Here is a 224,271-nt window from a genome sequence, read left to right on the forward strand (position 1 = left end):
TCAGCTGCGGCCAATGCTTCTTTTGCGAGCGGCAGCAATATAGCGCCTGCGACAACAGCAACCCGAGCGAGACGCGCGATGCGTCCGAACTGATGATGGGCCACGGAATGGGCGCCGCCTTCGGCTATGCGCATCTCACCGGCGGCTATGCCGGCGGACAGGCCGAATATGTGCGCGTGCCCTATTCGGACGTCGGTCCGGTCGTGATTCCCGACGGCCTGCCCGACGATGACGTCCTCTTCCTTTCCGACATTCTTCCCACCGGTTGGCAGGCGGCGGTCAACGCCGACATCGAGCCCGGCGATACGGTCGCGGTGTGGGGCTGCGGCCCGGTCGGGCTCTTCACCATCCAGTCGGCGCTGCTGCTCGGCGCCGGGCGCGTGATCGCGATCGATCATTACCCGACCCGCCTCGCACTCGCGCGCAAATATGGCGCCGAGGTGCTCGATTACACCGAGGTCAATGTGCGCGAGGCGCTCGACGAGATGACCGGCGGGATCGGGCCCGACGCCTGCATCGATTGCGTTGGCATGGAAAGCCATGGCTTCGCGCTCGACAATATGCTCGATCATGTGAAGGCGAAGCTATATCTCGGGACCGAGCGCCCGCACGCGCTGCGCCAGGCGATCCTCGCGTGCCGCAAGGGCGGGCGGCTTTCGATTCCCGGCGTCTATGGCGGCTTCGCCGACAAGTTTCCGCTCGGTCAGCTGATGGAGAAGGGCCTGACCGTGAAGAGCGGGCAGACGCATGTGCAGCGCTATACGGGCGAGCTTCTGGACATGATCCGCGACGGAAAGTTCGACACCGTCTCGCTGATTTCGCATCACGCCCCGCTCGAGGATGCCGCCGAAATGTACCGGCACTGGCACGACGAGCAGAACAGCTACACCAAGATCGTCCTCAAGCCCGGCCTTCAGAAGGGCACGATCGAGGCGGTGCAGGCGATGGAACATGCCTGAGCGCAAGCTGGCGATCGTCACTGGTGCATCGAGCGGCATTGGCCGCGAAATCGCAATGCTCGCGGCGACTGAGGGATATGATCTGGTCCTCGCCGCCGACGAACCGCTCGTCGATGCCGCCGCGGGCCTGCGCCGCAACGGCATCGAGGTCGAGGCGATCGAGGCCGACCTGTCGACCCCGACAGGTGTCGAGCGGCTGCTCGCGGCGGCGGACGGGCGCGACATCGATGTGCTCGTCGCCAATGCCGGGCACGGCCTCGGCCGTGCTTTTCTCGATCAGGATGTCGCCGCTTGGCGCCATGTGATCGACACCAACATCACCGGCACGCTGCTGCTGCTTCAAGCTGTTTTGAAGCGAATGGTCGCGCGCGGCGAGGGCAAGGTACTGATCACCGGCTCGATCGCGGGGCATGTCGCGGGCTCGTTTCAGGCGGTCTATAACGGCAGCAAGGCCTTCGTCGACAGCTTCGCAGCCGCCATCGGCAACGAGCTCAAGGACAGCGGAGTCACCATCACCTGCCTGAAACCCGGCCCAACCGATACGCGCTTCTTCGAACGCGCGGGCATGCTCGACACCAAGGTCGGACAGGCGCCGAAGGACGATCCCGCCGACGTCGCGGTGACGGGATGGGAGGCGATGAAGGAGGGCGAGCATTCGGTCGTCCACGGCCTCAAGAACAAGGCGCAGCTGCTCGCCTCGGCGGTGCTGAGCGAAGCGGCGACCGCGGAAATGCACCGGAAACAGGCCGAGCCGGGCTCGGGCTAGCATAGCCGCCATCCCATGCTTTCAGGCCCCCGGTTGGGTTTTGGCTTGCTTATCCGCGCGCGGCAAAACATTCTGGGCCCCCGGGGGGGGCAGATCAGGATTTCGCAGTCGCCCATGCTCAATTGCCGACCCGACCAAACACCGCTCCGAATCCTTGGCGAGAAGCTGACGGCGGACCCCTCGCGCGTCGTGCTGCGGCCGTTCCACCTCGCATGGCAGTCGAGCGTGTCGGAACCGTCGCGCTCGGCGCAACTCGTCCAGGATCTGTTGCGGCTCAACGAGGATCAGGCCGAACTCGAACTCGGCCTCGTCTGGAAGGATTTTTCGGAGCGGCACTGGCAGATCGGCCGCATTTTCGACGAACGCTTTGCCGAGATCGCCGAAGATCTGGGGTTGGACGCGGGCGCGATTTCGCCGATCAAGCGCCGGCTGATCGGCGCCTATTTCTGCCACGAATATAGCTATGCCGCCGCCGCACTGATGAATCCCAGCATCGTGCTGCACCCCGACCAGAGCGGGCTCGGGGGCGACGAGTTGCGCTTCGTCATGTCGATGCGCGCGGTGGGCGAGGGGCATATCAGCTCGATCGCATTCCGCGAGGGCATCGTCGGCCCCAACGGCGATTTCCGCCTCTGGCCGCAGTCGGGGCCCGCGATGGCCGCGGTCCCCGACGATCGCCATCATCTGGAGGCCTGGGATGCGGTGGCCGTTCACCGCCAGCCCGACAGCCCGATTTCGAACAGCGTGCTGTTTCCGGTCACCGAAGCGCAGCGCAACGGGCTCGAGGATCTGCGGCTGGTCCGCTTCGCGCACGACGACGGCAGCACCGAATATCTCGGCACCTATACCGCCTATTCGGGTCATTCGATCCGTTCAGAACTGCTGCGCACCAATGATTTCGCGAGCTTCTGCCTCGAACCGCTTTCGGGCCGCGCTGCGCGCAACAAGGGCATGGCGCTGTTTCCGCGAAAGGTCGGCGGCCGCTATCTGACGGTCGGGCGGCAGGACGGCAAGAATATCACCTTGCTCGCGTCCGACAGCCTGACCGATTGGGACGACGAGGGACAGCCGCTGCTGAGCCCCGCCTTTCCATGGGAATTCGTCCAGATGGGCAATTGCGGCAGCCCGATCGAGTGCGACGAGGGGTGGATATTGCTAACCCACGGCGTTGGCGCGATGCGCAAATACAGCCTCGGCGCGGCGCTGCTCGACAAGGATGACCCTTCGAAGATTTTGGGACGCACCGCTTGTCCGATCCTTTCGGCCGCCGAAAGCGATCGCGAGGGCTATGTCCCCAATGTCGTCTATACCTGCGGCGCGCTCGCGATCGGGAATGAGCTTTTCATTCCCTATGGCATATCGGACAGCGCGATCGGCTTCGCGACGACGACGGTGCCCGACCTGCTCCGGTTGATGGTTTAGCGGGGGCACATCGCCCCAATATTGCCGCAAGTTATAAAAGCCGATGGAAAAGCTTTACCGGGCTTCGATTTCGGCAACTTCCCGAAACGGCGGCGCGTTGAACGGCGGGGGCTGTTTCGACAGGAGACCATCATGCCGCAAGATACCGACGCCACTCATATTCTCGCCGCCGACCATCGCTCGGTCGAAGCCTTGTTCGAGGAATTCGAGAAAGCCAGCGGCGCCGATCGCAAGGCGAAGATCGCCGAGCAAATCTGCACCGAACTCAAGATCCACGCGCAGATCGAGGAAGAGGTCTTCTATCCGGCGCTGAAGGGCAAGGTCGACGACGATCTTCTGAAGGAAGCCTATGTCGAACATGACGGTGCGAAGGTGCTGATCAACGACATTCTGGCGTCGGGGCCCACTGACGAATATTTCGAAGCCAAGGTCACGGTGCTGTCCGAAGAGATCAAGCACCATGTGAAGGAAGAGGAAAAGCAGCACGACAATATGTTCCAGCAGGCGCGCGCGGCCGAGGTCGATCTCGACGCGCTCGGCGAACAATTGCTCGCGCGCAAGGAGGAACTGAAGCGCCAGGCCGAAACGGCGGGGCTGCCGCCCGCCGCGCTCGTGACGATGTAGCCATGAGTTCCGATCCCATCGGCGCGCGCGTTGCAGAACTGGCCGGGCGCGTTGCCGACGGCGATATTCGTTTCGCGACGGCGGAAAGCTGCACCGGCGGCCAGCTTGCTGCGGCGCTCGCCGGCCACAGTGCGCTCGGATCGCATCTGGAGCGCGGCTACGTCGTTTATTCGGTCGACGCCAAGTGCGAGATGCTCGGTATATCGCGCGCCTTGGCCGAACGGTCGCAGGGCGTTGGCACCAGTGTGACGGCGGCGCTGGCCGAGGCCGCGCTCGACAAGAGCCGCGCCGACGTCGCGATCGCGATCACCGGCTTTTGCGGCCCGCAGGAGGACGACGAGGAAGTCGGCCTCGTCCATCTCGCCTGCGCGGTACATGGGCGAGGGATCCTCAGCCGCACATGCCATTTCGGCGAGATCGGCCGCCGTGCCGTGCTCGACGTCGCGGTCGCCGAGGCGCTGACGATGCTGTGTGAAGCGGTGCCGAACGCGACTGTCGCCGACTGATGGATGAGTCGCCCGTCGATGCGTTGGTGATCGGCGCTGGACCTGCGGGCTTGACCGCCGCCCTGTATCTGACCCGGTTCAAGCGGCGGGTCCGCGTCGTCCATGACGGGACGGCACGCGCTTTGTGGGTGCCGCGCACGCGCAATGTCCCGGGCTTTCCCGACGGTATCGTCGGCAAGAAACTGATCGAGCGGATGACTGACCATGCGCTCCGCTATGGCGCCGAGATCGTCTTCGGCCGCGTCGCGGCGCTCGAGCGCGCGACGGGTCATTACCGCGCGACGCTTGAAGACGGCGCGGCCATCGCCGCCCGCGGCGTGATTCTGGCCACCGGCGTCGATACCAATCTCGCCCGGCTCGACGAGGGCGATCACATGACGGCGGTGCGTGATGGTGTGCTGCGCTATTGCCCGATCTGCGACGGTTTCGAGCATCGGGACGAGCGGATCGCGGTGCTCGGATCGGACCTCCACGGCGCCGCCGAAGCGATGTCCTGCGGCAATTTTCGCGGCATGTGACGCTGATCCCGAAATGGCGGGTGGCGCTCAGCGACGCGCAACGCGAGGAGCTTGCTCAAAGCGACGTGATCGTTCTGGAGAGGCACGTCGAACGGCTCGTCGCCCACAGCCGCGATATCGCCGTCCAGATGCGCGGTGAGCCGGTCGCGCGCCGCTTCGATATTCTATCCGGCCTTTGGATCGCGCCCGCGCAACGAACTGGCAGCAGCCCTCGGCCTCTTGGCGGACGACGCGGACGCCGGGTGCATGCCCTTCCATGCCTTTTCCGACGGGCTTCTTCCCGGCCTTTATGCCGCCGGCGATGTCGTCGCCGGGCTTGACCAGATCAGCGTCGCGATGGGACAGGGCGCGATGGCGGCGACGCGGCTTCACAACTGGCTGCGCGAAGCCGAAGGCCATCTGATGGCGGATCAGGACTGAAGCCGGGAACATTGCCGCGGTTCGGGGCTTGATTCCGCATCGGTCCAGCCGAGGAGAAGGTCATGGATTTCGCAGTCGACCGGCTGGTGTTCGGTCCCGACGACGTCGATCTGTCGCGGTCGCCGCTCGCCGGCCATCTCGATGCCGAAACTTTCGTCCTCGGCGCCTTCAATCCGGGATTGGCGCGCCTGCCGAGCGGCAATCTGCTGATGCTCGTGCGCGTCGCGGAAGCGCTTCGCGAGCCGGTGGCGGACGGCCATGTCCACAGCATCCGCTGGGACGAGGGACGCTATGTCCGCGATGCCTGGCCGCTCGAATTGTGCGATACCGCCGACCCCCGCAAGTTCCTCGTACACGGCGGCAGCTGGCAGGTCATGGCGCTGACCTCGCTTTCCTGGCTGCTGCCGATCGAGCTGACTCCCGACGGGCTGGAGCTGGTCGCGGTGCATTATGACCGCGCCGTCGCGCCGCACGCTTCCTTTCAATGCTATGGCGTCGAGGATGCGCGGATCAGCCGGGTCGAAGACCGCTGGCTGATGACGAGCTGCTCGGTCAGCCCCGAGCGTCATTCGACGACGCTCTACAGATCCGACGACGGCCTCCGCTGGCGCTTCGAGGACATCGTGCTCGATCATCAGAACAAGGATATGCTGATCTTCGAAGGAAAGATCGCCGGCCATTATTGGGCGCAGACGCGGCCGCTCGGCGCGCTCTATTTCACCTATCCGCCGGGGAGCCAATGGCGCGCGGGTCCGTCGATCAATCTCGCTTCCTCGCCCGACACGCTGCATTGGAAGCCGCGGCGCGAGCCGGGGCTGCGACCGCATGCCGACACCGTCGCGACCGCAAGGATGGGCGGTGGAACCCCGCCGATCCTGACCGAGCGCGGCTGGCTGACCTTATGGCACGGCGTCGAGCCGAAGGAGATCGTCGGCATCTATCGCACTTATTGGTCGCTGCTCGATCCCGACGACCCGTCGCGCTGTCTCTACAGCGAGCATCGGCCGCTGATCGAGGCAAACCCCGATCTCACGCGGTCGCTCGAAGATAAGATGTATGTGCGCGACGTCGTCTTCACGACCGGCATCGCCGACGCGGGCGACTATTTTATCGTCGCGTCGGGCGAGGCTGACCTAGCCTGCCGCATCACCCATATCCCCAAGTCGTATTTTGGTCTTTGAGACAAGAGGGCAATTGGTGGACTGAAACGTCGCCCCCTTTAATCCGTCATCCCGGCCGGAAGGTGTTCATGCACGTGACTCTGGAAGAGTATCTCGCCGCTGGGTCAGGTTGAAACGGCGAGATCCCGGCCTTCGCCGGGATGAAGATTCAGCGAGATTTGATCAGGCTTTGGGTTTCTTCCCGGCACGTCGGAGGAAGTGCAGGGGCAATCGTCCATGTCCCCCCGTTGTGCCCCACGCGGCAGACCGGTTGGCCGTCGCAAGCAAGCAGCGCCCAGCGGCCGTCGCATTCCCGCTCGGCGATTTCGAGCGCGACGCTCGCGCTCGCGGCTTCGAACTCCATCCGCTTGGCAAGGCCGACGCCGTCGTCCTCGAATTGAAGGCTGTAGCTGGTCCTCGGGGAAGCGTCCGGCATCGCCGCCGCCTCAATAGGTCGCCGGCGGGTCGCTTGCGGGAAAGGATTCATCTGACGCCTGATCGACGCTTTCCCACGGGCGCTTGACGTCGTCGCGCATGCCGTCCGGACCCGCCGAGCGCGTCTGGTCGAAATTCTCCGATTGGGTTTCGCCGTCGGCAAACGCCGCGCTATGCCGTTCTCCCTTAGCCGTCTGGGACGCGGATTTGCGGGTAAACCAGAAGAGCGCGCCGAGCGTCCCCAGCGCCAGAATCTTTCCCAATCCCGAATGTCTTTGTGCTGCGCTTGCCATGGTTTCATCCTTCGCTGTTCTTCCGGATCGACGCTTTCCGCCGCGCGGAGTTGCATGGCCGGATCGTAAACGCGCGGTTGATTTGGCAGCGCTTATCCCAGGTTAAGCGAACGGCGCCGCCTTCGCGGCGGCGCCGTCCTTCAATCCGGTTTTGGACTGACCACCCCCGATGTGTAGCGCAGATTATTCTGCACATGCTTCACGCCCGAAATCGCATCGACGCAGTCTTCGGCACGGCGCTTGGCGCGGCGGTCCTCGACGGTGCCCGACAGCGTGACCTCGCCCTGCTCGACCGCAACGTCGATTTCGGAGGCGTCGAGCCAGACGTCTTCGGTGAGGCGGTCGTTCACATCCTCGCGGATGCGCTCGTCCGACCGGGCATAATTTTTGGGGCCGCGACCACGATGATCCTGTTCGCGGCGGCGCCGCGCGTCACGGTCGCCGAACCACGACATGACTTCGTCTTCGGCGCGTTCGAAAAAGCCGCGATCGTCGTCGTCATAGTCGGCGCGGCGCGACCTTGGGCCCTCACCATAGGGCGAGTAGCCGCGGGCTGCGGGATAGCCGAACTCGCTCGGCCACAGCGAGCCGGGGCGTTCGCCGCGCCCGCCGCGCGCTTCGCCGACCGCGTCGTAATAGCGCGAGCGGCCGCCGTCGCTTTCATAGGTGGGCCGGGCGCTTTCGCGGCCACCATAGGAGGGATGCCGATCGCCCGCGTGGCGATCATCCCATTCGTCGCGTCGATAGGGTTGTTCGCGGCGGGCTTCTCGTCCGCGTCCGCCACGACGTTCCTCCTCCTCGATCGCGGTATAGCCGCGCGCAGTATCCTCGGCGCGGCCGCGGTTCCAACCCGCTGTACCGCCACCGTCGTCGGGAATGCTGTTGTCGCGATAATCCCAGAGGGGCGTTCGGTCGTCGAACCTGTCCATTTTCCATCTCCATTGTCGGTCGGGCGGTCAGGCTGCCGCAAAGGTCGACAGCCCCCCGGCACCAGAGTGACGTCCGGAAGCGGGGGAAGTTCCGGCGTGTCCACGCGCGGTCTTGACGCAGGTTAGCGTTTCGGCCCGGCACATTCGGCGCGGCTGGCGCGTCTTTTCCTCGCCCGGTTCATCGGGCGAAGAGGAAGAGGATAAAGACATGCAGAATCAGCAGGACGACGGCCAGGGCCGCGCTCCCGGGCAAGCCCAGCAGCAGGACGGAACCCAGCAAGGCGGCGGCGGTCAGCAGAACCGCCAACAGGAGCAGCAGGACCAGGAGCAGCAGGACAAGCTCGACAATAATCGCGGCGGCGCCGATCCGACCGGCGGCCAGGCGATCGATCAAGGCCGCGGCCCCGGTGAAAATATCGCGCCGCTCTCCGGCGAAGGCATGGAAGAGGATGACGAGACCGCTGCCGGCGAAAGCCAGCAGGACGCGCAGCCCGGCAGCATGGGCCAGTCCGCCGAACAGCCTGCCGAAGGATGGCAAGACGAAGAGGATCTGGCGCGCCAGAACCCGGACTGACCGGCGCCCCGATACGCCCGAGGGGGCCCGCCATTCTGGCGGACCCCTTGTTGCGAAAAGCGGTGCGGCGCTGGGCGCAACTTGCGCCCGCTCCGTTCGTTCGTCGGGCGAGGGGCCGACACTGAGGACATGTTCACCAATGGGAAGGACGATCGCCGGCTGGAAAATCGACGCCGCAGAGCGCGATCGGCTGCTTGCGCGCTTTCCGCCGAGTTATGAACGTCCTATCGCGGATCATGTCACGTTCCGCTTCGGTACCGACGCGGACACGTCGCTTCCCACCGAAACCGAGGCCTATATCGTCGGCGAAGCCGATGACGGCGCGGGCGTCCAGGCGCTCGTCGTCGAAATCGGCGGCACGACCGCGCGCGGCGACGGCAGCCATTTCCATATCACCTGGTCGCTCGGCGAAGGGCGCGCGGCGAAGGAAAGCAACGACGTGATCGCCGCGTCCGGCTGGATCGCCGTCGATCGCGTCCGGATCGCGCTCCAGCCGGCGCGCTGGAAGGGGTGACGGGTGCAACTCTATCTCGATTGCGACGGCGTATTGGCCGATTTCGACCGCGGCGCAACGAAGCTGCTCGACATGCCGCCGCGCATCTATGAAAAGCGCCACGGCATCGCGGCCTTCTGGCGCGAGATCGCGCGCCATCCCGATTTCTACGGCACGCTTCCGCTGATGCCCGACGCGAAAGAGCTGTTCGCCGCGGTGCGCCACCTCATCCCCGTGATCCTGACCGGCCTGCCGCGCGGCGCCTGGGCGGCGCCGCAGAAGATCCGCTGGGCGGCCCGGCATTTCCCCGGCACGCAGATTCTGACCGTGATGGCGGTCGACAAGCGCAACCATGCGCAGCGCGGCGATATTCTCGTCGACGATCAGATAAAGCACGCGCATCTCTGGGAAGGCGCGGGCGGCATCTTCGTCCACCACCGCGACGCGGAAAGCACCATCGCGAAGCTGCGCGAACTGATTCCGGAAGAGATGGCGGCCAAGGCGTGAGCAACCTGTAGTGGGTAGCCGTCAGGCCGGTGACCCGCCGGCATATTGGACGACCGCATCCTCGCGCTTCTCGGGCCGGATATAGATCGAGCTGATCAGCGGCGACGCTGCCTTCAACTCGCCCTCGATCACTTCGATCAGCGCCTCGGCCCGTCCCATCCGCAGTGCATCCTCGAAATCGGCGCTGACCGCGACGAAGATGGAATCGGGGGCGGTGTGGATCGTGCGGACATGGTTGATCGCGCTGATTTCGGGGTGGGCTTCGACGATGCGCCGGATCGTATCGATCAGCGCCGGATCGGCGGCCTCGCCGATCAGCAGCTCCTTCGCCTCGCGCGCGAGCAATATCGCGACGGCGGCGAGGATCAGGCCGATCGCGATCGACGCGATGCCGTCGATGCGGGCGTCGCCGGTGGCGTGGCTCAGCCAGATACCGACGGCGGCGATGATCAGCCCCGCGAGTGCCGCGCTGTCTTCGAACAGCACGATGAAGCCGGCGGGGTCCTTCGAGCGCCGGACCGCCTGCCACCAGCCAAGCTCGCCGCGCCCCGCGTCAAATTCGCGCACGGCAATCGCCCATGAGGTGCCCTCGAGCAGAAATGCGACCGCAAGCACGATATAGTTGATCGTCGGGTCGCGCAGCGGTTCGGGATCGTGGATATGAATCCACCCTTGATAGACCGAAATGCCCGCGCCGATCGCGAAGATCAGGATCGCGACGACAAAGGCCCAGAAATAAAGCTCGCGCCCGTAACCGAAGGGATGGCGGCTGTCGGGAGCGCGTTTCGCGCGCGCTTGGCCATAGAGCAGCAGCAGCTGGTTGCCGCTGTCGACGAGCGAGTGCACGCCCTCCGACAGCATCGACGACGATCCGCTGACCGCCGCGGCGATGAATTTCGCGACGGCGATGCCGAGGTTGGCGAACAGGGCGCCGTAAAGGACGATATTGCCCTTGATATGGCCGATGCGCTTGCTTGCGGCCATGTCGTTCACGGCAGCGCGTAGGCGATCACTTCGTCGCCGATCGGCGTCTCCATGAAATGATGGCCGCCGGCATAGATGACGACATATTGCTTGCCGTTCGCCTCATAGATCATCGGCGTCGCCTGTCCCCCCGCGGGCAGAACGTCGGACCAGATCGTCTTTCCCGTTCTGAGGTCGATCGCGCGGATCAGATTGTCGGTCGCCGCGGCGATGAAGATCAGCCCGCTCGCCGTCACCACCGCGCCGCCATTGTTGGGCGTGCCGATGGTGACCGGCAGCATCGAGGGGATGCCGAACGGCCCGTTGGTGCGCGCGGTACCGAACGGGCGGTCCCAGATCGTCTTGCCGGTCGCGATGTCGATCGCGCGGATTCCGCCATAGGGCGGCTGCTTGCAGAGCAGGCCGGTGAAGGGCAGGCGCCAGCCCGCGTTGACGTCGATCGCATAGGGGGTGCCGGCCTGCGGATCGCCCGCGCCCTCGGCGCCGCCGATCTCGCCGCGCGCCTGATCGCGCGGCGCCCAACCCTGCTTGTTCGCTTCGGCGCGCGGCACGAGGCGGACATAATTGGGCATGTCGTTGTAATTGGCGACGATCACGCCGCGGACCGGGTCGACCGCTATGCCGCCCCAGTCGGTCCCGCCATTATAGCCCGGATATTCGATCGAGCGGCGCTCGCTCGTCGGGGGGGTGTAGAAACCCTTGTAACTCGCCTTGCGGAACTGGATGCGGCAGATCATCTGGTCGATCGGCGACATGCCCCACATGTCGCGCTCGGTGAGGTCGGGCATGCGGAGACTATGCCACAGCGAAACGATCTGCGTCGGCGACCGCTCGGCCGGCTCGACCCCGCCGCCCGGGACCTCGATCGTGCCGACGGGGGTGAGCGGACGCCCGGTGCGGCGGTCGAGAATATAGATGTCGCCCTGTTTGCTCGGCAGCACGAGCGCGGGGATCGCGCCCTCGGGGCCCGGATAGTCGATCAGCGTTGCCTGCGCGCCGAAATCATAATCCCAGACGTCCTTCTTCACCGCCTGAAAATGCCAGCGCGGCTTGCCGGTCGTCACGTCGAGTGCGACGAGCGAGGTCGCATATTCATTCTCGGCCGGGCGGCGCAGGCTCGAATAATAGTCGGCGGCGGCGTTGCCCATCGGCAGATAGACGAGGCCCAACGCTTCATCGCCCGAGGCGATCGTCCACATGTTCGGCGTCCCGCGCGCCCATGCCTCTCCCGGCGGCGGATAGCCGCTCCAGTCGGGGTTCATCATGTCCCATGCCCAGGCGAGCTTGCCGGTGACCGCGTCATAGCCGCGGATCACCCCCGACGGCGCCCAGCGGCTCTGTCCGTCGAGCACCTGATGCCCGGTGACGACGATGCCGCGAACGATCGTCGGCGGCGAATTGATCGAGACATAGCCCGGCGAGGTCTTGCCCATGCCGATCTTGGTATCGACCTGTCCATTGGTGCCGAAATCCTGACACGGCCGTCCGGTCGCCGCATCGATCGCGAACAGCCGCGCGTCGAGCGTGCCGAAGATGATCCGCCGCGCACAGGCCTGATCCGCAGCGGCGCCGGGCAACGCATAATAGCTCACCCCGCGGCAGGCGGCGGTATAGGGGATCGCTTCGTCGGACACTTTCGGGTCGAAGCGCCAGCGTTGCCGCCCGGTCGCCGGATCGAGCGCGAGGACGATGTTCTTGGGCGTGCAGACATAGAGGCTGTCGCCGATCTTCAGCGGCGTATTTTCGGCCCCATAGGTGCCATGCGCCGCCTTCGAAGGCAGATCGCCGGTTTGGATCAGCCACGCGCGCTCCAGCTTGCCGACATTGGCCGGCGTGATCTGGGTCAGCGGCGAATAGCGGCGGGCGCTGTAGGTGCCCCCATACGCCGGCCAGTCGCTGCCCGCCCGCATCAGCGCGGGATCGGCCATCGCCCAGCGGCTCGCCGGAAGCTTGTCCAGCGGCCGGGGGCTGTTGAGCAAGCCGAGCATAGTGCCGCTCGCCACGGCGACGAGGACGACAAGGCCGCTTCCTGCGAGCGCCAGCCGCCAGCGGCGCGGCCGGGCGGAGAGCGCGGCCATCGCGAAAATCACGAGGAGGAGGAGTATGAGCGGCGCGACGACGCGCGGAACGAGCGCCCAGCCATTTCCGCCGACTTCCCACAATGCCCAAATCAGCGTGCAAAATACGACCGCGACGTAAATCCAGCCGCCCAATATCCGGCCGCGCATCAGCAGCAGGCCGGCCGCCAGCATCGCACCGCCGGCGATCAGATAATAGGCCGACCCGCCGAGCGCCGTCAGCCAGATGCCGCCGATCAGCAGGATGAGGCCGATCGCCGCCACCATCAGTCCGGTGATCAGGGGGAGGAGAGGGGCGGGGAAAATCTGGCGCAGTCGGCGCATCGGGGGCCTCCTTTTGATGCAGCGATTGTTCCTGCGAGCGCTGCCGCACCCCTGTTTCAAGGCATCGGGCGACGTCCGTCGAACGCCCTCCTTCGTATCGTTACCTGCCGGTGCGCGAAGGGGCCGGTCACTGCCTCCAACGCATAGCTCGGAAGAATGATGCGCCGGGTCCGTGTGGGCTCGGACACGGAACGGAATGGCAATGGCACGCTTGACGGCGGCCGATCAAACTGGCAATCGCCGCCGGCCTTGGCGATGCGGGTATAGCATAGTGGTAATGCTCTAGCCTTCCAAGCTAGCTAGGCGGGTTCGATTCCCGCTACCCGCTCCAGGCCTTTCCCTGAAAATCAGCCCGCGGGCTCGATGCCGAGCAGTTCGACCGAGAACAGCAGCGTCGCGCCGCCCGGAATCGGGCCCTTTCCGTCGGGGCCATAGGCGAGCTGCCAGGGGATCGCGAATTCGACCTTGTCGCCGACGCCCATAAGCTGGACGCCTTCCTGCCAGCCGTCGATCACGCGATTGAGCGGAAAGGTGGCGGGTTCGCCGCGCGCGACCGAGCTGTCGAACTCGCGGCCGTCGACGAAGGTGCCGACATAATGGACGGTGACTTCATCGGTCGGGCCGGGGTGGGCGCCGCTGCCGTCGCCTGCAACGCGCCGCCAGCGCAGCCCGCTTGGGGTCACGCGCCATCCGTCGGCGCCATGGCGTTCGGCGAGCGCTGTCATTTGCAGGTTAAGATATGCTGTGCCCTGTATCGGCGCAGCGTCGGTCGGCTGGGCGTGGGCTGCGGCGGATAGACACAAGGTGGCGGCGGCGGCGGCAAACAGCCGGTGCGGCGATGACATAGGCGTGAAACTCCCTCGAACGATGCCAGCATAAACGCATCGCGGGCTGGATAGGCAAGGGGCTATCTGCCGGATGGCAGGAACTTTCGCGCGCCGCCGTCGTTCTGCATTCGTATCGACTATCAGATATTTGAGGCGCGGCCACCGGCCGTTTCCCCCTCGAAAGCCTTGCGCTTTCGAAGCCGGTGGCGCGCGCGAATGCAAGGAGACGACAGATGTTCAAATGGGCTTTGATCTTCGCCGTGATCGCGCTGATCGCCGCGGTGCTCGGCTTTGGCGGCGTCGCGGGTGCGGCGGCGGGTGTCGCCAAGATCCTGTTCTTCGTCGGCCTCGCGCTCGTCGTGCTGTTCCTGATCCTCGGCTCGGCCGCGGCGCGCAAGATAAGTTAAAAAGATTCGGCGCGGCGGGAACCATCCGGGATCCGCCGCGTTTCACTTACCTGCTCGATCGAAAGAAAGAGTGGAATTTGACTTCTGTCTTCGGACGAAGTCTAGGGAAGCCCCGCCGCAGAAATGCGACGGGGCTTACTCTTTTCTAGGCCGGAAAGGCGGCAAGGACGCGGCGTTCGAGCACCGCGAGCGGGATACGCCCGGCGCCCAAGACCACATCGTGGAACCGCTTGATGTCATAGCCGGGGCGCTTCGACACCGCGTCGCGCGCGCGGCTGATCGCGATCTGCCCGACCTTGTACGAACAGGCTTGCCCCGGATAGACGATATAGCGGTCGATCTCGGTGCGCGACGCGCTCGGCGAGTTCGACGAATTTTCGACCATATAGTCGATCGCCTGCTCGCGGCTCCACCCCATCGAATGAAGACCGGTGTCGACGACGAGACGCGACGCACGAAAGGCATAGGAAGCGAGATAGCCGATCTTGCCGAGCGGATCGTCGTCATACATCCCAAGCTCGTCGGCGACCTGTTCGGCATAGAGACCCCAGCCTTCGCCATAGGCGGTGACCGATGCCGCTTGGCGATAGAGCGGCAACTCGCTGTCCTCGAACTTCAGCGCCCCTTCGAACAAATGCCCCGGCGCGCCTTCATGATAGGCGAGGGTGGGCAGCGTGTAGCGCGGCCATTCCGCAGTATCGCGCAAGTTGATGAAAAAGATGCCCGGGCGCGAACCGTCGGGGGTTCCCGCCTGCGCCGACCCGCCGGGCGCGCCGATCTCGATCTCGGGCGGGACGCGGCGGATTTCATAGGGCGCCTTGGGCATATGGCTGAACACCTGCGGTAGCCGCTCGCGCACCTTGACGAGCAAGCCGTTGAGATAGACGAGCATTTCGGCGCGCCCCTCGTCGCTATTGGAGAACAGCTGCCCCTCGGCTTTGGCCAGTGCGTTCAGCCGGTCGCGGATGCTGCCTTTCGTATAACCTTGCGATTTGAGCAGTTCGTTCATCCGCGAGGTCAGGTCGGCGACCTGCTCGCGGCCGATGCGGTGGATTTCGGCGGCGCCGAGGCTGGTCGTCGTATGCTGTGCGAGCGTCGCGGCATAATAGGCCTCGCCGTCGGGCAGGCGCGCGACGCCGGCGGCGGTCCCCGCGCGGGGAAGCAGCGCGGTCAGCGCGTCGATCTGGCGGGTGAGTGCGGCGCGGATCGGGCCTGCGAAGACCGCGGCGGCGCGCTCGCCATAGCCCGAAAGGCCGATTTCCGTGCTGCGCTTCGCGATCGACGCGACGAGCGTCTTTCCCGCGACGTCGCCGTCGCGCAGGCGGCCAAGCTGCTGCAGCGCCTGGTCGATGATGAAGTGCGGCGCGATGACGCCCATCGCGGCGTTCGTCTTGACGATTTCGGTGTCGGCGTCGAACAGCGCCGGGATCGCCTGCAGCCGCACCATATAGGCGTCGGCGTCGGCCTTTGTCGCGACGGGGTGCTGGCTGTCGAGGAAGGTGCTGACCCCGGTGTAGAAGCCGCCGAGCTGGGTGACGCCATAGGGGCCGGGCCGATGCCCGAAGCCGCCGGTATGATAGGTGAAGCGCGCCAGCCGCTGGCGCGCCACAAGGTCGAATTCGGCGCTCTCGTGCGCGATTCGTGCCGCGTCGCCGAGCGTGTCGGCGTTGATCGCGCGGACTGCGGCGAGGTCGCGGTCGATCTGGCGCGCCCGCGCCGCGCGGGCGGCGGACGACCAGTCGGGAAATTGGGCCCGAAGTGCGGCGCGGGTGCCGGTATCGATCCCGAGCGAAGTTGCGCGCGTCGGCTCGTCGCGCAGTCCCTGTTCGAACTGTGCTGAGAGCAGCGCATCGAGGCGCGCGTCGGCGCTCGCTTCGGCCGCCGCGGGGCGGACGATGCCGACGACGGCAAGGCCGCCCATCGCGGCAAGGATGGTCCGTCTATCGGGCGTCGTGTCGGTCATGCGAGTCTCCCTCCTGTCATGCGACGGGAGCGTAGAGATGTGAGGTTGCTGCCGCAACATGCTGACGCGATTGTGAAACTTTCCGCTGTCGCGACGCGGCCGCGGCCGGTCGACCCGTCCGACTTCCACGATGAATGGCCTCTGGACGCGGATCAATGGCGGTCGCTCGGTCGTTACTCGGGGGGTAGGGACATGTCGAGCGACGGAGAATGAGATGAATATATTCAAGAAAACGGCGATATCTTTTGCGGCCCTGTCGGTCGTGGCAGCCCCGGTCGCGGCGTCGGCCGCAGCGAGCGCCCCGCGCGCGGCTTCGGCCGTCGACGGCGCGAGCGAGCTTGAGGGCAATTCGAGCTGGATCATCGGCTTGGTCGGCCTGCTGGTCGGCGTCGGCGCGATCATCCTCGTTGCCGATAATGACGAGGATTCGCCTGTCAGTCCCTGACAAGTCGGGAATGGAGCACCAGATCGGGGCCGGTCGCGCTTGGCGCGGCCGGCCCCTTCTGCTTGCGCCCTCATGAATGGCGCGCCCGTTCTGCGACATTTTGCGACATTTTTTCGGTCATCCGGCACCGGGCTGGGACAAATCGCGCCTAAAACGCCTTCATCGGGACGCGGCTCTCCCCCGCAAGGTCCCTCGAAGGAGTTCGTTAGATGAACAGGAAAATCACGCTTTTGACGCTGGGCGCGGCTCTGATTGCCGTGCCCGTCATTGCCGCCCCCGGCGATGATCGGAACGCGACGCAGACCCGCTCCGAGGTGCAGACCAGGGCGGCGGAAATGTTCGCCAAGCTCGATGCCAACCAGGACGGCAAGCTCGACGCGACCGACCGCGCCGCCAAGCGCGCCGAGCGGCAGGCGAAGATGTTCGCCAAGCTCGACGCGGACGGCAATGGCAGCATCAGCAAGGCCGAATGGGACCAGCATGGTGCCGACCGTGCGGCCAAACGCGCCGAGCGCGGCGAAAAGCGCGCCGCGGCGGGCGAAGCCGGCGACGGCAAGCGCCACGCCATGCGCGGTCACCATGGCAAGCGCGGTGGCCATCGTAGCATGATGATGATGATGGGCAAGGTCGATACCGACGGCGACAAGGCGATCAGCCAGGCCGAATTCCAGACGGCGGCGCTCGCCCGCTTCGATGCCGCCGATGCGAACAAGGACGGTCAGGTGACGCCCGAGGAACGCAAGGCGCAGCGCGGTGCATGGCGTGCCAAGCGCGGCGCGGCGCCGGCGGCTCCCGCCGGCGAATAAGCGATTTGGCAGGGGTCTTTTTGGTAACGACAGGCCATCCCCCCTCCCGGCATTGCCTTTGCCGCCGGTCCCTGCCAGCTATCGCCCACCGGCCCCCACGGGCCGGTGGGCGAACTAGCATTTGACGGAAAAGAGATGACCGATAGCGATACGCCACGCATCCTGCTGATCGACGACGAACCGTCGATCCGCGAGCCGCTCGCCGAATATCTGACCGCGCAGGGCTTTACCGTCGTCGACGCGGCCGGCGCCGCCGAGGCGCGCTCGGTGCTGCGTGCGCTGACAGTCGATCTCGTGGTGAGCGATATCATGATGCCCGGCGAGGACGGATTATCGCTGACCCGCCATCTGCGCGAGACGAGCAGCATTCCCGTCATCCTGCTCACCGCGCGCGCCGAGGATACCGAACGCATCATCGGGCTAGAGATCGGCGCCGACGATTATGTCGTCAAACCCTTCAACCCGCGCGAACTGGTCGCGCGTATCCGCACCGTGCTGCGCCGGACGCAGGCGGGCGGGCGGGCGCTCGACAGCAACGGCACCAGCTATGCCTTTGGGCCATGGGTGCTGCGCGAGGTCGAGCGCGTGCTCGTCGACGAAGCCGGCGAGGAAGTCGCGCTGTCGTCGGGCGAATATCATTTGCTCCATGCACTGGTCCGGCATCCGCGCCAGGTGATGAGCCGCGACCGGCTGCTCGACCTCGTCCGCGGGCGCGAGGCCGACATCTTCGACCGCGCGATCGACAATCTGGTCAGCCGACTGCGCAAGAAGATCGAAATCGACGCCGCGCATCCGCAGATCGTCAAGACCGTGTGGGGCGGCGGCTATACGCTCGCCTGCGAGGTCAAGCGCATGGGTCCCGCCACATGAAATTCCGCCTGTGGCCGAGAAGTCTTGTCGGCCAGCTCGTCTTTGCCGTCGCGGTGATGCTGTTCGTCGCGCAGGCGATCAACTTTGCGCTGCTCGTGCGCGGGCAGAGGCAGCAGTTCCTTGCACATGGCGGCGGGATGGCGGTCGCACGGATCGTCGACGCCGTCGAGCGCGACCGGCGCGGCGAACTGCGGGGACGCCGCGACGACCGGGACGACGAACCGCGCGGCCGCGAGCGAAATCCCAAACAGGTGATTTCAGACATCCCGATCCCGGTTCCGGCCGGCGCGAAGCCGATTCCCGACCTTGCCGATTATGTATCGAGCCTGCTGCACGATGCCGATGTCCGGGCCGAGGCGGTCCGTGCCTGGGCCTTGCCCGCCCGGCCGCGCGTGCCCCGTGCCGGCATCCGCGGGAGATCGGGTTTCCCGGGCCGGATCGTCGTCGTCTCGGCAAAGATCGACGGCCGCTATGTCGCGGTTCGCAGCCGGATTCAGGTCGGCGGCGACCGGTTGCAGGGCTTTCTCGTCTGGCAGACGCTCTCGCTCTACCTCCTTCTTCTCGTCCCGATCCTGCTGATCGCGTGGCGCGTCGCACGGCCTTTGCGCGACCTGACGCGCGCGGCGCGCACCAACCCCGCGCTACGCGACGCCACCCCGCTCGAAGAGGAGGGGCCGTCGGACATGCGCGACCTCATCGCCGCCTTCAACGCCTATCGCGCGCGGATCGCGACGATGCTATCCGACAAGGACCGGATGCTCGGTGCCGTCGGACACGACCTGCGCACCCCGCTCGCAAGCTTGCGGGTGCGCGTCGAGCAGATCGAGGACGCGGCCTTGCGGGGCAAGATGATCGTAAGCATCGAGGAAATGACCGCGATGCTGAGCGACATTTTGGCGCTCGCGCGCTCGGGTGCGGGAACCGAAGCGCAGGAGCGCATTCCGCTTCGCGAATTGATCGGCGAACTGGCGGCGGACTATCAGGAACGCGGTCAGGACGTCGCGATCGCCGACGTTGCCGATGTCGCCGTGCTGACGCGGCCGATGCTGCTCAAGCGCGCGTTGCGCAACCTCGCCGACAATGCCGTGGCTTATGGCGGGCGGGCGCGCCTGTCGGTTCGCGTCGAAGGAGAGACCGCGCGGATCGTGGTCTCCGACGACGGCCCCGGCCTGACCGACGAACAGATCCGGACGCTGATCGAGCCCTTTGCCCGCGGTGAACAGTCGCGCAATCGCGCGACCGGCGGCGCGGGGCTGGGTCTGTCGATCGCGCGCGACATCGCGGAAGGCGAAGGCGGCTCGCTGACCTTGTCCAACCGCCCCGGTGGCGGGCTCGATGCAGTGATTGCATTGCCCGTTCAGGCGTAGATCGCGATCGCCTGGCTGCCGCTGAGGACCGGTTCGCCGGCGCGGTTCCACAACATCATGTCCTGCACCGACAGGCCGTGGCGGGCATAGCCGGTCTTTGCCGACAGCAGCCACCAACCATCGTCGGTTTTCGGCGCGCCGGTGAGCATGTTGACCGTCCAGTTCATCGAACTGATCGGTCCGAACTGGCTGAACAGCGCCATCGCGGCGGGCGGCAGCGCGTCGCCCATTGCGAGCAGCGCGACCGCGGGATGGCACGCGGGCTCCTCGACGAAGCGCACCCAGGTCAGATATTCGCCGACCTCGCTTTTCCACGCAAAGCGCGGGCCGGTCGTCGGGCGCATGTCGAAATGGCGCGTGAAGGACGGGCGCGCATGATGTTCGGGCACCGGCGCCAGCGTTGCGGGATCGGGCGCATCGGGCATCGCCAGCCGGTTATGGTCGAGATGGCTTTGGCGATCGCCTGAAAAGGCGAAGACCGCGGCGGTGCCGAAGCCCTGATCGCTTGACACCCCCGCGTCGATGAACAGCGAGGATTTCGACTGGCGCAGCACGCGCGTCTCGACGGTGCAGTCGCCGCCGACGGGACCGATGAAGCTGATCTGCGCATAGCGAAGCGGCGTCTCGGTCGGGTGGAGCGCCATCGCGCCGGCTAGCGCGACCGCCGAGCTGATCCCGCCATAGGCGGTGCGCCCCTGCATCCATCCTTCGTCGATATGCGCGGTTGCGACATCGGCATCGACGCGCAGCGTGGAGAGCAGCGCGTCGAGCGCGCTGGGAGAGCTTGTCATCTCGTCTTCAGTCCTCGATCTGGAACGTCAGGCCTGCATTCGCGGTCAGCCGCGCGATCAGCGCATCGCCAAGCAGCGCGCCCGGAGTCCACACACCGCCCGCGCCCTTGTTTTCGAGCAGCGCCATCCCCGTTTCGGCGAGCATCTTCGAGGTCGAGCCATAGCCGGGGTCGCGGTCGCCCTGAACGCTCGCGCGAACGGTGGTGCCGTCGGGATATTCGCCGATGAAGAGGATGTCGTAGAAGCCCTTCTCACGCTCTTCCTTGCTCGGGCCCTCGCCGGGCTGGAGCGTCGACTCGCCAAAAGGATTCGCCTTCGCCATCGCTTCGGCCATCGCCTTTCCAGCGTCGCCGATCGTCGTCATCACCATCTCGTCGTAGACCAGATCTTCGCCCCATTTGTGGCCGAGCAGGAAATTGGTGCGGTGGACATTCTTGGTGTTGATCGGCGCCATAACGAAGGGCGCGGTCCATGTGCCGGTCGCCGCGTCATATTCGGGGATCAGGCCGGTTGGCTGCGAGGGTCCCTCGAAGCCGGGAGTCAGCGCGAAGCTCGACTTGAGCAGCAGCGCGAGCGACGGCTTCTTGGCGATCGCCTTCAATGTTTCGGTGAGGCTCGCGATCGTGCCGCCCGAGGCGCCGCCCGCCATCTTGCGGACGCGGCCCTTGACGCGCGGTGCGGGTTTGCCGTGGCGCTTTACCGCTTCGGCCTGAAGGAAGAGGACACCGAGGTCGAAGGGGATCGAGTCGAAACCGCAACTGAAGGTGATGCGCGCGCCCGATGCCTTGGCCGCGGCTTCATGTTCGTCGATCATTTCGCGCATCCAGCCGGGTTCGCCGCAAAGATCGGCATAGGCGGTGCCCGCGCGGACGCAGGCGGCGACGAGTTCGCTGCCGTAAAGCTGGTAAGGGCCGACCGTCGTCAGCACGACTTTCGTGCTTTGCGCCATCTTGTCGAGGCTCGCGGGATCGCTCGCGTCGGCGACGATCAGGGGCGTTTCGGGGCTTGCGCCGATAAGGCCGCGAACCTCGGCCAGCTTGTCGAGGCTGCGGCCCGCCATCGCCCATTTGGGCGCGTCCTTGCGGCCCTTGTAGTGGTGCGCGAGATATTCGGCGACGAGGCGGCCGGTAAAGCCCGTCGCGCCGTAGACGACGATGTCGAAATCGCGGGACGCCATGGCAAAACCCTCCCTTTACGTAAACGTTAAGTGAAGGCTAGCGCAGACGCGCGGCGATGCCAAGCGCGAAGGTCTAGCGGCGCCAGAAGGGGCGACGCTTTTCGACGACCACCGGCGCTCCCGCTGCTTCGGCGCGACCTTCGGCGCGCGCGGCGCGCAGTTCGGCGTCGGTCGCGTGCTGCTGTGCGCGCTGCGTCGCCAGTTCGTCGCGGCGGCGCTGGCGCAGCGCATCATAGCTCCAGCGCGTGTTGCCATAGCCGAAGAGGCAGAGCAGGCCGCCCGCGATCGCGAGATTCTTCATCGCCGCCATCGCCTGCATCGGGTCGGTGAACTCGCGGTGGAAAAAGAGGATGGTCAGGAGAACGAACACCGCGAGCAGGATCGACCACAGCCGCGTCGCGATGCCGAGCGCAAGGCAGACGCCCGCGACAAGTTCGAAAAGGCCGGTCGGAATCGCGAGCCCGGCGGGCAGGCCAGCGGCGGAAATCATTGCGTCGGTATCGTTGACATGGATCAGCTTGTTGATCCCCGACACGATGAAAATCACCGCGATGAACAGGCGGCCGAAAAAGACGGCGATCATGGACATGAGACATCCTCCACTGCACGCCCCTCCGCTTGTGCAAAGAGGACGCACATGGGAGCATTGGGTTCCGGCTATCGCGGCGTGAAGACGATCTCGGCGATCTCGCAGTCGCTGCAATCGAACGCGCGCAGCGTCGCGGTGCCGGGCCCGGCGGGCAGGTCGGCATCGGCGAGCGTTATGGTCTGCCATGCCGTCCCGTGCGGGATCGCGACGCCGCGTTCGTCGATGCCGATGCGGCCGCCCTTGGCCGAGCGCGCGCGTGCGCTGACGGTCCAGCGCCCCGCGCGGGCGACGTCGGCGCTGTAGCGCATATATTCGCCGCTGACGAAATCGGTGACATAGGGTGTACCATCGGGTTCGCGCGCGATGTCGACGCCGTCGTTGCGATAGGTCGTACCGTTGTTCCACGGCGTCCGCTCGCCGCCGGTCGCGACATGATAATTTGCGTCGACACTATCGTGATAGGCGGCGCCCGGCGGGCCGAGATCATAGTCGGCGGCGGCGATGGTCAGCGGCTTTGCGCCGAGCGTGCGGGACTTGAAAGCGCGATGGGCCGGGTCGTGCGGTTGACGGAGCATCGCGTCGATGACGTCGGGCTTGGGGATGTTGTTGTCGAAGCGGGTGTTTTCGGCGAGCTGCATCATCGCGGCGAAGGCTTCATCGGCGGCCGGCTTCGAGCCCTTGGCCGTCATCCATTGGACGATCTTCATCCAGCTATCGCCGGGCGTGATCTCGAGCGGCTGGTTGAAACCGATTTTCTTGAGCGGCCAGAAATTCCAGCCAATGCCCGCGCCCTCGACGAGCGCGATCGCGCCCTGATACCAACCATTGCTGTTCTCGCCCGACTCGCCGAGCCAGATCGGGCGGTTCGTGCGGGTGCGCAGCGCCTTGATCTCGGCGATGCTCGCCGCGTCGTTGCGGTTCCAATATTTGTGGAAGCTCAGCACCATATTGGCGTCCCATGCGGGCGGCAGGCCCTTGTAATTATTGCCCCAGCAATTGCCCTCGATGATCACGATATGCTCTGGGTCGACGTCGCGGATCGCCTTGGTGATGCGCTGCTGCAGCGCCCACACCGCCTTATTCTCGGTCTCGTCGCAGCCATTGCCTTTGCCGGGGGTCGCGAAGCTCCAGTTGGGCTCGTTGATCAGGTCATAGGCGCCGATCCACGGCTCGTCCTTGTATCGGGAAGCGAGCTTACTCCACAGCGCGACGGTCTTGCGCTGATTCTCCGCGCTCTCCCACAGCGACGGCTTCGCCGGATCGCGGTCGGAAATGGCGAGATCATTGCCCTGCCCGCCGGGCGCGGCATGGAGGTCGAGGATCAGCCAGATGCGGTTCGCCTTGCTCCATTCGAGCAGGCGGTCGATGCGCTGGAAACCTTCTTCATGCCATGTATCCTCACCGGGCTTGGGTTCCTTGTCGGCGGGCAGGGTGAGCTGGTCGAAATGGATCGGCAGGCGCACCGAGTTGAAACCCCATTTCGCCATCTGGTCGATGTCGGCCTTGGTCGTGTGATTGTCGAGCCAGGCGCGATAGAAGGCCGCGGTCCGCTCCTCGCCGACCAGTTCGATGAGCTTGGCGCGGATCCTGTGCTGCTGCCCGAGCTCGCCGAGTTTCAGCATATAGCCTTCCTGCAGCATCCAGCCGCCGAGCCCCATGCCGCGCAGGATTACCGGTTTGCCCGATCCGTCGACGATCTCGGTCCCCGCGACCTTCAGAAAGCCTTCGGCATGTGCGGCAGCGGGCGAAAGCAGCGCGGCGAGAGCGAGCGTGACCGTTCGGAATTTCATGACCTCATCCCCATTTTTCATTTATGGGAACGTTATCAATTTTCGCCGCGAGGACAAGCGCGATAGTGAAGTCGCGGTATCAAAGCTTGGGAAGCGTCACACCCTTTTGCCCCATATATTTGCCCGCGCGGTCGGCGTAGCTGGTCTCGCACGGCTCGTTGCCCTGCAGGAACAGGAATTGGCATGCGCCTTCGTTCGCGTAAATCTTGGCGGGCAGGGGGGTAGTGTTCGAGAATTCGAGCGTCACATGGCCTTCCCAGCCGGGTTCGAGCGGGGTGACGTTCACGATGATGCCGCAGCGCGCATAGGTCGACTTGCCGAGGCAGATCACGAGTACGTCGCGCGGGATACGGAAATATTCGACCGTCCGGGCGAGCGCAAAACTGTTCGGCGGGATGATGCACACGTCGGTTTCGCGGTCGACGAAATTCTTGGGATCGAATTCCTTGGGATCGACCGTGGTCGAATCGATGTTGGTGAAAATCTTGAACTCGGGCGCAACGCGCGCGTCATAGCCATAGGAGGAAAGGCCGTAGCTGATGCAGCCGTCGCGGCGCTGCGCCTCGACGAACGGTTCGATCATGCCCTGCGTTCGGGCGGCTTCGCGAATCCAGCGATCGGAAAGAATGGCCATAGTGTCTCTTGTCGGGGAGCCGCGCTTCGCGCAAGTCGATGTTTGGGCCCTACCGTCGCCCCCGCGCAGGCGGGGGCCGCAGTCGGCCTTGCGCTATCCTTCCAGCGGCCCCCGCCTGCGCGGGGGCGGCGGCATGTTTCAGTCGATAAGGCCGAGGTCCTTGGGGCCGAAAGCGGCGGGAAGCAGTTCGCTGAGCCTGTAGCTCTTCACCGCCTTGCCGTCGCCCGAGGCGCAATGGACGAGAATGTCGGTCTTCGACCGTTCGGCGGCTTCGTTGAGGATCTGGCGGCAGCGGCCGCAAGGATTGACCGGGTCGCCGCCGAGTAAGGCGCCGTCGTCGGGCCGTCCGCCGACGATCGCGACCTCGGCGAGCTCGCCGATCCAGCCTTCGTTGGCGATCTTCGCGACCGCGGCGGTTTCAGCGCACAGCGTCAGGCCATAGCTCGCATTCTCGACATTGGCGCCCGTGACCACATCGCCATTCTTGAGCAGCAACGCGGCGCCGACGTGAAATCCCGAATAGGGCGCATAAGCGCGGCTTGCGGCATCGCGTGCCGCGTCGATCAAGGCGTCGCGAGTGTCGGGGCGGGTCTCGGTCATCGCATCTCTCCTTGCGGGCGCAGCACGTTCCAGCCGACGGTGCCCTTGGCGCCCGACAGGCGGACATAGTCGTTCGCCTGCCACATCGCCCAGGGATGCGCGCCATAATCGGGTTCGAAGAAATCGCGGCGCAGCCAGGTCGTGCGCGCGATCCCCTGCGTCACCTTGTAATCGCTTTCGAACGCCGGGCCGGGCGCGATCAAGCTCTGCTTGCCCATATGCGCCTCGATCTGCGCAAGGAAGGTCGCGAGTTCGGACAGCAGGAGCGCGCGCGTCGGCCGGTCGGGGCAGCGATCGTCATAATCGAGCCAGACCACCGCGGGCAGCATATCGGCGCGGCGCGGCACATGGCGGATGAAATTGGCGGCCTGATCGGTCGCGAGTTGGCAGAGGCTGTAGCGATGGATCGCGCCAGCCTGCACGCCCGCGTCGCGCGCTTCGGCCAGGTTGCGGGCGAATTTCGCGTCGACCCCGCCCGATCCGTCGGTCGCCATGATATAGGCGAACGCGGCGCCCGCGGCCTTGATCGAGCCCCAATGGACGTCGCCGTTGCCCGCGTTGATCGTTACCCCCTGCGTCGGATAGATGGCGCGGTCGGGCGTCCAGCGCGCCGCCCACCAGAGCGCGAGGCCCGCGGCGAGGAGTAGCAGCACGATGGCCGCGCCAATCCGGCGCAGCAGACGCGCGACCCTCGCGCGCCATGCCGCTGCGGCCTGTGCCGCCTTTCCGCCCCTGATTGCCCCCGCCTTCATCGTCAGCCCTTGATGTGCAACACGCAGATCAGTGTGAATAATCGCCGTGCGGTATCGAAATCGACCGCAATCTTGCCGTCGAGCCGGTCCATCAGCATCTCGGCCGCCTCATTGTGCAGCGCGCGGCGTGCCATGTCGACGGTCTCGATCTGCTGCGCCGTCGAAGTCTTGATCGCCTGATAATAGCTGTCGCAGATCGCGAAATAGTCGCGGATCGGCCGGCGGAAACGCCCGAGGCCGAGGATGATCGCTTCCAACGGCGAGCCATCTTCACGCGCGATTTCAAAGATCAACCGGCCATCCTCGACACGCAGCATCAAGCGGTAAGGGCCGGCATAGCCGTCCGGATGGCCGCGCTGCGGCACGAACTTGTTGTCCTCGATCAGGTCGAAGATCGCGACGCGGCGTTCCTGCTCGACGTCGGGATTGCGCCAGACGATCGACCCTTCGTCGAGCTCGACCGAAATGATCCGCTGTCGGGAGGGGTCTGCGTGGCTCATGCTGTCCGTGCTTCTACTTGGGCTGCGGCGAAGGGCAAGGGGGAGGACTTATTCACAGCAACCCACAGTTATGATAACCTGTGCGGTATCGCCTGTTGCGCCGTCCGAAGCGGCATCGCATGAAGGTCGCCATGCCTGAACTAGCTTTGATTCCGACCCCGGCCAACGCCGGGGATGAGCGCCAATTACCCCGCAATATCGAGGCCGAGGCCGCGTTTCTCGGCGCGATCCTGATCGACAACCGAGTCGTCGAGGATCTGCCCGTCGCGCTCAACCCCGACCATTTCTTCGAGCCACTCCACGGCCGCATCTTTCAGCAGACGATGGCGCTGATCGAACGCAACAGCATCGCGACGCCGGTGACGCTCAAGCCTTATTTCGAGGCCGACGAGGCGATGAAGGCGGTCGGCGGCGTCGGCTATCTCGCGCAATTGACCGGCAGCGGCGCGGGGCTGATCGGCGCGCGCGACTTTGCGCGGCAGATTTTCGACCTCGCGCTGCTCCGCGAACTCGCCGGCGTCGGGCGCACGCTCGTAGACAATGCGCTCGACACGAGCGAGCGCGTCGACCCGCAGGCGCAGATCGAGGAGGCCGAAACCGCGCTTTACCGTGTCGCGGGTGGCGAGGCCGAGATGGGGTCGGTCAAGAATTTCAGCCAAGCGAGCCTCACCGCGCTGCAAGCGGCCGAGCGAGCGCTCAATTCGGGCGGGCACCTCTCGGGGATCACCACCGGGATCGCGAGCATGAACGCCAAGATCGGCGGCATGCACAATTCGGACTTGATGATCCTCGCCGGCCGTCCGGGCATGGGCAAGACCTCGTTCGCGACGAACATCGCCTATAATGCCGCCGAACGCTGGCGCCGCGACGAGGAAGACGGTATTCCGCCCGAGAAGAATATGGGCGCCAAGGTCGCCTTCTTCAGCCTCGAAATGTCGGCCGACCAGCTCGCGACGCGCGTCCTCGCCGAACAATCGGGGGTGTCGGGCGAGGCGCTGCGCATGGGCAAGATCAGCAAGGAACAGTTCCAGCAATTGAGCCGCGCGGCGCAGGCGCTCCAGACGCTGCCGCTGTTCATCGACGATACGCCGGGCCTGACGATCGCGGGGCTGCGCACCCGCGCGCGTCGCCTGCAGCGGCGTCACGGCATCGGTTTCATCGTCGTCGACTATCTCCAGCTCCTCCAGGGCTCGTCGAAGAGCGGCGACAATCGCGTGCAGGAAATTTCAGAAATCTCACGCGGCTTGAAGACCTTGGCGAAGGAACTTCATGTACCGGTAATGGCGCTGTCGCAGCTCAGTCGTCAGGTCGAAAGCCGCGAGGACAAGCGCCCGCAGCTCTCGGACCTTCGCGAATCGGGCTCGATCGAACAGGACGCCGACATGGTGCTCTTCGTGTTTCGCGAGGACTATTATGTTGCCGCGCGCGAGCCCAAGCGTCCGGTCGAGGGCGACGATGTGAAAATCCACGCGCAGCATGAGGAATGGGCGGCCGAAATGGAGCGCGTCTTCGGCCTTGCCGAAGTCATCGTCGCCAAATCGCGTCACGGCTCGACCGGCAAGGTGCGCCTGCACTTCGAGGCGAAGACGACCAAGTTCAGCGATCTCGCCGACGACAGCATGGCCTATGACGATTATGAGTAGGGATTGATATCCAACACCGTTTGCCCTGAGCTTGTCGAAGGGCCGCTCTTTCTTGCTGGCGTGCACGCGGAAAAAACGGTGCTTCGACAAGCTCAGCACAAACGGATTTGGAGGTCAGCTATCAGAACGCCGGGTCGTTCGCCGGATCGTCGTCGATCGGCGTCACTTCGCTGTGGATGCCGCACTCGGTCTTGTCCCAGCCGCGCCAGCGGCCCGAGCGCGGGTCTTCGCCCGGCTTGACTTTTGACGTGCAGGGCGAGCAGCCGATCGACGGATAGCCTTCGGCTTCCAGCGGGTGGCGCGGCAGGTCGTGCGCGGCGAAATAATCGTCGAGCATCTCGCGCGTCCAGTTGGCGAGCGGGTTGAACTTGAGCCGGCCGGTCGAACCGTCGAGCTCGAAGCGCGCGAGCCCCTGCCGCGTCGATGACTGGAAACCCTTGCGCCCGGTGATCGACGTGTCGAAGTCGGTCAGCGCCTTTTCGAGCGGCTTGACCTTGCGGATTTCGCAGCAGCCGTCGGGGTCGTAGGACCAGCGCAGTTCGGTCGCGTCCTTCTTCGCCAGTTCCTCGGCGTTGGGCGTCAGGTTGACGATGTTGAGACCCAGCTTCGCCGCGAGGGTGTCGCGATAGGCGAGCGTTTCGGGGAAATGCTTGCCGGTGTCGAGGAACAGCACGGGCATGTCGGGCGCGGCGCGCGTCACGAGGTGCAGCAGCACCGCGCTTTCGGCGCCGAAGCTCGACACGATCGCGGTCTCGCCGAGCAGTCCCGCGCCGATCACGCTCGCGACGACTTCGGCGGCGTCCTGGCCGCGGAAGAGGTTGTTGAGGCGGATGACGTCGGCCTGCGTGAAGCGCGGCGCCACGTCGATCCGGTCGCGGGAGCGGGGTTCGGCCTTCACCTCAGCCATGCCTCAGCTTCCAGATCGGCACCGCTTCGTCGGTCGCATCCTGATAGACATGCGAATAGCGGTTGAGCGCCGCCTCGACGTCGGCGGGGTTGAGCGAATGCTGCGACGAGAAACTGTCGAAGCCGCAGCGCCGCATGAAGAAGAGAAGGTCGATCAGCACATCGCCCTCGGCGCGCAATTCGCCCTTGTAGCCGGACTCGCGCAGGATGCGCGCGCTCGAAAAGCCGCGCCCGTCGCGAAAGCGTGGGAAGGAGATTTCGATGAGTTGCAAACGGTCCAGAAAGGGGATCAGCCGTCGCGCATCCTCGCCCGCCTCGAGCCGCACCGCGGTCGCGTCGGTCTGTTCGAGAAAGGCGTCGAGGGTGACCGCCGGCTCTTCGTGCGGCTGGTCGTCGCGGTAACGGAAATTAGCCATAGATGGCCTCCTTGAAAGGGTCGAGGCCGACGCGGCGATAGGTGTCGAGGAAACGTTCGCCGGGCTCGCGCAGTTCGCGATAGCGTTCGACGGTGCGCTCGACCGCATCGACGATCCCGGCTTCGTCGAAGCCGGGGCCGGTGATCTTGGCCTGCGACGTGTCTTCGGCACCCGAGCCGCCGAGCAGCAGCTGGTAGTTTTCGGTGCCTTTGCGGTCGACGCCGAGGATGCCGATCTGGCCCGCATGATGGTGGCCGCAGGCGTTGATGCAACCCGAGATTTTGATCTTGAGCTCGCCGATGTCGAGCTGACGCTCCATATTGGCGAAACGCTCCGAAATCTTCTGCGCCAGCGGAATCGAGCGCGCGTTGGCGAGGGTGCAATAATCGAGCCCGGGGCAGGCGATGATGTCGGTGACGAGGTCGAGATTGACGTTCGCAAGGCCCGCGGCGTCGAGCGCCTGCCAGACGGCGTAGAGATCGGCCTTGCGGACGTGCGGCAGCACGAGATTCTGCGCGTGCGTCGCGCGGATTTCGTCGAAGCTGTAGCGTTCGGCGAGGTCGGCGACGAGGTCCATCTGCTCGGCTGAAATGTCGCCGGGGATGCCGCCGATCGGTTTCAGGCTGATGTTGGCGATCGCATAGCCGGGCGCCTTATGCGCCACGACTTGACGGTCGACCCACAAGGCGAAGTCGGGGTCGCTGCGATCGATTTCGTCCGAGAGACCGGTCTCGAACGGCGGCGGCGTGAAATATTCCGCGATGCGGTCATATTCGGCCTGCGGGAAATCGGTGCCGAGCGCGAGGAAGGTCTGAAACTCCTCCTCGACCTGGCGGCGGAATTCCTCCTCGCCGAGTTCGTGGACGAGGATCTTCATCCGTTGCTTGTGGATATTGTCGCGCCGCGCGTGGAGGTTCCACACGCGAAGGATCGCCTGCAGATAGGAGAAAATCTGCTGCGCGGGCAGGAAGTCGCGGATCTTGTAAGCGATGAAGGGGGTGCGCCCCATGCCGCCGCCGGCATAGACTTCAAAGCCTTCCTCGCCCGCCGCGTTGCGGACGATGCGCAGCGCGCAGTCGTGCCAGCGCAGCGCGGCGCGATCCTCGGCAGCCGAAATCACTGCGATCTTGAACTTGCGCGGCAAATAGCTGAATTCGGGGTGAAAGGTCGTCGCCTGCCGGATCAGCTCGGCCCAGGGGCGCGGATCGCAGATCTCGTCGGCGGCGGCGCCGGCATATTGGTCGGCCGAGATGTTGCGGATGCTTTCGCCGCTCGTCTGGATCGCGTGCATTTCGACCGTCGCCAGCTCGGCGAGGATGTCGGGCGCTTCTTCCAGCTTGATCCAGTTGTACTGGATATTCTGGCGCGTCGTGAAATGGCCATAGCCGCGGTCATATTTACGCGCGATGTCAGCGAGCTTGCGCATCTGCAGCGCGTTGAATGTGCCATAGGGGATGGCGACGCGCAGCATATAGGCGTGGAGCTGAAGATAGAGGCCGTTCTTCAGCCTGAGCGGCTTGAACTGGTCGTCGTTGATGTCGCCCGCGATGCGGCGGCGCACCTGATCGCGGAATTCCTCGACGCGCGCATCGACCATGCTCTGGTCGTACTTGTCATATTGGTACATGTCAGATCACCCAATCGCCGGCCGTGGGATCGGCGGGTTTCAATGTGAGGTCGGGGCGCACGGTGGGGCCGAGCGCGCGGATGCGGTCCTTGATATGCGCGGGGCGCGGGCCTTCGGGGGTCGCCTCGGCATCCACGATATATCCGCCGTTGACCCGCCTGGCGCCGTCCTCGGCCGCCAGCACCGCCTCGCCATGTTCGCCGACGTCGACGGCATCCTCGACGTGGAGCGACCAGTCGCGGCCGGCCCACCAGATGACAGCTCCCGATTTCAGGTCGTTGCCAGTCAAGATTCGCATGCAATATCCTTCAGATTATTGGCGACGCCGGGCGCGCCGAGGCAATCGAGCGCGTCGGCGCGCGCCGCGACCTTGCCAACGATGATTAGCGCCGGGCTAGCGACCTTCTCGCGCGCGACGAGGTCACCGAGATCGGCGAGCAAAGTGCGGAGCACGCGCGCGTTGGCAGTGGTCCCACGCTCGACGACCGCGACGGGCAGGCCCGGCGAGACACCGTCGGCGATCAGCTTGTCGGCAATCGCGTGCGCGGTCGCGAGGCCCATATAGATGACGAGCGTGCGGCCGTGGCCCGCGAGCCCCGACCAGTCCTGATCGGTCAGATCCTTGCACTGGCCGGCGACAAAGCTGACCGCGCTCGCATCTTCGCGGTGGGTGAGGGGGAGACCGGCCTGCGCGGCGCAGCCCGCGGCGGCGGTGATGCCGGGAACGACATCGCAGGCGATACCGGCTTCGCGCGCCGCGTCGAGCTCTTCGCCGCCGCGGCCGAAGATGAAGGGATCGCCGCCTTTCAACCGCACGACCTGCTTGCCGGCGAGCGTCTCGCGAACGATGAGTTCGTTGATCAGCTCCTGCTTCATCGTGTGGCGGCTGCGCTGTTTGGCGACCGAAATCCGTTCGACGTGCGACGGGATCAGCGCGAGCACGCCCTCGCCGACGAGCCCGTCATGGACGACGAGATCGGCGCTTTCGAGCAGGCGCGCGGCGCGCAGCGTCAACAGGTCGGGATCGCCGGGACCGGCGCCGACGAGCCAAAGCTTGCCCGCAGGAGAGGGAGACTTTTCCATGCTTGCGAACATGGTTTGTGCGCCCGGAAAGCGCAAAGCAGGCTTTATTGACGGTGGTGAAGGTAAAATTGCCCCAACATTTCGTCACCCGGGACTTGATGCGAGGTGACGACGGGTGTCAGAGATATTTCTTCGTCACCAGCTGCGATCCCTCGGGATCGCGCAAGCCCACGCCGATCGATGCGCGCATCGCATCGCTTTCCGAGCTTGCGACCGGATAGGCGCAATAGTCGGCGGCATAAAAGGCACTTGGCCGGTGGTTGCCCGACAGGCCGATGCCGCCGAACGGGGCAGCCGACGAAGCGCCGTTGGTCGGGCGGTTCCAGTTGATCACCCCGGCGCGCGCATTGGCCCAGAACTGGTCGTAAAGCTGCGGCGTGCCGCCGATCAGCGACGCCGACAGGCCGAAAGCGGTATTGTTCGCCTCGGCAATCGCGGCCTCGAAGGTTTCGACGCGGACGACCTGCAGCAGCGGGCCGAACAGCTCGATATCGGGGCGTTCGCGCATCGCGGTCACGTCGATGATGCCCGGGGTCAGGAAGGGGCGACCCGCGACCGGCCGCGTCATGTGGCGGATCACCTGCCCGCCGTTCGACATCAGGATCAGAAAGCTTTCGGTGAGGCCGTCCGCCGCCTCATTGTCGATTACGGGCCCCATATAGGGGGCGGGATCGGCGTGCGGGTGATCGACGATCAACCGGTTCGCGAGATTGCAAACCTCGTCGATCAGCGCGTCGGCGAGGCCGTCCTTCACGATCAGCCGCCGCGCATTGCTGCACCGCTGCCCGGCGCTCAGAAAAGCCGACTGGACGACGAGGATCGCCGCAGTGCGGATATCGGCGGTGTCCCACACGACGATCGGGTTGTTGCCGCCCATTTCGAGCGCGAGCATCTTTCCCGGCTGGCCCGCGAACTGGCGGTTGAGCGCAAGCCCGGTACGCGCCGAGCCGGTAAAGAGCAGTCCGTCGATGCCTTCGTGCCCCGCGAGCGCTTTGCCCGTGTCGGGCCCGCCGATCACTAGGCGGAGGACTTCTTGCGGCACGCCCGCGCTGTGAAACAGCTCGACGAGCTTCGCGCCGACCGCCGGGGTCTTTTCGGACGGTTTGAAGACGACCGAATTGCCCGCGATTAGCGCCGGAACGATATGGCCATTCGGCAAATGCGCCGGGAAATTATAGGGACCGAGCACCGCTACGGCGCCGTGCGGCTTGTGGCGCACCGCGTTGCGCAGCCCCATCGCGCCCTCAATGCGGCGATTGGGGGTGCGTTCGGCATAGGCCTTCACCGAAATATCAACCTTGTTCGCGACCGATTCGACTTCGGTGCGCGCTTCCCAGAGCGGTTTGCCCGTTTCGCGCGCGATCAGGTCGGCGAGCGCCTCGCCCTCGGCCTTCACCCGGTCGACGAAGCGGCGCAGCGTTTCGGTGCGGAAGGTGACGGGCTTGGACGCCCATTCGGGCCAGGCGCGACGGGCGATTTCGACTTCGGCATCGACGTCGCTGACCGGCCCGCGCCAGAGCTCTTCGCCGGTTGCGGGTTCGAAGGAAATCAAAGGCTCGCTCATGGTCGCCCGCGTCTTATCGGCGAAAGCGGGCTGCGGCAACCTGTGCGGCACCGGCACCGCGCATTGCTTGCGCCGCCCGGCGTGGTAGACGGGGCCGAGTCCCGGACACGGGATGTGCGAGGCAATAGCGAGACAAACAAGGGGACGTGGCATATTGGCCCAGCAGGAAAACCGCAGCGACTGGTCGGACCAATATTGGTGGTCGCATGATAGCGTCCGCCTGCACGCGCGCGTCTATGTCGGCCCCGAAGGCAGCGAGGTCCTGCCGCCGGTTCTGTGCATGCCCGGCCTCGCGCGCAACGCCCGCGATTTCGAGGAATTGGCGCCGCATGTGGCGCGATATCGCAAGGTGATCGTCATCGAATTCCGTGGGCGTGGGGACAGCGCTTACGCCAAGGATCCGATGACCTATGTTCCGCTGACCTATGTGCAGGATGTCGTCGCGCTCCTCGACGAATTGGGGATCGAGCGGTTCGCGGCGATCGGCACCTCGCTCGGCGGGCTCGTCGCGATGCTGATGGCGGCGACGCTGCCCGGCCGGATCGTCGGCGCGGTGCTCAACGATGTCGGCCCCGAACTCGAGACCGCGGGGATCGAGCGCATCCGCGACTATATCGGCGCGGGCGGCAGTCAGCCGACGTGGATTCATGCCGCGCGCGCCTTCGCCGAACTCAACGGCGCAGTCTATCCGGGCTATGATATCCGCGACTGGCTGCGGCTGACCAAGCGTACGCACAAGCTGACCCCCGAGGGGCGCATCGTCACCGATTATGACAAGCAGATCGCGGCGCCGCTGCGCGTTCCGAACGGCGGCGATGCGGGCGTCGACCTGTGGCCGGCCTATCGCGCGCTCGCCGGCATTCCGCTTCTGATCCTGCGCGGCGAACTGTCCGACATATTGGCGCGGCCGGCGAGCGCGAAGATGGCGGCCGAACTTCCGGGGGCGCGGCTGGTCGAGGTGCCCGGGGTCGGCCATGCGCCGACGATGGACGAGCCCGAGGCGCGTGCTGCGATCGACGCATGGGCTGCGGAGCTTCCGCAAGCGTGAGCGCCGACGAGCCCGACACGCCCTGGCCGATCCGTATCCTGCACCTTCATTCGAGCTTTTCGCTCGGCGGCAAGGAGGCGCGCGCCGTCCGGTTGATGAACCTGATGGGCGATCGGGCGCACCATACGATCCTGTCGGCGATGCCCGACGCGCTCGGCGCGCGCGACGCGATCGATCCGGCGATTGTCGTCGATTTTCCTGAGGATGCGCCGCCGCTGCACGGCAGGCCGTCGCTCGCGCGCTACCGTGAACTCGCGGATTATATGACCCGGTTCGAGCTGGTTCTGAGCTATAATTGGGGCGCGATGGACGGGGTGATGGCGCGCCGGGTCCAGGTATCGCGCCGGTGGCACAGCATGCCCGAACTGATCCATCACGAGGACGGGTTCAACGAGGACGAAAGCGTCCGGCGCAACTGGAAACGCAATCTGTTCCGCCGCGTGGCGCTGCGCACCGCACAGTCGGTCATCGTCCCGTCGACCTTGCTTCAGCGGATCGCGACCGATGAGTGGAAGGCGGGCGGCCGCATTCATCTGATCCGCAACGGCATCGACGTCGCCGCCTATGCCAAGGGGCCATCGGAGCCGATCCCGGGCTTCGAGCGGCGCGACGGCGAGGTGGTAATCGGCACCGTCGCCGGGCTGCGCAAGGTCAAGGACTTGCCGCGCCTCGTGCGCGCAGTGGCGGCGCTGCCGGCGAATGTCCGGCTCGTCATTGTGGGCGAGGGGCCCGAGCGTGCGGCGATCGTCGCCGAGGCGGCGGCGTGCGGGATGGCGGACCGCCTGATCATGCCCGGTTTCATGGCCGAACCCGCGCGCTGGATCGGCCATTTCGACCTGCTCGCGCTCTCGTCACTCAGCGAACAGGCGCCGATCGCTGTGATCGAGGCGATGGCGGCGGGGCTGCCCGTCGTCAGTCCGGCGGTCGGCGATGTCGCGGCGATGATTTCGGACGCCAACCGTTCCTATGTCGCGGCGGACGAATCCGCTTTCCGCGCGGCACTGCTGCGGATGACCAAAGATGCCGCGCTGCGCGCCCAAGTCGGCGCCGCGAACCGGCACGCCGCCGTGCAACGGTTCGACGAATCTATGATGGTCGGCGCTTATGAAAAGCTCTATGCTCGCGCGCTGGAAGGTTATGGGCCGTTCAGCGGTGGCTGGGTCGGCTTCGATTGACAACGGGGGCCAATTTCCGCTTACGCAAGCGGGATTGGGGGCCGGTTCGCAGGCGTGGATCGGCGGAGAGAGAGAAGGTTTAGAGTGTTCAAAGGTTTGAAGCCCATCCTTTATGGCGGGCGTGAAGTTTGGCCGCTGGTCGAAGGCGGCAAGGGCGTGTCGGCGACCAACCATATGTCGAGCGGCGCGTGGGCCGCGGCGGGTGGCATCGGCACCGTTTCGGCGGTCAATGCCGACAGCTATGACGCCGAGGGCAAGATCATCCCGCAAATCTACCGCGCGTTGACGCGCAGAGAACGCCACGAAGAGTTGATCCAATACGGCATCGAGGGTGCGGTCGCCCAAGTCGAGCGCGCCTATGACGTGTCGGGCGGCAAGGGTGCGATCAACATCAACGTGCTGTGGGAAATGGGCGGCGCGCAGCAGATTCTCGAAGGCGTGCTCGAGCGGACCAAGGGCCTTGTCGCCGGCGTCACCTGCGGCGCGGGCATGCCTTACAAGCTGAGCGAGATCGCTCAGCGGCACAATGTGCTCTATCTGCCGATCATCAGCTCGGCGCGTGCGTTCCGCGCGCTGTGGAAGCGCGCCTATCACAAGGTGTCGGACCTGCTCGGCGCGGTGGTCTATGAGGACCCGTGGCTCGCCGGCGGCCACAATGGCCTGTCGAACGCCGAAGATCCACTGGTGCCGCAGGATCCCTATCCGCGCGTCAAGGCGCTGCGCGACACGATGCGCGCCGAGGGGATTTCGGACGATGTGCCGATCGTGATGGCGGGCGGCGTCTGGTATCTGCGCGACTGGGAAAACTGGATCGACAATCCCGAACTCGGCCAGATCGCCTTCCAATATGGCACTCGGCCGCTGCTGACCGAGGAAAGCCCGATCCCGCAAGAATGGAAGGATCGCCTCCGCACACTCGACGACGGGGACGTGCTGCTCCATCGCTTTTCGCCGACCGGTTTCTATTCGAGCGCGGTGCGCAACCCGTTCCTGCGCGACCTCGAAGCGCGCTCGGAACGCCAAATCCCCTATTCGAAGCAGGAAGCGGGCGACCATATCGTCCAGCTCGACGTTGGTGTGAAGGGCAAGAATTTCTGGGTCACGCCGCACGATAGGGCGCGCGCGCGCGACTGGTTTGCCGAAGGCTATACCGAGGCGCTGAAGACCCCCGACAATACGGTCGTCTTCGTGACTGAGCCCGACAAGGCGATGATCCGCAAGGATCAGGCCGATTGCATGGGCTGCTTGTCGCATTGCGGCTTTTCGTCGTGGAAGGACCATGACGATTATTCGACCGGCTACCTCGCCGACCCGCGCAGCTTCTGCATCCAGAAGACGCTGCAGGACATCGCGCACGGCGGCGACGTCGAACAGAATCTGATGTTCGCCGGCCACGCCGCGTTCAACTTCAAGACCGATCCCTTTTATTCGAACAATTTCACCCCGACGGTGAAGCAGCTCGTGGATCGGATTCTGACGGGGGACTAGGACACTTCCGCCATTGCGAGCGTAGCGAAGTAATCCAGAGCGGTATAGGCAGGGACCGGCGACCCCTAGGCCCACCCTTCCAGCACCTGGTCGGGCGGGCGGTGGCCGTCGCACCAGGCACGGATATTGGCGATGACCTTCTCGCCCGAGGCTTCGCGGCCCTCGATCGTCGCCGAGCCGAGGTGCGGGAGCAGCACGACATTGTCGAGCGCGAGCAGCGCGGGGTCGACGGCGGGTTCGTGCGTATAGACGTCCAGCCCGGCGCCCGCGATGCGGCCCGTCTGCAGCGCCGCGATCAGCGCCTTTTCGTCGATGATCTCGCCGCGCGCGGTGTTGATGAGGTAGGCGGTCGGCTTCATTGCGCCGATGCGCGCCGCGCTCACCATCTCGTTCGTTTCATTGGTGTGCGGGCAGTGGATCGTGACGACGTCGCTGATGCGGAGCAGCGTGTCGACGCTCGCATGATAGCTCGCGCCGAGTTCCTCCTCGATCGCTTCGGGCAGGCGCTTTCGGTTGTGATAATGGATCGAGAGGCCGAAGGCGCGGGCGCGCCGTGCGACCGAGAGCCCGATGCGCCCCATGCCGATGATGCCGAGCAATTTGCCGCCGACCCGGTGGCCGAGCATCGTGCTTGGTGCCCAGCCTTCCCATTTACCCGATCGCATCAATTTCTCGCCCTCGGCTAGGCGGCGCGGGACGCTGAGGATCAGCGCCATCGTCATGTCGGCGGTGTCTTCGGTAAAGACGCCCGGCGTGTTCGACACCATGATGCCCTTGGCGCGCGCGGCGGCGAGGTCGATATGATCGACGCCCGCCCCGAAATTGGCGATCAGCTTCAGCCGCTCGCCCGCCGCGGCGATGACCTCGGCGTCGATCTCGTCGGTCACGGTCGGCACGAACACGTCGCAATCGGCGACCGCGGCCTTGAGTTCGCCGCGGGTAAAGGCGCGATCATGCGCCGACAATGCGACGTCGAACAATTCGGCCATGCGCGCCTCGACATGTGGCATCAACTGGCGGGTGACGATGACGCGCGGGCGCTTGGGGCGAGATGAATCAGGCATGGCGCCGATAGAGCGCGCCCGCGCACGGCGGTCAAGGGCCGCGGCGCGAAAAAAAGGCTGGGGATGAACGCAGCCTTTTGCGCGGTGAGCGGTTGAAATGCGGATATGAGTTTGACAAGGCAAAGCGATGACCAGCCGCCATATATTCGCCGCCGCCGTGCTGATGGCCAGTGTGGGACCGGCCGCCGCACAATCCCAATCCGATGTCGAAGTGCCCTATTGGGCGTCGATCAGCGTCGACCAGGCGCGGATGCGCAAGGGGCCGTCGCCTCATGTCCCCGTGATGTGGGAGTATCGGCGCAAGGATTTGCCGGTGAAGGTCGTCGCGCGCCATGAAAACTGGCGCAAGGTCGAGGATCCTGACGGGACGCAAGGCTGGATGGCGGCGCGCCTCTTGAGCCGCACCCGCACCGCGATCGTCACCGGCGAAATCCGCGCGATGCGCGAGGACGCCAGCGTGTCCGCAGCAGTCGCTTATCGCGCTCAGCCCGGCGTCGTCGGCCGGATCAGCGATTGCAAGAACGGCTGGTGCCTGTTCGACGTCCAGGGCCGCAAGGGCTGGATCCAGACCGACCATATCTGGGGCGATTGATCGGCCAATACGAAAAGGGCCGGACGATCGCTCGTCCGGCCCTTCCTGTCTTTAGCGGTTAGCGCCACCGGAAATGGTTGCGATAGACCCGCACGACCTTGCCGCTGCGCGTATTGACTAGCAGAAGGTCGTTATAGTGGCGGACATAGGTCAGGCTGCGACCCGCCCGCGGCACGCCCCAGCGGCTGTCCCAAGCCGGGCGATAGGCCGGTGCGTAATAGCTCGAACGGAGCGTCGAGCCGACGCGGAACTGCTGGTAGCGGAAGGGCGCGCGATAATTCTGGTAGCGCGTATCACGGCGCCAGTCGCGGACCTCGTCGCGATAGTCGCGCTTCGCATCGCGATATTCGCGGCGTTCTTCGCGGACGTCGCCGCGATCGCCATAACGCTGTGCGTCGCGCAGCTCGCGGCGTTCTTCGCGCACGTCGCGGCGCTCTTCGCGGATATCGCGGGTCTGTGCCTGCGCGACGGCCGGAACCATCATCGCGGCGATCAGGCCGGCGGCGAGAAATTTGGTCTTCTTCATTGTGCCATTCCTTTTTCATCCGTCAGGGGGAGGGGATCTGCCCGATGACAAGAAATGGTCTAGGCGATTCGATTTGAACCGACCCAGAATGCCGCGTTTATTTTCAGGTCATTACTGTCGCAATTTGTCGTGACCATAACGACGAAATGGCGCCCTCTCGCGACGGCGCCATGCAACTTTTCGCGGTTTCCGATTTAGAGCAGCTCGATCGCCACAGCCGTCGCTTCGCCGCCACCGATGCACAGGCTGGCGATGCCGCGCGTCTTGCCGTGACGCTGGAGCGCGGCGATCAGCGTCGTGATGATGCGCGTACCGCTGGCGCCGATCGGATGGCCCAGCGCGGTCGCGCCGCCGTGGACGTTGATCTTGTCGTGCGGAATGCCAAGGTCGTGCATCGCGAACATCGCGACGCAGGCAAAGGCCTCGTTGACTTCGAACAGGTCGACGTCGCCGATCGACCAGCCGGCTTTCGCCAGCACCTTGTTGATCGCGCCGACGGGAGCGACGGTGAAATCCTTGGGCTCCTGTGCGTGCGCGGCGTGCGCTACGAGGCGCGCGACGGGCTTCGCGCCCTTCGCCTCGGCGACCGACTGACGCGTCAGCACGACGGCAGCGGCGCCATCCGAAATCGACGAACTCGTAGCAGCCGTGATCGTGCCTTCCTTGGCAAAGGCGGGGCGCAGCGTCGGGATCTTGTCAGGCATCGCCTTGCCCGGCGCTTCGTCGGTGTCGACGACGATATCGCCCTTGCGCCCCGTGATCGTCACCGGCGCGATTTCGGCGGCAAAGGCGCCGTCCGTGATCGCGGCCTTGGCGCGGCTCAGCGAAGTCAGCGTATAGTCGTCCTGCGACTGGCGGCTCAGTTGATAGGCATCGGCGGTGTCCTGCGCGAAGGTGCCCATCGCGCGGCCCGCCTCATAGGCGTCCTCGAGCCCATCGAGGAACATATGGTCATAGGCGGTGTCGTGGCCGATGCGCGCACCCGAACGATGCTTCTTGAGCAGGTAAGGCGCGTTGGTCATCGATTCCATGCCGCCCGCGACGATCAGGTCGACGCTGCCCGCGGCAAGCGCTTCGGCGCCCATGATCACCGTCTGCATGCCCGAGCCGCAAACCTTGTTGACGGTCGTCGCCTGCACCGACTTGGGTAGACCCGCCTTGATCGCGGCCTGACGCGCCGGTGCCTGGCCGAGCCCGGCGGGCAGCACGCAGCCCATATAGATGCGCTCGATATCGTCGCCCGAAACGCCTGCGCGCTCGACCGCCGCCTTCACCGCAGTCGCGCCGAGGTCGGTCGCGCTCGCGTCCGACAGGCTGCCCTGCATGCTGCCTATCGGGGTGCGCGCATAGGAGAGGAAGACGACGGGATCGGTGGCGGTCATGGCAAAAGACTCCGTAGGGAAAACTGGTCGGCGGCCCGATTAGCGGCTTCGCTGCAATTGCGAAAGGGGTAGGGCAAAGATGGGGAGAGCGTTTCAACTTGCAACCGGCCTTGCGACATGATCAAACATCGCCGCCAAGCATAGGGGAGACGGGTCATGGCCACCGCGATCAAGCAGGATCTAGCCGGCGAAACGGCGCGCATGCACGAGGTGCTTGCTGCGCAAAGGGCGAGCTTCACCGCAGCCATGCCCGAAAGCCTCGCCGTCCGCACCGACCGTATAGACCGTGCGGTCGCGCTGCTCGTCGACCATGCCGAGGAATTCGCCAAGGCGGTGAGCGAGGATTTCGGGCATCGTAGCCGCGACCAGACGCTGATGACCGATATCATGCCGTCGGTCAGCGCGCTCAAGCATGCGAAAAAGCACATGGCGAGCTGGGCGAAGGGCGAGAAGCGCAAACCCACCTTTCCGCTCGGACTGCTCGGCGCGAAGGCCGAGGTCGTCTATCAGCCCAAGGGCGTCGTCGGGGTCGTCGCGCCGTGGAATTTTCCCGTCGGCATGGTCTTCGTCCCGATGGCGGGCATCCTCGCCGCGGGTAACCGCGCGATGATCAAGCCGAGCGAGTTTACCGAAAATGTATCGGCGCTGATGGCGCGGCTCGTTCCCGATTATTTCGACGAGAGCGAAATGGCGGTGTTCACCGGCGACGCCGAGGTCGGCATCGCTTTCTCGAAGCTCGCCTTCGACCATATGATCTTCACCGGCGCGACCAGTGTCGGGCGTCACATCATGCGCGCCGCCGCCGATAACCTCGTCCCCGTCACGCTCGAGCTTGGCGGCAAGTCGCCGACCTTCATCGGGCGCAGCGCGAACAAGGATCTCGTCGGCCAGAGGGTCGCGCTCGGCAAGATGATGAACGCGGGACAGATATGCCTCGCGCCCGACTATCTGCTCGTCGCCGAGGATCAGGAGGGCGAGGTGATCGACAGCGTGACGAAGGGCGCGGCGGCGCTCTATCCGACCCTGCTCGCGAACGACGATTATACGTCGGTCGTCAACGGCCGGAACTATGACCGGCTGCAATCCTACCTCGCCGACGCGCGCGAGAAGGGTGCCGAGGTGATCGAGGTCAATCCGGGCGGCGAGGATTTCGCGAGCGCCAACGGCCACAAGATGCCGCTCCACATCGTCCGCAATCCGACCGACGACATGAAGGTGATGCAGGAGGAAATCTTCGGACCCGTGCTGCCGGTCAAGACCTACAGGAATATCGACGAGGCGATCGATTATGTGAACGCCAACGACCGCCCGCTCGGGCTCTATTATTTCGGGCAGGACAAGAGCGAGGAGGATCGCGTGCTCACGCGCACGATCTCGGGCGGCGTGACTGTCAACGATGTGCTGTTCCACAATGCGATGGAAGACCTGCCGTTCGGCGGGGTCGGGCCGTCGGGCATGGGCAATTATCACGGAGTCGACGGCTTTCGCACCTTCAGCCACGCGCGCGCGGTCTATCGCCAGCCCAAGCTCGATGTCGCGGGGCTCGCGGGCTTCAAGCCGCCCTATGGCAAGGCGACGGCGAAGACACTGGCGAAGGAGCTGAAGAAATAGCTCAATCCTTGCCGGCGATCCTGATCGGCTTGCCGAGCAGGGTCCTCACATAGATGCGCTGGACAAGGACATAGGCGACGACGGTCAGCGGAGCTGCGAGCAGGACGCCGAGAAAGCCGAACAAGATGCCAGCGGCGACCACCGCGAACAGCAGGACCGCTGGCGGCACGTCGACCGCCTGTTTCTGGATCATCGGCTGCAGGAAATTGCCCTGCAACTGCTGGATCGCGAGGAACAGCAGGAGCGTCCACAGCGCCGTCATGGGCGACACGGTGAAGGCGAGCAGCACGGCCGGGACGCCAGCGATGATCGGCCCGATCATCGGGATGACGTCGAGCAGACCGGCGATCAGGCCGAGACCGCCCGCAGCGGGCACGCCGAGCAGCGCGAGCCCGGCCCAGGTCAGCGCCGCGACGACGAGCGACGACACCGCCTGTCCGACCATCCACCCCTTCAATCCGCGCGCCGCGTCGTCGAGCGCCAGTGCCCCCGTCTCTTCCGCGCGCGCCGGAAGCATGAGCAACAGCCCGCGCCGATAAGTCGCAGGGTCGCTGGCGAGGAAGATCGCCGCGACGAGCACGAGCACGAAATCGGCGATGCCGCTGCCCGCCGCGAGGGCATAGCCGCCCGCTTGCGATGCGAGGCGCGAGATATCGTCGCTGCCCACTTCGGCCAACTCGCGCACGCGTTGCCCCAAGCCATAGCGGTCGAGAAATGCCTCGACGCCGCGCAGGGCTTGCGGAATCTGCTCGCGAATCGTGTCGACCTCGCGCGCCAGCTGCGATCCGAACAGCATGAAGGCGCCCGCGAAGATCGCGACGATCCCGGCGACCGACAGCGCCAGCGCGACGCCGCGGCCGATCTTCATCTTGCGGCAAAGCCAGCTCGCGATGGCGTCGAAGATCGCGCCGAGCACGACCGCTGCGAAAACGAGCATGAAGAACCGCGTCAGTTCGATCACCAGGAGCGCGACGCCGACCAGCGCTAGCACGATCAGTGTCGCTCCCGCGATCCGGCCTGCGCCGAACGCGGGCGGCGGAGCGCCGACGGGCCTCGTTTTGCTCTGCGGTCGGGCGGGCGAGGCGGCGGGCGCCGGCGTCTTTTCGGTCATCGCACCACCTTATCGGCGGCGATGTTTCGCGCAACCATATGCTTCACCGTGATTCACGCTGGACGCGGACCGTGCTTTTGTGGCAACGGCTCCGCGTCCACGGGCCCCTGTGGTGAAATTGGTAGACGCGCTCGACTCAAAATCGAGTTCCGCAAGGAGTGCTGGTTCGAGTCCGGCCAGGGGCACCAAGGCAATCGATCGCGGCGAACGCCTATCGCGCGACGAAGGTCAGCGTCGAAATGTGGTACGTCTTCGCGACGTCTTTGCCGCCGAGCGGGCGAACGCCCTCGACATCGTGCGAGATCGACAGCAGGTAACGGCCGGAGCCTGTCACGGGCACGTCGATGCGGCCCTGATCGTCGGCGGCGAAGCTTTTTTGCCAGCGGTCGGCGTTGATCACCGTCACCTTCGCGCCGGGAAGCGGCTTGCCCATCCAGTGGACGACGAAGCTGTTCGCTTCGGCAGCGGTTGGAACGATTTCGAGGTCGAGCGCCGACCGCGTTTCGGTGCGTCCGGCGCGCGCATAATAGATCACGCCTTCCCATTTGCCGCCCTCGGCCTCCCATGGCGCGAACACATTGTCGTCGGTCAGGCGGACGTCGTCCGTGCCGGTCACCGGCGCTTCGATATGGTTCGCGCGACGGACCAGCGCCGCCGGCTTCGCGCCCTCGGCCGCGATCAGGCGCGGGGCGGTCAGCTTGGAAAATTCGGGGTCGCCGGCTTCGGGGACCGGATCGGCGGGCTCGCCGAGATAGATGCGTGCGGGGCCGCGCGCATCGCGTTCAATCCAGACCTCGTGAGCCGCGGCAGGTGACGCAAGGAAGCTGAAAGCCATCAGCACGGCCAAGGTCTTTTTCATCGGGCGTCCTCTTTCAAATATGCCGAAGCGGCGGTGGGGCTGCGGGGCAGCCCGTTGGAGGGTGTGTGTGACCTTGAACGCCATCTATTGCAAACGATTATTATTAGCTTGCTATTGCGACCTATTCGCTCTAGCTGCCGCCCTTAATTGAGATTGAGTCGCAAAAAGGGAAATGCCATGACCGTCCGAATGATCGCGCTCTGCGGAGCAGCCACGCTGGCTCTTGCCGCCAATCCGGCTTGGGCGGGCGAGGGGGCGGACGATGCCGCGTTCGCTGACGCAGCGGCCGAAGCCGATGCGGGCGCCGGCGAGGACGCGATCGTCGTCACCGGCTATACCGGAACCAAGACCGATACTGCGCTCACCGAACTGCCGCAGCCGATCAAGGTCATCACCGCCGAGCAATATGAAGCGCAGGGCGCGATCAGCATCAGCGACACGGTGAAATATGCCGCGGGTGTGCTCGCCAATCCTTATGGCCGCGACACCCGCGTCGACGGCTTCAACGTGCGCGGGCTCGATGCGCTGCAATTCCGCGACGGGATGCGTGACATCTTCAGCTACTATGCCTCGATCACGTCGGACCCCTATAATTTCTCGCGCGTCGAGATCGTACGTGGCCCGGCCTCGGTGCTGTTCGGGCAGGGGTCGATCGGCGGCCTCGTCAACCTCGTCAGCAAGACGCCCGATTTCGACACGCGCGGCGAAGTGAGCCTCGTCTATGGCAGCTTTGACCGCAAGGAAGTGCTGGGCGACATCAACCTCGCCGCCTCCGACACGCTTGCCGTCCGCTTCGTTGGTCGCGCGCGCGATGCCGACACCTATGTCGACCACGTCCCCGACGACCGGGTGATGTTCGCGCCCTCGATCCGCTGGCAGCCAACCCCCGACACTGACGTCGTGCTGACCGGCCTCTATCAGGAGGACGACACCGGCTCGACCTCGCAATTCCTGCCGATTGTCGGCACCTTCCGCCCCAATCCCGTCGCCGGCGAGCGGCTCGACCGCTACACCTTCGTCGGCAAGCCCGGCTGGGACCGCTATGCCGGCCGTTCGCTCCAGGGCGGCGGATCGATCACCCACCGCTTCTCGGACAATGTGCAGCTCAGCCTCAAGGCGCGCTACATCGACAGCGACCTCGAATATAAGACTCACTATGCCGACAGCTATACGAACCCGCAGGACCCCTTCTCGGTCTATGGCACCGACGGGCGGACGATCGGCCTTTATGCCGACGCCAGCGACGCGCGGATGAACGTGTTTTCGACCGACAATAATCTCCAGTTCAATTTCAATACCGGCGCCGATATCGAGCACAAGCTGCTCGTCGGTGTCGATTACAGCTGGAACAAGGTGCAAAAGCGGGGGATTTTCGGCTTCGAGATCGTCGATCTCTACGACATCGATGGCGACGCGCTACTCGCCTACGAGCCCAGCGGCGACTTCGTCGCGGAAAGCCAGAAGCAGCTCGGCGTCTATGTCCAGGACCAGATCCGCTTCTTCGACCGCGTCTCGGTTGTGCTCGGCGCCCGCCGCGACCGCGTCACAGGCTCTTCGGGGCAAAAGGACAATGCCACCACCTTCCGCGCCGGCATCATCGGCGAGATCGGCGCGGGCTTCTCGCCCTTTTTCAGCTATACCGAAAGCTTCCTGCCGGTCGCCGGCCGCATCGAAAATAGCGACGGCAGCTTTGGCGATCCCTATGTCCCGCAAACCGGCACGCAGTACGAAGCGGGCATCAAGTGGCAGCCGACGCCGAATACCCTCGTCACCGCCACCGCTTTCAAGATCAAGGAACGCAACCGCGTCCTCTATCTCGCCGCCGGCGGCACTGCCCAGTCGGGCGTGCTCGACACCAAGGGCTTCGAAATCGAGGCCAGCCACACGCTGCCGGGCAATTTCGAACTGCTCGCCAATTACGGCTATGCGAAGCTCAAGTCGGAAACCAACACCAGCCTCGACTATATGCCGCGCCACACCGCGTCGCTCTGGTCGACCAAGACCTTCGGGCTTCCGGAAGAAGCGCAGCTGCGTCTCGGCGGCGGCGTCGTCTATAGCGGCAAGAGCGTGTCGACGAGCGATGTCTGGTCGATCGTCACGCCATCGCGCACGACGGTCGACGCGCTGGCGGAAATCAACTGGAACAATTGGCGTTTCGCGGTCAACGCGACGAACCTGCTCAACAACAAATATTTCGCTTCCTGTCTCGCGCGCGGCGACTGTTTCGTCGGCGCGCCGCGCAATGTGATGGGAACGGTCGGTTATCGCTTCTGATACATATGGGATGGGCGCGAGGCTATTGCGAGTCAGTCGCAGTTTTGCGATAGGGACGCGATGAGCAGAGCGGTCCCAAAATTGCGCGGCGCGGGTGCGCGCGGCATTGCGGCGCGTGTGGTCGCCGCGGTGCCGCTCAACTATGCCGTAACGAGCGCGCTCACCATGCTCGTCGCGCGACTTCTGCCGGGCGATGCGGCACAGGCGTCGATCGGCGCGACCACGCTTTCCTTTGCGATTTTCGCAGGCCTTGCCATGACCGCCTTCGCGGTCCGCTCGGTCGCGAAGCTGTGGCTCGGCCTCGTTGCCACCGGACTCGTCGCGGGTGCCGCCGATTGGGCGCTGATCGCGGTCGGAGGCCGGCTGTGAAGAGCGGCTTCCGGCAATCGATGGCGTGGCTGCACACCTGGACCGGGCTGCTGCTCGGCTGGCTGCTGTTTGCGATCTTCGTGACGGGGACATCGGCCTATTTTCAGGAAGAAATCACGCGCTGGATGACGCCCGAAGTGCAGAGTGTCCCGGCCGACCGGGCGAGCGGCTTCGTCGCGGCGACCGAGTGGCTGAAGCGCGAGGCGCCCGGCGGCAGCGAATGGTCGATCTATTCGACGGGAAAGCGCGCCGCCGGCCTGCAGCTTTATTGGGTGAACGGCCCCGAGGCTCCCGCCGATGCGCCGACCAGCGCGCGGCTCGACGGCACAGGGACCAAGGTCTTCGCCCGCGAGACGCTGGGCGGATGGTTCCTCTACCGCTTCCACTACGATCTTCATTATCTAAACTGGTATTGGGCGCGCTGGCTGGTCGGCATCGCGGCGATGGCGATGCTGATCGCGATCCTCAGCGGTATCGTTACGCACAAGAAGATCCTGACCGATTTCTTCCTGCTACGGCTCGGGAAGGGCCAGCGGAGCTGGCTCGATGCGCATAATGCGTCGAGCGTGCTGTTCCTGCCTTTCATCCTGATGATCACCTATACCGGCCTCGTCAGCCTCGCGACACACTATATGCCGTGGGGCATTGCCGCCAATTACGCCAATCAGGACAAATATTTCGAAGCCGCTTTTCCCTGGCCCGTGCCGGCGGAAAAGACGGGGCCTGCGCCGCTTGCACCGATCGGGCCGATCGTCGAGCGCGCCGAACGAAGCTGGGGAGTCGCCGCCGGCAGCGTACGCATCCTCAACCCCGGCGATCGCTCGGCGCAGGTCATCGTGACGAGCGCGCCCGATGCGGGCATGTCGGTTCGCTTGCGCTCGCTGACCTTCGACGGGGTAACGGGCGTCCCGGTCGGTGCGTATGACCCCTCGGGCGCCGCGACCGCGACCGAGGGCACGATGATCGGGCTCCATGCCGGCCGCTTCGCCTCGCCTTGGCTGCGGGCGCTCTATTTCATGTCCGGGCTGGCGGGCTGCATCATGGTCGCGTCGGGTCTGATCCTCTGGACGGTGAAGCGCCGCGCCAAGCTTCCCGATCCCGATCGGCCGCATTTCGGCTTCCGGCTCGTCGAAAAGCTGAACATCGCGGCGATTGCGGGTCTGCCCTTCGGCATGGCCGTTTATTTCCTCGCCAACCGCCTGCTGCCGCTCGGCATCGCCGACCGCAGCGACCAAGAGATCGACACCATGTTTATCGCCTGGGGCGCGGTGGCGGTATGGGCGCTGGCGCGGCCCGCGCGGAACGCCTGGCTCGAAACATTGTCGGCAACTGCGCTTGCGTTCGCGTCGGTGCCCGTCGTCAACGCCCTGACCACGGATCGGGGCTTCTTCACCAGCCTTGCCGCGGGCGACAGCGTCTTTGCCGTGTTCGACGGCGCGATGATCCTTATTGCCGCCGGCTTTGGTTGGGTAGCGCTGAAAGCTGCGCGGAGGGGCAGGGCGCAAGGCGGCAGAGCCATGGCGCGCCGTTCGCCCACCGATGCGATACCGGGCGTGGAGGCGGCATGATCCATGCTCTGCTCTTCCTGCTCGCCTTTTCAGGTTTCGTGCTGCTTTGCGCCGCGCGCGACCGGCACCAGCGCGATCTTCTGGGCCGCAAGCTCCCCGCAGGGGCGACCGCCCGTCTGCGCCGGGGCGGCTTGTTCCTCCTGCTGTCCGCTTATCCGGTGGCGGGCCTCGCGCTCGGTTGGGGTTATGGCGCGATCGAATGGCTCGGGCAGCTTAGCGGCGGCGCACTGCTCACCGTTCTGCTTCTCAACCGCCTGTCGGCCCGCGGAACCGCCGGCCGCTGATCCTGCGAACGAAGGCGTCGTCGGCCGAACTGGACGCGTTTCTTCGCGAACTCTAAGGGATTCATGCCCTTGGCGGTTCGGGAGAGGCTGGCAGGTTCGATGACACATAAGCGCGCCATCATCATATCGGCGGAATTCGCCAGCTTCGTCGGGCGCGGGCGCGTCGATCCGGCGTGGCTGCCGCCCGAGCCGATCGTCATCGGCTTCGGCGATATGGGTGAACCCGCGGTCAGCATATTGGCGAGCGAGAATGTCGATCACGGAGCGGGCGGCCATATTCTGCTGTTCGCGATCAGCCGCGCCGCCTGCCTGCGCATGTTCGGCCTGCTGCCGAGTGTGGCGGAAAGCTGGTATCTTTCCGCCGACCTGCGCGAGCTTGGTCGCGCGCTCGTCGCGGTCGAGGGGGAGAGCGAAGTGGCGGGCATGCTCCGCATCGCGCGCAGCCTCGAACTGCTCTGCCGGCTGTTCGAGGCGCTCGAAGAGCATCGGATGGTCGAATTTCACGGCAAGACGTCACTGAGCGAGATCGATGCCAAGCGCGTCGCTGCCGCGCATCAGCTGGTGAGCGAAAGCTGGCGCGAGCCATTGACCGTGGCGGAGGTCGCGCGGCGGTCGGGGCTCGGCAAGGCGAAGCTGACGCAGGGTTTTCGCGAGATGTATAAATGCACTGTTGCAGAGGCGGTGAGCGAGCGACGGCTGTCACACGCGCGCACCTTGCTTTCGCTGAGTGACCTTCCCATTTCCAGCGTCGGCTATCGCTGCGGCTATCAAAGCAACGCCAGCTTCACGCGCGCCTTCGTGCGCCGGTTCGGCACGACGCCGACCGACTTGCGCCGACGCGAAAAGGGGCAGCATGGACCGGCTGCGCCTTTGCCGTGATGCCTGTCGTGGTTTCCGAGAAGCGCCGGTGGAAGTTTCATGATACCCGCCAGCGACGCGGCATAAAATCCCGGCTTCGCCAAGCGCGCCGGGAAGGATCGGGTTCATACCGCCAAGGGCGCGGTACTCGCCGTCGGCGAGTTGGCTTCCTCCTTTTCTGTCCGCCCATGGACGATGCGGTAGAGCGCCGGCAGGACGAGCAAGGTCAGGATCGTCGACGAAACGATCCCGCCGATCACCACCGTCGCGAGCGGGCGCTGTACCTCGGCGCCCGCGCCGACATTGAACGCCATCGGCACGAAGCCGAGGCTCGCCACGAGCGCGGTCATCAGCACCGGACGCAAACGGGTGAGCGCGCCTTCGCGGATCGCCTGTTCGAGCCCGCTTCCGCTTTCGCGGAGCTGCTTGATGAAGCTCAGCATCACCACGCCGTTGAGTACCGCAACGCCGGAGAGGGCGATGAATCCGACTCCCGCCGATATCGACAGCGGCATGCCGCGGATCAGGAGCGCGGCAACGCCTCCGGTGAGCGCCAGCGGCACCCCCGAGAAGACGATCGCGGCGTCCTTGCCCGACCGGAACAGCGCATAAAGCAGGCCGAAGATCGTCAGCAGCGCCGCGGGCACGACGAGCTGGAGTCGCTTCGCGGCCGAGATCAGCTGCTCGAAGGTGCCGCTGTAGCTGACCCAATAGCCGGACGGCACCTCAACTTCCGACCCGACCTTGGTCTGCAGCTCCCCGATGAAGGAGCCGAGGTCACGGCCGCGGACATTGGCGGTCACCACGACACGGCGTTTGCCATCCTCGCGGCTGATCTGGTTGGGGCCGATCACGACCTCGACCTTCGCGACCTCGGCGAGCGGCACGAAGCCGCGCATCCCCGCATCGGGCGCACCGCCAAACGTGACGTCGGGCGAAAAGCCGTTTGCCGGAAGCGGAATGCGCAGGCGGCCGATCTCGTTGACCTGCTCGCGGATAGTCTCGGGCAGGCGCACGATGATCGGAAAGCGCCTGTCGCCCTCGAAAATCTGTCCCGCTTCGACCCCGCCGACCGACACGGCGACAACATCCTGAATGTCGCCGACATTGAGACCGAAGCGCGCGAGCGCGGCGCGGTCAGGCGTGATCTGCAGCACCGGCAGGCCAGTGACCTGCTCGACGCCGACATCCTGCGCGCCTTCGATACCCGAGGCGACACTCTCGACCTGCTGTCCGATCTCGTGAAGCGTGTCGAGATCGTCGCCGAAGATCTTGATCGCGACGTCGGCGCGCACGCCCGAGAGGAGTTCGTTGAACCGCATCTGGATCGGCTGGGTGAACTCATAATTATTGCCCGGAATCTTTGCGACCGCCGCCTGCATCTCGCGAACGAGCTGGCCCTTGAGTTTGCGCGGATCGGGCCAATCCTTGCGGTCCTTCATGATGATGAAGGTGTCGGCAACCGAGGGCGGCATCGGGTCGGTCGCGACCTCGGCCGTCCCGATCTTCGCCACCACCCGGTCAACCTCGGGGAACTGCTTGATCCGTGCTTCGAGCGCGGTCTGCATGTCCACCGCCTGGGTGAGGCTCGTGCCCGGAATGCGCAGCGCGTGGAGCGCGATATCGCCTTCGTCGAGATTGGGTACGAACTCCGATCCCATGCGGCCGGCCGCGAACCCCGAAACGAGGACGAGGCCGACCGCAGCCGCGATGAAGGCAGTGCGCAGGCGGATCGCCTTGTCGAGCGCGGGCGCGTAGATCTTGCGCGCCCAAAGCATGAGCCGACTTTCCTTCTCCTCGACCTTGCCTGTCACGAACAGCGCGACCGCCGCCGGCACGAAGCTCAGCGACAGGATTAACGCCGCGGTCAGCGCCATCACGACGGTGATCGCCATCGGATGGAACATCTTCCCCTCGACGCCCGTGAGCGCGAAGATCGGCACATAGACGAGCGCGATGATCAGCACGCCGAACAGCGATGGCCGGATGACCTCCGAGGTTGCGGAGGCGGCGAGCCCGAAGCGTTCGTTGCGATCGAGCAGGCGACCGAGATTGTGCTGCGCTTCGCCAAAGCGCCTGAGGCAATTTTCGACGATGATAACGGCGCCATCGACGATGAGGCCGAAGTCGAGCGCGCCGAGGCTCATGAGGTTTCCCGACACGCCGCCGCGCACCATGCCGGTGATCGTCATCAACATCGTGATCGGAATGACCGCCGCCGTGATCAACGCGGCGCGGACATTGCCAAGCAACAGGAAGAGCACGACGATGACGAGCAGCGCGCCTTCGAGAAGATTTTTCTCGACGGTCCAGATCGCGCGTTCGACAAGGTTGGTGCGATCATAGATCGGCACGGCCTTGACGCCCGCAGGAAGCGCCTTTGCCGCTACTTCCAGCCGTTCTGCCGCGGCGCGCGCGACGATCCGGCTGTTCTCGCCGGCGAGCATGAAGACGGTGCCGAGCACGACCTCCTTGCCATTCTCTGTCGCGGCGCCGGTGCGCAGTTCCTCGCCCATGCTGATGTCGGCAACGTCGGCGACGCGGATCGGCACGCCGTTCCGGTTGCTGACGATGATCATCCCGAGCTCGTCGGGCCCCGCAGCCTGGCCGGGGGTGCGGACGAGATATTGCTCGCCGTAGCGCTCGACATAGCCCGCGCCGCGATTGTCGTTGTTGCGTTCCAGCGCCTGCACGACATCCGCCAGCGTCAGGCCATAGGCCGAAAGCCGCGCCGGGATCGGGGTCACATGATATTGGCGCTCGTAGCCGCCGATGCTGTTGACCTCGGTCACCCCCGGCGTGTTGCGAAGCTGAGGCCGGATCACCCAGTCTTGTAGCGTGCGCAAATCCTCGGGCGTATAAGCACTGCCGTCGGGCTTCTTCGCCCCCGGATCGGCCTCCAGCGTATACATGAAGATCTCGCCAAGGCCGGTCGCGATTGGTCCCATTTCGGGGGTTACGCCGGGCGGTAGCTATTCGCGCGCCGATTGCAGCCGTTCGTTGATGAGCTGGCGCGCGAAATAGATGCTCGTGCCATCTTCAAACACCGCAGTGACCTGGGAGAGGCCATAGCGCGAGACCGAGCGGATGTATTGGAGCCCCGGCAGGCCGGCGATCGCCCTCTCAACCGGGAATGTGACGCGCTGCTCGGCTTCGAGCGGGGAAAAGCCCGCCGCCTCGCTATTAATCTGGACCTGGACGTTGGTGATGTCGGGCGTGGCGTCGATCGGCAGGCGCTGAAAGCTCCAGACGCCGATCGCGCAGAGCAGGACAACAACTGCGATGACCGACAAGCGGAAGCGAATTGCGGCGGCGATCAGCCGTTCAAGCAGGGGAGGCCTGCCCGCCGGCGCGCTTGCGTCAATGGTCATGGCTGGCCCCCGACTTCTCGATGTCGGCGCGGATCAGGAAGGCGCCGTCGATGACATAGATTTCGCCGGGCGCGAGTCCGCCGAGGACTTCGGTCCATTCGGGGGTGCGGCGACCGATTTCCAGCATCCGCACCTCATAGGTGTTGCCGACCTTGGCGAAGACGACCTCGAAGTCTCGGAAACGCTGGATCGCCTTGGTCCGAACCGCGAGCGGGACATTCGCTTGCGACACGGCGAAGCTGCCTTCCACGCCCATCCCGGGCCTGAACTCGCGCGACGCGACCGGCGGCAGATGGACATGCGCGAGCATCGTCTGGCTCGCGACATCCGCCGTTGGCAGCACCGCCTCGACCTCGGCCTGAAAGCGCGCTTCGCCCGAAACGCTCTTGAGGCTCACCGGCTGCCCAACCCGCACCCGCTCGGCATCGCGCGGATAAACGAAGAACTCAGCGTGGAGTTTGGTCGGATCGGCAATCACAAACAGCGCGCGGTCACCGGTCGTGTCGCCCACATTGACATTCTTCTCGACGATCGTGCCGCTGATCGGGGCGGGCACCGTATAAATCTGAAGCGAATGGCTCGATTCCACCCGGGCCAGCACTTGGCCGCGGCGGACCTGCTGACCAAGCTTGCCGTTCAGCGACATGATCAGGCCCGGAAGCCGCGCGCGGACATCGGCCTTTCCTTCGGGCGTGATTTCGATCCGGCCGCCCATGTCGATGAGGTCGCTGACCGTCGCCGGTCCTGCGGCCTCGACCTTCACGCCGCCGGCCTTCGCCGCCTCGGGCGCAATGACCGTGCGGCCTTCATAGGATTGATAGGCCCATTTGTGATTGCGGCCGCCTTCGGACGCCGTCACCCGGACGTCGAAGCTATGCGGTTCGGCGACCACCCCGCTGCCGCGCAGGAAATCGTGCTGCCGGGTGAAACTGAATCGGTCGATCCTGCCGCCGAGGCGACCGAGTTCGATCGCCAAAGCCACTTCGGTCGGCTTGACCGGCTTGTCGTCGCGATAGGCGTAGACGCGGAGCTCGGGATCGACGCCATCTTCGAAGATGGTAATCTCAAGCGCGAAGGGACCGCTGCGAAGCATGCGTCCCCCGTGCGGGCCACGTTCATATTCGCTCGCAGCGGCCGCCGCGTTCCCCTTTTCAGGCGTCGCTGTTTCGCCGCATGCGGCAAGCATGGCGAGGACCACGACCGGTGCCGCCCCCAGCAGATATATTCTCATCGGATTGTCTCCATTTTGGCAAGCAGCGGCGCGTGGCGACCGAAAAGCCGGTCGAGCCGCACGCCGAGCAAATGAAAGCGCCTGAGCAGCTCGATCCGCCGCGATTGCGCTTCGTTGGTCGCCGCTTGCGCCTGCGCATATTCCAGGAAGGTGAAGGCGGTGCCGCCGCGTGCGAGACCGTCGCGAATCAGCCGGACGGCGCGGTTGGCGCTCGGGAGCGCGTCGGCGTCGATCCGCTTGATTTCGGTCGCGATCAGGCGCCGGTCGGCAACGAGTTTGTCGATCTCCCGCTCGATCTCGATCCGCGCTACCGCGATATCGGCCTCAACCGCGCGCTGATCGGCTCGAGCCCGAACGACATTGCCTCGGTTCGCGGATTTGGTGCCGAGCGGGATCGATCCGCCGACCATGATCGCAAGGTCGTTGCCGTCCCCGAAATAGCGGAGACCGACACGCCCGCTGGGATCGGCGATATTGCCGGTCTCGGCGAGCTTTGCCTTGGCCTCGGCCGCATTGAGCTCGGCAGTAAGAACAGCGATATCGACCGAGCCACTGCGGGGAGGCGCTGGGACATCGAGCACGAGCAGGGCGGCCGGATCGAGCTTGAAATCACCGCCGCCGCCCCACCATGCGGCGAGGCTGGCCCGCGCAATCCGGGCATTCTCTCGCGCCTGGTCGGCGGCGATTTCTGCTTGGGCGACATTGGTGCGGGCACGCTCGGCAGCGAACCAGGGATCGAGTGCGCCGGTGACCCGCTTTACCACCTCCAGTTCAACGCGTTTCACCTCGGCAAGACGGGACTCCGCGACAGGAACCGCCGCTTCCGCGGCAAGTGCCTCAACCCAGGCCGCCTGCACGCGAGCGAAACGGTCGAGCAGGCGAACCCGGTTCTGGGCGCCGACGACGGCCGCGTCGGCGCGCGCGGCACCGATACGCGCCTCGCGCTTGCCGCCGCGCTCCCATGTCCGCTCATACCAGCCGGTGGTCTGCGGTCGGCTCAGCGGCGAATAGGGACCGGTGCCCGCGAAATCCTCGAGATCGATCCCGACCACGTCGCGCGGCCGGACATCGGCCTGCAGGATGACGGCATCCGCGGCTTCGAGGCGCGCGATGTTGGCGGCCAGGGCGGGATCGCTTGTCGCGACCCGCGACAGCGCTTCTTCCAGACTTAAATTTTGCGCCCAAACAGGCTGCGCGGCGGCAGCCAGCAGGACGCCGCCGCAGAGCATGGCTCTGCGGATAGCGTGCGCGCCGGAGCGCGCGCGAGATCGGGAAAACATGTGATAACAGCCTCGCTGAATGGCGTGGAAAACCTCCCACGCCTACGAGGCGCAGGAACTCAAACGGTCAGCGAGTGGGGTCGGGGAGGGCGCTCGGGGCCAATGGATCTGCGACCCGCGATTTGCCTGTCGTTGCCAATCCCATGCAGACTTCCGATCGGCGCAATACCGGAGGCGGTCACGGCATTGGGGACGAGCAGGTTAGGTCCTGTGTCGCCGTGGTGGTGATGCCCGCCGGCGAGATGGTCGCCGGGCGTGCTTTCGTCATCCGCCGGCGCATTGTCGTGATGGTCCGCATGTTCGGCTGGGCTATCGTGCACCGTGTCGACCGCGAAATCGGCCAACTCACCATGCTGGTGCGAGATCATGAATACCGGGCTGTGCTGGATCTGATCGGCGGCTTTGGCGGGTGCAGTCGCCGCATAGAACAGCATCAAAGCGACACACAGCGTGCCGATCAGACGATCAAAGCGGGAGGAAACGGACGAGAGCACGAAGCTGCGTTTAATTTGCGGCATTTCGGTTGGCAAGCCGAACGGCCTCCTATTGTTCCACAAGGCCGGAAGCGGATGCCTTTTTTATAAGGAGAAATGGTGGACGCACTAGGGCTCGAACCTAGGACCCGCTGATTAAGAGAAGGGAATTTTGAAGTAAAATTCCTAATTTTTACAGGTATCTAGCTGCGTCTTTGCATTTTTTATCTTAATATGTGACAACACATAAAACCAACGATTCTCAAGTAGCGATGGCACAGTTTCACGTCCATCTGCGATCCGCTGATTTTCGCGGCACAAGTTCATACTTTGTGAAAAGCGTACTTTCTAGCACGGCTTCAACACGATCAGCCTTCTCAAATGCCGAGTTGATCAGCCCATGCCCCGATCAAGCACTGCACAAACTCGTATCCCCGCGAAAATGGCCTTATCCATGCTGACCTCCTCCACAGTGATCGGCTTGAACTTGATATCTTCTCCCCAAGTGATTCCCCCCGATTCACTAAACTGCGGAAGGACTCTAGGCAGCTTCCTTCTGTCCGCCACGAAACTCGGTCGGGCATGCACCCGTCGAGCAATCGAGATGCTCTAGGCTGACGTCCTCGGAGAAGTCTGTGCGTTGAATGGCGCGCGCGATGCGTTCGAATTCCGCTTTGGAGACGGGCTGTTCGGGAAGGTACTCGTAAGCCGAGAGGTCGTCGTCCTGTGGCATCACCGAGCAGGCGCGAACGGTCGGCTGGTGGGCGCGGATCATAGCCTCGAACGTCGCATAGTCGGTCACGTCAGAGCGGTATTTGAGCGTATAGCTGATCTGGTTGCCGTAGGCTGGAAGCGCTTTGGTGCCGGTCAGATATTCATCGACGTCGAAGCCTTCGAGCCAGAAGGCTTCGCCGAGGCGCAACCAGGCGAACTGCTGTTCCATCGTCGCCTCCCCGGCCGTTACTAGGTGCGGCTCGATTCCCTTGAGGCCGGTGATTGTGGGTGCCGTCGGAAAGCCGACGATCGTGTGCCCCCTGTAAACTTCCAGCTTGCGAACCGGATAACCGAGCGAGCGGTAGCCTTCTACAAGCGGATCGTCGTTGCGATACTGCACCCAGCGCAGGTAGCGCAGCATCGACGGCAAATGCCAGCCCTCGGTCAAGCCGAGCAGCTTGGAGACCGAGCCGGATGGCTTGATGGTCGTCACTGTATGGGGCACCGAAACGCCCAGTTCGACCGCGTAGGCCACCGCTTCTGCATAGACCGAACGCGACAGGGCGCCGAGCGCGTCCCAGAACGCTGCCGCGCGGATGCCCGGTGTGCAGTCGAAAATGGCGTTTCCCGACAGATCGCCGCGGCCAACCCCCGCCTGCTGGAATCCGACGAAATCGGGCGCAATGAGATCGCGAAAGCCGACGCGGAAGAACTTCCACGCGAATTCGTGGACGCCGGTGAGGCCCACGCCGATGCGGTTGGTGCGCTTGACTTCGGTCGAGTAGAAGCTGTCCATGAGGTTTACCCGCATCAGCGCACGTGCGGCCGCCCGCACCGCGCTATGGGCTTCCTCCAGGTTGTCGCAATGAAACGGCGCGACGTCGGCGATCACGCAGAAGGCCCCGACCACCGACAGCACGATCTCGCCGCAAGGATTGACAATGTAGCCGTTCGGTTTGGATGCGACGATACGCGCAAGGCGGGCGAGGTAGAGGCGTGTGTCGTCGCCGACTTCGTAGCGGGCCGAACCGACATAGTTTCCGCTGCGATAGGCTGGCGCGTCCATGCCGGCGTCGTTCCGGACGAGCTTGTCCGCATTGATGAAGCCGGGCTCGCCGGTACCATCACCGTACGCGCACTCCGCGCCGCGCTGGAGCACGGCGCGGGCGTGGCGGGTGAGTCGATCATTGTATTCGGAGTGCCCCTCTGGCAGCTCGACGCGGCGCCAGAATTCGGCATCGACCGTGATGCTATTGTTGCTGGACCATAGGAATGCGAGCGGCGGATTGTTGCACTCGCTGCGATAAGCGGCGACCTGCGTCATCGGCATACCGTCATATTCGATCGGGCGCTTCACCTCGATGAAATCCACGGCCTCGAAGTCGGTCCAATGCTTGGTTGACATGCGCGCCGCGCGGCGTGCTCCGCCGACCAGCACCGGCTCGGCAAGATAGTGGTCAATGTAGAGCGTCTGGCGCCAAGGAGCGAGACCGGCTCCTTTGACCTTGGCGATTTTTTCCAGGGCGTTCATCAGCGGCACCGGACCCGACGAAGGTCGGCCCTGCATGCCCATGATCGGTTCTCCGCGCCCGCGCACGCGTGAGAAGTCGAGCACGAGCAGATGATCACGATATGCCTTCTGGTAGGCCATGATCTCCAGCAGTTCGATCGCCACTGCCCACCCCTCGCGGCTGTCCGCGACCTCGTGCCAAGTGACGTTGGTGCCCTTGCCGTAGAGATGACGAGCGTCGCGAATCGAAGTGTGCTGCGAGTGGTCGAAGTCGGGATGGAGCTCGTCGAGCACGACGCGGATCGTGGGCATGTTATCCCAGTTCACCAGCATCAGGTCGTCATCGTAGCAGCGACCGACGCCCGAGCCGTTGAGCAGGAGGTAGAACAGCGCGAAACTGGTGGCGGCCGTGCTGCAGTTCGTGAAGACCTCTTGGTTGCGGATGACTTGGTGCCGGTCACCATGCTGGAGGTGTCGCCCGGACATCAGGACAGCGCCCCTGGCGATTAACTTACCGAGTTCCTCTCGCTCGCGGCTTTCGACTTCGGGAGTTCCATAGGGTGCGTCCGCCGGATTGTGCAGGCGCAAGAGACTTGCGTTTCCCAAGGAGACGCGGGCGGCGAGCTCACCCCAATTCTCCCAGCGGGTGTCCGGTCGACCGTCACGCATCGGAGCGTCGGCATCCAATGCGACCTCAAAGCCGTCGCTGTTGTGCAGCGCGACCAGCCATCCCTTGAGATGGGGATCCGCTGGATTGAGCCGAACGATCCGGTCAAGCAATGAAGTGGCCCGCGGGGTGAGGATCCGGCGAAGGTAGGTCCTCTCGGCGACTGCAACTCCCATGCCGGGGTCGAGGGGACGAAAATCCGTTTTGGCAATGGGATGCATCATGTTTCCCTCAAGATTATCAACGGCGGAGAACTTACCACAAATAGTAGCAGCTGCATTGACCCCTATCAATATGTTGTGTTTTGAGTGCCTTTCCAATCCATCGAATGACGTTTCACCTCTCCGTCGATTCGGCGTCAGAGGATCGCGGTTTCAGTGCGAGCGCTGCACAAGACCGCTCTCGAAAGCGCCAACTAGCCAGCCGGAACCGTAGTTCATGTCATCGATTCCTAGGTTTCTGGAGATGGTGCGATTCAAACGCTGCCAGAAGGCAACCAGGCGAACGAACTCCAGATTCAGGTGACTAAGACGCCACCTCGGAATGGCCGCCAAAGGCCTTGCGCATGGCTGAGAGCAGCTTCTCGCCGAATGTGTGATCGACCCTGCTGCGATAACGAGCATAGAGCGCTGCGGTGAGGACATGCGCGGGCACCGCTTCTTCCATTGCCGCCTCGATGGTCCACTGCCCCTCTCCGGAGTCCGGCACCAATCCGGAAAAACGCTCAAGGGAGCGGTCGTGGGCCAAAGCCTCGGCACACAGGTCGAGGAGCCATGATGAAACAACGCTCCCGCGGCGCCAGACCTCTGCAATGTCAGTCAGATCAAGATCGTAGCGCTCTTCAGCAGGCAGCCGCTCCGAAGATCGTGATTTCAGGATATCGAACCCTTCGGCAAAGGCTTGCATCATGCCGTACTCGATGCCGTTATGGACCATCTTTACGAAGTGGCCCGCTCCCGCCGGCCCGGCGTGCACATAGCCGAGCTCGGCCCTCGGGTCGTGACCGTCTCGGCCAGGAGTGCGTCCAACCATCCCCAGACCCGGGGCGAGCGCCCGGAAGATTGGGTCCAGGCGCTCAACTGGTTCGGTATCCCCGCCGATCATCAGGCAATAGCCGCGCTCTCTTCCGAAGATTCCGCCAGACGTGCCAACGTCGATGTAACTGATCCCACTCTTCGCCAGCAGGCGCGCCCGGCGGATGTCGTCCTTGAAGTGGCTGTTTCCGCCATCGATCAGAACATCGCCTTCCGGGCAGATCGCTGCCAGTGCAGAGATACTTTGTTCGGTTGCTTCGCCTGCGGGAAGCATCAGCCAGATCGTGGCCGGGTTTTCCAGCCTGGAGCGCAGGTCTGCCAGTGAACCAGCTCCCTCCGCCCCTTCGAAGACCAGTGCCTCAACCGCCTCCGGCTTATGGTCGTATGCGACGACGCGGTGCCCCTGCGCCATCAGCCGCCGCGCTATATTGGCGCCCATGCGGCCCAATCCGACCAGCCCAATCTCCATCGGGGGCTGTCTGCCATCTACGGAGCCGTCTTCGCTGTTCATGATCTTGCCATGTACCCTTTGTCTGCGACCCCGCTAATCACCTCAGAGAGGCGACGGTGACCACGCGAACCAGTTCCGACAACGTCTTGACCTGCATCTTCATCATCACGTTCGCACGATAGACCTCGACCGTTCGGGGACTGATCTCAAGGTCGAACGCGATGGCCTTGTTCGCGAGGCCGGCGACCAAGCCGTCCATAACCTCCCGCTCCCGCCGACTCAGGCTGGCCATTCGTTCCAACACCTCCTGCCGCGCCGCATCTGCCTGCTCCCCTTCTTCTTGTTGACTCAGCGCGCTGCGGATCGCGGCCAGCATCACCTCGTCATCGAAGGGCTTTTCAATGAAATCGGCAGCGCCCGATTTCATTGCCTGGATAGCGAGCGGCACATCGGCGTGCCCGGTAATGACGATGACCGGAATGCTGGCGCCACGGCGCTTGAGTTCCTCCACCAGTTCGATGCCGCCGGTCCCGGGCATCCGGACGTCGGTTACGACGCAAGCGTCTGAAAGAGGGGGTGAGGACTTGAGGAAAGCATCGGCCGAAGGAAACGAGCGGACCCTGATGCCAGCGCAGTCCAGCAGGAATTCGAGCGAATGCCGCGCTCCTTCGTCATCGTCGATCACATAGACGATCGAATCACTCGGCATCGTAAAGCTCCTGCTTGCCGACCTGGGGCACGGTGAAGGCGAAAACGGTACCGCCGCCCTCGCGAGGTCTGGCCCATATGCGCCCGCCATGTGCTTCAACGATCGTGCGCGAGATTGAGAGGCCCACGCCCATACCGGTGCGTTTGGTGGTGATAAAGGGCTGGAACAGCTGATCCGCGATTTCCGGATCGATTCCCGGGCCGCTGTCCGCCACCACGACGCAAGCCATATCGTTGTCGGCCGGCTCGATAATTATGACCAGCTCGCGGCGGTCAGCTCCAAAGTCGACCATGGCGTCGACCGCGTTGCGCACGAGGTTGAGCACGACCTGCTGGATTTGCACCTTGTCGGCCAGTACAAGTTCGACCTGGGGACTGAAATCGTACTGTACGCGGATGTCGTGCTGCTTGGCCCCGACCAAAGCCAGGGCGCTGGCTTCCTCCACCATCTTCGGCAGGCTTTCGACGGCACGCTCGGTTTCTCCGCGCGCCACGAAGTCCCTCAGGCGACGGATAATCTCACCAGCGCGCATCGCCTCAGCCGCTGCGCGGTCAAGCGCGTCGGAGACGCGCTCCTGCGGCACTTCGTCGCGTTGGAGGAGCATACGGCTGCCCTTCAGATAATTGGCGATCGCGGACAGCGGCTGATTCAATTCGTGCGCCAGAGCCGAAGCCATTTCGCCGAGCGCCGTCAGGCGAGACACATGGACCAGTTCGTTCTGCAATTCCTGCAGTCGCGTTTCCGTCTGCTGCCGCTCAGTCAGGTCCCGTATGAACCCGGTGAAGTATCTTTGTTCATCGGCTTGCATCTCCCCCACCGCCAGTTCGATCGGGAATGTCGAGCCATCGCTGCGCTCGCCGACGACAATTCGGCCCTTGCCGATGATCCGTTTCTCACCCGTGCGATAATATCGCTCTAGGTAATCCGGGTGCGCCGTGCGGTAAGGGTCCGGCATCAGAATGCTGACGTTGCGCCCAATGGCTTCCTCCGCACTCCAGCCGAACATCTGCTCGGCTGCGGTGCTGAAATCGCGGATCAGGCCCTCTTCATCGATCACCACCATCGCATCGGGCACCGTCTCGAGGATGGACCGCAAATGGGCCTCGCGCTGCGCGAGCTCTGCCGCAGCGGCTTCGGTGTCGACCCGCGCTCGCTGAAACCACTCGCCGCCGACAGCGATGGCGAAGCCAATCACAACGAAAGCCGCCGCGGCGATCAGGCTACCGCTGATGATGGGCCCGCTCACCCGGTCGCATAACAGCCCCGCTGCCGCTCCCGCGATCGCCACCACGGTACCGGCACGCACACCGGAGAGAGCACTGGCCACGACAACGCCGGGCACGAAGAAGATGAACGTGGCCCGTTGCCCCAGTTCTTCCGCAAACAGAAGGCGGACAGCTGCCCCGGCGCCTATCGCTAACAAGGCCAGAGCCAGCGCGGCAAGCACGGGGAGGCGAGGAAGGAAGCGGCTGGTGAAGGTCGTCCGCGGGACCTCCGGGAAAGCCCTTAGGGGATCGGCGGTAGGGACATCATCCAAATTTCATGCCTCTCTTCGGTTCCATAGATGGCTGCTGCAGCGGCATATGGATCAATCGCGCCGCCAAGTGGAGAAGTTCCAGTGACTGCACCGTTCATAGATCTTGGCGTTCACCACAAGCCGAGCGGAATCTCGGACCGGATCGCCTTCGGTTTCACGAAGGCACTGCGGTGGACCGCCGATACCTTCTTTGCGGAGCGTTACGGTCACCGCGCAGTGGTGCTGGAGACCGTGGCTGCTGTCCCCGGCATGGTCGGTGCGACGATCAATCATCTGGCCTGCCTTCGCCGCATGTGCGACGACAAGGGCTGGATCAAGACGCTCATGGACGAGGCCGAAAATGAGCGCATGCACCTCATGACGTTCATCGAGGTCTCCAAACCGACCTGGTTCGAACGGGCGGTGATCATCGGCGTTCAATGGGTGTTCTACCTGTTCTTCTTCGCGCTCTACCTGATCAGCTCGAAGACCGCACACCGCGTCGTCGGCTATTTCGAGGAAGAGGCGGTGATCAGCTACACCCATTACCTTGCCGAGATCGACAGCGGCCGCAGCGAGAACGTGCCGGCACCGGAAATCGCCCGGAGGTACTGGGACCTCCCGGACGGCGCCACGCTGCGCGACGTCGTGCTGGTCGTCAGAGCGGACGAGGCACATCACCGCGATGTGAACCACGGCTTCGCCAACGAACTCGCCGGACTCCCGGTCGGTCAGGTTGCCGAATGTCCGCCTCATCTGGTGCTCGAGCCCAACTGGAAAAAGGCCGCCTGATCGCGAAGGGGCTGGCGGCGGCAATACCGCCGGCCCGCAGCCGGGAGCATCGAGGATGTCCGGATTTCGAGTTGTGTTGTACGTGACCGATCCCGCTCTCCTGGCTTCACTGGAGTTCGCGCTGTCGCTGCAAGGGTTCGATCCGCGAGATGGCGCGGCGCAGGAAACAGGCGAAGCTGGCGCCACGTGTCTCGTGGTCGAGCAGCGCTATCGCGGCGGCGGCCTGCAATTCCTGGAGGAATTGCACCGCACAGGTTCGACAAACCCGGCCATTCTTCTCGCCACAAATCCAACGCAGCGCCTGAGGCGCGACGCCGCCAGGGCCGGCGTCATTCTGATCGAAAAGCCCTTGCTCGGCGAGGAACTGACTGACGCGCTTCATGCGCTCACCCCACCAAATGCCGGCGGTATCCGCCGGTCCCACCCAACAGGAGATTTTCGATGGCAGATGCGCTGAACGGCAGAACGATTGAACTGGTGAAGGCGACTGTGCCCGCTCTGGAAGCGCACGGACTGCAGATCCTGAAGGAAATGTATGCTCGAATGTTCCAGAACCCCGAAATTCGAGATCTGTTCAACCAGTCGCATCACGGCGGCGAGGAAGGCGCGCAGCCCCGGGCACTCACGGCTGCCATTCTCGCCTACGCGAACAATATCGACAACCTCTCGGCGCTGGCACCCGCGGTGGAGCGGATTGCCCAAAAGCATGTCGGGCTGCAGATCCTGCCTGAGCATTATCCCTATGTCGGGGAGGCTCTTCTTGGCGCGATCGGCGCCGTTCTGGGCGATGCCGCGACCGAAGAGATCCTGGAAGCCTGGGGCGAAGCCTACTGGTTCCTCGCCAACATCCTGATTGCTCGCGAGCAGCGCGTTTATGAGGAACTCAGCGAAGCCGAGGGCGGCTGGAACGGCTGGCGCGACTTCCGGGTCGAGGAAGTCGTTCCGGAAAGCAGCGTGATCTCCTCGTTTATCCTGCGCCCCTGCGATGGCGAGGCTGTGATCCGGCACAAACCGGGCCAGTACCTGACCTTCTGGCTTGATATTCCGGGACATCCGCCGGTCAAGCGCAACTATTCGATCTCGAATGCGCCGAACGGCGAGTTTTACCGGATCTCGGTGAAGCGGGAGCCTCAGGGCCTCGCCTCAGGCTGGCTGCACGAGGATGCAAAAGCGGGCACGGTCCTCAAGGTTGCGCCTCCGGCGGGAGAGTTCTTCATGGAGGGCAAGCCTGCGCGTCCGGTCGTCCTGCTTTCCGGCGGTGTCGGTCTCACGCCGCTGATCGCGATGCTGGAAACGCTGGTCGCCAACGATGCGGACGTGCCGGTGCATTATGTGCACGGCACCCACAATCGCGACACGCATGCCATGCGCAAGCATGTGCGCGATCTCGCCGCGGGGGCCGCGAACCTCAAGGTCAGTGTCTTTCATCAGACCCCGCTGGAAGATGAGGCCGCAGGAGACGATTACGATCATGCCGGCATCATCACTGACGAGTGGCTCACCGCAGAGACGCCCGTCGGACAGGCGGATTATTACATCTGCGGCCCGCGTCCCTTCCTTCGTGCGGCGGTATCGGCGCTTTCCATGAACGGCGTGCCCGCGGACAGAATTCATTACGAGTTCTTCGGACCGGCCGACGAACTGCTCGCCGCCTGACAAGGGCCCGGGGGCAACGCGGCGCACATGCAAGCGGCGCGTTCCCCCCCCCCGCCCTGGCGGAAAAGCAGTCCTGCTGGCCGGCGCAATACAGAGGCAAGCTAGTGAACCAGGATGCGATTGAATTTGAATCCACGCCGAATCCAAACGCACTCAGAATCGTGACCGGCTTCCCACTCACGCACGGAGCATCACAGCAGTTCAAGCGTGGAATACCCGCCTCCAATCCACTCGCGGCAGATCTACTGGAGATAAGCGGGCTTATCCGCGTCATGATTGCGCGGAACTTCGTCACCATAGTGCGTGAGACGGAGAGCATATCGTGGGACTCGCTTCGCCCGTCGATCAAAATCGCGCTCTCCAGGGCAGCGTCCGCGGAGGTCGAGGACCTCAGCGGTGCATCGCCCGAAATCGAAACAATCGCCACAATCGAGCGACAGATAGAAGATGTGCTGGCTCGCTACGTCAATCCGCTCCTCGCCGCCGACGGAGGAGAGGCGTTGCTGGTCAGTTTCGATCCGCAATCAGGGCTTGCTCTGGTAAAAATGGAAGGCGCCTGCGGCGGCTGCCCGTCCGGAGCGATCACGCTGAAAGGTGGGATTGAGCAGGCGATCCGCCACTGGGTCCCTGAGGTCCGAAAGGTCGAAGCGCTTAGCGACGATCGGCCGCGCGAAGATCCGAGAATACGTTTTCGCAAGTGGATCGAGGCCCGGTGGGGCAAAGTCGAATAGCTGCAACGCCCGTTCTTGGCTGCAGCCGTCGTTCGGCAATGGCCTCACGCTGTCTGCGCTGAGCTTCCCGAGGCTGGCAGCATGATCGTCAGGAGCAATGAGGAGTGTTCCAGCCCTCGAACCGAGTGCAGCACTCCTCCGTCGAAATATACCCAGCCATGAGCCGGCAGCTCGACGACCTTATCCTCCAATCCGACTTCCACGCGGCCCTCGAGGCAGTGCAGCGTAAACCTGCCCGATACCTTGTGGGGCGGCATCTCACCGCCGGCAGGAACTGCGAGATAGATTGCCTCGAAACTGTCGGTCTTCACCAAAGCTCTTGTCTGCGCGGAATTCAGCTCGGATCCCAAAGGACTCAGATCGACGACCTCGCCCGATGTCACGTGATGTAATGCCATGAATGTCCTCGTTTTGATGTCGTATCGCCTCTGCCTAGAACCGTATGCCGGTCAATTGAAGCCCTGTGGCGCAGACATCGACCGCTGAACCCGAATCCGGAGGTGGTCCCGGTCCCTTCGGAGCTCGGGGAGAGGGCGCCCGGACCGGCTTCTGCCACCCAAGCCTTTGCATGCCGTTTGTCACCTCCGGGATGGACCTTAGGCGGCTGACCGTAGGGAGATGATCGAAGTGTCCGCAGCCCTTCGTCGGGCTAGTATTTGTATCGACGAGAAGGAGCGGAACGATGACGGCGATTAACTCAGATTTTGTCGCCAATGCGCGAGTGGTGAGCGCCGGCGATCTTGCGCAGATCGTCGATGCGGCAAGCCCGGTACTGCCCGAAGATCGAACCGGTCTGAATCTCGCAGGCGTCAAGATTGGCAGGTCCGTGCTGCTTGCGCTCATGGGTGCGACGATCACCGCGATCAGTGCATCGGCCGCCTAGCTGCCGGGCTGAGGGAGTTTGAGCAATGGATATCCTCGGTGTCTTCCTTTCCGAACACGAGCATGTCAGGCTTATGCTCGGCGTTTTCGAAGAGGAACTCGCAGAGTTCGGCGATGCGCGGAATGCCGATTACGAGGTCCTCGGCGGCTGCATCGCCTATTGCCGTGACTTCCTCGATCAATGGCATCATCCCAGAGAAGATCGGCTACTCGAACTGATTTCCCGCCGCGATTATGGTGTCGGCAGCTCGTTGCAGGCGCTCTCGAACCAGCATCAAGACCTCGGCAGGCGAACCGCCGAACTCACTCACATCTTCCACGATATCTGCAATTGCGGCGGCGTGTACCTGCGCGAAGATCTGGTTGAAACCGGGCGGAGACTGAGTTCGTCATACCGGCAACATCTCGACTGGGAGGAGCGCTTTCTCTTTCCCGCTGCGACGACTGTGCTCACCGATGAGGATTGGCAGGAGCTCGCTAGCCGGACAAGCGGCGAAGCGGACCCGCTATCTGCGGAGCCGGTCGACAGACAGTACCGAATGCTGTTCGCAGCCTTGGCGGATCGGCGGCCATGAGGTCGCTTGCCCGGGCGCCAAGCGGACAGGATCGGACCGCAAAGCACCATGAACAGGAGTACAATAAAAAAAGGTGCGGCGGCGGTTGCCGGACTCATTTTGTCTCCGTAGGTTCGTGCGAATTAGGAACGAAGGAGGCTCGCCTGGTTGACATCCTCGTCTCGATCGCGCCGCCTTCCAAACTAGCGGTGCTACGCCTGTGACCGGGGCAGGCGTACCTTCCGGCGCACCGCGCGCATTGTGGACGAGCACCGCTGCGTTCACCGTCTGCTTTGCCGCCTGGACGATTTTCTCGATCGTAGGCATCGCCATCAAGGACGAGTTCGGACTTTCCGAAACTCAGTTCGGACTGCTGATCGGCACCCCCATACTTACCGGTTCACTGTCGCGACTTGTTTTCGGCATCTGGGCTGACCAATACGGCGGTCGGCGCGTGTTCGCCGGGGTGATGCTTGTCGCGGGTCTCGCCAGCTTCGCAACCTCCTATGCCGACAGCTATGTCGAACTGCTGGTCGCAGCGCTGTTCATTGGAATTGCAGGCGGCTCTTTTCCCGCAGGCGTCGCTTACGTTTCGAAATTCTATCCTCGCGAGCGGCAGGGGCTTGCCCTCGGCATCTTCGGGGCTGGGAATGTCGGATCATCGGTGACCAAACTCGCCGCGCCGGCTGTGATGCTTGCGCTCGGCTGGAGTGCAGTGGCGCAGATTTGGGGCATTGCTCTTCTGATGATGGCCGCCGGCTTCGTTCTGCTGACAAAGGAAGATCCGGAGACGCAACAGAGACGGCGGAGCGAACAGCCGGGCGTTTCAATGAGGCAGCAGCTCGCCGTTCTGAGCAATTTGCAGATCTGGCGGTTTTCGCTCTACTACTTTTTCGTCTTTGGGGCCTTCGTGGCGCTGGCTCTGTGGCTTCCGCACTACTTCATGGACGTCTACGGTCTCGATCTGGTGACTGCGGGAGTTCTTGCAGCGTGCTTTTCGGTCCCGGCCAGCCTCTTCCGCATCTACGGTGGACGGCTTTCGGACAAGTATGGAGCGCGCGCGGTGCTTTACTGGACGCTCGGTGTCTCGGTCCTGTGCACCTTCATGCTCTCCTATCCGCCCACGACCTACATCATCGACGGAGCCAGAGGGCCTATTACCTTCCGTACCGAAATGGGGCTGGTTCCTTTCGTCCTGCTGATCTGCGTGTTGGGGTTCTTCATGAGCCTCGGCAAGGCGGCCGTGTTCAAGCACATCCCCGTCTATTACCCAAACCACGTCGGCGCCGTTGGCGGTCTGGTCGGAATGATCGGCGGCCTCGGTGGTTTTGTCCTGCCGCTCGCATTCGGAGCCCTGGTCGACATTACCGGGATCTGGACCAGTGTGTTCGCGCTGCTGTTCCTTCTTGTCGGGGTCGCGCTTGCCTGGATGCACGTGGCGATCCAGTACATGGAAAGGCGCGCCGCCCGCGAGCCGGAACGGACCGCTCTGCTGCCCGAGCTTCCCGAGATGCAGGGCTTTGGCGAAAAGGATATCGAGCGTCCGGTGCGCGGCGCCGGTCCGATCGCCGATTGGAGACCGGAGGATCCGGAATTCTGGCAAACCAAAGGCCGGCCGGTTGCTCGCCGTAACCTGTGGATTTCGACGTACTGCCTGCTGCTATCTTTCGCGGTTTGGATGGTCTGGAGCGTTGTCGTTGCGCAACTGCCTTCCATCGGTTTCGCCTTCACCACCGATCAGCTCTTCTGGCTTGCGGCTGTGCCGGGCCTCTCAGGTGCGACGCTACGCATTTTCTATGCCTTTCTCGTGCCGGTGTTCGGCGGGCGCTTGTGGACCACGATCTCGACGGCGTCCCTTCTGATCCCTGCCTTTGGGATCGGCTATGCGGTGCAGAACCCCGACACCCCATATCTGATCTTTCTGGTGCTGGCGCTGCTCTGCGGCTTTGGCGGCGGAAACTTCGCGTCTTCGGTGGCGAACATCAGCTTCTTCTTTCCGAAGTCTGAAAAGGGCAACGCGCTGGCGATCAACTCCGGGCTGGGCAATGTCGGCGTCAGCCTGATGCAGTTTGTCGTGCCTTTCGTCGTGACGATGAGCCTGTTCGGAGCGCTGGGCGGATCGGCGCAGATGACCGCCGGTGGCGAAGCGGTGTGGATGCAGAATGCCGGGTTCTTCTGGGTGCCCCTAATCATTGTCGGCACACTCGCAGCATGGTTCGGAATGAATGACATCCTCAGCGCCAAGTCGTCGTTTGCAGACCAGGCGACCATCTTCAGCCGATTTCACACCTGGATCATGTGCTGGCTCTACACCGGTACATTCGGGACCTTCATCGGCATGTCTGCGGGCTTCCCGCTGCTTGCAGGGCTCGTGTTCCCCGAAGTGAACGCGCTTCGCTACGCCTTCATCGGCCCGTTGGTGGGCGCGTTGGCGCGGGCCGGCAGCGGCTGGATTGCCGACCGGGTGGGGGGCGCGCGGGTGACCTTCTGGGTCTTCGTGGCGATGATCGCCGCGTCCTTCGGGATGATCTGGTTCCTCGACATGCGCAGCTTCTGGGGCTTTTTTGCCATGGTGCTGCTGCTCTTCCTGGCAAGCGGCGTCGGCAACGCATCCACCTTCCAGATGGTGCCGGGCATCATGCGGCGGGAGATCGAACGCACCGCATCGCATCTCGATGCTCAGGAATGCCGAATCCAGGCGGACCGCGAGTCCGCGGCGATCGTCGGCTTCATCTCTGCCATCGCCGCCTACGGCGCATTCTACATCCCCAAGGCCTACGGCTCGTCGATCGAACTGACGGGCGCGCCCAACGCGGCTCTCTGGGGATTCATGATCTTCTACGTCACCTGCGCTGCCCTGACGTGGTACTTCTACGATCGCGCTCGGCAGCCTGTCTCGAGCGGGACGCAATCCCCCCGCACCGTACCTGCCCATGCCAATAAAGGGAGCTCGCAATGAGCCATTTCCTGGACCGCCTGACCTATTTCCGCCGCGCGCGGAGCGAGTTTTCGGAAGGGCATGGCATCACCACCAACGAGAGCCGCGACTGGGAAGACGCGTATCGGAAGCGCTGGGCGGCGGACAAGATCGTCCGTTCGACTCACGGCGTGAACTGCACCGGTTCATGCTCGTGGAAGATTTATGTGAAGGGCGGGATCGTCACGTGGGAGACGCAGCAGACGGACTATCCCCGGACGCGTCCCGATCTTCCCAACCACGAGCCGCGCGGCTGCCCGCGTGGAGCCAGCTACAGCTGGTATCTCTATTCCGGCACGCGCATCAAATATCCGCTCGTTCGCGCACGGCTGATCCGCCACTGGCGCGAAGCGCGCGCGACGATGCCGCCGGTCGCGGCGTGGGAATCGATCGTCAAGAATCCGGACAAGCGGCGCGACTGGGTTTCGAAGCGCGGACGGGGCGGGTTCGTCAGGGCCGGGTGGGACGAGGTGACCGAGATCATTGCGGCCGCCAATGCCTACACTATCAAGGAGTATGGCCCCGATCGCATAGCCGGCTTCTCGCCCATTCCGGCGATGTCGATGATCTCCTACGCCGCCGGCAGCCGTTACCTCTCTCTGATCGGCGGGACGCTGCTCAGCTTCTACGATTGGTACTGCGATCTGCCGCCGTCGAGCCCGCAGACCTGGGGCGAACAGACTGACGTCCCGGAAAGCGCCGACTGGTACAATGCCGGGTTCCTGCTCGTCTGGGGCTCCAACGTCCCGATGACGCGCGCGCCCGACGCGCACTTCTATTCCGAGGTTCGCTACCGCGGCGCCAAGAGCGTGGTGATTGCGCCCGATTACAACGAGGCGGCCAAGTTTTCCGACTTATGGCTGCATCCCAAGCAGGGCACGGATGCGGCGCTGGCGCTCGCCTTGGGTCATGTTGTGCTGCGGGAGTTCTATGTCGACCGCCAGGTGGAGTACTTTTCGGACTATACCCGTCGCTACTCCGACTTTCCCTTGCTGGTCCTGCTGAAGGAGCAGGACGGTCGAACCGTTCCCGACCGCCTGCTGCGCGCCTCCGACCTCGCTGGCGCACTGGGCGAGAGCAATAATCCGGACTGGAAATGCGTTGGGCTGGACGAGCTTTCCGGCGAGTTTGTCGCCCCGCTTGGCGCGGCGGGCCATCGCTGGGGCGAACAGGGCAAGTGGAACCTCGAGGAGAAGGACGGCAAGGGACGCAAGATACGCCTCCGCACCACACTGGCCGGCAGCGAGGACGAGATCGTCGCCACCGCCTTCCCCTATTTCGGTAGTACCGCGCCGCACGATTTCGTGGCCACCGACCACGAGCAGATCCTGACGCGCAACCTGCCCGCAAAGCAGGTGACGCTCGCCGACGGATCGAGCGCCAGGGTGACAACCGTGTTCGACCTGTTCTGCGCCAATTACGGGGTGGATCGCGGCTTCGGAGGCGAGAACGTCGCCTCGAGCTACAACGACGACCTTCCCTTCACGCCTGCATGGGCGGAGAAGGTCACCGGGGTCCCGCGTGAGGCGATCATCCAGGTCGCACGCGAGTTCGCGGCCAATGCCGAGGCGACGAACGGCCGGTCGATGGTCATCCTCGGGGCCGGGCTTAACCACTGGTACCACATGGATATGAGCTATCGCGGGATCATCTCGCTGCTCGTGATGTGCGGCTGCGTGGGTCAGTCGGGCGGCGGCTGGGCACATTATGTCGGCCAGGAAAAGCTGCGCCCGCAGACGGGCTGGTTACCTCTTGCCTTTGCTACCGACTGGGTGCGCCCTCCGCGGCAGATGAACGGAACCAGCTTCTTCTACGCACATACCGACCAATGGCGCTACGAGTCTCTCAAGATGTCCGAGATCCTCTCGCCGCTCGCGCCGGCGGGGGACTGGTCGGGCACGATGATCGATTACAACGTGCGGGCGGAACGAATGGGTTGGCTGCCGTCCGCGCCGCAGTTGGAAACCAATCCCATCGAGCTTGGCCGGCGAATTCACGAAGCCGGGTCAGATCCCGTCACAGAAGTGGTCGATGGCCTCAAGTCGGGCGAGCTGAAGCTCTCGGCGCATGACCCCGACAATCCGCGCAACTGGCCGCGAAACATGTTCTTCTGGCGATCGAACGTGCTGGGCGCGAGCGGCAAGGGCCACGAATATTTCCTCAAGCACTTCGTCGGTTCGCTTCACGGCGTGATCGGGACCGACGAGGAGGTGCCTGAGGAGGAGCGGCCGCAGGAAGTCGCATGGCACGACGAGGCCCCCACGGGAAAGCTCGACCTGCTGGTCAACATCGACTTCCGCATGTCGACCACCAGCGTCTATTCCGACATCGTGCTGCCGACCGCGACCTGGTATGAGAAGCACGACCTCAACACGACGGACATGCACCCCTTCATCCACCCGCTCACCGCGGCGGTGGACCCTGCCTGGGAGGCCAAGAGCGACTGGGCCATCTTCCGCGCTATCGCGAAGAAGTTCTCGGCCGTGGCTCCCGAAGTGCTCGGCGTGGAGCACGACGTCGTTCTCTCGCCTATTCAGCACGACACTCCAGGCGAACTGGCGCAGCCCTACGAGCCGAAGGACTGGGGAAGGGGCGAATGCGAGCCGATCCCCGGCAAGACCATGCCTGCTATCAGCCTGGTCGAACGCAACTACCCCGATGTGTTCGCGCGGTTCACCTCCTTCGGGCCGGAGGTCGAAGCGCTCGGCAACGGCTCCAAGGGCCTCAACTGGGATGCCAAGGACGAGGTCGAACTGCTCGGCAGGCTCAACGGGATCGTGCCCGAAGGCCCCACCGCCGGCCGCCCCAAGGTTGATAGCGATATTGAGGCCTGCGAAACCATCCTGATGATGGCCCCGGAAACCAATGGCGAGGTCGCAGTCAAGGCATGGCATGCGCTGGAGAAGGCCACCGGGCGCAGCCATGTCCATCTTGCGGAAGGACGTGAGGAAGAGAAGATCCGGTTCCGTGACGTCGTCGCGCAGCCGAGGAAGATCATCTCCTCACCCACCTGGTCCGGGATCGAGAGCGAGAAGGTCTGTTACAACGCCGGCTACACCAACGTGCACGAACTGGTCCCCTGGCGGACGATTTCCGGCCGCCAGCAGCTTTACCAGGACCACCACTGGATGCGTGCTTTCGGAGAAGGGCTCGTCACCTGGCGGCCGCCAATAGACACCAAGACTGTGATGCAGGTGCTCGGCAAACTGCCCAACGGCAACGCCGAGATCATGCTCAACTTCCTCACTCCGCACCAGAAGTGGGGCATCCATTCGACTTATACCGAGAACCTGATCATGCTCAGCCTCAACCGGGGCGGACCGATGTTCTGGATCAGCGAGGACGATGCGAAGCTTGCGGGCATCGAGGACAATGACTGGATCGAGGCGTTCAACGTCAATGGTGCGCTGACCGCGCGCGCGATCGTCTCGCAGCGTATCCGGCCGGGTTCGGCGCTCATGTACCACGCGCAGGAAAAGCTGGTGAACACAGTCGGCTCTGAGATCACCGGTCAACGCGGCGGCATCCATAACTCGGTGACCCGCATCAACATGAAGCCGACCCACATGATCGGCGGCTATGCGCAGCTCGCCTACGGGTTCAATTACTACGGCACCGTTGGCGCCAACCGCGACGAGTGGGTGATCGTGCGCAAGATGAGCGAAGTGAACTGGTTCGACAAGGCAGCCGACGACAGCAAGAACGTCGAGGGTGGCACCGCCGATTGGGGGACCGGAACTTCGCCGCGGCAAGAAGCAAATCGGGAGCCGACAGAATGAAAGTACGCGCACAGATCGCGATGGTCCTGAACCTCGACAAGTGCATCGGCTGTCACACCTGCTCGATCACCTGCAAGAACGTGTGGACTAACCGCGAAGGCATGGAATACGTCTGGTTCAACAATGTCGAGACAAAGCCCGGCATCGGTTATCCCAAGGACTGGGAGAACCAGGCCCGCTGGAAGGGCGGCTGGATCCGCAAGAAGAACGGCAAGATCATCCCCCGCCAGGGCTCTAAGTGGCGTATTCTGTCGAAGATCTTCGCCAATCCGCATCTTCCCGAGATCGACGACTTCTACGAGCCATACACGTTCGAATATGAGTGGCTCCAGGCGGCGCCGGAACTGCAGGCACAACCCTCGGCGAAGCCCCGCTCGCTGCTGACTGGCGAGGTCATCAACAAGATCGAGTGGAGCGGTAACTGGGAGGACATGCTCGGCGGCGAGTTCTCCAAGCGTTCTGCAGATCACAACTTCGAAGGGGTCGAAAAAGAGATCTACGGCGAGTTCGAGAAGACCTTCATGATGTATCTGCCGAGGCTGTGCGAGCACTGCCTCAATCCGTCCTGCCTCGCCTCGTGTCCTTCGGGCGCGATCTACAAGCGGGCGGAGGACGGGATCGTCCTGATCGACCAGGAGAAGTGCCGCGGCTGGCGCATGTGCGTCTCGGGCTGTCCATACAAGAAGATCTACTACAACTGGTCGAGCGGAAAGTCGGAGAAGTGCATCTTCTGCTTCCCGCGGATCGAATCCGGGCAGCCGACCGTCTGCTCCGAAACCTGCGTCGGGCGCATCCGCTATCTCGGCGTGTTCCTCTACGATGCCGACAAGATCGAGGCGGCAGCATCGGTCGAGAACCCGCAGGATCTCTATCCCGCGCAGCTTGGGGTGTTCCTCGACCCCAACGATCCCGAGGTGCAGGAACAGGCGCGGCTGGAGGGCATACCCGAGCAGTGGCTCGAGGCGGCTATCCGTTCGCCGGTGTACAAGATGGCGGTCGAGTGGAAGGTCGCCTTCCCGCTGCACCCCGAATACCGCACGTTACCGATGGTGTGGTACGTGCCGCCGCTCTCGCCTATCCAATCGGCGCATGAAGCCGGCAAGATGTCGGCGAAAGACGGCATGCCCGACGTCCGCTCGCTGCGCATTCCGCTGCGTTACCTCGCAAACCTGCTGACCGCCGGCGATGAGGAGCCGATTGCCACCGGATTGGAGCGCATGCTCGCCATGCGCGCCTATATGCGCGCGAAATCGGTCGAAGGCAGGATTGACGAGAGTATCGCCGAACGCGTCGGTCTCACCGGCGCCACGATCGAGGAGATGTACCGGATCATGGCGCTCGCCGCCTATGAAGACCGCTACGTCATTCCCACGACCCACCGCGAGCTGGAGGAGGACGCCTACGTGCTTCGCGGCTCATCCGGCTTCGGTTTCCGCGAACGCACTGGAGGCTCGACCAAGACGAACCTGTTCGGCGGAACCAAGCGCACGCCACGCAAGCCCTACATGGATGTTCCGACATGAGAATGACCCTCCGCGCCCTGGCCGCCTTGCTCGGCTACCCGTCCGAAGAGCTGAAGGACAATATCGGCGAAGTCAGGAGCGCCATGGCCGCCGAGAGTGCGCTCGGTCCTGCCATGATCCAGCGCCTCGAGCCCCTGCTGCAGAGCTACGAAACGGACGATTTGCTCGATCTGCAGGCGGATTACAGTGAGCTGTTCGACCGATCGCGCAAGCTATCGCTTCATTTGTTCGAGCACGTCCACGGCGATAACCGCGAACGCGGCCAGGCGATGATCGATCTGGGCGGGCAATATGCCAGCGCGGGTTTCTTTCTGGAAACCACGGAGTTGCCGGACTTCATTCCGGTGTTCCTCGAGTTCTGTTCGGGCCTTCCAGTGGAGGAGGCGCGGGAGATGCTCGACCAGCCGGCGCATGTCTTCGCCGCGCTGGCGGAACGGCTCGACGAGCGGGATAAGCGTTTCGGCGCGATCTTCCACGCCATACTGGCCGCCGCTGATGTCCGTCCCGGGGCAGAGGCGCTCGCCGAACTGCAGGAAAATACGCCTGAAGACGATCCCGCCAAGATCGACGAGGAATGGGAGGAAGCCCCCGTCACCTTCACGTCGGGCGGAGCCCACGAGATGGGCGGCCCCACCGGCGTGGTGGCCAAGATACGCGCAGCCAACCGGGCGGTGAAGACCGCGATCAAGGGATAAGGAGAGTTCGGATGTCCGACTTCATCAACCAACTGGCCTTCGGCTGGTATCCCTATCTTGCGATCACCGTGCTGGTGGTCGGGAGCATTTTCCGCTTCGACGCCGACCAGTACAGTTGGCGCGCGCAATCGAGCCAGTTCCTGCGGCGCAAACAGATGATGATCGGCTCGAACCTGTTCCACATGGGGGTGATCGTGCTGTTCTTCGGTCACCTTGTCGGACTGATGACGCCTATCAATGTGTTCGACACCCTGGGAATCGGACATGACGTGAAGCAGTTGATGGCGCTAGTGGTCGGCGGGATCGCCGGAATAGGCGCGCTCGTGGGCTGCTCGCTGCTGCTTCACCGCCGTCTGTTCGACTCACGAATCCGGCGCAGCTCCTCTATCGGCGACATCCTCGTCCTCTTGCTGATCTGGCTTCAACTCGTGCTCGGTGTGGCGACGACGTACTGGACCATTCAGCACCTCGACGGCAGCGAGATGGTGCGCTTCATGGGTTGGGCCCAAGGTATCCTGCGGGTCGATCCGGCGGCACCGCAGCAGATCCAAGACGTCGCGCTGGTCTACAAGCTGCATATCATCCTGGGGTTGACGCTGTTCCTCATCACGCCCTTCACGCGGCTGGTCCATATCTGGAGCGCGCCCGTGTGGTTCCTGCTGCGGCCAGGCTATCAAATCGTCCGCTCGCGCGCCTCGGTTCGGCAGCCCGCCTACAGCCCCACCCGCGGGCCAGTAGCCGACCTCGCTCCGACCTACGGCGGGGACGCGCCGATGCGCCAGAAAGCAGAAAGCGGAGAAGCGACATGAGGCGGCTCGACGTTATCAATATAGAGGCCGATGAGAACCGGCCTGCGCCGGCGATGCCGAGCGCCTGTGAAACGGGGGGCTGCGGCGGGCCGGCCGAGCTTGCGCCGACGCCCGAACTTCCCAGCTTCGGCGAAGTGTCGGTCAACGGGGTCGAAATCTCACCTGAGGCCATTGCACAGGAAATCCAGCATCATCCGGCGGCGAGCCCCAAGGAGGCCTGGCGCGAAGCGGCCCGGGCCTTGGCGGTGCGTGAGCTTCTCCTGCAGGAAGCTCGCCGCCTTGAGCTCGAGGCCGAGCCGGAAGAGGACGAAGCCGGAGCGCGCGAGACGGAGGAGGATGCGGTTGTGCGTGCCTTGCTCGAAGAGGCAGTGATACCGGAAACTCCCGGCGAAGCCGAAGCGCGCCGCTATTACGAGGCGAACGCCGATCGCTTCCGCACCGCCACGATCTACGAAGCGAGCCACATCCTCATCGAGCCCGAGGGTGACAGCGACAAGGCGTGGGAAGAGGCGCTCGATCAAGCGCGGGTGATCCTGCAGGAGGTCGGTAACGACGCGGCCTCCTTCGCCGCAGCTGCGCGCGCCTACTCGAAATGCCCTTCGGCGCAGCAGGACGGTTCTCTCGGGCAGGTGCGGCGCGGCGAGTTGGTTGACGAGGTCCAGACAGTTATCGAACGCCTTGCGGACGGGGCCACTGCCGAACAGCCCATCCGTTCCAGGTTCGGCTGGCACATCATCCGTCTGCAGCGGAGCATCAAGGGCCGAGAGCTTCCGTTCGAGGTCGTCAAGGATCGCATCGCCGACATGCTCGAGGCCCGAAGCTGGTCGATGGGCGCGGTGCGCTACGTCGCTTCGCTCGCAGAGCGCGGCAAAGTCGAAGGCGTGGTCATCGGGGAGACCGCCTGATGCCGATGCTCGGCGATCTACTCGCCGCCGCTCGCGATGGGGCAGGGCGCTTCGATGGCTGGCTGCAAGCGGCCGATCCCGAGCGAGCTGAGGGAGTCCACCGTGCAGCTCTGGCTGAGGGGATGAGCCCGACCGCCTTCATTCGCATGGCAGTCGCCGATTTCTCGCGCTTGGCGGAGGAAGAGGATTGGGCCACGCTCACGTCCGCCATGAGGGACAGCGAGGATCCCGGCACGATGTGCCTTCTTGCGATGGTCGATTGGCGTCTCTCCGCACCGACCTGTTCAGACCATCGGGTAAGCGCCAGAGAAAGGACGAGCCATGAACCAGCCGCCGAACGAACCGCCTCGTGAACGGCCCCTCAACCGGGGACTGAAGAGCGAGACGGACGCCAGTCACGATCTCGAGCGCAGCCCGGCGCCGATCGACACCACGGAGGCCAGGGAAGGGCAGGGGGAGGGCTGGCCGATCGTCTGGGTGGTGGTGACGGTGGTCTGCGTGGTTTTGGCCATCTGGTTTTTGATTTAGCTCTCGAATCCCTCAGCAATATTAGTGATTGCGGAGAGATCGTGGAGTACGAGTCGATGATCGTGGCTCGTGAGAAGGCCGGCCTTCGCCCATGCCGACAAAGTGCGACTGGCGGTGTGGAGGGTGGTGCCTGATATCTCCGCCACATCCTTGCGGCGTAGGGGCAGATCGATTGCAATATCGCCTCGGTTCTCCTGCCCGGCTTGCGTGACGAGTCGCAGGAGGGTGTGAGCAATCCGCTGTTCTGCCCGCTGGGTTGAAAGCTCGCGTACACGGTCCTGCGCATCGGCAAGTCGCGCGCCGACGATCCGGATGATGTTGATGGCAATGGGCGGGTGGGCGTCGATCAACAAGGCGAGATCTGCCTCACTCCAGCTGAGCACGAGCGCTGTTTCGGCGACGACGGCATCAGCCGGTAGCGGGCGCTTGGTGAAAAGAGGTACCGAACCAAACATCTCGCCCGGCGCAATGAACCGGACGATCGCCTGACCGCCATCGCTGCCGGTCTGCACTATGCGTACACTCCCCACGCTTAGAGCATAGGCCCGTCGCGCCTCGTCTCCCTGGCGGAACACCGTTGCCCCCTTGCCAAAGCTCTCCGCGCGAGCTGCCTCGCTAGCCGCACTCAGGCCGGGCGCCGAGACGCCGGTGAAGATATCGAGCCGCGAAAGGGAGGACAGTTCCGGCTTCAACGTTGGTCCGCCCATCTCGTCTCCCTTCTGCCATCGCTCTTAATCATCAGCATCAGCGCCCCAACTCCGCAGGTCAAAAAAGTCTCGATGTTGCGCTAGCACAACATCGCGGATGACGAGGCCTGCTAAATGCGAACGTGTCGCAACAGAAGTTTGGTCCTCAAGGTCTTTCCAGCGATGCGACCGAAGTCTCAAGCGAAAACCGAATGGTTTAAAGGAGCCCGACATGAACATGCAAAGAGCGCTTCACTTCGACCTGCCCGGGAGCGACCTTAGCACGGCGAAGATGCCGGGACACTGGCTACTGGCCCGCCTCGGCAAACGGGTCCTTCGACCGGGCGGGTTAGCCATGACCAGGGCGATGCTCCAGGATATCCAGATCACGCGGCAAGATGATGTTGTCGAACTGGCCCCCGGCCTCGGCTCTACGGCGCGGCACATCCTTGCCGCCAAGCCACGGAGCTATGTCGGCGTCGAGCGGGATGTGGAGGCCAGTTCATGGAGCCGACGCCAACTCCCTCGCGCACACAACATCTCCGTCCTGACGGGATCTGCTGATGATACAGGCTTGCTTGATGGCTGCGCCTCAGTAGTTGTCGGGGAGGCGATGCTGACCATGAACACGGCCGAGCACAAACGGCGCATCGTCGAGGAGGCACATCGCCTTCTCAAGCCCGGTGGTCGCTACGCGATCCATGAGCTCTGCGTCTCGCCCGATACGATCACGGCAGCTGAGCACGACAGGATATCGCAAGGGTTGTCCTCAGCCATCCACGTGGGCGCACGTCCGTTGCGCGCTCAAGGATGGATGGCATTGCTGGAGCAGGCCGGCTTTCAGGTGGTTGCGATGGACGAGGCGCCGATGGATCTGCTTCGACCGAAGCGTCTCGTTCAGGATGAGGGCGTGATGGGAGCTCTACGAATAGCCGGAAACATCCTGCTAGATCCGCCAGCTAGAAAGCGCGTTCTGGGAATGCGCGCCGTGTTCGAACAACACCGGAAGAATCTCAGCGCCATCTATATAGTAGCGGTGAAAAGCGCGCCGGCGAACTGACACCCACTACTTCCATCAAAGGAATTGCCCATGTTCTGCCATGAATGCGGTGAAATACTTGCCCCGGGGCCGCTGAAGGCGCCACACATGGTTCCAGAACGGAAATTTCCCAGGGCTTTCTGGAGCCATCTTCTGCGCAATGGGCTGCCCAAAACAGTGGCTCGGATTCGCGGCCAACGGGAAGCGAAAGAAGGCAGTTCGTAATGGCAGGAGCGAAAACCCGCGGTGAAGAAATGCTCGCGCTGCGCAAGGCGCGCATGGATAGCTCGCTGCCCTTCCTGCGCGGCGGATTTCGGCCTTTCTTCTTCGGCGGTGCGGCCTGGGCGATCATCGCGCTGGTCCTGTGGCTCCTTTCGCTGCTCGGTGGCCTCACACTGCCAAGTGCCTTCGATCCGTTAGCGTGGCATCGGCACGAAATGCTCTTCGGCTTCGTCGGCGCCATTGTTGCGGGCTTTCTGCTGACGGCCATACCCAACTGGACCGGCCGCCTGCCGATCGCAAGCCTTCCTCTTGCGGCGCTCTTCGCGTTGTGGCTCTCTGGAAGGATTGCGCTTCTCTGGTCGGGAGACGTCGGGCTAACCGCCGCCGCCGCGCTCGACGTCGGGTTCTATGTCGTGTTCGCTTTTGTGGCGGGGCGGGAAGTTCTGGCGGCAAAGAACCGCAACCTGCCGATCGCAGCTCTCGTGCTGCTGTTCGGTGCCGCCAATGCGGTGGATTATGCTGGTGTGGCCGGCTGGCTGGAAGACAGTGAAGCGGGCTTTCGTGCCGGAATTGCGCTGGTGACGGTCATGATCTCGTTGATCGGTGGCCGCATCATTCCTTCATTCACGCGCAACTGGATGGTGAAGCAGGGCCTGAAGGACCATGCGCCGGGGCAGCCCACGCGTTTCGACCTAATAACCATCGGCGTTACCGGCATAGGCTTGCTTCTCTGGGTGCTCGCGCCGTCCGCTAGTTTCACCGGCTGGCTCCTCCTCCTCGCAGGTTTCCTCCAGCTCGTTCGGATGGTTCGGTGGAGTGGCTGGAGAACACTTTCCGACCCGTTGGTTGCCATCCTGCATGTGGGCTATCTGTGGCTGCCTGTCGGGCTTTTGCTCCTGGCCTGGAGCATCTTGGGTGAAAGCATGCCCCGAACTGTTGCACTTCATGCGCTCACCGCAGGAGCGATGGCGAGTATGATCCTGGCTGTCATGACCCGCGCTACGCTGGGCCATACGGGCCGCGAACTAAAGGCGGGAGCGGGAACGATCACGATCTATATCTTCGTCACGACGGGCGCGGTCTTGCGTGTCGGAGCTGGTCTCGGGCTGATCAGTTACCGGGTGGGCATCGAGGGGGCCGGCGCCTTCTGGGCAGGAGCATTCCTGCTGTTCCTGCTGATCTATGGACCCATTCTCTTTCGTGCTCGCCATGGCGCCTAAGGAGAGAATGTTGGAATAAAATACTCTAATTTGTAGGTATCTATATGCGTCTCTGTATTCGTTCTCACTCAACAAGAGGCAGCACGCAAAACCAACAATTCGCGAGTGGCCATAGCACAGTTCCACATCCATCTGCGATCCGCTGACGTTTGCGGCACGGGTTGAGAATTGATGGAGAAGTGCGTTCGCTAACTTGAATTCGAAAACTGTCAGCTTTTCCCAATGTTCAGCTGGTCAGCCAATGTTGCGGCGTAAGCGTGTCCTGAAGGCCGCCTTGCAGGAAGCTGCTGCGCGGTGCTGATAGCCGCTCTTTGCGAGGAGCGGTGATGAACGAGGATATCGCGGCGACGGGAGCGAGTGCTCTTACGACCGGTCATATGAGTGATCATATGAGCAGTCGGATCGCGGTCGTGGGCGGGCGTCGTCGCTGGTCGGTGGATCAGAAGCTGTCGATCCTGCGCGAGGCGTTCGGCCCTGACGGCTCGGTCTCGGCGACGTGCCAGCGACACGCGGTCGGCAGCGGGATGCTCTATACGTGGCGCCGGCAAGCACTGGCGGGTGATTTGACGGGAGCGAAGCGCACGCCGGTGCCATCGTTCGCCGAGGTCGAGGTGTCGGTGCCGGCCACCGCGACGGCAGGCAGCGGCCAGATCGGGATCGAGCTGCCGTCAGGCGTGCGGCTCACCGTCGACGCGGCGGTTGATGCCGATGCGCTGGCACGGGTGTTGTCCGTCCTTGCCCGATGATCCCGTTACCACCGACAACGCGCATTTATCTGGCCTGCGGCGCCACCGACATGCGCAAGGGGTTCGATGGTCTCGCGGTGCTGGTGCAGCAGGTGCTGGAGAAGAGTCCGCACTCGGGCGCGCTGTTCGCGTTCCGCGGCAAGCGCGGCGATCTGGTCAAGCTGCTCTGGTATGACGGCCAGGGCCTGTGCCTGTTCTCGAAGCGCATGGACCGGGGCCGGTTCATCTGGCCGATCACCAAGGCGGGCAAAGTCAGCCTCACCGCGGCGCAGCTTTCGATGCTGCTTGAGGGCATCGACTGGCGGCGTCCCGAACGCACCGCGGCGCCCCTGCTTGCAGGGTAAAAAGTGGCGGATTAGTGAGGGTTCTACTGGCATCGCGGCGCCGCTTTTGCTAGGCGTCCGGGGTGTCGGAACCAGCCTCTTCCAGCATCGACAAGGACGCCCGGATCGCCGAGCTCGAAGCCGCTCTCGCGGCCCGCGATACGCTGATCGATACCCTGCGGCACCAGCTTGCCCAGCTCCGACGCATGACCTTCGGCCAGTCGTCGGAGAAGCTCGCGCTGCAGATCGAACAGCTCGAGCTCGCTCTCGAAGAACTCGAAGGCGAAGCCGAGGTCGCGGATAGCCGAACGACCGACAGGGTGCCCGCCGAGCGGGTATCGCCGGTGCGCGCCTTGCCCGATCATCTGCTGCGCGCTGAACGGCGGATCGAGCCCGAGGCCGGCAGTTGCACCTGTCCCGATTGCGGCGGCGCGCTGCGTCCGTTGGGCGATGACCGCGACGAGCAACTCGACGTCGCCCCGATCCAGTGGCGCGTCATCCGCACCGTGCGGCCCAAGTATAGCTGCCGCGCCTGTGAGAAGATCGTCCAGGCACCGGCGCCAGCGAAGGCGATAGCACGCGGTAAGGCGAGCTTTGCCACGCTCGCCCATGTCGTCGTGAACAAGTTCGATCATCATCTCCCGCTTTACCGCCAGGCAGAGATGATGGCAGCGCAGGGTATCGACATCGATCGCTCCACCCTCGCCGGCTGGGCGGGCCAGGCCGCGCATCTGCTCGACCCGATCGTCAGCCGCATCCGCGAAGAAGGGCTGAAGGCCGCCAAGCTGCACACTGACGACACGCCGGTGCCGATGCTCGTGCCCGGCAAGGGCCGCACCGCGCAGGCACGGCTCTGGGCCTATGTCGTCGATGATCGCGCATCGGGCGCCGCAACCCCGGCACTCGCCTGGTATCGGTTCACCCCTGATCGCAGCGGCATCCATCCGCAGAGCGAGCTCAGATCGTTCACCGGCCTTCTCCAGGCCGACGGCTATGCCGGATATGAGAAGCTCTATGAAGGCAACCGCATCCGCGAGGTCGCCTGCTGGGCACACTTTCGCCGCAAGATCTTCGAGTGCCACCAGACGAGCCCGACGCCGCTTACCACCGACCTGCTGACACGTATCGCCGGGCTCTACCGGATCGAAGAGGATGTGCGCGGCCAGCCGCCCGATATCCGGCGCCGACAACGACAGGAGCAAGCCAGGCCGCAGATCGATGCGCTTCGCGGCGCGATCGACGACGCCCTGCGTCGTCTGTCGCCCAAGTCGGCGATGGCGAAGGCGCTTGCCTATGGCCGCAAGCGTTGGGATGCGCTCACCCGCTACATCGATGACGGCATCGCGGAGATCGACAACAATATCGCCGAGCGCGCGATCCGCGCCATCGCGATCGGCCGCAAGAACTGGCTGTTCGCCGGATCGAAGGCTGGCGGCGAACGCGCCGCTGCCACCTACTCGGTCATCGAGACAGCCAAGCTCAACGGCGTCGAGCCGCAGGCCTATATCGCCGATGTCATCGAGAAGATCGCATCGGGCTGGCCCGCCTCCCGCTGGGACGAGCTCATGCCGTGGAACTGGACAGCGCAAAGCGCACCCGTCAGCATGGCGGCATGACCGACCAGATCGCACGGATTCGCATCACGCTCGAAGACATGAAGCCCGCCATCTGGCGCCGTGTCGAACTTCCCGTCACCAACAGCCTCAAGACCCTGCACCTCGCGATCCAGGCCTGCATGCTCTTCGAGAACTACCATCTGTTCCGTTTCGACGTCGGCGATGCCGCCTATGGCATCCGCTTCGATGATGATGACGCTTTCATGGTCCGCACCCGCGATGCCGCCAATATGCGCATCGGCAAGCTCGTCGAGCGCGGCATCACCAGCTTCACCTACACCTATGATTTCGGGGACAACTGGCGACATCGTATCGAGATCGAAGAGATCACACCCGCCATCCCCGGCATCGATTACCCGCGCTTCGTCGATGGCGAACGACGAGCCCCGCCCGAAGATGTCGGCGGAACCCCGGGGTTTGAAGAGTTCCTCAATGCCATGGCCAAGCCGCGCCATCCCGAGCGCGCATCCATGGTGCAATGGTATGGCGGCGTCTTCGATCCCACCGATATCGGCGCCGACGAGATCAACGCACGCATGGCGAAGCTCGCCAAGCGACGAGCACAGGGAAGAGCCGCCTACGCCGACGCTAAATCCCGCGACAGCTAATCGATGGCGGCTTCCTGACCACGCTTACTGGTCTTCGGACTTCGCCATTCTTATCGGAAGTGCCGACGTGCCGGAAATGCAGCGCCGAGCGTCGGTTCACAAGCTTGGTGCAATCGGAATTGAAACTGGCGCGGCCGAGGTAGGGCGCCCATCTTTGAATGTGACTACGGATAATGCGGATTTACCGTTTCCCAAATCTGCTCATTTTCCGACAGGCGCCGACGAACCTCCGTCAGTTCGACCACACGATGCCGTAAGCAATACCGGCGCCAGTTCGCCTGGCTTGGTAGGTGGTATCTCGCCGCACAACTCATCTCACGCGCACGGTTCCGGAGCGAATCCGATGGGAGGCGTTCGCGTAGAGCGGAGGGGAACGCTGAGGTTCGATGCTGACCTGTTGTTCCTCGACAACGAGGCCGAGAAGATGGCGATCGTAATCCCGCCCGGCAGCTTTGCGGCAATAGCCGGGGAAAGGGCCACCGTGCTTGGCAAGCTTCATCGACTTCCCGGCCCCCAGGATCTGATAATTGCGGACACGATCATCAATGGCGATAATGTTCCGAGGTAGTCGCCTAAAGCGTCCTCAGAAAGGCCCACCCCGCAACGAATAGCGAAGCGCCCGAGATAAGCATTGACCAGCGTGCCGGCGATTTCCACCCTTCGCGCACCCTCAGAATGCTGACGGCCAAGTGTGCTTCCCGGCTATTGGGCGTGGTGGCGATCAGTTCGGCCAAGTCCTCATCCGGGTGTTTGGCGATGAGCTTCCGAGTTGCTTTCCAATATGGATGTAGCGGACCCACTTCTGCAGGATCGTCCTCGAAATTTCCGAGCCACGCATCGTTATTTGCTGCGTTTAGCTCTTCCACCAGTGTCGGCTTTTTCGCCATTGAGCCTATCCCCTCAGATTAGCGTCGGGCCGTCGGCCGTCTTACGCTTGAACCACGGCTCGGCCGTGCGATCGACAACCAGCCTGCTCGACGGGTATTTTCGCACCAAAGCTATCGCGTCTTCGGCAGGACAGTTCAGCCAGGCGTCGTGCTCGTCGGGACGCAGGATCACCGGCATGCGATCGTGAATGTCGAACAGCTCTTCGGTCGCGTCGACCATGACGCCGGTATAGCAATCGCCCCATTCGTCGGTCGGGCGCCAGAGCCCGGCCCATACCGCGACAGGCTGATCTTCGACGCTGATCCATGTTCGCGTCATCTTTCCCTTTGGCCCCTCGGCTTCGGCGAACGCGGTGAAGGGGATGAGGCAACGATGTGCGGGCGTCGTGAACCAATGCTTCCAGAACGGCGTCAGCAGCTTGTCGTCGCGGGCGTTGTTGACCGGCTTCGGCTTGCTCGTCGGCTTCATGCCTTTGAGCCGGACGGGGAAGCCCCAGGTCATAGATTGCAGGACGCGGGCGCCATCTTGCTCGCGGACGACGATGCCCGGATAGCCGGGATAGACTTCATCGGCGACATTGTAACCGCGGTCGGCGGTAGCGCCGAAAAGGTCCGCAGTTTCCTGCGCCATAGGCTTATTCGTGTAGAGGTTGCACATTTCGCGCCGCCCTATCTATAGCTCCCAGAACCTCATTTCCCGCCTCTTTTTCCAAGCCTGTCCGACTGGTATTTTTGGCCCGGATGTTGGGGCATCTCGGGGTAAAGGTAACAAAGTTCGCCGTCGGCAACCATGCCGGCCAGAAATCTTTGAGAGACGTAGGTCGCCTTCTTCCCCAAGAAACCTGCGATCTCTTGTAGGGAAAGCGGCTTCCAGTCGCATAGCCGCAGTATGACGGCCCGCACCTCTTCCGGTTGAGCGCGCTTTTTTATCTGCAGCGATTTCACGGTGTAACGAAGTGGAGTTGGAATTGAGGCGATCGAAGATGCGTCGCCGTCCTCACCATCCATGTTAACGGGCTTAGCATGGATGCTTGCCGCCGAACCATCCATGTTAGTGAGCGCAAGAAACTTTGCGCCGGCCACATAGTGGGTTTTCGTTCCGCTACCACGAACCTGCAATAGGTCGGCCTGCACAAGGGCCTTGAGGCTTTTGCTGGCGGTAAGTGTCTCGGCTTGAGTGAGATTGCGATACGATAGATTATCGATTGCCCCGATCTCTCGGACGAAGATGAGAGCTTTCATCTGATCCTCCGTCAATTGGAGGCCCGAGAACTGAGCAAGCCAGTTCCAATCGCTTTCGTCGAGAAAATGATGAAATAGGAACGTAGCGGTGAACTGCTGAGCCTCTCGATCGGACTCGAAAGCTGGTGCCGCCAAACCGCTCTGTTTCATCTTTTCCTGCATGACCCGGATCCCGCTGCCTTTGGTTTCGGCAAATCGGGTTTCGTGCAGAATTTCTGCGATTGTCGGATTGCGAATGGCTGAGCCCGGTTCGGAAAATCGATCTTGAGATTTAAGAGAGTATCCGGGATTCTTAATCTCGATGCGGTTAGAGTAGCGCACGATTTGGACGGGCTGAAACACCTCGTAGCTGCGATGCATTAGAGCGTTCACGACGGCTTCTCGAATGACGCGCACCGGAAGCACTGGCGTTTCAGTGCGTTGCCCAGAAAGGCCATCCTCAATAACAAATGTTTTGGGTAGATCGTCCGTGATTGCCGCGATCACGCGACCGATCATGGTCACGATTGGTCCGCGAAGATCTAGGGCTTCAAAGTGATCTTCTGGATTCGAGACCCATGCCTTGCCTGGCACGCGTATATAGTCGACACGCTGCGCCGGCATCAGCCTCCTGAGGGAGGCACTTTTGCCAAAGGTTAGGAGACCTGTAGCAGTTATTTGCGTTTTTCCGTCTAACCTCTGGATCGCGCCAAGAGCATGCAACATCTCTTCGTCGGACCAGTTCAGCTCTTCGGCAAGCGGATTGGCCTCCACTCTCGCTCGACGATAGGCTGCAATAGCAGTCGGATCGAGATCATCCCAGCGAGCCTCACGAATTATGCGGGTGTCATAGGGCTCGTTCGCTTTGCCCTGAAAAAATGCTTGGATGTCCTCGTCTGTGCATTTCATGTCGGCGGTGCCTATGCGTCGGTACGCACCCGCTGGAAGCCCTCGTGCTTTCACATAGAGCGGCTTCTGGTTCTGCGGCAACTCAGCAACGTCAACGCGAAGGATTACGGCGTCGTTGACCACCGAAGGCGCGATATCCACGCGCATAGGCTGATTGAACATCGTCGCACACGCAGACGCCATATCACTTGAAAGCCGGTCAGGCTCGGCAACTCCAACTGCAGAATAGAAGGGGAAAAGGGCTTCCTCCTTGCTGACTCCTAGGAGGATCGTGCCGCCTCCCAAGCCGGGCTCGTTTGCAAGGGCGCAAATCGTTTCGTAAATCGATTTGCCTAGGTTCGCGCCAGAGATCTCCTTGGCCTCAAGGTCTTCCTGTTCATCCGTCTCATTCAACAGTTTGATCAGGTCTTTTGCGGATTCTTTTCGGATCATGGCGCCTCGCGGGATGCCGCATTTTTTCAACGCCGTCACCTAAAACGTCATCATTCGTAGGTTGTCATTGCAACGAATGTCGGGATGGCGGTCGACGCTTCTCTTGGACGATGTTGCGCGCGCACCATCCCCGGGAGTATTATCTTCCCGTGGCGAATGAACTGGACGATATCCGAGCGTCGACCGACTGCCCCGTTTGTGGTCGGGAACTGAATGTTGCCTACCGCACGCTGAGACTGGGTCGCACGGTCGAATGCCAAGGGTGTGGCGAAACGATCAAGCTGGAAGATCACACGCCAATCGCCGCGATGCAGCGGCTCATCGATGACGCTTCCGACGACGGTTAGTGCTCTTGCATCGAGCCACGGCCCTCCCGAATGAAGGCTGGCCGTTAGCCGATATACTCATTCCACTTCACTTCACGGGTCTGAATTATGCCGGCAATGTTCGCCAGGATGGTCAAGAAGCGCGCAAGCCCAAGGGGGGCGCCGTCGACAACGATGAATTGAGTGCCATCGTCCCGAACATCCTCGAAGATACCCTCGTTTTTGAGCAAAACTCCCTTCGAGAGGTCAAGATAGATGTCGGGCTTATCCGTTTCGGGGACAGCATTTAACCAGCGCGCGATCGTAGAGAGGGCCGCGCCGTCGTATGTGACGACGACCGCAAGTATGCGCCCGTGAGGCCACGATAGCTCGCCGAAACGTACCCCGGCCAGTGAACTGGAGGTCAATTTTCTGACGCTTCTGATATTTTCGCCAATTTCCCCAATCGTTGCCTTGCCCTTGATCGACGTTTTGATTTCGAAAGTGGCCATCGCTCCCTCTTGAAAGATTAGGTCATGGCCGCTGGCAAAACGCAGTCGAGGCATTGATCCTGCTAGAAGGACGATATCTTGCTGTTTGGAGCGCTTTCCCTTCGCGTCGACGATCACCCCGCTAACGACACTGTTCATTTCGGGCAGATGGTTGATCAGAAAGTGCTGGATCAGGCTTTCGCGCGCAGCGCCGGCGGTTGCCGCATGTCCCAAGACTTTTGTCATCGCAAACTGAGCTGCCAGTGACTCAACGGCGCCAGAGCAATATTCCATAAGTGGCGAGGCTTTAGCTGTCGTTCTTGTCACAAAGCGTCCTTTTCAAAGCGATGCAACGACGCGTAACTATCATCGGCCTATTTTGCCAATACCTTTGCTGCCGGTCTGGTTCTCTCGGTCTTGGCGAAGGTTCACCGCCTGCGTCGTAGCTGTCGTTTCCACTCGCTGATCTGCGGCATCGGCAATTGCCGCGTATGAGCCTCGGAAGTTAGTTCCAGCATCGCTAGCGTCCGCTTCCGCTTCGCGTAATAGCATTGCAGGCACCGCATCCGCTCGCGCACTGCGGGCAGCTTGTCGTTCCATCCCTTACGCTCGAACAGATACCAGAGCGCGTGCGGATCGAAGATGCCGACGTTCCCGCAATGACACGACGCCTTGATGGTCCGATGCCGGACGGCGGCATCGAACAGGTCGCTGATGGGGTTTGCCAGCTCTCGACTCATGACTCGACAAATGAGAACATTGGTGGAACATTTGTGCAATCGAGAATCGAGTCGGAGAATGAAAATGGACGTGCAAGCGATCAGCTTTCGCGGCTTCAAACTTGTCGCCAGAGGCGTCAGCCAAGCTGCCGTCGATCAGGCGCGCGTCGAAGTTGAGGGCGTGCTGGAAAAGCATGGCGTGACCGCGGCGGATTTGGACAACCTGACGCATCGGTATCGCATTCTGGGTGAGTCCGGCATCGACGTGCAGCAGCTTCGGGCTGAGGATTATAAACGCTTCAACATCGACCCGGCGCACGTCCGCGCGAACAAGCGCGTTTTCGACGTGCTCAACGCTGCCCGGAAATTGGGCGCGAGCCAGCCTGGAAGCGTCATCTCATTCCAGCCCAACCAGGTGCACGCGTGACACCGGGACATAATGGGAGGCCCGATGCCGATCGGATCGCTGACTATCTGGAAGGCAAGGCAGACCGGTTCAACGATCGCGCCGGCCGAACGGGTGATGCCGAGCTGCGATCCCGTGCCACGACGTTGAACGCGGCGGCATCGGACATTCGCGCGCGTCTATTCGAGGATTGAACGATGGACGACAAGCTCACGATCTACGGTCAGGAAAAGCTCAGACCCGACGTGCGGAACGCGGCGCTTGCAGCGGCCCATGCAGTCCTGTCACGCGAAGGGGTTTCGCCGCGCGAAGCTGTGCAGGCGGCTGGCGTCGATCTCCTGCTCGCGGAAGGTCTCGCTCCTGACGCGCGCACCGACGAGCATTTCAGGGAGCATGGCGCCACGCTGCACGCTGCCGAAACACATAGCGCCGCGACGGAAGCGGCTCAGGCCGAAATCATGCGGCTAGACCCTGCCAATGCGGAATCCCATGTCCTGTTTTCAGTGAGAGCCTGACATGGTTTACCGAAAGGGCGAGCGCCCAGTTGAAAAACGGGTCGTGGATTATTCGCCTGATCACCCTGTCGCCAGCGGCATAGCGGACGGCGATCATTGGTTGGACGCATGGCTCGGGCAGATGTGCACGCCGTGGGAGACAATCACGCGCAAGACAGGAATCTCGCGCGAGCGGATCGAGGAATTGAACGACGACGCGGAGCCAACGCGGGACGAGATCGAAAGGCTCGCCGCGTTGTGGTGGGTAACGCCGGAAGGGCTGCGGCGATCGATCGAAGAGGCTGAGGCCTACGGATGATCTTCGCCCTCCTATTCGCCGCTTCTGTAGTTCCCGCTGGCCAAGCCTTCGACTGCACTCCCACGGCAGTATGGGATGGCGACGGCCCGATCTGGTGCGCTGAGGGGCCGCATATTCGGCTGTCAGGCATCGCGGCGCGCGAGATGGACGGTACGTGCAGGCCCGGCCACCCATGCCCGGCCGCTGATCCGCGCGCAGCTCGCAATCATCTTGTCAGATTAGTCGGGGAACCGACCGGGATGCGCTCCACCGGACATATCTTAGTGAAGGGGCCAACAATGCGCTGTCGATCGGCGGGCGGCGCAGGGGGCAATCGCACAGCTGCCTTCTGCACGTCACCGAAGTCCGGCGATATTTCCTGTGCCATGGTGCGTGACGATTATGCCGCGCGATGGGATCGATACTGGCTGGGGCACCGCTGCAAATAGCGCGACAGGGCCGATCGCTGCCAATCTGGATCGATCGAATCGACATCTTAAGATTTGAACGGCAAACTCGCTCCGGGGGAACGGGATGCGATTCATCGGTCTTATGATTGCGGCTGCGGTTGCAGCGAGCGCCAGTGCCCATCCGGGCGGGCTGGCTGCTGATGGTTGTCACAACGACCGAAAGAACGGCGGTCGGCACTGTCATCGCGCTCCGGGAGGCACGGCGCCTCCGGCTGATCGGCCACAGAGAGCGTTTGGCGGTAATGTCTATTATCCCAATTGCACCGCCGCGCGCTCAGCGGGCGCAGCTCCGGTTCGGCGCGGGGCGCCGGGATACGGGAAGCATCTAGATAGAGATGGAGACGGCGTAGGCTGCGAATAGCTGCTAGCTGGAGAAGTAGTCCGGATACTCCCGGATTAGCAGTTTGCGCAGAGCGTCATCGTCCGGCTCGCCGGGACTATCGTAAGCATCTAGGCGAACGAATGCCGGCGCATCGTCGTCGTAAATCGTCGGGCCAAAGCTGTAGATTCCGAAGCCCCGACGCTCCCCCGTAAAATCGGCTAGGAGCCGACCGCTCTTCTTCGTGAACTGAATCGGCACGGCGTAGAACGATGTCTGTTCAAATCGATCGCCATTGCGCGAAACCTCCGAGCGCCAAATTCGGCGGAGGGGAACGTTTACGCCCCGGATATCGACGTAGACAGACCTTAACGGCAACTCGGAGGCGATTGCAGTCGACGTGACCAGTTTGATGACCGCATGCTTGCCCAGTGCCTCATACTCGATTGAATCGATCGGAAGGCACAGGTCGAAGTCGATTGATCGGACCATCTGCTTGGCAAGGTCCTGCAATGGGTCGGAGGATTGAGCCGCAGCAGGAGCAGACGAAGCGGCAGCAATAAGCAGCAGCGCGGCGGAAATAGTTTCGTTCATCGGTAGCCTCCCCTTTATCGGGTTGAAGCACTTGCCAATGGCCTACGCAACGGTTTCCAGAAGGTGGGCGATGACGTTTGGCGCCATCGCCCGACGCCCTTACGCTGCTGCCAAAAATTGCCTGTCGGATTGCAACGCAGCTTCGATAGCAATTCTAAGCGCCACAGCTCGCTCTTCGCTCCCTTGGAGATCGCGTATTATATTGCGGAACCCATCACTGTTTACACATCGCAGAGCCGGCACAAGCTTGTCAGGATCGAAGCCCTGCGGAGGTTCGGCGAAGAGCAGCACCAACGCATTGAAGACGGAAGAGCCCTGCGCGACGCTTTCTCCATCAAATGCTTCCGCCATCGAAGTAAGTGCCGCAGACACGACCGCCTCACCATGGCGCCGCAAGCCAGCGGCGATTGATGAGGTGAAGGATATCTCGCCCGGCTTACGTGCGTTAACCGCCATGCTCCGCGCCACGGTGAGACCCGCTTCCGTAACCAGCCGGTGGATTTCCAACGCGTCTTCGTCGGCCGCCGCGAGGGCGGCGTAAAAGTCATCAAGGCGGTTCATCGGTTTTCGGGCGCGATTGGCGGTAATGAACATCCGAGCTTCGTCCTCGGGCGTCGGATAGGAGAACGAGCAGCAGGGCAGGTGGGTCAGGTCGCCGCGCCGCACTGCTGCCGCCCACCGATGCTGCCCGTCGATGATGACACGGCTGCCGTCCGGTCGAGCTGAGACGATCAGAGAGGAAAAGAGCCGCCAGTCGAATGAGGCCGCAATGCTGGCGATGAGCCGCCGCGAGGCCGCATTGTCGATGGAACGCTGATAGCTGGGGTCAACGCTGAGGTCCCTAGGTGCCACCCATTCGATAATAGGGGGCGCACCCACGATGGCCCGGAAGCCTTTCTTCGCTGCGGATTTGCTCTTTGTCCCGAACTGCGCGGACTTTCCCGGCCCGATCGCTGTCACGTTGTTCAGTTCCTCAGCTCGTAGGCCGGCGACCAAATCGGGAACCTCCTCGGCGTTTCTGCACCAGAGCTCGCCTTGATGCTGGATCACGACATTGCCCAGATGAACGCGCGCCGTTCCGACCGGCGTCTTGATAAGGAAGGTGCCGTTGGGCGACAACTCGCCGCGGACATCGCTCATCACCCAATCGGGAAGAGATGAGCCGTCGTGGGTCCAGTGGCGGACACCTTGCGGTAAATCGATGCGAGTATGCATATTCATGACCGTCTCCTTGATCCTCGCCCACGGCATGTGGGCGGGCGCGCAAGGTGCGCTAGAGAAACGGAAAGCACCGAATCGGGCGATCTTGATTTTGAGCCGGTACGCCTATGGCTGCCGGATAGGTCCACAATTTCAGGCGCGGAGGAAGCCAGAGCGAATGTCGATCACACCCGAGCGTGAACTGTGGGCATGCGCTTTGCTCGTCGAGCGCGAGCAGGGTGACAACGCTGCGATCTACATTGCGGAGCGCATCGGTGCCCTTGCGTCGGAAGGTGACGCCGCTGGCGTCGCGAGATGGAAAGCGATTGCGGAAAAGCTCTCACTGCTCTGGACCGGCGAGCGACCAATGCCGATGTAAGGGTGAGGGAAGCGGCTGGGACGATCTGGCGGCGTCATCGGGGCAGCGCCCGCGAATGACGGATTAGGGGGCTGCCGTCTTCGGTCGCAACCCGCTTCCCCTGAGGGCGGACATAGCACGAACCCGTTAATCGGGAAAGACGCTCAACGTGCAACATTTGATCGGCTTGGTCGATAATAGGCGGCATCTGCCTAATGCGCATGCCAAATGCCGCGAAATCGTGCCGGTCGATTACGTGGCGATTACGTGAACCCGAAAAAGGCCCCCGAGGGTTGGTGCTTGATCGGTCAAAACTGGCGGAAAAGTAATGGTGGACGCACTAGGGCTCGAACCTAGGACCCGCTGATTAAGAGTCAGCTGCTCTACCAACTGAGCTATGCGTCCACTGCCGGTTTCCGGCGCTCACGCAGCCTCGGAAAAGCCCTTGGCGTCGTGAAGAGAGCGGCCCGCTATCATGGTGCCAGACCCTTGGCAATGGCCTTGCCGAATTTTTTTATCAATGAAAGCGGCGGCTGCCGGTTTTGCTGTCGTTTTCGATCGCGAGAATGATACCGACGCACGTCATGATCGTGAGCATCGACGAGCCGCCATAGGAAAAGAGCGGCAGCGGAATGCCGACGACGGGCGCGAGCCCCATAACCATCATCAGGTTGATCGCGATATAGAAGAAGATCGTCATCGTGAGGCCCGCGGCGGTCAGCTGGCCAAAGCGCGTGCGCGCCTTGAGCGCGACGCGCGTCGACCAGCGGAGCAGCAGGAAAAAGCCGAACAAGAGTGCCAGCCCGCCGATCAGCCCCCATTCCTCCGCCATGGTGGCGAAGATGAAGTCGGTATGTCCCTCGGGCAGATAGTCCAGGTGGCTTTGCGATCCGTTGAGGAAACCCTTGCCGCCGATACCGCCCGACCCGATCGCGATTTTCGATTGGCTGATGTGATAGCCGGCGCCCAAGGGATCGCTCTCGGGGTCGAGGAAGATCAGCACGCGTTTCTGCTGATAATCGTGCAGGAAGGAGAAGAGCACGGGCAGCGCCGCGAGCCCCGCGACCGCGGTGCTGCCGAACCACCAGAAGGGGAGGCCCGCGACGAACATCACCACGACCCCGCCGATCGAGATGGCGAGCGCGGTGCCGAGGTCGGGTTGCAGCATCACCAGCGCGGCGGGCAGCCCGATCATCACCAGCGCGGGCCAGAGCGCGGTGAAGGTGCGCGTGTTTCCGGGCGGCAACTGGGCGTAGAAGCGGGCGAGGGCGACGACGACCGCGACCTTCATCAGTTCGGATGGCTGGAGGTTGATGAAGCCGAGGTTCAGCCATCGCTGGCTGCCCCCGCCGACGAAACCCAGAAGTTCGACGGCGAAGAGCAGGACGAGCACGCCGATATAGGCGATATAGGAGAAGTCCTCGAAGATGCGGATCGGGAAACGCCCGATCACAAGCGCGGCGCCGAGGAAGACGAGGAAGCGCACCCCCTGTTGCCACGCCCACGGTGACCAGTTGCCGCCCGCGGCCGAATAAAGAACGAGCAGCCCAAAGCCGGTGATCCCGCCGAGGATGGCGATCAGTTTCCAAGGGATGCGCTGGATCGCGGGCGGGACGGGAATCATTGCGGCACTCCGGGCTCGGGGTCGCTCGACGCGCCCGATTTCCATGCGGCATAGTCGCGGTCCATACGATCCTTGATCGGCCCGCCCCAGCCGGCCTCGAGCGTCTCGAGTGCCTCCATTCCCTTTTCGCGGTCGAACAGATAGGTCATGAAATCCCTTGCGACGGGCGCTGCGGCGCGGCTGCCGCCCATGCCGTGCTCGATCACGATCCCGGTGGCGTAACGCGGATTGTCGACCGGCGCGAAGCCGACGAACAGCCCGTGATCGCGAAATTTCCACGTTCCGCTTGAACCGTTGCCAGTGCGGAGCCCGCGCACCTGTGCGGTGCCCGTTTTGCCCGCCATGGTGATGCCGTCGAGCGGCAGGCGGCTGCGCACCGCTGTGCCGGCGCCATTAACCACGAGGTCCATGCCCTGCCGCGCGACGGCGAGCGCTTCGGGCGAGAAGGGCAGCGGTTCGTTCCCGAACTCGCGGTTGATGAGGCGTGGATAGAGGCTGCGCCCCGATGCGATCCGCGCCGCCATCACCGCGAGCTGGAGCGGATTGACGCTGACATAGCCCTGTCCAATGACCGCGTTGAGCGAGTCCGACGCCGACCATTGCTGATCGTATTTCCGCATTTTCCACGCGCTGTCGGGGATGGTGCCATAGCGCTGGTTACTCCCCGCCAGCCGGAACTCCTCGCCGAGCCCGAGCAACCGGGCGGTGGGGGCCATGGCATCATAGCCGAGCCGGTGCGCGAGCCAGTAGAAATAGCTGTTGCAGCTTTTCATGATCGCCGACGGCATGTCGAGGCTGCCATGGGTGCCGAGACAGCGGAAGAAACGGTTGCCGAGACGGTAGCCGCCGATGCAGGTGTGGCGCTCGCTCGGGTCGACGCCATGTTCGACCGCGGCGATCGCGGCCATCGGTTTCAGCGTCGATCCGGGCGGATAGAGGCCGCGCGTCGCCTTGTTGATCAGCGGCTGGTGATCGTCGGCGCGCAGCCACGCATATTCGCTGGTGCTGATGCCGTCGGAAAAGCTGTTCGGGTCGAAGCTCGGCATCGATACGAAGGCGAGGATGTCGCCATTGTGGCAGTCGATGACGACCGCCGCGCCCGATTCGCGCCCCATGCGCCGCGCGACATATTCCTGCAGGCCGGCGTCGATCGTCAGATGGACGGTCTTGCCCTGTACGTCTGGCTGCGTGGAAAGATCGCGGACGACCTTGCCGCGCGCCGTCACCTCGACGCGCCGCGCGCCGGGCTGGCCCTTCAGCATCTCCTGGAAATATTTCTCCAGCCCGTCCTTCCCGATCTTGTAGCCGGGCGTGATGTACAGCGGATCCTTGGCTTTCTGATACTCCTCGGCGTTCGGGGCGCCGACATAGCCGATCAGGTGGCCGACCGCGGCGCCGGTCGGATAATTGCGTGCAAAGCCGCGCTGCGGCGCGATGCCGGGCAGTTCGGGCAGGCGGACGAGGATCGAGCTATATTCGGCCTCGGTCATGTCCTCCTTGACCGCGACCGGCTGGAACCCCGATGCCGCCTTCAGGTCGCGATTGATCCGCTCCATCGCATCGCCATCGAGCCGGAGCAGCGTCTGGAGCTGCCCCAGCACCATCTCCTTGTTGTGCAGACGGTCGGGAATGAGGTCGATGCGGAGCGAAACGCGATTGTTCGCGAGCGCCGTGCCATGGCGGTCGACGATCCAGCCGCGGCGCGGGGGGATCAGCGTCAAATTGACGCGGTTGCTTTCCGATTCGAGGACGTAGCGATCATTGTCGATCACCGAAATATAGGTCATGCGCGCCGCGAGCGCGACGCCGACCGCCGCCTGCGCCCCGCCGACGACGAGCGCGCGGCGGGTGAAGGTTATGCCCCTCCAGGCTTCGGTGATCGGCGGACTCTTCTTCTTCGGCATCGGCGGATTGGAACCAGTTTATCGGCGTTTCAGGCGGAAATTGTCAAACGCGCCGGTCAGGCGCATGAACAGCGGCACGAGCAGCGCCGAGATGATGATCTGCGGCACGACGAGGCCGAGCACCAGCCGGGTGTCCGCCTGTGGATGGGTAATCAGCGCTGCGAGCGACTGGATGATCGCGATCAGCAGCGCCGCGATCGCCCAATCGTGTAAAAAGCCGCGCCAATAGATGCGCTGCGACGAATAGGCGATCGCGATGCTGGCAAGCGTCCACAGCCCGACCGCGGTGCCGATCGGGGCGCCGCTGAACAGGTCGTCCCACAGGCCGAGCGGTAGGCCGATCCACACCGGCCACATTTCGGAGCGGAGCAATTGCCAGCACAGGAAAAACAGCAGGCCGAGCGGCGGCAGCACCGGCGAGTTGGCGATCAGCGGCAGCATCAGCGGCACCGCCGACGCGAACATCACGCTCGCGATCGGAACGATGCGCATCCGCCACAGCGATGCCGGTTCGCCGAGGCGCGGCCCCTTCTGCTTCATGGCGCGCTGGCGGGGGCGGGAAGCGGCGCGGGCGCCGGGCGGCCCTGCGCCTCGATATTGTCGGGCGTATAGGGGCGCAGCACCGCCACTGCATCGACCTTGCCCGGATCGGCGAGTGGGCGCGCGAGCGCGCCGTCGTGCTGGCGCCTTACCACGATCGCGACGGGGATGTTCGGCGGATAGAGCCCGCCGGTGCCCGAGGTCACGAGGATGTCGCCCGGCTTGAACGGGTTGTTCGCGATGTTGAGCGTGCGGACGTCGAGATCGCCGTTGCCGCGGCCGCTGGCGAGCGCGGGCAGGCCGTCGCGCGCGCGCCGGACGGGAACGATATTGTCGACGTCGGTGAGGAGCAGCACCTGCGACACTGACGGTCCGGAGGTCAGCACGCGGCCGATCAGCCCGTCGGCGCCGCGCACCGGCTGGCCCGCGGCGACGCCGAGATTGCGTCCGATGCTGAGCAGCGCGATGCGCTTGGCGCTCGTCGACGTCGAGGTGAGCAGATACCCGTTGGCGAGCGCGGTCTTGTCGGTTTCCTGCAGTTTGAGCAGCGCCTTCAATTGGCGATTCTCTTCCTGCAGCGAGCTGGTCGCGACGAGCTGGCGGCGCGTCTCGGCGAGTTCCTTGCGCAGCCGCCGGTTTTGCGTGCCCGCGCCGACATAGGCGCCGACGCTGTCGTCGATACCCGAAAGCGATCCGGTCACCGACCGCGTCACGCGCGCGATCGGCGCGGTGATTTCCTGGCTCGCCACGCGCAGTTGGGCGAAGCCGACGGGATCAACGACCGACAGGATCGCCAGAAGCAGACCTGCCACCGCGCCAGTCACCGCTATGACATAGGCTACGAACAGGCTGTACTGAGCCTTTCGGGATTGCCCCGGACGTCGATGTGCCGGGCGGACCATAGTGAAGCGCTACCGTCCGATCAGGCTTGCTGGAGCACGCCGCGGAAGGCGGGATCTTCCATCGCGCGGCCGGTGCCGATCGCGACGCAGGTCAGCGGATCTTCGGCGACGGTGACGGGCAGGCCGGTCGCGTCGCGAAGTAGTTCGTCGAGCTCGGCGATCAGTGCGCCTCCGCCCGTCAGGACGATGCCCTGGTCGACGATGTCGGCGGCGAGTTCGGGCGCGGTGTTCTCGAGAGCAATCCGCACGCCCTCGACGATCGTGCCGATCGGTTCGGAGAGGGCTTCGGCGATCTGCGCCTGATTTATCGAAATTTCCTTGGGCACCCCGTTGACGAGGTCGCGGCCCTTGATGTGGATCGTCAGGCCCGTGCCGTCGGCGGGAATGCGTGCGATGCCGAAATCCTTCTTGATCCGTTCGGCGGTCGATTCGCCGATCAGCAGGTTATGGTGGCGGCGGACGTAGGAGACGATGGCTTCGTCCATCTTGTCGCCGCCCGCGCGGACCGAGGTGGTGTAGGCGAGACCGCGCAAGCTGAGCACCGCGACTTCGGTGGTGCCGCCGCCGATGTCGACGACCATCGATCCGATCGGTTCGGTCACCGGCATGTCGGCGCCGATCGCAGCCGCCATCGGTTCCTCGATCAGCCACACTTCGCTCGCGCCGGCGTTCGACGCGGCGTCGCGGATCGCGCGGCGTTCGACGCTGGTCGAGCCCGAGGGGACGCAGATCACGATTTCGGGGCTGCGGAACGCGTTGGGCTTGCCGCCGTGCACCTTGGTGATGAAGTGCTTGATCATCTGCTCGGCGACGTCGATGTCGGCGATGACGCCGTCACGCAGCGGCCGGATCGCCTCGATGCTGTCGGGGGTTTTGCCCATCATCAGCTTGGCGTCGTCGCCGACGGCCTTCACCCGCTTGATCCCGTTCAACGTTTCGACCGCGACGACCGACGGCTCGTTCAGCACGATGCCCTTGCCGCGCACATAGACCACGGTGTTGGCGGTGCCGAGGTCGATTGCCATGTCTTGCGAGTTGAATTTAAGCCAGCGAGAAAAGAAGGACATCGATACTGCTTCCTGTCATCGAAGCCGCGCCCCTGACGGACACGCCCCCTGTCGTGATTTCACCCGCGCGTCCGGCCGGCGACAGCTACAATCAGGGGGAGATTCCGGCTCGTCCACGGAGGGTGGCTGGACAAAATGATCAGGGCTGTGCGGATGGGTCGCGATTTGCGTTCGACTGCGCTAGGAGAGCGGCCATGTCAATACGTCGCCTGCCGGAAAAGCTCGTAAATCGGATCGCAGCGGGTGAAGTGGTTGAAAGACCCGCCGCGGCGCTCAAGGAACTGGTTGAAAACGCCATCGACGCCGGTTCGACTCGCATTTCCGTGCGAATCGCCGAGGGCGGGATTTCACGCCTCGAAGTCGAGGATGACGGCTGCGGAATGACCGCCGCCGAGATGCCGCTCGCGCTCGAACGCCATGCGACATCGAAGCTGCCGACGGACGCGATCGAGGATGTCGTAACGATGGGCTTTCGCGGCGAGGCGCTGCCCTCGATCGCGAGCGTCGCGCGACTGACACTCGAAAGCCGCGTCGCGGGCGGCGACGGCTGGAAACGCGTCGTCGACAATGGCGCGGTGGTCGCCGAAGGCCCCGCGGCGCTCGCAAAGGGCACGCGCGTGATGGTCGAGGATCTGTTCGCGCGCGTGCCGGCGCGGCGCAAATTCCTGCGCAGCGCACGCAGCGAATATGCCGCCTGCCTCGACGCCGTGCGGCGGCTCGCGATGGCGCGCCCCGATATCGCTTTCGTGGTCGAGCATGACGGGCGCCGCGCGCTCGATGTGCAGGGCGGACAGGACCAGCTCACGCGCGTCGCGGCGCTGACCCAGCGCGAGCTCGCCGCGAACAGCATCGGGATCGATCTCGACCGCGGCGAGGTGCATCTGGGCGGGGTGATCAGCCTGCCGACCTACAATCGCGGCATCGCCGATCATCAATATCTGTTCGTCAACGGGCGCCCTGTGAAGGACCGGCTGCTCGTCGGCGCGCTGCGCGGTGCCTACGCCGATCTGCTCGCGCGCGATCGCCATCCGGTTGTGGCGCTGTTCCTCGATGTGCCGACGAGCGAGGTCGATGTGAACGTCCATCCGGCGAAGACCGAGGTGCGCTTTCGCGATCCGCAGCTCATTCGCGGGATGATCGTCGGGGGCCTCCGCCGCGCGCTCGACGAGCATGGCTTCCGCAGCGTCCAGCGCCCTCCCGAGGCCGCGCTCGCCGCGTGGCAGCAGGAACCGGTCGCGCCGCAGCCGCCGGCGCCAAACTTGTTTGCGCCGCACCCGGCGCACTCGCAAAGCCCGGCCACATCCATGTTCGGTGCTGCCGATGCCGGGACGACCGCGCTGCTGCACGACCGCATCGTCGATTTCGCGCCGCCGCGCGATGCGCTTCCGATGGGCCGCGCCGAGCCGGCGATCGCGCCGGTCCCCGGAGCCGAGGCGCATCCGCTCGGCATCGCGCGCGGCCAGATCGCAAAAACCTATATCGTCGCCGAGGCCGAGGACGGGCTCGTCATCGTCGACCAGCACGCCGCCCACGAGCGGCTCGTGCTCGAGCAACTCCGCCGCGGGATGAGCGGGCAGGCGGTGCCGTCGCAAGGCTTGCTGTTGCCCGAGGTCGTCGAGATCGACGAGCCCGCGTGCGACCGGCTCGAAGCCGCCGCGCCGCAGCTCGCCGCGCTCGGCGTCGAGCTTGAGCGTTTCGGTCCCGCCGCGGTGATGGTGCGCGCGACCCCGGCGATGCTCGGCGCCATCGACTGCCACAAGCTTGTCACCGACATCGCCGACGATCTTGCGGGCTATGACGCCGCGCTCGGGCTGAGCGAGCGGCTCGAACTCGTCGCCGCGACGATGGCATGCCACGGTTCGGTGCGTGCGGGGCGGACCTTGAGTGTCGCCGAAATGAACGCACTGCTCCGCACGATGGAGGTCACGCCGCATTCGGGCCAGTGCAACCACGGGCGGCCGACCTGGGTGAAGCTCGACCTAAAGAATGTAGAAAAACTTTTCGGGCGGAAGTGAGCAATCTGTATGAGTTATTTCGTTTATCATCGATACGGTCGGTGCGAGACTAATCTCCCGATTCCTGCCTTTCCTAATTTACTCGACGAACTCGACGACAGGCCGGAGGATGAGGAGCACGGATCGGTGTCGCTAATCCATGAGAGTCAGTGGGGATTGGGTATTCGGCGGAACGGCTATGTTGATTTTGAGAATGTCGAGGCTGACGATGAACCGCGACATATGGAGAATGTGCCGCGAGCCAAGTTATTGGAATTGATGGAAGCCTTGGCGCGTGGGGATTTGGTTGCGTTGGAAGCGGAGCCTTGGGTTGCTGGTTATTGATCTTGAAGACCAAGAGTTCGTGACTTTGGTGAAGCTCGCGATGGAGGATGTCGAAAAATTGTTCGGGAGGAAATAGGATGGGGTTCCGGATCATCGCCATATCGCTCGCCGCGGCCTTGCCAGTGGTGGCCCACGCGGCGCCCGCCGCGCCCGCCTGTCCGACGGCGCCCGTCCTCCCGCCCGAACTCGCCGGCTGGTCGCGCGATGCCTCGAGCCGGACGATCTATGCCTATGGCGACGACCTCGGCGCCGACTGGTTGCCGCTCGGCGCGGCGCGGACCGCGTTGCCGCTGCACAGGTTCGAAAGCCTGCGCTACGGCGTCGCACCCGAGCATAAACCCGACGTCCACAAATTCGGCGGGATGATCCCGATCGAGGTGAAGCGGGCGGGGCGTCTGATCGTCGCGCTCGACGTGGGCGCGTGGATCGACCTCATCCGCGACGGCGCCGCCGTGAAATCGGTCGCCCACGGCCATGGTCCCGCCTGTTCGGGCATTCGCAAGATGGTCGAATATGACGTGGCGCAGGGGCGCTACCAGCTCCAGATCGTCAATGCGCCCACCGCTTCGATCCACGCGATGGCGGTGCTGCGCGACTGATCAGGGCAGCCGCTTGGCGAGTTCGCCAGTCGCGTCGCCCGGCAGCGGCGCGACGCCGAGAAGCAGCATCAGCAGCGGATAGACTTCGATATTGTCGATCGTCCCGACGTCGCCCTTCAACCCCGTGCCACTCGCGACGAAAAGCGCGAGCATCTGGGGGTCCTGATTGTCATAACCGTGCGCGCCGCCCTTCACGGGCCAGCTCGGCGTGCCCGCGATGATCGACCAGCCGGGCTCGGCGATACAGATGATCGCGGCGACGCGCGGATTCCGGCCGTAATGCAGCCGCTCCGGCAGCTCTTCGCGGCGGTTGCAGTTCATATGGTCGTGCGGTTTCAAGAGCGCGTCATAGACCCGGTTGTCGGTGCCCGCTGCGGGCTCGACCGCCGCATAGGGGCCCGTTTCGACCGCTATGATGCTGGGCAGGTCGACGAGGTCGGCGAGCTGGATCACGCGACTCTCGTCGATCGCGCGCATCCCGTGGTCGGCGACGACCAGCAGGCGCGCGGGCTGGCCTATCGCGGCGAGGCCGGCGGTCAGGTCGCCGATGCGCTTGTCGACTTCGGTGATCGCGGCGTTCACTTCGGCGCTGTCGGGACCGAAGCGGTGCCCGGCATCGTCGACCGCCTCGAAATAGAGGGTGACGAAGGCGGGGCGAATGTCTGAGGGGCGGCGCATCCAGTCGAGGATCGTGTTGACGCGCTGCGCATAGCCGACATGCCTGTCGTAACGCAGCCAGTCGGGCGGCCGCTTCTCGTGAATCGCGACCTCGCTTCCCGGCCAGAACATCGTCGCGCTGCGCACGCCGGCCTTGTCCGCGGTAATCCACGCCGGTTCGGCCTCATCCCACCAGAAGGGATCGAGCGATTGCTTGGGATCGCCGAGGCTGAACGTCACGTCGGGACGCCGCGGGTCGATCATATTGTTGCCGACGATCCCGTTGGTGTCGGGGCGCTTGCCGGTGACCATCGCATAATGATTGGGAAAGGTCTTGGTCGGGAAGGAAGGACGCAGCTTGCCATGCGCGCCCTCGGCGGCGAGGCGCGAGAGGTGGGGGGTGATGCCCCGGTCCAGATAGTCGGCGCGAAAGCCGTCGATCGAGATCAGGATGGTAACGGGCTTGCGGGTATCCTCCTGCGCCTGCGCGGCGAAGGGAAGGAAGAGCGCGAGCAGCAGCGATAGGACGCGGTTCATGCGCGCTCCGCTATGGCGCATATGTGACAGTCCGACGACACGTCACGCCATCTTGATCCCGGCGACGTTGCGCTCGACCACCCCGGTTGCGCGCTTCGACAGCGTATTTACCGGCGCCGTCACCTTGTCGACGACCATGAAATGCGTCTGCCACGCTTCGCGGCCCACTTCGCAGACGACATAGCCGCGCTGGTCGTTGGCGAATTTGAGTTCGGGGTTCTGGCGCAGGAAGACGTCGGTGCCATTGCGCTGATCGCTGCCGTCGCCGCCGCTCGAAATCGAGGTCGCGACGAATTCGGCACCGACGACCTTGTCCTTGAGGACGAGATCGCCGCAGAAATTCTGGTGCTCGTCGCCGGTCAGCACGACGACATTCTTAAGCCCGCCGAGCCGTGACAACATGCGTTCGCGCGGCGCTTCGTAACCCGCCCAGCTGTCGAGGTTGAGAATCTTCTTCGGCTCGTCGGGGCGGCGCCGCCGGTCGAGCGACATCATCGTCACCTGCTGCGCCAGCGTGTTCCACGTCGCGCCGCTTTCGCCCAGATTGCGGTTCAGCCAATCCTCCTGCGCCTTGCCCAGCACCTCGGCCTTCTTGTCATAAACGCCCGGACAGGCGGGTTTGAAGCCGTCCTCGCACGGCTGGTCGCTGCGATATTGCCGCGTGTCGAGCAGTTGCATCGACATGAGGTCGCCATAGCGAAGCTCGCGGTTCAGCGCGACCATGCCGCCGCGCGGCAACATCGAACGGCGGACGGGCATATGTTCGTACCACGCCTGCATCGCCGCCTGCTTCTTGAGCATGAAGATATCGGGCGGCGGTGCGTCGGGGTCGTTGCCGTCGAGCCCGAGCTTCCAATTGTCGATGTCGGACACCCAGTCGTTGCGGATCTCATGATCGTCGAAGCTCGACAGAAAGGCGTGGGTGCAGCGCGCCGCCTGCAGGTCGATGTCGCCGAGCTGCTGCGCATAGGCGAGGCGGAAGTCGCCGAGGTCGATCAGATTACGGAACGCATGTTTGCGCACCGGCCGCGTCGGCAGCCCCGCGTCGAACAGATAATCCTGGCTATATTCATAGATGAAGTCGCCATAATGATAGACGAAGGCAAGGTCTTCGCGCGCGAGGTGGCGATAGGCGCCAAAAAAGCCCGATTCAAAATGCTGGCAACCGCAGACGCCGAATTTCAGCGCTTCGGTCGGCGCGCCCACGCGGGGGAGCGTACGCGCGCGGCCGCGCAGGCTGCGCTCGCCGCCGGCGGTGAAGCGATAATAATAGGGACGATCGGGCTGAAGCCCCGCGACCTCGACATGGACGCTGTGCCCGAGTTCGGGGCGCGCGAGCTCGGTGCCCTTGGCAACCACGTCGCGAAATCCGGCGTCGCTCGCGACCTCCCAGTCGACCGGGAAGTTCGCCAGCGGCATCCCGCCGTGGCGCTCCATCGGTTCGGGCGCGAGCCGCGTCCAGATGACGAAGCCGTCGCTCGCCGGATCGCCCGCCGCGACGCCGAGGCTGAACGGGAATTCGCGAAAGAACCCGCCCTCGGCGCGCAGGATCGCCGGGGCGGCAAGACCGGCAAGCGTGGCCCCGGCGAGGAAGTGGCGGCGGTCGAACATGGCTGGCTCCCTGGGGACGAATCACCGCCCCTGATAGCCCAGTCCCATGTTTCATCAATGACGGATGCGCGGCGTTACAGCCACATCCGCGCCATCCACAGCGCCATCGCGACCATCATCAGATTTTCGGTCAGCGACACAAAACCCAGCGGCACCTTGCTGCTGCCGCCGACGCAGGCGCATTTGATGTCGCGCTTGTCGATATAGACCGCCTTGAACACCGATATCGCGCCGATGCCGCCGATGAACAGCGCGACCGGGATCGACAGCCAGTCGAGCGCGTGCGCGGTCATCAATACGCCGGCGAGACCTTCAGCAAAGGGATAGATGCTCGCATAGGGCACCCAGCGCCGTGCGAGGAGATCGTAATTGAGGAACATCGTCGCGAATTTGTCGACGTCTTGCAATTTCAGCAGCGCGAGCACGATCATGCTGAATGAGATGAACCATTCAGCGGCGCGGAGGGTGAAAATCTCGCCATAGACCGAAAAGCTGGTCGCGAGCGCCATCAGCGCGGTCATCGCGAACAGCGCGATGACGGGGGTGTAGCTCGTCGCATCGGGATCGGCGACCTTCAGCCCGAAATGACCACGCAGGTCGTCGTAGCCGCCGATCCGCTTACCGTCGATGAAGGTCTGCGGCGTCGTCTTGACGCCATGCTCGGCCTTGAATGCGTCGGTTTCTTCGCGCGTCGTCAGCCAGCGGTCGTCGACCGCGAAGCCGCGGCTTTCGAGCAGATGTTTTGCCTTGAGGCCATAGGGGCAGATATGCCCCGGCATGACCATGCGATGGAGGATTGCCTGTTTTGCCATGAACCCCATATAGGCTCCGTACCATAGTACGGAGTCAAGCGATGCAATTGACGATCGGAAAATTGGCAGCGGCGGGTGATGTCGGGGTCGAGACGGTGCGCTATTACCAGCGCCGCGGCCTGATGGGCACGCCCGCGCGCAGCGGCGGCGACGGCTGGGGCGGCGGTGTGCGGCGCTATGACGAAGACGATCTTCGGCGCCTCAAATTCATCCGCGCGGCACAGGGTGCCGGCTTCACGCTCGACGAGATCGGCGAGTTGCTCGCGCTCGAAGCGAGCGACGACCGCGTCCGCGTCCGCACCCTCGCGCGCCAGCGGATCGATGTCCTCGACGAAAAGATCGCACAGATGACCGCAACGCGCGCCGCCCTCGCGCGCCTCGCCGACCAATGCGCCGCGAGCGACAAGGGTCCGTGTCCGATATTGGCGGCGTTCGAGCCAACCTGACCCCTCCCGCCTGCGGGAGGGGAGGCTCAGCTATGCAGGAAGTGCATCACGTCGCCGTCGCTCACGACATAGGCCTTGCCTTCGGCGCGCAGCTTGCCCGCCTCGCGCGCCTTCGCTTCGCCGCCGAGCGTGACATAATCGTCATAGGCGATGGTTTCGGCGCGGATGAAGCCCTTCTGGAAATCGCTGTGGATCTCGCCCGCCGCCTCGGGCGCGGTGGCGCCGGTGTGGACTGTCCAGGCGCGCGCTTCCTGCGGCCCGACGGTGAAGAAGGTGATGAGGTGGAGCAGTTCGTAGCCCGCGCGGATAACACGCGCGAGGCCGGTTTCGTGGAGGCCCATCTCTTCGAGGAATTCGAGCCGGTCGGCCATGTCCATCGTGACGAGCTCGCTCTCGATCGCCGCCGAGACGACGACGGCCTGCGCTCCCTCGGCCGCCGCCTTTGCGAAGACCTTTTCGGAGAAGGCGTTACCGTTCGCGGCGCTGCCTTCGTCGACGTTGCAGACATAGAGGACGGGCTTCGAAGTCAGAAGCTGCGCGGTGCGCAGCACGCGGGCTTCCTCGACGTCCTTCGGTTCGACGAGCCGCGCGGGCTTGCCTTCGCGCAGCAGGTCCAGCGCCTGGCCGAGCACCGAGGAGGCGATCTTCGCTTCCTTGTCGCCCTGTGCGGCTTTCTTGGCAAAGGCGGGAACGCGCTTTTCGAGGCTTTCGAGGTCGGCGAGCAGCAGCTCGGTTTCGACAGTTTCGGCATCGGCGACGGGATCGACCTTGTTCTCGACATGCTGGATGTCGTCATCCTCGAAACAGCGCAGCACATGGACGATCGCGTCGACCTCGCGGATGTTGCCGAGGAACTGGTTGCCGAGCCCTTCACCCTTCGACGCGCCGCGCACGAGGCCGGCGATGTCGACGAAGGCGAGCTGGGTCGCGATGATCTTCTTGCTGCCCGCGATCGCCGCGAGCTTTTCGAGCCGGGCGTCGGGCACCGCGACATTGCCGATATTCGGCTCGATCGTGCAGAAGGGATAATTCGCCGCCTGCGCCGCCGCCGTCTCGGTCAGCGCGTTGAACAGGGTGGACTTGCCGACGTTGGGCAGGCCGACGATCCCGCATTTGAAACCCATAAAAACTCCGTGAGGTCCGGCCGCGGTTGAAGGAGCGCCGGTATCGCAGCGCCCCTAGCGCCAAGTCGCGCCCGATGCCAGTCTTTGCCGTTGCGTGCCGTTCAGACTTGCGGCTTTATCGCGCCAACCATGATCAAAACCCGCCTTGTCGCCGCCGGCTTCCTTCTCACCTTCGGCGTGACCGCCGCCGTTGCCGCACAGGACCGGTTCGAGGAAGGCGTCTTCGCCGAACTCAACCGCTTCCGCAGCGATCCTGCGGCCTATACCGAATATCTCAGCGACTATCGCCCGCGTTTCGAGGGCAAGCTGCTGATCGGCAACGACGACAGCGAGATCGATATCATGACGCGCGAGGGCGTCGCGGCGGTAGACGAGGCGATCCGCGACCTGCGCCGCGAAAAGCCGCTTCCGACCCTGGAATGGAGTGATCCGCTCGCCCGCGCTGCGGCGGATCATGTCGCGGTCCAGTCGCGCTCGGGCGCGGTCGGCCATTATACGCGGGGCAGCGGGCCGGGCGAACGGATGCGCGCCCGCGGCGGCGGGCCCTATGTCAGCGAGGTCATCACCTACGGCCATCATACGCCTGAAGGCGTCGTCGACCAGCTGTTGATCGACGATGGCGTTCCCGGTCGCGGCCATCGCCACAGCCTGCTGCGCCCGACGCATCGTTATGCCGGGGTCGCGTGCGGCCGGCATCCTGTGCACCGGACGATGTGCGTGACCTTGATGTCGCAAACGCGCGACGGCTCCCCGCCGCCCCCGCCTAGGCGGGCGGCGACGAAGGCCGAATAAGCGCGACGGGGCCAGCCGCGAGCGACCGGCCCCGGGCGTCGTCAGTTGCCGACCGGCTGATTGTCGGTCCGCCGTACCACGATCGTCGACGATCGCGGCGCTTCGCCGGCGACCGGCCACTCGCCGGTCGGATGCTGGATGTTGACGAAAAAGGTCGTGAGGTCGGGCGTATAGGCCAGACCCGTGATCTCGCAGCCGAGCGGCCCGACGAGGAAGCGTTTCGACTGCTTGTTCTGCTGATCGACATAGAACATCGCATTATGCCCGAACGCCTGGTCGATCGTCGTGCCGTCGAGGCCCGAATTGCCCGGGACGCTGTGATCGGTCTGCACCCACATGCGGCCCTCGGGATCGATGCGCAGGCCGTCGGGGCTGGAGAAGGTGTCGCCGTCGATGTCGCCGACCAGGTTGCTGCCGCCCGCCGCGAGCGACGGATCGCCGGCGGTCAGGAAGATTTCCCAGCTGAAGCTGGTCGCCAGCGGCGAATCGCCTTCCTCGCTGAACTTGATGATATGCCCATGCAGGTTGCGGATTCGCGGGTTGGCGGCATCGGTGACCGCGCGGCGGCTGTTGTTGGTCAGCGTGCAGAACACCGCGCTGTTGTCGGGCGCGACGGTCAGCCATTCGGGGCGGTCCATCACCGTGCCGCCGGCGACGCGCGCCGCCTGTTGGCATTTGATCAGCACGTCGGCCTGATTGTTGAAATCGATCGTCGTCGGCGCCGGCGGGGTCGTGCTCTGGCTGACATTGCCCGGATCGGAGGCGCCCGCCGTCAGGCCGTTCTCGCCGACGACCAGCGCGCGCCATTCGCCCGTGCCGTCGCCGTTGAAGCGTGCCACATAGAGCGTGCCGTAATCGAGCAGGTCGGTGTTCGCGGCGCGGTTGGTGTCGCTCCAGGCGCGATCGGGGACGAATTTATAGATGCAGCCCGGCGTCGAATCGTCCCCCATGTAAAAGGCGACGCGACGGTCGCCGCTCGACATGAAGGCGACGTTTTCATGGCTGAATCGACCCATCGCGGTGCGCTTGGTCGGCTGCGCCAGTTCGCGCAGCGGATCGATTTCGACCACCCAGCCATAATTATTCTCGGGCTGCGTCGGGTCGAGATAATTGTCGGTCGTTTCTTCACAGGTCAGGTAGGTGTTCCACGGCGTCCGGCCGCTCGAGCAATTGTTGAGCATGCCCTTGATGCTGCCCGACAGCAGGCCCGCTGCAGGCCCGCCGGCGCGATAGCTGCTGTTGCCGGAGTAACGGCGGTTATAGGTCGATCCCGCCTGCACGGTCCATTTGCCGTCGCTGCCCTTGGCGACCTCGACGACGCCGATGCCGACGGCCGAGAGCGCGATGGCCTTCTGGTCGGCGCTCGCCGTCGCGGGGTCGTAGCCGTCCGCCATCAGGATGTTGAAGTCGGGATATTCGTAATTCATCGCGAGCAGGCCGCGGGTATTGGCATCGACGTTGGGGAGCGCGAAATATTCCATGCCGTCGTGATTGCCGCCCGCCCATTTCTCGGCGACCGCGGGGCTCGCGGGGAAACTGCCCGAATAGGCGGTGCCGGCCTCGACCGAATCGCCCGCTTTCAGCAGCACGTCGACGGTATAGCCCTCGGGTACCGTCAATCACCCCGTCGTCTGGTTCGCGACGCAGCAGATGGCGAAGCTCGGCGGCGGAAGTCGGGGGGGTGGGGTCGGCGTCCGTGTCGGTGTCGGCGGGACAATTCGTCAGACCGCGCCATCGTCGTCACACCCGGCCAGCGCCATCGCGGGGATCACGGACAGGCCGAACAGGCCGTTCCGCAGCAGCGTGCGGCGCGTCGGATTCTCGGCGACGATCGCCTCGAGGCTGTCGGGACCCGGAAGGCCGCCGGTTTCGCTGCGATAAGGCGCACGGGCTTCGTCGGTAAGATGTGACATGCAGTTCCCCTGTTTTTCGGTTGAGCCCCGGGACTCGATTGTCCCGGTTGGGAGGTGCGCACCGATTGCAGAGGATGATGTCAGCCGCGTTGCTCGAACGCGTCGGAATGCAATGACTTATATGACGGCCATGTGACGCCGGCTTCTATTGTGCAGACCGGGACACCTTGGATGATGGCAGTTCAAGCATCGCAGCGGTCGATGTCGATGGCCAGATAATCGAAATTTCGCGGCAGTTCGATGCGGACGACGGCTCCGTCGCGAACGAGGTCTGCGATTACGGGAGTTTTGCACAATCCGGCCGTCATCATCCGCGCCAGCTCGCTATCGGACAGGCCGCCCGTCCTTATAGCTTTGTGACGGATGATCAGCCGGTTGCCTTCAGCACGTACGGACTCGACCGTGCCGACTTTTACCTCGTCCATATTTTCGGCAGTGCGCGCGGCCCGGTCTTCCGGGCTGCTGCAGGCGGCCAGCGACCCGGCGACGCTCAACGCCATGACCGATCGAGCGAGGATCATGCACAATCCTCTATCTTTACGCTCCTTTGTTCGCCAGCACCGGTGAGCTCGATCCTGATATCGACTTCCTTGTCGATCACGCCACGGAATCCGGGGTCATTACAGATTGTCGCCCGCAGTTCCCGATCGAATTCGGGCAATTCGAACTCGCTGGCGTGTATGCCCGTAAAGGCCAGGGTCACCGTCTCTCCATCGGCCTTCGCCGAGGCCATGGTAACGCCCGCGCCCAAATCCTTGGGCGTGATGGCATTGACGCCGGCCGCGAGAATTTCGGCACGCGCGGCGGCTTCGCTTTTTGGCGGTGTGCAGCCGATCAGCGAACCGGCCATCGCCAGAAGGAAATATAAACGCATGATGCCCCCAACTATTCCGCAGTGCCGGAGGTATGGAGGGCAGCGATTGATATTGTATAAATGTTGGTCGGCGCGCCGCTATTGCTGCAAGCGCAGCGCCAAATCGCTCTGAAACCGCACTTCGTCGCCGTTGGCGAGCCATTTCGCTTCGGCGGCGATCGCGCCGAGCAGGTCAATCAGCGGCTCCATCTCGCTCTTGTGATAATTGCCGAGGACGTGGCCGGTCACGCGGTCCTTGTGCCCCGGATGGCCGATGCCGATGCGCACGCGGCGAAAATCCTCGCCGATGTGGCTGATCATGCTGCGGATGCCATTGTGACCCGCCGCGCCGCCGCCCTGCTTCACCTTGACCTTCATCGGGGCGAGGTCGAGTTCGTCGTAAAAGGCGGTGACGTCCTGCGGCGTCAATTTGTAGAAATCCATTGCGGCGCGCACGCTGCGACCGCTTTCGTTCATGAAGGTGCCGGGTTTGAGCAGCAGAATGCGCTGCGATCCGATGCGGCCTTCCTGGATCCACCCCTGGAATTTCTTGGCGGGTGCCGGAAAGTCGTAAAAGTCGGCGATGACGTCGGCGGCCATGAAGCCGACATTGTGACGGTGCATCGCATATTTGGGCCCCGGATTGCCGAGACCGACCCAGAGCTGCATGGTCCTGCCTTTCCCGGGTCCTGTCGTTGGCAGCCCCTTTCCGCGCGGAAAGGGGCCGTCCGAACGATATTAGGCTTTGTCGCCTTCGGCGGCGGGCGCTTCGCCTTCGGCAGCTTCGCCTTCGTCCTTCGTCGTGTCGCCGTCGCTCGACTTGAGCGCCGACGGGGCGACGATGGTGGCGATGGTGAAGTCGCGGTCGGTGATCGCGCTTTCGACGCCCTTCGGCAGGGCGACGTTGCTGATGTGGATCGAATCGCCGACGTCGAAACCGGTGACGTCGATCGCGATCTCGTCGGGGATCTTGTCCGCGTCGCAGACGAGTTCCAGCTCGTGACGAACGATGTTCAGCACGCCGCCGCGCTTCAGGCCCGGCGAGGCTTCCTCGTTCTGGAACGAGACCGGCACGGCGACCTGGACGGTGGCGTCCTTGGCGATGCGCAGGAAGTCGGCGTGGATCGGGCGATCCTTGACCGGGTGGAACGCGACGTCCTTCGGCAGCGTGCGGATCTGCTTGCCGCCGACGTCGATCATCACGACCGAGTTCATGAAGTGACCCGTCATCAGCTGCTTCATCAGCAGCTTTTCTTCGACGTGGATCATCAGGGGTTCTTCCTTGCCGCCATAGACGACGGCGGGGACACGACCTTCACGACGCAGTTCACGCGAGGCTCCCTTGCCTCCGCGTTCGCGCGTCTCGGCCGTCAGCGTCAGCTGATCGCTCATCATATTTCTCCGAGATTCGGTTACACAGTTCCGCCACGCCTCCAGGGATGACCATGACGGAAGCCGCGGCGCTTAGCGGGGAAGCGGCGGAATTGCAAGCGCGACGCGCTTATTGCACCCGCGTTACCTTGAACCCGTCGGCCGCGACCATCGCCGGCACGCCGTCGGCGCCGACCAGATGCCCCGCGCCCACTGCCACCAGTACGGTCCCCCGCTGCGACATCCGCCGTTTGATCCACGCGCTCCAGCGGCGGTTGCGGTCGGTGATGATCGCCTTGCGCGCGGCGGGCACGCTGTCGATATCCTGATTGATCACCTTTTCGAGCGCCGCGACGTCGCCGCGGCCCCATGCCGCGGTCAGTGCGCCGACCTCCTTCACCGCATCGCTCGCCTCCTCGGCGGCTCGCGTGAGCAGGATGCGCTGAGTTCGCGGATCGAGCGTTTCGAACAGCATCAGCTGCTCGCGCGCGGTCTCGAAACCGCCGATCGGCTTGCCTGCGGCCTTGAACTTCTCCGTGAGGCCCGTTTCGACGCCGTCGGCCGATGACAGGCCCGCATTTTGCGCGACGCGCTGACCCATCAGGACCATCACGGCCCAATCATCAAGCCCGTCCTCGCCGAAGCTGCGGCCGCTCGCTTCGAGCGCGCGAAAGCCGGTCAGCGCCTTGCCCGAGAGGCGCGCTTCGATCGCGAGCGGGGCATCGCGCGGCGCGAGTTTCCGGAACATCTCGCCCGCGGCCGCAAGTTCGGCAGGCGACAACTCCATCATCAACTCGTCGGCCGCCGCGGTCGCGGTCGCCACCCGGCCTTCGTCCCAGTCGGTGCCGCGCGGCAGCGCGTGCATTGTGCCGAGAATATAGATGTTCGTATCGGCGTCGGCGACCAGCCACATCGCCGGCCGTGCCTCGGGCCCCGTCTCGGCGGCCCCGCAGGCGGTCAACAGCAATGGCGAAAGGGCGGCCGCGATGCGACCACCCCATCGTCCGGATCGAGACGCCGGTCGCCTCAATATTCGACCCGTTTCAACGTCACGCCGCGTTCCTTCAGATAATCCTGCACGCTGTGCTCGCCCGCAAGATGCCCGGCGCCGACCGCGACGAACACGGTTCCCGGCTGATCCATCCGCGCCTTGAGCTGGTCGGCCCAGCGCGCGTTACGATCCCAGAGCAAGGTCTTCGCAAGTTCGGGCGTCGCCGCCAGGCTCTCGTTCATCGCGGTGGCAAGGCCGTCGGGGTCGCCCTTGGCCCACAACAGCACCATCTTGTCGAGCTGCGGCCCCAGCTTGTCGAGATCCTTCACCACCGCGTTGAGGAAGGCGACCTGCAGCGTTTCGGGCAGCGTATCGAAGAAGCCGAGCTGTTCGGGAAGCGTTTCGAGCCCCGCGACCGGCTTGCCCGCGGCCTTTGCAAAACCGGTCAGCAGCTTTTCGGCGCCCTGCTCGGGATCGTAGCCGAGCTTGGTGAGCGGCAGCACCGAGAGGGTAATCGCTGGAAACCAGGGTTCGAACATGTCGAACTGCGCGGGGGACAAGCCGAGGCTTGTCATCGCAGCCTGATAGGCCTTGAGCTCATCGGGATCGAGCCGCGACGACAGCTTCTTGCCGCTCTGGTCGATCGCCAGCGGCATCATCACCTTGGCCGTCTCGGCCTGATCCTCGGGCAGAACGATCTCGAGCATCAGCTGGTCGGATTTGTCGAACGCGGTCTTCACCGCTTCGTCGAACCAGCCGAGCCCGGGCTTCAGCACATGGACGGTGCCGAAGAGATAGATCGTCGTATCGTCGTCCTTCACCACCCATAGCGCGGGGTCGGCATCGGTCGTGGCCGGCGCTGGTGCGCTTGTCGCCGCAGCGGGTTCGGCGGCGGAGGCGAAATTGCCGCCGGGGATCAGCGCGCATTGCGCAAAGGGGATGAACGCGCAGGTGGCGGCAAGCGTCTTGAACCATTTTTTCACGGGAAAGCCTCTCTTCGTGGCGTCTTGTGGCCGGTGGCGGGGGAAAAGGGGAGCAAAAAAAGGGGAAGGCCGTTTCGGTCAGCGGAATTTCAGCCACAGCCAGACAATGGCGTTCACAATCAGCGAAAATGCGAACAGCGTCATAATATCGACCGGCGGCGCCAGCGCGGCGCGATGCAGCACCCACCAGGCCGGGGCCGGAAAGATGAAGGCATACCAACCGGCAACGCAGGCCCACAGCCATGCGCGTTCTTCATGATCGTCGATCGAGCGATGGTAAAGGACCATGCCGATTGCCAATCCGGCAATCCACAGCAGCGATGCGCCGACTGCGAAACCGGGGCTGAGCGAACCGCTGGCGAGCGTTTCGCTCAGCCCGCGCCCGGTCGGCTGGTCGGCGACGAGCCAGCCGCCGACGATGCCGCCGATCGCTGAGCAAAAGCCGAGCGTAAGCCAATAGCGCTGCTTGCGGGGCGAAAGACCTTGCCAAGTCGATCGATAACGGCGCGCATAGATGGCAAGCGCGAAGATTGCGAAGGCGACCGCGGCAAGCGGGCCGACCCAGGCGGGAAGGGGCGTGCCGCCGCTATCGAGCGCGGCTTGATTGTGGCCCGCGAAGCCGCCGAGCAGCCCGGCGGCGATCAGTGCGATGACGATCGGCCAGGCGATCAGCGCCGCGAGGCTGCGCGGCTTCGTGTCGTCACGCGACATTGTCGCCTCCCATATATCCATCATCGAAAATCTCCTCGATCGGCATTTCGAACAGCCGCGCCAATTTGAAGGCGAGCGGGAGCGAGGGATCGTATTTCCCCGTTTCGATCGCATTCACCGCCTGCCTTGAGACATCGAGCCGGTCGGCGAGTTCCGCCTGACTCCAGTTCCGCATCGCGCGCAGCACTTTCAGCTTGTTGTTCATCGGCGCCTCGCCAGCATTTCCGTCCGAAAGACCATGGCCTTCCAATAAACATCAATATGTCGCGATAGGGGAATTATTTGCTCGTCCTCTCGAACGGTGGTGGGCAAACACCGGATCGGACATTCGCTCCGGCGACAAGAGACTGGAGCGCCGTCGCATGGAGGGCGCTCCAGCCCAAGTCGCCAGCCGTCACCGGGGAGGCACGGCGCGAGCGAAACCGTCCGGATCCCGTTGTCACCGGGTGGTGTTGTCGATCATCAGCAGCGCAAGCTGTGTTCCGTTCCGCGCCTGCGCGATCGCGCGTGCGACTTGCAGTCCAGCTTTCTCGATCGCGCTCGATGCGCATGCCGACTGGCGAGCCCGCTCGGCAGTGCCGCGAAGGCCTGAGCGGCAAACGCTTCGCGCGGCGATCTTGATGCGGGTGTCGAGGCGCTTGCGATCGGCGGTGCGGGTCAGGTCCAGGTCATCGATGCGGACTTCGACAGTGGCATTTTCACTCTCAGCGGCCATAGCGGGCGTTGCAACGGCGGCGAGCGAGAGAGCGAGGGTCAGCATGCGGGTCATCATATCCATTTTCCTTGAATCGAGCGGTCGTGGTTAACTTGACCTGTCTTTATGTCAGGTGTTCATGACTATATGTCGCGATTCGCTGACCATGTCAACAACACCTTACAAAAAGTTCTGGAGACCTGACTGAATCGGATATTTTCGCGCTGTGGCGAACGGCGGGAAGCCTTGACCGTGCGCCGTCGCTGGGCCAATGCGGCGGCGATTTTTTGCACCTGCGAAGGGATTGCGGCTGTGGCCGACGGGGCGGACAAGACACCACTCAGTTTTCAGGACATGATCCTGACGCTGCACAATTACTGGAGCGCGCGCGGCTGCGCGATTTTGCAGCCCTATGACATGCGCGTGGGGGCGGGGACCTTTCACCCCGCGACGACGCTGCGCAGCCTCGGCCCCGAGCCGTGGAACGTCGCCTATGTCCAGCCGAGCCGCCGCCCGACCGACGGCCGCTATGGCGAGAACCCGAACCGGCTGCAGCATTATTACCAGTATCAGGTGATATTGAAGCCGTCGCCCGCGGACCTGCAGGAACAATATCTGGGGAGCCTCGCCGCGATCGGCATCGATCCGCTGCTCCACGACATCCGTTTCGTCGAGGACGACTGGGAATCGCCCACGCTCGGCGCGTGGGGTCTCGGCTGGGAAGTATGGTGTGACGGGATGGAAGTCACCCAGTTCACTTACTTCCAGCAAATGGGCGGCTTCGACTGCAAGCCCGTCGCGGGCGAGCTGACCTACGGCCTCGAACGCCTCGCCATGTATATCCAGAATGTCGACAATGTGTACGACCTGCGCTTTTCGGACGCGGTGGGGGATGTCGCGGCGGTGAGCTATGGCGACGTCTTCCTCGAGAATGAACGCCAGTTCTCGAAATGGAATTTCGAGGTTGCCGACACCGATACGCTCTTCTCGGGGTTCAAGGCGGCCGAGGAAGAGTGCAAGCGCGCGATCGCGGCGAACGTCCCGCTCGCAGCCTATGACCAGGCGATCGAAGCGAGCCATTTGTTCAACCTGCTCCAGGCGCGCGGCGTGATCAGCGTGCAGGAACGCGCGAACTATATGGCGCGCGTCCGCGACCTCGCAAAGGGCAGCTGCAAAGCGTGGATCGACAGCCAGTCCGAACGCTGGACCGCAAAATATCCGGGGTGGACGCTGTGATGAATTCTACCGCCACCTCTCCTTCCGTTCGTGTCGAGCGTAGTCGAGACACCCTTCGCAATGACGCCGTCCTTCGGGGCATCTCGACTTCGCTCGATGCGAACGGGGTTTGGGGTTCGGAGGATTTGCTGTGACCGACTTTCTTCTCGAACTGCGCAGCGAGGAAATCCCGGCGCGGATGCAGGCCGGCGCGCGCGCCGAGCTGGAAAAACTGTTCCGACAGGAACTGATCCGGCGAGCGTTTGAAGTCCCCAAGGACGGTTTAACAGTCTGGTCGACGCCTCGACGTCTCACGCTGATTGCCCGAGGGCTTCCGGACCAGACAGATTCCGCCACTGTCGAAGTCAAAGGGCCTAAAGCCGACGCCCCCGCACAAGCGTTGGAAGGCTTTTTGCGTAAGCATAACACGACGCGCGACCAGTTAACCGAACGGAATGGCATTCTGTTTCTGGACAAAGTCGAGCCCGGCTTAGCGATGACAGAGGTTCTGGCCGAGGCGATCCCCGCGATCGTTCGCGGCTTTTCGTGGCCTAAGTCGATGCGCTGGGGCAAGGAAAGCGCAAGCAGCGAGAGCCTCCGCTGGGTGCGCCCGCTGTCGGGCATCGTCGCAATCTTCGGCGAGGAGCTGGTGCCGTGCGAGATCGGCGGCATCGCCAGCGGTTTCGCGACGCGCGGCCATCGTTTCCACTGCCCGGGTGAGATCACGATCGGTTCGGCGGCGGACTATGCCGAAAAGCTGCGCGCCTGCCACGTCATCGTCGACCATGAAGAACGCCAGTCGATCATCCGCGACGGCGCCGCCAAGGCCGCGGCCGACGTCGGGCTGACGCTCGTCGAGGACGAGGGGCTGGTGATCGAGAATGCCGGGCTCACCGAATGGCCGGTGCCGCTGCTCGGCCGGTTCGACGAAGCGTTCCTCGAAGTGCCGCCCGAGGTCATCCAGCTCACCGCGCGCGTGAACCAGAAATATTTCGTCGTGAACGGCGCTGATGGGAAGCTGGCGAACGGCTTCGTCTGCACCGCGAACATCGACGCGGTCGATGGCGGCGCGGAGATCGTCGCGGGGAACCGCAAGGTGCTGGCGGCGCGGCTGTCGGATGCGCGCTTCTTCTGGGAACAGGACCAGAAGAAAACGCTCGCGCAGCACGCCGAGAAGCTCGCGAACATCACCTTCCATGAGAAGCTCGGCACCGTCGCCGACAAGGTCGAGCGCGTCGCGAAGCTTGCTGAATGGCTGGCGAGCGAAGGCATCGTCCCGAACTGCGACCCCGCGCTCGCGCGGCAGGCGGCCGAGCTGGCAAAGGCCGACCTCGTCACCGAAATGGTGGGCGAGTTCCCTGAACTGCAGGGCCTGATGGGCGGCTATTACGCCCGCGCCGAAGGCTTGCCCGATGCGGTCGCCGATGCGATCCGCGACCATTACAAGCCGGTCGGGCAGGGCGATGACGTGCCGACGGCGCCGGTGACGGTGGCTGTGGCGTTGGCGGACAAGCTGGATACGCTTTTTGGCTTCTTCCGCGAGGATATGTTCCCGACCGGATCGAAGGACCCGTTTGCGCTTAGGCGTGCGGGCATTTCTTCTTTGCGTCTAATTTTGCAAAACGGGCTGAAGCTATCGACCGACGCCGCGGCGACGCAGTGGCTTGGTCAAGTCGATCCGACTGCGCCGTTGAGTGAAACGCAAATTGCTGAACGCAAAATTCTGACAACGATCCCGGACTTTTTGACCGAGCGCTTGGCGGTTCAGTTGCGTGAAACCGGTGTGTCGGCGGATGTGGTGCAGGCTTCGCGCGAATGGAACAGTCGAGATGACACTCGGCTTGATCGCACGGAAGCTCGCGCTCGGGACTTGCAAGCATTCTTGGCGACCGAGGATGGCACCAATCTGCTTGCGGGCTACAAGCGCGCCGCGAATATCCTGAAGCAGGCGGGCGAGGTGAGCGGTACGGCCGCCGCGACGCCGCCGACCGAGGCCGACGGCGCGTTGCTTGCCGCGCTCGACGCCGCCGAGCCTGCAGCTTCCGCTGCCGTTGCCGAAGAGCGTTTCACCGACGCCATGGCCGCGCTCGCGTCGCTGCGCGCGCCGATCGACGCCTTTTTCGACGGTGTGATGGTCAACGACCCCAACGAGGCGGTTCGCGCCTATCGCCTCGGCCTGCTGTCGCGCTTCACCGGCGCGGTGCACGGCGTCGCCGATTTCTCGAAGATCGAGGGATAGACGCGGCAGCGCGCGGGAAGGGGTGCCATGAACGAAACGCATCTCGTCTGGATCTTTGCGGTCGGCTTTCCGCTGTTCTTTGTCGCGATGTGGCTGCTCGTCACGCGCATCCTGTCGTTCGTGGGGTGGTCGAAATATCTCCCCGTCTTTGTATGGGATCGCCCGATCCCCGCCGATGCGCGGCGCTTTGCTTGGGCGACGATGGTCATCGGCCGTTTTCCGGGCGGGGTCAGCTACAAGAATGCGATGAACGTCTGGCTCGACGCGCGCGGTATTTATCTTCGCCCGCCGCTCTTCTTTCGCCTGTTCCACCCGCCGCTGCACATCGGCTGGGATCAGATCGCCTCGATCGAGCCGCGCAAGACGCTGTGGATCAAGGCCTGGTCGCTCGCCTTTCGCCGCGACGTGCCGATCCTGACCTTTGGCGGCGGCGCGGGGCAGGCGATTTTCGAACATTGGCAGGCGCGTCATGGAGGCAGGCCAGCCTGACACCGCTAAAGCAAAACTGAGTCGACCCGGTCGCGGTTCGACCCTATTTCCCCGCCCACCTCCTCCCAGGGGCAGCAGGAGCATATGATGACGAAGATGGTGCATTTGTTCGGCGGCGCGGCCACGACGGCCGAGCGTTCGAAGGAATTGCTGGGCGGCAAGGGTTCCAACCTCGCCGAAATGGCCTCGATCGGCCTCCCGGTGCCCCCGGGCTTTACGATCACTACCGACGTCTGCACCGCTTATTATGCCAATGGCGAGCAATTCCCGGCCGGGCTGGTCGAGGATGTCGCGGCGGGCATCGCGCATATAGAGGGCATCACCGGCAAGCGCTTCGGCGACGCCGCGGATCCCTTGCTCGTCTCGGTCCGGTCGGGCGCGCGCGTTTCGATGCCTGGCATGATGGACACCGTCCTCAACCTCGGGCTCAACGATCGCACCGTCGTCGGCCTGTCGGAAGCCTCGGGTGATCCGCGCTTCGCGTGGGACAGCTATCGCCGCTTCGTCCAGATGTACGCCGACGTAGTCATGGGGCTCGACCATGCCGAGTTCGAGGAAGCGCTGGAGATCGCGAAGGAAGACAAGGGTTTCTACCTCGACACCGAGATGTCGGCCGAGGACTGGCAGGCGCTGGTCAAGGAATATCAGGCGATCGTCGAGCGCGAAACCGGCGCGCCGTTCCCGCAGGAACCGAACGACCAGCTGTGGGGCGCGGTTGGCGCGGTGTTCGCGAGCTGGGAAAGCGACCGCGCGAAAGTCTATCGCCGCCTGAACTCGATCCCCGGCGAATGGGGCACCGCGGTCAATGTGCAGGCGATGGTGTTCGGCAATATGGGCGACACCTCGGCAACGGGCGTCGCTTTCACGCGCGACCCTGCGACCGGCGAGCGCGCCTGGTACGGCGAATGGCTCATCAATGCCCAAGGTGAAGACGTCGTCGCGGGCATCCGCACGCCGCAATATCTCACCAAGATCGCTCGTGAGAAGGCGGGCGCCAAGCCGCTGTCGATGGAAGAGGCGATGCCCGAGACCTTCGGGGAACTCGGCCGCGTCTTCGACACGCTCGAGACGCATTATCGCGACATGCAGGACATCGAGTTCACGGTCGAGCGCGGAACGCTGTGGATGCTGCAGACGCGCTCGGGCAAGCGCACTGCCAAGGCGGCGCTGCGCATCGCGGTCGAAATGGCGGCCGAAGGGCTGATTTCTGAAGAGGAAGCGGTGCAGCGCGTCGATCCCGGCGCGCTCGACCAGCTGCTCCACCCGACGCTCGACCCGAAAGCGCCGCGTGACGTGTTGACGAAGGGGCTCCCCGCGAGCCCCGGCGCGGCATCGGGCATGATCATGTTCGACGCCGATAGCGCAGAGAAGGCGGCCGGAATGGGCGAGGCGGTGATCCTCGTTCGTGTTGAGACGAGCCCCGAGGACATCCACGGCATGCACGCCGCCAAGGGTATTCTCACCGCGCGCGGCGGGATGACCAGCCACGCGGCGGTGGTCGCGCGCGGCATGGGCCGCCCCTGCGTTTCGGGCGCCGGCGGGCTGTCGATCGACAGCGCGGCGCGGGTGCTGCGGGTCGGCGGGCGTGAATTGCGCGAAGGCGACATCCTGACGCTCGACGGATCGACCGGCGAGGTGATGGCGGGTGAGGTTCCGACGCTGCTTCCCGAACTGGTGGGCGATTTCGGCACGCTGATGGGCTGGGCCGACAAGGTGCGCCGGATGAAGGTGCGCACCAATGCCGAGACCCCGGCGGACGCACAGGTGGCGCGCGACTTTGGCGCCGAAGGCATCGGGCTCTGCCGCACCGAACATATGTTCTTCGACGCCGCGCGCATTACCGCGGTGCGCGAGATGATCCTTGCCGACAGCGAGGACGGCCGCCGCGCCGCGCTTGCGAAGCTGCTCCCCGAACAGCGCGGCGACTTTGCCGCGATCTTCGGCGTGATGGCGGGCTTGCCGGTGACGATCCGCCTGCTCGATCCGCCGCTCCACGAATTCCTGCCGACGCGCGAAGAGGATTTCGCCGACGTCGCTGCCGCCGCGGGGGTAGGGATCGAGGCGCTGAAGGCGCGCGCGAACGAGCTGCACGAATTCAACCCGATGCTCGGCCATCGCGGCTGCCGTCTCGGCGTGACCTATCCCGAAATCTACGAGATGCAGGCGCGCGCGATCTTCGAGGCTGCTTGCGACGTCGCCGCCGAAACCGGCGCGGCGCCGATCCCCGAGGTGATGATCCCGCTGGTGGCGACGCGCCGCGAATTCGACCTGATGAAGGCGGTCGTGGATAGCCAGGCGAAGGCTGTGTTCGCCGAAAAAGGTCGCGAGATCGCCTATCTCGTCGGCACGATGATCGAACTGCCGCGCGCCGCGCTGATGGCGGGCGAGATCGCCGAGAGCGCCGAATTCTTCAGCTTCGGCACCAACGACCTGACGCAGACGACGATCGGCATCAGCCGCGACGATGCGGGGCGCTTCCTGACGCAATATGTCGACAAGGGCATTTTCGTCACAGATCCCTTCGTCAGCCTCGACGTCGAGGGCGTCGGCCAGCTCATCGAGCTCGCCGCCGAACGCGGCCGCAGCACGCGCGCGGGCATCAAGCTCGGCATTTGCGGCGAGCATGGCGGCGACGCGCCGAGCATCCATTTCTGCGAAAAGACCGGCCTCGACTATGTCAGCGCCTCGCCCTACCGCGTGCCGATCGCGCGCCTGGCGGCGGCGCAGGCGGCGCTGAAGGCGAAATAGCACGCTTGCCGGCGGTGGGTGATTGCGGCCGGGGGAGGACTTCTCCCGGCCACGGCACCAACGCGCCGGCGAAAGCTGCGGTTTCGAATCATTGTCGCGCGCGCCGGCCGCTGCTGGTGGAAGGGCCGCGCGGAAATCGGCGCGCAGGATGTACTCCGCGACCAATAATCCGTCCGAGCGGTCATAAAGCTGAAATAGGGGGTTGCGCCCCCGGGCACTGGCCCTTAAAGGCGCCTCTCCACGCACCCGTAGCTCAGCTGGATAGAGCATCAGACTACGAATCTGAGGGTCGGGCGTTCGAATCGCTCCGGGTGCGCCATTCCCTCCCTCCGGCCGGTCGCTGGACAGGTATCGGGAATTTTCTCCCAAGATTGACGCATTCTTGAAGCCGCCTCTCGCAGCGGATTCTGCGCTGCTCGCGCCTGTAAGCCGACGTGGGTCAAGGGGGCCTGCCGGCGCCTATTCATCAGTGTTGCAGCAACTTAACATGGGTGAATGTCCGCGCGGCGCGTAACGCGCATCTGGTCTCTCGAATCCAAGGGGGACGCATGGGGCTGGCTGAAATCGTGAACGCGCTGCTGACCCCGCGGGAGCGGTTGGTCTGGGAAGCCAGCCTGGCGCGCAACGCGCGTGAATATATGAAAGGCGCCGACCTCGCCCGCGAAGGCGAAAAGCCCGTGGCGCTCCGGATTGTCCTGGCGGGCTGGGCGCAGAAATATAAACAGATGCCCGACGGTCGGCGGCAAATCCTGGGGCTGGTCCTGCCGGGCGAACTTTGCGACCTCGATCTCTTCACCGTCGCGCGCACCGATCATTCGATCGCCGCGGTGCGCCGCCTGTCGGTCGCGGAGATCGGCCGGGCGGACGCGCAGCGCCTTTTCGAACAATGTCCGAATCTGGCGCCGGCGCTGTGCTGGGCCGCGATCGTCGGCGCGGCGGTCCAGCGCGAATGGACGATCAACATTGGACAGCGAAACGCGCTCGAGCGCGTGGCCCAGCTTCTTTGCGAAATCTATGTGCGACAGCACGACATCCCGTCTGCTGGCGGCGGGGCCTGCGACTTTCTGCTCACCCAGGGACAGATGGCGGAAGCGATGGGGCTGACGCAGGTGCATGTCAACCGTATCGTCCAGCAACTCCGCCTCCGCTGCGCGGTGGAGGTTCGCAATATGCGGCTGGAAATTCCGGATTTCCAGCAGTTGGCGGCTTTGGCCTCGTTCAACGCCACCTATCTTCATCTGGGGGAAGCGGCGACATTGGTCGAACGCGTGAAGATGTTATTCCTGTCGGACCTTGACAGGCCGGACCGGCCGAACGGCGACGGCGCGATTTCGCCGACTGTCTGACGGAGACCGACTCTCCGCGTCAGCGAACGATCGGCGGGGGGGTCGAGATGCAAGAAGGGCCCTGCGTTGCGGCAGGGCCCTTCAGTCCTCTTGTATATGGCTACGCAAGAGGATGCTCATCAACCGTCCCGGGTCGCAGGTCGGTATCCGTGAAGCGATCATTAGCCTAGATGCGGCCCTTCTCTTGCAACATAGATTATAGCCGACGCGAAAAGGCAGCAGTGAGAAGAATGGGGTGGCGGAGCGGGAGGGATTCGAACCCTCGATACGCTTTTGACGTATACTCACTTTCCAGGCGAGCGCCTTCGACCACTCGGCCACCGCTCCGCACGCACCCCGGTCGTTTCGTGCGACGCACGAAGCGTGAATCGGGTGCTCAACCAATTCGCACTGGAAGGGGCGCCCTAATCGCTTGGCAGGGCTTTCGCAAGCCGGTTGGGCGTGGCAGACATCGATCATGAAACATCTGCTTCTGACAGCCGCTGCTGCCGCGTCGCTCATCCTTCCTGTGGCCGCTTCGGAGCCGTCGGCCATCCCGTCGCCGGGAGAAATTGCCGAGGCCGCACCCACTGCCGACTGGATCGCCATCGCTCCATCCGACCTCTTGGTGATGGATCTCGCGCCCGATGCGAAGGGCAAGCCGCGGCGCGTCGTCATCCAGTTGATGCCCGCGCCGTTCAGCCAGGGCTGGATCGGCAATATCCGCAAGCTCGCCGCGGCGCATTGGTGGGACGGGACGAGCATCAACCGCGTGCAGGACAATTATGTCGTGCAATGGGGCGACGCGACCGAGAAGAAGGTGCTGCCGGAGGGGTTGGCGGCGGTGCCGGAGAGAGAATATCAGGTTCGCGATACGGCCAAAGTCATGTCGATCATCGAGACGATACATGGCAACAAGGAGCGGCTCAAGGCGCTGGTCAAAGAGCAGCGAAGGTCCGACCCTCCCGTAATTTACGCGCCGGACATGCGGACAAAGGTCGATCCCTATGCGGACTTCCAAGGTTTTGCTGATGGATGGCCGGTAGCGGGAAGTACGGGCTTGTGGCCCATCCATTGCTACGGCGCCGTCGGCGTCGGTCGAAACATGTCACCGGACACCGGCAGCGGCGCCGAACTTTATGCTGTTATAGGACATGCGCCGCGCCATCTTGATCGCAACATCGCGGTCGTCGGCCGCGTCATCAGCGGCATCGAGCATCTGTCGAGCCTGCCGCGCGGGACGGAGGCGCTCGGCTTCTATAAAGCCGAGGCCGAGCGCACGCTCATTGCGTCGATCCGCATCGCGAGCGAATTACCTGCCGTCGAACAACCCAAATTCGAATATCTATCGACCGAAAGCGACAGCTTCGCGCGCTATGCCGATGCGCGCGCCAACCGGCGCGATCCCTTCTTCATTCGCCCCGCGGGCGGCGCCGATATTTGCAATATCCCGGTTCCCGTTCGTCCGGTCGCGGCGAAATAGGGTCGGTGGAGGCTTTTACCGTCAAGACGCCGCTCTGGCGCTGGCAATCCGCGACCGCGCCTGCCGCATGGTTTTTCGTGACAATAGCGGGCGAGGCGGCTGACGGCATTCGCCTTGCTGCAATATCGGGTCAATGGCTCAATGGACGCAAGGGGTTCGGCTCGGCGCGCGTCGACGCGAGAATCGGCGACACCCGATGGAAAACGTCGGTGTTCCCGCACAAGGAAAGCGGCGGCTGGTTGCTGCCGGTCAAGGCGATGGTCCGCAAGGCGGAAGGTCTTGCGGAGGGCGATCAAGTGACCGTGACGGTCAGTCTTTAGGCGGGGTTTCGGCCTTCGCGTCGCGCGCCTGCGCCTTGCGTTTGCGCAGATTGGCGCGCAACGCTTCGGCGAGGCGGCGTTCGCGTTCTAGATCGGCGGGGGAGGGCGTTTTGCTCACGAGCGTGGCCATGCCCGCGAAATCGCCGCATCGTCAAGCCTCGCATCTTGACAGGCGAGGGACGCCCCGCCATAGGCCGCGCCTGCCCAGCGAACATGCGTTGGCGGGCAGTCCGGTTGCTGCTGTAGCTCAGTGGTAGAGCGCGTCATTGGTAATGACGAGGTCGACAGTTCAATCCTGTCCAGCAGCACCATTTCCCCGCATTCGAGACGATCGGCGCGTCAGATCCTGGCGGCGAGCAGCCAGTCGTGGAACAGCTTGACCGCCGGCTGACGCAGCGCGCGCGGGCGGCACACGAACCAATAGCTGTAGGGACTGTCGACGTCGAAGTCGAACAGGCGGACGAGGCGCGGGTCGTGCGCATCGTCGAAGTGGTGGCCGTGCATGAAGGCGACGCCGATGCCCTGCGCGGCCGCCTCCAGCATCAGCGGACCCGAATCGAAATAGTCGGTCCCGGCGGGCTCAAGATAGGGCATGCCGATCGCTTTCTTCCATTCGAGGAAGGTCTCGGGCATTTCCCTGTGGAGCAGGACGGTCATCCGCTGCATCTGTTCGGGCACCGTTATCGGGCGGTCGCCGTCGGCCAGCGTTCGCGACGCGATCGGGAACACCTTGTCTTGATCGAGACGCGCCGCGTAAAGCATCGGGTCAATTGAGCGGGCGAGCGCGATGGCCGCGTCGATGCCTTCGCCGAGGCGCGCTTCGCCGTGCGACATGGTGTCGATATCGATGTGCAGTTCGGGATGCTGGCGCCTGAGTTCGGGAAGGCGCGGGAACAGCCTTTGCTGCGCGAACAGCGGCAGGACGTTGAGATGGAGGCGGAGCGATGCGTCGGGGCTGCCGGCCTGGCCGATCACCGCGCGCAGTTCATCGACAAGTGGCGACAATTGCTCGTGCAGGGCGCGCCCGGTCTCGGTGAGGCTGAGTCCGTGGTGATGGCGGTTGAACAGTGGGCGCCCCACGGCATGTTCGAGCGTCTGGATGCGGCGCGACAGCGCGGGCATCGACAGACCAAGTTCGAGCGCCGCCGCCTTGACAGTGCCGTGGCGGGCCACCTCGAGAAAGGCTTCCATGCTGCTGAGGGGAGGAAGGCGTGGCATATCGGCTGGCGATGATGGCATGGGCCCGCCCGACATGCCAGAATTTTGTGCAGTGCGTCATAGATCGACGGCGAAGCGGGGTCGCAAATCGGGAACGACAACCTATGTTTCGCATTCTGACCTTATTGAGGGAGACGCGCATTGGCCGAAGCGGCAGTGAAAGAAAAACAGGTGAAACTGCAGGTGGCGAATTCGCGCGCCGAGGAAAGCGGCGGTGGCATCGCCCGCATTCCGCGCTCTGCGATGGCTGAACTTGGCGTTACCGAAGGCGATATCATCGAGATCAGCGGCAAGCGGCAGACGGCCTCGCGCGTTGTGGCACCCTATGCGGAAGACGAGGGGCTGGAGGTTATCCGCCTCGATGGCTTGCAGCGCGCCAACGCTGGCGCGGGCGCGGGCGACATGGTGGTCCTGACCCGCGTCGAGGCCCGCCCCGCGACCCGCGTGGTGTTCGCACCGGCACAGGAAAATCTTCGGCTTCAGGGTTCGGCGAACGCACTGAAGCGCAGCTTTTTTGGCCGTCCGGTCGTCGCAGGCGATACGGTCGCGACTGCGGGACAGCAGCGGCTGCCGTCGGGTGATATGCCGCCGCAGCTTCGCCAAATGCTCAACGCGCCAGCCTATGCGCTCGCCGAAGTGCGCCTGCTCGTTGTGTCGGCGAGCCCCAAGGGCGTTGTTTTCGTCGACGAGAATACCGAAATCGAATTGCTCCCCGAATATCAGGAGCCGCAGGACGCCCGCCGCACTGATGTCACCTACGACGACCTCGGCGGGCTGGGCGAAACGATCGACCAGTTACGCGAGATGGTCGAACTGCCGCTGCGTTATCCTGAACTTTTCCGGCGTCTTGGCGTCGATCCGCCGCGCGGCGTGCTCCTCCACGGCCCGCCGGGAACGGGCAAGACGCGGCTCGCACGCGCCGTTGCCAATGAGAGCGAAGCGCAATTCTTCCTGATCAACGGGCCCGAGATCATGGGCAGCGCCTATGGCGAGTCCGAAAAGCGGTTGCGCGATATTTTCGAGCAGGCGGCGAAGTCGGCTCCTTCGATCCTGTTCATCGACGAGATCGATTCGATCGCGCCGAAGCGCGGGCAGGTGCAGGGCGAGGCCGAAAAGCGGCTGGTGGCGCAGTTGCTGACGCTGATGGACGGGCTCGAACCGCGGACGAATCTGGTCGTCATTGCCGCCACCAATCGCCCCGACGCGATCGACGAGGCGCTGCGCCGTCCCGGTCGTTTTGACCGCGAGATCGTGATCGGCGTTCCCGACGAGAAGGGGCGCCGCGAGATATTGGGTATCCACACGCGCGGCATGCCGCTCGCCGACAATGTCGATCTGGACGAGCTGTCGCGAACGACCTTCGGTTTCGTTGGCGCCGATATGGCGGCGCTGACACGCGAAGCAGCGATCGAAGCCGTTCGCCGGATCATGCCCAAGCTCAATCTCGAGGAAGGGACGATCCCCCCCGAGGTGCTCGAGGAATTGCGCGTGACGCGCGAGGACTTCAACAATGCGCTGAAACGCGTCCAGCCGTCGGCGATGCGCGAAGTGATGGTGCAGGCACCCAAGACGCGCTGGAGCGACATCGGGGGCCTCGACGCGGCGCGGGACAAGCTGATCGAAGGGATCGAGCTGCCGCTGAAGAATCCCGAGGCGTTCCGGCGACTGGGCATCCGTCCGGCGAAGGGCTTTCTGCTCTATGGCCCGCCCGGAACCGGCAAGACCCTACTCGCCAAGGCCGCGGCGCGCGAATCGGACGCGAACTTCATCTCGATCAAATCGTCGGACCTCTTGTCGAAATGGTATGGCGAGAGCGAGCAGCAGATCGCGCGCCTGTTTCAGCGTGCGCGAGCCGTCGCACCGACGATCATTTTTATCGATGAGCTCGATAGCCTGGTTCCCGCGCGGGGCAGCGGAACATCGGGCGAACCGCAGGTGACCGAACGCGTCGTCAACACGATCCTCGCTGAGATGGATGGGATCGAGGAGATGCAATCGGTCGTCGTCATCGGCGCGACGAACCGCCCGAACCTGATCGACCCCGCGCTGCTGCGCCCGGGGCGGCTTGACGAACTCATCTACGTCTCGGTGCCGAATGGCGAGGGGCGCAAGCGCATCCTCGAAATCCAGACGGCGAAGATGCCGCTCGCGGACGACGTCGATCTAGGCGTCCTCGCCGAAAAATCCGATCGCTTCACCGGCGCCGACCTGGAGGATCTGACCCGGCGTGCGGGTCTTGCGGCGCTCAAGCGCTCAATGGGCAGCGATACGGTGATGATGGAGGACTTCGAGGCCGCGCTCAAGGACACCCGCGCTTCGGTGACCGAAGCGATGGAGCGGGACTATGAAAAGATCCAGGGCGAGATCAAGCAGGCCGCAATGAGCATCGACCCGATCGGCTTCTTCGCACCCGGCATGCTCAAGCCCGTCCGCGAGCGGAAGCATGAGGAACCGAAAGACTAGGACGCTTGGGGCTGGTTCTGTCTCAGCGCCGACCAGCCCCACAGGATCAGCCAGCCGCAGAAGCCTGCCATCAGGCCATATGCGACCATGGGATGCCAGTTGTAGAGCAGCACGCCGATGGCGGGCGATACGATATAGGCCGAGCCGTTGATGGACGCGGTCATGCCGGCGACCGCTCCTTGATCGCGCCGCGGAACCGAGAGCGAGGCGCCGGCGGTGAAGCCGGGCCGGAACAGGCCGAAACCGAGCGAGGCGAGGGCAAAACCGATGATGATGCCGTGGAAGTCATAAGACAGCCCGGTCATCACGGTCCCGAGCCCGCCGAGCGCCGATCCGCACAGCACCGCAGTCCGCGGCGACATTTTTAGCAAGGGAATCAACCCCCATTGCGAAAGCAATGTCGCGAATGCGCCCGCCATCAGCACGATCCCTGTCATCGCAGCACCCTCGTCGGGGCTTAGGCGGAGGTGCAGGCGGTCGAGGATCAGGAAGCCGATTACCCCGAGCATCATCGCCTGCGCCTGCCCGCCGAAGAAGCCCGCGAGCAGCCACGGGCGCACGCGCTTGTCCGCCCAGCGGAGTGTCTCCGGTGTGATGTCGGTTCGGTCGAGGTCCTGCTCTTCGTCTTCGTCGGCGGCGGTCTGCGGAGATCCCGCGGTCGTGGGATAAGAGGCGATCGCCCCGCGCGCCGCAAAGCGCGGGACATCGTTGGGCAGACGCCAGCGTAGCGCGATGAGCACGGCCAAGCCGATCAGCGCGAAGACCAGGAGCGGGCCGGCGAGGCCGACAATGGGAAGGATGAAGAAGGGAGCGATCGCCGGGCCGATGACGGTGCCTAATCCGAAGGATGAGGATACGAGCGACAGCGCCTGCGTACGCTGTTCGGGGTCGGTGCGTGCGGCGACGTAGGCCTGCACCGCGGGGGGCGCAGCCGAGCCGAACCCGCCGTAGAGGCTGCGGAACAGCGCAAAGAGGATGAAGGTCATGCCCGCTGCCAACCAGCCTTCGAGCCCCGACCAGAGCACGAAGCCACACAGCGCCATCGACGAAAGGAAGCCGATGACGCCCAGCGCCATCAGCGCCTTGCGTCCACGTTTGTCCGATTGGCGCGCCCAGTGCGGTGCGGTGAGCACCCAGAGCAGCGCCGACCAGCTGAACGCGAGGCTGACCCACACGTCGGGAATGTGCAGCTTGGCGCCGATGGCGGGCAGGATCGACTGCATCGCGGTATTGCCCGCTGCTGCGACGAGCATGACGGCAAACAGCACCGCCATGCGGTCCGAGGGGATGGAATGCGATGTCGTCGCCATGTCCGCCCCCTCTTTGTTGCCTTCGGTAACGTGGCTTCTCCCTACACGCGAGCGTCCCGCTGTCCAGAGTCAAGACAGACTCTTTCCTTGCGCGACCGTCACGATTTTGCCACGCATTTGATCAACCGCAACAACGCGAAAGCCATCATGACCAATCCGCGGGCGCAGGCCCAACAAACGAAAGTCCCGCTGGCCCGCCGGCTGCGCGTGGGCCTCAAACGCTTTTTCGGGCCGTGGGGCATGTTCGTGCGCGGCTTCATCAAGCACCCGGTCATGGTGGGATCGATCGTGCCGTCGTCGCCGACGCTGATCCGCCATATGCTGAAGCCCGTCGACTGGAAGAATACCAAGCTGTTCGTCGAATATGGTCCGGGCGTGGGTACATTCTGCCGTCCGGTCCTCGAACGGATGACGGGCGACGCGACGCTGATCGCGATCGATACCAACGAGGACTTCATCGATTATCTTCGGGGGGATATCCGCGACAGCCGCTTTATCGCGGTTCATGGCTCAGCGGCGGACGTCGAGGAAATTATCCGCGCGCATGGCTTCGAAAAGGCCGATTATGTCCTCTCCGGTCTGCCATTCTCGACGCTGCCCGCCGGCGTCGGCCCCGCCATCGCAGCGGCGACGCACCGCGTATTACGTCCGGGCGGCGCTTTCCTCGTCTATCAATTCCGCGCCCGCGCGCGTGATTTCCTCGCGGCGCACTTCAACCGCATCGACAATGCGTTCGAATGGGTCAATGTCCCGCCCTGCTTCCTCTTCTGGGGCTGGAAGGACTGAACGTCCAAGGGACTAAACTTCCGGGTCAGGATCGCCGAGCCCGAAGTTGAGTTTTCGCGACACCGTATAATCGACGACGCCGACGACGAACCAGGCGAGCGTCCAGCGCAGCCGCGTCAGCCAGCTGCCGCGCGCCTTGTGCGATTGCGACGTGATGATCTCGCAGTCGGGCCGCAGCGCCGCGAGGAAGTTGCGCATCCTTTCGGCGAAGCCCGCGTCGGCGATCCGCACCATCACTTCGACGTTCACGAACAGGCTGCGCACGTCGAAATTGGCCGATCCGATATAAACGACATCGTCGATGACGATCAGCTTCATGTGCAGCCGGCACGGCCGATATTCCCAGACCTCGCCGGTCTTGCGCAGCAGATAGCCATAGAGCAGCCGCGACGCGCCGATCGTTGCCGGATTGTCCGACTTGCCCGCCATCACGAACCGCGCGCGGCCGCGCCGCGCGACGCGGCCGAGCCGGCGCAGCATTCCCTGGCCCGGCGAGAAATAGGCCATCGCCATATCGAGCTGCCGCGCATCATCAAGGTCGGCGCGAACCGCGCGCGCCCAGGGAGAGAGACGCTGCGTCGGGCCCCCGACGAGCCACGAGACAGCCTCGCCATCGACCGGCCATTCGCGGATCAGCCGTCGCAGGGTCAGCACCTTGCCGTCGTCGTTGACGGTGTAATCGTGGATCTCGGCGAACCATCGCGCAGCTTGTATGACCGTCGGGCCCTTCACGATCATGCCAATGTCGAACCAGCAGTCGCTGCGGGGCGGGCTCAGATAATCGTCGGCAATGTTAAACCCGCCGGTAACCGCAATATAGTCGTCGATCAGGATCAGCTTTTGATGATTGCGGATCAGATAGGTCGACCGCCAGCGGCGCGAGAAGAAGGTAACACTGCCGCCCGCTTCGCGGAGTGAAGCGAACAGGCTGTCGGGTGTGTCTCCCGAACCGAAACTGTCGATCACCGCACGGACGCGGACGCCGCGTTTCGCGGCGACGAGCATGGCATCGAGAATGCGCCGACCCGCCGCGTCGCCCTTAAAGATATACATGATGAGGTCGATGCTGTGCGCCGCCCCGTTGATCAGATCGAGCAGCCGTGTCAGCCGGTCGCCGCCGTCGAAGAGCAGTTCGATCCGGTGGCCCGCGACATCCGCCGTCAAGCTCTGGTGCAGATCGGCGGGGGAGCAGGCGTCGGTCATCAACCGCTCATAGGCTTGTGGCCGTAACGGCTGCAAGAGCGCCGCTTTGGTTGACATCGGCGGGCCTCCCTGCTAGCGCGCAGCGCTTGCCGCCATGCCCCAAAAGGCTGGCCTCTCCGATATTAAGGAAACAACATGGCCCGCGTTACCGTCGAGGATTGCGTCGACAAGATTTCCAACCGCTTCGACCTGGTTCTGCTTTCGGCGCACCGCGCGCGCGAAATCTCGGGCGGTTCGGAACTGACCGTCGACCGCGACCGCGACAAGAATCCCGTCGTCGCGCTGCGCGAGATCGCCGAACAGACGATTCGTCCCAAGGATCTGCAGGAAACGCTCGTCGGTTCGATGCAGAAGGTCGTCGTTGACGATGACGACACGCCCGATGAAATCAGCTCGATCAGCCGCTCGGCCGAAGCGCTGCGTCTGACCGCGGCGGCGCCGCCGCGCAGTCCTGCCGGCGGTGGCGGCGACTTCGAATAAGCGCTGCTGACAATTGATTACCAACGGGGCCGCAGGAAACTGCGGCCCTTTTGTCAATCAACGTGCGTCAGTTCGGCGATCCGGATCGCCTTCGAGGCAAGCATCGGCTCCAGAATGCGCTGGATGCGGTGCGCGCGCGGCGAGCCGACCGCGATGTTGAACAGGCTGTTGGCGATCACATCGGCAATCTGGACCCCGTCGCTGCGGCGGCTGTCTGCGAGCGAGGCGCGCCCCCACTGACCGAGCCCGGCCTGAATCTCCTCGCGGACATGCGACAGGATTTTGGGATCGTAGCGCCCGTCGTCGATCACGACGTCGGTGCAGACGCCTCCCGTTTCCGGAAGCCAGTGGCCGACCGCGCTGTTGAGCAACGCGCCGTAGAGCGCGAGATCACTCGGCAGGGTGCCGCCCGGATTCTGCGCCAGCTTCTTGCGCTCGGCGACCGCGACCCACGCCCTGCCGCCGGCGCGGTCGAACAGTTCGAGCAGGTAGGCGCGTTCGACGAGGCTGATGCGGCTGCCCTTGAGTTCGCCGCGAAGCCCGGTGACGCCGCGGAAGCGATCGTGGATTTCGGTCGCTGTCTGGGGTGTGAGCATCACTGCCGAGAAGGTCATCGCGCCGGCGTTGAGCCCGCCCGATTCGTCGCAATAGATCGTCATTCCGAGGGGTTACCGCACACGCCCGAAAAAGGCGACCGTGCGTGTCTGGCCGGGCGCGACCGCGTCGGCCCACTTCCAGCGGACATGCGTAACGTCGGCCGCGGTGGCCGGGCGGGCCGCTCCGCCTTCGACCGGCACCGCCAAATCGGAAAGCGGCGCAAATTGCTTGCCGCCGTCGACCGAGACGCCGAAACCCGCTTCGTCGTCGGTGCCGTCGAACAACAGCGCTTGCGGGATCGGATTGGCGATCACCACGCCCGATGCGGGTTCCGCGCCGTTATTGGTGAAGGCGAGCGAGATGCGCACCCGGTCGCCCGGTACGACGACGTCCGGCGTGAGGTACGTCTTCGTCGCGGGCTTTCCGTCTGTGGCAGAGATCGATTTTTCGAGTTCGACCTTGCTGGTCAGCGTGCCTGTGTTCTGCGCCAGCGCCGGCGGGGCGCCGACCGCCAGAAGCGCTGCCGCCGCCCGAATGCCCCACTTCTTGCCCGTCATCGCTTCCTCCCTGGTCCTCGCCAGCATCTTTGGCGCATCAGGCAGGGCAGGGATAGCGCTTCTTCATGAGCGCGTCGAAGGCCGAGTAGATGCTGACCTTCCGCCGTACGGAAACCGGATAGCTGCGCAGGTGCGACAGCCATTGATCGGGGCTGAGATCGCCCGACTCAGGCGGACAACTCGTCGTCTTGCGGCCGGCGCGGCGTTCGGCGTCGATCCGTGCCTTGTAGCGTTTGCCTGCCGCGATGACCTCGCCCTTGAGCTGATGGCCTTGCGGCGTCGCGAGCGCGAGCGGACCGAGCCGCTCGATCGACGCCGCGCGTGCGAGAAACGCCGCCACGCTCATGTCACCCGGCGCCATGGCACAGAGAAGGGGAGCGGTAAGCAGGACAGGCAGGAGGCGCGCATGTTTCGCGTTGATCATGCGCCGCCACTTGCCCCCAGCCAATGAATGATCCTTGAAGCAAGCCAGGCCGAAGCCCTATGCGCCCTGCGGATTGGCGTCGCCGAACGGGCGCGGCTTGCGCTTGATCTGCGGGATACCGCCGGCATGTCCCGAAACCGGCGTGCCGCGCTTGTCGGCGTCGTCCTCGCGGCCGATATCCTCGCCCTTGATCGCGCGCTTCGCTTCCTCGCCCGACAGCGTTTCATATTCGAGCAGTGCGCCGGCAAGCAGGTGGAGTTCGTCGAGATGGTCGGTAAGCACCTTGCGAGCGACATTTTCGCCTTCCTCGACGAGGCGGCGAACCTCGGCGTCGATCAACTTGGCTGTCTCTTCGGACATATTCTGCGCCCGCGACACGCTGTGGCCGAGGAAGACCTCGTCCTGGTTGTCGCGATAGCGCAGCCAGCCCAATTTTTCGGACATGCCATATTCCATGACCATCGCGCGGGCCATGTCGGTCGCCTGCTGAATGTCGTTCGAGGCGCCGGTGTTGAGCTCGTCCTTGCCGTAGATCAGCTGCTCGGCGATGCGGCCGCCGAAGCAGAGCGCGAGGCGCGCTTTCATCTGCTTCATATTCTGCGAATAGCGATCGCGTTCGGGCAGGTTCCACGTCACGCCCAGCGCGCGTCCGCGCGGGATGATCGTGACCTTGTGGAGCGGGTCGTTATGCTCGACGTGGAGCGAGACCAGCGCGTGACCGGCTTCGTGATAGGCGGTTGCCTTCTTTTCGTCCTCGGTCATCACCATCGAGCGACGCTCGGCGCCCATCATCACCTTGTCTTTCGCTTCCTCGAACTCGTTCGAGGCGATCAGGCGCTTGCCCTTGCGCGCGGCGAGCAGCGCCGCTTCGTTACAAAGATTTGCCAGATCGGCGCCCGAGAATCCCGGAGTGCCGCGCGCGATGCGGCGGAGGTCGACATCGGGCGCGAGCGGCTTCTTGCGCGTGTGGACTTCGAGGATTTTCTGGCGGCCCTCGATATCGGGGCGCGGCACGACGACCTGGCGGTCGAAGCGGCCCGGACGCAGCAGCGCGGGATCGAGCACGTCGGGGCGGTTGGTCGCCGCGACGATGATGATGCCTTCGTTCGCCTCGAAGCCGTCCATCTCAACCAAGAGCTGGTTCAGCGTCTGCTCGCGCTCGTCATTGCCGTTGCCGAGGCCGGCGCCACGGTGGCGGCCGACCGCGTCGATTTCATCGATGAAGACGATGCACGGCGCGTTGCGCTTCGCCTGTTCGAACATGTCGCGGACGCGCGAAGCACCAACGCCGACGAACATTTCGACGAAGTCCGAACCCGAAATGGTGAAGAATGGCACGCCTGCTTCACCCGCGATCGCGCGGGCGAGCAAGGTTTTGCCGGTGCCAGGCGAGCCGACGAGCAGCGCGCCCTTCGGGATCTGGCCGCCGAGTTTTGAGAATTTGGTCGGATCCTTCAGGAATTCGACGATTTCCTCGAGCTCTTCGCGCGCCTCATCGATGCCCGCGACATCGTCGAAGGTCACGCGTCCCTGCTTTTCGGTGAGCATCTTGGCGCGCGACTTGCCGAAGCCCATCGCGCCCGAGCCGTTATTCTTCTGCACCTGGCGGAAGACGAAGAAGGCGATGCCGAGGATCAGCAGGAAGGGCAGCGACTGGACGAGCATATACATCCAGAAATTCGGAACTTCGGCCGCCTTCCCGTCATATTTGACGCCATTTTCGTTGAGCATCTTCAAGAGTTCGGGATCGCGCACGACGTTCGCGGTGAAGCGGTCGCCGTTCGACAGTGTGCCGGTGACCTTGTCTTCGGACAGCACGACGTCCTTGACGCTGCCTTCCTCGACCTTCTGACGGAATTCCGAATAAGCGAGCGGGCTGCCCGCGGGCTGCGCGGCGCCGCCGAACATCGAGGCGACGAGGAGCATGGCGAGCAGGATGCCGCTCCAGATCATCACGCTCTTCATCCAGGGGTTGCCCTGCGGTTCCTTGTCGTCCTGCATTCGGAATCTTTCCTGTCGCCCGCGAACATCGCGAAGCTGTTACCGACAAGATAGGATAATCGGGTTAAATGACAATGAGGCAATCAGCCCTTTTTGTCGGTCCTGACCCCACTGTTCCGCCGCGGCGCCGCGGAAATGCGCCAGATCGTCCCTTCGAGCCCGCGCACGGCGTCGATCAGTAGTTCGCCGACCATTGCGCGGCGGCCCTGGTGCATCGCGGCGATGACGCCGTCGAGCGAGGCACCGCGCAGGACGAGCTGCGGCGCGTTGGCGCGCAGGCGCTGCGCGACGATGCGGCGGAACATTTCGGGCGGATAGCCATCGTCGCGGATCACCGCGATGTCCGACGCGTCGGGCCATGACGCGATCAGCCGCTCGACCGCCCAGTCGAGCGCCTCGTCGGCCTCGGCCAGCCACGCCGCCGACCGCGCCGACGCGACCGGGTCGAGCGCCGTCTGCGATCGCAGCGCATGGCGGAGACGTGCGCGGTCGAAACGATCGTCGCGGTTCGACGGATCGTCCACGAAGGGAAGGTCGTTTTCGAGTGCGACCTGCACCAGCTCGCTGCGCCGCCAGTCGAGCAGCGGGCGCAGGATCAGGCCGTTCTTCGCGCGGATCGCGGCGAGTCCGCCGACACCGCTCGACCGGTTAAGCCGCATCACGATCGTTTCGAGCTGGTCGTCGGCGTGATGCGCGGTGACGATATGGTCGAGCACGTTTGCCTCGCGCCATTGTTCGAGCAGACGGTAGCGTTCGGCGCGCGCAGCGGCCTGCTGCGATCCCGTGATCGGCGCCGGCGGACGCAGCGTCGAATGCGGGATATGCTCGCGCGCGCAAAAGCCCGCGACCATCCGCGCTTCGTCGTCCGATCCCTTGCGCAGACCATGATCGACCGTCGCCGCCCAGACCTGGCCGGGCAGCAGGCTGGTCATCAGCCAGAGCAAAGCCATTGAGTCAGGGCCGCCCGATACCGCGACGCCATAATGGAGCCGGTGCCAGTCGGGGCCGAGCAGCGCCGCGATATCGCCGGCGAGCCGGCCGGCGACGTCGCGATCAGCAGCCTGCTTTTGCTTTTGCGGCGGCAGCATCGGTGCGAACATCCTGCGGCGCCTTGTCGCCGTAGACTTCGTCGAGCTCGCGGAACGCCTTGCAGGCGTCAGCCTTCCGACCGAGCTTGTCGAGCGCGATGCCCATATAGACGAGGCTGTGCGGCGCGCGCGGGCCGCTCGGGCGGTCCTTGTAATTGTTGTAGAAGGCGACCGCGGCGAGGCTCGGCTTGCCTTCGTCGAGATAGGCGCGGCCGAGGAGGTTTTGCGCAAAGCTCGCATAGCTGCTCTTCGGCCATTTTTCGGCGACCGTCTTCAGCTGTGCCTGCGCCTCGGGATAGAGCTTCGCGTCCCACAGGCGATAGCCATAATCATAGGCGTCCTTGGTCTCATTGCCCGTCGACGGCACTTCGACCTTCTTGACGAGCGCGAGCCGGGCCGCGTCGGGTGCGCCGGGCTTTGCCGCGGGCTTGCTGGCGGGCTTTTTCGTCGGCGTCGCGTTGGCAGTCGCTGGTGCCCTTACCACGGGGGCGAGGCTCGCGGGGGTTGCGGTCGGGTCGCCCGCCGCCGGATCAACCGCTGCCGGATCGGCGAAGCGTTTGTCCATTTCGGCCTTGTAGGCGGTGAACGCCTTTTCGAGTTCGCGCAGATGATAGGCATTCTGCTCAGTCTGGCCGGTGAGCGTCTGCAACTGCGCCTCGAGCGCATCGACGCGCGCGGTCAGGTCGATCACCGGGGCGTTGGTGCGCGAACGCTCGCCAGGCGTATTGTCGGGCGCGATCTCGCCTTCGAAAAAGGTCGGGCTGCCGCCGGGAAAGACCGAGCGTTGGACCGCCCGCATTTCCTTTTCGAGCCGCTCGACGCGCTTGCCGATATTATTGTCCTGCGCCGCCGCTGGCATCGCCGCCGCGAGCGCGATCGTTGCCGCTCCGAGGAAAGTGATCTGACGCATCATCATCTGCCGTTAGGTCCCCACTGATTAACCAATTTCGCCGTCCATAACGCGGCAATCGGCGCCAGCGCAAACCCATTTCGGCGTGCTGCCGTTCGAACCGGCCCGAACGACCGGCGTTTCGGGCCTTGTTTGCCCTTGGTCGCCGCTGCGGTCAGCCGTTGGGGCGCGGCCCCGCGGGGGCCGCCGCGTCGCCGCCTCCGGTGCGCGCGACAAGATCGGCAGGTTTCAGCGACACGCCCTTGACGAGCGTATCGGCGGGTCCGATCGATCCGACATCGCGACCGCCGACCGTGACTCGCAGCGCTTGCGGGATGCTCGTGCGCAGCGTGAATTGTTCGATATAGGCGGGCGGCACCTGATAGACTTCGCCCGCCTCGAGCGTGCGCCAATTCTCGGTCTTGCCCGTCGCATCGTCGAAGCCGATCCAGACTTCCGACAGGCCGGTCAGCACGACCGGCGCGTTGGCCGCGACCGCTCCCGCCTTGGTTGCGGGCGTCGCGGCTGCGTCGCTCTGCGGCGCTTCGGATTCGTCGGCGGCGCGATTCTGCGCGGCGATCAAAGCCTCGTCGGGTTCGACCGACAGGAAACGCCAGACGCCATAGGCCGATGCGAGCAGCAGCGTGACGATAACCAGCGTCCAGGTCAGCCGCGCGGTCGGCAGACGCGCGGGATCGGTCGGCTCATAGGCTTCGTAAAGCGGCCGCGAGCCATATTCGTCGTCTTCGAGTTCCTGACGCACCGCAGCGCCGATTTCGGCCTCGGGCAAATCGACGGCGCGGGCATAGGCGCGCGCGAAACCGGTGACATAGGTCCGGCCCGGAAGTTCCGAAAAGTCGGACTTTTCGATCGCGGCGAGATGACGCTGGGTAATGCGCGTGCGCGTCGCCACGTCGGCGAGCGACAGACCAGCCGCTTCCCGCGCCAGCCGAAGCCGATCGCCGGTGCGCGTGATCGCCAACTCGCCCTGTTCGGGGGCGACGTCCTCATCCGTCATTGCTGTCTCCGTGCCGGCCGTTTGACCCAGGTTCGACCGTGTCGCCCGTTCATCGCATTGCCGACGCGAGAAAGTCAAATGAAGTTCGGTAAACGGACGGTTTGAAAAGAAGCGGATTTTGGAGTTGGGGAAACTGGTTCTGGATCGAACTGGACCCGCAGTGAGAGTTGCCCGAGCAGACGGGCTGGCCAAATGGGGTCAGCCTCGCACGTTTGCTTACGACCATGCGTCTGGTTTCGAGCATTCCTCGCACAGGGCGTATTCGTGAACGCGGGGCGGGGGTTCCATGAGCGGCGCGACATAGGCCTTCCAATCTTCCATCAGGGCAGCCGCGTCTATAGGTTGTCTACATCTGATGCAGACGGGTTTTCTCGCGCGCCACGCCTCGTCCTTTGCATCCGCTTCCTCTTTACGTCTGCCCGGGCGCTTTCCAAAAAGCGCGCGTGCTCGGATCGATTCAAAATCATAGCCAGCGCCATAATTGTACACCCGCTTTATAGCGCCGTTTCTCGCCTCGGTCGGGCCATTTGTAAGTCGCCCGTGGTCGAAGAAGTTCAATATTTCTGTCCGCCAATTGTCGATTGTGGTCGCGACGGCTGCGAAAACATGCAAGGGATCGTCAGGTATCGACGCCCGCCACTCGTCGAGGGCTGTTTCCGCGGCGGCGCGGTCGTGTAAATCCCAGATGCTAAGCAGCGCCTCTTTCGCTTCGTACGTGGCATAGAGCTCGTCCGAATTTGCGAGCCAGCCTCCGAGTTCTAATTGCTCGCTAGCGCTCAGCTCGGCCCTTCGTTTGAGAAAAATTCCATTCACGCCCTTGAGGGCAGTTCGGAGGTCGAGGTGAATGGTCCGCTGATATCGGCGGCGCGCTTCATCCATAGCGTCGTTCACATTATCAACCATGTGCCATCGGTCGACGATAATGGCAGCCTGTGGCATCGTTTTCTTTACGGCCGTCCTATAGTAATCGCACATGTCCATCGTGACCGCCTCGACATCCCCGCGGTTCGGTAGCTTCATAAGAAAATTCTGCACGGACTTCAGTGTTCGGTTAGGAAGTAACTCGAACGGCCAACTGTCCTCAAGATTGATGAAGATCGCCCGCATCTCTTTATTAACCAGCGCCAGTTCGTCGATTCCGATGTGGCGGGGAGCGCGTAAATTGCGCGCATGATGTTTGGATAATCTGGCGAAATACGCCTTGCTGATCTCCCCGACGGTTGTCTCAGACACGCCAGTGTCTTCGGCCACGTGAGCAATCGGCTTCAACAGAGATTGTTTCTCGATATATTCCACCAAGCGCTTGGTCATCCGGCGGGTGTGATGCATTCCTGGCAAGATCTGCTTGAACGACGCCCCGCATGTGCGACAAGTATATTTGTTGTGTCGGACATGGATGAAGGTGTGCCTGCCATGAACCGGTGCATCTACAAAAATCCTGGTTGTTGCGCCCCGCTTGACCAGTCGGGCAGGGTCTTCACATCGTGCGCACTCGTCGGGTGCGAGATCATAGGTTGCAGTGATTTGGTAAGTGTCATTCTCGTCAACATAAACGTCGGAAACTGACCAGTCGGGCATTAGCATAATATTTGTCATGCTCGAATTAGTGGTTTGAAATTGCTTAATAATGTATTTATCGGCACGCGAAATTGCTGCCGATTTGGTTGCATCGGATATGTTGTCGCGCCGGGTCGGTTGCCGGACTGTTCATTTTGCATCATTGATGACGTCTATTCCAGTAGACCAAGGCCGCTTGCTGGTGAGCTGACCGATGCCGAATGCGAGGGTTGGCTTCCTTTTATCCGCCGCCCTCGGGCACCCGCGCAAGTGGTCGCTGCGGCGGATGTCGAGGCAATGCTTTACCTGCTGTGCGGCGGGTGCCGTGGCGGATGCTACCACCAAATTTCCCGCCGTCTCGGCCTCCTGTGCTGGTTTCATCTGTGCGCGACAAAGGCCTGAGGTTTTTGCTCGGCCATGAGTTCCGCTGTATCGCGCCCTTGCCATCGGATGACGAGTCAACTGCCTCGTACCGCCTTGCGGAGCGCCGCCTAATCCGCTGCTAATAAATAAAAAATTTACTTCCGAGGTTCAGGGACCGGATCGAATGGAGGCCCAATGACAGCTCTTAATTTTTCGATCACCCACGAGGGCATTTTTCTTGCGACCGATACGCTCGTCTCCCGCGATGGCCGGCCATTAATGTATACGGCCAAGGTCTTGATGCTGCCTCACTTGGACGGTTTTGTATCAGGGACCGGTTCGATAGCTCTGTTTCAACGCTGGTCGCACGAAATCCTCAGCGAGGGCATGATCCATATGTCGGTGCTCAATGTTCTTACGCCTGACCGACTTCGTAAAATTTGGAACGAAATGTCGGAGGAGGAACGTGACAACGGTTCCGCAGACATTTATCACTAATACTATGATCCCAACGACGATCAGTTTGGAGGTTTCGCTTACCGCTATTCGAACGACTTCAAAAGCGAGCCGCTCGGCTATGGGGATTACTCCAATCCAGGATTCGATAACGCAATCGAGATCTTGGACTTTCCGGGCGATCTCATAAGAGCATGTCGCCGCCAGCGGTTCGCGCAGGAAAAGTTGGATCCCGGCGAACGTCGACAAATTGGCGGCCAGGTTATCGCGTATATGATGCAGCGCCATGAGGCTGAAGGGGAACCCATGTCTACGCTGATGACGGCGCAGGTCGCGTACGTATTCGAAGATTTCGACGATATGTTTCTCGATTGCGATGACCCAACTGACGACGAAATCTGGGGCAGTGACCCTGAGACCTGTCCATCCCCCATTTGATTATAAAGTGGAACGCGAATCATCTGCTGAATAGCTTTTCGGATGCGGCTCAATTGAGTCGTATTTTGAAAGGAAAATGCGATGAAGACCCTGAACAATGAGGAAATGATCGATCTCGGCGCCATCAGCGTCGAGACACGCGGCATCAAGCAACTCGGCGAGCCCGATTTCGAGGATGGCGATCATTATGGCCTTGTCGGCGCGATTAGCACCGACGATTGAATGCGATCGGCGTGCCGCCGAACGGTGGCACGCCGGCCGTAGCCGCCATCGTGCCATTGCCGACCATGCCACTTCAATTGCGCCCAGGCCTCTATCATCGTCGGATCGGAGGGGATCATATCTTCTTCGATTTGTCAGCCGACCGCTATTTCCTCCTTCCGCCCCATCTGCGCGCTGCCTTCGACAGCTATTTGAACGGAACGCCAAGTGCTCCCGCGCTTTCCGAACTCCTTGCCGCGGGCTTGATCGGTCCGGGGCAAGCCGAAGACTCGCCGACGCCGCTCGCCTTTACGCACGCGGTCGAGAGTCTTGTTGACGGTCCGCTCGGCGCGGCGTCTACGCCGCAAATCTTGCGGGCAATCTGGATGCAAGGCCGTGCCCGCGCCGAGCTTCGTCGAGACGGCATTCTCGATATCGTGGCGCGACTCGAGCGAGACCGTCCCCGAAACGCTTCGTGTGACGAGCGTGTCATCCAGAATACTGCAGCGGCTTTTCTCCACAGTCGGCGCCTTGTCTCCGCCGCCGACCAATGCCTCGTGCGGGGAATTGCGATGAAACGCCTGTTGGCGCAGCGAGGCTGTGACGCAAGCCTTGTGTTCGGGGTAACGATGCCATTCTCGGCGCACTGCTGGGTGCAGGCCAGCGACGTTGTTCTCACGGACACGCTCGATATCATCCGTCGCTACCAACCGATATTCGCTGTCTGATGGCTGGCGGCTTTTACATCGACATAAATGTCACCGCCGAGAAAACTCCGTCGGGTCAGGAAATTTTCGGACGTGCTCCCGACTTCACTGCTGCGAATGTGATGCTCTGGTCGGATGAGCCAATGGTCGCGATCGATGCGAGAACTGTCGTACTCGGATACCTATTCCGGAAGGGGCCGCCGAGCGTGCGTGTACGCGATTGGGCGGGGGTGGACGGGAGCGCACTCGTTGCTGCCAATGGGCGGGAGCTGATTAATGGCTATTGGGGCGGCTATGTTTTCGTGCATGCCGCAGAAGATGGCGCGCTTTACGTGCTGCGGGACCCATCCGGTCTATTGCCTTGCTACATCCGGCGCTCGGGGTGCGCGACGGCGCTGGCTGGCGATGTCACGGACTTGGTAGTGCCCGAACCGGGCCGATTAGACTTTGAAGAAATCGGACGCATTCTAGCCTCGGGAGATGCTCGCGGCCGGAATACCTGTCTTGTCGGCGTCGAGGAGTTGATTGCGGGAGAGTGCCTCGTGGTCGATCGGCGGAGCGCGAGGATCGAGCGATGGTGGTCACCATGGGACCATGTGACTCCCCGCGGAATGTCCGTCGAAGAGGAAACGAGCCAGCTTCGCTGGACGATAGCCGATTGCATCGGCTCTTGGTCGAGCTGTTTTCCGTCGATCCTGCTGGGATCATCTGGCGGTCTGGATTCCTCGATCGTCGCCGTGGCGGCCACTCCGCGATCGGAAAGGCTGACGGCCCTAACGCTCGTCAGTCCAGGCGTTGCTGGCGATGAGCGACCTTATGCGCACGCCGTCGCAAGTTCGCTCGGAATCCGCCTGCGTCATGCGCCGCTCGACCTGGCTGATATCGACGTCGAGCGTGCGGTCACGCCTCACCACCCCTGGCCGATCTCCCCGATATTCAAACAGGCGGTTGGCGCCATCCATCAGCGATTGCACTCTGAAATGCCTATCGACGCGCATTTTTCCGGGAACGGCGGCGACGGAATATTTTGCAGCATTCGCAGCGCCGTTCCGTTGCTCGATCATTTCCTGTCCAAAGGACAGCGTACCGGTCTCGGCAAAATAGTTCGGGATATCTCCAGCCTCACCGGCGCCGACATCGTGACGGTGCTCAGGCACGCTTGGTTGCGGCATAGGCGCTCGGGCGGGGCGCATCTGCCGCGCTACAATGAGCTTGGTCTTGAAAGGGAGGTGCTGGCGCGGATCGAAGCGCAGGGTTTTTCTCATCCATGGCTCTCTGCGCCCGCCGACGCCCTCCCCGGGAAGACGGTTCATGTCGCGTTCCTGATGCGAGCCCAGAAAAGCCTCGAGCTATATCCGCGGCGAAGCGCGCCGCCGCACATCGCGCCTCTGCTCTCCCAGCCGATCGTCGAACTATGTCTCTCTATTCCGACTTGGCACTGGATAGCCGACGGACGCGACCGCGCCGTCGCCCGCGCCGCCTTCTCGAACCGGCTGCCAAGAACGATTATTGAGCGGCAGCAGAAAGGCGGTCCGGCGGAGTTCAACCTTTCGATCTATAGGACACAGCGTGATCGCCTTCACGAGCTGATCCGCCACGGCGTTCTAGCTGGCGTGGGGATTATCGATACATCCCTTTTGGACGAACCCGAAGATATGTCTTGGCGGGGCAATGCGCGGGAGCAACGCATTCTTGCATTTGCCGCGGCTGAGAGCTGGGCACGGCGATGGAATGGTGGATGAACTAAGGTGCCGCCTCGGCGGTGCCGCAGCGCGGCTTCCCGTGTTCGGCCATGCGGTCCCACATGGCGAGGCGTTCCGGAAAAGGAGCGTCTGCATCGCGCTTGCCGCGCAGCCAATAGTCGAACCATGCTATATTCTCACGCATGGCGAGCATCCGGTTCGCCGGGATATGAAAGATGTGCGTTTCGTCCGATGCCGCGCTGGCGCCGGGATAGTAGGTTAGCTGGGTCGGCACTTTCGCCGCCCGCAGCGCTTCGAACAGTTCGGCCTGCGACGGGGAAGCGGCGGCAACCTGTTGCAAGACCGGCGTACAGACTTTGATGGCATTGAGGGAAGGCGCGAAGCGGCGATACTGTTCAAAATGCTCGCTCATCGGCGAGCCGCCATAGACGGGATCATAGCTCGCCGGCCATCCGGCGTAGCCGGAGGGTTCGAGGAAGCCGCCATCACCGCTCGACGCGGCGCTGAAGATTTGCGTCTGCGTAATCGCGACATTGACCATCTGCGCACCGCGGCTGTAGCCGGCGATGCCAACGCGGGCCGGGTCGACGAGGCCCTCGGCCGCCAGCTCGCCTATGGCATCCACGAGGCTATGGACGCCTTCAATCCAAATGAGCCGCCTCACGGTCTCCGGATTGGGCGGTCCGCTACCTCGGGACCAGGCGCTATAGGCCGCGCGTAGATCCGCTGACTGATAGGGCGACGGATCGTTGATCAACAGCACGACATAGCCGCGTTCGGCAAACAGCTGCGCGGGATAGTTCCACTGGTTTTCCGCCTTGGCAAAGCGCTCGTCAGCGTCGAAGCCGTGCGTGATGACGATCGCCGGATAGCGTGTGTCCGGACGAAAGTCTCGCGGGTAGAGGACATAGCCCGACGCCTTGTAACCATTGCGATTGATCCAGGTTCTGGCGCGCGCCTGAAGCGGCGTAATCTCCTCATGGCGGGGAGATACCGTCACAATGGGCTCGATGCCGCCGCGGGCAATGTCGACACGAACAAGCCTTGGCGGCATCGAAACGCCTTCCTCCACGCAGATTGCAAAACTGATTTGATCATCGAAACTGCACTTGGAGAGGCTGCCGGCGCCGTAAATTTCGCGCACGCCGGTTCTTTGCACCAGCGCGAGGCCATAGCGCGAAGTTTTGAGGCTGCGGGTACCGACTATGGCCTTCCGCCCGTCGCGGCTGGCCGCGTAATTGCGATCGCTGATAGTGAAAGCGAATCGGCCGTAGCGGTGGCGCTCCTCACCTGGGCCGCTTTCTCTCAGTTCGAGTGCGGCGCCGATGCCCGTAGTGGAGAGTGCGCCGCCCCGCGGACCTCTGAGCATCGTCAGCGTGCGCGCGTCGCGCTCGTTCGAAACGATACGGATGCTCTTCTGCTTGCGGTCCCATGCACGCGTCTCGAAGACGCTGCCGGGCGTGCCATCGGGCGCCTCGGTCCTGAAAAGAATCTCGTCGCCGCGCCAGATAACCTTGCCGCCCGCGTGCATCGCCATTCGATCGCTGGTCGGACGGGTGATGATCCTGTCGATGCTTCCGTCCGGCGCGCGCAGGAAAAATTCGACTTCGGCCTCAATTGATGATCGCCTGCGGCTGCGCAGTCGGGTCACGGCCTCGTCAAAGCGAACAAGCGGTTGACCGGGCTTCGCCTTAAGCAGCGAATACCAGAGCCATTGCCCGTCGGAGGACCAATCATAGGCCAAAATGCCGATCTCGTGTGGCGAAGTTCCGCCGCCCATAGCTACGGAAAGGTCTGCCTTGCCGACCGAGACCAACTCGCGGTTTTTAACTATCGTGCCGATCTTGCCATCGGTCGAGATTCGGTAAAGCTGCAGTCCTTCGCCGATATCGAGAAGGGCGCTCCAGTCCTCGGTCCCTGGAATATTCTTGAACGATCTCGCGATGTCGGCGTTTGCGATACTGCGCTGCGTTCTCGCACCGATATTGACGATCCGGATCTGCGCCCGCGTGCGCTTTGCTTCAGCGTCTGCGGTTTCGGTCGCGTAAATCGCAAAGCGACCGTTTGCCGAAAGCGCGAGTTCGTTCACCTCGGGCACCAGCAGGATATCCTCAAAGGTCCAGGGCCGGCCCTTTCTCTCCCCCGCCAGGGAGGCAGGGGAGAGAGCCACGGCGGCAAGGAACGCCGCGGCGAACCGGCCGGTTCTGGGGCAGTTCAGCATGGCCTCGCCCTCACCAATCGCGGCTGATCGTCAGGGCGAGAAAACGCCCGATCGCCGAATAATTCGTCGAATCGAACGGCGTGTCGTTCGGCGCCGCCACGAGTATTTGATCGGGCTTCGCATTGAATATGTTGAGGGCGCTAACCGTGACGTCGGCGACGCCCGCGATCTTGATTCGGCCGGTCAGGTCGAAGGTCGCAACCGGAGAAATTTCGATTGGGACTGCGCGGCGTCGGTCCGTCACGCCGCCAGTGAAACTCGAGAAGGCCGCGAGCGTAAACCGGTCACCGTCGTAAGTCGCACCGCCGCGCGCGCGAAAATGCGGTGGGCTGAAGATATTGCCCGCCAGGTCAGTGACCGGCAGATCAGGAAGCAGACGCTGCTGGCTGTCTAGCAAAGTCGCTCCGGCGCTGAGGGTCAGTGACCGGCCCCTGCTCAGGGAAGCGCGGTAGCGGATTGCGAGATCGGCACCGCGATATCTCTGCTCGGCGATATTGCGGTCGCGCCCGTCGAGAAGAGCAACGACGTTGATAGGGTCATAGGGGCCGGTCGTGCCGTTCGCCAGCGGGCCGGCGGCGCCCGCGATCGCGGCATCGAGTTCGGCCGCGGTCGGGTTGAAGGTCACGAGCTGCGAGTAGAGCGGGTCGGTCAGCGCTCCCAGCACCGATCTCAGCGGCGGTGCAACGCGGTCGCGATAGTCGATATGGAAAAGGCTCGTTATAATTTCGAGGCGTGATGACGGCCGGAACGTCGCGCTCAGCGTCATATTCTCCGAGCGTTCAGGGCCGACCTCCGGATTGGGGCCGCCGATATAGACAAAGGTCGAACCTGCTGGAAACTGCGTGCCGTAGCCGGTGACCGGCACCAGGCTTGCGGAGTATCCGGTATATTGCTGGATGAGCGTCGGCATCTTGAAGGACCGGCCCCAAGAGACGCCAAGACTGAACTCCGGCACGGGTGAATAGACCAGCCCCAGCTTCGGCGTCACAATGCTGCCCGAGTCCGAATAATCCTCCCAGCGCAAAGCTGCGGTAAAGGAGGCGCGATGGGCGAAGCCGAGCTTCTGATCCGGACTTGCCAATGGAACGAACAGTTCGCCGTAAGCGAATTTATTCTCTCGCGCCGGCGTGATGTTGCGCCCGGAAAATTCTCCGTGAATGCGATTCTGACGCCAACCTCCCCCCACTGCTAGCCGGACATCGCCCGCGGGGAGAGCGAACAGCGGGCCCTCCGCGCCTGCCTCGATCGCGATATTGCGATTGTCGAAGATCCGGATCAGCTTGGCGGCAACGCCATTGGTGAAATTGTCGGTGACGCCGTAAGTCTCGTCAGTGCCGTAAAATCCCGTCAGGCGCGTGTTCCAGTCGCCGCCAATGTCGATTTCAAGCGTCGGGGCGATGCCAAATGTCTCGAACTCATTTACAACTCGGGTCCCGCGGGTTTCGATCGGCCGATCTACGAACAGGCCGCGCACCGACGTCATGTCGCCGCGCTTGTAGATGAGATCTGCCTTGAGGCGCACGCCCGGGACGAACTGCTGGTGGGCGCTCAGGAGCACGCTATGGCGCTTCAGGTCGGGATAGAAAGTGGAAGCGGGGTTGCTGCTTGACGAAAAACTGCGATCGCTGGCGCGGATCGCGCTGTTGTCGAAATAGTCATAAACTGCAAGGATGCCGCCGGTCGACCATTTGGTTCCGCTAAGCACGCTAAACTGCTGCTGGAAATTGCCGCCATCGGTCGAGCCGCCGATCCGCGCGGTCGTCGTGAAACCTTCATAGTCCTTGCGCAGCAGGATGTTGACCACACCAGCGACGGCGTCGGCACCGTATATTGCCGATGCGCCGTCGGTGACGATCTCGACGCGCTCGACTGCCGCAATCGGGATGGCGCTCACGTCGATCACGCTGTTCGTCCCGCTGTAGGCGAAGCGGTTGCCGTTCAGCAGGGTGAGGGTAGCGTTGGGACCGATGCCGCGAAGGTTGAAGGTCGACGCCCCGTTGACGTTCACATTTTCGTTTTGCGTGCCTTGGGCCGAGCCGATTCCCGGGTTCTGGCCACCTCCGAAATTCTGAGGAAGGCTACGCGCCACTTCGCCAAGATCAGCCAAGCCGGCGTTCTTGATGTCCTGGTTCGTGACCGTGATGACGGGGGCGGCCGGCGGCGCACCCTCAATGCGCGTCCCCGTTACCACTATGGCTTCCTCTGATTCTTGGACCGCGAGCGCGCCGGACCTGGGTCGTCTCCTGATCAACACCGATCCGTTTTCGAACCGAGCTACCAGCGATGTCCCTTGCAGCAGCTTTTCGATTGCCTCTTTGGCCGTAAAGGTCCCCTGCAGCGGAGGGACGGAAACACCGTTTATTTCATCGGCTGCTGCATAGAGTTCCCAATCAGCCGTTGCCGCGACGGTCCTCAACGCATCGCCCAAGTCCTGTGACGGAATGTCGAATATGTAGCGCTCGGTTTCCTGCGCGGCCAGCTCCAATGGTGACAACACCATGACTGTGCCAGCCAGTAGCGCCTGTACCGTGCGTGATTTCAGAATCTTCATAAAGCCTCCCCTAATTGCCCGCGCCGCGCGCAGTGCCATCGGGAATGCTTCGACAAGTGTGGAGAGGCCGACCTTAGGCGGCCGGCAATATTTTATTGGCTGCGGAGGTAGATGCCGTCCGGACGTCGGTGAATCGTAAGATCAAACAGGTCCGCGATCCGTTTCAGGAAAATCTCGGTATCGCTGATCTTGAATCGTCCTGATACATCACGCTTGGCAAGCTTCGGATCTTCCACAACAATGGGAAGAGGCGCGTACTCGTTGGCTTCCGAAATCAGTTGATCCAGGGAGATTGAACTATGCTCAGCCCAACCGGACGGCCACTCCGCCGACGAACTGACGCTGGGCCGCGCGGTGGAATGAATTTGCCGATCGTGAAACCCGTATTGGAGCGCCGAGCGAGTTCGGAGCGATTGCGGCGCTGCGGCTGCGGAGGCCGCGCGCGATGCTGAAGCAAGATCGGCCTTTCCGCTGATCAGTTCCACGACGACTTGGCGGTCGGCGCTTATCATCACGTCGACGACGCCTTCGCTCGTCGTCACGATGCCTTGACCAGCCGCGAGGCGGAAAGGGCGGACGTCATTGACAACCTTCACTCGAGCTCGGCCTTGTGCCACGCGCACATACCGTGTGTCCGAGGATATCGATACCTCAATCCTGGTGTCGGAATCGAGCGTCGCCGTTGATCCATCTTCAAGTTTGAAACTGCGTATTTCGCCGCGTTCGGTCACCAGTGGTTCCGCAGCGTGGGCAGATAGGACGACGCCCGAACCCGGGATTGGAGTTCCACCGGCGCTGATCGTGATCGCAAACAGGATTACCGCCGCCGCCGCCGCGCCGAACATCATCCAGCGTCTTGAAGGGTACGTGACAAGTTTTGCCGTGGCCGCCTCGCTGGTTTGCCCGGAGGATTTCAAAATCTCGGCTTGGGCTATCACGCGAGAATAGCGGTTATAAGCCTGCCTGTGGCGCGGAGATTTCGCCAGCCATTGCTCGAATTGTTCCTGAAGCTGTTCGGTCACCTCGCCGCGCATCCTGATGCTCCATTCAAGAGCATCATCTTTGCGGAAACCGTCGCTCCCAGATTTCGCGCTGTCATTGTCATTCATCGACCGGGTCCACCACTTGTGCGATATGCGCCAGGGCCTTCATCATATGATATTCAACCGTTGCGATGCTGATGCCCAGACGCTGATGGATCTCGCGGTAGCTAAGTTCCTCGACACGGTGCATCAGAAAAACTCGTCTCGTCTTCTCGCTGAGACCTGCAACGGCGCGCTCATAGAGCCGGAGGAGATCGCCAGCTTCCATTTCAAGTTCTTGCTCTGGCGGACTGGCAAGATCATGTTCTTCATGAAGCGGAAGAAGGACGACCTTGTTGCGCCGGCTGCTTACTGCGCGATTTATCAGGAGGTTTCGCGCAATGCGCTGGAGGAAGGCAGCCGGGTTCGCGAGGCGATGCCGCTGTTCGCTGCCCGCGGCACGCAAGAACACTTCCTGCATCAGATCCGGTGCTGCCTCTGGACCAACGTGTCGACCGAGGTAGCGTAGCAAGACGGCGCCATCGTCGCGAAAGGCTCTGTCCAAGGCGGCGTTCCCCTGGTTGGGGACCCGGGTGGCCGTCGAAATGTTAACCGGCTTTTCCGGCTCCCTGACCCGATCCGACGTTGAAGGCAGGAGTGTGCGCGCAGAACGGTCGCGACCGAATGAAGAAAATGCCACAGGACTAATCTGAAATGGCAATGCGAGCAGGCGGGTTGTCACCCGTCTACAAGTCGTTTCTCGCTTCGCCGCCGTTAAATCGCCCTGCGGCAATTTGATGGTCGGGCCACCCGACCGGTAAGGACGAGCGTTCATAATGCGTGACGGAACTTCCACGCGGCTGCTGCCAATTTGCTCGCTGCGCTTTGCCGTCATGCCGACGGCCGTGAAAATTGGCAAGCAAAACGCTGCGGAAATTTGTCTTTCGATACAATCCATCTTTCCCGACGTGAAATTTGCAGCCGCAATGAAATCAGGGGGCGCTTGGTGAATCCAACTCCGATGTCGTCAGCCGAATATATTCTGCCACCTTAGCGATACGCCGATTACAAAATCGCTTGATAAGTCGGCGCAATTTCGCGCCTTTTGGGTCATCGTTCGCTGCGGCTATGATGTCTTCCAGCTCCGACTCGATATCTTCAAAGAGCTTCGAGTCGCATCGGCGAAATTTATAGAGGCGATTATTATGCTTTGAGATATCTGCGATGAGTGCGCTGTTACCTGATCGACTGCCAAGTTGCAGGAAAAATTCCGAGACTCGGTTTGGATAGGCTCCATCCGCTGAAATTGCAGACGAATCTTTCGAAGATTTGATCGCAGCGAGAATAAGAGTTTGATGGTGTTCGAAAAGATGACGCAGTTTGGCTTCATCTATCCGCGGCACATAAAATCCTTCGCCAGAGATGTACTCGACCAATTCTTCGCGTTCCAGCCGACGAAGAGCCTCGCGGACCGGCGCAGTGCTGGAAAACAGCATATCGGCGATTTTTATCGGATCCAGACGTGTGCCCTGAGGCCAGAATTCATCCATAATACGCTCCTTTAGCTCGGCGTAGATATGTTCGAGAACGCGCGCGGCACACATGGATCAGTGCAACCTGGCTTGCGCCAAGCTGCGGAGCGTCACTCCGTAAACTTGGCGCTCGGCATCGTCGGTCCCATTGCCTCTGGCTCCCTTGCCGGTTTGATAAATCAGATTTCGAGCGACGAACCCGGATGACGCATGGCGAAGCGCCAAAGCGCTCTTGATCCGTTCGTGTGTCTTGTCATTGGCCATTTGAATCAGTTCCTTCTTAATACCATTCTCAAATGCCTAGCGTAAAGCTAGGGACATGCGACAAAACCGATCCGAAGCGGGTGGCTGCATCGCGAATCTATACACGATTCGTTATGACGAGTCTAGAGTTAGCTTGGCCGTTATCTAAATCTGTGAGGTTGGGGACTGTTAAGAGGTTTGTGGATTGTGAATAGATATTTAGAGATTGAGAATCTATAGGTGCATTGTCCTGGGGTATTTGTGGAAGATTCTTCCTGGCTTTTCCTGAATTTTCCTAATTTTTGCCGTGCGCCGCTAGCTTGAGACGGGGTCAAAGATCCATGTTGAACAACCCAAACGGCGCAAGGAGCGCAATGCGATGCTCTCGCCGCAGCGAGCGGCGCTGCTCGAAGTGTGATGGCGCGAGGGCAAGTGTCGCAATGTCATGCAATTTAGGGCCCGGAGGTCGGGTCGATGGTGCGGTTTCGTACGCGGATACACCCGCAATGGTGGTTTCGACGCGGGGCCTCAAGCTCATAGCCATCGCGCCAAACCGGCCCGGCAGGGTAGCATCCGCCGAGAGCGCGACCAGAGAGGCGAAAGCGTAAGAGCAAGAATAGGTGAAGGGCAGGGAAGAGAGATGTCCCGGTAGCAGATTTGCAAATGTGAAAGAGAGAGAGGGATCGAGCGGACGCCGTCCGCCGATGCCTTCGGATGTCGGCCGCTTCATCGATGCGGGCAGCGGCGTCAACCCGTAACGGGTCTCTGCGGGCAACTGCCGGAACGCTCAAAATGATCAAACTGGCATCGAAGAACCGCCGTCTCATTCGGAAGTTGGAGCAGGCGATGCTGCGAATGGCGCCGTGTGACCGTGTGATATTCCTCGGACATTTCGTTGATGATGCGACCTTCTTCGAACTTGCGCGTCAGCACGGCGTCAGCGTTGCCGAAGTGGAAGCGGCGCTTCGTCGGGGCCTCGTAATTCTGGCCGATATCCTGGAGCCGGAGCCGCAGCGATGGTGGCGATTTTGGCGCCGCTAGTCGCCAGAACTGCAATTGGCAGCATGTTGCATTACATTGTCATGCAGGAAGGAAATTGACATGGCTGCGAATGCACTCGTCCAAACCCGAATTGACGGGACCGTGAAGGAAGAAGCCGCTACCGTATTGGCGGCGATGGGGCTTACCGTCTCGGATGCAGTGCGGTTGATGCTTACCCGCGTTGCCCGTGAAAAGGCGTTGCCATTCGAGCCGCTGACGCCGAACGAAACGACCATCGCCGCGATGAAGGAAGCCCGCGTGAGCAAAGGAAAGCGGTTCGCCACGGTTGCCGACCTCATGGCGGACCTGAACGCGGACGATTGAGCGCACGGGCCAATTCAAGCGCGACTATAAACGGGAGAAGAAAGGACAGCACGCCAAAGCGCTGGATGCTAATTCTTGGGCAGTTCCGGCTTCTCGCGGCGTCGCAATTCATTCTCCACCGCCTCGCGGATGAACCGTGCCAAGCGCCGGTTACCGACCACCGCTTCAATATGAGGATCCGCTCGCGCGGGCGGGGGTGTCGGCGCCGTCGGCGCGTTTGACGCTTGCCAAGCAAGGGGCAGCCGGACAGGGTGAAAAAGATCATGCGTACCGACCTGGATCACCTTCCTGCGAATAAGCAGCGTGAATTGGAGCGTGTTGTCCAGATCATCTTCGAGGAATTCGAGGATGCACTGGCGCTCGCCCAAAAGCAGTGGAAGAAGAAAGGGCGGATCGAAAAGATCATCCTCTATGGCAGCTACGCGCGCGGCGGCTGGGTCGACGAGCCCCATACCGCGAAGGGATATCGGTCCGACTTCGATTTGCTCATCATCGTCAATGACAAGCGGCTGACCGAACGCGTCGATTATTGGCTCAAGCTCGATGACCGGCTGATCCGCGAGCTCGCGATCGACAAGAGCCTGCACACGCCGGTGAATTTCATCGTGCATACGCTGCAAGAGGTGAACGACGGTCTCGCGCACGGGCGATATTTCTTCATGGACGTCGCGCGTGATGGCATCGCGCTCTACAGCTACGATGACAAGGAACTCCATACTCCCAAGCCGAAGACGCCGGAACAGGCTTTGGCTATGGCGAAGGAGTATTTCGAAGAATGGTTTCCAGCGGCGATGCGAAAGCATGATTTCGCTAGATTTGGAATGGATAAGGGTCACCTAAAGGAAACAGCGTTTGAACTTCATCAAACGGCTGAAACACTCTACCATTGTGTTCTTTTGGTGTGCACCTTCTATACTCCTCATGTTCACAATCTCGCTTTCCTGCGCACGCAGGCTGAGCGGATCAATATGCGGCTGATTGATGCTTGGCCACGCGAGCGGCGCGAAGACCGCGCGCTGTTTGAAAAGCTGAAAGAGGCGTACGTTAAGGCTCGCTATTCGAAGCACTACCGTATCAGCCAGGAAGAATTGCTCCGGCTTAGCGCGAATGTCGATGCATTGGGGCAGGCCGTACACGCCGTTTGTCTGGACCGAATTTCGGAGCTGGAGACAAGGGTGTCTGCCGAACGGTAGCATGTTGCCTACTCCTCTGTCGCGCAGTGGATAGTTGCCTTCCGACGGCGGAGGCGGCTTCGCGCAGGTAGTTTTGCACCGCCTGAGGCGGCGCCCAAGAACAGAAAGGGAAGTTGCAGGGTTGGCCCTGCTTGAAGGATGAAATTCTGAAGGAGGGCTGCCGCCCCGAGCCCCGGCAACCGGGCTCAAGGTCAAGAGCAGTTTTCCATGCAAGTTACAACAATAGCCGACCCGCTGAATCCGGTCGTCGAATCTGAGACAATGCTTCCCACAGTGCTACGAGGAAGTGTCAATCTTCCGGCGGCGACGCGGGCTGACAGCAAGATCATGCACCATATCGCGGCGCTCATGCATAGTTCGGCTCGCTCCGACCATGGTATGGCGGCAACGCTGCTGCCTGGAAGCCTTTTCCTGAAATCTTCACGGGTCACCGTCTACGCTACCGCGGCGCAGAACCCGCTGTTCCTCGGCGAGATCGAGATCCTCGCTATCGCGACGGGTCAGCCAGTGATTTTGCTGCGGCGAGCGCCTGACGGTTCATCCACCGATCTGACCGTCGACATCGCCTTGCCGGATCCTACGAAACTCAGCTGGTTTCTCGAATACCAGTTGTTTCTCGGTCTGGCTGGCGACAGCTGGCTCGTACCTCTTGGTAGCGGACCGTCGATCCATTTGATGCGGCACGGTCTATTCTTGTCAGAACATCATCCCTTTGCCGATGCTTGGGATCGCGATGCGGGAATCGAGAGGGCGATGGCGCATCTCGCCTCGCACCGGATCGGGGGCTGGTCATGGTGATGAAGAAATTCCCCGTCCCCGGCGACCTTGATTTCGTTCCCGTCCCCGGCGGTGACGACCCGAACTTCATATTCGGCGTCGTGCGCCGGCAGATTAAGGACGGTCCCGTCCGAACTGTTCCAGCGTCGGTCATCAAGCGCCTTTGCCCAGGGCAAAAGGTCGAGATATCTGCGCCGTGGGCACCGACCTGTCTTCGCTGGGACGTCCTTCTGCCGTCCCACGCAAACGACGAGTTCCTCGATCCCAAGCGCCTATGCGAAAAGTATGAAGAGCAGGCCTGCAATAAGCTCAAGGATCTGCTCGTGATGATAACGTTGCGCTTCCCCAATCCCGATCGCTTGCATCGAGCCTGGGAGGATGTTCGTGCGTTTGCTCTCGAACGCTTGTGCCGCGAGCGCAACGTCGCCGTAATCGCAGCGATGCATCTGCCAGTCACAGTTGGCTCGACCAATCCGCCCCATATCCATCTGATGGCGCCCGCCCGCGAACTTCAATGTTACGGCTTCGGTCCGTTTGTCCGGCCCTTTTCCGCCGATGCCGGAAAGGCGATGATCGCGGCAGAATGGTCCGAATGGCAGAAACGGCCACTTAACGGCGATCCCGCCGGCGAATAACCGGCGTCGACATGCCGATGGCCTGGGCGTCGGCCTCTCACCCAAAGAAGACAGACCAGCTAGCTGGATCGAAGAAATGAAAGCAGCGGCTGCCCGGCCGAAGCCGCTGCAAGGAATTGACGATGAAAAAATATATGACCGCCAAAGACCGGCTCGAAGAAGCCGAGACACTGATGGCCGCCCTTGCGATCGTTCGAACGGCCGGGTTGGAACTCGATGGCAAGCTTCCTGTCCTGTCGCCCGAGTTTGCGCGCTATCTGTCAGCGCCCGATTCTTTTCTGCTAGTCGTGCCGTCGACAGCGACCTACCACGACGACCGGCCCAGAGTCGCGAACGCGATGCGGATCTCGCGGTGCGACGCCGTGATTGTCCGGATATCGCGGTCGAGCATCGGCTCGAAGAAGGTCATTCTCGACATCGGGGTCGATGGGCTGGTACCTGTCTGGTACAACGAATATCGTCCCTGTTCACTCGATGGCGTGCTCCATTTCGTGCCCGACCATGAGCCTGGCGGGCCTATTTTCCGGCTGACGCAAAAGGGACTGACCACGTCGGTCGATTTCGATGTGTTACAACCCGATGAGCATTGACGAACCGAACGATGCGCGGCTTAAGGCCAGGGCTTACTTCATGAGACGGGGCGTCGACCCTGTCAGACATGGAGGGGCGGGCCTGCGCACCTTCCTCAATATCGCCGACGCGTGGAGCCTCAGCACCGAGGAGCAAATGGACCTACTCGGCACTCAGGACCTTGCGACCTTCGAGGATTGGAAGGTCCGCGTGCGAGCGCACGAGACTATCGCAATTCCCGTAGATGTGATTGTGCGGATTGGCTGCGTGCTGTCGATTTACGGATCGCTTACGACGCTCTTCCCGGACGAACGGGCGGCCGCCTGGTTGCGTGCTTCGAACGCGGACAGACCATTCGATGGAAGGGCCGCCTTGGCAGTAATGACCAGGGGCGAGCTTCAGGGCCTCGATGCGGTTGTCGGCTATCTGCTGGCAAAGGTTTACAGCTAAGGGGGGCCTATCCTTTGATTACCGTCGCGGACGAACGCAGCCCGACCGTGCCGTTGATCATGATAACTATTCAGCGGACGCACGAAGCGGATGCACGAAAAAGCCGTTAAGACGCGAGCGCCCGAGCGGCTTCGGAGATCAAAGCACATATTTGCTGAGGTCGGTGTCGCCGACGACGTCGGCGAGCTGGCTGTCGACATAGGCGGCATCGATGTCGAGCGTCGTGCCGCCCGCATCCTCGGCGGTGAAACTGATTTCCTCGACCAGCCGCTCCATGATCGTCTGGAGGCGGCGCGCGCCGATATTCTCGACCTTTTCGTTCACCTCTGCCGCGAGTCTCGCGACGCGTGTGATCGCATCGTCGGTGAAGTTCAGCGTCACGCCTTCGGTGCCGAGCAATGCCGCATATTGTTCGGGAAGACCGGCCTTCGTCTCGCTGAGAATACGGACAAAATCCTCTTCGGAGAGTGCGCCGAGTTCGACGCGGATGGGTAGGCGGCCCTGAAGTTCGGGGAGGAGATCGCTCGGCTTCGCGACATGGAATGCGCCCGACGCAATGAAAAGGATATGGTCGGTCTTCATCGGGCCGTATTTGGTCGCGACGGTCGTGCCCTCGATCAGCGGCAACAGGTCGCGCTGGACGCCCTCGCGGCTCACCGAGCCACCGCGCACGTCGCTGACCGCGATCTTATCGATCTCGTCGAGGAAGACAATGCCGTTCGCCTCGGCATCCGCGAGTGCGACGCGCGCGACATCGTCCTGGTCGAGCCGCTTGTCCTGCTCTTCCTCGATCAGCCGCGTCGCGGCCTCGATGACTTTCAGCTTGCGGCGCTTCTTGGGCGGGCCGCCCATCGCCTTGCCGAGCATGTCCGACAGGTTGATCATGCTCATCTGCCCCGGCTGGCCGGGCAGCTCGAAGTTCATGCTCGGGGTGTCGGCAACCTCGATCTCGACCTCGCTCTCGTCGAGGTGACCCTCACGGATGCGCTGGCGGAAACTCTGGCGTGTCGCCTCGCTAGCGCCCTTGCCCGTGAGCGCGTCGAGCAGCCGCTCCATCGCAGCTTCCTCGGCAGCGGCGCGCACGGCTTCGCGGCGGCGGTCCTTTTCGAGCCGCACGGCTTCCTCGACGAGGTCGCGCGCAATCTGCTCGACGTCGCGGCCGACATAGCCGACCTCGGTGAACTTGGTCGCCTCGACCTTGATGAACGGTGCGTCGGCGAGCTTGGCGAGGCGGCGCGAAATCTCGGTCTTGCCGCAGCCCGTGGGCCCGATCATCAGGATGTTCTTGGGGCTGACCTCGTCGCGCAGATCGGGCGAAAGCTGTTGGCGGCGCCAGCGGTTGCGCAGCGCCACCGCGACCGCGCGCTTCGCCGCGGTCTGGCCGATGATATGCGTGTCGAGCGCGGCGACAATCGCCTTCGGGGTCAGGTCTTTGTTCATATGTCGGAGAGGTCCAGCAGAAAGAAAATCATGTCGCCGCTAAATGGGAAGGGGGCGGGGCAAGTCAAGCCGGGCAGCGGAAACCGGCGAACAGCTGCTGGTGCGACGCGACGATGCGCGCGATACGTTCGGGCTGTGGTTCGGCCTCCCAAATGTTTCGTTCGTAGCTGCCGCCGATGACGATCCCGTCGGGACGCGGGAACATATAGCCCGCCTCGCCGGTGAAGGCGTAGTGGACCTCGGGCTGGGGGATCAGGATGGCGAGCTGCCCGCGGATCGGGATCAGGTCCATGTCGCCGAAAAGATCGCGCGCGCCGAGCCCGGTGCAGTTGAAGACGAGCGATTCGGACAGCGATGCGATTTCGGCGGGCGACGCGAAGCCGCGCACCGCGATGCGACCGCCCGCACCCTCGATATCGCGCATCATCTGGCGCAAGTATCGGCCTGTCTCGACGTACATTGTGTCATATTGCCAGAGCCGTTCAACCGGGAAGGGATGCTCGTCGGCACGAAGCGCGCGCGCGGCTGGTGGGAAGGTCGGAAGCTTGGGTTCCTCGGGCGTGCCTTCGGAATAGGTGGTCAGCCAGCGCACGCCATAATCGTCGCCGACCATGATCTGAAACCGCCGCCAGCTATAATCGAGCGCCGCGGTGAATTGCCGCCGCCACTCGGGGGTGACGGCGTCGGCCTTGAACAGGCCGAAGGGATGGAATTGGCCGCCGGCGATGTTCGATGTCGTGTCGGGGGGCAGCGACTTCGCGTAGACGGTGACGGGACAGCCCGCCTCCTGCAGCAGCCGCGCGGTCGACAGGCCGACGATGCCGGCGCCGATCACCGCGACGGGGCCGCTGTGGCCGGGCGCGCCGATTTCGACCGCGAGCTTCGCGGTGCCCCAGCTCATCGTGATGCCCGACCCGCCGTGGCCGTAGTTGTGGACCAGGCGCTTGGTGCCGAGCGTGTCGGCGCGCACGACGAAGCCGCCCGGGCGATAGGGGCGGAGGCCCGCGACCGTCCGGATGACGCGGTCGGGTGACGCCTTCACCGGCATCAGGCAGGTGGCAGGGGTTCGCGCGGTAGTGGTCGCGCAGCCGGGGAGGGCGAGGGCGGCGGAGCCGGCGACGAAATGACGGCGGGGGAGTGTTTGAATCACCCCGCGACCATAGAGGGTCAGCCCTTGATGTCGATGGTCTCGGCCGTGAACTGGTCATTGGTGTAGACGCAGATGTCGGCGGCGACCTCCATCGCCTTCTTCGTCAGCACCGCGGGATCCTTTTCATAATCGGCCAGCGCGCGCGCCGCCGAGAGCGCGAAATTGCCCCCTGATCCGATCGCCGCAATGCCGCCCAGCGGTTCGAGCACGTCGCCGTTGCCGGTGATGACGAGCGTGACCTCCTTGTCGGCGACGATCATCATCGCTTCGAGGTTGCGGAGATATTTGTCGGTGCGCCAGTCCTTGGCGAGCTCGACCGCGGCGCGGAGCAACTGGCCGTTGTGGCGCTCGAGCTTGGCCTCGAGTCGTTCGAAGAGGGTGAATGCGTCGGCGGTCGCGCCCGCAAAACCGCCGATGACGCTGCCGTCGTGGAGGCGGCGGACCTTGCGGGCGTTGGGCTTCATCACCGTCTGGCCCATCGACACCTGGCCGTCGCCGATGATGACGACCTTGTTGGCGCTGCGGGCCGAGAGGATGGTGGTTCCGTGCCAAGGCGCGGCACTTTGCGCATGGGGATTGGTCATGTCGCGCGATATGGGCGATGGGCGGCGGAGCCGCAAGGGGAGGGTATTCGCCTTCAGGCCGTCGGATTGTCGGCGAGATGTTCGACGATCGCTTTGACCTCCTGCGCGCGGTCTCGCGGGATGATCAAAATGTCGTCGCCATGGGTCACGACCACCAGATCGGAAACGCCGACGACCGCGATGCGCCTGCCCTTGTCGGCGCGGAGATAATTTCCGGCCGCGCCGATGGCGATCACGTCGCCGATGCGAACATTGCCCGCTTCGTCCTTGCCACCGAGGTCGTGCAGGGCCGCCCAGCCGCCGACGTCGGACCAGCCCGGATCGACCGGGACCACGACGACGCTTTCGGCACCCTCCATCACTGCATAGTCGATCGAGTTCGACGGGCTGGCAAGGAAGGCTTCGTCGCCGGGATGAATTTGCACACCGTCGTGTCGTGCCGCCACCGCGGAGGCGGCGCACGACGAAGCCATCGCGGGTTGTTGTCGTTCGAGTTCGGCGAGGAAACGATCGGCACGCATCAGAAAGATGCCGGCGTTCCAGTAATGCCCACCCTCGGCGAGCATTTCCTCGGCTCTGTCGCGCGGCGGCTTTTCGACGAAGCGCCGCACCGCGTGGACGCCCGGCGCGCCGGTCAGCGGGTCGCCCGCGGCGATATAGCCATAACCGGTTTCGGGATAGGCGGGGGCGATGCCGAAGGTTGCGAGCGCACCGGCCGCGACCGCAGGGCGTGCGGTCTCGATCGCGTCGTGGAAGGCCGGCACGTCGGTCATCACATGGTCCGCCGGCATCACGAGGATCATCGCGGCAGGATCGGCGGCGAGCGTCGTGAGGGCCGCGAGCGCGATCGCCGGAGCGGTGTTGCGTGCTGCGGGCTCGACGATGATCCGCGCGTCGCTGATCCCCGCCGCCGCCAGATCGGCCTCGACATAGGCGACATGGCCGGGACCGCACACGATGAGCGGTGCGGCGAAGCGCGTGCGGTCGACCGCCCGGTCGAGCGTTTGCCGGAACATGCTGTCGCTTCCGGTCAGCGGCTGGAACTGTTTGGGCGTCGTGTCGGTCGACACGGGCCACAAGCGCTTGCCGGAGCCGCCGGAAAGGATGACGGGGACGATGCTGTTCATATCGGGCCTTTAGGGAAGGAAATCAGGCTGGCCAACAGAGTAATGCGCGCGCGCCGGACGCGAGCGCAATGGCGTCGGCGCGATCCGTTGCCACGCATTCGCCGAGCTTTACCGCTTCGCCGGCAATGCTGCACCCCCGTGACAATGGGGTGAAGGTGAAGTCGGCCGCTTCCCGCGGCAGGAACGTTGCGGCCTCGGGCCCCGACAGGTGGAGCAGGCGGAAGTGCGGACCGTCGACAAGCAAGCGGTTTGCGGTCGCGGCGACGCGGCCATCGCGGTGGTCGGGTCGGGGAGCGGTCTCCGATACCGCGAGACCGGCATCGAGATGCAGTTTACGCGGCCGGCCATAGTCATAGAGGCGGTAGGTGCAGTCGACATTCTGCTGCACCTCGACGACGGTCAGCCCGGCACCGATCGCGTGGATCGTGCCGGCCCGGTTATAGACGAAATCATCGGGTTTTGCGGCGCGCCAGTCGATCATGTCGACGATCGAACCGTCGAGCGCGGCATCGTGCAGCAATTCGCGGGTCGTCGGTGCGACAAGGCCGACGCCGAGTTCGGCATCGGGTTCGGCATCGAGCACCAGCCAGCATTCTTCCTTGCCGCGTGGATAGCCCGCCGCCTGCGCGTCGTCGTCGCCGGGATGGACCTGGATCGATAGCCGTTCGGACGTGAAGAGGAATTTGACCATGATCGGGGCGTCGGTGCCACCCGGATGCGCAAACCATATCTCGCCCACTCGCCGGTCGCCGAAATCGCCGAAATCTCGGGGAATGTCGGTGCGCCCCCACGGTTTGTCGACGATGATGGTTTCGAGGCGAGTCAGTGTCGGCATGGAAGGTCGGAACCTGTCGTTCTTTTCGCCGGGGCGGCGCCTGAAGGAGATTGATTTATAGCCTATAATGGCCGCTTCGCCGCACAAAAGCGAGCAGGAAGGTCAGGCGGCTCTGTGCAGGCGGCTTCCGTTCGCAGCGCTCGGCTGGTCGAGCCACAGACCGCGGGTGTCATAAACGATCTTGTCGCCGCGTTCCTCGATCGGGATCGACTTGAACAGATCATGGTCGACGAGGACGATCAGCAGGTCGCACTGCGCTAGCGCCGTATCGAGGTCGATCAGTTCAGCGCCGGTGCCCGCGAATTCCATCGGCAGGCCGCGCGCATAGGGCTCGACAATCCGGATCTGCTGTCCGAAGCGGCGCGCGAGCGCGGCGGCGACCTCGACCGCGGGGCTTTCGCGGAAATCGTCGATATTGGGCTTGAAGGCGAGGCCGAGGCAGGCGACGCGTGCCTCCGGATGCTGCGACACGAGCATCTCGGCGGCGCCGATCACATGCGCGGTCTTGGCGAGATTGACCTCGCGCGCGGTGCGGATCAACTGGCTGTGATCGGGCGCGCCATGAACGAGGAACCAGGGATCGACCGCAATGCAATGGCCGCCGACGCCCGGGCCGGGCTGGAGGATGCTGACGCGCGGGTGGCGGTTGGCGAGGCGGATCACCTCCCACACATCCACCCCCATATGCTCGGCCATCATCGACAGCTCGTTGGCGAAAGCGATGTTGACGTCGCGATAGCTGTTCTCGACGAGCTTCACCATTTCGGCGGCCCGCGCCGAAGTGGTGACGCAGGCGCCGCGCACAAACTGGCGGTAAAAGGTCATCGCTCGGCGCGCGCAGCGCGGGGTGATGCCGCCGATGCAGCGGTCGTTGTCGACCAGCTCGACGAGGATGCGCCCCGGAAGCACGCGTTCGGGGCAGTAAGCGACGAAGATGTCCGCGGCGCCGGTGCAGGCGCCGGGGATTTTCAGGTCGGGGCGGAGCTCTGCCAGCAGCGCGGCGACCCTTTCGGTCGTGCCGACCGGCGAGGTCGATTCGAGGATGACGAGATTGCCCGCCTGAAGCTTCGGCGCGATCGCGCGCGCGGCCGACAGGACATGGCCGATGTCGGGGCGATGCTCCTCGTCATGCGGCGTCGGCACCGCGATGACGAAGACGTCGGCGGAGGCAACCTCGGTCGAAGCGACGAGGGTGCCGCGCGACACGACGCCCTGGACGAGCCCGTCGAGATCGACTTCCTCGATATGGACCTTGCCGCTGTTGACCGTGTCGACGACGTGCCGGCTGACGTCGATGCCCGTCACCTTGCTGCCCGAGCGCGCGATCAGCGCGGCGGTGGGCAGGCCGATATAGCCGAGCCCGAGGACGGTGACCTTCTGTTCGCTGTCAATGAGCACGCGCAACTATCTCCGCTATTCGTGTCGCCGCCTTGCCGTCGCCAAAAGGATTATGGGCGCGGGCCATGGCGTTATAGGCCTCTTTGTCATCCAAAAGGCTGAAAATTTCCGAAACGATGCGATTTTTGTCGGTCCCGACGAGCCGCGCGGTCCCCGCGGCGATGCCTTCGGGCCGTTCGGTCGTCTCGCGCATCACGAGCACCGGCTTGCCGAGCGAGGGCGCTTCTTCCTGCACGCCGCCGCTGTCGGTGAGGACAAGGGTGCTGGCCCCGAGCAAGCGAACGAAATGCGGATAGTCGAGCGGATCGATCAGCGCGACATTCGAAAGGCTACCCAGAATCGGCTCCATTGCGCTGCGGACGTGCGGGTTCGGATGAAGGGGGAAGATGATCGCGACGTCGGGGCGTTCGGCAATTCCGGCGATGGCGTCGGCGATGGCCTTCATGCCGTCGCCAAAATTCTCGCGCCGGTGCGAAGTGACGGCGATAATCTGCCTGCCGGCGCAACGCGCGAGCAGCGTATCGAGCCCCGCCGCCAGCGAAGGCTGTTCCTCGATCCGCGCCGAGGTGGCGAGCAAGGCGTCGATGACGGTGTTTCCGGTGACGTGGATGCGGCCGGCGTCGACATTTTCCGCGCGCAAAGCGGCCGCGGCGGTTTCCGTCGGCGCGAAATGGAGGTCGGCGACGGCGCCCGCGACCTTGCGATTCACCTCCTCGGGCCAGGGGTGATAGATGTTGCCGCTGCGCAGCCCCGCCTCGACGTGTCCGACGGGTATTTTGCGGAAATAGGCGGCGAGCGTCGCCGCCATCGTGGTGAGCGTATCGCCATGGACGAGCACCCGATCGGGCTTTTCGCGGTCGAAGGTCTCGCCGAGCCCGGTGACGAGCCGCGCCAGCAGCGCGTCGAGCGTCTGGTTCCGCGTCATGACGTCAAGATCGACGTCGGGTATAATGCGCGCGATTTCCAGAACCTGATCGAGCATTTCACGATGTTGCGCGGTCACGCAGACGCGCACGTCGATCCCTTCCCGGTTCTGCAGCGCATGGACCACCGGAAACATCTTGATCGCTTCGGGGCGGGTGCCGAAGACCGTCATCACCTTCATTTTAAACAACTCTCCGCATCGTGATGCCGACTGCTGGTAAACGCGCGATTAAGCGACAAAGCTTGCGACACCCTTAAGGTGCGGTCGGGGGAATTTCACGAAAAGACTTCTGTGAAAAGCCCGCAACGCAGGTCGGCTTCGCGCGTATCGCGTATCGTATCGCGTATATTGTCACCGCACGATTGCAGGGCTAGGGGACGGGGCATGTCCGAACCGCAGATATCCTTGCGGTCGTGCCGGGTTTGATCGAGATCGGTTCAGCAAGTCATGTTTTGGAGACGCAAGAGCAAGGCGGTCGCGCAAATGCGCAGCAGCCTTGCGATTCCCGATGGCCAGCGCGTTTATGCTATTGGCGATATTCACGGGCGCGACGATCTGTTCGCCGAATTGATAGAGCGCATCCGTGCCGATGTCGCGGCGCGGCCGGTCGCGAAGATCACGCTGATCCTGCTCGGGGATCTTGTCGATCGCGGCCCGCAGTCGGCCGAGGTGGTCGAGCGGGCGATCGGCCTGCGACGTGAATTCCCCGATACCCGCCTGTTGATCGGCAATCATGAGGAATGTTTTCTTGCCGCGCTGACCGGCGATGTCCGGCGTCTGCGTTACTTCATGCGCATAGGCGGCGAGGCGACGGTCGAGAGCTATTGGAACAGTGATGCAAGCCTGACCGAAGCCAGCTTTGAAGAGGTTGCCGAGCAGCTACCTTTGATGGTTTCCCGGTCGCACGTCGAATTTCTGAGTAATGGCGAAGATTTTATCGCAATCGGTGATTATGTTTTTGTGCATGCAGGTATCCGGCCCGGCGTGCCGCTGGAACGTCAGACTTTGACGGATCTGCGTTGGATACGAGATGAATTTCTGAGCGATGAGCGTGACCATGGCAAAATGATCGTCCACGGCCACACGATTCGTGATGAGATTGACGAATGCGCAAACCGGATCGGCATCGATACCGGAGCTTACAAATCAGGCGTTCTGACTGCGATCGTGCTGGAGGGCGCCGAAAGACGCTATCTCCAGACCATGGAAGTTGCCGAAGCGGTCTGACGGCACCCCGCTACGCGGTGATACGCTTCGGACCAGAGAACGCGGCGAGATAGCGAAAGGGCGCGGTCTGCGCGTCCGCCCGGAAAGCTGAAGTCTCGGTATGGCGCAACGTTTCGACTTTCTTCTCGCCGCACGAACGACTAATCGGCCACGATGACCTACCGGCCCGCCGCCCGTTTATTCTTGCTTGTTGTCTTGGCGCTGTTCGCCTTGGGCTACGCGTTCAGATACGCGTTCCTGACCTATTATATCTCGTCGAACACGCAGCTACCGCCCGAATATCTCGACTGGCACTTTGTCAATCAGGCGCCGCTAAACTCCGCGATGCTCATTTGCACCGGGGTCTTTGCGCTATTCCTGATCATCGCATTCCCGACGACGCGCGCGACCGATCGTCCGGCGCCCGACTATCGAGACATCCCGGCTTGGGGAATCATCGCCTTTGTCGGCTTTGTCGGCCTGAGCCTTGCGGTGCGCGCTGCCTACGGTGCGACCTTGGGCGAAGAGGCCACCGACGCCGGCTTCATATATGGCGCACTCAACTACCGGGTTCAGTCCGACGTTATCCCGGGCCTCACACTGCTGCTCATGGAAATCTCGTGGGCGCAGAGACGCAAGTTTCAATATTGGGGCGCGATCACGCTGCTCGCTGGTTTCTTCCTCACCCTGTCTGCGATCACGACCAGCAAGGCGGGCATGGTCAACTTCCTCGCCCTGGTCGTGATGCTGATGTACATTACCGGGCAAGCGATCTGGAAGCACCCAGTTCGGATCATTCTCGCCGCCTTGGCGGGTATTTTGACCTTCATCGTCGCATCGCAGCTGCGCGCGCAAGCTCTGGGCATTGGCGATTCGGCGATCTGGACGTCGCTTCGTGACGGCCATGTCTTCGAGACTCTGTTGCAGGTCGTCGGACTGATCGCTAACCGCATCCCCGGCGTAGAAGGCCTTGCGCTGTCGTGCGGCTATTCCTGCAACACCATTCCGGCGTTTGAATTTCCGACCCTGCGCGCCACCGCGATCGACATCTTCACCTATGATATTGTCGGCGTGCAACATGAGAATGACTTCCGCTCGCCTGGCTATATAGCAGGCGCCGTCCTGCTTTTCGGCATGGTCTACGGGCTCGCAGCTGCCTTTGGCGGCCTGTTTTTTGGTCGCTGGGTTGCTGGCGCGGTCGATCGCTTGAAGTTCAGCGCCGCCGCGATGGCCGCCTTGATGTTCGGCATGCTCCGCTTCATGATGGAGGGTGCATGGTACTGGCTCGACGTCGTGACGATGGTCTCCGGCGTCGCAGTTGTCGAGGTCGCATCGCGGCTGTTCAGGCAATCGGCCGCTATCGCCGCGGTGCATGTACAGCCGATCGGCGCTCGTCAGGTCGAGATGGCGCCATAACCCTTGATCAGCGCGCAGGGGCCGACGTTCTGAAACGTCGCCGACCCCGTCCTGACGATTGCACCGACCTTCTTTGGCCAAGCGGGCTCCGGGCCGGCCCAGCCCCCGGACGTGACCCTATACGCGAAACCATTGTCGACCTTCGGCTGGAAATATTCCCCTGTGGCGTGAAATGCTCCAGCATTGAAGCTGGCGCACTTCACGCCCTCGCGGACCACGACCGCCCCCATGACACCCCCCGCGTGGGGCTGACCATCCTCGATGACCCAACCCTTAGGCAGGAAATAGCCGAACCATTGCCCCGCACTGTTGAAGACGTCGGCGCGGAAGCTCGATGCCGCATGCGTGGTGACGAACTTCTTTTCGGGGGAGGGATCCCAATGATCGAAGTATGAGCGCCAGCGCACAAAGCCCGAAAGCGTGATCGTCGAGTTGACGTAATTGTCGCGGCTGGTGATCTTGGTTATGCCGGTCACCTCTATCGGCTGATTGACGACATTCGCTTGCAGCACGATCGCGCCCTGATCGTTGGTGGCCGAATAGGTCAGGAACTTCGAACCGGCTACACCTTCTGACTGGCAGCCGATGATGCGCAGGACGTCAGGCGACGAGCTTGCGATCTTGAACATGACATGCCCGGCCTTTTCGGTGCCCGCGGCGCAGTTTTCGACCAACATGAAGCCGAAGGTCTGGAAATCGAAGGTGACCTCCTCCATCGCATCGAAGCCCCAGCGCTCCACCTTTGAATAATCGGCGGCGTTAGTCGCATTGATTACGAAGCCCTTGCGGCAACTGTGGCATGCGCCATCGCGGAACGTGATGCTGTCGACCTGCTCTAGAGCAGCCTTCGCGTTCGCGTCGCCCCATCTTACTGCAATGCCCGCGCCAAATATCGTTATCCCTTCGAAGACGAGATCCTTGCATGCCGGCGCATTATCAGAGCCGAGCCATATCCCGACGGAGTCGGCGTCCTGGCCGCAATCGATGCCGAGGCTGGCCGTCCGATTCTTCTGGGTGTTGCGGTACCGGAGCGCCGGGGATGAGGCCGGGCCGCGATAGCGAAGCCATGAGCCGCGAAAGACATTGCCATTATCGTAGACATAGAAATTGCCGGAGCCGATCAGCTGGATGCCGGCCGGAACGTTGATGGTTGATAGGGTGCGGAAGGTGCCCGCGGGGAGGCGCACGGTCGCACCGCCCGCGGCCTTTGCCGCGTCGAGGGCTGCCTGGATAGCAGGTGCTGCGTCGGCCTTGCCCGTCGCGTCCGCATTGAAAGGCGCGTCCGTGATCCAGATTTCCCTGGCAGACGTTCCCAGCGGGACAACGCCGAGGTCCCCGGCCGAGCCCCCCATCGCCCACGCGCCTGACGCAGCCAACAAGCTGCGCCGCCCGATCGATTTCTCGCGATAGTCCATCGTGTCTCCGTTCGCTTAAGACGGAGACGTCTAGGGCACGCGAGGCCCCGCGGACTAGTGCATTATTCTCGCTTAGCCGTGGCCGACCGGCAGCGCGGGTCGGCCACCGCGACTTTCTGCAGCATCCGGCAGCGGCATCGAGACGGCGCGCTACACCCTTGCCCCACTGATCGCAGGCATCGTCGACGGCTCTTTCGCGAGTTCGCGTTCCGGCGCGTCGCACGTCATCTCCGGTCGGCCGGCTCGCTCGGAGCCATCAGCAGTCATGCTCGGTGGTGATGGATTTTGGATTGCTTGTTGAGAAGTCGGTCACTAGAAGCCTGCGCTTTAAGCGCCGCTTGAAAGCCACGGTTCGCTTATCGTTTTACATAACAAAGGATTAAGTCGGCAGACATTCTACCGGGTATCGGCATGCTGGCCCGGGCAGCCCTGTTGGTTTCTGATGCGATGAATAGCTGGTCCGACGTTCCCTCTCCGATGCTGTCATTCTTCGTGATTGCTTTGCGGCGACTAGCGGATTTGCCGCGCCCCTTTCGGCGGTTGATTGCATTTGCCATGGATGCCGGCTTGTGCGTCCTGTCGGTCTGGCTCGCCTTTTCGATACGCATCGGAGAATGGGATTTGACGAGCATCTCGGTGCTGACCGTAATCGCCGTTGCTCTTCCATCATGGTTCATCTCGGCCTGGTGGTGCGGAACCTATCGGTCCATCATCCGATCTGCCGGCGGGCGAACTATCGCGAATATTGCCATAGCGTGCATATTGATGTCACTGCCGATGCTCACAATTTTTATGTTCCTGGGTATCGAGGGTATTCCGCGGACGATCGGCGTTCTCCAGCCGATGGTCATGCTGATCGGGCTGGCGACGGCGCGGGTGCTGATCCGTTACGCGCTGGTCGATGTGCTCCACCTCGTACATAGAGGGCGTCAGCATCGAGTGGCGATCTATGGCGCCGGACGTGCTGGACAACAGCTAGGGCTAGCTCTCCGCCACGAAGGTCATCTCGTTCTTGCGTGCTATTTTGACGATGACGAAAGCGTTGTTGGTGACCGAATCGACGGCGTCCGGATTTGTGCGGCGCATGATATAGGGCCGCTGATCGGGGAACTCGCCATCGACGAAATCCTTCTTGCGCTGCCCAGCGTCGTGCGCAGTCGGCGGGCCCAGATCGTCGAGCGGCTTAACAAATTCCCCGTGCGTGTCCGATCGCTGCCTAGCATCGGCAACATTATCGATGGAGAGGTCTCGATCAAGGATCTCAAGGACATCCGGGTCGAAGATTTGCTTGGTCGCGACCCGGTTCCGCCCGATGAGCAGCTGTTGGGGCAGGCCATCACGGGCAAGGTGGTTATGGTTTCGGGCGGCGGCGGCTCGATTGGTTCGGAGCTGTGCCGGCAGATCGCTGCGCGCGGACCGAGTTGCTTAGTCGTGGCCGAGCAATCGGAATTCGCCCTCTACAGCATCATGTCGGAACTTGAGGAGGGCGCGAACGATCGCGAAGATGTTCTTATCGTTCCGGAATTGATCGATGTCGCCGATGCCGCGGCGGTCCGGCGCGTCATGCAGCGTCACCGCCCGCAGACAGTTTTTCACGCGGCGGCGTATAAACATGTGCCGTTGGTCGAGAGGAATCCCATTTCAGGCCTGCGGAACAATATCTTTGGAACCTATCACTGCAGTGTTGAAGCGAGCCGCGTCGGGGCCGAGCGGTTCATTTTGGTCAGTACAGACAAGGCCGTCCGCCCGACAAACATCATGGGCGCCTCAAAACGTGTTTGCGAGTTGATCCTGCAGGCCAAAGCCGACGAGGGAAAGGACCCAACGTTGTTCTCGATCGTCCGCTTTGGGAATGTACTGAGCTCAAGCGGCTCAGTCGTTCCTCGTTTTCAAGCGCAGATCAACGCCGGCGGTCCGGTCACGCTGACGCACCGCGATGTGACGCGGTATTTCATGACTATCCCAGAAGCGGCGCAGCTCGTCATGCAGGCAGGGGCGATGGCGAACGGCGGCGAGGTCTTTGTGCTCGATATGGGGCAGCCCGTCCGAATCATCGACCTCGCGCGCTCAATGATTCAGCTGTCGGGCTGTACAGTGCGCGATGATAACAATCTCGACGGGGATATTCTCATCGAAGAAATTGGTTTGCGCCCGGGTGAGAAAATGTATGAGGAACTCCTAATCGGCGACAATCCCGAGCCGACTAGTCACAGCCGCATCATGAGAGCGAAAGAGGAACGACTTGGCTGGTCCGAACTGTTGGGCTGGTTGAACGAGATGGAAAGGGCCCTCGATTTAGGCGACGCCGACAGCGCAATGTCGGTCGTTCGCGCGGTGGTTCCTGGCTATTCGCCGACGGATGTCGATGAGGATCATGTCTCGCAAATGCAACGGAAAGAAAAATAGGATCGCAATCCGATGATTAGCTCGTCCAACGCAATTGAATCAAGGCAGGGCGACAGGGCCGGGGGGGCGTCGAAAGGGGCTCGTTCAAAAGCTGCGCTCATCATTTTGATGGTGCTTCTGGTGACAGGATTCCTGACCGCTGGGGGCGCGCGAGACGATTTGTTGTCTTTGCTTGTCTGGCGCCCGATCAGCATGATTGTTTTGGCGCTTGCCTTAGCCACAGCTTGGCGCGAGGCATGGCTTAATGGTCGCGCGGTTCTGACCCTGGCGCTGAGTGTCGTTGGGCTGACGGCGTTGCACCTTGTGCCGCTTCCACCTGCCGTCTGGACCGCACTTCCGGGCAGGGATATCCTCGTATCGATCTATCACGACGCCGGAATGGCGTTGCCCTGGCAGCCGTTATCTGTCGCCCAAGCGCGCACTTGGAACGCGCTCTTTTCGCTCGCGGCGCCATTGGCGGCACTCGTCCTTGCGCTTACGCTCGACGCGAATTCGCAGCGGAAATTGATGCTCGCGTTGATAGCGCTTGGTTTTGTGAGTGGCGTAATCGGAATGCTGCAGGCGCTAGGACCGGCGCAGGGGATGCTCTATTTCTACCGCATTACTAATAACGGGGTCAGCGTGGGCTTGTTCGCGAATCGGAATCATCAGGCGGCCTTCCTTGCAGTGATGTTCCCGATGATTGCGGCCAATCTGTCGCTGTTCAAAGGTAAGCCCGAACAGTTGTTTTTTCATCGGGCAATTGCGATTGCGGGTGGAGTGTTGCTTGTACCGCTCATTCTTATGACCGGATCGCGTGCTGGATTGGTGCTCGGGGTTGCGGGCATCGCATCGGCTTGGTGGGTCTTTCAATCGCCGGTGGCGCGCATCCGCTCGGCAGAGCGCAAAACGGACAATCGTAAGCGGTTGATTAGTTTTTGTCTTGCAGGTGTCCTTGTCGTCTTTTCGATCATCGTCGCTTTGCGCACGCCGGCGCTTCAGCGTCTTGTTGAGACGGATCCCGCGGATGAGCTGCGATTCAGCGCGCTACCGGTCATTGTCCAGGCGATCGAACGGTTTTTTCCATTCGGGAGCGGAGCCGGCACCTTCGTGGAAGTTTATCAGATTTTCGAGCCGAACAAGTTTATCAATCCTTCCTATTTCAACCATGCGCACAATGATTTCGCCGAATTGTTGCTAACTACAGGCTTGGCAGGCGTCGTATTGATATTGTGGGCAGGCTTCCTCGGATTTAGGTCGTTGATATCGCTTTTCCGCTCGCGAAGCCTGAAGATGGGCGAGCGGGGCTTTCAGGCTCAGGTCTTGGGCCGCGCGGGGTTATCGATCATCGCCATGCTTGCACTCTATAGCGCGGCTGACTATCCGCTCCGCGTTCCCTCGCTTATGCTGCTAGTTGCAGTGACGGCGGCTTGGTGTTCAGCTGCCTACAAGGCCGCTCGAAAGTGAAGAGGTTTATGCTGCAAGCGAGTTTCAAGCAACGCGCCCGTACGGGCTTTGTCGGTGCAATGGCCGTCACCCTGATGGCAACATCGGGTTGCGCCGGCAACAGCCTTACAAAGGGCGGGCTTGGCGGGCCGACGGTGACTCTGGTTGACACCGGTGAATTGCCGGGTCCGAACGGTGAGGTTGGTGCGGCGCAGGGTTATGAATATCGGATCGGACCCTATGACAAGCTGATCATCGACGTGATGGGTATCGAGCAATTGTCCGATCGCCGCGTCACCGCTGATGGCGCTGCGAACATCTCACTTCCCGTTGCAGGCGTCGTCAATCTTAACAACCTGACGATCGGCGAGGCAACGGACCGTGTGACACAGCAACTTCGCGCGGGCCATATGCGCAGCCCACGGGTCGCCGTGAACCTCGAGGAAACCGTCAGCCGCTATGTGACGATCGACGGCGAAGTCCAGCAATCGGGCAATTACCCGGTTGTTGGCGGCATGACGCTGATGCGCGGGGTCGCCGCGGCGAAGGGGGCGACGGAATTTGCCAAGCTGCGCGAGGTGGTGATCCATCGCAATGTGCGAGGCCGGCAGATGATCGCGCTCTATGACCTCGCAGCTATTCGCCGGGGCGCATATGCGGATCCCATACTCTATCCCAATGACATAGTGGTGGTTGGTGAATCGCCCGGACGCCGAATGTTCCAGCAATTCATTTCGGTCGCTCCGCTTCTCGTTTCGCCGCTGGTTGCGGTCCTCGACAATCGCTGACCTTCCTGTTCGGGTGAGTTCTTAAATTTATGTCCACCATGCAATCTCCGACAAAGATGTTCAGCCAGGACGGAACCGCGGCAGGCACGCACCAATTCTGGTCTGCGCCCACGATCCTCGAATATTGGAACGCGCTTAAACGGCACGCTTGGCTTGCGAGTGCGATCCTCGCGGTGACGCTTGTCGTCGGCGTCATTCTGACGTTGCTGATGACGCCGCAATATACGGCGACTTCGCGGATCGAGATCGCTCGCGAACAGGCAAATGTTACGAATGTCGAGGGATTGAAGCGCGAGGATAGCACACCAAACCAGGAATTCTATCTGACGCAATATTCGCTGCTTAACGCGCGCTCTTTGGCAGAGCGCGTCGAGCGGCGCCTCCGCCTGTCGTCGAACAAGGATTTCTTCGCCGCGCACGGCGTAACACCGGAAGGTGAGGGCTTTCTTTCGTCTGAAGGCAGCGCCCCCGTCTCGGTGGAACGGATGCGCGGCCGGCAGCGGCAAGCCGTCGATCTCTTGTTGAAGAATGTCGCGATTTCGCCGTTGCGCGGCTCGGCGCTGATTGACATCAGCTATACTAGTGCATCGCCCAATATCTCGCAATCGGTGGCCCGAACGTGGGTAGGCGAGTTTGCACAGCAGAGCATGGATCGCCGATTTGCCTCTACTTCGGATGCGCGCATTTATCTGGAAACGCGCTTGCAGGGACTGCGCGAGCGGCTCGAGCAATCCGAACGCGACCTCGTAAATTATGCCGCCCGGCAGGGGATCGTGAGACTTTCAGAATCGAAGAGCGGCGAGGGACGGACGCAGACCACGCAGACGCTGGCATCGAGCAACCTCGAACAGCTGAACCGCGTGCTCATTGAAGCGACGGCCGAACGGACGGCCGCCGAAGCGAAGCTGCGCGCGGCGCGATCGCCCGGCAGCACCGAACTGGCGCTTCAGAATCAATCGCTGAACCTGTTGCGCCAAAAGCGCGCAGAGGCGCAGGCTAAATATCAGGACCTGCTGGTCCATTTCGAACCCGAATATCCCGAAGCCAAGGCGGGGCGCGAGCAAGTGGCTGCGCTTGATCGCGCAATTTCCGCTGAGGAACGCCGCGTCCGCGATGCCTATCTGTCGGAATTCGACGCCGCATCACAGCGTGAGCAGGACCTGCGGCAGCGCGTCAACGGCTTGCTCGACAAGTTCGACACCGAAAGCCGTTCGAACATCCAGTATAATATCTACCAGCGCGAAGTGGATACGAACCGCCAACTCTATGATTCTTTGCTGCAGCGCTACAAGGAAATCGGGGTTGCGGGTGTCGGAACCAACAATATCTCGGTCGTCGATTCTGCTCCCATGCCCGAAAAGCCGTCGTCGCCGAAGTTGCTGATCAATGTGATCATGGCGCTTCTTGCCGGCCTCGTGCTCGCAGCCATCGCGGTCATCGTGCTCGAAAATCTCGACGAAAGCCTGCGTGAACCCGGTCAGGTCTCGACCAAGCTGGATGTGCCGCTGCTTGGGGCCATCCCGGTGGTGGACGACGATGCGCTCGAGAAGCTGGACGATCCGAAATCGATCCTCTCCGAAGCCTATATGACCGTTCGAACGAACCTGAGCTTCTCGACCGATCATGGCGTCCCGAAGACGATGGCGCTTACCAGTACGTCGCCTGCGGAGGGCAAGTCGACCTCGGCTTACTCCCTGGCACTGGTGCTTGGCCGGACCTCGGGCTCGGTCGTGCTCGTTGACGTCGATATGCGGCGACCCATTCTCGCTTCGCGGCTGGGACTGCAGAACCTACGCGGCGTTTCCAACTTCCTCGCCGGCGACGACAGTTGGGAACAGCTGATTCAGGACACGGGTAAATCGAACGTCCATTTCATCGCTGCGGGGCCGACGCCGCCGAGTGCATCGGAACTGCTCAGCGGCGAGCGCCTGGCGCTGTTCGTTCAGAAGCTGGCAAGCCGGTATGACCATGTCATCCTCGACAGTCCGCCGATGCTGGGCCTGTCCGACGCCCCGCTGATCGCGAATGTGGTCGAAGGCGTCGTCTATGTCATCGAGGCGGACCGCACCGCCGTTCGGGCGTCGCAGTCGGCAATCCAGCGGCTTCGCGATTCGCGCGCGCACCTTCTCGGCGCCTTACTGACCAAATATCGGGCAAAGCAGTCGGGCTATGGCTATGGCTATGGTTATGGTTATGGTTATGGCCGGGACGGCGCGGAGGATGACAGCGTCGGCGGAGTGCGTAACTGATGCGCTCGGCGGAACGACGGCGCTCGACACGCGACGAGATGGCGAAGAGCCTGACGCCAAGCGTCATCATCGCGCTGTTTGCCGGTTTGCTCACCGCAATTCTGGCGTTTTCCCAAGCCGCCGCCTCGACGGGAATAGTTATCGATACCTTCCGTCCGCTTGGTGGCGGGTTCTTCTCATGGAGAAGTGGCCAAAACCAGCTGACTCAAAGACTCTACGACAATCGGGGCAAGGTTGACGCCAAAGTGCTGTTCGCGACGGGGCGCACCGGCCTTCGCTATGCGCCGCTGTCGGCGCGCTCGCTCTGGATGGTCGGCAAGGGATATGAAGCGAAGGCCGATCTGCCGCGCGCACGCCAGGCCATGTTGCGTGCCGAGGGGATTACGCGCCGCGAGGCCTCTGTGCAGCTCTGGCTTGCTGAAGATGCATTGCGCCGCGAAAAGATCGAAGGGGGTCTGCGCCATTATGATTTGATCATCCGGTCGAGGCCTGACTCGGCACAGGAAATCCTGCCGCGCCTGGCTGCGATCATGGTCGCACCGGAGGGCCGGAAGTATCTTCAGCCTTATGTCCGTCAGAGCAACCCCTGGTTCCCCGAACTGCTCGCCGTCGCGGTCAATCGCTTGCCGCAGTCCGAACCCGTCGGTCGGCTTCTAGTCGAACGAAAAGCGAAGGCTCCCGATCTGCGGCAGCTTGACGCCATTTATGCTCAGCTGGTGTCGAAGCTGGTTTCGCAAGGGGCCGACGACGTTGCGCTCCAGCTTTATCCGTTGCTGCCGCGCGGTAATAACGCCGTGCTCGCGGAAGTCAGCGGCATCGTCAACGGGAAGACGGTCGAAGGATATCCTCCCTTCATCTGGCAACTTGGCAATGAGGCCTATGGCGCGACGTTGGTGAGCGTGGGCGCGGGCGGGGCGGGGATGGAGTTTTACGGCGCATCCGGCACCGTCGGTGTAACGGCCACGAAACTGTTCGCTCCGAATGCATCGACCCAGTTTCGCTGGCGGGTTCGCGAGCGGACCCCCAATCTTCAGAGCTCGGCGACGTGGGTGGCAACCTGCCTGTCCGGACAGGATGAAGGTGCAAAGGCGGTTTCGGTCAACCTCTTGGACGTAAGGACGCCGACCAATCGCGACATGGTGATGTCGTTGCCCGAAGGATGCGACCTCTTTCGTCTCGACATGCGGATCGTCGGCGGCATTGGTACCAACCCCGCGAGCCTGATCGTAAGCGGCCTTTCGTTGGGAAAAGCGGGGGCGGCGAATTGACGTGATCAAGCGCCTTATCGACATCTCCGCGAGCGTCTTGGCGCTGATCTGCTTGTCGCCCATTCTGCTCCTGGTCGCGCTGCTGGTCCGGACTCGGCTGGGGGCGCCCGTCCTGTTCCGGCAGGAAAGGCCGGGCAAGATGGGCAAGCCCTTCCGTATGATCAAGTTCCGGACAATGACCGATCGGCGCGACGCCGACGGCCAATTGATGTCCGACGCCGATCGGCTGACGCCGTTCGGGCGCTGGCTGCGCACGACGAGCCTCGACGAGCTTCCCGAACTTTGGAACGTATTACGCGGCGACATGAGCCTCATCGGCCCCCGGCCGCTTCTGATGCAATATCTGCCGCTCTATTCAAAAGAACAGTGGCGGCGGCACCATGTGCGCCCCGGGGTGACGGGCTGGGCGCAGGTTAACGGGCGTAACGCTCTGAGCTGGGACGAAAAATTTGCGCTCGACGTATGGTACGTTGATCATCACAATCTGTGGATCGATTTCAAAATCCTGCTACTGACGGTCAGGCGGGTGATCGGGCGCGAAGGCATCAGCGCTGCTGGCGATGCGACAATGCCGGTCTTCACCGGGATCCCGGCCGATCCACGACGCGCTCCGGACGGTTGACCGTCCCGGCGCTTACCGGCTCGCTTCCTCGAACACCGAGGTAACCACAGCCAGAATTCGCGCCAGCTCTTCATCGGTGATCGTCGGGTGGCAGAGAAACATCAGGCTCGTTTCGCCAAGTTCGCGCGCGACCGGAAAGCGTTGTGCGGGCCGGAACGGCGCATCGTCGAAAGCTCGCTCCAGATAGACCTCGGAGCAGCTTCCGTGCATTACAACAGCGCCGCGCTCGACGCAAGTGGCAACAATGCGATCGCGCGACCAGCCGGCCTTCAGACCGTCGGGCCGGACATAGGCATATTGCCGGTAATAGGCATGGGTCATCGCTTCCGAAGGTTCAGGCACGCGAACGGCGTCGCCAAAGGGCGCCAGAGCGGAAGCGATCGCGCGGGCAATTGCGGTTCGGCGGGCCGTCCATTCCTCCATCCGCGTGAGTTGGATACGGCCGACGGCCGCTTGGACTTCGAGCATTCGCCAGTTGGTGCCAAAGCTTTCGTGAACCCAGCGAAATCCGGGGGGATGCTGGCGGTTATAGACGGCATCCCAGCTTTTGCCGTGGTCCTTGAACGACCACATGATATCCCACAAACGTTCGTCGGCCGTCGTGACCATGCCGCCTTCGCCGCCGGTGGTCATTATCTTGTCCTGACAGAAGGACCATGCGCCGACATCGCCGATGCTTCCGACGCTTCGCCCGCGGACCTTGGCGCCATGCGCCTGTGCGCAATCTTCGATGACGTGGATGCCGCGATCGGCCGCCAGGTCCATGATGCCGTCCATGTCACATGGCCAGCCACCGAGGTGGACGGGAACAATCGCACGCGTGCGATCAGTCAGAACTGCCGCGATGCTGGCGGGATGGATGTTACCGCTGTTGAGGTCGACATCGGCGAATACGGGCGTCGCGCCGGCATTCACCACGGTCGATACAGATGCGATGAAGGTGCGGGGGGTGACGATCACCTCGTCGCCCGGTCCGATATCCAGCGCTTTCAGTGCTAGATCGAGCGCCAGCGTCCCGTTGGCGAGCGCGATCGCCTTGGGGCTGCCGCACCAGCGCGCGAATTCGGTCTCAAAATTCCGCCCTTCGTCGCCGGTCCAGTAATTGACGCGATTGGAGAGGAGGAGGTCGCGAACCCGATCGGCTTCTTCGTCGGAAAAGCTTGGCCATGGGGATATGGGGGCGTTAAGCATGGCGCGTCTCTTATGGCAAAGATGACTTGCTGCCAATGACCTGATCGCCGTGTGTTCAGCGATTGGAAGCCGCTACCGCGCGCAGCCATCGGGCGGTCTCGTCTACGGCGCGTTCCATCGCGAGATTCCGGTCGTAAAATACGCGCCCCTTCCGGCTCATCTCGGCGCGGCTTTCATCGGATAGCGCCGCGATTTTCCCGATCGCCGCCGCCATGGAGCCCACGTCTTCGGGCGGGCAGACGATAGCTGCGCCCGATTCCTGCAACATCCCCGCGGCTTCACCCGAAAGCCCGGCCAGGATCGGTTTGCCGACCGAAAGATAGTGCTGCAGTTTCGATGGAATTGTGACGTCGTAGAGGCTTTCGCCATTCAGATGCAGAACCAGCGCGTCGGCGCGATCGAATATACGATCCATCTTCGCCCGGCTGACGGGACCGTGCAGGAAAATATCGCCCGAGCCGTCGGCGGCAATCTGCTGTGCCAGGCGGTCGCGTTCGATCCCGTGTCCGAACAGGTGCAGCCTGACTTTGCCGTTCGCCGTGCGCGCGCGAATAAAGGCGTCGACGACATAACCGAGGCTTTGCGCCTGTCCCAGATTTCCGCCGTAGACGAAGTTGATGGTGTCATCGTCCCATCCGTCGATCGCAACCGGCGGCTCGGAGGGCGTCGCGGGGACATGGGTCGACCAATTGTATAGGCGGTGGAGCTTTTCAGGCGGAACCCCGCGCTCGGCCAGCCGCGCCTTCATTCCGTCCGATTGGGCGATCACGAGCGCCGCTCGCCGATAGACGAAATCGCAAATCTTCCCGAGGATCGATGGGATCGCCTTACCGCCCATGCCAGAGGCCAGCACGCTGTCGGGCCACAAATCCTGTATTTCGACGATAAACGGGCGCCGGTAGACCGCGCCGAAAATCGCTGCCGCGAGCGCCGGGGTCACCGGCGGATGATAGACATAGATCACATCGAAGCGTCGAGCCGTGAAAAGGCCGAAGATCAGGCTCGACAGGAAGAAACTGGCATAGTTCAGAATACGTCCGATCGCCGAACGATCGTGCGACGGCCAGATGGGCAGGCGATGAACCTGGAAGGGCCATTGCCGGTCGCGCTGGTAGGGCTTGATCCGGTACCCCGGGTACAGCTTTCCGCCCGGATAATTGGGAAATGCCGTCGCGACCTCGACCTCCATGCCTTCGCCAATAAGGGCGGCGGCGAATGACGCCCCTTTGAAGGCAGGTTCGGGTTCGAACCACTGGGTAAGGAAAAGGACGCGCACGAGAGGGGAGCTTTGCAACGGGATATCTGCCGCGTGCCTAGCTTTTCGGTCGGGCGCTGGCAACCGATAGCCGCTCGCAGCCGGTGGCGTGTCAATCATTGCTTGGCGCGCTCTTCCCGAATGGCTATGGGCGCCACTCGCGAGCGACACGCAACAATGGCCCAGAATTCCCGCCGATGACCAACCAAGATATTCAAGGGCGAACAACGGGGGCGCCAGATGCGGACGGCGGTGTGCGTCTCCTCCTCTATGCCGCCGTTCCCGATCCAGCCATGCTGAAGCAGGGCTTCTATGCCGCCGAGGTCGAGGGTCTGTTGCGGCAGCCTTCGGTGGCGGAGGTGCGCGTCACCAATCGTCTCGGCGATGTGTGGTGCATGTCTTTTGATGGCTTGGTCTGCTATTTCTATTCCTATTCGGCGGCGGCTGCGCTTCTCGCGCGTTTGCGCGGGAAGCCCGTTGTCTCGACCGGGGGCGCAGAACAGGTCCTCCGCTCGATGGCACCCAGCCTGTCGATGTTCCTCGTGCGCATCATATTGTTCTATTTCACCTTGCTGTTCGCCAATCGCATCCTCGCGACATCGTCGACCGACTACCGCGAGATGTGCAAGATCGGCTGGTTCCGCCGGTCGGCAATCCGGTTGAGCTTTCATGGCGCCGATGCGGTCGGCCGTATCGATCCCGCGAACTTTTCCGCCCAGCGATTGCCCGGTTCGCTGGTTACCATCTGCGGGATGGACACCGCGGAAAATATCCGGCGCAAGGGGCTATTGCGCGCCATCGACCTGTTGGCGCGGGTGCGCGAACGGCATCCGGATGCCCGCCTCGTGGTGATCGGCCGCACGACCTGCGCGCATATCGCCCGCGATCATGCGGCGCGCCTTTCCTGCGAGGATGCTGTCGATTTCGTCGGCTATGTTTCGGAGGAAGAGAAGATCCGGCTGCTTCGGACATCGCGCTATTATGTGCAATTGTCCGAATATGAGGGGTTCGGCATCGGGGCGCTCGAGGCGCTCGCGATGGGCTGCCAGGTCGTCCACAGCAATGTGGGAGGCTTGCGCGACAGCGTTGCCGGATATGGCCTGGTCCTGCCGCTCGACGGGATCGCCGAATTCGACACAATGGCGCCGTATACGATCGGAGACTGGTTCCAATTCGAGCAGCATATGGCGCAGTTCGGCGTCGACCGGCGTGCGAACGCGATTTTGGACGCGCTTGGCTGCCGATGATCCGCCAGCGCAGCCTTCGAGCCAATTCGCTGTCCAGCCTTTTCGCGAGCGGCGGGGTGTTCGCCATTACATTGGCCATGCCCGCGGTCCTCTCCCGATCAATCAACGCCGCGGACTATCAGATATATGCGACGGCAATGGCGTTTCTGCCGCTTGCGCTGCTGCTCTCGCAGTCCTTGCGAAATTGCGCCGGCAGCGCGTTGATCGTCGTCATGCAAAGGGCTGAAGGGGCCGATGTCGCGCGCGCTTATCGTCGTATCGTTCTGCTGGTGACGGGCCTGGTCCTTGCCGGGGGCGTGTTGGTCACAGAGTTTCTGCGGTTCTTTTCTTTGGTCGGAGATCTCGATCAAGGGCTGCTCCGCTTCGGCATCTACTGCATCTTGATCAATGTTTCGGGAATCGGTTTCTCGCTTCTCGTCACCGGGCCTGCGACCGCCAGCCAGGACTTCGTGCCCGAAAACCTGCTCAAGCTTGTTCCGCCGGCACTCCTACTGGCGCTCCTCGTCGCGATCTTCGTCAGTTCGCCGGGCGATGAGCTATGGTGGATATTCGCGGCGGTTGCCGTGAGCCCTTGGCCGTTGTCAGGATCGTTGATGCTCCGCTATCATGGCGCGGTGGGGCGTTGGTTCGTCACCAGCCAAGCCGGAACGAAGCGCGTTCCCGATCCGCTGACCCCGAATGCCATTTTTCGCTTTTTGGCCGTGTCGTCGGCCTCGGTGGGGTGGTGGAACCTGACCGCCTATTTCGCGACGTCGATCACCGTCGCCGTGGTGGCGTTGATCTTGCCCGGCGATGTCGTCGCATTCGGCATGGTGTTCAGTCTTATCGGTCTGTTGTCGGGTGGATTGATTGCCATATCTGCGCCGATTGCGTCGCGGGTCGCTTCGATCCCGCTTGACGATACCCCGGCCCGGATCGCCGTTTTCCGGCGGTTCAATGGCTATTTCATCCTCTACATCGTGGCGGTCGCCCTGTTCGTGCTGCTCGTTCCCGTACGGATTTTCGAACTCTGGGTCGGCGCCCAATATGCTGGGTCCGTTCGAACGATGTTGTTGCTGTTGCTTCCGGCCACTGTATTGCGGTTGCAGACGATGTGCTTCACACTATTCGTGATGAGCGTCGGCCGGCAAGCGACGCTGTGGTTGAGTCCGATGATCGAGGCGATTGTCGCAACCTTGGCGAGCTTCCTCCTTGCGCCGTTAATGGGGATAGAAGGTATCGCGTTGGCATTGACACTTTCTGCTGCACTCCGGCTAGCAATGACGCTGTTCCATGATATCGGACTTAATCAGGATGTTTTTCCAATAAGGTGGAACGATTTGTTCGTTGTGCTGGTGCGTGCACAAAAATGACTGATCTCGTTTATTCCCGGCCAAATCAGTGCGGCGCGTGCGGCGCCCCATTGCACCCCTGGCTGTCGGGTGTCCGCGACAGAGTATATGGCGTGGGCGGCGACTGGGACCTGTTTCGGTGTGGTAATGCCGCATGTGCCGCGGCGTATCTCGACGCCCGCCTGACCGGCCAACAACTCGCAAGCTTCTATGCGACATATAGCACCCACAGCGACCCGGTGCTGGCCGTAAGCGGCGCGAAGCGCGGCTTCCGACGGGCGATCGAATGGTTCTTACATCGGAGTCTGGGCTACCGCCGTCCCGATGCGTCGACCGCGACTTCGATATTGGCGCGGTTCTTTCGCGTGATCCCCTTGCTGCGTCACATGGCGTCGTTGCGGGTTTTTTGGCTGCCCTATGTCGCCAAAGGCAAGCTGGTCGAAATCGGCTTTGGAAACGCGCAGACTCTCCTGCAAATGCACGACCTCGGCTGGGATGTCGAAGGCATTGAGTTCGACACTGTCTGTGTCGACAAGGCCCGCGCATTTGGACTTCGCGTGGGGGAGGGGGACTTCCTCGCCCAGAATTATGGCGATTGCAGTCTCGATGCCGTCGTTGGCAGCCATGTGATCGAGCATGTTCCCGATCCAGGCGAGTTGATTGCTGCCATCCACGACAAGCTTGCGCCCGGAGGACGGATGGTTCTGATCACGCCCAATGGCAAGTCGCTGGGATGCCGGTTGATGGGCGCATACTGGCGCGGCTTGGAAGCCCCACGGCACCTGACGATTCAGACTCCGGGTTCGCTGATCCGCCATGCTGAGCGGGCCGGATTTCGGACCGTCAAGCTGTTCGGCACGCCGTTGGGTGGGGGGATATTACAACAGAGTGTGCAAATCCGGCAGGGCAAACCCGTCGGCCCCACGGGACGGATCGCTCAATTATTCTGGGCGATCATCGCGAGCGCCATCCACCTGGTTCGACCCAAGGCATCTGATGAAATTGTCCTGTTTTGCGAGAAATAGGCTGAAAACTCTGCCCCGAATTTGACTCCGTGCTGGAATCGTGCAGGCATGACTCTGCCCGGCCGTGCGAAATTCGTTACATTTGTTGCAGGGGCAACCGGTCCTGAATCGCGTTCGGCTCCATTTCGGCTTGCACAGGACCGCCCCCGGGGCGACTAACCCGCCGCATGACCTATCGCTCGTCGATGTGCCTGTTTCTGTTCGTGACACTCGTCCTGTTCGCGATGGGTTATGTGTTTCGATATTTTTTCTTACCACACTATCTGGGAGCAACAGCTCGCAGTCGCCCGAATATCTCGACCGGCAGAACGTCAACATCGTCCCTTTGGGTTCTGGGATAATGATATGCTCGGCGATCTTCGCAACCTATTGCATTATTCATATCGCTACCACGCGATCGGTCGACCGCCAGCCCGCCCAACTATATCAGGTTAACCTATTGGGCATTGCAGCGCTGGGCGGGTTCATCGTTGCTAACCTCGCGGTGCGAGCGCAATATGGGCCGGCGCTCGGACAGGAAGCTGCGGCTGATGCGGGATTCATTTTCGGGACGCTCAACTATTGCACCCAATCCAACCTGATCCCGCCGTTGATCCTGCTCGTCATGAGGTGGCATGGCGGCATCAGGACGAGGTTCATTGTTATCTTGGTATTGTGCACCCTGGCTGCCTTCTTCATCATCCTGTCGGCGATCACGACCAGCAAGGCGGGCATGCTCTTCTTTCGCCCAGCTCATGATGCTCATGTATCTGACCGAACAGAATCTCCTGAAATATCCGATGCGCATCACGTGGGCTTGCTGGCGACTTGGCGTTTATCATCGGCTCGTGGCTTCGCGCCGAGGCATCCGGCGCGGGGGATTTGCGATATGGGTGTCGCTTTAGTACGGGCATTTTTCCGACACGCTGTTTTAGGTCGTCGGGCTTTTCGCCAACCGCATCCCGGGCGTGGAGGGGCTGGCCCTTTCGTGCGGGATCGGTTGCGACTCGCTTCCCCGATCTCATCTACCCTCGCTCGCGCGATCCGCGGCAGATATCTTCACTAACGACATTATTCGCGTCCGGTGGGCGAACGATTTCGGTTCGCCCGGCCTCGTTGGTCGCGCCGTCCTCCTGACGGGTTTGTGGGGTGGGGTGGCGTTTGGTTCGGTGCCAAATCAATTTGCTCGACGATGGACCGGTTTCGTTTCAGCGCCGCTGCATCCGCCGCGTTCGTGTGCGGTATTCTGCGCATCATGCTGGAGGATGCTTGGTACTGGGTCGATTTCGTCACAATGATGGTAGGCGTGATCGCGACCGAAGCGGTGAGCAGGCTGCTGATCGCGCGAAAATCCAGCAAAAGCGACAGCGAATTGCGCTGCAACCTACATAATGGTCTTGATCCCACCCACGATAGTTTGGTCTAGGCGGCTTTCAATGCTCGGAAGCGGACGAAATCTTTGTCTATCAGCGCTTTGCCGAGAAATTTCAGCCGCAACAGCATAAGCGCGATCGCCGGGTGGGAATGATGCTTGCGGAGCCACAGTCCCTGCGAGCGATAATGCCAGAGGTAGCGCTGGACGGGGATGTCAGCCGAGCTGGTCCCCGCGCGGTGCACCACGCGGGCTTCGGGTGCAATCGCGATGCCGAAACCGGCGGCCCTGATACGCATAGCGAGGTCGGCATCCTCCCAATACATGAAAAAATCCTCGTCGAAGAGCCCGGCACGGCACAGTGCGTCGGCGCGGATGAGCACCGAAGCGGCGGTCACCCAGCTATAGCGATGCGCGGCGAGATCGGCGGGGCCGAAGACAGTGCCGCAGCTCATCAGCCAGGGGCGCATCCAACTTCCAGAATGATCATGTTCGGGATGGTCGGGGTCGGTCATCCATGATCCGATCATGCCCGACTTCTCGCCATCCTCGTCCGCCCGGGCGATGAGCGCGGCAAGGCAATCGGGGTCGGGGCGGGCGTCGTTGTTGAGCAGCCAGATAAAGTCGGACCCATCGCCCACCGCTTCGCGCAGGGCGCGATTGCAGCCGCCTCCGAACCCCAGATTCTTCTCGTTGGCCAGCAGTACGACGCGCGGGTCGCCCGACAGCGCGGCCTGCATCCGCTCCATCGAATCGTCGCCGCTACCATTGTCGACGACATAGATGCGCCGCGGCGCGAGCGTTTGCGTCTGCAGGCTGTCGACCGCAGCCAGCGTTTCGGCGGGCGCGCGCCAGTTGACGATGACGACCGAGACGCTGGCTTCGGACACGGCGGCGAACCGATCAGATATAGTCGTGCATCCGGATGCCGTCCCACTGGTTCGACAGCCGTGCGGTTCCGAGGATCAGCTTGGCGACGCGTTCGCTGGTGTTCGCGATCTGATAGTCGGCGGGGACTACGGGCGGAATTCCCGCAGCGACGCGCTCGGCGTGCAGCTTCACCGCGGCGGCGATCGATTCGAGCATTGCCTGCTGGTCGAGCCCGGTGACGATGATGTTGCCGGTGTCCATCGCTTCGGGACGCTCGATCGCGTCGCGCGGGGTGATCGCGGAGAAGTCGAGGATCGAGCTTTCCTCAGCGATCGTACCGCTGTCCGAAATCGCGCAATGCGCGTGCATTTGCAGGTTATTGTAATCGTGGAAGCCGAAAGGCTTCATATATTGGACGCGCGGGTCGAGGGTGATGCCCTCGAGCGCCTCCAGCCGGTTGCGCGTGCGCGGGTGGGTCGAGACGATCACGGGCTGGTCATAGGTTTCGGCAAGCGCGTTCAGCGTGCCGACGAGCGCCGCCAGCCGCTCCTTGCTGTCGACATTCTCCTCGCGGTGCATCGAGACGATGAAATAGCCGCGGCGCGTCAGGCCAAGGCGCGACAGGATGTCCGACGCCTCGATCTGCGGGCGGTAATGGTCGAGGACCTCCTTCATCGGCGATCCGGTCAGATAGACGCGGCGATGCTGCATCCCCTCGCTCAGGAGGTGGCGGCGGGCATGTTCGGTGTAGACGAGGTTGAAGTCGCTGATATGGTCGACGAGACGGCGGTTCGTTTCCTCGGGGACGTTGCGATCGAAGCTGCGGTTGCCCGCTTCCATATGATAGACGGGGATCTTCATCCGGCGCGCCATGATCGCTGCGATCGCGCTGTTCGTATCGCCGAGGACGAGAAGCGCGTCGGGGCGGTTCGCCTTCAGCTCCTTTTCGGTCTCGATCAAAATGCCGCCGAGCACGGCGCCGAGGCTCGATGTATCGACACCGAGAAAATTGTCGGGCTTGCGCACGCCAAGGTCGCTGAAGAAGACCTCGTTGAGTTCATAATCCCAGTTCTGCCCCGTGTGGACGATCCGGTGATCGGTCAGCGTGTCGAGCCGCGCCATCACGCGCGACAGGCGGATGATCTCGGGCCGGGTACCCAGAACGGTCGTGACCTTGAGCTTGCTCACTGTTTTTCGGTCTCCAAAAGCACCGCGTCGGCATAAGTGTCCGGGTTGGCGGGGTCGAACAGCCGGTGCGACCAGAAAAAGGTCACGACGTCGCTGTCGGTGTCATTGACGATATGGTGGGTGTGCAGCGGCGGCATGTCGATCGCGACCGGTTCGTCGCCCGACACTTCGAAGCTGTGGACTTCGTCGGTCAGCACCTTGCGGATGCGGATCGTCGCCTTGCCCGACACGACGAGGAATCGTTCGACGAGGTTGGTGTGGAAATGATCGCCGCGGCGCATCCCCGGCCGCGTGGTCGAAAGGAAGGTCTGCGAACCGGCAAGCGACTTCGCCGATTCAAACAGGCCGCCGCGCGCGTCGCTGTTGAGCTTCATACGCATCGGATAGTGCGCCGGATAACCACCGGTCCGGTAGCTGTTGAACAGCGCAAGGTCGAAGGGATCGCCGAGGTCGGGAAAGATGTTCGCCTGATAGGAGCGGTGAAAGGCCGCGAGCCGGTCATAGAGCGCGACGATCGACATCTCGCGCCCGGCAGGGGCGATCGTGCCCGACTCCCCCGCGAGGCCCTTTGCGGTGGCGAGGTTCGCGGCCTCGCCTGCATGGAACAGGGCGACCTTGCCCTCGGGATTGATTGTCGGTTCCTGCCCCGCCCAGATCTGGTCGATCAGCGTCGCGGTGACATTGTTGTAATAGGGGCGGGCGCATTCGCCGAAGATGTGCGGCAGGATCAGGTTGGTGAACCCGGCGCTTGCGGCTTCCAATATCTCCGCCGCGCGTTTCTTCGACCGGCCATAGGGCGTGTCTAACCCGGCGTGAGTGCTGTTGGCATAGACGATATGCGGCCGCGCGCCGGTGCGCGCAATGCTGTCGGTGAGCGCCGTCGCGATCGCCGGGTTGCCGGTTTCGACTTCGTCGCCGCGGTTGACCCCCGCGAAGTGGAGGATGACTTCGACATCGGCGATGGCGGCGTCGCGCGCCATATCGTCGCCAAAGGTCTCGCGCCCCAGCTGGACGAGCTCGAACGGCTCGGCCTCGCCGCGATAGCGCGCCGCGCAATTGGCGGCGTGCAGGCGTGCGGCCGCATGCCATCCCAGCAGTCCGGCTGCGCCGGTGACGACGACCTTGCGGCCCGTCATGCGTGCCACGACGCCAGTTCGGCCTGCACCTCGCCGAGCGTGAGCAGTAGTTCCTTGACGCCCGCGACATCGAGCCGCTCGGCGTTGTGCGAGTGGAAGTCCTCCTGCACGGGGCTGATATCGTCGCCTTCGCTGAAATAGGCCGAATAATTGAGGTCGCGGCCGTCGAGCTGGATCCGCCAATAATCGCCGAGGTCCTCGGCGGTCGACAATTCCTGCGCGCTCGCCAGCGTTTCGGCGAGCTTTTCGGCGTGGCGCCAGCCGATCACTTCGACCGGATAATCGGGAGCGTCGAACAGCTCCTTCAGCGCGGTCACGAGGTCGGCGATCGTCGCAGCAGGCGCCTTGCGGACGAACAGGTCACCCTGGCGCGCATGCGCGAAGGCAAAGCGTACAAGGGCGACGCTATCGCGCAGAGGCATAAGGAAGCGCGTCATTTCGGGCTCGGTCACCGTAATCGGGCGGCCTTCTTTGATCTGCTTGATGAACAGCGGGATGACCGATCCGCGCGAGTACATCACATTGCCGTAGCGGACGCAGCTGATCGTGGTCTTTGCCTCCGGGCCGACTTCGCGCGCCGCCGCATGAGCAAGCTTTTCCATCATCGCCTTGGAAATGCCCATCGCATTGATCGGATGGACCGCCTTGTCGGTCGACAGGCAGACGAGGCTGCCGACCCTGTGCTCGACCGCCGAACGGATCACATTTTCGGACCCCAGCACGTTGGTGCGCACGGCTTCGAGCGGGAAGAATTCACACGAGGGCACTTGCTTCAACGCCGCGGCGTGGAAGATCGCGCCGACCCCTTTGACCGCGCGATCGACGCTGCCGCGGTCGCGGATGTCGCCGATGAAGAAACGCACGCGCGGATCGCGCAGGTCGTTACGCAGCGCATCCTGTTTTTCCTCGTCGCGGCTGAGCACGCGAATTTCGCGGTCGCTCACCGCGAGCAGTTCCCGCAAGATCGTCTTGCCGAACGAACCGGTGCCACCGGTAATCAGAATCGGGCTGCTATCGTCGGACAATGATTGTCACTCCCTGCGAGGTATCGGCGTGGTTCAGTTCTGGTCGGCCAGCGCGAGGATGTTACGGCCATATGCCGTCTTTTCCATCAGCTGGCCAGATTTACGCAATTGGTCGGTATCGATGAAGCCTTGGCGGAACGCGATTTCCTCGAGGCAGCCGATCATATGGCCGGTGCGGTTCTGGATCACGCGGACGAATTCGGACGCCTCGACGAGGCTGTCGTGGGTGCCCGTGTCGAGCCAAGCGTAACCGCGGCCCATCTGTTCGACATAAAGCTCGCCCAGTTCCATGTAGAGGCGATTGAGGTCGGTGATCTCCAGTTCGCCGCGCGCCGACGGTTTGATCTGGCGCGCGAGTTCGACGACGCGGTTGTCGTAGAAATAAAGACCGGTGACCGCGAAGTTCGATTTGGGCTGCGCGGGCTTCTCCTCGATGCTGAGCGCGCGGCCCGCATCGTCGAGCTCGACGACGCCATAGGCGCGCGCATCGGCGACCTCATAGGCGAAAACGGTGGCGCCCGTCTGGCGGCTCCGCGCATTGCCGAGCAGAGTCTGGAAACCCGCGCCGTAGAAGATATTGTCGCCGAGCACGAGCGCCGCCGACTGATCCTCGATGAAGTCGGCACCAATATGGAAGGCCTGCGCCAGCCCCTCGGGCTTCGGCTGGACGGCATATTCGATGCGCAGCCCCAACTGGCTGCCGTCGGCGAAAAGCCGGCGATAATTGTCGATATATTCGGGCGAGGAGATGATCAGTATCTCGCGAATCCCGGCGAGCAGCAGCGCCGACAGCGGGTAATAGATCATCGGCTTGTCATAGACCGGCAGCAACTGCTTGTTGATCGCCAGCGTCGCCGGATGGAGACGGGTGCCCGAGCCCCCGGCCAGAATGATTCCGCGCATTATCGATGCTCTCCTGAATTCAGTCGTTCGTCCAATATCGCATCGACGGCGTCGCGCCATGGGCGAAGGGTGAGACGGAGGTCGGCGCGCAGCTTTTCGGTCGCCAGCCGCGCGTTGGCCGGGCGCCGTGCGGGCGTCGGATAGTCCTGCGTCGTGATCGGTTCGAGCCGCGGCGTCTTGCGGCCTGCCGCCGCGCTACGGTCGAAAATATGCCGGGCGAGATCGTACCAGCTCGCATCGCCGCCGTTGACGGCATGCCAGGTCTCGCCGGTCGCCGTATTGCTGTCGACGATGGCGAGCAACACTTCGGCGAGGTCGGCGGCGTTGGTCGGCGAGCCGTGCTGATCGGCGACGACGCGCACGAGGTCGCGCTCTTCGCCGAGCCGCAGCATGGTGTTCAGGAAATTGGCACCGCCCGCGCTGAGGACCCACGCCGTGCGGACGATGGCGTGGCCGCGGGGTGCGGCCTGCCGTACCGCCGCTTCGCCCGCTGCCTTGGTCGACCCATAGACGCCGAGCGGCGCGATCGGATCGGATTCCAGATAGGGTGCGTCCTTCGTGCCGTCGAAGACATAGTCGGTCGACACATGAACGATGGGGATATCACGCGTTGCGGCCAGCTCGGCGAGGATGCCGGGGGCTTCGGCGTTGATGGCGTGAACGAGGGCGGCTTCGCTTTCGGCGCGGTCGACCGCGGTATAAGCGGCGCAGTTGATGATCGCGCGCCAGGAACCCCGGTCGACGAACGCCCGGAGCGCAGCGGGATCGATCAGGTCGCATTCGGCTCGGCCGGGCGCGACGACGGCCACCCCGTTACGGCGGGCCAGCGCGGCGACGGCGCCGCCGACCTGTCCGCTGCCGCCGGTGACAAGGAGGGGATGCGCCGCGGTCATGCCGAAACCGCCGCGCCCAGCCTTTCCCCGCGATAGCTGCCCGAGAGGATGTCCCGCCACCAGCCTTCATTGTCGAGATACCAGCGGATCGTTGCCGCGATGCCGGTTTCAAAGCTTTCGGTCGGCTGCCAGCCGAGTTCGCGTTTCAGCTTGCCAGCGTCGATGGCGTAGCGGAAGTCATGCCCCGGCCGGTCGGCGACGAAATTGATCTGCTCGCGATAGCTGCGTCCGTCGGCGCGCGGGCGGAGCTGGTCGAGCGTGTCGCAAATGACCTCGACCACCTGCAAGTTGGTGCGTTCGCTGTTGCCGCCGATCATATAGCTTTCGCCGACCTTGCCGCGCTCGAACACCGCGCGGAGCGCGCGGACATGATCGTCGACGAACAGCCAGTCGCGGACATTGTCGCCGCGGCCATAGACCGGCAGCGCCTCGCCCGAGAGGCATTTGATGATCATCAGCGGGATCAGCTTTTCGGGGAAATGGTAGGGGCCGTAATTGTTCGAGCAATTGGTGACCAGCGTCGGCAGCCCATAGGTGTGGTGCCAGGCGCTCACCAGATGGTCCGACCCCGCTTTCGACGCCGAATAGGGCGAACGCGGGTCATAGGCGGTCTCTTCGGTGAAGAAGCCTTCGGGTCCAAGGGCGCCGAACACCTCGTCGGTCGAGATATGGTGGAAGCGGAAGCGATCCTTCCGGGTCTCGGGAAGGCCGCGCCAATAGTCGGTCGCTGCCGAGAGCATCGAAAAGGTACCGACGATGTTGGTTTCGATGAAGGCACCGGGGCCATCGATCGACCGGTCGACATGGCTTTCGGCTGCGAGGTGCGTGATAATATCGGGCCGGACCTCGGCCAAGAGATCGACGACCAGCGCGCGATCACAGATATTGCCGTGGACGAACTCGAAGCGGTCGTTCCTTTCGGCTATGGGCAGCGATGCCTTGTTACCCGCATAGGTTAGGGCATCGAGCACGACGACGCGATAATCGCTTTCGGCGACGAGGTGACGCGCGAGCGCCGATCCGATGAAGCCGGCGCCGCCGGTGATCAAGATGGTGTGGGGGGAGGTCATTAGGGGGAACCGTTCGTCAGGGGTGAAGCGGCAACAGGGGTGAGCCGTCATAGGCAAAATCAAGGTCGGCGTCGGCGAGCAGCGGCAGGATCGCATCCTTCGCGGACAGGACGGCGTCGGTCGCTCCGGCTGCGGCGAGTGGCCAGTCGATGCCGAGCGCCGGATCGTCCCAGCGTATGCCACCTTCGGTTTCCGGCGCATAGAAGTCGTCGACCTTGTATGCCACCTCGCAATCGCTTTCGAGCGTCATGAAGGCGTGGCCGAAACCCCCCGGGACAAAGAGTTGATGGCCGTTGTCGGCGGAAAGCTCGGCGCCGACATGCTGGCCGAAAGTCGGGGAATCGGGACGAAGATCGACGGCCACGTCGTAGATGCGACCGCGAAGGCAGCGGACCAGCTTCGCCTGCGCGTGCGGAGCGCGCTGAAAATGGATGCCGCGGATCGTCCCCGGCGGCGCCGAATAGCTGTGATTGTCCTGAACGAAGGTCGCTTCGACGCCAAGGTCGAGATAGCGGCGCTCGTGATAGGTTTCCATGAACCAGCCGCGCTCGTCCGCAAAACGTCTGGGGGTCAGGAGGATGACTGTCATGAGAATTGGAATCCAAGGCATAGATACGCCAGAGGCCTTTAACGCGGCCATCCATGCTGGCCAGCGAAAACTGAACATGACGGCCGGCTCGTCTGTATCATTATACATCGCGTTGGATTCACTTTTCTAGCGAAGCCTTTGGACATTTTTTCTTTGGCGCCGGATTTCCGCGCCGTTTCGCCGTATCTTTCGAACAGCGCGGTTGCGACGGGCGAAGGGATCGTGCATTCACGCCGCCGCATCTGGATTCACGGAGCTGTCCCATCGAAGCATTCGTTGCGATGATCGTTTCGATGTCATGAATGGAGCAAATGATGAGTCGGCTGATCGGAATTTATGGAGCCAGTGGCTTCGGACGCGAAGTGATGTCGGTGGCGCGCGAGCAATATGCGCAAAGCAATAAGCGGCTGGTTTTCATCGACGATAATGCGGCAAATTCTGACGCACGGGTCAACGGCTACGATGTCCTGACATGGCAGGCGTTTGTCGAGCAGGCAGATGACGGAGCTGCCGTCGCGATCGCGATCGCAGATGCGGCGGTACGCGAAAAGTTGATGGCTCGCTGCGCCGAGGCGGGGATCGCGGGTTGCGACATTCGGGCCGCCAATGTGGTGACGGGCGACAATATCACGATCGGCGAAGGGGCTATTCTGCAACCCTTCGTCATCCTGACATCCGATGTCCGGATCGGCCGCGCTTTTCATGCGAATATCTACAGCTATGTCGCGCATGACTGCGTCATCGGCGATTTCGTAACGTTTGCTCCCGGCGTCAAATGCAATGGCAATGTTCATATCGAGGATCGCGCCTATATCGGGACCGGGGCCATTCTCCGCCAAGGGACGCCCGGCAAGCCGCTCGTGATCGGTTCGGGAGCGACCGTCGGAATGGGGGCTGTCGTTACGAAAGATGTACCGGCGGGCGTCACCGTGATCGGAAATCCGGCTCGCGTCATGGAAAAATAATAGCAGAAGGCGGTTGGCGCAAAGGTCGTCTTGGGTGGTTTTCGATTCTGCTTCGGTTGCGCTGGTCAATCCGGGGTGGCGCGTCCGGTCAAAGATGTGCCGATGGCATTTTGCCGCCTAGCCCATTTTGCGCGCGCTTTGGGTGAATATGACGCGCGCTCCATTTGGTGGCTGCAGCGTTGCGCTTGCATTTTTGAGGTCAACGCTCGACATGGAACGTCATGGATTTTGCGTTCCAAAATAGTTTCTACAATAGCATGGAGGGCTTTTACGCGCCGGCCGAGGCTGCGAAACCGTCGTCACCAAACCTCCTTATTTTTAATCATGCATTGGCTGTAAATCTCGGCGTGGACGCGTCGAGCGCCGGCGATGAAGAACTTGCGCGATCTCTCTCGGGTGATTCGCTGCCCGAAGGCGCGAGCCCGCTCGCATTCGCCTATGCCGGGCATCAATTCGGCCATTTTTCGCCGCAGCTCGGTGACGGGCGGGCGCTGCTGCTCGGCGAAATCGTCGCGCCCGGCGGCGCGCGCTTCGATATCCAGCTCAAGGGTTCGGGGCCGACCGCATTTTCGCGCAACGGGGACGGCAAGGCGGCAATGGGGCCCGTCTTGCGCGAGTTTCTGGTTTCTGAGGCGATGGCCGCTATGGGTGTGCCGACGACGCGTGCGCTCGCGGCGGTGGCTACCGGAGATCGCGTCCAGCGTGAGCGCGTGCACCCTGGCGCCGTGCTTACGCGTGTCGCGAGCAGCCATATCCGCGTCGGAACCTTCCAGTTCTTTGCTGCGCATTTCGGCGCCGATCACGTCGCGCAGTTGTCGGCTTACAGCATCCGCCGTCACTTTCCCGACCTTGTCGATGCCGCGAACCCTTCGCTCGCGCTGCTCGATCGGGTTATCGGACTACAATGCGAGTTGGTGGCGCATTGGCTCGGTATCGGCTTCATCCACGGCGTGATGAACACCGACAATGTCGCGATCAGCGGCGAAACGATCGACTATGGTCCCTGCGCCTTCATGGACCGCTTTGCGGTGAACACGGTGTTCAGCTCGATCGATGCCCATGGCCGCTATGCCTATGGCCACCAGCCGCAGATCATGCACTGGAACATGGCGCGCTTTGCCGAGGCGCTGCTGCCGGCGATCCACCGCGTGTCGCCCGAGGATGTCGAGGCGGCGAAGGCGATCGTCGATGCGATACCGGGCCGGTTTCGTGCCAGCTGGCATGCGAAAGTCAGGCAGAAGCTGGGGCTGAGCGGCGATGGCGCCGACGATAGCGAGTTGATCGACGGCCTGTTCGACGAACTCGAAACGCACAGCGTCGATTTCACCGCCTTCTTCCGCGCGCTCGCCATGCTGCTGCGCGGCGACGGCGCGATGCTCGAAAGCCTGCTTCCCAGCGCCGATGCGATGGCGCCGTGGATCGCCGCATGGTGGGACAGGATCGCACTCGACAGCAGTGGACCGATCGTGCTGGCCGCGGCGATGGATGCGGTGAACCCGCTCTACATCCCGCGCAACCACTTGGTCGAGGAGACGCTAGAGGCGGCCGAGGCTGGCGATCTCGCGCCGTGGCTTCAACTGCTCGGCGTCGTCCGCCATCCTTATGAAGTTCGTCCGGGACTCGAGCGCTTTACGCTCCCGGCGCCAGCCGATGCGGGGCCCTACAAGACCTTTTGCGGCACCTGAGGCGGTCGCGGTTGAGCCCGTTCATCGAAGTTGCTAGGGACGGCGCCGCATCACCCAGAGGATTAAATCATTGGCCCCTGCATCTGTTTCGCCCGTCAAGATCGCCGTGGTCGGCACAGGCTATGTCGGCATTTCCAACGCGATCTTGCTGGCGCAGCATAACGAAGTCGTTGCGCTAGACATCGACGTGCGCAAGGTCGAACAACTCAATGCGAAGCAGTCGCCGATCGCCGACGCGGAGATCGAGGATTATCTGGCGAACCGGCCGCTGAACCTCGTCGCGACGACCGACCGCGACGCGGCTTATACCGATGCGAATTTCGTCGTGGTCGCGACGCCGACCGATTATGATCCCGACACCAATTATTTCAACACAAGCACGGTCGAGAAGGTGATCGCCGACGCGCTGGTCAAGGCGCCCGACGCGCTGATCATCGTCAAATCGACTGTGCCCGTGGGTTTCACCGAACGGATGCGCGCCGAACTCGGCAGTGATGCGATCGTCTTTTCGCCCGAATTCCTGCGCGAAGGGCGCGCGCTTTACGACAATCTCTATCCCTCGCGGATCATCGTCGGCAACACGCACCCGCGCGCGGCCGATTTCGCGCGGCTGCTGCTCGAAGGATCGCTGAAGCCCGATGCCGCGATCCTGCAGACGGGCAATACAGAGGCCGAGGCGATCAAGCTGTTCGCCAACACATATCTTGCGATGCGCGTCGCCTTCTTCAACGAACTCGACACCTATGCCGCGGCGCACGGTGTGGACTCGCGCCAGGTGATCGAGGGCGTGTGTCTCGACCCCCGGATCGGCAGTTTCTATAACAATCCTTCCTTCGGCTATGGCGGCTATTGCCTGCCCAAGGATACGAAGCAGATGCTCGCCAATTACAAGGATGTGCCGCAGAACCTGATCCAGGCGATCGTGTCGTCGAACACGACGCGCAAGGATTTCGTCGCGGCCGAGGTGATCAAGCGAGCGCCTCGCATCGTCGGCATCCATCGGCTCGCGATGAAGGCGGGGTCGGATAATTTTCGCGCCAGCAGCATTCTGGGCGTGATGAAGCGCGTCAAGGCGAAAGGGATCGAGGTGATCGTCTATGAACCGCTGATCGAGGAGGATCTGCTGTTCAATTCGCGCGTGATCCGCGATCTCGCCGCCTTCAAGGCCGAGGCCGACGTGATCATCGCAAACCGTGTGACCGACGATCTCGCCGACGTCGCGGACAAGGTTTACAGCCGCGACCTGTTCGGCGCCGATTCCTGATTGTTTCCCCTGACGCAATTCGCCGCATCGCCGGGAACTGTCCCGATCTCGGCGAGTTAGCTTGCAATTAGGGGAGAAACGGGTTGCACAGCCATATCTCGCGAGCCACAAGCATGCACCGGTGGCCAGCAGATGAGACAATCTGAAATTTTTCGCAGATCATGTTGGCGGCCGCACCCACGCATGCGCCCGCTGCTGATCGGCGCCACCTCACTCATCGGTCTCGCCTGGGCGGGCGCCGCGCAGGCGCAGGATGTCGCGCCGCCGAAGGTGGTGCCGACGCTCGACGCCGATTCGGCCGAGATCGCTGCCCCGTCGCCGCCGCCGCCCGAAGCGCAACTGCCCGCCGTCGAACCGATCATCGAGGATGAGGAGTTCGAAAAATCGATCCCGCCCATCAGCGCCGAAGACGATGCCGAACTCGATCGGCCGATCGAATCGATCGCCGAATTCGAGCGGCGCCTGGTGACCGAAGCGGCCAACAAGGGGGCGGCGGACGGCTCCGACGATGCCGCGGACGCGACCGCGGAAACCCAGCCGCCGCAGGTGGACGGCGTGCCCGTTCCCGCGCTGGCCGATGGCGATGCGGCCGAAGTGATCGGTGATGCGCCGATTAGCGACAGCGAGCTCGCCGCGCCGCTGCCGCCGCTTGAAAATTTCGACGTCGAACCCGTCGAGTTCGCCGAGGCCGAAGCTGACAGCGACAATGTCGAGCTTTCCTATACGGTACAGGTCAACGGGCTGAGCGACGCCGATGACAGCACCGACGTCGATCTGGCCGATGTGTTCGGCGATCTGTCGGCGCTCTACGGCGGCGACGGCAAGGCCGACAATGCGGCGATGATCCGCGCGCGCCTCTCGGCCGACGGCGAACTGATGCAACGGATACTCGCGTCCGAGGGCTATTACGACGCGGTCGTCGACACGCGGATCGACCGGGGTGCGCGCGAAGAGGGACAGGAACGCCAGCGCCGGCCGATCACCGCAGTCATCGATGTGAAGCCGGGCAAACGCTATACATTGGCGGACATCATCATCAACGCGGACCCGACCATTCCGCCAAACCTGATCGCCGATAATTTCCCGCTGAGCGTCGGCGAGCCGATCGTCGCGCAGCGCATCCAGGGCGCCGAGGCGGCGATCGCGCTCAAGCTGCCCGAGGAAGGCTATCCTTTCGCCAAGGTCGGGCAGCGCGATATATTGCTCGACGGCGCGACAGGCGACGGCGTTTACACGCTGCCCGTCGATATCGGCAAACGATCGCGCTTCGGCGGGATCGAGACGACGGGCGATCTCGCCTTCGATGCCGAGCATGTCGAGGTGCTCGCGCGTTTCAAGCGCGGCGACCTTTACGACAGCCGGATGGTCGACGATCTGCGCCAGGCGCTCGTCGCGACCGGCCTGTTCGCGACCGTCGCCGCCGAGCCGCAGCCGACCGGCGAGAGCGCGGGCGACGATACCGAATATGTGACGATGCTGGTGACCCAGCAAGCGGGGCCGCCACGAACCATCGCCGCCAGCGCAGGCTATGGCACAGGCGAGGGGATCCGGCTGGAGGGCAGCTGGACGCACCGTAACCTGCTGCCGCCCGAGGGTGCGCTCACGTTCCGGGGCGTGCTGGGAACGCAGGAGCAGGGGATCGGCGCGACGCTGCGCCGGTCGAACGCCGGGCGCCGCGACCGCACCCTTGAGCTCGTTACCGAGGTCACGCGCAGCACCTATGACGCGTTCAACGCGATCACGGGCCGCGTCGGCGCGCGCGTCAGCTATGATTCGACACCGATCTGGCAGAAAAAATTTACTTATGCCTATGGCGTCGAACTCATCGCAACGCGCGAGGATGATTATGATTTCGCGACGGGCGATCGGAGCTACGATTTCTATACGATCTTGGGGCTGACCGGACAGGTCGGGATGGATCGGACCGACAGCCTGCTCGATCCGACGAAGGGCTTTCGCATCACCAGCCTGATCCAGCCCGAGGGCTCGCTCGCCGGGCGCTTCTCGCCCTATGCGCGGCTGCGTACCGACATCAGCGGCTATTACCCCGTGACCGACAGCATCGTGCTTGCAGGCCGTGTGCGCGTCGGATCGATCGTCGGCGCCGCGCGCGAACGGCTCGCGCCTTCGCGGCGTTTCTATGCCGGCGGCGGCGGGTCGGTGCGCGGCTTCGGCTTTCAGGAGCTCGGGCCGAAAGACCCCAACAACGACCCGATCGGCGGTCGCAGCGTGAACGAAGTGGCGTTGGAGGCGCGCTATCGCTTCGGCAATTTCGGCGTCGTCGGCTTCGTCGATGGCGGACAGGTCTATCGCTCGTCGGCGCCGACCTTCCAGAACCTGCGCTTCGGCGCCGGGATCGGCGCGCGTTATTACACCAATTTCGGCCCGATGCGCTTCGATATCGCGACGCCGATCGGGCGCAAGCCGGGCGAGGCGCGCGTCAGCGTCTATGTCTCGATCGGGCAAGCCTTCTGATGACCGAGGAGGCGCCTCTCGCCCCTGCAGAATCAGCCGCAGCGAAGCCGCGGTCATGGCCGCTGGCGATCCTGCGCTGGGTCGGCCTCGGCCTGCTCGGGCTTGTTCTCCTCTTCGCGTTGTTCCTTATGGGGCTCAACAGCGACGCCGGGCGGCGCTTCGTCGTCACCCAGATCGAAAAATATGAATTCGAAAACGGGATGAAGATTGGCATCGGCCGGCTCGACGGCTCGCTCTACGGCCAGATGATCGTTCGCGACTTCTCGCTCTCCGATCCGCAGGGCGTTTTCCTGCGCTCGCCCGAACTTCGTGTCGACTGGCGGCCGATCCGCTATCTCGCGAACCATATCGATGTCAGATCGGCCACGGCAAAGACGCTGGTGATGGAGAAAATCCCCGCCTTCAAGCCGGTGCCCGACACCGGCGAGCCTTTGCTGCCCGACCTCGACATCGATGTCGGGCAGCTCCGCGTCGACCGCTTCGTCTTCGAGCCGGCGGTGGCCGGCGAGCGGCAGGTGGCGGCGCTCAACGGCAAGGTCGCGATCGCCGATCGGCGGGCGCAGGTCAGCGCCAATGCCGAGACGATCAGCGGCGGCGGCGGGCAGGGCGATGCGCTAAAGCTCGTCCTCGATGCGGTGCCCGAGCAGAACCGGCTTGCGGCGACTCTCGATGTGGCCGCGCCCCAGGGCGGGGTGCTCGCCGCGATAGGCGGGTTCGAGGAAACGCTGACCGCGAAGCTTGCCGGGCGCGGCGACTGGAAGGCGTGGAACGGCAATCTGACCGCGAATCTCGGCACCGCGCCGCTCGCGCGTGTCGCGCTGACGGGGCGCGACGGCACCTTTGCTGCCAAAGGCACGGCACAGGCGTCGCGGCTGCTGACCGGGCCGGCGGCCGAATTGCTGGGCACTGAAACCGCGATCGATCTTACGGCACGGCTGCAGGAGCGCAAGGCCGCGATCGACGGCCGGCTTTCGTCGGACGCGGCGCAGCTCGGGATCAGCGGCGGGCTCGACCTCGGTACCAACCGCTTCGAGGGATTGCAGCTGGCGGCCAATATTCTGCGCCCGGGCGCGATCGCGCCGGCGGTGCGGGCGAGCGGCCTACGCGCCACAGCAACGCTCGATGGCGAATTCGCGCTGCCGACGGTCGATTATCAGGCGAATGCGAGCAGCCTCGCGGTCAACGACATTATCGTCGAGCGGCTGAGCCTCGCGGGCAAGGCACGCGTCGATGCCGACCAGATCGTGATTCCGGTCGCGGGCCGTGCCGCGCGCATTCGCGGGCTCGACACCGTCGCGGGTGGCACGCTGGTGCAAGTGCGGCTCGACGGCGATCTCGCCTATGCGGACGGCCGCATCCTCAGCGACAATCTGCGCCTGCGCTCGCCGCGCATCGACGCGAAGGCGATCATCATCGCCGACTTGAACAAGGGTTTCTACACCGGCGCGATTGACGGGCGGATCAACGATTATCGCATCGAAAGCGTCGGCATCTTCGACATCGACAGCGACGCCGACCTCAAGACCGCGCCGCGCGGCGGGTTCGAGATTGTCGGCAATGTCCGGGCGCGTTCGACGCGGCTGTTCAACTCGGGGGTCCGCGATTTCCTCGGCGGCAATGCGACCGCGTCGAGCGCGGTGCGCTATGGCACCGATGGCGTCGTCCGTTTCTCGGGCCTCCGGCTGACCGCGCCGCGCCTGCGCATCACCGGCGGGCAGGGGAGCTATGCGCCGAACGGTCAGATCCGGCTGACCGCGCGCGCGAGTTCGACCGACTATGGCCCAATCGGCGTCCAGCTGGCCGGAACGATCAGCGATCCGCGCGCGGTGGTCACCGCCGACCGCCCAGGCCTCGGCATCGGGCTTGCCAATCTCGTGGCAAAGATCAACGGAGCGCCGAACGGCTATCGCCTCGCGGCGACGGGTGAGACCGACTATGGGCCGCTGTCGGCCGACGTCGTGCTGCTGATGGCGGCGGGTCCGCTGACGATTGACGTCGAGCGCGGCGACCTCGCGGGCATCGGGTTCAACGGCCGGCTCGTACAGAGCGAGGCCGGGCCGTTCACCGGGCAGCTCAACGCGTCGGGACAGGGTCTGGGCGGCCTCGTCCGGCTGAGCGCCGCGGGCGAGTATCAAGCGGCGGCGATCAACGTCCGCGCGAACGATGTCGTGCTTCCCGGGGCCGCCAATCTCGCAGTCGGTTCGGCGATCGTCGATGCCGACGTCACACTCTATGACCAGCCGCATATCGTCGCCGACATCCAGATCGCCGATACCCAAATCCGCGACTATGACATCGCCGTCGGACGGGTGAAGATCGACTATCGGAATGGCAGCGGCAAGGCTCAGGCGCTCGTCGAAGGCACCAGCGGCGTCCCCTTCCGCATCGCCGCGAATGCCGACCTGACGCCCGAACTCTGGCGCGCATCGGTGCAGGGCCGCGCGACGGGCATCAATTTCCGCACCACCTCGCCCGCGCGCATCATTCCCGGCGCCGACGGATATGAATTGCTGCCGACGACGGTCAATCTCGGTCGCGGCAGCAGTGCGCGCATCGCGGGACGGTTCGGCGACGGCCTCATGCTTCAGAGCCGGCTTGAGCGCGTCAATATGGCGATCCTCAACGCCGTCTATCCCGATATGGGGCTGGGCGGGCGCGCGACGGGCAGCCTCGATTTCGAGCAGGCGAATTCCGAAAGCTTCCCGCGCGCCGACGCGCGGCTGACGATCACCGGCTTCACGCGCACGACCGCCGCGTCGGTAAGCCAGCCGGTCGACGTCAATTTCGCCGGCAAGCTGCTCGCCGACGGCGGCGAGGCACGCGCGGTGATGCGCAAGCGCGGCAGCGTGGTGGGCCGGGTGCAGGCGTCGCTGCGGCCGCTTGGCCCCGGCGCGGGCAGCTGGACCGAACGGCTGATGGCCGCGCCGCTCGGCGGCGGCATTCGCTACAACGGTCCGGCCGACACGCTCTATTCCTTCGTCGGTCCTGCCGACCAGCATGTCGCGGGGCCGATCGCGGTCGCCGCCGATTTCAGCTGCAGCGTCGCCGATCCCTGCCTCAATGGCGTGGTGCGCGGCAAGGACATGACCTACGAGAACCAGACTTATGGCACCAAGCTAACTAATATCGTCGTGAACGGCCGTTTCACGGGCAACCGGCTGGAGATTGAGCAGCTCACCGCAAAGGCGGGCGACGGCACCCTGCAGGGGAAGGGCTTTATCAGCCTCGCGTCGGCCGACGGCTATCCGATGAACATTCAGGCGACGCTCGACAACGCCCGCCTTGCCCGCAGCGAAAATATCGCGGCGCGCGCGACCGGCAATCTGACGCTCGAAAAGGTGGCGGGGCAGACTGCGTTGCTGTCGGGGAGCCTGCGGTTACCCGAAACGCGCTATCGCATCGTGCGCGAAGGCGCGGCACAGGTGCCCGTGCTGACCGGTGTGCGGCGCAAGCCGCCCGCCGGGCGCCAGCGGATCAGCGGCGACGGGCTTGCGGCGGTGGGCGGCAGCCTGTTCGACCTCATCCGCCTCGACATCGCGCTGAAAGCACCCGACGAAATCTATGTTTCGGGCATGGGGCTCGAATCCGAATGGAGCGCCGACATCGTGCTACGCGGCACGACGCAGGCGCCGCAGGTGACGGGCGAGATCGAACTGGTGCGCGGCACGCTCGGCTTTGCGGGCCGCTCGTTCGAACTTCAGGAGGGGAGGGTGACCTTCCCGACCGGCGACGCGTTCGACCCCGCGATCCGCCTGATTGCGAGCGACGAGATCGAAACGGTGACGGTGACCGTCAGCGTGACCGGGCGCGCGAGCAATCCGCAGGTCGCCTTTTCGAGCGTTCCCGGCCTGCCGCAGGATGAGATCGTCTCGCGCATCCTGTTCGGCGATTCGATTACGACGCTCTCGCCGTTGCAGGCGGTGCAGCTCGCGGCGTCGCTCAACACGCTCAGCAGCGGCGGCGGCGGATTGAGCCCGCTCGGCGCGCTCCAGTCGGCGACGGGGATCGACCGGCTACGCGTGCTCGGGCCCGACGATACGCTCGGGCGCGGCGCCGCGCTTGCCGCGGGTCAATATATCACCAAGGACATCTATCTGGAGGTGATCACCGACGCGCGCGGCTATACGGCGACGCAGCTAGAAATCAGCCTGACGCGCGCGCTGTCGCTGCTCAGCCAGGCGGGCGGTTCGGGACAGTCGAACCTCTCCATCCGTTATCGCAAGGATTATTGATGCGCGCCGCCTTTCTGCTCGTGCCGTTGCTGCTTCTCGCCGCCTGCAAAGACGAGCCCGACTTCGACACGCGCTACGACAAGGCGGCAAAGGAGATCGAAGCGCGCGCCAAGGCGATGGACGCCGACATCGCCGAATCCGAAAAGGCGGCCGCGGCTTCGGGCTTGTCAGCGCCCGCAAAGCCCGCTAACGCGCCCCCGTCATCTGGGGAGTAGCCAGCCGTCCTTCGGGACGGGCCGCCGCGTCAACATACTTGGCCGAGAGGTCATGGTGCGGTGGAAGCGGGATACCGCTTGGGCGAGACCAATGGCATCGACCTCCGTCCGGGCTGGGCGGCGGGTTTGATGTCCGTTGGAATCGCAAGCCGCCCGGCCCCGGAGTACTCATGGAAGCCCTGTTCACATCGACGGCAATCGTCGCGCTCGCCGAAATCGGCGACAAGACGCAGCTGCTCGCGATCCTGCTCGCGACGCGTTTCAGGCAGCCCCTGCCGATCATATTGGGCATATTGGTCGCGACTCTCGCAAACCATGCGCTCGCGGCGCTGCTCGGCGCATCGGCGGCCGCCTTACTCGACAGCCCGGTCTTTCGTTATGTTATCGGCGCTTCGTTCATCGCGATGGCGGCGTGGACGCTGATCCCCGACACGTTCGACGATGATGAGGCTCCGAAGCCGCGCTTCGGGGCGTTCCTCACGACGCTCGTCGCTTTTTTTCTCGTCGAAATGGGCGACAAGACGCAGGTGGCGACGATCGCGCTGGGCGCCCAATATCATGACGTCGTCGCGGTCACCGCAGGGACGACGCTCGGCATGATGATCGCCAATGTGCCGGCGATCTTCCTCGGGCACGAACTGCTGAAGCGGGTGGATCTGGCGAAGGTGCGCCTCGTTGCGGCGGGCCTGTTCCTCGTGATCGGCCTGTGGATACTGGCGCAGACCGCGGGCTGGTTCGGCTAGGTCGTGAACTCATAAAAGGTTGAGCGGGCGCGGGCATCCCGTTAACTCTGGGCGCATGGGCAAGCGTAGCGGCGTCATTGATCATGAGGAGGGTTTGGCTAAGCTGAGCCTGGTTGAACTGGATGCGGAGATCGACCGTTGCCGGACGCGGCTAAAGATCGCGCCGACAAGCCAGCTCCGTAAGTCGTTTGAAAGCCGGATTCACTGGCTTGAGCGGTATCGCGCCAAGCACCATTCTGACTGAGGTGCGCAAATCGCTTTCACTGCCGGTCGATGTCTGATTCAGTATTGGCATGAGCCGATATGACCTGACCGACTTCGAGTGGCGCGTGATCGAGCCGCTCCTGCCCAACAAGCCCAGGGGCATTCCGCGTGTCGATGACCGCCGCGTGCTGAATGGTATCTTCTGGGTGCTGCGCTCCGGGGCACCGTGGCGCGACCTGCCGGAACGCTATGGCCCGCGCACCACCTGCTACAACCGCTTCGTGCGATGGCGGAAGGCGGGCATCTGGGATCGGATGATGGATACCATCACCGCCGCGCATGATGGCGATATCCAGATGATCGACAGCACTTCCGTTCGCGCCCATCAACAGGCCGCGACGGCAAAAAGGGGGATCGAGATCACTGTCTCGGTCGTTCCCGAGGCGGGCTTACAACCAAAATCCACGCTGTCGTCGATGGGCAAGGCCTCCCGATCCGACTGAGCTTGACCGCTGGTCAATGCCATGACGGCCAAGCTGCCGATGGCCTGCTCGACCATATTGGTGCCGGAACGATAGTGCTGGCCGATAAGGCATATGATGCCGACCGCATCCGGGCGTCTCTCCGCGAAAGGGGCGCGTTCGCCAATATCCCACCCAAGTCCAACCGCCGGTCAAAACCGTACTTCAGCACTTGGCTCTATCGCGAGCGGAACCTCATCGAACGCTTCTTCTCCAAGCTGAAGCACTTTCGACGCATCGCCACCCGCTACGACAAGCTAGCCGAAAACTTCCTCGCCATGGTCCAACTCGCCTCAATGCGGCTGCGGTTGCGGGTTTATGAGTCTACGGCCTAGTCCGAATTGCGCCCCGCGAGCGTGCGCTCGAAGTTCCAGCTCGACGCGCACATCGCGTCGAGACCGCGCTCGGCCTTCCAGCCCAGTTCGCGCGCGGCGCGGTCGGGGCTGGCGAAACAGCTCGCGACATCGCCGTCGCGGCGCGGCGCGATGCGATAGGGGATGCGGACGCCGTTCACGCGTTCGAACGCTTCGACCATGTCGAGCACCGAATAGCCCTGACCGGTCCCGAGGTTCCAGATCGACAGCGCTTCTTCGCTCTTCGCGATTGCGCCGAGCGCCGCGACATGGCCCTCGGCGAGATCGACGACGTGGATATAGTCGCGCACCCCGGTGCCGTCGGGCGTGTCGTAATCGTTGCCGAATACCGACAGCTCGGCGAGCCGCCCGGCAGCGACACGGCTGACGAAGGGCATCAGATTGTTCGGAATGCCGTTGGGATTCTCGCCGATCAGTCCGCTGTCGTGCGCGCCGACGGGGTTGAAATAGCGCAGGATCGCGATGCGCCATTCGGGGTCGGCGGCGGCGACGTCGGCAAGCATCTCCTCGATCATCAGCTTGGTGCGGCCATAGGGATTGGTCGCCGACGTCGGATGATTCTCGTCGAGCGGCAGATATTGCGGCTGGCCATAAACGGTCGCGCTTGACGAGAAGACGAGCGTCTTGGCCCCGCAATCGGCCATCGCTTCGAGCAGCGACAAAGTGCCGCGAACATTATTGTCGTAATATTTCATGGGCTCGGCAACCGACTCGCCGACCGCCTTCAGCCCCGCGAAGTGGATCACGGCGTCGATCTTATGGTCCCGCAGCACTTCGCGCAGCGCATCGCCGTCGCGGATGTCGCCGGTGACGAGCGGAACGGAATGGCCGGTGATCGCCTCGAGCCGATCCATCACCGCTGGGTCGCTGTTCGACAGATTGTCGAAGCAGACGACGCCGTGCCCCGCCGACACCAGCGGCGCCGCGACATGGCTTCCGATATAGCCGGCGCCGCCGGTGAGCAGAATATTCATGCCTTGCTTGTCTCCATTCGCGCGTCCTCGTTCGATCCGGGCCTATTCTATCGGAGTTACCCTGCCAAATCATTGTCTCCCGCCTCGGCGTAACTTTCGCACCTTCTCCCGCGAACCCATGACGATGCCATCCTCCGCATCATTCATTTCTCAAAAGGGAGATCATCATGACCAATGCACTGAAACTGTCGCTCGCCGCTTCGGCCGTCCTCGCCATGGCCGCGGGCACCGCGATCGGCGGCACCGCCGTCGCCGCCGAGGGCGCCAAGGAAAAATGCTATGGCGTCGCGCTGAAGGGCAGAACGACTGCGCCGCCGGACCGGGCACGAGCTGCGCTGGCACCTCGACCGTCGACTATCAGGGCAATGCCTGGAAGCATGTGCCCGCTGGCAGCTGCGTGAAGATGGGCGGCACCTTGGCCGCGCACAAGGGCAACGCCAAGCCGGTTGCCAAGAAGGGCTAACCGACCGTGATCGCTTCCCTGCTTTCGACGCTGCCGGTACGCGCCGGCATCGGCCTCAAGCCGCAGCATTATGCCGATGTGCTGGCAGCGACGGAGCAGGGAAGGGCGCCCGCCTGGGCCGAAGTCCACCCCCAGAATTACTTCGGCGCGGGCGGGCCGCCGCACCGCTGGCTGACCGCGATCGCCGAGCATCTGCCGATCAGCTTTCATTCGGTCGGGCTGTCGCTGGGCTCGGCGGCGGGCGTGGACGAGGGCGAACTCGAAGCGCTCGCGGCGCTTTGCCTTCGTTATGATCCTGCGATGGTTTCCGATCATCTCAGCTGGAGCAACGGGCCCGACGACAAATTTCCGGACCTCCTGCCGATCCCCTATAGCCACGCGGCGCTCGACCATTTCACCGCCGAAGTCGGCCGTGTGCAGGACCGGCTGCGCCGGCGGATCCTGATCGAAAATCCGTCGCGCTACCTCGCTTATGCTGGTGACGATTGGAGCGAGGTCGATTTCCTTCACGAACTTTGCCGGCGCAGCGGCTGCGGTCTGCTGCTCGATATCAACAATGTCGAGGTTTCGGCCTTCAACCTCGGGCTCGATACGGTGGCCTGGCTCGACTGCTTCGATCCACGCCATGTCGGCGAAATCCACGTCGCGGGTCACGCGGTCAAGGACGACGATATGGGCGGTACGATCGCGATCGACGATCATGGGTCGCCGGTGCGTGCGAGCTGCTGGGACCTGCTGGCCCGATTCCTCGACCGATCCGGCCCAAGGCCCGTGCTGGTCGAATGGGACAGCGACATTCCCGATTACGCGACCTTGATCGCCGAGGTGGCGAAGGCCGACGCACTGCTGTGGACGCCCGCTCATGCTTGAGCCCGGGCAGGCGGCGATAGCTGCGACCTTGCTGCGCGGCCCCGCCCATCTGCCGCCCAACCTGTTTGCGGGAGGCGAGGCCACCGTGCTGCGCGGGCTTCGCGTTCACGCCAACACCATATCGCACGCGCGCCTCGTCGCGCTCGAAGAAACGTTCCCGCGCACGCGTGCTTATCTGGGCGACGAGGAATTCAACCGTCTGTCGCGCCGCTTTGTCGAAGAAGGCGGGGCGGGACGCCGGCCGTTGAACGACATTGGCGAGACCTTTGCCGAACGGCTCGCTGATCCGCGCGCCGCCGACCTCGCGCGCGTCGAATGGGCCTGGCTCGAAAGCTATCACGCAGCCGATGCACTCGCGCTGGCCCTCGCCGATCTGCTCGCCCTCGGCGAAGCCGGCCTGCTCAGCCTTCCGGTCCGGCTTCACCCGGCAACGCGTGTCGTGGTGCTTTCCAGCGACGCCGCGCCGTTGACCGATCCGGCCTTTGCGTCCGATACGCGGGCGCTGCTCGTTACGCGCCCCGACGCCGAAGTCCGCCTGTTCGCGATCGAACAGGCTGCGGCAGCCGCGATCGGCATGGCTCAAGAAATCGCGCACATCGGTAACCTCATCGCGCATCTTGCCGAACAGCATCCGGACGGCGGCGCCGCAATCGCGGCGCTCATCGAGGCCGGGGCTTTCGAGAGGGTTTGAGCGATGAATGCGATAACGGGATTTTATGACAAGAGCGTAGCCATTGCGGGGTCGCGGCTCGCCGAAGGGGCCGCGCTGTTGCTGCTGCGCGTCTCGCTCGCGGGCGTCTTTTGGCGATCGGGGCAGACGAAGGTGCTCGAGGGCAGCTTCCTCAAGATCGATCCCTCGCAATATGATCTGTTCCGCAGCGAATTTTCGGGGCTGCCGCTCGATCCCGCGATAGCAGTGCCGCTAACGACATTTTCCGAGCATTTTTTCCCGGCGTTGCTGCTTTTCGGGCTCGCAACGCGATTGTCGGCGGGCGCCCTGCTCGTGATGACGCTCGTCATCCAGATCTTCGTCTTTCCCGACGCTTGGTGGCCGGTCCATTCGCTGTGGGCGGCGATGGCGGCGATCCTGATCGTTCGCGGCGGCGGACTGTTCTCGCTCGACGCGCTGATTGCTAGGGTGCGCGCGAAATGAGCATCGACGAACCTTCGCTGGCGCGCTTGATGGCCGCATCGCAGCGGGGGGATCGCAGCGCCTATCGCGCGTTGCTTGTCGATTGCCGCAAATGGCTCGAACGTTATTTCGCCCGGCGGATCGCGCCGCACCATATCGACGATCTTGTGCAGGAAACGCTGGTGTCGATGCACCGCAAGCTTGCGACATGGGACAGCGGGCGGGCGTTTCTGCCATGGCTCGCGGCGATAGCGCGTTATCGCTGGATCGACATGCTGCGTCGCCAGCGTGACGAGGCCGAACTCGGCGACAATGATGCAGCGGTCGGCGCCGAGGATGAAGCGGTCCATGCGCGGCTGAGCATCGATCATCTGCTGACGCTGTTGCCGCCAAGGCAGGCGCAGGCGATCACGCTGGTCAAGATCGAAGGCGCATCGATAGCCGAGGCATCGCAGATTTGCGGGCAGAGCGAGTCGCTCGTCAAAGTGAATATCCACCGCGGGCTCAAGAAGCTTGCCGAACTGATTGAAAGCGAATGAAATGAAGGACGCATCGATCGATGATCTGATCGACGACCTCGCCGGGGACTTGACGCCCGTGCGGCCGCGGCGCGTTGCGCGCGGGTCCATATGGGTCGCGGCCGGATGGGTCGCGGGCGCCGCGGCGTTGCTGTGGATCTTCGGCTTGCGCGAGGACCTGGCGGTGAGCGGAATGCCGCCGCTTTCGATGCTCGCCTTCTGGTTGACCGCGGCGACGGGACTTGCCGCGACATGGAGCGCTCTGCGCATGGGGTTGCCGGGTGTCGGGCGCGATTATGGCGGCTGGCGTTGGGCGGTCGGTGCCTCGCTGTCGCTGCCGCTAGCGGCCCTCGTCGCGTGCATCACCGACGGCCATGCGGCGATGGAATCCGCGCGCCACGGCTTTGGCCTGCGCTGCCTCTTGCAAGGCGTCGCATCGGGCTTGGGAGTTGGCGCGGCGCTCTTCTTCTGGCTCAAGGCCGGCGCGCCGACGTCGCCGACGCGCGCGGGCTGGGTCATCGGTATCGCCGCGGGGGCTGCGGGCGCGACCATCGTCGCGCTTCATTGCGCGACCGATGACGTTGTCCACATCGCGCTCTGGCACGGCGCAGCGGTTCTGCTTTCGGCGATTGCGGGGCGGCTGGTCCTTCCGCGTTTCTTGCGCTGGTAGGACGCGTCACGCCTTGCTCGGAACCGTTTCCTGCCGCTTCATCCATTCCTCCCGATACCAAGCGACAAAAGCAGGTATTCCGGTAGTGATCGGGGTAGTCGGTGCAAAGCCTAGATCGCGGCTGATATCGGCGATATCCGCGGCCGTCTGATAGACGTCGCCGTCTTGCATCGGCAGCAGGCTGATTTCCGCCTTGCGACCGCACGCCATTTCGATCGCACGGATAAGTTCGGTAAGTTGTTCGGGGCGGTTATTCCCGATGTTGTAAAGCCGGTGCGGCGTCGTGAAACCACCCGGCTTCTCGCGGTGGTCGTCTTCGGGCGGGTAATCGAGCGCCAGGACGACGCCGTTGACGATATCGTCGATGAAGGTGAAATCACGGAGCATGTCGCCGTGATTATAGACGTCGATCGGCCGGCCCTGGAGAACCGCCTCGGTGAATTTCCAGACCGCCATGTCGGGCCGCCCCCACGGGCCATAAACTGTGAAAAAGCGAAGGCCGGTTTGGGGTATCCTGAAGAGATGTGCATAGGTTTCGCTAAGCAATTCGTCCGCCCGTTTCGTCGCCGCATATAGCGAAATCGGCGTATCGGCGCGGTCGGCCACGCGAAAGGGCGTACTGGCGCGCATGCCATAGACCGACGACGACGACGCATAAACCAGATGCGCGACCGAGCGGTGGCGCGCCAGCTCGAGAATGTTGACGTGCCCCGCGACGTTCGAATGAATATAAGCAGCGGGATTTTCTAGCGAATAGCGGACGCCGGGCTGTGCGCCGAGATGGACGATCCGGTCGATCCCGTGGCTGGAAAGCGCAGCGGCGAGCGCGTCGGCATCGCCAAAATCGACATCTATAAAGGTGAACAATTCGCCATAGCGTGCGTAGAGATGCGCGACGCGCGCATGTTTGAGATCGAGCGAGTAATAGGGTGTAAAATTGTCGATGCCGACGACGCACTCGCCGCGACCGAGCAGGGCTGCCCCGACGTGCATTCCGATGAACCCGGCCGCGCCGGTAATAAGCGTCGTCAAATCTCTTCCCCTTGTCGTCCACTAGCCTTTGCAATGCGTAGCAAGCCGTTCGGTCGATGCGTCGGGTTGCGTGCGATACCGATCACCGGAAGGCGAATTTCCTACACGCGCTTTCGCGTTAGAGAATAGCGGAAAATCATTGAAATTTGGTGAGCCAAGCTAGTCATGTTCGCATCGTATCTCTTGTAGCTGGCGATGCCGCAGCTTCCGCGACGATCCCAACTTTGTTTGCTGGGCGATCCGAGACAGTGTGGCTCTGCCACGATCATTGGCGACAATTCTGCCCCCCCCCATAGCGCCGTACGCAGCGTGTATCCCCGCTTCTTCCGCCTGGCGGAGAAGATCAACGATCGCGATGGCGCAAAAGCGTGGCCCGACGAACTCGAACGCCGTTACTGGCGCTTCTGGTTCGCGCTCGTTCGCAGGGCCCGCGCGCCTCGCGGGCAGAAGCTGGACGAAGCCGAGATCAACCGCCTTATGGACTGGGATGCCTGTTGAAACCCATGATCAGCGAAACAATCACTTAACGAAATTTTTCTTATCGGCCCGTAGGATGCCACGCATGAAGGGGCGTCTCACCGGATTGGATGGATTGCGCGGGGTCGCAGCGCTCATGGTGCTCGCCCACCACACCTATATGGCATCACACGACGGCATCCCCCGAGGCGCCGGATATTTGGCCGTAGACTTCTTTTTCATGCTCAGCGGCTATGTCATGGCGCGAACTTACGAAAGTGGTTGGACGGGCCCTTCATCGACCTTCTCGTTTCTCGCCGTTCGCCTTCGCCGCCTATGGCCGACAATGACGGTAGGCGCGCTGATCGGCTCGGTTTCTGTGTGGATGGCCTATTCCGCAAGCGATGCGACGCGCGCGATGATCAACCTAGTCTTCATACCGTACTTCCTCGGTGAGCGAATTTTCCCTCTGAACGGCCCGGCTTGGTCAATTTTCTTCGAACTGGTTGTCAACCTTCTCCATGTGCTCGTCCTTCGCCGGATGAGCACGCGCAGCCTCATCGTGGTTGCGGCTGCAATGGTACCATTCCTGCTGGCGGGAGCCGCGACGCACGGCCTCGACGTCGGATCTCGGCCCGATACCTTCGTCGGAGGTTTTCCCAGAGTGCTCCTGTCCTATACGATCGGAATTATTCTTTGGCGCAGCTGGAGAGATGCGCCCAATATCAAAGTGTCAACTAGCTTCGCATTTCTCGCGATGCCGCTCTTTTTCGGGGCCACGGCCATGATGGGCGGCAATTCGCGGCTTGCTGGTCTCTGCTTTGTCGTAATCATCTGCCCGATGATTATCGCCGGTGGATTGCGGTTTCCCGCCTATTCGCGCTGGGCAGGCTTGGCGACGATCGCTGGCGCGGTGTCGTTTCCTCTTTATGCGGTGCACGATCCCATTTTGTGGTTGGCATCCGATTTCCGGCTTGGATCGCTTACCGGCATCGCCTGTGTGGTGCTCGCGGTCATGGCGTTTCCGTCCGTCCGACGTGCAATCCAGAATCAAATGGGCAATAGAAGGCGACATGCCGAGAGTGTGGCCTGATCCCCGCGACAATGATCCGGAGCCAGAGAGCCTGTTCAAAGGAGGTCATGGTCTATTTCGTCGCTGCACTAATCGCGGGTATGATCGCGGACCGATGGGGTACGGCTGGAACTGGTAATTGAAGGCAGGCTTGAAATAGCGCGCTGGTTTGCAAGGGGCAAAGGCTGAGTTGAATAAGAGGGGCAAATTGCATTTTCCGCAAAAATGCTCGCCAGTGACTGCTTTGCGGAAAATGCAAAGAATGTCCGAATGCCAGATTCTCCCGAACTCACCTCCAGCCAGCGCGACCGCCTCTTACCCTGCGCAGCAACTGACACATGCGATGAGAGAACGCCGCACGACAATCTTGATGCCGGATGCTCAAGGCCTGCATACGCCGGTTTCCTGACTTCGATCCTGGCCTCTGCTCACCCGACTGCTTCCTCCCGATTCCGTATCCGGCGGGCGGTCGATCCCGACGTGTTCGCTGTTCGCGCAACAAATTAGCGTTAGCTGAGACATCGGGCCGTGAATGTATGATTCTGAGTTTGCGATTCCTTGCACTTCGCCGGTTTATCCCACATATTTGGAATTCAGTAAATTGTGGGATAATGGCAATGCTTCGTTCCTTCACTGATGAACAGGCGCGCGCGCTGGTTAATCTGCGCCAGCGCTATGAGGTGTGGATCGAGGCCGCTCGTGCCAGAGCAGCGCTACCCTATGATCTGCGGCGCAAAGAGGTTTCGGGAAAAGCCTATCTGTACGAAATCCGTGATCGAAGCGGTAACGGTAAGAGCTTGGGCCCTTGGTCTGATGAGCTTAAAAATCGTTTTGAGGCTTTTCGGGCGGAGAAGCAGCAGCTGAAAGAGCGCATTGAAGCCAGTCGCATCGCGCTCGATGAATCATCGAGGCTTGCCCGCGCGCTGCGTTTCCCGATGATCGCAAGCGAGGCGGGGCCGATCCTGCGCGAAGCTGACCGGCGAGGGCTTTTGGATGGCACGCTTCTCGTCGTCGGCACTAATGCCGTTGCGGCATATGCCCTCGAGGCAGGGGGCTTCATGCCTGAAATTCCCGACGAGACAGCAGGCTTCGATCTGGCTTGGGCTGAAACCGAACAACAGGACGACGTGCAACTGTTGTGGGACATGCTGAAGGCGGTCGATCCAACCTTCACCGTGAATACCGAGCGAACTTTCCAGGCCCGCAATGCAAAGGCTTATGAGGTCGAAATTCTTGTTGCGCCTTCGCGTGCCCAAACCATGGCGCGAACGGATCGGCCGCGACCAGTACCGCTGCCTGAGCAGGAGTGGTTGCTGGTCGGACAACCGGTCGACCAAGTCGTAATCTGCCGTGATGGTTCACCGGCGCGCATAGTCGCACCCGATCCACGCTGGTTCGCGCTTCAGAAATTTTGGATGTCCGAGCAACCTAAACGCAATCCTTTGAAACGAGGCAAGGATGCAAAACAGGCGCTGCTGATCTTGAATGCGGTGGCGCTTGCCATGCCCCATTATCCACTCAACGACGAATTCTCGGCGAAACTCCCTGATGAGCTCAAACCCTATTATTCGCGCTGGTCAGCGCAGCGGCCTGAAACATCCACTGCAAGCTGGCGGTAGCTGACTGTCAAGTAGCCATCTGGTGAAGGCCGCGCCGGAGATCGGTTATTTATTTTCCGGAGTGATTATGCGCTTAGCCGCTGCGTTGCGGCGGGCGGCAGAAGTTTCCCCGGGCAGCCTCCTGCAGGATCAGCTTGTCGAGCGTCAGGTCCGAGATCGCCCGGCGAAGCCGCGCATTCTCCTTCTCCAGATCCTTCATCCGGCGCGCCTGGTCAGTCTTCAGACCACCATATTCCTTGCGCCACCGATAATAGGTCTGTTCGCTGATCGCGATCCGGCGGCATGCCTCCGCAGTCGTAGCGCCCTGCGCCAGCACAACCTCCGCCTCACGCAGCTTGCCGATAATCTCTTCCGGGCGATGCTTCTTGGCCGGCATTCATATTCTCCTTCGTAATCCAAAATATCATCGATTTTGGACCACTCAGAAGGGGGCAGATCAATCAGATCGTGCCCGGCGCGATCGGGACCTGAAGCCCGAGGTGCTGCGCGTCTTTGCCGAGAACTTCGGCGTCTACGGGGTGCGCAAGGTCTGGCGGCAGATGAACCGCGAGGGCATCGTCGTCGCGCGATGCACCATCGAGCGGCTGATGCGCGACCTGGGCTTGCAGCGTGTCATCCGGGGCAAGCCGTTGCGCACGCCATGAATACGCGGCCGCGAAAAACGCTCGGCTGGAAGACCCCAGCAGAAATCCTCGACCAGTTCCTGGTCGCGCAGTATGAAACCAGTGTTGCGACGACCGGTTGAATCCGCCTAGTTTGTATCGATCAAATATACCGAGCGCCTCGCCGAGGCCGGGATCGAGCCGTCGGTCGGGAGTGTTGGCGACAGTTATGACAACGCCTTGGCGGAGACGATCAATGGCCTTTACAAGGCCGAGGTGATCCACCGGCGAGGTCCGTGGCGATCCTTTGAAGCTGTCGAATATGCCACGCTCGAATGGGTCGACTGGTTCAACAACAGGCGGCTGCTGGAACCCATCGGCAATATCCCGCCCGCTGAAGCAGAAGAACGATACTACGCCATGCTGGACGACGTCTCCATGGCTGCGTAACTTAAACCAAATGGCCTCCGGCAGTCCCGGGGCGATTCATCCCGTTACGGGAGCAATCCATGAACATATGCTGGAATACCAACAGTCACTTGGCGGTCTCGGGGTTCGCGCGACATTGGCCACGTGACGTTAAGGTACGTTAAGCGACGGAGCGCTAATGGAGAGCCTAATCGATTTTTATCGGCCGCTGAGCGGCGAAATCGGCATGATAACCGGCGCTTCCGACAGCTTGGCGCATGTTCACGGCGGTATGTTCATCTTGTTTGTCGCCCGAATTCTGACGCGCCGATCACTTGCCACGTGGACGCCCTTTCTGATCGTACTGGCTGCGGCGCTTGCAAAAGAAGGAGCGGACCGGATCGCCCACGGTGTCTGGCGGCCCGATACCGCGTTCGACATCATCAACACCATATTCTGGCCTTTTGTCTTGATGGTGGGCTTAAGGTGGCGCCGCGCCCGCCCAGACAAAATAGAGCAGGCTGTTTAGGCTAATGCTTCGATTTGGCCGGGCCGAAGCTGCTGTTAGTGCTGACCCGATGACGCTCGTCCGATTAACGGCCCCATTGAAGAATATTGAGCGTAACCCCTTCCAAGGACCGGGAAGCCGGAGCTCTTGGGAGGCATGCAAGTACCGTGGTCACGCCACATCTCGCAAGGGGGATCGCGAAGCGCGCTGTCTCCCATGACGATATCCTCCTGCGGAAAATCTCGCCATTATCATCCCGCCTGCACCAAAAGTGAGTCAGAGCCCCTTTTGAACACGATGACGTAATTGCTGCCGTTGTTCCCATTGGGGCGCGACAGCTGATTGCCCACAACGCCACCGGACACGCGCACTTAGTTAGTTTCGGAAGGCATACTGTCCATCGTGGACAATATTTTATGCAAATGCGCAGATAGGGCGCCGCCGACCCCATTGCGGGACGGGGGCCTATGCGGCAATTAGGCTCGGCACCAAGAGGTCGGCCTCATGTTCACGGGCCTTGCCGAGTTCATAGCGGGCCTGCATCCGCACCAGCGTCTCCGCCTTCACCCCGAAGGCATGCTCGAAGCGGATCGCCATATCGGCCGACAGGGAGGTCCGCCCGTTGAGGACGGCGCTGATCGACTGGCGGCTGACCCCGAAGGCCTCTGCCAGCTCGTTGATCGAAACCCCGTGGGCCTCGACGATTTCGGTCTTGAGCCACTTCCCGGCATGGATCGCGAACGACGGATGAATCTTGATAGCCATCAGTGATAATCCTCCAGATCCAGATCGGCGATGGCGTCCTGCTCATTGAGCGAGAAGGTCATGCGCCAGTTGCGGGTCACGGTCATCGCCCACGTTCCGGCGCGGTCACCGGTCGGCGGATGAAGGCCATAGTTCGGCGGGGTCGAGAGCTCGTCCAGCGTCTCGGCGTCGATGATGAAGTTGATCATCTTGAACAGCCGGTCGACCAGATCACCGGGAAGCCCCTTCGGCTTGCCGGTCTCGACAAACCGTCTGAGCGCCTTGTGATTGATGCTCTCGATTTCCATGTTATGGAAGGTAACGCTTTACGCCGCAATGTCAAGCGGGGCTTTACGTCAAGCCGGGGCGAGGATAACAGGGTTACCGAAAGGGCGAGCCGTCCATCGAAAAGCAGATTCGCGCCTGTTCCCCTGTCATCATGTCGCGCGCCGAACCTGACGCCATCGAAAAGGGCGCCGTTCACGGCGCGGCGCAAGAAAGCGTACGAGGTGCTGCACCCGGAGACGAAGCGAGGGGCTTCGAGCAATCCAGTATTCCGGAGCGCGTTGCGAACTGCTCCTCGACGGTTCACGTTACAGCATCCGAAAGATAGCCGACGAGCGGGTCCCATCTAAGGCCGACTGACGGCCTTTTTTCCGTGGGCGTAAACACATGGCGAGCGTGACGCCCTCCCTGACGGTAATCGGTCTGACATATCTATTGCAAGTGGCCTGACCACATACTAATGCTCAGCTGGCATAAGTCGTGCGCGCGTGGTTACGCTGGCGGCAATATAACGCGAGAGCATGGCGCGTGAGGAAATGAAGCGCGTTCGGGAAGCCCACGCAATAAAAAGTTGAGAGGAGCCATGATGTTTCGAAAGATCGCGTTTCTGGCTTTGGCCCCCGCGCCGATGATAGCGCTCGCGCCCGTTTCGGCTGCTCAGGATCAGCAGCAGGCTCCTTGGGAGGACGTAACGCCGCGCGCCGGACTAGCTGGTTGGCACAGTGCCGGGGGGCAGGCGCCTTATCGCGTTGTCGATGGCGAGGTCGTCGGCAGCGCGGTGCCGAACTCGGCGAACAGCTGGCTGGTGTCCGACGCGCTTTACGGCGACTTCATCCTCGAATTCGATGCCAAAACCGACCCGACGCTGAATTCGGGCGTGATGATCCGAGGCCAGAGCCGGCCCGATTATCGCAATGGCGTCGTTCACGGCTATCAGATGGAGATCGATCCCTCGTCGCGGCGCTGGAGCGCCGGCATCTATGACGAGCAGCGTCGCCAATGGCTCTACACGCTCGGTCGCAATGACGCGGCGCGGCAGGCCTTCCGTTCGGGCGACTGGAATCGCTATCGTGTCGAAGCGATCGGTACGCGGCTGCGCACCTGGATCAATGGCGTGCCCGCCGCCGACGTCGTCGACGATATGGACGCGCGCGGTTTCATCGCTTTCCAGGTGCACTCCGTTCCCGATGCGGTCGCGGCTAAAAAGCCCGAGGCGCGTTTCCGTAACGTGCGGATCATCACCGACGCGCCCGCCCGTTTCGCCTCGCCCGCGACGACGGTCGAGCAGCAGGGGTGGCTGGCCAATCGCCTGACCGACGCCGAGCGCCGCGCCGGCTGGAAGCTGCTCTGGGACGGCAAGACGACGCAGGGCTGGCGGAGCGCCAAGGGGCCTGCCTTCCCGAAGAAAGGCTGGTCGATCGCCGACGGCATCCTGTCGGTCGAGAAATCGGGCGGCGCCGAAGCGACCAATGGTGGCGACATCATCACGACCCGCGATTACAGGAATTTCGAGCTGTCGGTCGATTTCCGGCTGACGCCGGGCGCCAATAGCGGGATCAAATATTTCGTCGATCCGAACCTGCTCAAGGGGGATGGATCGGCGATCGGCCTCGAATTCCAATTGCTCGACGATGAGCGCCATCCCGACGCGAAGATGGGCCGCGACGGTAATCGGACGATCGGCTCGCTTTACGATCTGATCACCGCGCGCAACCTTTCCGATCCTGATAGCCCGGGTAAGCGCGTCAACGCGCCGGGCGAATGGAACCGAGCGGTCATCGTCGTGCGCGGCAAGCATGTCGAGCATTGGCTGAACGGGTTCAAGGTCGTCGAATATGAACGGGGATCGCCCGCCTTTCGCGCGCTTGTCGCGCGCAGCAAATATGCGAAATGGCCGAACTTTGGCGAGTGGGAGCAGGGACCGATCCTGCTTCAGGATCATGGCGACAGGGTCGACTTCCGGTCGATCAAGCTGCGCGAATTTTAAGGGGACAGGACATGCTTGACCGCCGTACGATGTTGAAGGGTGCCGCAGCAACGCTGGGCGCCACGATGAGCGCGCGCAGTTATGCGCAGATCCAGGGTGCGAACGATCGCCTGCGTGTGGCGGTGGTTGGCGTGAATGGGCGCGGGCAGGCGCATATGAGCGCCTTCTCGAAGCTGCCGAACGTGGCCGTCACCCATTTCGTCGATGTGGATTCGGCTATCCTCGCGAAGCGCGCAAGCGAATTTGCCGCCAAAGGCCATCCGGCCCCGAAGATCGTTGAGGACTATCGCCGGCTGCTCGACGGCAAGGACGTCGACATCGTTAGCATCGCGACGCCCGATCATTGGCACGCAAAGCTCGCGATCGATTCGATGAATGCGGGGCGCCACGTCTATCTGGAAAAGCCGATCGGTATCGCCCCCGCCGAGGGCGAAGCGCTGATCGCCGCACAGCGCCGCACCGGGCGTCAGTTGCAGGTTGGCAACCAGCAACGCTCGAGCGTGGAGACGCGGCAGCTTGTCGACATGGTCCGGGCCGGCGAACTCGGCGACGTCTATGAGGCACAGACCTGGTATGCGAACAATCGCGGGTCGATCGGCAAGGGGCAGGAAATCGCGCCGCCCGCCAATCTGAACTGGGATTTGTGGCAGGGGCCGCGCCCGCGCGGACCGTACCGGTCGAACCTGGTGCATTATAACTGGCACTGGTTCTGGAAATACGGGACCGGCGAGATTTGCAACAATGCGATGCACGAACTCGACATTGCGCGCTGGGCGATGGGCCTGACCTATCCGACCCGCGTGTCGACGCACGGCGGACGGCATTTTCACCGTGGCGACGATTGGGAAATGTATGATTCGCTCGCGCTCGACCTGATCTACGACCACGGCCGCGCGATCCGCTGGAACGGGCAAAGCTGCAATGGCATCAAGACTTATGGGCGTGGCCGCGGCGTGTTGCTGCTCGGCACCAAGGGGTCGGCCGTCGTCGATCGCAACGGGTTCGAGCTGTACGATCTGGAAGGCAAGTTGACGCGGGAAGTGAAGGCCCCGGCCAGTTCGGAAACCACCGGAACGGTCGGCGAGGGCGCGCTCGACGTCCTTCATGCCGGCAATCTGGTCGACGTCATCCGCGGCCGCGCCAGCGCGCTCGCATCGCCGATTGCCGAAGGACATATCAGCACCGCGCTCTGCCACCTCGGCAATATCGCCTATCGCACGAGCGGCGCGCTGACGATCGACCCGTTGACGGGCAAGCCGACCAGCGCCGACGGCATGAAGCTGTGGTCGGTCGACTATGAGCCGGGCTGGGAGGTCAAGGGCTGACCCCAGGCGCGATCATGGCCGACGTTGTGCGCTTTGCGTCGATGGGAACGCGCGTCGAGCTGCACCGGTTCGGTGCGGGCGAGGACGACGCGTTGACCGCGGCGCAGCATGCAATCGAGGCGGTCGATGATGCGCTCACGATCCATCGCCCCTCGGCAACGACCGCGCTCAACGAGCGCCTGATGGCGGGGAAAGGGGCAGCCATCGACGATGCGCTGCTGTTCGACGCGCTGGTCAAGATTGAGGAATTGCACGCCTCGACGCTCGGGCTGTTCGATCCCGCGGCCGATCGCCGGTTCGCGTCGGCGGGATGGAGCGCCATCGCATTCGATCGCGGCGCCGCGCGGGTCGAGGTATCGCAGCCTGTCGCGCTCGATTTCGGCGGGCTCGGCAAGGGCTTTGCGCTCGATCGCGCCTGCGCGGTGTTGCGCGAGAAGGGCGTCGTATCGGCCTGCCTGTCGGCCGGAGAAAGTTCGATTGCGGTCGTCGGCGAACACCCGCTTGGCGGCGGTTGGCCGTTTGCGATTCCCAGCCCGCTGCGCCCCGATGAGATTCTGGTCGAAATCGAGCTCACCGACGAATCGGTGTCGATCTCGTCGACCGTCGGTGCGGGGACGGCGGCGCCCGAACGCGCCGCTATGATACGCCCGGCCGATGCGACGATCGTGTCGGTGCCGCGCTGCTCGGTTGCCATCGACCGGCTTGGCGCGCATGCCGAGGCGATGAGCACCGCTTTGCTCGTTGCTGATGAAGATCGGGCGGAGCGCTTGCTGAATGGCGACCGGACGCGCCGTTTTCGGTTCGATTTCCCCTGCGGGGCTGCGATCCCCGATTAACAAGCCAGGATGCGTTTTAATGACTGACAAAGATTTCGACCTGTCGCGGCGATCGTTCATCGATCGCGTGCTGATGGCGACAGCTGGAGCCGGAATGGCCGCAGCGGCGCCTTGGGCAAGCGCGGCGGCCCTCGCCGCACCGATGGCAAAGGGCGATCGCGTGCGACTGGGCGTTATCGGCACCGGCGATCGCGGCCGGGCCCTGATCCAGAATATCGCCAAGACCCGCAACTGCACCGTGGCCGCGATCTGCGACAATTTCGAGCTGCATCTGGCGAAGGGTCGCGCGCTGGTCGATGCGTCGACGCGCGCCTTCACCGATCATCGCGCGATGCTCGATGCGGGCGGTCTCGACGCGGTGGTGATCGCGACCCCGCTCGACGGCCATAAGCAGCACAGCTTTGATGCCTTCGACGCCGGACTCCATGTGTGGTGCGAAAAGGCGATGGCGCGCACGATCGACGATTGTGGAGCAATGGTGAAAAAGTCGCAGGACAGCGGCAAGCTGCTTCAGATCGGTCATCAGCGTATGTTCAAACCGACCTATCTAAATGCGGTCCGCCGTGCGAAGGAGGGCGAAATCGGGGCGATTACACAGATCCGGGCCAGCTGGCACCGTCAAAGCAGCTGGCGCCGGCCCGTCCCCGCCGGGGCGACTGATCGACAGATCAATTGGCGCCTCTATCGCGACAGCTCCGCCGGACTTATGACCGAACTGGCGACGCACCAGATACAGGTCGGCAATCTATTCTTCGATGCCGTACCGACGCGCGTCATGGGATCGGGCAGTATCTGTTTCTGGAAGGATGGGCGGGAGGTCTATGACCATGTCGCACTGATCTATGAATATGCGGGGGGGCGCAAACTCATCTACACCTCGCTGCTCAACAATGCGCGCTACGGCTGCGAAGAACAGATTCAAGGCAGCAAAGGGACCATCGAACCCGAACTCGGCCGCATTTATCAGGAACTGCCGCCGAAGGAGCTTGCTCTGTTAAGGATGCAGGCCGACGTGGCGAGCGGGCACAAGCGTACGGTGCCGATCGGCGGCGCGACCTGGTTCGCCGAGCTTCCCGTCACCACGCCCGGCGATTCGCTCGGCTGGGGAGAATATGACGAGACGATGCTGCAGTTCGAGGGTTTTGGCGAAGCGGTGCGGACGGGCAAACCGCTGCCCGGCCTGTTGTCGCAGGCCTATTACGCGAGCGTCGCGTCGCTGCTCGGCGAACAGGCGATGGACAGCAGCCAGATATTGAACTGGCCGACGTCGCTGGTCGCTACCTGAAGAAGGAACACGCCATGACCGATACCAACCGACGCGACCTTCTGGGGCTTGGCCTTGCTGCCGGGCTCGCCGCAGGCTTCACGGCCGACGCGCTGGCGCAGTCCGCGGCGCGGGGCGATGCGCCGACCGAGAGCGCGCCTGCACGCCCGGCGCCCGAGGCGAAATATCGCGTGCCGTTCGCGGTCATCGGGCTCGATCATAATCATATCTATGGCATCACCGACGCCATGATCCGCGGAGGCGGCGTCCTCACGGCCTTCCATGCCACCGATCCCAAGCAGATTGCGATGTTCCGCGCGCGCTACGGCGATATTGCGCTGGCGCGGTCGGAAGACGAGATTCTAGGCAATCCCGCGATCAAGCTGGTCTGCAGCGCGGCCGTTCCCGGGCTGCGCGCGCCGCTGGGCATCCGCGTCATGCGCGCGGGCAAGGATTATCTCAGCGACAAGGCGGCGATTACCTCGCTGAAGCAGCTCGCCGAAGTTCGCCGCGCGATCAAGGAGACCGGCCGCAAATTTGCGATCATGTATTCCGAGCGGCTGGAAGTGCCCGCGGCGGTCATGGCCGGGCAGCTTGTCCACGACGGCGCGATCGGGCGCGTCATCCAGACCGTCAACCTTGCCCCGCACCGGCTGGCCGCGGCATCGCGGCCCGACTGGTTCTGGGACACGGCGCGCAACGGCGGGATCCTGACCGATATCGGCAGCCACCAGGCCGATCAGTTCGTCTATCTGACCGGCAGCAAGCGTGCGCATGTCGTCGCGTCGCAGACCGGCAATTTCGCGCATCCCGAACATCCGGCGTTCGAGGATTTCGGCGATATGATGCTGAGCGGCGACGGCGGCACCGGCTATGTCCGCGTCG

At 63.1% G+C, this 224,271-nt stretch carries 220 protein-coding genes, 6 tRNA genes, 5 pseudogenes and 1 riboswitch (2 of these 232 cut by a window edge); of the genes and pseudogenes, 122 read left to right on the top strand and 109 right to left on the bottom strand.

Going from position 1 to position 224,271, the window contains the following annotated elements; genetic code table 11:
- The 8 genes from OVY29_RS03355 to OVY29_RS03390 form a co-directional block, all read left to right on the top strand.
- Positions 1-959: the 3' portion of a zinc-dependent alcohol dehydrogenase gene (locus tag OVY29_RS03355; RefSeq protein ID WP_313910909.1), read on the top strand. The gene continues 259 nt to the left of window position 1, outside the view; only the last 959 of its 1,218 coding nucleotides appear in the window; the start codon falls outside the window, past its left edge; the stop codon is at positions 957-959.
- On the top strand, positions 952-1,725 hold the full coding sequence (locus OVY29_RS03360; protein WP_313910910.1) for an SDR family NAD(P)-dependent oxidoreductase: 774 nt from the start codon (positions 952-954) through the stop codon (positions 1,723-1,725). Before OVY29_RS03355 ends, OVY29_RS03360 begins: the two co-directional genes overlap by 8 nt.
- 114 nt (positions 1,726-1,839) lie before the next feature.
- On the top strand, positions 1,840-3,147 hold the full coding sequence (locus tag OVY29_RS03365) for a glycoside hydrolase family 130 protein (protein ID WP_313910911.1): 1,308 nt from the start codon (positions 1,840-1,842) through the stop codon (positions 3,145-3,147).
- Between the two features lie 132 nt (positions 3,148-3,279).
- Positions 3,280-3,771 (top strand): hemerythrin domain-containing protein, encoded by a 492-nt coding sequence (locus OVY29_RS03370; protein ID WP_037557111.1) that lies wholly within the window; start codon positions 3,280-3,282, stop codon positions 3,769-3,771.
- A 2-nt stretch (positions 3,772-3,773) separates the two neighbouring features.
- A complete protein-coding gene (locus OVY29_RS03375) occupies positions 3,774-4,277 on the top strand; it encodes a nicotinamide-nucleotide amidohydrolase family protein (protein ID WP_313910912.1) in 504 nt (167 codons plus the stop codon).
- On the top strand, positions 4,277-4,795 hold the full coding sequence (locus OVY29_RS03380) for an NAD(P)/FAD-dependent oxidoreductase (protein ID WP_313910913.1): 519 nt from the start codon (positions 4,277-4,279) through the stop codon (positions 4,793-4,795). The genes OVY29_RS03375 and OVY29_RS03380 overlap by 1 nt, the downstream gene beginning before the upstream one ends.
- 135 nt (positions 4,796-4,930) lie before the next feature.
- Positions 4,931-5,215, top strand: a complete 285-nt coding sequence (locus tag OVY29_RS03385) for a hypothetical protein (protein WP_313910914.1) — start codon at positions 4,931-4,933, stop codon at positions 5,213-5,215.
- A gap of 62 nt (positions 5,216-5,277) precedes the next feature.
- Positions 5,278-6,396 (top strand): glycosidase, encoded by a 1,119-nt coding sequence (locus OVY29_RS03390; RefSeq protein WP_313910915.1) that lies wholly within the window; start codon positions 5,278-5,280, stop codon positions 6,394-6,396.
- Between the two features lie 148 nt (positions 6,397-6,544).
- Here OVY29_RS03390 and OVY29_RS03395 read toward each other — a convergent pair whose 3' ends face one another.
- The 3 genes from OVY29_RS03395 to OVY29_RS03405 all read right to left on the bottom strand — a co-directional run bounded on the left by OVY29_RS03395 (position 6,545) and on the right by OVY29_RS03405 (position 8,032).
- Positions 6,545-6,811 (bottom strand): hypothetical protein, encoded by a 267-nt coding sequence (locus OVY29_RS03395; protein ID WP_037557107.1) that lies wholly within the window; start codon positions 6,809-6,811, stop codon positions 6,545-6,547.
- Between the two features lie 10 nt (positions 6,812-6,821).
- A complete protein-coding gene (locus tag OVY29_RS03400) occupies positions 6,822-7,103 on the bottom strand; it encodes a hypothetical protein (protein ID WP_037557106.1) in 282 nt (93 codons plus the stop codon).
- A 140-nt stretch (positions 7,104-7,243) separates the two neighbouring features.
- Positions 7,244-8,032 carry a BON domain-containing protein gene (locus OVY29_RS03405; RefSeq protein ID WP_313910916.1) on the bottom strand — a complete coding sequence of 263 codons (789 nt, stop codon included), beginning with the start codon at positions 8,030-8,032 and terminating at the stop codon, positions 7,244-7,246.
- A 208-nt stretch (positions 8,033-8,240) separates the two neighbouring features.
- Between OVY29_RS03405 and OVY29_RS03410 the strand changes: the two genes are divergently transcribed.
- The 3 genes from OVY29_RS03410 (at position 8,241) to OVY29_RS03420 (ending at position 9,606) form a co-directional block, all read left to right on the top strand.
- Positions 8,241-8,606, top strand: a complete 366-nt coding sequence (locus OVY29_RS03410; RefSeq protein ID WP_037557105.1) for a hypothetical protein — start codon at positions 8,241-8,243, stop codon at positions 8,604-8,606.
- Positions 8,607-8,745: 139 nt separating this feature from the next.
- Entirely contained in the window at positions 8,746-9,120 is a 375-nt protein-coding gene (locus OVY29_RS03415; RefSeq protein ID WP_313910917.1) for a hypothetical protein, read from the top strand.
- A gap of 3 nt (positions 9,121-9,123) precedes the next feature.
- Positions 9,124-9,606 (top strand): 5' nucleotidase, NT5C type, encoded by a 483-nt coding sequence (locus OVY29_RS03420; RefSeq protein ID WP_313910918.1) that lies wholly within the window; start codon positions 9,124-9,126, stop codon positions 9,604-9,606.
- Positions 9,607-9,627: 21 nt separating this feature from the next.
- Here OVY29_RS03420 and OVY29_RS03425 read toward each other — a convergent pair whose 3' ends face one another.
- Positions 9,628-10,590: a cation diffusion facilitator family transporter gene (locus OVY29_RS03425; protein WP_313910919.1), complete on the bottom strand. Its 963-nt coding sequence runs from the start codon at positions 10,588-10,590 to the stop codon at positions 9,628-9,630.
- 5 nt (positions 10,591-10,595) lie between these two features.
- Entirely contained in the window at positions 10,596-12,992 is a 2,397-nt protein-coding gene (locus tag OVY29_RS03430; protein ID WP_313910920.1) for a membrane-bound PQQ-dependent dehydrogenase, glucose/quinate/shikimate family, read from the bottom strand.
- Between the two features lie 257 nt (positions 12,993-13,249).
- Here OVY29_RS03430 and OVY29_RS03435 point away from each other — a divergent pair.
- Positions 13,250-13,323 (top strand) — tRNA-Gly (locus OVY29_RS03435).
- Between the two features lie 16 nt (positions 13,324-13,339).
- Here OVY29_RS03435 and OVY29_RS03440 read toward each other — a convergent pair.
- Positions 13,340-13,837: an FKBP-type peptidyl-prolyl cis-trans isomerase gene (locus tag OVY29_RS03440; protein WP_313910921.1), complete on the bottom strand. Its 498-nt coding sequence runs from the start codon at positions 13,835-13,837 to the stop codon at positions 13,340-13,342.
- A gap of 215 nt (positions 13,838-14,052) precedes the next feature.
- Here OVY29_RS03440 and OVY29_RS03445 point away from each other — a divergent pair, with 215 nt between their 5' ends.
- On the top strand, positions 14,053-14,226 hold the full coding sequence (locus OVY29_RS03445; protein WP_037557099.1) for a DUF1328 domain-containing protein: 174 nt from the start codon (positions 14,053-14,055) through the stop codon (positions 14,224-14,226).
- A 145-nt stretch (positions 14,227-14,371) separates the two neighbouring features.
- On the opposite strand, the gene OVY29_RS03450 is transcribed toward OVY29_RS03445, so the two are convergent.
- Positions 14,372-16,189: a DUF885 family protein gene (locus OVY29_RS03450; protein WP_313910922.1), complete on the bottom strand. Its 1,818-nt coding sequence runs from the start codon at positions 16,187-16,189 to the stop codon at positions 14,372-14,374.
- A 214-nt stretch (positions 16,190-16,403) separates the two neighbouring features.
- Between OVY29_RS03450 and OVY29_RS03455 the strand changes: the two genes are divergently transcribed.
- The 4 genes from OVY29_RS03455 to OVY29_RS03470 all read left to right on the top strand — a co-directional run bounded on the left by OVY29_RS03455 (position 16,404) and on the right by OVY29_RS03470 (position 19,677).
- Positions 16,404-16,634, top strand: coding sequence for a hypothetical protein (locus OVY29_RS03455; RefSeq protein ID WP_313910923.1), 231 nt, complete (start codon positions 16,404-16,406; stop codon positions 16,632-16,634).
- Positions 16,635-16,843: 209 nt separating this feature from the next.
- Entirely contained in the window at positions 16,844-17,440 is a 597-nt protein-coding gene (locus OVY29_RS03460) for a hypothetical protein (protein WP_313910924.1), read from the top strand.
- A 135-nt stretch (positions 17,441-17,575) separates the two neighbouring features.
- Entirely contained in the window at positions 17,576-18,310 is a 735-nt protein-coding gene (locus OVY29_RS03465) for a response regulator (RefSeq protein WP_313910925.1), read from the top strand.
- The gene (locus OVY29_RS03470) at positions 18,307-19,677 is read left to right on the top strand and encodes a sensor histidine kinase (protein WP_313910926.1); all 1,371 of its coding nucleotides are present in this window, start codon (positions 18,307-18,309) and stop codon (positions 19,675-19,677) included. The genes OVY29_RS03465 and OVY29_RS03470 overlap by 4 nt, the downstream gene beginning before the upstream one ends.
- Here the strand turns inward: OVY29_RS03470 and OVY29_RS03475 are convergent.
- The 8 genes from OVY29_RS03475 to OVY29_RS03510 form a co-directional block, all read right to left on the bottom strand.
- Entirely contained in the window at positions 19,668-20,468 is an 801-nt protein-coding gene (locus OVY29_RS03475; protein WP_313910927.1) for a thioesterase family protein, read from the bottom strand. The two genes, OVY29_RS03470 and OVY29_RS03475, sit on opposite strands and share 10 nt — an antisense overlap.
- 7 nt (positions 20,469-20,475) lie before the next feature.
- Positions 20,476-21,645, bottom strand: coding sequence for a saccharopine dehydrogenase NADP-binding domain-containing protein (locus OVY29_RS03480; protein WP_313910928.1), 1,170 nt, complete (start codon positions 21,643-21,645; stop codon positions 20,476-20,478).
- A gap of 73 nt (positions 21,646-21,718) precedes the next feature.
- Positions 21,719-22,234 carry a DoxX family protein gene (locus OVY29_RS03485; protein ID WP_052182430.1) on the bottom strand — a complete coding sequence of 172 codons (516 nt, stop codon included), beginning with the start codon at positions 22,232-22,234 and terminating at the stop codon, positions 21,719-21,721.
- Positions 22,235-22,302: 68 nt separating this feature from the next.
- Positions 22,303-24,024: a cellulase family glycosylhydrolase gene (locus tag OVY29_RS03490; RefSeq protein ID WP_313910929.1), complete on the bottom strand. Its 1,722-nt coding sequence runs from the start codon at positions 24,022-24,024 to the stop codon at positions 22,303-22,305.
- Between the two features lie 79 nt (positions 24,025-24,103).
- Positions 24,104-24,658, bottom strand: coding sequence for a dCTP deaminase (dcd, locus tag OVY29_RS03495; RefSeq protein ID WP_058803764.1), 555 nt, complete (start codon positions 24,656-24,658; stop codon positions 24,104-24,106).
- A 138-nt stretch (positions 24,659-24,796) separates the two neighbouring features.
- Positions 24,797-25,258: a cytidine deaminase gene (locus OVY29_RS03500; RefSeq protein ID WP_313910930.1), complete on the bottom strand. Its 462-nt coding sequence runs from the start codon at positions 25,256-25,258 to the stop codon at positions 24,797-24,799.
- A complete protein-coding gene (locus tag OVY29_RS03505) occupies positions 25,255-26,010 on the bottom strand; it encodes a GH25 family lysozyme (RefSeq protein WP_313910931.1) in 756 nt (251 codons plus the stop codon). The genes OVY29_RS03500 and OVY29_RS03505 overlap by 4 nt, the downstream gene beginning before the upstream one ends.
- 2 nt (positions 26,011-26,012) lie before the next feature.
- A complete protein-coding gene (locus OVY29_RS03510; RefSeq protein ID WP_313910932.1) occupies positions 26,013-26,510 on the bottom strand; it encodes a UPF0262 family protein in 498 nt (165 codons plus the stop codon).
- A 131-nt stretch (positions 26,511-26,641) separates the two neighbouring features.
- Here OVY29_RS03510 and OVY29_RS03515 point away from each other — a divergent pair, with 131 nt between their 5' ends.
- Positions 26,642-28,153, top strand: a complete 1,512-nt coding sequence (locus OVY29_RS03515; protein WP_313910933.1) for a replicative DNA helicase — start codon at positions 26,642-26,644, stop codon at positions 28,151-28,153.
- A gap of 121 nt (positions 28,154-28,274) precedes the next feature.
- Here the strand turns inward: OVY29_RS03515 and OVY29_RS03520 are convergent, their stop codons facing one another.
- From OVY29_RS03520 to astD, 6 genes are all read right to left on the bottom strand, one after another.
- Positions 28,275-29,060, bottom strand: coding sequence for a phosphoadenylyl-sulfate reductase (locus OVY29_RS03520; protein WP_313910934.1), 786 nt, complete (start codon positions 29,058-29,060; stop codon positions 28,275-28,277).
- Entirely contained in the window at positions 29,053-29,475 is a 423-nt protein-coding gene (locus OVY29_RS03525) for a DUF934 domain-containing protein (protein ID WP_313910935.1), read from the bottom strand. Before OVY29_RS03525 ends, OVY29_RS03520 begins: the two co-directional genes overlap by 8 nt.
- On the bottom strand, positions 29,468-31,102 hold the full coding sequence (locus OVY29_RS03530) for a nitrite/sulfite reductase (protein ID WP_313910936.1): 1,635 nt from the start codon (positions 31,100-31,102) through the stop codon (positions 29,468-29,470). Before OVY29_RS03530 ends, OVY29_RS03525 begins: the two co-directional genes overlap by 8 nt.
- 1 nt (position 31,103) lies before the next feature.
- Entirely contained in the window at positions 31,104-31,400 is a 297-nt protein-coding gene (locus OVY29_RS03535; protein ID WP_313910937.1) for a DUF2849 domain-containing protein, read from the bottom strand.
- A complete protein-coding gene (cobA, locus tag OVY29_RS03540; RefSeq protein WP_313910938.1) occupies positions 31,388-32,185 on the bottom strand; it encodes a uroporphyrinogen-III C-methyltransferase in 798 nt (265 codons plus the stop codon). Before cobA ends, OVY29_RS03535 begins: the two co-directional genes overlap by 13 nt.
- 118 nt (positions 32,186-32,303) lie before the next feature.
- Positions 32,304-33,749 (bottom strand): succinylglutamate-semialdehyde dehydrogenase, encoded by a 1,446-nt coding sequence (gene astD / locus OVY29_RS03545; protein ID WP_313910939.1) that lies wholly within the window; start codon positions 33,747-33,749, stop codon positions 32,304-32,306.
- Between the two features lie 112 nt (positions 33,750-33,861).
- Between astD and OVY29_RS03550 the strand changes: the two genes are divergently transcribed.
- From OVY29_RS03550 to OVY29_RS03560, 3 genes are all read left to right on the top strand, one after another.
- Positions 33,862-34,797, top strand: a complete 936-nt coding sequence (locus OVY29_RS03550; RefSeq protein ID WP_409581451.1) for an alpha/beta fold hydrolase — start codon at positions 33,862-33,864, stop codon at positions 34,795-34,797.
- Complete coding sequence (locus OVY29_RS03555) at positions 34,770-35,972, top strand: glycosyltransferase family 4 protein (protein WP_409581452.1); 1,203 nt, start codon at positions 34,770-34,772, stop codon at positions 35,970-35,972. The genes OVY29_RS03550 and OVY29_RS03555 overlap by 28 nt, the downstream gene beginning before the upstream one ends.
- An 84-nt stretch (positions 35,973-36,056) precedes the next feature.
- The gene (locus OVY29_RS03560; RefSeq protein ID WP_037557071.1) at positions 36,057-37,460 is read left to right on the top strand and encodes an NAD(P)H-dependent flavin oxidoreductase; all 1,404 of its coding nucleotides are present in this window, start codon (positions 36,057-36,059) and stop codon (positions 37,458-37,460) included.
- A 65-nt stretch (positions 37,461-37,525) separates the two neighbouring features.
- On the opposite strand, the gene OVY29_RS03565 is transcribed toward OVY29_RS03560, so the two are convergent.
- The gene (locus OVY29_RS03565; protein WP_313910942.1) at positions 37,526-38,524 is read right to left on the bottom strand and encodes a D-glycerate dehydrogenase; all 999 of its coding nucleotides are present in this window, start codon (positions 38,522-38,524) and stop codon (positions 37,526-37,528) included.
- Positions 38,525-38,651: 127 nt separating this feature from the next.
- Between OVY29_RS03565 and OVY29_RS03570 the strand changes: the two genes are divergently transcribed.
- The gene (locus OVY29_RS03570) at positions 38,652-39,116 is read left to right on the top strand and encodes an SH3 domain-containing protein (RefSeq protein ID WP_037557070.1); all 465 of its coding nucleotides are present in this window, start codon (positions 38,652-38,654) and stop codon (positions 39,114-39,116) included.
- Between the two features lie 58 nt (positions 39,117-39,174).
- Here the strand turns inward: OVY29_RS03570 and OVY29_RS03575 are convergent, their stop codons facing one another.
- Both OVY29_RS03575 and OVY29_RS03580 read right to left on the bottom strand, forming a co-directional pair.
- Positions 39,175-39,642, bottom strand: a complete 468-nt coding sequence (locus tag OVY29_RS03575) for a hypothetical protein (RefSeq protein ID WP_037557069.1) — start codon at positions 39,640-39,642, stop codon at positions 39,175-39,177.
- 194 nt (positions 39,643-39,836) lie between these two features.
- The gene (locus OVY29_RS03580; protein WP_313910943.1) at positions 39,837-41,024 is read right to left on the bottom strand and encodes an acetyl-CoA C-acyltransferase; all 1,188 of its coding nucleotides are present in this window, start codon (positions 41,022-41,024) and stop codon (positions 39,837-39,839) included.
- A gap of 156 nt (positions 41,025-41,180) precedes the next feature.
- On the opposite strand from OVY29_RS03580, the gene OVY29_RS03585 reads away from it, so the two are divergent.
- The gene (locus tag OVY29_RS03585) at positions 41,181-42,635 is read left to right on the top strand and encodes a coniferyl aldehyde dehydrogenase (RefSeq protein ID WP_313910944.1); all 1,455 of its coding nucleotides are present in this window, start codon (positions 41,181-41,183) and stop codon (positions 42,633-42,635) included.
- Between the two features lies 1 nt (position 42,636).
- Here OVY29_RS03585 and OVY29_RS03590 read toward each other — a convergent pair whose 3' ends face one another.
- On the bottom strand, positions 42,637-43,746 hold the full coding sequence (locus OVY29_RS03590) for an AI-2E family transporter (RefSeq protein ID WP_313910945.1): 1,110 nt from the start codon (positions 43,744-43,746) through the stop codon (positions 42,637-42,639).
- Positions 43,747-43,849: 103 nt separating this feature from the next.
- Here OVY29_RS03590 and OVY29_RS03595 point away from each other — a divergent pair.
- Positions 43,850-43,934 (top strand) — tRNA-Leu (locus OVY29_RS03595).
- Positions 43,935-43,957: 23 nt separating this feature from the next.
- On the opposite strand, the gene OVY29_RS03600 is transcribed toward OVY29_RS03595, so the two are convergent.
- Entirely contained in the window at positions 43,958-44,605 is a 648-nt protein-coding gene (locus tag OVY29_RS03600; protein WP_313910946.1) for a DUF4198 domain-containing protein, read from the bottom strand.
- Between the two features lie 177 nt (positions 44,606-44,782).
- Here OVY29_RS03600 and OVY29_RS03605 point away from each other — a divergent pair, with 177 nt between their 5' ends.
- The 5 genes from OVY29_RS03605 (at position 44,783) to OVY29_RS03625 (ending at position 49,979) form a co-directional block, all read left to right on the top strand.
- Positions 44,783-46,879, top strand: coding sequence for a TonB-dependent siderophore receptor (locus tag OVY29_RS03605; protein ID WP_313910947.1), 2,097 nt, complete (start codon positions 44,783-44,785; stop codon positions 46,877-46,879).
- Between the two features lie 60 nt (positions 46,880-46,939).
- Entirely contained in the window at positions 46,940-47,248 is a 309-nt protein-coding gene (locus OVY29_RS03610) for a hypothetical protein (protein ID WP_052182427.1), read from the top strand.
- Positions 47,245-48,816 carry a PepSY-associated TM helix domain-containing protein gene (locus tag OVY29_RS03615; RefSeq protein WP_313910948.1) on the top strand — a complete coding sequence of 524 codons (1,572 nt, stop codon included), beginning with the start codon at positions 47,245-47,247 and terminating at the stop codon, positions 48,814-48,816. The genes OVY29_RS03610 and OVY29_RS03615 overlap by 4 nt, the downstream gene beginning before the upstream one ends.
- On the top strand, positions 48,813-49,100 hold the full coding sequence (locus OVY29_RS03620) for a DUF3325 domain-containing protein (RefSeq protein WP_037557061.1): 288 nt from the start codon (positions 48,813-48,815) through the stop codon (positions 49,098-49,100). The genes OVY29_RS03615 and OVY29_RS03620 overlap by 4 nt, the downstream gene beginning before the upstream one ends.
- Before the next feature lie 99 nt (positions 49,101-49,199).
- Positions 49,200-49,979 (top strand): AraC family transcriptional regulator, encoded by a 780-nt coding sequence (locus OVY29_RS03625; RefSeq protein WP_313910949.1) that lies wholly within the window; start codon positions 49,200-49,202, stop codon positions 49,977-49,979.
- A 104-nt stretch (positions 49,980-50,083) separates the two neighbouring features.
- Here OVY29_RS03625 and OVY29_RS03630 read toward each other — a convergent pair.
- The 8 genes and pseudogenes from OVY29_RS03630 to OVY29_RS03665 form a co-directional block, all read right to left on the bottom strand.
- Positions 50,084-53,290 (bottom strand): annotated as a pseudogene (locus OVY29_RS03630) (efflux RND transporter permease subunit).
- A 28-nt stretch (positions 53,291-53,318) separates the two neighbouring features.
- Positions 53,319-54,560: an efflux RND transporter periplasmic adaptor subunit gene (locus OVY29_RS03635; RefSeq protein ID WP_037557060.1), complete on the bottom strand. Its 1,242-nt coding sequence runs from the start codon at positions 54,558-54,560 to the stop codon at positions 53,319-53,321.
- Positions 54,557-55,840, bottom strand: coding sequence for a TolC family protein (locus OVY29_RS03640; RefSeq protein ID WP_313910950.1), 1,284 nt, complete (start codon positions 55,838-55,840; stop codon positions 54,557-54,559). The genes OVY29_RS03635 and OVY29_RS03640 overlap by 4 nt, the downstream gene beginning before the upstream one ends.
- A gap of 59 nt (positions 55,841-55,899) precedes the next feature.
- The gene (locus OVY29_RS03645) at positions 55,900-56,370 is read right to left on the bottom strand and encodes a hypothetical protein (RefSeq protein ID WP_152567680.1); all 471 of its coding nucleotides are present in this window, start codon (positions 56,368-56,370) and stop codon (positions 55,900-55,902) included.
- Positions 56,371-56,854: 484 nt separating this feature from the next.
- Complete coding sequence (locus OVY29_RS03650) at positions 56,855-59,428, bottom strand: hypothetical protein (RefSeq protein ID WP_313910951.1); 2,574 nt, start codon at positions 59,426-59,428, stop codon at positions 56,855-56,857.
- A 301-nt stretch (positions 59,429-59,729) separates the two neighbouring features.
- Positions 59,730-60,707, bottom strand: a complete 978-nt coding sequence (gene gnd, locus OVY29_RS03655; protein ID WP_313912038.1) for a phosphogluconate dehydrogenase (NAD(+)-dependent, decarboxylating) — start codon at positions 60,705-60,707, stop codon at positions 59,730-59,732.
- A gap of 79 nt (positions 60,708-60,786) precedes the next feature.
- Positions 60,787-61,398 (bottom strand): response regulator FixJ, encoded by a 612-nt coding sequence (gene fixJ / locus OVY29_RS03660; RefSeq protein ID WP_313910952.1) that lies wholly within the window; start codon positions 61,396-61,398, stop codon positions 60,787-60,789.
- Positions 61,388-62,935, bottom strand: coding sequence for a PAS domain S-box protein (locus tag OVY29_RS03665; RefSeq protein ID WP_313910953.1), 1,548 nt, complete (start codon positions 62,933-62,935; stop codon positions 61,388-61,390). Before OVY29_RS03665 ends, fixJ begins: the two co-directional genes overlap by 11 nt.
- Positions 62,936-63,016: 81 nt before the next feature.
- On the opposite strand from OVY29_RS03665, the gene OVY29_RS03670 reads away from it, so the two are divergent.
- The 4 genes from OVY29_RS03670 (at position 63,017) to OVY29_RS03685 (ending at position 66,093) form a co-directional block, all read left to right on the top strand.
- On the top strand, positions 63,017-63,706 hold the full coding sequence (locus tag OVY29_RS03670; protein WP_313910954.1) for an alternative oxidase: 690 nt from the start codon (positions 63,017-63,019) through the stop codon (positions 63,704-63,706).
- 55 nt (positions 63,707-63,761) lie between these two features.
- Positions 63,762-64,163, top strand: coding sequence for a histidine kinase (locus OVY29_RS03675; RefSeq protein WP_313910955.1), 402 nt, complete (start codon positions 63,762-63,764; stop codon positions 64,161-64,163).
- The gene (hmpA, locus tag OVY29_RS03680) at positions 64,148-65,362 is read left to right on the top strand and encodes an NO-inducible flavohemoprotein (RefSeq protein ID WP_313910956.1); all 1,215 of its coding nucleotides are present in this window, start codon (positions 64,148-64,150) and stop codon (positions 65,360-65,362) included. Before OVY29_RS03675 ends, hmpA begins: the two co-directional genes overlap by 16 nt.
- A gap of 104 nt (positions 65,363-65,466) precedes the next feature.
- A complete protein-coding gene (locus OVY29_RS03685) occupies positions 65,467-66,093 on the top strand; it encodes a NifU family protein (protein ID WP_313910957.1) in 627 nt (208 codons plus the stop codon).
- A gap of 44 nt (positions 66,094-66,137) precedes the next feature.
- Here OVY29_RS03685 and OVY29_RS03690 read toward each other — a convergent pair whose 3' ends face one another.
- Positions 66,138-66,491, bottom strand: a complete 354-nt coding sequence (locus OVY29_RS03690; protein ID WP_313910958.1) for a cupin — start codon at positions 66,489-66,491, stop codon at positions 66,138-66,140.
- A 284-nt stretch (positions 66,492-66,775) separates the two neighbouring features.
- Between OVY29_RS03690 and OVY29_RS03695 the strand changes: the two genes are divergently transcribed.
- The 10 genes from OVY29_RS03695 to OVY29_RS03740 all read left to right on the top strand — a co-directional run bounded on the left by OVY29_RS03695 (position 66,776) and on the right by OVY29_RS03740 (position 78,745).
- A complete protein-coding gene (locus tag OVY29_RS03695) occupies positions 66,776-66,976 on the top strand; it encodes a hypothetical protein (protein WP_313910959.1) in 201 nt (66 codons plus the stop codon).
- A gap of 25 nt (positions 66,977-67,001) precedes the next feature.
- Complete coding sequence (locus OVY29_RS03700; protein ID WP_313910960.1) at positions 67,002-67,550, top strand: hemerythrin domain-containing protein; 549 nt, start codon at positions 67,002-67,004, stop codon at positions 67,548-67,550.
- 199 nt (positions 67,551-67,749) lie between these two features.
- Positions 67,750-70,488 carry an MFS transporter gene (locus OVY29_RS03705; RefSeq protein ID WP_313910961.1) on the top strand — a complete coding sequence of 913 codons (2,739 nt, stop codon included), beginning with the start codon at positions 67,750-67,752 and terminating at the stop codon, positions 70,486-70,488.
- Positions 70,485-74,285, top strand: coding sequence for a nitrate reductase subunit alpha (locus OVY29_RS03710; RefSeq protein WP_313910962.1), 3,801 nt, complete (start codon positions 70,485-70,487; stop codon positions 74,283-74,285). The genes OVY29_RS03705 and OVY29_RS03710 overlap by 4 nt, the downstream gene beginning before the upstream one ends.
- On the top strand, positions 74,282-75,808 hold the full coding sequence (gene narH / locus OVY29_RS03715; protein ID WP_313910963.1) for a nitrate reductase subunit beta: 1,527 nt from the start codon (positions 74,282-74,284) through the stop codon (positions 75,806-75,808). The genes OVY29_RS03710 and narH overlap by 4 nt, the downstream gene beginning before the upstream one ends.
- Entirely contained in the window at positions 75,805-76,503 is a 699-nt protein-coding gene (gene narJ, locus OVY29_RS03720; protein ID WP_313910964.1) for a nitrate reductase molybdenum cofactor assembly chaperone, read from the top strand. Before narH ends, narJ begins: the two co-directional genes overlap by 4 nt.
- Positions 76,504-76,514: 11 nt before the next feature.
- The gene (gene narI, locus OVY29_RS03725; protein ID WP_313910965.1) at positions 76,515-77,312 is read left to right on the top strand and encodes a respiratory nitrate reductase subunit gamma; all 798 of its coding nucleotides are present in this window, start codon (positions 76,515-76,517) and stop codon (positions 77,310-77,312) included.
- Positions 77,309-78,217, top strand: a complete 909-nt coding sequence (locus OVY29_RS03730; RefSeq protein WP_313910966.1) for a peptidylprolyl isomerase — start codon at positions 77,309-77,311, stop codon at positions 78,215-78,217. The genes narI and OVY29_RS03730 overlap by 4 nt, the downstream gene beginning before the upstream one ends.
- The gene (locus OVY29_RS03735; protein ID WP_313910967.1) at positions 78,217-78,570 is read left to right on the top strand and encodes a hypothetical protein; all 354 of its coding nucleotides are present in this window, start codon (positions 78,217-78,219) and stop codon (positions 78,568-78,570) included. The genes OVY29_RS03730 and OVY29_RS03735 overlap by 1 nt, the downstream gene beginning before the upstream one ends.
- Positions 78,539-78,745 carry a hypothetical protein gene (locus OVY29_RS03740; protein WP_313910968.1) on the top strand — a complete coding sequence of 69 codons (207 nt, stop codon included), beginning with the start codon at positions 78,539-78,541 and terminating at the stop codon, positions 78,743-78,745. The genes OVY29_RS03735 and OVY29_RS03740 overlap by 32 nt, the downstream gene beginning before the upstream one ends.
- Here OVY29_RS03740 and OVY29_RS03745 read toward each other — a convergent pair.
- A complete protein-coding gene (locus tag OVY29_RS03745; RefSeq protein WP_313910969.1) occupies positions 78,742-79,437 on the bottom strand; it encodes a Crp/Fnr family transcriptional regulator in 696 nt (231 codons plus the stop codon). The two genes, OVY29_RS03740 and OVY29_RS03745, sit on opposite strands and share 4 nt — an antisense overlap.
- Positions 79,438-79,663: 226 nt before the next feature.
- Between OVY29_RS03745 and OVY29_RS03750 the strand changes: the two genes are divergently transcribed.
- From OVY29_RS03750 to OVY29_RS03780, 7 genes are all read left to right on the top strand, one after another.
- Positions 79,664-80,491, top strand: a complete 828-nt coding sequence (locus OVY29_RS03750) for a methyltransferase domain-containing protein (RefSeq protein ID WP_313910970.1) — start codon at positions 79,664-79,666, stop codon at positions 80,489-80,491.
- Positions 80,492-80,694: 203 nt separating this feature from the next.
- Positions 80,695-81,912, top strand: a complete 1,218-nt coding sequence (locus tag OVY29_RS03755) for an NnrS family protein (protein ID WP_313910971.1) — start codon at positions 80,695-80,697, stop codon at positions 81,910-81,912.
- 326 nt (positions 81,913-82,238) lie between these two features.
- Positions 82,239-82,658, top strand: coding sequence for an IS66-like element accessory protein TnpA (gene tnpA / locus OVY29_RS03760; RefSeq protein WP_246427310.1), 420 nt, complete (start codon positions 82,239-82,241; stop codon positions 82,656-82,658).
- Positions 82,655-83,002 (top strand): IS66 family insertion sequence element accessory protein TnpB, encoded by a 348-nt coding sequence (gene tnpB, locus OVY29_RS03765; RefSeq protein ID WP_137754517.1) that lies wholly within the window; start codon positions 82,655-82,657, stop codon positions 83,000-83,002. The genes tnpA and tnpB overlap by 4 nt, the downstream gene beginning before the upstream one ends.
- A 62-nt stretch (positions 83,003-83,064) precedes the next feature.
- Positions 83,065-84,597, top strand: coding sequence for an IS66 family transposase (gene tnpC / locus OVY29_RS03770; protein ID WP_313910972.1), 1,533 nt, complete (start codon positions 83,065-83,067; stop codon positions 84,595-84,597).
- Positions 84,594-85,205: a plasmid pRiA4b ORF-3 family protein gene (locus OVY29_RS03775; protein ID WP_037555259.1), complete on the top strand. Its 612-nt coding sequence runs from the start codon at positions 84,594-84,596 to the stop codon at positions 85,203-85,205. Before tnpC ends, OVY29_RS03775 begins: the two co-directional genes overlap by 4 nt.
- A 343-nt stretch (positions 85,206-85,548) precedes the next feature.
- Positions 85,549-85,773, top strand: coding sequence for a hypothetical protein (locus OVY29_RS03780; protein WP_313910973.1), 225 nt, complete (start codon positions 85,549-85,551; stop codon positions 85,771-85,773).
- 4 nt (positions 85,774-85,777) lie between these two features.
- Here the strand turns inward: OVY29_RS03780 and OVY29_RS03785 are convergent, their stop codons facing one another.
- Genes OVY29_RS03785 through OVY29_RS03795 form a run of 3 tightly spaced genes read right to left on the bottom strand, consistent with a single transcriptional unit; the run spans position 85,778 to position 88,693 of the window.
- Positions 85,778-86,092: a hypothetical protein gene (locus OVY29_RS03785; protein ID WP_313910974.1), complete on the bottom strand. Its 315-nt coding sequence runs from the start codon at positions 86,090-86,092 to the stop codon at positions 85,778-85,780.
- Between the two features lie 13 nt (positions 86,093-86,105).
- Positions 86,106-86,750, bottom strand: a complete 645-nt coding sequence (locus OVY29_RS03790; protein WP_313910975.1) for an SOS response-associated peptidase family protein — start codon at positions 86,748-86,750, stop codon at positions 86,106-86,108.
- A 32-nt stretch (positions 86,751-86,782) separates the two neighbouring features.
- A complete protein-coding gene (locus OVY29_RS03795) occupies positions 86,783-88,693 on the bottom strand; it encodes an ATP-binding protein (RefSeq protein WP_313910976.1) in 1,911 nt (636 codons plus the stop codon).
- A gap of 110 nt (positions 88,694-88,803) precedes the next feature.
- Here OVY29_RS03795 and OVY29_RS03800 point away from each other — a divergent pair, with 110 nt between their 5' ends.
- A complete protein-coding gene (locus OVY29_RS03800) occupies positions 88,804-89,001 on the top strand; it encodes a hypothetical protein (protein ID WP_313910977.1) in 198 nt (65 codons plus the stop codon).
- 44 nt (positions 89,002-89,045) lie between these two features.
- Here OVY29_RS03800 and OVY29_RS03805 read toward each other — a convergent pair whose 3' ends face one another.
- Positions 89,046-89,777 carry a DUF6602 domain-containing protein gene (locus tag OVY29_RS03805; RefSeq protein WP_313910978.1) on the bottom strand — a complete coding sequence of 244 codons (732 nt, stop codon included), beginning with the start codon at positions 89,775-89,777 and terminating at the stop codon, positions 89,046-89,048.
- Positions 89,778-89,878: 101 nt separating this feature from the next.
- Positions 89,879-90,190 carry a hypothetical protein gene (locus OVY29_RS03810; protein ID WP_313910979.1) on the bottom strand — a complete coding sequence of 104 codons (312 nt, stop codon included), beginning with the start codon at positions 90,188-90,190 and terminating at the stop codon, positions 89,879-89,881.
- 58 nt (positions 90,191-90,248) lie between these two features.
- Between OVY29_RS03810 and OVY29_RS03815 the strand changes: the two genes are divergently transcribed.
- The 5 genes from OVY29_RS03815 (at position 90,249) to OVY29_RS03835 (ending at position 92,198) form a co-directional block, all read left to right on the top strand.
- On the top strand, positions 90,249-90,596 hold the full coding sequence (locus OVY29_RS03815) for a hypothetical protein (protein WP_313910980.1): 348 nt from the start codon (positions 90,249-90,251) through the stop codon (positions 90,594-90,596).
- A gap of 176 nt (positions 90,597-90,772) precedes the next feature.
- Positions 90,773-91,090 (top strand): hypothetical protein, encoded by a 318-nt coding sequence (locus tag OVY29_RS03820; RefSeq protein ID WP_313910981.1) that lies wholly within the window; start codon positions 90,773-90,775, stop codon positions 91,088-91,090.
- A 1-nt stretch (position 91,091) separates the two neighbouring features.
- A complete protein-coding gene (locus OVY29_RS03825) occupies positions 91,092-91,388 on the top strand; it encodes a hypothetical protein (protein ID WP_313910982.1) in 297 nt (98 codons plus the stop codon).
- On the top strand, positions 91,385-91,816 hold the full coding sequence (locus tag OVY29_RS03830; RefSeq protein ID WP_313910983.1) for a hypothetical protein: 432 nt from the start codon (positions 91,385-91,387) through the stop codon (positions 91,814-91,816). Before OVY29_RS03825 ends, OVY29_RS03830 begins: the two co-directional genes overlap by 4 nt.
- 103 nt (positions 91,817-91,919) lie before the next feature.
- Entirely contained in the window at positions 91,920-92,198 is a 279-nt protein-coding gene (locus tag OVY29_RS03835) for an excalibur calcium-binding domain-containing protein (RefSeq protein WP_313912039.1), read from the top strand.
- Between the two features lie 3 nt (positions 92,199-92,201).
- Here OVY29_RS03835 and OVY29_RS03840 read toward each other — a convergent pair whose 3' ends face one another.
- Complete coding sequence (locus OVY29_RS03840; protein ID WP_313910984.1) at positions 92,202-92,750, bottom strand: hypothetical protein; 549 nt, start codon at positions 92,748-92,750, stop codon at positions 92,202-92,204.
- Between the two features lie 99 nt (positions 92,751-92,849).
- Positions 92,850-93,971 carry a DUF6551 family protein gene (locus tag OVY29_RS03845; RefSeq protein ID WP_313910985.1) on the bottom strand — a complete coding sequence of 374 codons (1,122 nt, stop codon included), beginning with the start codon at positions 93,969-93,971 and terminating at the stop codon, positions 92,850-92,852.
- On the opposite strand from OVY29_RS03845, the gene OVY29_RS03850 reads away from it, so the two are divergent.
- Positions 93,970-94,329: a DUF6961 family protein gene (locus OVY29_RS03850; protein WP_313910986.1), complete on the top strand. Its 360-nt coding sequence runs from the start codon at positions 93,970-93,972 to the stop codon at positions 94,327-94,329. The two genes, OVY29_RS03845 and OVY29_RS03850, sit on opposite strands and share 2 nt — an antisense overlap.
- A gap of 308 nt (positions 94,330-94,637) precedes the next feature.
- Here OVY29_RS03850 and OVY29_RS03855 read toward each other — a convergent pair.
- The 6 genes from OVY29_RS03855 to OVY29_RS03880 form a co-directional block, all read right to left on the bottom strand.
- Positions 94,638-94,713: transfer RNA gene (locus tag OVY29_RS03855), tRNA-Lys, on the bottom strand.
- A gap of 112 nt (positions 94,714-94,825) precedes the next feature.
- A complete protein-coding gene (rodA, locus tag OVY29_RS03860; protein WP_037557057.1) occupies positions 94,826-95,932 on the bottom strand; it encodes a rod shape-determining protein RodA in 1,107 nt (368 codons plus the stop codon).
- Positions 95,929-97,836: a penicillin-binding protein 2 gene (mrdA, locus tag OVY29_RS03865; protein ID WP_037557056.1), complete on the bottom strand. Its 1,908-nt coding sequence runs from the start codon at positions 97,834-97,836 to the stop codon at positions 95,929-95,931. The genes rodA and mrdA overlap by 4 nt, the downstream gene beginning before the upstream one ends.
- A gap of 18 nt (positions 97,837-97,854) precedes the next feature.
- Positions 97,855-98,376 carry a hypothetical protein gene (locus tag OVY29_RS03870; RefSeq protein ID WP_037557055.1) on the bottom strand — a complete coding sequence of 174 codons (522 nt, stop codon included), beginning with the start codon at positions 98,374-98,376 and terminating at the stop codon, positions 97,855-97,857.
- Positions 98,373-99,278: a rod shape-determining protein MreC gene (gene mreC, locus OVY29_RS03875; protein WP_037557054.1), complete on the bottom strand. Its 906-nt coding sequence runs from the start codon at positions 99,276-99,278 to the stop codon at positions 98,373-98,375. Before mreC ends, OVY29_RS03870 begins: the two co-directional genes overlap by 4 nt.
- Before the next feature lie 20 nt (positions 99,279-99,298).
- Positions 99,299-100,345 carry a rod shape-determining protein gene (locus OVY29_RS03880; protein ID WP_037557053.1) on the bottom strand — a complete coding sequence of 349 codons (1,047 nt, stop codon included), beginning with the start codon at positions 100,343-100,345 and terminating at the stop codon, positions 99,299-99,301.
- A gap of 194 nt (positions 100,346-100,539) precedes the next feature.
- Here OVY29_RS03880 and mutL point away from each other — a divergent pair, with 194 nt between their 5' ends.
- The 3 genes from mutL to OVY29_RS03895 all read left to right on the top strand — a co-directional run bounded on the left by mutL (position 100,540) and on the right by OVY29_RS03895 (position 103,283).
- Positions 100,540-102,360, top strand: a complete 1,821-nt coding sequence (mutL, locus tag OVY29_RS03885; RefSeq protein ID WP_037557052.1) for a DNA mismatch repair endonuclease MutL — start codon at positions 100,540-100,542, stop codon at positions 102,358-102,360.
- A gap of 9 nt (positions 102,361-102,369) precedes the next feature.
- A complete protein-coding gene (locus tag OVY29_RS03890) occupies positions 102,370-102,684 on the top strand; it encodes a hypothetical protein (protein WP_152567679.1) in 315 nt (104 codons plus the stop codon).
- Positions 102,685-102,761: 77 nt separating this feature from the next.
- Complete coding sequence (locus tag OVY29_RS03895) at positions 102,762-103,283, top strand: hypothetical protein (RefSeq protein WP_037557051.1); 522 nt, start codon at positions 102,762-102,764, stop codon at positions 103,281-103,283.
- Here OVY29_RS03895 and OVY29_RS03900 read toward each other — a convergent pair whose 3' ends face one another.
- The 3 genes from OVY29_RS03900 to OVY29_RS03910 all read right to left on the bottom strand — a co-directional run bounded on the left by OVY29_RS03900 (position 103,284) and on the right by OVY29_RS03910 (position 106,909).
- A complete protein-coding gene (locus OVY29_RS03900) occupies positions 103,284-104,477 on the bottom strand; it encodes a nucleotide pyrophosphatase/phosphodiesterase family protein (protein ID WP_037557050.1) in 1,194 nt (397 codons plus the stop codon). It abuts the gene before it with no gap.
- A 42-nt stretch (positions 104,478-104,519) separates the two neighbouring features.
- Positions 104,520-106,088, bottom strand: coding sequence for an alkaline phosphatase D family protein (locus OVY29_RS03905; RefSeq protein WP_037557049.1), 1,569 nt, complete (start codon positions 106,086-106,088; stop codon positions 104,520-104,522).
- A 74-nt stretch (positions 106,089-106,162) separates the two neighbouring features.
- The gene (locus OVY29_RS03910) at positions 106,163-106,909 is read right to left on the bottom strand and encodes a glutaredoxin family protein (protein WP_037557048.1); all 747 of its coding nucleotides are present in this window, start codon (positions 106,907-106,909) and stop codon (positions 106,163-106,165) included.
- Between the two features lie 32 nt (positions 106,910-106,941).
- On the opposite strand from OVY29_RS03910, the gene OVY29_RS03915 reads away from it, so the two are divergent.
- Positions 106,942-107,346: a MerR family DNA-binding protein gene (locus OVY29_RS03915; RefSeq protein ID WP_037557047.1), complete on the top strand. Its 405-nt coding sequence runs from the start codon at positions 106,942-106,944 to the stop codon at positions 107,344-107,346.
- A 26-nt stretch (positions 107,347-107,372) separates the two neighbouring features.
- On the opposite strand, the gene ychF is transcribed toward OVY29_RS03915, so the two are convergent.
- Positions 107,373-108,470, bottom strand: coding sequence for a redox-regulated ATPase YchF (gene ychF, locus OVY29_RS03920; protein ID WP_037557046.1), 1,098 nt, complete (start codon positions 108,468-108,470; stop codon positions 107,373-107,375).
- Positions 108,471-108,599: 129 nt separating this feature from the next.
- Between ychF and OVY29_RS03925 the strand changes: the two genes are divergently transcribed.
- Positions 108,600-109,262, top strand: a complete 663-nt coding sequence (locus tag OVY29_RS03925) for a CAP domain-containing protein (protein WP_052182424.1) — start codon at positions 108,600-108,602, stop codon at positions 109,260-109,262.
- A 41-nt stretch (positions 109,263-109,303) separates the two neighbouring features.
- On the opposite strand, the gene OVY29_RS03930 is transcribed toward OVY29_RS03925, so the two are convergent.
- The 11 genes from OVY29_RS03930 to OVY29_RS03980 form a co-directional block, all read right to left on the bottom strand.
- A complete protein-coding gene (locus tag OVY29_RS03930) occupies positions 109,304-110,881 on the bottom strand; it encodes a PhoX family protein (protein ID WP_313910987.1) in 1,578 nt (525 codons plus the stop codon).
- Positions 110,882-110,983: 102 nt separating this feature from the next.
- Positions 110,984-111,175: a hypothetical protein gene (locus OVY29_RS03935; RefSeq protein ID WP_313910988.1), complete on the bottom strand. Its 192-nt coding sequence runs from the start codon at positions 111,173-111,175 to the stop codon at positions 110,984-110,986.
- Between the two features lie 182 nt (positions 111,176-111,357).
- Positions 111,358-111,696, bottom strand: coding sequence for a hypothetical protein (locus tag OVY29_RS03940; RefSeq protein ID WP_313910989.1), 339 nt, complete (start codon positions 111,694-111,696; stop codon positions 111,358-111,360).
- Positions 111,693-112,049, bottom strand: a complete 357-nt coding sequence (locus OVY29_RS03945; RefSeq protein WP_313910990.1) for a hypothetical protein — start codon at positions 112,047-112,049, stop codon at positions 111,693-111,695. Before OVY29_RS03945 ends, OVY29_RS03940 begins: the two co-directional genes overlap by 4 nt.
- 78 nt (positions 112,050-112,127) lie before the next feature.
- Positions 112,128-112,697: an aminoacyl-tRNA hydrolase gene (gene pth, locus OVY29_RS03950; RefSeq protein ID WP_313910991.1), complete on the bottom strand. Its 570-nt coding sequence runs from the start codon at positions 112,695-112,697 to the stop codon at positions 112,128-112,130.
- Between the two features lie 69 nt (positions 112,698-112,766).
- Positions 112,767-113,420: a 50S ribosomal protein L25/general stress protein Ctc gene (locus tag OVY29_RS03955; RefSeq protein ID WP_313910992.1), complete on the bottom strand. Its 654-nt coding sequence runs from the start codon at positions 113,418-113,420 to the stop codon at positions 112,767-112,769.
- Positions 113,421-113,529: 109 nt separating this feature from the next.
- A complete protein-coding gene (locus tag OVY29_RS03960; protein ID WP_313910993.1) occupies positions 113,530-114,360 on the bottom strand; it encodes a TraB/GumN family protein in 831 nt (276 codons plus the stop codon).
- A gap of 65 nt (positions 114,361-114,425) precedes the next feature.
- A complete protein-coding gene (locus OVY29_RS03965) occupies positions 114,426-115,373 on the bottom strand; it encodes a TraB/GumN family protein (protein WP_313910994.1) in 948 nt (315 codons plus the stop codon).
- A gap of 78 nt (positions 115,374-115,451) precedes the next feature.
- Complete coding sequence (locus OVY29_RS03970) at positions 115,452-116,084, bottom strand: hypothetical protein (protein ID WP_313910995.1); 633 nt, start codon at positions 116,082-116,084, stop codon at positions 115,452-115,454.
- Complete coding sequence (locus OVY29_RS03975) at positions 116,074-116,289, bottom strand: helix-turn-helix transcriptional regulator (protein ID WP_037557040.1); 216 nt, start codon at positions 116,287-116,289, stop codon at positions 116,074-116,076. Before OVY29_RS03975 ends, OVY29_RS03970 begins: the two co-directional genes overlap by 11 nt.
- Before the next feature lie 234 nt (positions 116,290-116,523).
- Entirely contained in the window at positions 116,524-116,856 is a 333-nt protein-coding gene (locus OVY29_RS03980) for a UrcA family protein (RefSeq protein ID WP_313910996.1), read from the bottom strand.
- Between the two features lie 276 nt (positions 116,857-117,132).
- On the opposite strand from OVY29_RS03980, the gene OVY29_RS03985 reads away from it, so the two are divergent.
- The 6 genes from OVY29_RS03985 (at position 117,133) to OVY29_RS04010 (ending at position 124,815) form a co-directional block, all read left to right on the top strand.
- Complete coding sequence (locus OVY29_RS03985) at positions 117,133-118,014, top strand: glycine--tRNA ligase subunit alpha (RefSeq protein ID WP_313912040.1); 882 nt, start codon at positions 117,133-117,135, stop codon at positions 118,012-118,014.
- 130 nt (positions 118,015-118,144) lie between these two features.
- Positions 118,145-120,232 carry a glycine--tRNA ligase subunit beta gene (glyS, locus tag OVY29_RS03990; RefSeq protein WP_313910997.1) on the top strand — a complete coding sequence of 696 codons (2,088 nt, stop codon included), beginning with the start codon at positions 118,145-118,147 and terminating at the stop codon, positions 120,230-120,232.
- Positions 120,233-120,259: 27 nt separating this feature from the next.
- Positions 120,260-120,721, top strand: coding sequence for a hypothetical protein (locus OVY29_RS03995; RefSeq protein ID WP_313910998.1), 462 nt, complete (start codon positions 120,260-120,262; stop codon positions 120,719-120,721).
- 87 nt (positions 120,722-120,808) lie between these two features.
- Complete coding sequence (gene ppdK, locus OVY29_RS04000) at positions 120,809-123,469, top strand: pyruvate, phosphate dikinase (RefSeq protein WP_313912041.1); 2,661 nt, start codon at positions 120,809-120,811, stop codon at positions 123,467-123,469.
- Between the two features lie 242 nt (positions 123,470-123,711).
- Positions 123,712-123,788: transfer RNA gene (locus OVY29_RS04005), tRNA-Arg, on the top strand.
- A gap of 229 nt (positions 123,789-124,017) precedes the next feature.
- Positions 124,018-124,815, top strand: a complete 798-nt coding sequence (locus OVY29_RS04010) for a Crp/Fnr family transcriptional regulator (RefSeq protein WP_052182420.1) — start codon at positions 124,018-124,020, stop codon at positions 124,813-124,815.
- Between the two features lie 236 nt (positions 124,816-125,051).
- Here the strand turns inward: OVY29_RS04010 and OVY29_RS04015 are convergent.
- A tRNA-Ser gene (locus OVY29_RS04015) sits at positions 125,052-125,142 on the bottom strand.
- Positions 125,143-125,272: 130 nt separating this feature from the next.
- On the opposite strand from OVY29_RS04015, the gene OVY29_RS04020 reads away from it, so the two are divergent.
- Both OVY29_RS04020 and OVY29_RS04025 read left to right on the top strand, forming a co-directional pair.
- Positions 125,273-126,277 (top strand): peptidylprolyl isomerase, encoded by a 1,005-nt coding sequence (locus OVY29_RS04020; protein ID WP_037557036.1) that lies wholly within the window; start codon positions 125,273-125,275, stop codon positions 126,275-126,277.
- Complete coding sequence (locus OVY29_RS04025; protein ID WP_313910999.1) at positions 126,235-126,597, top strand: DUF1905 domain-containing protein; 363 nt, start codon at positions 126,235-126,237, stop codon at positions 126,595-126,597. The genes OVY29_RS04020 and OVY29_RS04025 overlap by 43 nt, the downstream gene beginning before the upstream one ends.
- Here the strand turns inward: OVY29_RS04025 and OVY29_RS04030 are convergent.
- Positions 126,587-126,715, bottom strand: a complete 129-nt coding sequence (locus OVY29_RS04030; protein ID WP_313912086.1) for a hypothetical protein — start codon at positions 126,713-126,715, stop codon at positions 126,587-126,589. The genes OVY29_RS04025 and OVY29_RS04030 overlap by 11 nt on opposite strands.
- Before the next feature lie 118 nt (positions 126,716-126,833).
- On the opposite strand from OVY29_RS04030, the gene OVY29_RS04035 reads away from it, so the two are divergent.
- Positions 126,834-126,908 (top strand) — tRNA-Thr (locus OVY29_RS04035).
- Between the two features lie 28 nt (positions 126,909-126,936).
- Here OVY29_RS04035 and OVY29_RS04040 read toward each other — a convergent pair.
- Positions 126,937-127,815, bottom strand: coding sequence for a LysR substrate-binding domain-containing protein (locus tag OVY29_RS04040; RefSeq protein ID WP_037557034.1), 879 nt, complete (start codon positions 127,813-127,815; stop codon positions 126,937-126,939).
- Positions 127,816-127,956: 141 nt separating this feature from the next.
- Here OVY29_RS04040 and OVY29_RS04045 point away from each other — a divergent pair, with 141 nt between their 5' ends.
- Positions 127,957-130,278, top strand: a complete 2,322-nt coding sequence (locus tag OVY29_RS04045; protein ID WP_037557033.1) for a CDC48 family AAA ATPase — start codon at positions 127,957-127,959, stop codon at positions 130,276-130,278.
- Here the strand turns inward: OVY29_RS04045 and OVY29_RS04050 are convergent.
- On the bottom strand, positions 130,275-131,588 hold the full coding sequence (locus OVY29_RS04050; protein WP_037557032.1) for an MFS transporter: 1,314 nt from the start codon (positions 131,586-131,588) through the stop codon (positions 130,275-130,277). The two genes, OVY29_RS04045 and OVY29_RS04050, sit on opposite strands and share 4 nt — an antisense overlap.
- A 147-nt stretch (positions 131,589-131,735) precedes the next feature.
- Between OVY29_RS04050 and OVY29_RS04055 the strand changes: the two genes are divergently transcribed.
- On the top strand, positions 131,736-132,374 hold the full coding sequence (locus OVY29_RS04055; RefSeq protein WP_152567677.1) for a class I SAM-dependent methyltransferase: 639 nt from the start codon (positions 131,736-131,738) through the stop codon (positions 132,372-132,374).
- 12 nt (positions 132,375-132,386) lie between these two features.
- Here OVY29_RS04055 and OVY29_RS04060 read toward each other — a convergent pair whose 3' ends face one another.
- Entirely contained in the window at positions 132,387-133,634 is a 1,248-nt protein-coding gene (locus OVY29_RS04060) for a phosphatidylserine/phosphatidylglycerophosphate/cardiolipin synthase family protein (protein WP_313911000.1), read from the bottom strand.
- A 78-nt stretch (positions 133,635-133,712) separates the two neighbouring features.
- On the opposite strand from OVY29_RS04060, the gene rpoZ reads away from it, so the two are divergent.
- Positions 133,713-134,057: a DNA-directed RNA polymerase subunit omega gene (gene rpoZ / locus OVY29_RS04065; protein WP_037557031.1), complete on the top strand. Its 345-nt coding sequence runs from the start codon at positions 133,713-133,715 to the stop codon at positions 134,055-134,057.
- Between the two features lie 53 nt (positions 134,058-134,110).
- Here rpoZ and OVY29_RS04070 read toward each other — a convergent pair whose 3' ends face one another.
- The 8 genes from OVY29_RS04070 to OVY29_RS04105 form a co-directional block, all read right to left on the bottom strand.
- Positions 134,111-134,716: a DUF3800 domain-containing protein gene (locus OVY29_RS04070; protein WP_037557030.1), complete on the bottom strand. Its 606-nt coding sequence runs from the start codon at positions 134,714-134,716 to the stop codon at positions 134,111-134,113.
- Between the two features lie 9 nt (positions 134,717-134,725).
- Entirely contained in the window at positions 134,726-135,211 is a 486-nt protein-coding gene (locus OVY29_RS04075; protein ID WP_052182418.1) for a hypothetical protein, read from the bottom strand.
- Between the two features lie 37 nt (positions 135,212-135,248).
- Positions 135,249-135,659: a hypothetical protein gene (locus OVY29_RS04080; RefSeq protein ID WP_313911001.1), complete on the bottom strand. Its 411-nt coding sequence runs from the start codon at positions 135,657-135,659 to the stop codon at positions 135,249-135,251.
- A 33-nt stretch (positions 135,660-135,692) separates the two neighbouring features.
- Positions 135,693-137,636 (bottom strand): ATP-dependent zinc metalloprotease FtsH, encoded by a 1,944-nt coding sequence (gene ftsH / locus OVY29_RS04085; RefSeq protein WP_037557028.1) that lies wholly within the window; start codon positions 137,634-137,636, stop codon positions 135,693-135,695.
- Between the two features lie 83 nt (positions 137,637-137,719).
- Complete coding sequence (tilS, locus tag OVY29_RS04090; RefSeq protein WP_313911002.1) at positions 137,720-138,736, bottom strand: tRNA lysidine(34) synthetase TilS; 1,017 nt, start codon at positions 138,734-138,736, stop codon at positions 137,720-137,722.
- Positions 138,690-139,640 carry a hypothetical protein gene (locus OVY29_RS04095; RefSeq protein WP_313911003.1) on the bottom strand — a complete coding sequence of 317 codons (951 nt, stop codon included), beginning with the start codon at positions 139,638-139,640 and terminating at the stop codon, positions 138,690-138,692. The genes tilS and OVY29_RS04095 overlap by 47 nt, the downstream gene beginning before the upstream one ends.
- 148 nt (positions 139,641-139,788) lie before the next feature.
- The gene (locus OVY29_RS04100) at positions 139,789-140,631 is read right to left on the bottom strand and encodes a helix-turn-helix domain-containing protein (protein WP_313911004.1); all 843 of its coding nucleotides are present in this window, start codon (positions 140,629-140,631) and stop codon (positions 139,789-139,791) included.
- Positions 140,632-140,847: 216 nt separating this feature from the next.
- Positions 140,848-142,227: an ISL3 family transposase gene (locus OVY29_RS04105; protein ID WP_081933195.1), complete on the bottom strand. Its 1,380-nt coding sequence runs from the start codon at positions 142,225-142,227 to the stop codon at positions 140,848-140,850.
- 519 nt (positions 142,228-142,746) lie between these two features.
- Here OVY29_RS04105 and OVY29_RS04110 point away from each other — a divergent pair.
- From OVY29_RS04110 to OVY29_RS04130, 5 genes are all read left to right on the top strand, one after another.
- On the top strand, positions 142,747-143,049 hold the full coding sequence (locus OVY29_RS04110) for a hypothetical protein (protein WP_313911005.1): 303 nt from the start codon (positions 142,747-142,749) through the stop codon (positions 143,047-143,049).
- Positions 143,050-143,172: 123 nt separating this feature from the next.
- Entirely contained in the window at positions 143,173-143,445 is a 273-nt protein-coding gene (locus OVY29_RS04115; protein WP_313911006.1) for a hypothetical protein, read from the top strand.
- Between the two features lie 81 nt (positions 143,446-143,526).
- Positions 143,527-143,667 (top strand): hypothetical protein, encoded by a 141-nt coding sequence (locus OVY29_RS04120; RefSeq protein WP_161786571.1) that lies wholly within the window; start codon positions 143,527-143,529, stop codon positions 143,665-143,667.
- A complete protein-coding gene (locus OVY29_RS04125) occupies positions 143,664-144,374 on the top strand; it encodes a lasso peptide biosynthesis B2 protein (RefSeq protein ID WP_313911007.1) in 711 nt (236 codons plus the stop codon). The genes OVY29_RS04120 and OVY29_RS04125 overlap by 4 nt, the downstream gene beginning before the upstream one ends.
- Entirely contained in the window at positions 144,374-146,095 is a 1,722-nt protein-coding gene (locus OVY29_RS04130; protein ID WP_313911008.1) for an asparagine synthase-related protein, read from the top strand. Before OVY29_RS04125 ends, OVY29_RS04130 begins: the two co-directional genes overlap by 1 nt.
- 1 nt (position 146,096) lies before the next feature.
- Here OVY29_RS04130 and OVY29_RS04135 read toward each other — a convergent pair whose 3' ends face one another.
- The 7 genes from OVY29_RS04135 to OVY29_RS04165 all read right to left on the bottom strand — a co-directional run bounded on the left by OVY29_RS04135 (position 146,097) and on the right by OVY29_RS04165 (position 154,376).
- Complete coding sequence (locus OVY29_RS04135) at positions 146,097-148,277, bottom strand: prolyl oligopeptidase family serine peptidase (protein WP_313911009.1); 2,181 nt, start codon at positions 148,275-148,277, stop codon at positions 146,097-146,099.
- A 10-nt stretch (positions 148,278-148,287) separates the two neighbouring features.
- Positions 148,288-150,867, bottom strand: coding sequence for a TonB-dependent receptor domain-containing protein (locus OVY29_RS04140; protein ID WP_313911010.1), 2,580 nt, complete (start codon positions 150,865-150,867; stop codon positions 148,288-148,290).
- Between the two features lie 53 nt (positions 150,868-150,920).
- A complete protein-coding gene (locus tag OVY29_RS04145) occupies positions 150,921-151,937 on the bottom strand; it encodes a FecR family protein (protein ID WP_037557019.1) in 1,017 nt (338 codons plus the stop codon).
- Complete coding sequence (locus OVY29_RS04150) at positions 151,930-152,745, bottom strand: RNA polymerase sigma factor (RefSeq protein WP_313911011.1); 816 nt, start codon at positions 152,743-152,745, stop codon at positions 151,930-151,932. The genes OVY29_RS04145 and OVY29_RS04150 overlap by 8 nt, the downstream gene beginning before the upstream one ends.
- Before the next feature lie 97 nt (positions 152,746-152,842).
- Entirely contained in the window at positions 152,843-153,454 is a 612-nt protein-coding gene (locus OVY29_RS04155; protein ID WP_081933192.1) for a GntR family transcriptional regulator, read from the bottom strand.
- A 3-nt stretch (positions 153,455-153,457) separates the two neighbouring features.
- Complete coding sequence (locus tag OVY29_RS04160) at positions 153,458-153,646, bottom strand: hypothetical protein (protein WP_152567675.1); 189 nt, start codon at positions 153,644-153,646, stop codon at positions 153,458-153,460.
- Between the two features lie 310 nt (positions 153,647-153,956).
- Positions 153,957-154,376: a hypothetical protein gene (locus OVY29_RS04165; protein ID WP_161786569.1), complete on the bottom strand. Its 420-nt coding sequence runs from the start codon at positions 154,374-154,376 to the stop codon at positions 153,957-153,959.
- A 41-nt stretch (positions 154,377-154,417) separates the two neighbouring features.
- Between OVY29_RS04165 and OVY29_RS04170 the strand changes: the two genes are divergently transcribed.
- From OVY29_RS04170 to OVY29_RS04200, 7 genes are all read left to right on the top strand, one after another.
- On the top strand, positions 154,418-154,666 hold the full coding sequence (locus OVY29_RS04170) for a sigma factor-like helix-turn-helix DNA-binding protein (protein ID WP_037557013.1): 249 nt from the start codon (positions 154,418-154,420) through the stop codon (positions 154,664-154,666).
- A 60-nt stretch (positions 154,667-154,726) separates the two neighbouring features.
- A complete protein-coding gene (locus OVY29_RS04175) occupies positions 154,727-154,990 on the top strand; it encodes a type II toxin-antitoxin system RelB/DinJ family antitoxin (protein ID WP_037557011.1) in 264 nt (87 codons plus the stop codon).
- A 263-nt stretch (positions 154,991-155,253) separates the two neighbouring features.
- The gene (locus tag OVY29_RS04180; RefSeq protein ID WP_037557161.1) at positions 155,254-156,183 is read left to right on the top strand and encodes a nucleotidyltransferase and HEPN domain-containing protein; all 930 of its coding nucleotides are present in this window, start codon (positions 155,254-155,256) and stop codon (positions 156,181-156,183) included.
- A gap of 207 nt (positions 156,184-156,390) precedes the next feature.
- The gene (locus OVY29_RS04185; protein WP_161786568.1) at positions 156,391-156,981 is read left to right on the top strand and encodes a hypothetical protein; all 591 of its coding nucleotides are present in this window, start codon (positions 156,391-156,393) and stop codon (positions 156,979-156,981) included.
- Positions 156,975-157,595, top strand: coding sequence for a hypothetical protein (locus OVY29_RS04190; RefSeq protein ID WP_037557007.1), 621 nt, complete (start codon positions 156,975-156,977; stop codon positions 157,593-157,595). The genes OVY29_RS04185 and OVY29_RS04190 overlap by 7 nt, the downstream gene beginning before the upstream one ends.
- Positions 157,596-157,717: 122 nt before the next feature.
- Complete coding sequence (locus OVY29_RS04195) at positions 157,718-158,185, top strand: hypothetical protein (RefSeq protein ID WP_037557005.1); 468 nt, start codon at positions 157,718-157,720, stop codon at positions 158,183-158,185.
- Positions 158,175-158,615 carry an antitoxin Xre/MbcA/ParS toxin-binding domain-containing protein gene (locus OVY29_RS04200; RefSeq protein ID WP_052182415.1) on the top strand — a complete coding sequence of 147 codons (441 nt, stop codon included), beginning with the start codon at positions 158,175-158,177 and terminating at the stop codon, positions 158,613-158,615. Before OVY29_RS04195 ends, OVY29_RS04200 begins: the two co-directional genes overlap by 11 nt.
- Positions 158,616-158,753: 138 nt before the next feature.
- Here OVY29_RS04200 and hslU read toward each other — a convergent pair whose 3' ends face one another.
- The 7 genes from hslU to wecB (OVY29_RS04235) form a co-directional block, all read right to left on the bottom strand.
- Positions 158,754-160,055 carry an ATP-dependent protease ATPase subunit HslU gene (gene hslU, locus OVY29_RS04205; protein WP_037557003.1) on the bottom strand — a complete coding sequence of 434 codons (1,302 nt, stop codon included), beginning with the start codon at positions 160,053-160,055 and terminating at the stop codon, positions 158,754-158,756.
- A gap of 64 nt (positions 160,056-160,119) precedes the next feature.
- Complete coding sequence (locus OVY29_RS04210) at positions 160,120-161,205, bottom strand: FAD-dependent oxidoreductase (protein ID WP_235211585.1); 1,086 nt, start codon at positions 161,203-161,205, stop codon at positions 160,120-160,122.
- Between the two features lie 17 nt (positions 161,206-161,222).
- Positions 161,223-161,789, bottom strand: coding sequence for an ATP-dependent protease subunit HslV (gene hslV / locus OVY29_RS04215; RefSeq protein ID WP_037557001.1), 567 nt, complete (start codon positions 161,787-161,789; stop codon positions 161,223-161,225).
- Positions 161,790-161,842: 53 nt separating this feature from the next.
- Positions 161,843-162,916 (bottom strand): mannose-1-phosphate guanylyltransferase/mannose-6-phosphate isomerase, encoded by a 1,074-nt coding sequence (locus tag OVY29_RS04220; protein ID WP_037556999.1) that lies wholly within the window; start codon positions 162,914-162,916, stop codon positions 161,843-161,845.
- A 22-nt stretch (positions 162,917-162,938) separates the two neighbouring features.
- The gene (locus tag OVY29_RS04225; RefSeq protein ID WP_037556997.1) at positions 162,939-163,751 is read right to left on the bottom strand and encodes a class I mannose-6-phosphate isomerase; all 813 of its coding nucleotides are present in this window, start codon (positions 163,749-163,751) and stop codon (positions 162,939-162,941) included.
- 102 nt (positions 163,752-163,853) lie between these two features.
- Positions 163,854-165,149: a UDP-N-acetyl-D-mannosamine dehydrogenase gene (wecC, locus tag OVY29_RS04230; protein ID WP_037557154.1), complete on the bottom strand. Its 1,296-nt coding sequence runs from the start codon at positions 165,147-165,149 to the stop codon at positions 163,854-163,856.
- Positions 165,139-166,254 carry a non-hydrolyzing UDP-N-acetylglucosamine 2-epimerase gene (gene wecB, locus OVY29_RS04235; RefSeq protein ID WP_037556994.1) on the bottom strand — a complete coding sequence of 372 codons (1,116 nt, stop codon included), beginning with the start codon at positions 166,252-166,254 and terminating at the stop codon, positions 165,139-165,141. Before wecB (OVY29_RS04235) ends, wecC begins: the two co-directional genes overlap by 11 nt.
- A 303-nt stretch (positions 166,255-166,557) precedes the next feature.
- Here wecB (OVY29_RS04235) and OVY29_RS04240 point away from each other — a divergent pair, with 303 nt between their 5' ends.
- Positions 166,558-167,301, top strand: coding sequence for a metallophosphoesterase family protein (locus OVY29_RS04240; RefSeq protein WP_235211584.1), 744 nt, complete (start codon positions 166,558-166,560; stop codon positions 167,299-167,301).
- 153 nt (positions 167,302-167,454) lie between these two features.
- On the top strand, positions 167,455-168,696 hold the full coding sequence (locus OVY29_RS04245; protein ID WP_037556991.1) for a hypothetical protein: 1,242 nt from the start codon (positions 167,455-167,457) through the stop codon (positions 168,694-168,696).
- Here the strand turns inward: OVY29_RS04245 and OVY29_RS04250 are convergent.
- Positions 168,675-170,111: a glycosyl hydrolase family 28-related protein gene (locus OVY29_RS04250; protein ID WP_037556989.1), complete on the bottom strand. Its 1,437-nt coding sequence runs from the start codon at positions 170,109-170,111 to the stop codon at positions 168,675-168,677. The genes OVY29_RS04245 and OVY29_RS04250 overlap by 22 nt on opposite strands.
- A 411-nt stretch (positions 170,112-170,522) precedes the next feature.
- On the opposite strand from OVY29_RS04250, the gene OVY29_RS04255 reads away from it, so the two are divergent.
- From OVY29_RS04255 to OVY29_RS04280, 6 genes are read left to right on the top strand one after another with little or no spacing between them, the layout of a single operon-like run.
- Positions 170,523-172,517 carry a polysaccharide biosynthesis protein gene (locus OVY29_RS04255; protein WP_235211583.1) on the top strand — a complete coding sequence of 665 codons (1,995 nt, stop codon included), beginning with the start codon at positions 170,523-170,525 and terminating at the stop codon, positions 172,515-172,517.
- 12 nt (positions 172,518-172,529) lie between these two features.
- On the top strand, positions 172,530-173,963 hold the full coding sequence (locus OVY29_RS04260; RefSeq protein WP_037556987.1) for an O-antigen ligase family protein: 1,434 nt from the start codon (positions 172,530-172,532) through the stop codon (positions 173,961-173,963).
- Positions 173,930-174,730, top strand: a complete 801-nt coding sequence (locus tag OVY29_RS04265; protein ID WP_313912042.1) for a polysaccharide biosynthesis/export family protein — start codon at positions 173,930-173,932, stop codon at positions 174,728-174,730. Before OVY29_RS04260 ends, OVY29_RS04265 begins: the two co-directional genes overlap by 34 nt.
- A gap of 38 nt (positions 174,731-174,768) precedes the next feature.
- A complete protein-coding gene (locus OVY29_RS04270) occupies positions 174,769-176,979 on the top strand; it encodes a GumC family protein (protein WP_161786567.1) in 2,211 nt (736 codons plus the stop codon).
- Entirely contained in the window at positions 176,979-178,247 is a 1,269-nt protein-coding gene (locus OVY29_RS04275; RefSeq protein ID WP_037556983.1) for a tetratricopeptide repeat protein, read from the top strand. The genes OVY29_RS04270 and OVY29_RS04275 overlap by 1 nt, the downstream gene beginning before the upstream one ends.
- Before the next feature lies 1 nt (position 178,248).
- Positions 178,249-178,869 carry a sugar transferase gene (locus OVY29_RS04280; RefSeq protein WP_235211582.1) on the top strand — a complete coding sequence of 207 codons (621 nt, stop codon included), beginning with the start codon at positions 178,249-178,251 and terminating at the stop codon, positions 178,867-178,869.
- A 12-nt stretch (positions 178,870-178,881) separates the two neighbouring features.
- On the opposite strand, the gene OVY29_RS04285 is transcribed toward OVY29_RS04280, so the two are convergent.
- Positions 178,882-180,060, bottom strand: a complete 1,179-nt coding sequence (locus OVY29_RS04285; RefSeq protein WP_037556982.1) for a DegT/DnrJ/EryC1/StrS family aminotransferase — start codon at positions 180,058-180,060, stop codon at positions 178,882-178,884.
- Between the two features lie 55 nt (positions 180,061-180,115).
- The gene (locus tag OVY29_RS04290) at positions 180,116-181,336 is read right to left on the bottom strand and encodes a glycosyltransferase family 4 protein (protein ID WP_037556981.1); all 1,221 of its coding nucleotides are present in this window, start codon (positions 181,334-181,336) and stop codon (positions 180,116-180,118) included.
- 233 nt (positions 181,337-181,569) lie between these two features.
- Between OVY29_RS04290 and OVY29_RS04295 the strand changes: the two genes are divergently transcribed.
- The 3 genes from OVY29_RS04295 (at position 181,570) to OVY29_RS04305 (ending at position 184,918) form a co-directional block, all read left to right on the top strand.
- Positions 181,570-182,562, top strand: coding sequence for a glycosyltransferase family 4 protein (locus tag OVY29_RS04295; RefSeq protein WP_037556980.1), 993 nt, complete (start codon positions 181,570-181,572; stop codon positions 182,560-182,562).
- Entirely contained in the window at positions 182,559-183,914 is a 1,356-nt protein-coding gene (locus OVY29_RS04300) for a hypothetical protein (RefSeq protein ID WP_037556979.1), read from the top strand. The genes OVY29_RS04295 and OVY29_RS04300 overlap by 4 nt, the downstream gene beginning before the upstream one ends.
- 92 nt (positions 183,915-184,006) lie before the next feature.
- Positions 184,007-184,918 carry a class I SAM-dependent methyltransferase gene (locus tag OVY29_RS04305; RefSeq protein ID WP_052182412.1) on the top strand — a complete coding sequence of 304 codons (912 nt, stop codon included), beginning with the start codon at positions 184,007-184,009 and terminating at the stop codon, positions 184,916-184,918.
- A 436-nt stretch (positions 184,919-185,354) separates the two neighbouring features.
- Here OVY29_RS04305 and OVY29_RS04310 read toward each other — a convergent pair whose 3' ends face one another.
- Positions 185,355-185,705 carry a hypothetical protein gene (locus OVY29_RS04310; protein ID WP_313911012.1) on the bottom strand — a complete coding sequence of 117 codons (351 nt, stop codon included), beginning with the start codon at positions 185,703-185,705 and terminating at the stop codon, positions 185,355-185,357.
- Between the two features lie 384 nt (positions 185,706-186,089).
- On the opposite strand from OVY29_RS04310, the gene OVY29_RS04315 reads away from it, so the two are divergent.
- Complete coding sequence (locus tag OVY29_RS04315; RefSeq protein ID WP_037556978.1) at positions 186,090-186,323, top strand: hypothetical protein; 234 nt, start codon at positions 186,090-186,092, stop codon at positions 186,321-186,323.
- Here OVY29_RS04315 and OVY29_RS04320 read toward each other — a convergent pair.
- The 8 genes from OVY29_RS04320 to rfbC are packed head-to-tail and all read right to left on the bottom strand — an operon-like array spanning position 186,320 to position 193,943.
- Positions 186,320-187,159 carry a glycosyltransferase family 2 protein gene (locus OVY29_RS04320; RefSeq protein ID WP_037556976.1) on the bottom strand — a complete coding sequence of 280 codons (840 nt, stop codon included), beginning with the start codon at positions 187,157-187,159 and terminating at the stop codon, positions 186,320-186,322. The genes OVY29_RS04315 and OVY29_RS04320 overlap by 4 nt on opposite strands.
- A 13-nt stretch (positions 187,160-187,172) precedes the next feature.
- On the bottom strand, positions 187,173-188,327 hold the full coding sequence (gene wecB / locus OVY29_RS04325) for a non-hydrolyzing UDP-N-acetylglucosamine 2-epimerase (protein ID WP_313911013.1): 1,155 nt from the start codon (positions 188,325-188,327) through the stop codon (positions 187,173-187,175).
- Positions 188,324-189,463: an NAD-dependent epimerase/dehydratase family protein gene (locus OVY29_RS04330; RefSeq protein ID WP_037556973.1), complete on the bottom strand. Its 1,140-nt coding sequence runs from the start codon at positions 189,461-189,463 to the stop codon at positions 188,324-188,326. The genes wecB (OVY29_RS04325) and OVY29_RS04330 overlap by 4 nt, the downstream gene beginning before the upstream one ends.
- A complete protein-coding gene (locus tag OVY29_RS04335) occupies positions 189,460-190,488 on the bottom strand; it encodes a polysaccharide biosynthesis protein (protein WP_037556972.1) in 1,029 nt (342 codons plus the stop codon). Before OVY29_RS04335 ends, OVY29_RS04330 begins: the two co-directional genes overlap by 4 nt.
- A 33-nt stretch (positions 190,489-190,521) precedes the next feature.
- Positions 190,522-191,391: a glucose-1-phosphate thymidylyltransferase RfbA gene (gene rfbA, locus OVY29_RS04340; RefSeq protein WP_037556970.1), complete on the bottom strand. Its 870-nt coding sequence runs from the start codon at positions 191,389-191,391 to the stop codon at positions 190,522-190,524.
- Entirely contained in the window at positions 191,391-192,284 is an 894-nt protein-coding gene (gene rfbD / locus OVY29_RS04345; RefSeq protein ID WP_313911014.1) for a dTDP-4-dehydrorhamnose reductase, read from the bottom strand. Before rfbD ends, rfbA begins: the two co-directional genes overlap by 1 nt.
- Positions 192,281-193,354: a dTDP-glucose 4,6-dehydratase gene (gene rfbB / locus OVY29_RS04350; protein WP_037556968.1), complete on the bottom strand. Its 1,074-nt coding sequence runs from the start codon at positions 193,352-193,354 to the stop codon at positions 192,281-192,283. Before rfbB ends, rfbD begins: the two co-directional genes overlap by 4 nt.
- Positions 193,355-193,370: 16 nt before the next feature.
- Positions 193,371-193,943, bottom strand: a complete 573-nt coding sequence (gene rfbC / locus OVY29_RS04355) for a dTDP-4-dehydrorhamnose 3,5-epimerase (RefSeq protein WP_037556967.1) — start codon at positions 193,941-193,943, stop codon at positions 193,371-193,373.
- Between the two features lie 314 nt (positions 193,944-194,257).
- On the opposite strand from rfbC, the gene OVY29_RS04360 reads away from it, so the two are divergent.
- From OVY29_RS04360 to OVY29_RS04375, 4 genes are all read left to right on the top strand, one after another.
- Positions 194,258-194,908: an acetyltransferase gene (locus OVY29_RS04360; protein ID WP_037557149.1), complete on the top strand. Its 651-nt coding sequence runs from the start codon at positions 194,258-194,260 to the stop codon at positions 194,906-194,908.
- Positions 194,909-195,129: 221 nt separating this feature from the next.
- On the top strand, positions 195,130-196,593 hold the full coding sequence (locus tag OVY29_RS04365) for a protein adenylyltransferase SelO (RefSeq protein ID WP_037556966.1): 1,464 nt from the start codon (positions 195,130-195,132) through the stop codon (positions 196,591-196,593).
- Positions 196,594-196,663: 70 nt separating this feature from the next.
- Entirely contained in the window at positions 196,664-197,857 is a 1,194-nt protein-coding gene (locus OVY29_RS04370) for a nucleotide sugar dehydrogenase (protein WP_037556965.1), read from the top strand.
- Positions 197,858-198,040: 183 nt separating this feature from the next.
- Positions 198,041-200,332 carry an autotransporter assembly complex protein TamA gene (locus OVY29_RS04375; protein WP_235211580.1) on the top strand — a complete coding sequence of 764 codons (2,292 nt, stop codon included), beginning with the start codon at positions 198,041-198,043 and terminating at the stop codon, positions 200,330-200,332.
- Between the two features lie 1,188 nt (positions 200,333-201,520).
- Here the strand turns inward: OVY29_RS04375 and OVY29_RS24660 are convergent.
- Positions 201,521-201,604 (bottom strand): annotated as a pseudogene (locus OVY29_RS24660) (hypothetical protein); the annotation flags it as partial.
- A 1,811-nt stretch (positions 201,605-203,415) separates the two neighbouring features.
- Between OVY29_RS24660 and OVY29_RS24665 the strand changes: the two are divergent.
- The 4 genes from OVY29_RS24665 to OVY29_RS04395 all read left to right on the top strand — a co-directional run bounded on the left by OVY29_RS24665 (position 203,416) and on the right by OVY29_RS04395 (position 206,582).
- Complete coding sequence (locus OVY29_RS24665; protein ID WP_409581474.1) at positions 203,416-204,564, top strand: translocation/assembly module TamB domain-containing protein; 1,149 nt, start codon at positions 203,416-203,418, stop codon at positions 204,562-204,564.
- Entirely contained in the window at positions 204,564-204,779 is a 216-nt protein-coding gene (locus tag OVY29_RS04385) for a hypothetical protein (RefSeq protein ID WP_037556961.1), read from the top strand. Before OVY29_RS24665 ends, OVY29_RS04385 begins: the two co-directional genes overlap by 1 nt.
- Positions 204,758-204,938: riboswitch (yybP-ykoY riboswitch) on the top strand. It overlaps the preceding gene by 22 nt.
- Before the next feature lie 11 nt (positions 204,939-204,949).
- The gene (locus tag OVY29_RS04390) at positions 204,950-205,522 is read left to right on the top strand and encodes a TMEM165/GDT1 family protein (RefSeq protein ID WP_037556959.1); all 573 of its coding nucleotides are present in this window, start codon (positions 204,950-204,952) and stop codon (positions 205,520-205,522) included.
- Positions 205,523-205,815: 293 nt separating this feature from the next.
- A protein-coding gene (locus OVY29_RS04395) for an IS5 family transposase (RefSeq protein WP_152567671.1) occupies positions 205,816-206,582 on the top strand; the annotation gives its coding sequence in 2 pieces (ribosomal slippage) (positions 205,816-206,128 and positions 206,128-206,582; 768 coding nt in all).
- On the opposite strand, the gene galE is transcribed toward OVY29_RS04395, so the two are convergent.
- Entirely contained in the window at positions 206,579-207,595 is a 1,017-nt protein-coding gene (gene galE / locus OVY29_RS04400) for a UDP-glucose 4-epimerase GalE (protein ID WP_037556957.1), read from the bottom strand. The genes OVY29_RS04395 and galE overlap by 4 nt on opposite strands.
- A 167-nt stretch (positions 207,596-207,762) precedes the next feature.
- Here galE and OVY29_RS04405 point away from each other — a divergent pair.
- From OVY29_RS04405 to OVY29_RS04430, 6 genes and pseudogenes are all read left to right on the top strand, one after another.
- Positions 207,763-208,058, top strand: a pseudogene (locus OVY29_RS04405) (DUF2282 domain-containing protein).
- Positions 208,059-208,064: 6 nt separating this feature from the next.
- Complete coding sequence (locus tag OVY29_RS04410; protein WP_235211579.1) at positions 208,065-208,928, top strand: DUF692 domain-containing protein; 864 nt, start codon at positions 208,065-208,067, stop codon at positions 208,926-208,928.
- Positions 208,921-209,619, top strand: a complete 699-nt coding sequence (locus OVY29_RS04415) for a DNA-binding domain-containing protein (RefSeq protein ID WP_037556954.1) — start codon at positions 208,921-208,923, stop codon at positions 209,617-209,619. Before OVY29_RS04410 ends, OVY29_RS04415 begins: the two co-directional genes overlap by 8 nt.
- Before the next feature lie 3 nt (positions 209,620-209,622).
- Positions 209,623-210,081, top strand: a complete 459-nt coding sequence (locus OVY29_RS04420; protein ID WP_037556953.1) for a DoxX family protein — start codon at positions 209,623-209,625, stop codon at positions 210,079-210,081.
- On the top strand, positions 210,078-210,599 hold the full coding sequence (locus tag OVY29_RS04425; protein WP_037556952.1) for a sigma-70 family RNA polymerase sigma factor: 522 nt from the start codon (positions 210,078-210,080) through the stop codon (positions 210,597-210,599). The genes OVY29_RS04420 and OVY29_RS04425 overlap by 4 nt, the downstream gene beginning before the upstream one ends.
- A 1-nt stretch (position 210,600) precedes the next feature.
- Positions 210,601-211,248, top strand: a complete 648-nt coding sequence (locus tag OVY29_RS04430; protein WP_037556950.1) for a DUF1109 domain-containing protein — start codon at positions 210,601-210,603, stop codon at positions 211,246-211,248.
- Positions 211,249-211,254: 6 nt separating this feature from the next.
- Here the strand turns inward: OVY29_RS04430 and OVY29_RS04435 are convergent, their stop codons facing one another.
- A complete protein-coding gene (locus OVY29_RS04435; protein ID WP_037556949.1) occupies positions 211,255-212,280 on the bottom strand; it encodes an NAD-dependent epimerase/dehydratase family protein in 1,026 nt (341 codons plus the stop codon).
- A 309-nt stretch (positions 212,281-212,589) separates the two neighbouring features.
- Here OVY29_RS04435 and OVY29_RS04440 point away from each other — a divergent pair, with 309 nt between their 5' ends.
- The 3 genes from OVY29_RS04440 to OVY29_RS04450 all read left to right on the top strand — a co-directional run bounded on the left by OVY29_RS04440 (position 212,590) and on the right by OVY29_RS04450 (position 215,427).
- On the top strand, positions 212,590-212,778 hold the full coding sequence (locus tag OVY29_RS04440; RefSeq protein ID WP_037556948.1) for a hypothetical protein: 189 nt from the start codon (positions 212,590-212,592) through the stop codon (positions 212,776-212,778).
- Positions 212,779-212,842: 64 nt separating this feature from the next.
- Positions 212,843-213,829, top strand: a complete 987-nt coding sequence (locus tag OVY29_RS04445; protein WP_052182411.1) for an acyltransferase family protein — start codon at positions 212,843-212,845, stop codon at positions 213,827-213,829.
- A 596-nt stretch (positions 213,830-214,425) separates the two neighbouring features.
- Positions 214,426-215,427, top strand: a complete 1,002-nt coding sequence (locus OVY29_RS04450) for a GSU2403 family nucleotidyltransferase fold protein (protein WP_313911016.1) — start codon at positions 214,426-214,428, stop codon at positions 215,425-215,427.
- 82 nt (positions 215,428-215,509) lie between these two features.
- Here OVY29_RS04450 and OVY29_RS04455 read toward each other — a convergent pair.
- A pseudogene (locus tag OVY29_RS04455) lies at positions 215,510-215,803 on the bottom strand (transposase); the annotation flags it as partial.
- Between the two features lie 133 nt (positions 215,804-215,936).
- Here OVY29_RS04455 and OVY29_RS24670 point away from each other — a divergent pair.
- A pseudogene (locus OVY29_RS24670) lies at positions 215,937-216,479 on the top strand (IS3 family transposase); the annotation flags it as partial.
- Between the two features lie 157 nt (positions 216,480-216,636).
- Entirely contained in the window at positions 216,637-216,966 is a 330-nt protein-coding gene (locus OVY29_RS04470) for a hypothetical protein (protein WP_052182410.1), read from the top strand.
- A 444-nt stretch (positions 216,967-217,410) separates the two neighbouring features.
- Here the strand turns inward: OVY29_RS04470 and OVY29_RS04475 are convergent, their stop codons facing one another.
- Entirely contained in the window at positions 217,411-217,710 is a 300-nt protein-coding gene (locus OVY29_RS04475; protein ID WP_037556943.1) for a HigA family addiction module antitoxin, read from the bottom strand.
- Positions 217,710-217,997, bottom strand: a complete 288-nt coding sequence (locus OVY29_RS04480; RefSeq protein ID WP_037556942.1) for a type II toxin-antitoxin system RelE/ParE family toxin — start codon at positions 217,995-217,997, stop codon at positions 217,710-217,712. The genes OVY29_RS04475 and OVY29_RS04480 overlap by 1 nt, the downstream gene beginning before the upstream one ends.
- A 563-nt stretch (positions 217,998-218,560) precedes the next feature.
- Here OVY29_RS04480 and OVY29_RS04485 point away from each other — a divergent pair.
- The 5 genes in view from OVY29_RS04485 to OVY29_RS04505 are tightly spaced (at most 19 nt apart) and all read left to right on the top strand, a layout consistent with a single transcriptional unit that may run on beyond the window.
- Complete coding sequence (locus tag OVY29_RS04485; protein WP_313911017.1) at positions 218,561-219,961, top strand: DUF1080 domain-containing protein; 1,401 nt, start codon at positions 218,561-218,563, stop codon at positions 219,959-219,961.
- 11 nt (positions 219,962-219,972) lie between these two features.
- Positions 219,973-221,286, top strand: a complete 1,314-nt coding sequence (locus OVY29_RS04490; RefSeq protein ID WP_313911018.1) for a Gfo/Idh/MocA family oxidoreductase — start codon at positions 219,973-219,975, stop codon at positions 221,284-221,286.
- 14 nt (positions 221,287-221,300) lie between these two features.
- The gene (locus OVY29_RS04495) at positions 221,301-222,122 is read left to right on the top strand and encodes an FAD:protein FMN transferase (RefSeq protein WP_037556939.1); all 822 of its coding nucleotides are present in this window, start codon (positions 221,301-221,303) and stop codon (positions 222,120-222,122) included.
- Positions 222,123-222,141: 19 nt separating this feature from the next.
- A complete protein-coding gene (locus OVY29_RS04500; RefSeq protein WP_037556937.1) occupies positions 222,142-223,407 on the top strand; it encodes a Gfo/Idh/MocA family protein in 1,266 nt (421 codons plus the stop codon).
- Positions 223,408-223,421: 14 nt separating this feature from the next.
- A protein-coding gene (locus OVY29_RS04505) for a Gfo/Idh/MocA family protein (protein WP_037556936.1) crosses the window boundary here: on the top strand, positions 223,422-224,271 show its 5' portion. The gene runs 320 nt beyond the window's last position; the window shows 850 of its 1,170 coding nt (coding positions 1-850); the start codon lies at positions 223,422-223,424; its stop codon lies beyond the right edge, outside the window.

This window comes from Sphingopyxis sp. SE2 (assembly GCF_032227185.1).
GTDB lineage: Bacteria > Pseudomonadota > Alphaproteobacteria > Sphingomonadales > Sphingomonadaceae > Sphingopyxis.

What these genes read in the sequence shown, in the direction of transcription:
- OVY29_RS03550 (WP_409581451.1), top strand. Translation starts at nt 33,862, where the DNA reads ATGTGCGAGGCAATAGCGAGACAAACAAGGGGACGTGGCATATTGGCC.
- OVY29_RS03780 (WP_313910973.1), top strand. Translation starts at nt 85,549, where the DNA reads ATGGGAGGCGTTCGCGTAGAGCGGAGGGGAACGCTGAGGTTCGATGCT.
- OVY29_RS03580 (WP_313910943.1), bottom strand. Translation starts at nt 41,024, where the DNA reads ATGACCGCCACCGATCCCGTCGTCTTCCTCTCCTATGCGCGCACCCCG.
- OVY29_RS03480 (WP_313910928.1), bottom strand. Translation starts at nt 21,645, where the DNA reads ATGGCGTCCCGCGATTTCGACATCGTCGTCTACGGCGCGACGGGCTTT.
- OVY29_RS03415 (WP_313910917.1), top strand. Translation starts at nt 8,746, where the DNA reads ATGGGAAGGACGATCGCCGGCTGGAAAATCGACGCCGCAGAGCGCGAT.
- mrdA (WP_037557056.1), bottom strand. Translation starts at nt 97,836, where the DNA reads ATGCCGAAGAAGAAGAGTCCGCCGATCACCGAAGCCTGGAGGGGCATA.
- OVY29_RS03400 (WP_037557106.1), bottom strand. Translation starts at nt 7,103, where the DNA reads ATGGCAAGCGCAGCACAAAGACATTCGGGATTGGGAAAGATTCTGGCG.
- OVY29_RS03985 (WP_313912040.1), top strand. Translation starts at nt 117,133, where the DNA reads ATGATCCTGACGCTGCACAATTACTGGAGCGCGCGCGGCTGCGCGATT.
- OVY29_RS04075 (WP_052182418.1), bottom strand. Translation starts at nt 135,211, where the DNA reads ATGACGGGCAAGAAGTGGGGCATTCGGGCGGCGGCAGCGCTTCTGGCG.
- OVY29_RS03775 (WP_037555259.1), top strand. Translation starts at nt 84,594, where the DNA reads ATGACCGACCAGATCGCACGGATTCGCATCACGCTCGAAGACATGAAG.
- OVY29_RS04500 (WP_037556937.1), top strand. Translation starts at nt 222,142, where the DNA reads ATGACTGACAAAGATTTCGACCTGTCGCGGCGATCGTTCATCGATCGC.
- OVY29_RS03370 (WP_037557111.1), top strand. Translation starts at nt 3,280, where the DNA reads ATGCCGCAAGATACCGACGCCACTCATATTCTCGCCGCCGACCATCGC.
- astD (WP_313910939.1), bottom strand. Translation starts at nt 33,749, where the DNA reads ATGAGCGAGCCTTTGATTTCCTTCGAACCCGCAACCGGCGAAGAGCTC.
- OVY29_RS03640 (WP_313910950.1), bottom strand. Translation starts at nt 55,840, where the DNA reads ATGTTTTCCCGATCTCGCGCGCGCTCCGGCGCGCACGCTATCCGCAGA.
- OVY29_RS04150 (WP_313911011.1), bottom strand. Translation starts at nt 152,745, where the DNA reads ATGACGGCAAAGCGCAGCGAGCAAATTGGCAGCAGCCGCGTGGAAGTT.
- OVY29_RS03585 (WP_313910944.1), top strand. Translation starts at nt 41,181, where the DNA reads ATGGCCACCGCGATCAAGCAGGATCTAGCCGGCGAAACGGCGCGCATG.
- OVY29_RS04245 (WP_037556991.1), top strand. Translation starts at nt 167,455, where the DNA reads ATGACCTACCGGCCCGCCGCCCGTTTATTCTTGCTTGTTGTCTTGGCG.
- OVY29_RS04220 (WP_037556999.1), bottom strand. Translation starts at nt 162,916, where the DNA reads ATGAACAGCATCGTCCCCGTCATCCTTTCCGGCGGCTCCGGCAAGCGC.
- OVY29_RS03935 (WP_313910988.1), bottom strand. Translation starts at nt 111,175, where the DNA reads ATGTCACATCTTACCGACGAAGCCCGTGCGCCTTATCGCAGCGAAACC.
- OVY29_RS04070 (WP_037557030.1), bottom strand. Translation starts at nt 134,716, where the DNA reads ATGACGATCTATTGCGACGAATCGGGCGGGCTCAACGCCGGCGCGATG.
- OVY29_RS03915 (WP_037557047.1), top strand. Translation starts at nt 106,942, where the DNA reads ATGCAATTGACGATCGGAAAATTGGCAGCGGCGGGTGATGTCGGGGTC.
- OVY29_RS03555 (WP_409581452.1), top strand. Translation starts at nt 34,770, where the DNA reads ATGGGCTGCGGAGCTTCCGCAAGCGTGAGCGCCGACGAGCCCGACACG.
- OVY29_RS04120 (WP_161786571.1), top strand. Translation starts at nt 143,527, where the DNA reads ATGAAGACCCTGAACAATGAGGAAATGATCGATCTCGGCGCCATCAGC.
- hslV (WP_037557001.1), bottom strand. Translation starts at nt 161,789, where the DNA reads ATGACCAATCCCCATGCGCAAAGTGCCGCGCCTTGGCACGGAACCACC.
- OVY29_RS03405 (WP_313910916.1), bottom strand. Translation starts at nt 8,032, where the DNA reads ATGGACAGGTTCGACGACCGAACGCCCCTCTGGGATTATCGCGACAAC.
- OVY29_RS04255 (WP_235211583.1), top strand. Translation starts at nt 170,523, where the DNA reads ATGCTGGCCCGGGCAGCCCTGTTGGTTTCTGATGCGATGAATAGCTGG.
- OVY29_RS03410 (WP_037557105.1), top strand. Translation starts at nt 8,241, where the DNA reads ATGCAGAATCAGCAGGACGACGGCCAGGGCCGCGCTCCCGGGCAAGCC.
- OVY29_RS03600 (WP_313910946.1), bottom strand. Translation starts at nt 44,605, where the DNA reads ATGAAAAAGACCTTGGCCGTGCTGATGGCTTTCAGCTTCCTTGCGTCA.
- OVY29_RS03955 (WP_313910992.1), bottom strand. Translation starts at nt 113,420, where the DNA reads ATGAGCGATCAGCTGACGCTGACGGCCGAGACGCGCGAACGCGGAGGC.
- OVY29_RS04495 (WP_037556939.1), top strand. Translation starts at nt 221,301, where the DNA reads ATGGCCGACGTTGTGCGCTTTGCGTCGATGGGAACGCGCGTCGAGCTG.
- OVY29_RS04155 (WP_081933192.1), bottom strand. Translation starts at nt 153,454, where the DNA reads ATGTGTGCCGCGCGCGTTCTCGAACATATCTACGCCGAGCTAAAGGAG.
- OVY29_RS03880 (WP_037557053.1), bottom strand. Translation starts at nt 100,345, where the DNA reads ATGTCCTTCTTTTCTCGCTGGCTTAAATTCAACTCGCAAGACATGGCA.
- OVY29_RS03735 (WP_313910967.1), top strand. Translation starts at nt 78,217, where the DNA reads ATGCCGATGCTCGGCGATCTACTCGCCGCCGCTCGCGATGGGGCAGGG.
- OVY29_RS03940 (WP_313910989.1), bottom strand. Translation starts at nt 111,696, where the DNA reads ATGATCCTCGCTCGATCGGTCATGGCGTTGAGCGTCGCCGGGTCGCTG.
- OVY29_RS03905 (WP_037557049.1), bottom strand. Translation starts at nt 106,088, where the DNA reads ATGTTCGACCGCCGCCACTTCCTCGCCGGGGCCACGCTTGCCGGTCTT.
- dcd (WP_058803764.1), bottom strand. Translation starts at nt 24,658, where the DNA reads ATGGCCATTCTTTCCGATCGCTGGATTCGCGAAGCCGCCCGAACGCAG.
- rfbD (WP_313911014.1), bottom strand. Translation starts at nt 192,284, where the DNA reads ATGACCGCGGCGCATCCCCTCCTTGTCACCGGCGGCAGCGGACAGGTC.
- OVY29_RS03445 (WP_037557099.1), top strand. Translation starts at nt 14,053, where the DNA reads ATGTTCAAATGGGCTTTGATCTTCGCCGTGATCGCGCTGATCGCCGCG.
- OVY29_RS03510 (WP_313910932.1), bottom strand. Translation starts at nt 26,510, where the DNA reads ATGAGCCACGCAGACCCCTCCCGACAGCGGATCATTTCGGTCGAGCTC.
- rodA (WP_037557057.1), bottom strand. Translation starts at nt 95,932, where the DNA reads ATGATTCCCGTCCCGCCCGCGATCCAGCGCATCCCTTGGAAACTGATC.
- ftsH (WP_037557028.1), bottom strand. Translation starts at nt 137,636, where the DNA reads ATGCAGGACGACAAGGAACCGCAGGGCAACCCCTGGATGAAGAGCGTG.
- OVY29_RS03525 (WP_313910935.1), bottom strand. Translation starts at nt 29,475, where the DNA reads ATGGCTAATTTCCGTTACCGCGACGACCAGCCGCACGAAGAGCCGGCG.
- OVY29_RS03980 (WP_313910996.1), bottom strand. Translation starts at nt 116,856, where the DNA reads ATGATGACCCGCATGCTGACCCTCGCTCTCTCGCTCGCCGCCGTTGCA.
- OVY29_RS04385 (WP_037556961.1), top strand. Translation starts at nt 204,564, where the DNA reads ATGCGCGCCGCCTTTCTGCTCGTGCCGTTGCTGCTTCTCGCCGCCTGC.
- OVY29_RS04040 (WP_037557034.1), bottom strand. Translation starts at nt 127,815, where the DNA reads ATGCCACGCCTTCCTCCCCTCAGCAGCATGGAAGCCTTTCTCGAGGTG.
- gnd (WP_313912038.1), bottom strand. Translation starts at nt 60,707, where the DNA reads ATGGAGATTGGGCTGGTCGGATTGGGCCGCATGGGCGCCAATATAGCG.
- OVY29_RS03700 (WP_313910960.1), top strand. Translation starts at nt 67,002, where the DNA reads ATGGATATCCTCGGTGTCTTCCTTTCCGAACACGAGCATGTCAGGCTT.
- OVY29_RS04485 (WP_313911017.1), top strand. Translation starts at nt 218,561, where the DNA reads ATGTTTCGAAAGATCGCGTTTCTGGCTTTGGCCCCCGCGCCGATGATA.
- OVY29_RS04250 (WP_037556989.1), bottom strand. Translation starts at nt 170,111, where the DNA reads ATGGACTATCGCGAGAAATCGATCGGGCGGCGCAGCTTGTTGGCTGCG.
- OVY29_RS03375 (WP_313910912.1), top strand. Translation starts at nt 3,774, where the DNA reads ATGAGTTCCGATCCCATCGGCGCGCGCGTTGCAGAACTGGCCGGGCGC.
- OVY29_RS03395 (WP_037557107.1), bottom strand. Translation starts at nt 6,811, where the DNA reads ATGCCGGACGCTTCCCCGAGGACCAGCTACAGCCTTCAATTCGAGGAC.
- OVY29_RS03755 (WP_313910971.1), top strand. Translation starts at nt 80,695, where the DNA reads ATGGCAGGAGCGAAAACCCGCGGTGAAGAAATGCTCGCGCTGCGCAAG.
- hslU (WP_037557003.1), bottom strand. Translation starts at nt 160,055, where the DNA reads ATGAACAAAGACCTGACCCCGAAGGCGATTGTCGCCGCGCTCGACACG.
- OVY29_RS03380 (WP_313910913.1), top strand. Translation starts at nt 4,277, where the DNA reads ATGGATGAGTCGCCCGTCGATGCGTTGGTGATCGGCGCTGGACCTGCG.
- OVY29_RS03535 (WP_313910937.1), bottom strand. Translation starts at nt 31,400, where the DNA reads ATGCGAATCTTGACTGGCAACGACCTGAAATCGGGAGCTGTCATCTGG.
- OVY29_RS04490 (WP_313911018.1), top strand. Translation starts at nt 219,973, where the DNA reads ATGCTTGACCGCCGTACGATGTTGAAGGGTGCCGCAGCAACGCTGGGC.
- OVY29_RS04390 (WP_037556959.1), top strand. Translation starts at nt 204,950, where the DNA reads ATGGAAGCCCTGTTCACATCGACGGCAATCGTCGCGCTCGCCGAAATC.
- OVY29_RS03825 (WP_313910982.1), top strand. Translation starts at nt 91,092, where the DNA reads ATGGTTTACCGAAAGGGCGAGCGCCCAGTTGAAAAACGGGTCGTGGAT.
- tilS (WP_313911002.1), bottom strand. Translation starts at nt 138,736, where the DNA reads ATGTTCGCACCGATGCTGCCGCCGCAAAAGCAAAAGCAGGCTGCTGAT.
- OVY29_RS03500 (WP_313910930.1), bottom strand. Translation starts at nt 25,258, where the DNA reads ATGACCGAGACCCGCCCCGACACTCGCGACGCCTTGATCGACGCGGCA.
- OVY29_RS03650 (WP_313910951.1), bottom strand. Translation starts at nt 59,428, where the DNA reads ATGATGCATCCCATTGCCAAAACGGATTTTCGTCCCCTCGACCCCGGC.
- OVY29_RS04360 (WP_037557149.1), top strand. Translation starts at nt 194,258, where the DNA reads ATGAGTCGGCTGATCGGAATTTATGGAGCCAGTGGCTTCGGACGCGAA.
- OVY29_RS04010 (WP_052182420.1), top strand. Translation starts at nt 124,018, where the DNA reads ATGGGGCTGGCTGAAATCGTGAACGCGCTGCTGACCCCGCGGGAGCGG.
- OVY29_RS03900 (WP_037557050.1), bottom strand. Translation starts at nt 104,477, where the DNA reads ATGAACCGCGTCCTATCGCTGCTGCTCGCGCTCTTCCTTCCCTTCGCC.
- OVY29_RS03870 (WP_037557055.1), bottom strand. Translation starts at nt 98,376, where the DNA reads ATGAAGCAGAAGGGGCCGCGCCTCGGCGAACCGGCATCGCTGTGGCGG.
- OVY29_RS04160 (WP_152567675.1), bottom strand. Translation starts at nt 153,646, where the DNA reads ATGGCCAATGACAAGACACACGAACGGATCAAGAGCGCTTTGGCGCTT.
- OVY29_RS03475 (WP_313910927.1), bottom strand. Translation starts at nt 20,468, where the DNA reads ATGACAAGCTCTCCCAGCGCGCTCGACGCGCTGCTCTCCACGCTGCGC.
- OVY29_RS04200 (WP_052182415.1), top strand. Translation starts at nt 158,175, where the DNA reads ATGAGCATTGACGAACCGAACGATGCGCGGCTTAAGGCCAGGGCTTAC.
- OVY29_RS04180 (WP_037557161.1), top strand. Translation starts at nt 155,254, where the DNA reads ATGCGTACCGACCTGGATCACCTTCCTGCGAATAAGCAGCGTGAATTG.
- OVY29_RS03850 (WP_313910986.1), top strand. Translation starts at nt 93,970, where the DNA reads ATGACCGTCTCCTTGATCCTCGCCCACGGCATGTGGGCGGGCGCGCAA.
- OVY29_RS04430 (WP_037556950.1), top strand. Translation starts at nt 210,601, where the DNA reads ATGAAGGACGCATCGATCGATGATCTGATCGACGACCTCGCCGGGGAC.
- OVY29_RS04450 (WP_313911016.1), top strand. Translation starts at nt 214,426, where the DNA reads ATGCTTCGTTCCTTCACTGATGAACAGGCGCGCGCGCTGGTTAATCTG.
- rfbC (WP_037556967.1), bottom strand. Translation starts at nt 193,943, where the DNA reads ATGACAGTCATCCTCCTGACCCCCAGACGTTTTGCGGACGAGCGCGGC.
- OVY29_RS04195 (WP_037557005.1), top strand. Translation starts at nt 157,718, where the DNA reads ATGAAAAAATATATGACCGCCAAAGACCGGCTCGAAGAAGCCGAGACA.
- OVY29_RS03465 (WP_313910925.1), top strand. Translation starts at nt 17,576, where the DNA reads ATGACCGATAGCGATACGCCACGCATCCTGCTGATCGACGACGAACCG.
- OVY29_RS03360 (WP_313910910.1), top strand. Translation starts at nt 952, where the DNA reads ATGCCTGAGCGCAAGCTGGCGATCGTCACTGGTGCATCGAGCGGCATT.
- OVY29_RS04190 (WP_037557007.1), top strand. Translation starts at nt 156,975, where the DNA reads ATGGTGATGAAGAAATTCCCCGTCCCCGGCGACCTTGATTTCGTTCCC.
- OVY29_RS04020 (WP_037557036.1), top strand. Translation starts at nt 125,273, where the DNA reads ATGAAACATCTGCTTCTGACAGCCGCTGCTGCCGCGTCGCTCATCCTT.
- OVY29_RS04240 (WP_235211584.1), top strand. Translation starts at nt 166,558, where the DNA reads ATGCGCAGCAGCCTTGCGATTCCCGATGGCCAGCGCGTTTATGCTATT.
- OVY29_RS03790 (WP_313910975.1), bottom strand. Translation starts at nt 86,750, where the DNA reads ATGTGCAACCTCTACACGAATAAGCCTATGGCGCAGGAAACTGCGGAC.
- OVY29_RS03925 (WP_052182424.1), top strand. Translation starts at nt 108,600, where the DNA reads ATGATCAAAACCCGCCTTGTCGCCGCCGGCTTCCTTCTCACCTTCGGC.
- OVY29_RS03575 (WP_037557069.1), bottom strand. Translation starts at nt 39,642, where the DNA reads ATGAAGAAGACCAAATTTCTCGCCGCCGGCCTGATCGCCGCGATGATG.
- OVY29_RS03635 (WP_037557060.1), bottom strand. Translation starts at nt 54,560, where the DNA reads ATGAGAATATATCTGCTGGGGGCGGCACCGGTCGTGGTCCTCGCCATG.
- OVY29_RS03995 (WP_313910998.1), top strand. Translation starts at nt 120,260, where the DNA reads ATGAACGAAACGCATCTCGTCTGGATCTTTGCGGTCGGCTTTCCGCTG.
- rpoZ (WP_037557031.1), top strand. Translation starts at nt 133,713, where the DNA reads ATGGCCCGCGTTACCGTCGAGGATTGCGTCGACAAGATTTCCAACCGC.
- OVY29_RS04475 (WP_037556943.1), bottom strand. Translation starts at nt 217,710, where the DNA reads ATGGCTATCAAGATTCATCCGTCGTTCGCGATCCATGCCGGGAAGTGG.
- OVY29_RS03810 (WP_313910979.1), bottom strand. Translation starts at nt 90,190, where the DNA reads ATGAGTCGAGAGCTGGCAAACCCCATCAGCGACCTGTTCGATGCCGCC.
- OVY29_RS03895 (WP_037557051.1), top strand. Translation starts at nt 102,762, where the DNA reads ATGGGGTTCCGGATCATCGCCATATCGCTCGCCGCGGCCTTGCCAGTG.
- OVY29_RS03515 (WP_313910933.1), top strand. Translation starts at nt 26,642, where the DNA reads ATGCCTGAACTAGCTTTGATTCCGACCCCGGCCAACGCCGGGGATGAG.
- OVY29_RS04275 (WP_037556983.1), top strand. Translation starts at nt 176,979, where the DNA reads ATGCGCTCGGCGGAACGACGGCGCTCGACACGCGACGAGATGGCGAAG.
- OVY29_RS03625 (WP_313910949.1), top strand. Translation starts at nt 49,200, where the DNA reads ATGACACATAAGCGCGCCATCATCATATCGGCGGAATTCGCCAGCTTC.
- OVY29_RS04170 (WP_037557013.1), top strand. Translation starts at nt 154,418, where the DNA reads ATGATCAAACTGGCATCGAAGAACCGCCGTCTCATTCGGAAGTTGGAG.
- OVY29_RS03910 (WP_037557048.1), bottom strand. Translation starts at nt 106,909, where the DNA reads ATGGGGTTCATGGCAAAACAGGCAATCCTCCATCGCATGGTCATGCCG.
- OVY29_RS03505 (WP_313910931.1), bottom strand. Translation starts at nt 26,010, where the DNA reads ATGAAGGCGGGGGCAATCAGGGGCGGAAAGGCGGCACAGGCCGCAGCG.
- cobA (WP_313910938.1), bottom strand. Translation starts at nt 32,185, where the DNA reads ATGGAAAAGTCTCCCTCTCCTGCGGGCAAGCTTTGGCTCGTCGGCGCC.
- OVY29_RS04140 (WP_313911010.1), bottom strand. Translation starts at nt 150,867, where the DNA reads ATGGCACTGCGCGCGGCGCGGGCAATTAGGGGAGGCTTTATGAAGATT.
- OVY29_RS04365 (WP_037556966.1), top strand. Translation starts at nt 195,130, where the DNA reads ATGGATTTTGCGTTCCAAAATAGTTTCTACAATAGCATGGAGGGCTTT.
- OVY29_RS03890 (WP_152567679.1), top strand. Translation starts at nt 102,370, where the DNA reads ATGAGTTATTTCGTTTATCATCGATACGGTCGGTGCGAGACTAATCTC.
- OVY29_RS03610 (WP_052182427.1), top strand. Translation starts at nt 46,940, where the DNA reads ATGAGCAGAGCGGTCCCAAAATTGCGCGGCGCGGGTGCGCGCGGCATT.
- OVY29_RS04130 (WP_313911008.1), top strand. Translation starts at nt 144,374, where the DNA reads ATGGCTGGCGGCTTTTACATCGACATAAATGTCACCGCCGAGAAAACT.
- OVY29_RS04095 (WP_313911003.1), bottom strand. Translation starts at nt 139,640, where the DNA reads ATGATGATGCGTCAGATCACTTTCCTCGGAGCGGCAACGATCGCGCTC.
- OVY29_RS03975 (WP_037557040.1), bottom strand. Translation starts at nt 116,289, where the DNA reads ATGAACAACAAGCTGAAAGTGCTGCGCGCGATGCGGAACTGGAGTCAG.
- OVY29_RS03620 (WP_037557061.1), top strand. Translation starts at nt 48,813, where the DNA reads ATGATCCATGCTCTGCTCTTCCTGCTCGCCTTTTCAGGTTTCGTGCTG.
- OVY29_RS04445 (WP_052182411.1), top strand. Translation starts at nt 212,843, where the DNA reads ATGAAGGGGCGTCTCACCGGATTGGATGGATTGCGCGGGGTCGCAGCG.
- OVY29_RS03845 (WP_313910985.1), bottom strand. Translation starts at nt 93,971, where the DNA reads ATGAATATGCATACTCGCATCGATTTACCGCAAGGTGTCCGCCACTGG.
- OVY29_RS03945 (WP_313910990.1), bottom strand. Translation starts at nt 112,049, where the DNA reads ATGCGTTTATATTTCCTTCTGGCGATGGCCGGTTCGCTGATCGGCTGC.
- rfbA (WP_037556970.1), bottom strand. Translation starts at nt 191,391, where the DNA reads ATGCGCGGAATCATTCTGGCCGGGGGCTCGGGCACCCGTCTCCATCCG.
- OVY29_RS03590 (WP_313910945.1), bottom strand. Translation starts at nt 43,746, where the DNA reads ATGACCGAAAAGACGCCGGCGCCCGCCGCCTCGCCCGCCCGACCGCAG.
- OVY29_RS03710 (WP_313910962.1), top strand. Translation starts at nt 70,485, where the DNA reads ATGAGCCATTTCCTGGACCGCCTGACCTATTTCCGCCGCGCGCGGAGC.
- OVY29_RS04330 (WP_037556973.1), bottom strand. Translation starts at nt 189,463, where the DNA reads ATGACGGGCCGCAAGGTCGTCGTCACCGGCGCAGCCGGACTGCTGGGA.
- mreC (WP_037557054.1), bottom strand. Translation starts at nt 99,278, where the DNA reads ATGGTCCGCCCGGCACATCGACGTCCGGGGCAATCCCGAAAGGCTCAG.
- OVY29_RS04425 (WP_037556952.1), top strand. Translation starts at nt 210,078, where the DNA reads ATGAGCATCGACGAACCTTCGCTGGCGCGCTTGATGGCCGCATCGCAG.
- OVY29_RS03820 (WP_313910981.1), top strand. Translation starts at nt 90,773, where the DNA reads ATGGACGACAAGCTCACGATCTACGGTCAGGAAAAGCTCAGACCCGAC.
- OVY29_RS03430 (WP_313910920.1), bottom strand. Translation starts at nt 12,992, where the DNA reads ATGCGCCGACTGCGCCAGATTTTCCCCGCCCCTCTCCTCCCCCTGATC.
- OVY29_RS04050 (WP_037557032.1), bottom strand. Translation starts at nt 131,588, where the DNA reads ATGGCGACGACATCGCATTCCATCCCCTCGGACCGCATGGCGGTGCTG.
- narJ (WP_313910964.1), top strand. Translation starts at nt 75,805, where the DNA reads ATGAGAATGACCCTCCGCGCCCTGGCCGCCTTGCTCGGCTACCCGTCC.
- OVY29_RS03740 (WP_313910968.1), top strand. Translation starts at nt 78,539, where the DNA reads ATGAACCAGCCGCCGAACGAACCGCCTCGTGAACGGCCCCTCAACCGG.
- OVY29_RS04300 (WP_037556979.1), top strand. Translation starts at nt 182,559, where the DNA reads ATGATCCGCCAGCGCAGCCTTCGAGCCAATTCGCTGTCCAGCCTTTTC.
- galE (WP_037556957.1), bottom strand. Translation starts at nt 207,595, where the DNA reads ATGAATATTCTGCTCACCGGCGGCGCCGGCTATATCGGAAGCCATGTC.
- OVY29_RS04260 (WP_037556987.1), top strand. Translation starts at nt 172,530, where the DNA reads ATGATTAGCTCGTCCAACGCAATTGAATCAAGGCAGGGCGACAGGGCC.
- OVY29_RS04145 (WP_037557019.1), bottom strand. Translation starts at nt 151,937, where the DNA reads ATGAATGACAATGACAGCGCGAAATCTGGGAGCGACGGTTTCCGCAAA.
- OVY29_RS04135 (WP_313911009.1), bottom strand. Translation starts at nt 148,277, where the DNA reads ATGCTGAACTGCCCCAGAACCGGCCGGTTCGCCGCGGCGTTCCTTGCC.
- OVY29_RS04310 (WP_313911012.1), bottom strand. Translation starts at nt 185,705, where the DNA reads ATGCGCATCGGATATTTCAGGAGATTCTGTTCGGTCAGATACATGAGC.
- OVY29_RS04285 (WP_037556982.1), bottom strand. Translation starts at nt 180,060, where the DNA reads ATGCTTAACGCCCCCATATCCCCATGGCCAAGCTTTTCCGACGAAGAA.
- OVY29_RS03490 (WP_313910929.1), bottom strand. Translation starts at nt 24,024, where the DNA reads ATGAAATTCCGAACGGTCACGCTCGCTCTCGCCGCGCTGCTTTCGCCC.
- tnpA (WP_246427310.1), top strand. Translation starts at nt 82,239, where the DNA reads ATGAACGAGGATATCGCGGCGACGGGAGCGAGTGCTCTTACGACCGGT.
- OVY29_RS03470 (WP_313910926.1), top strand. Translation starts at nt 18,307, where the DNA reads ATGAAATTCCGCCTGTGGCCGAGAAGTCTTGTCGGCCAGCTCGTCTTT.
- OVY29_RS03530 (WP_313910936.1), bottom strand. Translation starts at nt 31,102, where the DNA reads ATGTACCAATATGACAAGTACGACCAGAGCATGGTCGATGCGCGCGTC.
- OVY29_RS03570 (WP_037557070.1), top strand. Translation starts at nt 38,652, where the DNA reads ATGACCAGCCGCCATATATTCGCCGCCGCCGTGCTGATGGCCAGTGTG.
- OVY29_RS03460 (WP_313910924.1), top strand. Translation starts at nt 16,844, where the DNA reads ATGAACAGGAAAATCACGCTTTTGACGCTGGGCGCGGCTCTGATTGCC.
- OVY29_RS04270 (WP_161786567.1), top strand. Translation starts at nt 174,769, where the DNA reads ATGCAATCTCCGACAAAGATGTTCAGCCAGGACGGAACCGCGGCAGGC.
- OVY29_RS03830 (WP_313910983.1), top strand. Translation starts at nt 91,385, where the DNA reads ATGATCTTCGCCCTCCTATTCGCCGCTTCTGTAGTTCCCGCTGGCCAA.
- wecB (WP_037556994.1), bottom strand. Translation starts at nt 166,254, where the DNA reads ATGAAGGTGATGACGGTCTTCGGCACCCGCCCCGAAGCGATCAAGATG.
- OVY29_RS03970 (WP_313910995.1), bottom strand. Translation starts at nt 116,084, where the DNA reads ATGTCGCGTGACGACACGAAGCCGCGCAGCCTCGCGGCGCTGATCGCC.
- OVY29_RS03605 (WP_313910947.1), top strand. Translation starts at nt 44,783, where the DNA reads ATGACCGTCCGAATGATCGCGCTCTGCGGAGCAGCCACGCTGGCTCTT.
- OVY29_RS03485 (WP_052182430.1), bottom strand. Translation starts at nt 22,234, where the DNA reads ATGTCCATGATCGCCGTCTTTTTCGGCCGCCTGTTCATCGCGGTGATT.
- OVY29_RS03730 (WP_313910966.1), top strand. Translation starts at nt 77,309, where the DNA reads ATGAGGCGGCTCGACGTTATCAATATAGAGGCCGATGAGAACCGGCCT.
- OVY29_RS03840 (WP_313910984.1), bottom strand. Translation starts at nt 92,750, where the DNA reads ATGAACGAAACTATTTCCGCCGCGCTGCTGCTTATTGCTGCCGCTTCG.
- fixJ (WP_313910952.1), bottom strand. Translation starts at nt 61,398, where the DNA reads ATGCCGAGTGATTCGATCGTCTATGTGATCGACGATGACGAAGGAGCG.
- OVY29_RS04100 (WP_313911004.1), bottom strand. Translation starts at nt 140,631, where the DNA reads ATGACGGATGAGGACGTCGCCCCCGAACAGGGCGAGTTGGCGATCACG.
- OVY29_RS04185 (WP_161786568.1), top strand. Translation starts at nt 156,391, where the DNA reads ATGCAAGTTACAACAATAGCCGACCCGCTGAATCCGGTCGTCGAATCT.
- OVY29_RS04420 (WP_037556953.1), top strand. Translation starts at nt 209,623, where the DNA reads ATGAATGCGATAACGGGATTTTATGACAAGAGCGTAGCCATTGCGGGG.
- OVY29_RS03425 (WP_313910919.1), bottom strand. Translation starts at nt 10,590, where the DNA reads ATGGCCGCAAGCAAGCGCATCGGCCATATCAAGGGCAATATCGTCCTT.
- ppdK (WP_313912041.1), top strand. Translation starts at nt 120,809, where the DNA reads ATGACGAAGATGGTGCATTTGTTCGGCGGCGCGGCCACGACGGCCGAG.
- mutL (WP_037557052.1), top strand. Translation starts at nt 100,540, where the DNA reads ATGTCAATACGTCGCCTGCCGGAAAAGCTCGTAAATCGGATCGCAGCG.
- OVY29_RS04110 (WP_313911005.1), top strand. Translation starts at nt 142,747, where the DNA reads ATGACAGCTCTTAATTTTTCGATCACCCACGAGGGCATTTTTCTTGCG.
- OVY29_RS04060 (WP_313911000.1), bottom strand. Translation starts at nt 133,634, where the DNA reads ATGTCAACCAAAGCGGCGCTCTTGCAGCCGTTACGGCCACAAGCCTAT.
- OVY29_RS03695 (WP_313910959.1), top strand. Translation starts at nt 66,776, where the DNA reads ATGACGGCGATTAACTCAGATTTTGTCGCCAATGCGCGAGTGGTGAGC.
- OVY29_RS03455 (WP_313910923.1), top strand. Translation starts at nt 16,404, where the DNA reads ATGAATATATTCAAGAAAACGGCGATATCTTTTGCGGCCCTGTCGGTC.
- OVY29_RS03675 (WP_313910955.1), top strand. Translation starts at nt 63,762, where the DNA reads ATGTCCGGATTTCGAGTTGTGTTGTACGTGACCGATCCCGCTCTCCTG.
- narI (WP_313910965.1), top strand. Translation starts at nt 76,515, where the DNA reads ATGTCCGACTTCATCAACCAACTGGCCTTCGGCTGGTATCCCTATCTT.
- OVY29_RS24665 (WP_409581474.1), top strand. Translation starts at nt 203,416, where the DNA reads ATGACCTACGAGAACCAGACTTATGGCACCAAGCTAACTAATATCGTC.
- OVY29_RS04055 (WP_152567677.1), top strand. Translation starts at nt 131,736, where the DNA reads ATGACCAATCCGCGGGCGCAGGCCCAACAAACGAAAGTCCCGCTGGCC.
- ychF (WP_037557046.1), bottom strand. Translation starts at nt 108,470, where the DNA reads ATGGGTTTCAAATGCGGGATCGTCGGCCTGCCCAACGTCGGCAAGTCC.
- OVY29_RS04175 (WP_037557011.1), top strand. Translation starts at nt 154,727, where the DNA reads ATGGCTGCGAATGCACTCGTCCAAACCCGAATTGACGGGACCGTGAAG.
- hmpA (WP_313910956.1), top strand. Translation starts at nt 64,148, where the DNA reads ATGGCAGATGCGCTGAACGGCAGAACGATTGAACTGGTGAAGGCGACT.
- OVY29_RS03520 (WP_313910934.1), bottom strand. Translation starts at nt 29,060, where the DNA reads ATGGCTGAGGTGAAGGCCGAACCCCGCTCCCGCGACCGGATCGACGTG.
- rfbB (WP_037556968.1), bottom strand. Translation starts at nt 193,354, where the DNA reads ATGACCTCCCCCCACACCATCTTGATCACCGGCGGCGCCGGCTTCATC.
- narH (WP_313910963.1), top strand. Translation starts at nt 74,282, where the DNA reads ATGAAAGTACGCGCACAGATCGCGATGGTCCTGAACCTCGACAAGTGC.
- OVY29_RS03390 (WP_313910915.1), top strand. Translation starts at nt 5,278, where the DNA reads ATGGATTTCGCAGTCGACCGGCTGGTGTTCGGTCCCGACGACGTCGAT.
- OVY29_RS03690 (WP_313910958.1), bottom strand. Translation starts at nt 66,491, where the DNA reads ATGGCATTACATCACGTGACATCGGGCGAGGTCGTCGATCTGAGTCCT.
- OVY29_RS03785 (WP_313910974.1), bottom strand. Translation starts at nt 86,092, where the DNA reads ATGGCGAAAAAGCCGACACTGGTGGAAGAGCTAAACGCAGCAAATAAC.
- OVY29_RS04480 (WP_037556942.1), bottom strand. Translation starts at nt 217,997, where the DNA reads ATGGAAATCGAGAGCATCAATCACAAGGCGCTCAGACGGTTTGTCGAG.
- OVY29_RS03450 (WP_313910922.1), bottom strand. Translation starts at nt 16,189, where the DNA reads ATGACCGACACGACGCCCGATAGACGGACCATCCTTGCCGCGATGGGC.
- OVY29_RS04415 (WP_037556954.1), top strand. Translation starts at nt 208,921, where the DNA reads ATGCTTGAGCCCGGGCAGGCGGCGATAGCTGCGACCTTGCTGCGCGGC.
- OVY29_RS04470 (WP_052182410.1), top strand. Translation starts at nt 216,637, where the DNA reads ATGGAGAGCCTAATCGATTTTTATCGGCCGCTGAGCGGCGAAATCGGC.
- tnpB (WP_137754517.1), top strand. Translation starts at nt 82,655, where the DNA reads ATGATCCCGTTACCACCGACAACGCGCATTTATCTGGCCTGCGGCGCC.
- OVY29_RS03815 (WP_313910980.1), top strand. Translation starts at nt 90,249, where the DNA reads ATGAAAATGGACGTGCAAGCGATCAGCTTTCGCGGCTTCAAACTTGTC.
- OVY29_RS03750 (WP_313910970.1), top strand. Translation starts at nt 79,664, where the DNA reads ATGAACATGCAAAGAGCGCTTCACTTCGACCTGCCCGGGAGCGACCTT.
- OVY29_RS04315 (WP_037556978.1), top strand. Translation starts at nt 186,090, where the DNA reads ATGGACCGGTTTCGTTTCAGCGCCGCTGCATCCGCCGCGTTCGTGTGC.
- pth (WP_313910991.1), bottom strand. Translation starts at nt 112,697, where the DNA reads ATGCAGCTCTGGGTCGGTCTCGGCAATCCGGGGCCCAAATATGCGATG.
- OVY29_RS04225 (WP_037556997.1), bottom strand. Translation starts at nt 163,751, where the DNA reads ATGCCGACACTGACTCGCCTCGAAACCATCATCGTCGACAAACCGTGG.
- OVY29_RS03365 (WP_313910911.1), top strand. Translation starts at nt 1,840, where the DNA reads ATGCTCAATTGCCGACCCGACCAAACACCGCTCCGAATCCTTGGCGAG.
- OVY29_RS03565 (WP_313910942.1), bottom strand. Translation starts at nt 38,524, where the DNA reads ATGCCTGATTCATCTCGCCCCAAGCGCCCGCGCGTCATCGTCACCCGC.
- OVY29_RS04105 (WP_081933195.1), bottom strand. Translation starts at nt 142,227, where the DNA reads ATGACAAATATTATGCTAATGCCCGACTGGTCAGTTTCCGACGTTTAT.
- OVY29_RS03835 (WP_313912039.1), top strand. Translation starts at nt 91,920, where the DNA reads ATGATTGCGGCTGCGGTTGCAGCGAGCGCCAGTGCCCATCCGGGCGGG.
- OVY29_RS03440 (WP_313910921.1), bottom strand. Translation starts at nt 13,837, where the DNA reads ATGTCATCGCCGCACCGGCTGTTTGCCGCCGCCGCCGCCACCTTGTGT.
- OVY29_RS04375 (WP_235211580.1), top strand. Translation starts at nt 198,041, where the DNA reads ATGCGCCCGCTGCTGATCGGCGCCACCTCACTCATCGGTCTCGCCTGG.